The 222,643-nt window shown below is 46.9% G+C and carries 167 protein-coding genes (1 of these 167 running past the window's edge); 95 read left to right on the top strand and 72 right to left on the bottom strand.

What is annotated here, in order from left to right; translation table 11 throughout:
• From yaaA to BGP75_RS07745, 3 genes are all read right to left on the bottom strand, one after another.
• Positions 1 to 117 carry the beginning of a peroxide stress protein YaaA gene (yaaA, locus tag BGP75_RS07735; protein ID WP_076717280.1) on the bottom strand. 660 nt of this gene lie to the left of the window's left edge, so 117 of the gene's 777 nt are visible here — the first part of the coding sequence; it begins with the start codon at positions 115 to 117; its stop codon lies off the left edge, out of view.
• A 258-nt stretch (positions 118 to 375) separates the two neighbouring features.
• On the bottom strand, positions 376 to 609 hold the full coding sequence (locus BGP75_RS07740) for a DUF2789 domain-containing protein (protein ID WP_076717680.1): 234 nt from the start codon (positions 607 to 609) through the stop codon (positions 376 to 378).
• Between the two features lie 317 nt (positions 610 to 926).
• Positions 927 to 1,214, bottom strand: a complete 288-nt coding sequence (locus tag BGP75_RS07745) for a hypothetical protein (protein ID WP_076717283.1) — start codon at positions 1,212 to 1,214, stop codon at positions 927 to 929.
• A 354-nt stretch (positions 1,215 to 1,568) separates the two neighbouring features.
• Here BGP75_RS07745 and BGP75_RS07750 point away from each other — a divergent pair, with 354 nt between their 5' ends.
• Together BGP75_RS07750 and BGP75_RS07755 are read left to right on the top strand one after the other, a co-directional pair.
• Positions 1,569 to 2,852, top strand: a complete 1,284-nt coding sequence (locus tag BGP75_RS07750) for a tryptophan--tRNA ligase (protein WP_076717285.1) — start codon at positions 1,569 to 1,571, stop codon at positions 2,850 to 2,852.
• Positions 2,853 to 2,975: 123 nt separating this feature from the next.
• Positions 2,976 to 3,869 carry a sulfurtransferase gene (locus tag BGP75_RS07755; protein ID WP_076717287.1) on the top strand — a complete coding sequence of 298 codons (894 nt, stop codon included), beginning with the start codon at positions 2,976 to 2,978 and terminating at the stop codon, positions 3,867 to 3,869.
• A gap of 137 nt (positions 3,870 to 4,006) precedes the next feature.
• Here the strand turns inward: BGP75_RS07755 and hrpB are convergent, their stop codons facing one another.
• Complete coding sequence (gene hrpB / locus BGP75_RS07760; protein ID WP_076717289.1) at positions 4,007 to 6,601, bottom strand: ATP-dependent helicase HrpB; 2,595 nt, start codon at positions 6,599 to 6,601, stop codon at positions 4,007 to 4,009.
• A 226-nt stretch (positions 6,602 to 6,827) separates the two neighbouring features.
• On the opposite strand from hrpB, the gene BGP75_RS07765 reads away from it, so the two are divergent.
• A complete protein-coding gene (locus tag BGP75_RS07765; protein WP_076717291.1) occupies positions 6,828 to 7,013 on the top strand; it encodes a hypothetical protein in 186 nt (61 codons plus the stop codon).
• Positions 7,014 to 7,024: 11 nt separating this feature from the next.
• Here the strand turns inward: BGP75_RS07765 and BGP75_RS07770 are convergent, their stop codons facing one another.
• Entirely contained in the window at positions 7,025 to 7,441 is a 417-nt protein-coding gene (locus BGP75_RS07770; protein ID WP_076717293.1) for a globin, read from the bottom strand.
• 428 nt (positions 7,442 to 7,869) lie between these two features.
• On the opposite strand from BGP75_RS07770, the gene BGP75_RS07775 reads away from it, so the two are divergent.
• The 3 genes from BGP75_RS07775 to BGP75_RS07785 all read left to right on the top strand — a co-directional run bounded on the left by BGP75_RS07775 (position 7,870) and on the right by BGP75_RS07785 (position 11,222).
• The gene (locus tag BGP75_RS07775) at positions 7,870 to 8,466 is read left to right on the top strand and encodes a 2-hydroxychromene-2-carboxylate isomerase (RefSeq protein ID WP_076717295.1); all 597 of its coding nucleotides are present in this window, start codon (positions 7,870 to 7,872) and stop codon (positions 8,464 to 8,466) included.
• 455 nt (positions 8,467 to 8,921) lie between these two features.
• Positions 8,922 to 9,575 carry an adenylate kinase gene (gene adk / locus BGP75_RS07780; protein ID WP_076717297.1) on the top strand — a complete coding sequence of 218 codons (654 nt, stop codon included), beginning with the start codon at positions 8,922 to 8,924 and terminating at the stop codon, positions 9,573 to 9,575.
• A gap of 270 nt (positions 9,576 to 9,845) precedes the next feature.
• Positions 9,846 to 11,222: a DEAD/DEAH box helicase gene (locus tag BGP75_RS07785; protein WP_076717299.1), complete on the top strand. Its 1,377-nt coding sequence runs from the start codon at positions 9,846 to 9,848 to the stop codon at positions 11,220 to 11,222.
• Positions 11,223 to 11,323: 101 nt separating this feature from the next.
• Here BGP75_RS07785 and BGP75_RS07790 read toward each other — a convergent pair whose 3' ends face one another.
• The 3 genes from BGP75_RS07790 to BGP75_RS07800 all read right to left on the bottom strand — a co-directional run bounded on the left by BGP75_RS07790 (position 11,324) and on the right by BGP75_RS07800 (position 13,797).
• Positions 11,324 to 11,605, bottom strand: a complete 282-nt coding sequence (locus BGP75_RS07790) for a peptidylprolyl isomerase (protein ID WP_076717302.1) — start codon at positions 11,603 to 11,605, stop codon at positions 11,324 to 11,326.
• A gap of 84 nt (positions 11,606 to 11,689) precedes the next feature.
• Positions 11,690 to 12,142, bottom strand: a complete 453-nt coding sequence (locus tag BGP75_RS07795) for a DUF3806 domain-containing protein (RefSeq protein ID WP_083704684.1) — start codon at positions 12,140 to 12,142, stop codon at positions 11,690 to 11,692.
• Between the two features lie 425 nt (positions 12,143 to 12,567).
• Positions 12,568 to 13,797: an OprD family outer membrane porin gene (locus tag BGP75_RS07800; protein WP_076717304.1), complete on the bottom strand. Its 1,230-nt coding sequence runs from the start codon at positions 13,795 to 13,797 to the stop codon at positions 12,568 to 12,570.
• Between the two features lie 336 nt (positions 13,798 to 14,133).
• Between BGP75_RS07800 and BGP75_RS07805 the strand changes: the two genes are divergently transcribed.
• The 5 genes from BGP75_RS07805 (at position 14,134) to dnaB (ending at position 18,292) form a co-directional block, all read left to right on the top strand.
• A complete protein-coding gene (locus tag BGP75_RS07805; protein ID WP_076717306.1) occupies positions 14,134 to 15,042 on the top strand; it encodes a LysR family transcriptional regulator in 909 nt (302 codons plus the stop codon).
• A gap of 288 nt (positions 15,043 to 15,330) precedes the next feature.
• Positions 15,331 to 15,780, top strand: coding sequence for a 30S ribosomal protein S6 (gene rpsF, locus BGP75_RS07810; protein ID WP_076717308.1), 450 nt, complete (start codon positions 15,331 to 15,333; stop codon positions 15,778 to 15,780).
• 44 nt (positions 15,781 to 15,824) lie between these two features.
• A complete protein-coding gene (gene rpsR, locus BGP75_RS07815) occupies positions 15,825 to 16,052 on the top strand; it encodes a 30S ribosomal protein S18 (protein ID WP_076717310.1) in 228 nt (75 codons plus the stop codon).
• 141 nt (positions 16,053 to 16,193) lie between these two features.
• Positions 16,194 to 16,640 (top strand): 50S ribosomal protein L9, encoded by a 447-nt coding sequence (gene rplI, locus BGP75_RS07820; RefSeq protein WP_076717313.1) that lies wholly within the window; start codon positions 16,194 to 16,196, stop codon positions 16,638 to 16,640.
• A 272-nt stretch (positions 16,641 to 16,912) separates the two neighbouring features.
• Positions 16,913 to 18,292, top strand: a complete 1,380-nt coding sequence (dnaB, locus tag BGP75_RS07825; protein WP_076717315.1) for a replicative DNA helicase — start codon at positions 16,913 to 16,915, stop codon at positions 18,290 to 18,292.
• A gap of 271 nt (positions 18,293 to 18,563) precedes the next feature.
• Here the strand turns inward: dnaB and BGP75_RS07830 are convergent, their stop codons facing one another.
• The 8 genes from BGP75_RS07830 to BGP75_RS07865 all read right to left on the bottom strand — a co-directional run bounded on the left by BGP75_RS07830 (position 18,564) and on the right by BGP75_RS07865 (position 25,807).
• Complete coding sequence (locus BGP75_RS07830) at positions 18,564 to 18,998, bottom strand: thioesterase family protein (protein WP_076717317.1); 435 nt, start codon at positions 18,996 to 18,998, stop codon at positions 18,564 to 18,566.
• 61 nt (positions 18,999 to 19,059) lie between these two features.
• The gene (gene bioA, locus BGP75_RS07835; RefSeq protein ID WP_198939295.1) at positions 19,060 to 20,343 is read right to left on the bottom strand and encodes an adenosylmethionine--8-amino-7-oxononanoate transaminase; all 1,284 of its coding nucleotides are present in this window, start codon (positions 20,341 to 20,343) and stop codon (positions 19,060 to 19,062) included.
• Between the two features lie 130 nt (positions 20,344 to 20,473).
• Positions 20,474 to 20,680 carry a dodecin gene (locus BGP75_RS07840; protein ID WP_076717319.1) on the bottom strand — a complete coding sequence of 69 codons (207 nt, stop codon included), beginning with the start codon at positions 20,678 to 20,680 and terminating at the stop codon, positions 20,474 to 20,476.
• Positions 20,681 to 20,761: 81 nt separating this feature from the next.
• Complete coding sequence (gene rlmD / locus BGP75_RS07845; RefSeq protein ID WP_076717322.1) at positions 20,762 to 22,228, bottom strand: 23S rRNA (uracil(1939)-C(5))-methyltransferase RlmD; 1,467 nt, start codon at positions 22,226 to 22,228, stop codon at positions 20,762 to 20,764.
• The gene (locus BGP75_RS07850) at positions 22,225 to 22,650 is read right to left on the bottom strand and encodes a hypothetical protein (protein WP_143821006.1); all 426 of its coding nucleotides are present in this window, start codon (positions 22,648 to 22,650) and stop codon (positions 22,225 to 22,227) included. Before BGP75_RS07850 ends, rlmD begins: the two co-directional genes overlap by 4 nt.
• A 114-nt stretch (positions 22,651 to 22,764) precedes the next feature.
• Entirely contained in the window at positions 22,765 to 23,634 is an 870-nt protein-coding gene (gene tsaA / locus BGP75_RS07855; RefSeq protein ID WP_076717326.1) for a tRNA (N6-threonylcarbamoyladenosine(37)-N6)-methyltransferase TrmO, read from the bottom strand.
• 218 nt (positions 23,635 to 23,852) lie between these two features.
• The gene (locus BGP75_RS07860) at positions 23,853 to 24,851 is read right to left on the bottom strand and encodes a serine/threonine protein kinase (protein WP_076717329.1); all 999 of its coding nucleotides are present in this window, start codon (positions 24,849 to 24,851) and stop codon (positions 23,853 to 23,855) included.
• Between the two features lie 173 nt (positions 24,852 to 25,024).
• Positions 25,025 to 25,807 carry a ComF family protein gene (locus BGP75_RS07865; protein ID WP_076717331.1) on the bottom strand — a complete coding sequence of 261 codons (783 nt, stop codon included), beginning with the start codon at positions 25,805 to 25,807 and terminating at the stop codon, positions 25,025 to 25,027.
• Between the two features lie 101 nt (positions 25,808 to 25,908).
• Here BGP75_RS07865 and bioB point away from each other — a divergent pair, with 101 nt between their 5' ends.
• The 7 genes from bioB (at position 25,909) to BGP75_RS07900 (ending at position 32,173) form a co-directional block, all read left to right on the top strand.
• The gene (gene bioB / locus BGP75_RS07870; protein WP_076717333.1) at positions 25,909 to 26,961 is read left to right on the top strand and encodes a biotin synthase BioB; all 1,053 of its coding nucleotides are present in this window, start codon (positions 25,909 to 25,911) and stop codon (positions 26,959 to 26,961) included.
• Between the two features lie 18 nt (positions 26,962 to 26,979).
• On the top strand, positions 26,980 to 28,164 hold the full coding sequence (gene bioF / locus BGP75_RS07875) for an 8-amino-7-oxononanoate synthase (RefSeq protein WP_076717335.1): 1,185 nt from the start codon (positions 26,980 to 26,982) through the stop codon (positions 28,162 to 28,164).
• Complete coding sequence (locus BGP75_RS07880) at positions 28,161 to 28,961, top strand: alpha/beta fold hydrolase (protein WP_076717337.1); 801 nt, start codon at positions 28,161 to 28,163, stop codon at positions 28,959 to 28,961. The genes bioF and BGP75_RS07880 overlap by 4 nt, the downstream gene beginning before the upstream one ends.
• Positions 28,961 to 29,854 (top strand): malonyl-ACP O-methyltransferase BioC, encoded by an 894-nt coding sequence (bioC, locus tag BGP75_RS07885; RefSeq protein ID WP_083704687.1) that lies wholly within the window; start codon positions 28,961 to 28,963, stop codon positions 29,852 to 29,854. Before BGP75_RS07880 ends, bioC begins: the two co-directional genes overlap by 1 nt.
• Before the next feature lie 142 nt (positions 29,855 to 29,996).
• Positions 29,997 to 30,686 (top strand): dethiobiotin synthase, encoded by a 690-nt coding sequence (gene bioD, locus BGP75_RS07890; protein ID WP_076717339.1) that lies wholly within the window; start codon positions 29,997 to 29,999, stop codon positions 30,684 to 30,686.
• Between the two features lie 108 nt (positions 30,687 to 30,794).
• Positions 30,795 to 31,085: a hypothetical protein gene (locus BGP75_RS07895; RefSeq protein WP_076717341.1), complete on the top strand. Its 291-nt coding sequence runs from the start codon at positions 30,795 to 30,797 to the stop codon at positions 31,083 to 31,085.
• A 188-nt stretch (positions 31,086 to 31,273) separates the two neighbouring features.
• The gene (locus BGP75_RS07900; RefSeq protein WP_076717343.1) at positions 31,274 to 32,173 is read left to right on the top strand and encodes a putative metalloprotease CJM1_0395 family protein; all 900 of its coding nucleotides are present in this window, start codon (positions 31,274 to 31,276) and stop codon (positions 32,171 to 32,173) included.
• A 98-nt stretch (positions 32,174 to 32,271) separates the two neighbouring features.
• Here the strand turns inward: BGP75_RS07900 and BGP75_RS07905 are convergent, their stop codons facing one another.
• Positions 32,272 to 34,290, bottom strand: a complete 2,019-nt coding sequence (locus BGP75_RS07905) for a sigma-54-dependent Fis family transcriptional regulator (protein WP_083704689.1) — start codon at positions 34,288 to 34,290, stop codon at positions 32,272 to 32,274.
• A gap of 504 nt (positions 34,291 to 34,794) precedes the next feature.
• Between BGP75_RS07905 and BGP75_RS07910 the strand changes: the two genes are divergently transcribed.
• The 9 genes from BGP75_RS07910 (at position 34,795) to BGP75_RS07955 (ending at position 46,293) form a co-directional block, all read left to right on the top strand.
• Entirely contained in the window at positions 34,795 to 35,883 is a 1,089-nt protein-coding gene (locus BGP75_RS07910; protein ID WP_076717345.1) for an ABC transporter ATP-binding protein, read from the top strand.
• Between the two features lie 6 nt (positions 35,884 to 35,889).
• Positions 35,890 to 37,020, top strand: a complete 1,131-nt coding sequence (locus BGP75_RS07915; protein ID WP_076717347.1) for an ABC transporter ATP-binding protein — start codon at positions 35,890 to 35,892, stop codon at positions 37,018 to 37,020.
• Entirely contained in the window at positions 37,017 to 37,883 is an 867-nt protein-coding gene (locus BGP75_RS07920) for a carbohydrate ABC transporter permease (protein ID WP_076717349.1), read from the top strand. Before BGP75_RS07915 ends, BGP75_RS07920 begins: the two co-directional genes overlap by 4 nt.
• Positions 37,884 to 37,893: 10 nt before the next feature.
• Positions 37,894 to 38,700 carry a carbohydrate ABC transporter permease gene (locus tag BGP75_RS07925; protein WP_076717351.1) on the top strand — a complete coding sequence of 269 codons (807 nt, stop codon included), beginning with the start codon at positions 37,894 to 37,896 and terminating at the stop codon, positions 38,698 to 38,700.
• 83 nt (positions 38,701 to 38,783) lie between these two features.
• Complete coding sequence (locus tag BGP75_RS07930; protein WP_076717353.1) at positions 38,784 to 39,056, top strand: DUF2160 domain-containing protein; 273 nt, start codon at positions 38,784 to 38,786, stop codon at positions 39,054 to 39,056.
• 286 nt (positions 39,057 to 39,342) lie between these two features.
• Complete coding sequence (locus BGP75_RS07935) at positions 39,343 to 41,082, top strand: ABC transporter substrate-binding protein (protein ID WP_076717356.1); 1,740 nt, start codon at positions 39,343 to 39,345, stop codon at positions 41,080 to 41,082.
• Between the two features lie 333 nt (positions 41,083 to 41,415).
• Entirely contained in the window at positions 41,416 to 43,422 is a 2,007-nt protein-coding gene (locus BGP75_RS07945; protein ID WP_143821007.1) for a methyl-accepting chemotaxis protein, read from the top strand.
• Between the two features lie 95 nt (positions 43,423 to 43,517).
• On the top strand, positions 43,518 to 44,714 hold the full coding sequence (locus BGP75_RS07950) for an iron-containing alcohol dehydrogenase (protein WP_076717362.1): 1,197 nt from the start codon (positions 43,518 to 43,520) through the stop codon (positions 44,712 to 44,714).
• Positions 44,715 to 45,369: 655 nt separating this feature from the next.
• Positions 45,370 to 46,293: a porin gene (locus BGP75_RS07955; RefSeq protein WP_076717365.1), complete on the top strand. Its 924-nt coding sequence runs from the start codon at positions 45,370 to 45,372 to the stop codon at positions 46,291 to 46,293.
• Positions 46,294 to 46,941: 648 nt separating this feature from the next.
• On the opposite strand, the gene BGP75_RS07960 is transcribed toward BGP75_RS07955, so the two are convergent.
• The 3 genes from BGP75_RS07960 to BGP75_RS07970 all read right to left on the bottom strand — a co-directional run bounded on the left by BGP75_RS07960 (position 46,942) and on the right by BGP75_RS07970 (position 51,724).
• Complete coding sequence (locus BGP75_RS07960) at positions 46,942 to 47,895, bottom strand: LysR family transcriptional regulator (protein WP_076717367.1); 954 nt, start codon at positions 47,893 to 47,895, stop codon at positions 46,942 to 46,944.
• Positions 47,896 to 48,573: 678 nt separating this feature from the next.
• On the bottom strand, positions 48,574 to 49,857 hold the full coding sequence (gene ilvA, locus BGP75_RS07965; RefSeq protein ID WP_076717369.1) for a threonine ammonia-lyase IlvA: 1,284 nt from the start codon (positions 49,855 to 49,857) through the stop codon (positions 48,574 to 48,576).
• 322 nt (positions 49,858 to 50,179) lie between these two features.
• Entirely contained in the window at positions 50,180 to 51,724 is a 1,545-nt protein-coding gene (locus BGP75_RS07970; protein ID WP_076717371.1) for an aldehyde dehydrogenase family protein, read from the bottom strand.
• Positions 51,725 to 51,982: 258 nt separating this feature from the next.
• Between BGP75_RS07970 and BGP75_RS07975 the strand changes: the two genes are divergently transcribed.
• Positions 51,983 to 52,819, top strand: coding sequence for a LysR family transcriptional regulator (locus BGP75_RS07975; protein WP_076717374.1), 837 nt, complete (start codon positions 51,983 to 51,985; stop codon positions 52,817 to 52,819).
• 58 nt (positions 52,820 to 52,877) lie between these two features.
• Positions 52,878 to 53,468 carry a DUF1287 domain-containing protein gene (locus BGP75_RS07980; protein ID WP_143821008.1) on the top strand — a complete coding sequence of 197 codons (591 nt, stop codon included), beginning with the start codon at positions 52,878 to 52,880 and terminating at the stop codon, positions 53,466 to 53,468.
• A gap of 97 nt (positions 53,469 to 53,565) precedes the next feature.
• Here the strand turns inward: BGP75_RS07980 and BGP75_RS07985 are convergent, their stop codons facing one another.
• On the bottom strand, positions 53,566 to 56,100 hold the full coding sequence (locus BGP75_RS07985; protein WP_158070073.1) for a DUF4214 domain-containing protein: 2,535 nt from the start codon (positions 56,098 to 56,100) through the stop codon (positions 53,566 to 53,568).
• A 793-nt stretch (positions 56,101 to 56,893) separates the two neighbouring features.
• Between BGP75_RS07985 and BGP75_RS07990 the strand changes: the two genes are divergently transcribed.
• The 14 genes from BGP75_RS07990 to BGP75_RS08055 all read left to right on the top strand — a co-directional run bounded on the left by BGP75_RS07990 (position 56,894) and on the right by BGP75_RS08055 (position 103,061).
• A complete protein-coding gene (locus BGP75_RS07990; protein WP_143821009.1) occupies positions 56,894 to 57,841 on the top strand; it encodes a rhodanese-like domain-containing protein in 948 nt (315 codons plus the stop codon).
• Entirely contained in the window at positions 57,834 to 58,754 is a 921-nt protein-coding gene (locus BGP75_RS07995; RefSeq protein WP_076717381.1) for a transglutaminase-like domain-containing protein, read from the top strand. Before BGP75_RS07990 ends, BGP75_RS07995 begins: the two co-directional genes overlap by 8 nt.
• Positions 58,755 to 58,775: 21 nt before the next feature.
• The gene (locus BGP75_RS08000) at positions 58,776 to 78,197 is read left to right on the top strand and encodes a LamG-like jellyroll fold domain-containing protein (protein ID WP_076717383.1); all 19,422 of its coding nucleotides are present in this window, start codon (positions 58,776 to 58,778) and stop codon (positions 78,195 to 78,197) included.
• Between the two features lie 98 nt (positions 78,198 to 78,295).
• A complete protein-coding gene (locus BGP75_RS08005) occupies positions 78,296 to 82,507 on the top strand; it encodes an RHS repeat-associated core domain-containing protein (protein ID WP_076717385.1) in 4,212 nt (1,403 codons plus the stop codon).
• A gap of 74 nt (positions 82,508 to 82,581) precedes the next feature.
• Positions 82,582 to 82,890, top strand: coding sequence for a DUF4288 domain-containing protein (locus BGP75_RS08010; RefSeq protein WP_076717388.1), 309 nt, complete (start codon positions 82,582 to 82,584; stop codon positions 82,888 to 82,890).
• A 244-nt stretch (positions 82,891 to 83,134) separates the two neighbouring features.
• Positions 83,135 to 83,818: an REP-associated tyrosine transposase gene (locus BGP75_RS08015; RefSeq protein WP_076717390.1), complete on the top strand. Its 684-nt coding sequence runs from the start codon at positions 83,135 to 83,137 to the stop codon at positions 83,816 to 83,818.
• A gap of 126 nt (positions 83,819 to 83,944) precedes the next feature.
• Positions 83,945 to 91,945, top strand: coding sequence for a calcium-binding protein (locus tag BGP75_RS08020; RefSeq protein ID WP_083704690.1), 8,001 nt, complete (start codon positions 83,945 to 83,947; stop codon positions 91,943 to 91,945).
• Between the two features lie 75 nt (positions 91,946 to 92,020).
• Positions 92,021 to 92,791, top strand: a complete 771-nt coding sequence (locus BGP75_RS08025; RefSeq protein WP_076717394.1) for a hypothetical protein — start codon at positions 92,021 to 92,023, stop codon at positions 92,789 to 92,791.
• A gap of 755 nt (positions 92,792 to 93,546) precedes the next feature.
• On the top strand, positions 93,547 to 93,987 hold the full coding sequence (locus BGP75_RS08030) for a heme-binding protein (RefSeq protein WP_076717397.1): 441 nt from the start codon (positions 93,547 to 93,549) through the stop codon (positions 93,985 to 93,987).
• Between the two features lie 265 nt (positions 93,988 to 94,252).
• A complete protein-coding gene (locus tag BGP75_RS08035) occupies positions 94,253 to 96,268 on the top strand; it encodes a methyl-accepting chemotaxis protein (RefSeq protein WP_076717399.1) in 2,016 nt (671 codons plus the stop codon).
• 424 nt (positions 96,269 to 96,692) lie between these two features.
• Entirely contained in the window at positions 96,693 to 99,197 is a 2,505-nt protein-coding gene (locus tag BGP75_RS08040) for an EAL domain-containing protein (protein WP_076717401.1), read from the top strand.
• Between the two features lie 287 nt (positions 99,198 to 99,484).
• Positions 99,485 to 101,305, top strand: a complete 1,821-nt coding sequence (locus BGP75_RS08045; RefSeq protein ID WP_083704705.1) for a thiamine pyrophosphate-binding protein — start codon at positions 99,485 to 99,487, stop codon at positions 101,303 to 101,305.
• Between the two features lie 123 nt (positions 101,306 to 101,428).
• Complete coding sequence (locus BGP75_RS08050) at positions 101,429 to 102,244, top strand: citrate/2-methylcitrate synthase (protein ID WP_076717403.1); 816 nt, start codon at positions 101,429 to 101,431, stop codon at positions 102,242 to 102,244.
• A complete protein-coding gene (locus tag BGP75_RS08055) occupies positions 102,228 to 103,061 on the top strand; it encodes a hypothetical protein (RefSeq protein WP_076717406.1) in 834 nt (277 codons plus the stop codon). The genes BGP75_RS08050 and BGP75_RS08055 overlap by 17 nt, the downstream gene beginning before the upstream one ends.
• A gap of 68 nt (positions 103,062 to 103,129) precedes the next feature.
• Here BGP75_RS08055 and BGP75_RS08060 read toward each other — a convergent pair whose 3' ends face one another.
• From BGP75_RS08060 to BGP75_RS08075, 4 genes are all read right to left on the bottom strand, one after another.
• Positions 103,130 to 105,319: a TonB-dependent siderophore receptor gene (locus BGP75_RS08060; protein ID WP_076717408.1), complete on the bottom strand. Its 2,190-nt coding sequence runs from the start codon at positions 105,317 to 105,319 to the stop codon at positions 103,130 to 103,132.
• 49 nt (positions 105,320 to 105,368) lie between these two features.
• On the bottom strand, positions 105,369 to 106,961 hold the full coding sequence (locus BGP75_RS08065; RefSeq protein WP_076717410.1) for a HAMP domain-containing sensor histidine kinase: 1,593 nt from the start codon (positions 106,959 to 106,961) through the stop codon (positions 105,369 to 105,371).
• A 15-nt stretch (positions 106,962 to 106,976) separates the two neighbouring features.
• On the bottom strand, positions 106,977 to 107,903 hold the full coding sequence (locus BGP75_RS08070) for an ABC transporter substrate binding protein (RefSeq protein ID WP_076717412.1): 927 nt from the start codon (positions 107,901 to 107,903) through the stop codon (positions 106,977 to 106,979).
• Between the two features lie 311 nt (positions 107,904 to 108,214).
• Positions 108,215 to 108,784, bottom strand: a complete 570-nt coding sequence (locus tag BGP75_RS08075) for a helix-turn-helix domain-containing protein (protein WP_076717415.1) — start codon at positions 108,782 to 108,784, stop codon at positions 108,215 to 108,217.
• 177 nt (positions 108,785 to 108,961) lie between these two features.
• On the opposite strand from BGP75_RS08075, the gene BGP75_RS08080 reads away from it, so the two are divergent.
• On the top strand, positions 108,962 to 110,155 hold the full coding sequence (locus BGP75_RS08080; RefSeq protein WP_076717417.1) for a benzoate/H(+) symporter BenE family transporter: 1,194 nt from the start codon (positions 108,962 to 108,964) through the stop codon (positions 110,153 to 110,155).
• Positions 110,156 to 110,220: 65 nt separating this feature from the next.
• Here the strand turns inward: BGP75_RS08080 and BGP75_RS08085 are convergent, their stop codons facing one another.
• The 8 genes from BGP75_RS08085 to BGP75_RS08120 form a co-directional block, all read right to left on the bottom strand.
• Entirely contained in the window at positions 110,221 to 111,732 is a 1,512-nt protein-coding gene (locus tag BGP75_RS08085) for a mannitol dehydrogenase family protein (protein WP_233152872.1), read from the bottom strand.
• Positions 111,733 to 111,950: 218 nt separating this feature from the next.
• Positions 111,951 to 113,051 (bottom strand): ABC transporter ATP-binding protein, encoded by a 1,101-nt coding sequence (locus BGP75_RS08090; protein WP_076717419.1) that lies wholly within the window; start codon positions 113,049 to 113,051, stop codon positions 111,951 to 111,953.
• A gap of 14 nt (positions 113,052 to 113,065) precedes the next feature.
• A complete protein-coding gene (locus tag BGP75_RS08095; protein ID WP_198939307.1) occupies positions 113,066 to 113,896 on the bottom strand; it encodes a carbohydrate ABC transporter permease in 831 nt (276 codons plus the stop codon).
• A 28-nt stretch (positions 113,897 to 113,924) separates the two neighbouring features.
• Positions 113,925 to 114,764 (bottom strand): carbohydrate ABC transporter permease, encoded by an 840-nt coding sequence (locus BGP75_RS08100; protein WP_198939308.1) that lies wholly within the window; start codon positions 114,762 to 114,764, stop codon positions 113,925 to 113,927.
• Between the two features lie 305 nt (positions 114,765 to 115,069).
• A complete protein-coding gene (locus BGP75_RS08105) occupies positions 115,070 to 116,389 on the bottom strand; it encodes a sugar ABC transporter substrate-binding protein (RefSeq protein WP_076717421.1) in 1,320 nt (439 codons plus the stop codon).
• A gap of 289 nt (positions 116,390 to 116,678) precedes the next feature.
• Positions 116,679 to 117,713, bottom strand: a complete 1,035-nt coding sequence (locus BGP75_RS08110) for an NAD(P)-dependent alcohol dehydrogenase (RefSeq protein WP_076717424.1) — start codon at positions 117,711 to 117,713, stop codon at positions 116,679 to 116,681.
• A gap of 189 nt (positions 117,714 to 117,902) precedes the next feature.
• Positions 117,903 to 118,811 (bottom strand): AraC family transcriptional regulator, encoded by a 909-nt coding sequence (locus BGP75_RS08115; protein WP_076717426.1) that lies wholly within the window; start codon positions 118,809 to 118,811, stop codon positions 117,903 to 117,905.
• A 313-nt stretch (positions 118,812 to 119,124) separates the two neighbouring features.
• Positions 119,125 to 119,424 (bottom strand): hypothetical protein, encoded by a 300-nt coding sequence (locus BGP75_RS08120; RefSeq protein WP_076717428.1) that lies wholly within the window; start codon positions 119,422 to 119,424, stop codon positions 119,125 to 119,127.
• Positions 119,425 to 119,766: 342 nt separating this feature from the next.
• On the opposite strand from BGP75_RS08120, the gene BGP75_RS08130 reads away from it, so the two are divergent.
• From BGP75_RS08130 to BGP75_RS08145, 4 genes are all read left to right on the top strand, one after another.
• A complete protein-coding gene (locus tag BGP75_RS08130) occupies positions 119,767 to 120,168 on the top strand; it encodes a thioesterase family protein (RefSeq protein ID WP_076717432.1) in 402 nt (133 codons plus the stop codon).
• An 87-nt stretch (positions 120,169 to 120,255) separates the two neighbouring features.
• Entirely contained in the window at positions 120,256 to 120,687 is a 432-nt protein-coding gene (locus BGP75_RS08135; protein ID WP_076717434.1) for a GNAT family N-acetyltransferase, read from the top strand.
• Between the two features lie 230 nt (positions 120,688 to 120,917).
• On the top strand, positions 120,918 to 121,883 hold the full coding sequence (locus BGP75_RS08140) for a hypothetical protein (RefSeq protein ID WP_076717436.1): 966 nt from the start codon (positions 120,918 to 120,920) through the stop codon (positions 121,881 to 121,883).
• Between the two features lie 211 nt (positions 121,884 to 122,094).
• The gene (locus BGP75_RS08145) at positions 122,095 to 123,699 is read left to right on the top strand and encodes a methyl-accepting chemotaxis protein (protein ID WP_076717438.1); all 1,605 of its coding nucleotides are present in this window, start codon (positions 122,095 to 122,097) and stop codon (positions 123,697 to 123,699) included.
• A gap of 129 nt (positions 123,700 to 123,828) precedes the next feature.
• Here BGP75_RS08145 and BGP75_RS08150 read toward each other — a convergent pair whose 3' ends face one another.
• Positions 123,829 to 124,038 carry a 2-hydroxymuconate tautomerase family protein gene (locus tag BGP75_RS08150; RefSeq protein ID WP_076717440.1) on the bottom strand — a complete coding sequence of 70 codons (210 nt, stop codon included), beginning with the start codon at positions 124,036 to 124,038 and terminating at the stop codon, positions 123,829 to 123,831.
• Between the two features lie 46 nt (positions 124,039 to 124,084).
• A complete protein-coding gene (locus BGP75_RS08155) occupies positions 124,085 to 125,296 on the bottom strand; it encodes a YbfB/YjiJ family MFS transporter (RefSeq protein WP_076717442.1) in 1,212 nt (403 codons plus the stop codon).
• Between the two features lie 176 nt (positions 125,297 to 125,472).
• On the opposite strand from BGP75_RS08155, the gene BGP75_RS08160 reads away from it, so the two are divergent.
• Positions 125,473 to 126,327 (top strand): LysR family transcriptional regulator, encoded by an 855-nt coding sequence (locus BGP75_RS08160; protein WP_076717444.1) that lies wholly within the window; start codon positions 125,473 to 125,475, stop codon positions 126,325 to 126,327.
• A 68-nt stretch (positions 126,328 to 126,395) separates the two neighbouring features.
• On the opposite strand, the gene BGP75_RS08165 is transcribed toward BGP75_RS08160, so the two are convergent.
• From BGP75_RS08165 to BGP75_RS08175, 3 genes are all read right to left on the bottom strand, one after another.
• Complete coding sequence (locus BGP75_RS08165) at positions 126,396 to 127,052, bottom strand: YigZ family protein (protein WP_076717446.1); 657 nt, start codon at positions 127,050 to 127,052, stop codon at positions 126,396 to 126,398.
• A 209-nt stretch (positions 127,053 to 127,261) separates the two neighbouring features.
• Positions 127,262 to 127,633, bottom strand: a complete 372-nt coding sequence (locus BGP75_RS08170) for a glutathione S-transferase N-terminal domain-containing protein (protein ID WP_076717448.1) — start codon at positions 127,631 to 127,633, stop codon at positions 127,262 to 127,264.
• 114 nt (positions 127,634 to 127,747) lie between these two features.
• A complete protein-coding gene (locus BGP75_RS08175) occupies positions 127,748 to 128,764 on the bottom strand; it encodes a GTP-binding protein (protein ID WP_076717450.1) in 1,017 nt (338 codons plus the stop codon).
• Positions 128,765 to 128,940: 176 nt separating this feature from the next.
• Here BGP75_RS08175 and BGP75_RS08180 point away from each other — a divergent pair, with 176 nt between their 5' ends.
• A complete protein-coding gene (locus tag BGP75_RS08180; RefSeq protein ID WP_143821010.1) occupies positions 128,941 to 129,354 on the top strand; it encodes a hypothetical protein in 414 nt (137 codons plus the stop codon).
• A gap of 200 nt (positions 129,355 to 129,554) precedes the next feature.
• Positions 129,555 to 129,701, top strand: coding sequence for a hypothetical protein (locus BGP75_RS27010; protein ID WP_158070074.1), 147 nt, complete (start codon positions 129,555 to 129,557; stop codon positions 129,699 to 129,701).
• 207 nt (positions 129,702 to 129,908) lie between these two features.
• On the opposite strand, the gene BGP75_RS08185 is transcribed toward BGP75_RS27010, so the two are convergent.
• The 9 genes from BGP75_RS08185 to BGP75_RS08225 form a co-directional block, all read right to left on the bottom strand.
• On the bottom strand, positions 129,909 to 130,709 hold the full coding sequence (locus tag BGP75_RS08185; RefSeq protein WP_076717455.1) for a flagellin: 801 nt from the start codon (positions 130,707 to 130,709) through the stop codon (positions 129,909 to 129,911).
• A gap of 407 nt (positions 130,710 to 131,116) precedes the next feature.
• On the bottom strand, positions 131,117 to 131,872 hold the full coding sequence (locus BGP75_RS08190) for an ABC transporter ATP-binding protein (protein ID WP_076717457.1): 756 nt from the start codon (positions 131,870 to 131,872) through the stop codon (positions 131,117 to 131,119).
• Positions 131,869 to 132,630, bottom strand: coding sequence for an ABC transporter ATP-binding protein (locus BGP75_RS08195; RefSeq protein WP_076717459.1), 762 nt, complete (start codon positions 132,628 to 132,630; stop codon positions 131,869 to 131,871). The genes BGP75_RS08190 and BGP75_RS08195 overlap by 4 nt, the downstream gene beginning before the upstream one ends.
• A gap of 3 nt (positions 132,631 to 132,633) precedes the next feature.
• Positions 132,634 to 133,770 (bottom strand): branched-chain amino acid ABC transporter permease, encoded by a 1,137-nt coding sequence (locus BGP75_RS08200; RefSeq protein ID WP_076717461.1) that lies wholly within the window; start codon positions 133,768 to 133,770, stop codon positions 132,634 to 132,636.
• A 2-nt stretch (positions 133,771 to 133,772) separates the two neighbouring features.
• Positions 133,773 to 134,789, bottom strand: coding sequence for a branched-chain amino acid ABC transporter permease (locus BGP75_RS08205; RefSeq protein WP_076717463.1), 1,017 nt, complete (start codon positions 134,787 to 134,789; stop codon positions 133,773 to 133,775).
• 145 nt (positions 134,790 to 134,934) lie between these two features.
• Positions 134,935 to 136,290, bottom strand: a complete 1,356-nt coding sequence (locus BGP75_RS08210; protein ID WP_076717465.1) for a substrate-binding protein — start codon at positions 136,288 to 136,290, stop codon at positions 134,935 to 134,937.
• Positions 136,291 to 137,006: 716 nt separating this feature from the next.
• The gene (locus tag BGP75_RS08215) at positions 137,007 to 139,862 is read right to left on the bottom strand and encodes a valine--tRNA ligase (RefSeq protein ID WP_076717467.1); all 2,856 of its coding nucleotides are present in this window, start codon (positions 139,860 to 139,862) and stop codon (positions 137,007 to 137,009) included.
• 160 nt (positions 139,863 to 140,022) lie between these two features.
• Complete coding sequence (locus BGP75_RS08220) at positions 140,023 to 140,454, bottom strand: DNA polymerase III subunit chi (RefSeq protein WP_076717469.1); 432 nt, start codon at positions 140,452 to 140,454, stop codon at positions 140,023 to 140,025.
• 81 nt (positions 140,455 to 140,535) lie between these two features.
• Positions 140,536 to 142,023, bottom strand: coding sequence for a leucyl aminopeptidase (locus BGP75_RS08225; RefSeq protein WP_076717471.1), 1,488 nt, complete (start codon positions 142,021 to 142,023; stop codon positions 140,536 to 140,538).
• A 171-nt stretch (positions 142,024 to 142,194) separates the two neighbouring features.
• Here BGP75_RS08225 and lptF point away from each other — a divergent pair, with 171 nt between their 5' ends.
• Complete coding sequence (gene lptF, locus BGP75_RS08230) at positions 142,195 to 143,325, top strand: LPS export ABC transporter permease LptF (RefSeq protein WP_076717473.1); 1,131 nt, start codon at positions 142,195 to 142,197, stop codon at positions 143,323 to 143,325.
• Positions 143,322 to 144,383, top strand: a complete 1,062-nt coding sequence (gene lptG, locus BGP75_RS08235) for an LPS export ABC transporter permease LptG (RefSeq protein WP_076717475.1) — start codon at positions 143,322 to 143,324, stop codon at positions 144,381 to 144,383. The genes lptF and lptG overlap by 4 nt, the downstream gene beginning before the upstream one ends.
• A 42-nt stretch (positions 144,384 to 144,425) precedes the next feature.
• Here the strand turns inward: lptG and BGP75_RS08240 are convergent, their stop codons facing one another.
• Positions 144,426 to 144,869, bottom strand: a complete 444-nt coding sequence (locus BGP75_RS08240; protein ID WP_076717477.1) for an RDD family protein — start codon at positions 144,867 to 144,869, stop codon at positions 144,426 to 144,428.
• A gap of 257 nt (positions 144,870 to 145,126) precedes the next feature.
• On the bottom strand, positions 145,127 to 145,513 hold the full coding sequence (gloA, locus tag BGP75_RS08245; protein ID WP_076717479.1) for a lactoylglutathione lyase: 387 nt from the start codon (positions 145,511 to 145,513) through the stop codon (positions 145,127 to 145,129).
• 374 nt (positions 145,514 to 145,887) lie between these two features.
• Between gloA and BGP75_RS08250 the strand changes: the two genes are divergently transcribed.
• The 9 genes from BGP75_RS08250 (at position 145,888) to BGP75_RS08290 (ending at position 153,164) form a co-directional block, all read left to right on the top strand.
• Positions 145,888 to 146,205, top strand: a complete 318-nt coding sequence (locus BGP75_RS08250) for a phasin family protein (protein ID WP_233152874.1) — start codon at positions 145,888 to 145,890, stop codon at positions 146,203 to 146,205.
• A gap of 257 nt (positions 146,206 to 146,462) precedes the next feature.
• Positions 146,463 to 146,972 (top strand): flavodoxin FldB, encoded by a 510-nt coding sequence (gene fldB / locus BGP75_RS08255; protein ID WP_083704692.1) that lies wholly within the window; start codon positions 146,463 to 146,465, stop codon positions 146,970 to 146,972.
• A gap of 33 nt (positions 146,973 to 147,005) precedes the next feature.
• Positions 147,006 to 147,380 carry a diacylglycerol kinase gene (locus BGP75_RS08260; protein WP_076717483.1) on the top strand — a complete coding sequence of 125 codons (375 nt, stop codon included), beginning with the start codon at positions 147,006 to 147,008 and terminating at the stop codon, positions 147,378 to 147,380.
• A 180-nt stretch (positions 147,381 to 147,560) separates the two neighbouring features.
• Entirely contained in the window at positions 147,561 to 148,193 is a 633-nt protein-coding gene (locus BGP75_RS08265; RefSeq protein ID WP_076717485.1) for a phospholipid-binding protein MlaC, read from the top strand.
• Positions 148,194 to 148,431: 238 nt separating this feature from the next.
• Entirely contained in the window at positions 148,432 to 149,526 is a 1,095-nt protein-coding gene (prfB, locus tag BGP75_RS08270; RefSeq protein ID WP_076717704.1) for a peptide chain release factor 2, read from the top strand.
• Positions 149,527 to 149,675: 149 nt separating this feature from the next.
• Positions 149,676 to 151,190: a lysine--tRNA ligase gene (gene lysS, locus BGP75_RS08275; RefSeq protein ID WP_076717487.1), complete on the top strand. Its 1,515-nt coding sequence runs from the start codon at positions 149,676 to 149,678 to the stop codon at positions 151,188 to 151,190.
• A gap of 125 nt (positions 151,191 to 151,315) precedes the next feature.
• Positions 151,316 to 151,759 carry a hypothetical protein gene (locus tag BGP75_RS08280; RefSeq protein ID WP_076717490.1) on the top strand — a complete coding sequence of 148 codons (444 nt, stop codon included), beginning with the start codon at positions 151,316 to 151,318 and terminating at the stop codon, positions 151,757 to 151,759.
• Between the two features lie 69 nt (positions 151,760 to 151,828).
• Positions 151,829 to 152,527: a uracil-DNA glycosylase gene (gene ung / locus BGP75_RS08285; RefSeq protein ID WP_233152875.1), complete on the top strand. Its 699-nt coding sequence runs from the start codon at positions 151,829 to 151,831 to the stop codon at positions 152,525 to 152,527.
• Positions 152,528 to 152,624: 97 nt separating this feature from the next.
• The gene (locus BGP75_RS08290) at positions 152,625 to 153,164 is read left to right on the top strand and encodes a YaeQ family protein (protein WP_076717495.1); all 540 of its coding nucleotides are present in this window, start codon (positions 152,625 to 152,627) and stop codon (positions 153,162 to 153,164) included.
• A 107-nt stretch (positions 153,165 to 153,271) separates the two neighbouring features.
• On the opposite strand, the gene BGP75_RS08295 is transcribed toward BGP75_RS08290, so the two are convergent.
• The 5 genes from BGP75_RS08295 to BGP75_RS08315 all read right to left on the bottom strand — a co-directional run bounded on the left by BGP75_RS08295 (position 153,272) and on the right by BGP75_RS08315 (position 158,106).
• Complete coding sequence (locus tag BGP75_RS08295) at positions 153,272 to 153,805, bottom strand: hypothetical protein (protein ID WP_076717497.1); 534 nt, start codon at positions 153,803 to 153,805, stop codon at positions 153,272 to 153,274.
• A gap of 266 nt (positions 153,806 to 154,071) precedes the next feature.
• Entirely contained in the window at positions 154,072 to 154,935 is an 864-nt protein-coding gene (locus BGP75_RS08300) for a class I SAM-dependent methyltransferase (protein WP_076717499.1), read from the bottom strand.
• A gap of 24 nt (positions 154,936 to 154,959) precedes the next feature.
• Positions 154,960 to 156,642: an AMP-binding protein gene (locus BGP75_RS08305; protein WP_076717501.1), complete on the bottom strand. Its 1,683-nt coding sequence runs from the start codon at positions 156,640 to 156,642 to the stop codon at positions 154,960 to 154,962.
• A 131-nt stretch (positions 156,643 to 156,773) separates the two neighbouring features.
• Positions 156,774 to 157,355, bottom strand: a complete 582-nt coding sequence (locus BGP75_RS08310) for a peroxidase-related enzyme (protein ID WP_076717503.1) — start codon at positions 157,353 to 157,355, stop codon at positions 156,774 to 156,776.
• A 358-nt stretch (positions 157,356 to 157,713) separates the two neighbouring features.
• Complete coding sequence (locus BGP75_RS08315; protein WP_076717505.1) at positions 157,714 to 158,106, bottom strand: MerR family DNA-binding transcriptional regulator; 393 nt, start codon at positions 158,104 to 158,106, stop codon at positions 157,714 to 157,716.
• A gap of 178 nt (positions 158,107 to 158,284) precedes the next feature.
• On the opposite strand from BGP75_RS08315, the gene BGP75_RS08320 reads away from it, so the two are divergent.
• The 7 genes from BGP75_RS08320 (at position 158,285) to BGP75_RS08350 (ending at position 168,211) form a co-directional block, all read left to right on the top strand.
• Entirely contained in the window at positions 158,285 to 159,589 is a 1,305-nt protein-coding gene (locus BGP75_RS08320) for an ABC transporter substrate-binding protein (RefSeq protein ID WP_076717507.1), read from the top strand.
• 341 nt (positions 159,590 to 159,930) lie between these two features.
• Positions 159,931 to 161,523, top strand: coding sequence for a VCBS repeat-containing protein (locus tag BGP75_RS08325; RefSeq protein WP_076717509.1), 1,593 nt, complete (start codon positions 159,931 to 159,933; stop codon positions 161,521 to 161,523).
• Between the two features lie 13 nt (positions 161,524 to 161,536).
• Positions 161,537 to 161,914, top strand: a complete 378-nt coding sequence (locus BGP75_RS08330) for an avidin/streptavidin family protein (protein ID WP_158070075.1) — start codon at positions 161,537 to 161,539, stop codon at positions 161,912 to 161,914.
• Between the two features lie 162 nt (positions 161,915 to 162,076).
• A complete protein-coding gene (locus BGP75_RS08335) occupies positions 162,077 to 162,817 on the top strand; it encodes an ABC transporter substrate-binding protein (RefSeq protein ID WP_076717513.1) in 741 nt (246 codons plus the stop codon).
• Between the two features lie 49 nt (positions 162,818 to 162,866).
• Positions 162,867 to 165,938: a response regulator gene (locus tag BGP75_RS08340; RefSeq protein WP_076717515.1), complete on the top strand. Its 3,072-nt coding sequence runs from the start codon at positions 162,867 to 162,869 to the stop codon at positions 165,936 to 165,938.
• Positions 165,939 to 165,980: 42 nt separating this feature from the next.
• Positions 165,981 to 166,898, top strand: coding sequence for a diguanylate cyclase (locus BGP75_RS08345; protein WP_076717517.1), 918 nt, complete (start codon positions 165,981 to 165,983; stop codon positions 166,896 to 166,898).
• Between the two features lie 131 nt (positions 166,899 to 167,029).
• Complete coding sequence (locus BGP75_RS08350) at positions 167,030 to 168,211, top strand: acetyl-CoA C-acyltransferase (protein ID WP_076717519.1); 1,182 nt, start codon at positions 167,030 to 167,032, stop codon at positions 168,209 to 168,211.
• 189 nt (positions 168,212 to 168,400) lie between these two features.
• Here BGP75_RS08350 and BGP75_RS08355 read toward each other — a convergent pair whose 3' ends face one another.
• Positions 168,401 to 169,321 carry an AraC family transcriptional regulator gene (locus BGP75_RS08355; RefSeq protein WP_076717521.1) on the bottom strand — a complete coding sequence of 307 codons (921 nt, stop codon included), beginning with the start codon at positions 169,319 to 169,321 and terminating at the stop codon, positions 168,401 to 168,403.
• A gap of 185 nt (positions 169,322 to 169,506) precedes the next feature.
• Here BGP75_RS08355 and BGP75_RS08360 point away from each other — a divergent pair, with 185 nt between their 5' ends.
• The 12 genes from BGP75_RS08360 (at position 169,507) to BGP75_RS08415 (ending at position 183,851) form a co-directional block, all read left to right on the top strand.
• Positions 169,507 to 171,000: a CoA-acylating methylmalonate-semialdehyde dehydrogenase gene (locus BGP75_RS08360; RefSeq protein WP_076717706.1), complete on the top strand. Its 1,494-nt coding sequence runs from the start codon at positions 169,507 to 169,509 to the stop codon at positions 170,998 to 171,000.
• Between the two features lie 184 nt (positions 171,001 to 171,184).
• Positions 171,185 to 172,342, top strand: coding sequence for an acyl-CoA dehydrogenase family protein (locus BGP75_RS08365; RefSeq protein WP_076717523.1), 1,158 nt, complete (start codon positions 171,185 to 171,187; stop codon positions 172,340 to 172,342).
• Positions 172,343 to 172,405: 63 nt separating this feature from the next.
• Positions 172,406 to 173,197, top strand: a complete 792-nt coding sequence (locus BGP75_RS08370; RefSeq protein WP_076717525.1) for an enoyl-CoA hydratase — start codon at positions 172,406 to 172,408, stop codon at positions 173,195 to 173,197.
• Between the two features lie 100 nt (positions 173,198 to 173,297).
• On the top strand, positions 173,298 to 174,419 hold the full coding sequence (locus BGP75_RS08375; RefSeq protein ID WP_076717527.1) for an enoyl-CoA hydratase/isomerase family protein: 1,122 nt from the start codon (positions 173,298 to 173,300) through the stop codon (positions 174,417 to 174,419).
• Positions 174,420 to 174,584: 165 nt separating this feature from the next.
• On the top strand, positions 174,585 to 175,487 hold the full coding sequence (mmsB, locus tag BGP75_RS08380; RefSeq protein ID WP_076717529.1) for a 3-hydroxyisobutyrate dehydrogenase: 903 nt from the start codon (positions 174,585 to 174,587) through the stop codon (positions 175,485 to 175,487).
• Between the two features lie 514 nt (positions 175,488 to 176,001).
• Complete coding sequence (locus BGP75_RS08385) at positions 176,002 to 177,891, top strand: propionyl-CoA synthetase (RefSeq protein WP_076717531.1); 1,890 nt, start codon at positions 176,002 to 176,004, stop codon at positions 177,889 to 177,891.
• A gap of 112 nt (positions 177,892 to 178,003) precedes the next feature.
• A complete protein-coding gene (locus BGP75_RS08390; RefSeq protein WP_076717533.1) occupies positions 178,004 to 178,777 on the top strand; it encodes an SDR family oxidoreductase in 774 nt (257 codons plus the stop codon).
• A 488-nt stretch (positions 178,778 to 179,265) separates the two neighbouring features.
• Positions 179,266 to 179,856: a response regulator gene (locus BGP75_RS08395; protein WP_076717535.1), complete on the top strand. Its 591-nt coding sequence runs from the start codon at positions 179,266 to 179,268 to the stop codon at positions 179,854 to 179,856.
• Positions 179,857 to 180,288: 432 nt separating this feature from the next.
• Positions 180,289 to 181,629: a PAS domain-containing sensor histidine kinase gene (locus tag BGP75_RS08400; protein WP_076717537.1), complete on the top strand. Its 1,341-nt coding sequence runs from the start codon at positions 180,289 to 180,291 to the stop codon at positions 181,627 to 181,629.
• Between the two features lie 273 nt (positions 181,630 to 181,902).
• On the top strand, positions 181,903 to 182,925 hold the full coding sequence (locus tag BGP75_RS08405; RefSeq protein ID WP_076717539.1) for a M35 family metallo-endopeptidase: 1,023 nt from the start codon (positions 181,903 to 181,905) through the stop codon (positions 182,923 to 182,925).
• Positions 182,926 to 182,952: 27 nt separating this feature from the next.
• Entirely contained in the window at positions 182,953 to 183,279 is a 327-nt protein-coding gene (locus BGP75_RS08410; protein WP_076717541.1) for a hypothetical protein, read from the top strand.
• 116 nt (positions 183,280 to 183,395) lie between these two features.
• A complete protein-coding gene (locus tag BGP75_RS08415; protein ID WP_198939297.1) occupies positions 183,396 to 183,851 on the top strand; it encodes a hypothetical protein in 456 nt (151 codons plus the stop codon).
• A gap of 134 nt (positions 183,852 to 183,985) precedes the next feature.
• On the opposite strand, the gene ppc is transcribed toward BGP75_RS08415, so the two are convergent.
• Positions 183,986 to 186,646 carry a phosphoenolpyruvate carboxylase gene (gene ppc / locus BGP75_RS08420; RefSeq protein ID WP_076717543.1) on the bottom strand — a complete coding sequence of 887 codons (2,661 nt, stop codon included), beginning with the start codon at positions 186,644 to 186,646 and terminating at the stop codon, positions 183,986 to 183,988.
• 248 nt (positions 186,647 to 186,894) lie between these two features.
• Between ppc and BGP75_RS08425 the strand changes: the two genes are divergently transcribed.
• On the top strand, positions 186,895 to 187,734 hold the full coding sequence (locus BGP75_RS08425) for a DMT family transporter (RefSeq protein ID WP_233152876.1): 840 nt from the start codon (positions 186,895 to 186,897) through the stop codon (positions 187,732 to 187,734).
• Here BGP75_RS08425 and BGP75_RS08430 read toward each other — a convergent pair.
• Positions 187,706 to 188,536: a PEP-CTERM/exosortase system-associated acyltransferase gene (locus tag BGP75_RS08430; protein ID WP_076717546.1), complete on the bottom strand. Its 831-nt coding sequence runs from the start codon at positions 188,534 to 188,536 to the stop codon at positions 187,706 to 187,708. The two genes, BGP75_RS08425 and BGP75_RS08430, sit on opposite strands and share 29 nt — an antisense overlap.
• Positions 188,537 to 188,861: 325 nt before the next feature.
• Positions 188,862 to 192,443 carry an acyl-[ACP]--phospholipid O-acyltransferase gene (locus BGP75_RS08435; protein WP_076717548.1) on the bottom strand — a complete coding sequence of 1,194 codons (3,582 nt, stop codon included), beginning with the start codon at positions 192,441 to 192,443 and terminating at the stop codon, positions 188,862 to 188,864.
• 140 nt (positions 192,444 to 192,583) lie between these two features.
• On the opposite strand from BGP75_RS08435, the gene BGP75_RS26750 reads away from it, so the two are divergent.
• Together BGP75_RS26750 and BGP75_RS08440 are read left to right on the top strand one after the other, a co-directional pair.
• Positions 192,584 to 192,796, top strand: a complete 213-nt coding sequence (locus BGP75_RS26750; RefSeq protein ID WP_143821012.1) for a hypothetical protein — start codon at positions 192,584 to 192,586, stop codon at positions 192,794 to 192,796.
• 180 nt (positions 192,797 to 192,976) lie between these two features.
• Positions 192,977 to 193,717 (top strand): helix-turn-helix transcriptional regulator, encoded by a 741-nt coding sequence (locus BGP75_RS08440; protein ID WP_076717550.1) that lies wholly within the window; start codon positions 192,977 to 192,979, stop codon positions 193,715 to 193,717.
• Between the two features lie 184 nt (positions 193,718 to 193,901).
• Here BGP75_RS08440 and BGP75_RS08445 read toward each other — a convergent pair whose 3' ends face one another.
• On the bottom strand, positions 193,902 to 195,188 hold the full coding sequence (locus BGP75_RS08445; protein ID WP_083704694.1) for a methyltransferase: 1,287 nt from the start codon (positions 195,186 to 195,188) through the stop codon (positions 193,902 to 193,904).
• Complete coding sequence (locus BGP75_RS08450; RefSeq protein ID WP_076717552.1) at positions 195,185 to 196,402, bottom strand: M48 family metalloprotease; 1,218 nt, start codon at positions 196,400 to 196,402, stop codon at positions 195,185 to 195,187. Before BGP75_RS08450 ends, BGP75_RS08445 begins: the two co-directional genes overlap by 4 nt.
• A 225-nt stretch (positions 196,403 to 196,627) precedes the next feature.
• Between BGP75_RS08450 and BGP75_RS08455 the strand changes: the two genes are divergently transcribed.
• From BGP75_RS08455 to parC, 8 genes are all read left to right on the top strand, one after another.
• Positions 196,628 to 197,308, top strand: a complete 681-nt coding sequence (locus BGP75_RS08455; RefSeq protein WP_233152877.1) for an NUDIX domain-containing protein — start codon at positions 196,628 to 196,630, stop codon at positions 197,306 to 197,308.
• Positions 197,309 to 197,333: 25 nt separating this feature from the next.
• A complete protein-coding gene (locus BGP75_RS08460; RefSeq protein ID WP_076717554.1) occupies positions 197,334 to 197,831 on the top strand; it encodes a DUF1249 domain-containing protein in 498 nt (165 codons plus the stop codon).
• 62 nt (positions 197,832 to 197,893) lie between these two features.
• Complete coding sequence (locus BGP75_RS08465; RefSeq protein ID WP_233152878.1) at positions 197,894 to 198,631, top strand: metallophosphoesterase; 738 nt, start codon at positions 197,894 to 197,896, stop codon at positions 198,629 to 198,631.
• A 186-nt stretch (positions 198,632 to 198,817) separates the two neighbouring features.
• Complete coding sequence (locus BGP75_RS08470; RefSeq protein ID WP_076717715.1) at positions 198,818 to 199,480, top strand: YqiA/YcfP family alpha/beta fold hydrolase; 663 nt, start codon at positions 198,818 to 198,820, stop codon at positions 199,478 to 199,480.
• A gap of 299 nt (positions 199,481 to 199,779) precedes the next feature.
• Positions 199,780 to 201,672: a DNA topoisomerase IV subunit B gene (parE, locus tag BGP75_RS08475; RefSeq protein WP_076717558.1), complete on the top strand. Its 1,893-nt coding sequence runs from the start codon at positions 199,780 to 199,782 to the stop codon at positions 201,670 to 201,672.
• A 112-nt stretch (positions 201,673 to 201,784) separates the two neighbouring features.
• Positions 201,785 to 203,353, top strand: a complete 1,569-nt coding sequence (locus BGP75_RS08480) for a tetratricopeptide repeat-containing response regulator (RefSeq protein WP_076717560.1) — start codon at positions 201,785 to 201,787, stop codon at positions 203,351 to 203,353.
• Positions 203,353 to 204,099 (top strand): sensor histidine kinase KdpD, encoded by a 747-nt coding sequence (locus BGP75_RS08485; RefSeq protein ID WP_076717562.1) that lies wholly within the window; start codon positions 203,353 to 203,355, stop codon positions 204,097 to 204,099. The genes BGP75_RS08480 and BGP75_RS08485 overlap by 1 nt, the downstream gene beginning before the upstream one ends.
• A gap of 124 nt (positions 204,100 to 204,223) precedes the next feature.
• Positions 204,224 to 206,545, top strand: a complete 2,322-nt coding sequence (gene parC / locus BGP75_RS08490; protein WP_076717564.1) for a DNA topoisomerase IV subunit A — start codon at positions 204,224 to 204,226, stop codon at positions 206,543 to 206,545.
• 209 nt (positions 206,546 to 206,754) lie between these two features.
• Here the strand turns inward: parC and paaE are convergent, their stop codons facing one another.
• The 11 genes from paaE to paaF all read right to left on the bottom strand — a co-directional run bounded on the left by paaE (position 206,755) and on the right by paaF (position 217,805).
• Positions 206,755 to 207,840 (bottom strand): 1,2-phenylacetyl-CoA epoxidase subunit PaaE, encoded by a 1,086-nt coding sequence (gene paaE / locus BGP75_RS08495; protein ID WP_076717566.1) that lies wholly within the window; start codon positions 207,838 to 207,840, stop codon positions 206,755 to 206,757.
• A gap of 118 nt (positions 207,841 to 207,958) precedes the next feature.
• Positions 207,959 to 208,636, bottom strand: coding sequence for a 1,2-phenylacetyl-CoA epoxidase subunit PaaD (paaD, locus tag BGP75_RS08500; RefSeq protein WP_083704695.1), 678 nt, complete (start codon positions 208,634 to 208,636; stop codon positions 207,959 to 207,961).
• An 84-nt stretch (positions 208,637 to 208,720) separates the two neighbouring features.
• Positions 208,721 to 209,509 (bottom strand): 1,2-phenylacetyl-CoA epoxidase subunit PaaC, encoded by a 789-nt coding sequence (gene paaC / locus BGP75_RS08505; RefSeq protein ID WP_233152879.1) that lies wholly within the window; start codon positions 209,507 to 209,509, stop codon positions 208,721 to 208,723.
• A gap of 14 nt (positions 209,510 to 209,523) precedes the next feature.
• The gene (gene paaB, locus BGP75_RS08510) at positions 209,524 to 209,805 is read right to left on the bottom strand and encodes a 1,2-phenylacetyl-CoA epoxidase subunit PaaB (RefSeq protein ID WP_076717568.1); all 282 of its coding nucleotides are present in this window, start codon (positions 209,803 to 209,805) and stop codon (positions 209,524 to 209,526) included.
• A gap of 188 nt (positions 209,806 to 209,993) precedes the next feature.
• Complete coding sequence (paaA, locus tag BGP75_RS08515; RefSeq protein WP_076717570.1) at positions 209,994 to 210,983, bottom strand: 1,2-phenylacetyl-CoA epoxidase subunit PaaA; 990 nt, start codon at positions 210,981 to 210,983, stop codon at positions 209,994 to 209,996.
• Positions 210,984 to 211,328: 345 nt separating this feature from the next.
• A complete protein-coding gene (paaK, locus tag BGP75_RS08520; protein WP_198939311.1) occupies positions 211,329 to 212,669 on the bottom strand; it encodes a phenylacetate--CoA ligase PaaK in 1,341 nt (446 codons plus the stop codon).
• A gap of 57 nt (positions 212,670 to 212,726) precedes the next feature.
• The gene (gene pcaF / locus BGP75_RS08525) at positions 212,727 to 213,932 is read right to left on the bottom strand and encodes a 3-oxoadipyl-CoA thiolase (protein WP_076717574.1); all 1,206 of its coding nucleotides are present in this window, start codon (positions 213,930 to 213,932) and stop codon (positions 212,727 to 212,729) included.
• Positions 213,933 to 214,012: 80 nt separating this feature from the next.
• A complete protein-coding gene (paaI, locus tag BGP75_RS08530) occupies positions 214,013 to 214,462 on the bottom strand; it encodes a hydroxyphenylacetyl-CoA thioesterase PaaI (RefSeq protein WP_076717576.1) in 450 nt (149 codons plus the stop codon).
• Positions 214,459 to 216,018, bottom strand: a complete 1,560-nt coding sequence (gene paaH / locus BGP75_RS08535) for a 3-hydroxyacyl-CoA dehydrogenase PaaH (protein WP_076717578.1) — start codon at positions 216,016 to 216,018, stop codon at positions 214,459 to 214,461. Before paaH ends, paaI begins: the two co-directional genes overlap by 4 nt.
• 75 nt (positions 216,019 to 216,093) lie before the next feature.
• Positions 216,094 to 216,885, bottom strand: a complete 792-nt coding sequence (gene paaG, locus BGP75_RS08540) for a 2-(1,2-epoxy-1,2-dihydrophenyl)acetyl-CoA isomerase PaaG (protein WP_076717721.1) — start codon at positions 216,883 to 216,885, stop codon at positions 216,094 to 216,096.
• Between the two features lie 140 nt (positions 216,886 to 217,025).
• The gene (gene paaF, locus BGP75_RS08545; protein ID WP_076717580.1) at positions 217,026 to 217,805 is read right to left on the bottom strand and encodes a 2,3-dehydroadipyl-CoA hydratase PaaF; all 780 of its coding nucleotides are present in this window, start codon (positions 217,803 to 217,805) and stop codon (positions 217,026 to 217,028) included.
• A 576-nt stretch (positions 217,806 to 218,381) separates the two neighbouring features.
• On the opposite strand from paaF, the gene paaN reads away from it, so the two are divergent.
• Positions 218,382 to 220,070: a phenylacetic acid degradation protein PaaN gene (gene paaN / locus BGP75_RS08550; protein ID WP_076717583.1), complete on the top strand. Its 1,689-nt coding sequence runs from the start codon at positions 218,382 to 218,384 to the stop codon at positions 220,068 to 220,070.
• 145 nt (positions 220,071 to 220,215) lie between these two features.
• Positions 220,216 to 220,818 carry a phenylacetic acid degradation protein PaaY gene (paaY, locus tag BGP75_RS08555; RefSeq protein ID WP_076717585.1) on the top strand — a complete coding sequence of 201 codons (603 nt, stop codon included), beginning with the start codon at positions 220,216 to 220,218 and terminating at the stop codon, positions 220,816 to 220,818.
• An 85-nt stretch (positions 220,819 to 220,903) separates the two neighbouring features.
• Here paaY and paaX read toward each other — a convergent pair whose 3' ends face one another.
• Positions 220,904 to 221,827 carry a phenylacetic acid degradation operon negative regulatory protein PaaX gene (gene paaX / locus BGP75_RS08560; protein ID WP_076717587.1) on the bottom strand — a complete coding sequence of 308 codons (924 nt, stop codon included), beginning with the start codon at positions 221,825 to 221,827 and terminating at the stop codon, positions 220,904 to 220,906.
• A 297-nt stretch (positions 221,828 to 222,124) separates the two neighbouring features.
• Between paaX and BGP75_RS08565 the strand changes: the two genes are divergently transcribed.
• Positions 222,125 to 222,643: ABC transporter substrate-binding protein (locus tag BGP75_RS08565; protein WP_158070077.1), on the top strand; the 519-nt coding region annotated here is incomplete at its 3' end.

Consider the following 222,643-nt stretch of genomic DNA (forward strand, 5'->3'; position numbering starts at 1 on the left):
CCGCATTCGGTCAATAAGTAACTGCGACTGATCGAGGAAATCTGGCTGGGAATACTCATCAATATGAGGCTTAGTCTCAAAATCTAATGTTTTGGCTGGGGAAACCACAATAAGCATGGATCTACTCTCAGGTTAGCGTCTTAACATGGGGGTGGTGTTTTTCGAACGGAACACGATTCAACTTTGTGACTAGCTGCACACATACGGCAATTCTCTTATCTGCGAATAGCCACGTAGCCAGAGCATACAATAAAAGGCTTATGTTGAAGCTGGCCAGTTCCAGAGGCCAGTATAATCAAAACGCTGGAATATCCCAGCGTTTTGATCAGATAAAGACAACGGAAAGTTGTTAACCGCTTGGCGGGTTCATCTGTTTTAAGAATGTAGCAGTATGTTTAGCTCATCGACGACTTCCGACCAGTCAGAATCCTCCGTCAATGCCTGTTGTAAAAACTGCGCCTGCCCCGGAGACCAGAAAGGTGCGCCTTCCAGCGGATCGAGACCCGTCTGAGTTCGGTGCTTTGCAATAAACTTTTTAATATTCTGTTCATCACTCGGTAAGCCGAGTTGATCAAACAATGTGCTTAATGTGTGGCTACTCATGTCCATGGTATTTCCCCCAACAATCATCGAATCGTACCTAATTCCCCGTCGTGCAGATTGATGTTCTCAGGCTTAAGGTTTTGCACTTATATTTTTAGAATTATGCAGACCTGACTTCCAACATGAATCCGAATGACTACTCATCAGTATAGTTGAGCATTTTTCTACCATTGATATTGATAGTCAGTTTGATGATGCTTGACTGGAGTTGGCGTTCTGAAAGCGAAAATCGATTTTACTTTGGGAGAGTTACGCAAGGTGTCAGGATTTTGGTACAGAGTCTCAGTTGTTGGGACTAACTTATGGCTGGGTTGAGCGGCCGTCTATTCTTTGGAGCGGTTCCAACGATGTCTGACCAGCATAGCAAGAAAAACTCCAACAGAAACCAATAGTCCCAGCAGTATTTCATTGTTCAGGGAGGAGCCCGTTATTGAAACAGCATAACTGGCAGCTCCGGTGAACAGTAGTCCGCTGAAACACATCATGAGAGCAGTCGCCAGGTATCCCAGCAGGCTTAATGGTTGGTATCGTTTGCCCTCGTAAATCAGGTAGGCGCAGGTTATGGCGAATGTTATCGCTATTATCCAGGAGCCGATATCATGAGCATTCAAGAGTTGTCCTTTTTATCATTCGTTTTTATCAATCGCTTTTTATCAATCGAATAGGCGGACTCTAAAACCCATCCCCGGTCAGGTAAATTCGACCATTGTCGGTAGTGGATTAAGATCGTAGATAGCGGATTTAACGGATATGCCGAAAATTAAGATTTAACGTGTTGATAAAGCTCACGCATGGCGTTGTCAGGATGCTTTCCTGTATGATAAGCGCCACTTATTTTTCTATGGAGTCTCTGACATAAGTCCAGCCTGTTAAGCTATTGGCTATGGTAACTGGCCCCTGGCTCAAAGAACTGGCTTAGAAATTCCCCAAATCATTGTTGCTGTGAACCACCAGTAGAAGAGATCATGACCAAGACACGTGTACTAACCGGTATCACTACCACGGGAACACCTCACCTGGGAAATTACCTGGGTGCTATTAAACCAGCAGTTAAGGCGAGCAAAGATAAAGATCTCTGCAGTTTCTTTTTTTTGGCTGACTATCATGCCCTGATCAAATGTCATGACCCCGCACGGGTTGCTCAGTCCACCCGTGAGATTGCTGCAACCTGGCTTGCCTTGGGTATGGACGCTGACAATGCCACCTTTTACCGTCAATCTGACATCCCTGAAATTACTGAACTCACCTGGATGTTGACCTGTGTTACTTCGAAAGGTCTGATGAACCGCGCCCATGCTTATAAAGCATCAGTGGATGAAAACCGCAATGCTGATAAGACTGATCTCGATGATGGGGTCACGATGGGTTTGTTTAGCTATCCCGTGCTGATGGCTGCGGACATTCTGATGTTTAATGGTGAAAAAATCCCGGTTGGCAAGGATCAGATCCAGCATATTGAAATGGCCCGGGATATAGCAGGTCGCTTTAATCACACATTTGCAGACCTCTTTACGTTGCCTGAAGCCATGATCGATGAGGATCCTCTGACTATTTCCGGTCTGGATGGTCGCAAAATGAGTAAAAGCTACGACAATACGATCCCGTTGTTTTGTAGTGAGGATCAACTGCGTAAGCTGATTAACCAGATACACACGGACCTGAGAGAGCCCGGAGAACCAAAAGATCCTGATACAAGCACTCTGTTTGAACTCTATTCGTCATTTGCCAGTGAAGAAGAAACTGCCGCTTACCGCGTCAAATTCTATGAAGGTATTGGCTGGGGAGATGCTAAGAAAGAACTGTTTGAATACCTTAACAATTACTTGAGTGAACCCCGTCAGCGTTATACCGAACTCATGAATGATCTGGGGGCCGTTGAGCTTGTTTTACAACAGGGGGCTGAAAAGGCTCGTGAATATTCTGTTCCGATGCTGAAAAAGGTTCGTGAGGCTGTCGGTATCCAATCACTTAACAGCACTATTACAGTGGCTGCTGAAGGGGCTCAGAAGAAAAAGGAAAAATCTGAAGAGCAGATTGCCCGAGCTGAAGAAGGACGTCGTCGTGGTATCCTGATGCAGCTGAAGCCGGTACTTGATAAGGTTGCTAATGCCGAGGACTCGGTGGCCGCCGCTCGTGAGGTACTGGAAGAAAAAGAGCAGCAGGTAGCAAGCCTGAAAAAGAAAGCGAAACAAAAGGCTGAAAATGAACTGGCTGTTTTACAGGAAGAGTTTGCCTCGCTTTTCAGTTAAGGCTGAACTAGACCAGCAGGTTAAGCTCAACATCAAGACTCACAAGGGTTGTCGTCGGCCGAATGAATATCAGTTTGCTGAGTGAATGGTATTGTTGTCAGAAGTCGGTAATAGGGGGATGGGATGAACGAGTATCGTACTCTGGTTGATACTGATACGTTAGAGCAGAATTTGGATAATCCCAGCTGGATTGTTCTGGATGGGCGATTTGACCTTATGGATACCGAGTCCGGTAGAAATGCCTATCTGGAAAGTCATATTCCTGGTGCTCAGTATGTTCATCTGGATGAACAGCTGTCTTCAGCTATAACCCCGGACAGCGGTCGTCATCCCTTACCGCGGGTGGAAGAACTGGCTGGCTGGTTTAGTGGAATTGGAATTAATCCAGGTACTCAGGTTGTTGTTTATGACAGTATGGGGGGAGCCATGGCTGCCCGTTGCTGGTGGTTACTGAATATGCTCGGGCATACCAGGGTTGCTGTGCTGGATGGTGGTTTTCCAAAGTGGAAGCAAGCGGGGAAAAGAGTCTCTTCGAGTGTGGGAGTTAGCAGGGCAACCTCTGTTGGTGCCCCCACCTCCATCGCTACTGAGTCGTCAGGTATACAGCCGTATTTTTCCTGGAACTCTGATGGAGTGGTAAACGTCGACGAAGTCCTTGAAAACCTGGATACGGAGGCATTCCTGCTAATTGATGCCAGAAGCTCTGAACGTTTCCGCGGAGAGCAGGAGCCGATAGACCCGGTAGCTGGTCATGTCCCTAAGGCGCTGAATCGAGCCCTTCAGTTAAATCTGCAGCCCGATGGCTGTTTTAAACCTGCAACTCAACTGCGGCAGGAATGGCACCTGCTGCTTGGTGCTCGAGAACCTCAGCAGGTTGTTCATATGTGCGGTTCTGGTGTTACCGCTTGTCATAATCAGTTATCGATGGAACGGGCCGGGCTGACTGGCTCTCGGATCTACGCCGGCTCATGGAGCGAGTGGATAAGGGATTTTCAGCGACCGATTGCAACTGTCTGATCTTAAAATCATACAGCCTTTCAGAGCAATAGCATTACTTTCTGTACAGGGTTACTTTCTGTAAATAAAGTGTAAATGAAAGCCCTCACCCATATTATGAGTGAGGGGTTTTTTACCGGTAAACTGTATGTTCTTTTCTATTTCTTGTGGTCAGCGGTCTCTTTACTTTCCATCTTTCGTTTAGTTGTCCGTGTAGCCTGTGCCTGTAATGGATTGTCTGGCCAGTAGTGCTTCGGGTAACGCCCTTTAAGATCTTTACAGACTTCTGCATAAGTATTACGCCAAAAGCTAGCCAGATCATTCGTTAATTGTATTGGCCGCTGAGCGGGAGAGAGTAACTGCAAAGTCAGTGGTATCCGACCGTTTAATACTGTTGGGGTTTGTTGAAGACCGAACAGTTCCTGAATTCGAACCGATAAAACCGGATCTTCCCTGCTGAGATAATCGATACTGATATTAGAACCGCTGGGCACCTGATAATGGCTGGGTAGCCATTGTTGTAACTGCTGTTGTTGCTTCCACTCAAGCTGATTCAGTAGTAATTGTGAAAAATCGAGTTGCTTTAATTGCTCCAACTTTCTGAAACCTTCCAGATGAGGCGCTAACCAGGTTTCAAGCCGATCTTCTAAATATTTATCTGTCATATCCGGCCACTGTGGCTCGGTTGAGTTTGTCGCGTCGGCCGTGTAGCGGTGAATAAGGGAGATTCTGGCTCTGATGTTTTGCGCTTGTTTGGACCAGGGTATCTGCTCAACGCCCCGCTGGCGAATTGCGCTGAGTAACCCTTGTGTCAACTGCTCAGCAGATGGGGGTACCGGGGTTTCTGTGAGGACCAGTGCTCCGAGACTGCTGCGCTGACGGGCTCTGACGGACTCGCTGGAAGAGTCCCAAAAAACATCGGTCCGGTCGGTGATCTGATTCCGGAAATGGGTCAACAAATCTCTCTCATCTACCGGAGCCGCCAGGTAGATACGCGCGTTTGCCCCTTTACCGTCCAGGTCTGCTGCGACTATATATGGGTGTTGACAAAGAGTATCACGATGGGAGAATGCCGCCCCCTTACCGTTGCGCAGCTGATAATTCAGACTGTCTGTCGAACGTTGTTGAGCGATTCTGTCAGGAAATGCAAAGCACAGCAAAAGTCCCGCATGACTGAGTTTGCGGGTTGTAGACTGTTCAGTCGAAGGTTTCAGATGGCGTTGCCAGCGGCTGGAGGTTGCATGAATTCGCTGAATAAGGGAGTGATTGTTTTTATTCGTTTGGTTTTTCCTGTTGGTAAGCTGATCCTGAGCGGAATAATACTGATCAAGCCTTAGGTTAATATCAGCTGATTTTTGCAATGGCTGGTTGTTTCTGGCCGTTGGATGATTGGCTGATAGCAGATCCCTTTCTCCCAGCAATGCCGCCAGATCGCAGCCCAGGCGGGCTAGACCCAGATCGTTAGACTTCAGCATCATATGGGCAAGGCGTGGATGAGTACCTAAGGTAATCATTGAGCTGCCCATAGGGGTTATCTTGTGATCTTGATCCAGAGCACCAAGCTGTTTTAACAGAGCATGGGCCTGATTAAGGTGGGCAGTGGGCGGGGCATCAAGCCAGCAAAGCTCACTCGCTTCTGCTCCCCAGGCAGACAACTCCAGTGCTAAGGATGCCAGATCTGCATGGAGTATTTCGGCAGGGGCATGAGACTCGAACTGATACTCCTGTTCCTGGCTCCAGAGTCGATAACAATGACCGGCCTGTTGGCGTCCTGCCCGGCCGCGACGCTGCTCCGCAGAGGCCTGGCTGATACGCTGAGTGATGAGCGTTGACATTCCACTGCGGGGATCAAAGCGCGGGTTTCTGGTCAGTCCGGTATCCACCACAACATTTACCCCATCAATCGTCAGACTTGTTTCTGCGATATCGGTGGCGAGTACCAGTTTACGCCACCCTTCCGGGGGCGGAGTTATGGCCAAATCCTGTTGTTCCGGGGTCAAGGCGCCAAATAAAGGTGCGAGCAGGAGTTTATCGGGTAGCGACTCCTGCTCTAATGCTTTTAAGGTTCTATGAATTTCACCACTACCTGGCAGAAAACAAAGGATACTTCCGCTCGTTTCTGCAATGATCTGGCAGAGATCGTTGACTAGCTCTGAGATTCTAAACTGCGCTAATCTGCCCCCGAGGTAATGAGTTTTAACTGGAAAACTGCGTCCATCAGAGCTGATTATTGGAATATCAGTACCCAAAGCGTTGTTGACTGAGGTGCTGTCGAGGGTGGCGGACATGATCAAAATTCGAAGATCTTCACGAAAGAGTTGTTGAGACTCCAGTGATAGAGCCAACCCCAAGTCTGCTTGTAAGGATCGCTCATGAAATTCGTCAAAAATAATGCAGCCTACGCCTTCCAGAGAAGGGTCGGCTTGAATCATTCTGGTTAGAATGCCTTCGGTTACCACTTCAATTCGTGTGTTCGGACCGGTCCTGGAATCTAATCGCATACGATAGCCCACATCTTCGGCCAGCGGTTGATTGAGTAATTTGGCCATATACCGGGCGGCGCTGCGGGCGGCGATTCGTCGAGGTTCCAGCAAGATGATCTTCTGCTCGCCCAGCCAGGATTGACCCAGCAGCGCTAACGGAATACGGGTGGTTTTTCCTGCGCCTGGAGAGGCCTGGAGCAGACAAAGGGTATGGGCATCCAGTGTTTCCAGAATCTCTGGGATCTTTTCTTCTATTGGCAGAGTGGTCATTCAGTTCTCATTTGAAGTTTTTTACGGCTTTTGGTGAGTAGAGTTTTATCAAGGTGACTCAGCTATAAAACCTTCATATAATCCCTGTTGTTTACTCAGGGGGTCGTTGGTTGTATCTCTGGAACTGCAAGCTGTACCAAAGCTAGCCTAGCGGATTAACATCTTCGGAGAAACTGTTTCCCCAAACCTCAAGCTGCGCTAAGCTAAATAGCGGAGGTGATTTCTAATGGCAGATAAGATTGTTGATATTTCCCGAGCACGTGAGCAGAAAGAGCATGAAAGAAAAGAAGAGAAGCTTGAAGTATTAAAAGATCGCTTCTCTAAAGCAATGGCTATGGACGAAAAACCAAAGAAAAAAATTGGGGTGTGGAAGCGCAAAAAGAAATCGAAGCCAAGCCCTGAGGGGTGGTAACCTTCGTTGTTTTAGCAGTGACTGTGTTTGAACTTCATATATGTGATTCCTGTTGAAAGAACCAGTCTCCAAGCCAATTCAGTGTTTTCATCATAAAGCGGATCAAATTCTGCGACTGTTATCATTAAGTTATCCAGCCAGGAATCATAAAGATCAGGTGTTATATTCAGTGCCAGTTTGCTGTGCTTAATAGCGACCTGCTCAAGATAGTCATCAGCGTAGTTTGTGGCGTAAAAAACGATTAATCGATAGAAGGATTTCTCAAGTAATTGCTGCTGGCGTTCCATATCCGTGCCTTTGAAGTGTCCCGCAACACGAGGATCAGAGGCGATGTAGCGGTCATAAAACGCTTGGAAGAAGCCTTTATTATTGCACTTTACTTTGAGGACCCGCTCATAACTCTCGTCGAAAATATGTTCGAAATCCATCTTGAACTGACCGGTAAATGTTAGTGTGTTAAGAAAAGTGTAATTCGGGATCAGCCGTTCAGCAATCTGTTACCCCGATCTGTTACTGATTTTAGATAGAAGGCACAAAGATAAAAGGCCCGCACTCAGGATGGTTGTCCCTTAAGCAGCAGGGCTTGTCTTCTGACTTGTGACATCAAATTTCAGTATTTATCAGAACATGCTGATAAACAGTATGTCATCAAAGCAGGTCCTGCCGTTTGATGCAAAACAATTTTGACTGGTTTTTGTGGCTATCGGACGACCTGTTGCTTTACTGATATACAAGGGTCTCCGATCCAGAGTTTCTTATAAAGATTTGTTTTGTCGGCTATTCTTAGTTCCAAAGGGTAGTCTCTGTCATTGCTCCCTGAAGTTATAAAAAAACACCACCATTACCAGAGGTTCCTATGTCGGCTCACGTTGAATGTTATTTTACTCCCATCTCTCCCTGGGCTTATCTGGGTATGGCTCGTTTTCGCAGGATTGTCGCAAACACCAGAGTCTCTGCGAGTTGGAAACCCGTAGATATCAGTCGTGTCTTTGCTACTGTCGGAGCGGTTCCGGTTGGCAAGAGACCGCAATCTAAACAAGCTAACCGGTTGCAGGAGTTGGAACGGTGGCGGGATTACCTGGGTCTTCCGCTCAATTTACAGCCAAAATTTTTCCCGGTAGATCCTGATCCCGCCTGTCGATTGATTGCCGCTGCCATTTTGCAGGGAGAAGATGGTGCTGCTCTTTCTGAAGCCTGTTTGAAAGCCGTATGGAGTGAAGAGAGGGATTTGTCTGATGTGGCTACATTGGCCTCCATTGCCGATGAATGTGGGCTGAATGGATCACAGCTGACATCACTATCAGATCAACCTGAGGCGCAGATACTGATTGACCGGTATACCGATCAGGCAATCAGTAAAGGGGTGATTGGCTCTCCCTGTTATGTTATCGATGATCAGGTTTATTTTGGCCAAGATCGATTGGACTTTGTTGAGAGGGCCCTTCAGCTATAGGTGGAAACCTTTTCGCCTGGTTATTGTTGAGGGATTTTTGTTCAGTGATCTTGCTTTGCTCCCCCGTGAAAGCTGTAGTCCTCAGGATTCATGCGCCTAAGTGAGGGGTGGGGGAATGGCAGCGGAGGCGTTAATCTCAGCGGGTCTCAATCTGCCTGAGGCCAGTCATAACAGAAGGCACTATAGGGCTGATTTTGAAATGCTGTTTTTCAGCTCTGAATAGTGATAGCCTTTGCGAACATTTTTTAGCGAGTTCCAGCCTGATCAACGCTAATGCCTGCGTAGTTTGCATAACCAGTAGTGCTAATGTCGTATTGCTCAAAGGGGCTTTACTGACTATTTTTGCTGCCCATGATTGAATTCAGGCTGGTATTGGATGCAAATAGTGACATCGAGGTGCTTGTGTCCTGCCTGCTGAAACCAGATTTCTAAAATTATAATGGAGTAATGCATTTATGCGTATCATCTTGCTAGGCGCACCGGGCGCTGGAAAGGGTACTCAGGCACAGTACATCACCGAGAAGTACAACATTCCGCAGATTTCAACAGGCGACATGCTGAGAGCTGCGGTCAAGGCGGGTACACCCTTGGGTAAGCAAGCCAAAGAAGTCATGGACGCAGGGCAACTGGTTTCTGATGAGATTATCATCGGCTTGGTTAAAGAACGTATCGCTGAGGCAGACTGTGCAAACGGATTCTTATTTGATGGTTTCCCTCGCACCATTCCGCAGGCTGACGCTTTGAAAGAAGCTGGCGTTAAAATCGATAGTGTTGTGGAAATCGATGTTGCTGATGAAGAAATTGTTAAGCGTATGAGTGGCCGTCGGGTTCACCCTGGTTCTGGCCGTACTTACCACGTTATCTTTAATCAGCCTAAGGTTGAGGGTAAAGATGATGTGACTGGTGAAGATCTGGTTCAACGGGCTGATGACAATGAAGCAACAGTCCGTGATCGCCTGAAGGTTTACCATGACCAAACGGCTCCATTGATTAACTACTATAAGGAATGGGCTGATCAAGACGCTGACGCAGCTCCTGCTTATAAATATATCGCTGGTGTCGGTTCTGTTGAAGATATCCGCGACGCGGTATTTGCCCAGTTAGCCTAAGGAACCTAAGTATTGCAACTCCCCTGATAGAAGAGAGGGGAAGTGTAAAAAAGCCGGCATTATTAAATGCCGGCTTTTTTACAGGTGCTGTAACGACCTCTTAGATGCTTTGATCTGGCATCCAGTGGACTGGTTATTTTCTACAAAATGTATTGTCGTATTAATATCTTGCCAGATAACAGGGTAGAATAGCCGTCATCCAGCAGTGTGCATAGGCGCTGCTTGTTCCCCAATGATTAATTCGACTGTACGCAGTCAGAGGCATTTCCATTGTCAGTAGATAAGCAGTTTTCTGAACTAGGGCTTCACGAGAGGCTATTAAAAGCGATTGAAAAACAAGATTTTAACGAGCCTACTCCTGTTCAGGTAAGAGCTGTTCCGATGGCTCTTCTGGGGAAGGATTTACTGGTTAGTGCTGAGACAGGAAGTGGTAAGACGGCAGCATTTCTGTTGCCAATGTTGCATCAGTTACTTGAGAAAAAGGCACCTAATTCGGCCACTCGTGCTTTGATATTGCTACCAACCCGAGAGTTGGCTCGTCAGGTGATGAAGCACTGCAATGATTTGATCAGCTTTACCCATCTGAAAATCGGACTGATTACCGGTGGGGCTGATCTTAAATATCAGCGAGCAATACTGCGTAAGAACCCCGAGATCGTTATCGCGACACCGGGGCGGCTGGTAGAGCATCTTAGTCACAAGACGATTGAGCTTGCTGATCTTGAGGTGTTGGTTCTGGACGAAGCGGATCGTATGCTCGATATGGGTTTTAGCGAAGATATGCTAAAAATTACCGAGGCTTGTAATCCCGAAAAACAAACCTTGCTACTTTCAGCAACTTTGAATCATGCCGGGGTCACAAAAATAGCGAAAACGGTGTTGAAGACACCCGAAAAAATCATCCTTAACCGGGTAAAGGATGGCCACGATAATATACATCAGCAAATTGTGCTGGCCGATGACGTCAAGCACAAGCAGGAGTTGTTAGTAAGACTGCTGGGTCAGGAAAACTTTGACAAAGCTCTGGTTTTCTCTAATACCCGGGATCAAACCGCAGGCATTTCTGGATTTTTGCAGTATCACAAAATCCGTGCGGCGGTGCTTCATGGTGAAATGGAGCAACTTGAACGTAACAGAGTGATGGATCTGCTTCGCCGTGGGCATATCGATGTACTTGTTTGTACTGATGTGGCAGCACGTGGACTGGATGTTAAAGGGATTGATTTAGTCGTCAATTTTGATATGCCTCGCAGTGGTGATGATCATGTTCATCGAATCGGACGAACAGGTCGAGCGGGAGCGCAGGGGTTGGCGATTTCCCTGATTAGCGCCTCAGAATGGAATCTGATGTCCAGTATTGAGCGCTATCTGAAGATCGAATTTGAACGCCGCATCGTGAAGGGGCTGGAAGGAAAATACAAAGGGCCTAAAAAATTAAAGGCCTCCGGTAAAGCGGTGGGCAAAAAGAAATCCTCTGGCAGTAAAAAGTCCGCAGGAAATAAAAAGGATGACGAAAACAAGAGCAAACAGCGTCATCGTGATCGAAAATCGGTCGGCAAACGCAGAGCGCCCAGTGCAGCTCAGGAGCAATTGAAGAAAGATTTGGGTGATGGGTTTGGTGCGTTTAAAAAACGCAAAGATTCCTAGTCGGACTACAACTCTGAAGGCTTAAGGAACTTGTTCGCAGGTTTCCTGAAGAAGGCGCGGTGACTGCGCCTTCTTCAGTTACTCAGAATAGGTAAAGACTATTACTCGGTGCGGCTGGTGACTTCCAGCAGGTGATAACCAAATTGTGTTTTAACTGGCCCCTGGACTTTATTAAGGTCAGCAGAGAAGACTACTTCATCGAACTCGCGAACCATCTGGCCACGGCCAAACTCTCCAAGATCACCACCGTCGTGACCCGAAGGGCATTTGGAGTGTTGGCGAGCCACGTCCGCAAAGTCTGCACCGGCTTCAATTTCAGATTTGAGAGTCTCACATTGTGCTTCGGAATCCACCAGAATGTGTCGTGCCTTGGCCTTTAGCATAAATATCTCCAAATTCGTTGGTTTTTATAAGAGTAGAAATCAACTGTTTTGTTGTCAGGTTGCTTTGAGTATAACTACCGAATACTAATTATCAGAAGGTGATTCTTGTAAATCCAACTTACTGGTAATTTCTTCCAGCTGCTGGCTTAAGTTTATAAAGAGTTGTTTTACGTCTACCACTTCACCATCTTCTATTCTCTTTGAAATTAAGGTTAAAGGGTAGAGTAACAGGTCAGTTTCCCTGTATCGGATGCATGGGGCCCGGCCAATATTGTCGTCAACCATCCACCAGCTAAAGCCAGGATTGTAGTTGATGAATAGCTGTCCGAATGGGACCCCTAATGTTTGCAGATCAATAGTATCGGTCGCTGCTATTTCCCCGGAATCCAATGCTTGCTGAATTAGATCCAGGTCATTGAGAGATCCATCGAAAGAACTGCCCTCGATAATCAAGCTGATTCTTAATTCTGCAAAATTCAGTTGTTTAGTCAACTGATTGATATCGTCCTGATTGGGGAGGGATATCATTTGTTGCATAATTTCTCCAGGAGCGGGTTAGCTGTCGCATCCATAAGTTGGACGGCAATCTTGGGATCTTATCCCATGTGACCGAAAAGTCACGATATTATGACTCTGAGGTAACCGCTTGTGCTCAATTACTGCCTGTTCATCCGATTGAAAGGTAATGGCTGTTTGTGAGAGGGAGTGCTGTAAAAGGAAAAAGGTAAGAAGGAAAAAGGTAAGAAGGAAAAAGTAAGAAGGGAAAGTAATGGGGTTGCGGTTTTTGAATAAGGGTCCTGATTGCCAGGGTTTAATCAGCTGCAAAAAAAACGCCCGTCGGGAAGGGGGCCCGACAGGCAATCTCTTACACAATCGCTAATCTATACTTGTACCTTAGGAACTTGCGAACATAATGGGCTTATTCGAAGATTCCCTTACATTTGGTGCAGGTCTTTCTCTGATTAGAATACTGCCACGTTATAGTTAAGGATCAGACGGTTTTCGTTTGTATCAACGGTTTCTGTTGAACGCACGGTAGAATTACGCCAGCGCAAAGACAGACCATCCAGCTCCTGAAAGTTATACTTGAGTTCGATATTACGTTCCCATTCTTTGCCTTCGGTGTTGTCTGAACGCTGAATGTTATCGCCACGAGTATAGCGGGTCATAAATGTTAAACCGGGAACGCTGGTAAAAGCATAATCAAATCGAACCTGCCAGGATTGTTCTTCTGCTCGATCAAAGTCCAATCGTTGCACAGAGTTCCAGGTGCTTAATCCTGTGTCATCATTACTGAACCCGTCCCAGGACTCTTCATATTCATCACCGTCAACGGCTTGATAGGATAGAGTGACTTTCATTTTTTCGTAAACAAGCCGAGCTGCCAGGTTTACCAGGTCACTGTCGTAGTCTTCACCCACGCTGGATAGCGCGCCTGCACCGTCCGCTTCTCCCATATAGTAATGACCGTCCAGCTCAACGGTCATTTTTTCAGATATTTTGATAGGTAGGCTGGCGTTCAGGTAAGTCTGTGTCATCACGTTATCCGCTTCACCATAGGCCAGTTTTACTGCCAGACCATTGTCGAAGTCGTAACCACCACCAATCACAATGACTTCATAGTCATTGCCTTGATTATCCGTATAGTTTTCGAAATCTTCATCGGTTTTATCCGCTGCTTTGTCTGACCAGATTCCATAGATCCTGGCTCCGGAAATATCTGCTTCTGCGATAATCGCCTGAGTCGAGCTGGGGGTTGCCCGAGAATCTGAATCATTAAATAGAGGTGTGTCGAGGACCATACGACCAGCTTTTAGGTTGGCGCTTTCACCCAGCTTGAGCTTTAGATAAGCTTGTCCAATTTTGGTATAGCCGCCTTGGGAACCGTCAGACTTGGTGCGCAAAAGACCGGTCCCCCCTTCACCGTCATCACCACTCAATTTTTGGGATGTGAACAGGGAAGCATCAAAGCCGATTAAATCTGATGCGTAACCAGAGGTGAAATCCAAACGAAGTGCCTGCGCCAATGCTTCTGAATCAGCTGTGCCAATTTTGTCACGATTAAAATAAAAGGTACGAAGATTTGCATTCAAATGGCTGTCTGCAATAAAACCGCTATCATCGTTTCCAGCTTGAACCTGCATGGCTGCTGCCAATAGCGCCGTGGATAGTAGGGTGCGTTTGATGAACATTTACTGGTTGCTCCAAAATCGAATTTGCCATCACGGGTACAAATCAAACCTGATGGTATGTATATACTGACGCTCAATTAATACGGATGTCACTTTAATACTAATTTAGCATTATCGAAAGTACAGTCTATGCTATTTACAGCACTTTCTGCGTCATCTACAGGACTCTTTCATGCAGATCGTTAAGTTATATGGTTTTCTACGTTATAACGCTCTCTAACGTGGTTTTCCATAGAGCAGTTCTTTCTAACTCCCTGATCGGTCGGCGCAGTGTATTTCGTGCATGAATGAATTGGTAGGATTGTTTTTGCACAGACTGTGTGCAAATATGCACGAATGATGAATTTAAGCTGGGATGATCTTCGATACTTTCTAACAGCGGCCCGTGCTGGAACAGTCACTGCTGCGGGGAATCAGTTAGGCGTCAGTTACACAACTGTATCCCGCAGAATTCAGCAACTGGAGGCGCAGTTGGGGGTTTTGCTCTTCGAAAGAACGCCAAGTGGTTACCTGCTGACTGCAGAAGGGGAGTCGATTATCGCCCGTGCGGAAGGCATGGAAGATACTTTTTTATCTATCAGTCGAGATTTGCTTGCTCGGGATGCCCAGTTATCTGGACCTTTGCGAGTCACAATGCCAGAGCCTGTAGCCTCCATATTGGTTGCTCCACACCTGGCTGAGTTTCAGCAGCGGTTCCCTCAAATCAGACTGGAGCTGTTAATTGGCCAGGAGACTCTTGATTTGAGTGCTCGGGAAGCGGATATCGCAATTCGAGTAACCAATGAACCCCCCGAATCCCTGATTGGGCAGGAGATTTCAAAAATTACCTTCGGGGTGTACGGGGCTGGTAATTATCTCGACACTCATCCGGATCTGAATCATCCTGATGTGCGTTATATGTGCTTACCCCATGACAGTGGTATTGTGCCGAAGTGGGTCTCCAAGGTTTGTCCGAAGGCGACGCCGGGCATCATGATCAACTCGCTGCATCTTTTAGTCAGAGGGGTAGCACAGCAACTGGGTATCGGTTACTTGCCCTGTTTTATCGGCGATAGTGATCCAGAGCTGGAACGAGTTGAGGTTAATTACTGTAGCCCGCCAATGGGGCTTTGGATTCTGTCTCATACGGATTATCGAAATACAGCCCGGTTTAAAATCTTTCGGACCTTTTTTACTGAAAAACTGCGACAGCAAAAAGCGCTGATCGAACGAGGTCAGTTTTGTCATTCAGATTCTTTAGAGTAATCAGCTTCCCCGGGCAAAAGGGCGGCGTGTTTTTTTTAAGCGCCGGTAGCGGATGGCGCCGATGCACTTGCGACAGCAAACAACTTTTTAAACGAGGGATTGCGCTGAGAGATGCTGTGATTCAGTCACGGATTTAAATGGCCATGATGTTTTCTTGCTAATAGGGTTTACGGTCATTATAATACCGCCTCCCAAAATACACCTACAGTTAACTCCTTGCTTCTCACCGAGCCATTCAAGTTAATGGCTGTTACGGATTGGGAGGCTGTTAACCCGTAAGGAGATGAAATGCGTCATTACGAAGTTATTTTTATGGTTCATCCTGATCAGAGCGATCAGGTTTCTGCCATGATTGAGCGTTACACCGGCATCATTGAAGCTGCCGAAGGTAAGGTTCACCGTTTGGAAGACTGGGGTCGCCGTCAGTTGGCATACCCTATCAACAAAATCCACAAGGCTCATTACGTGCTGATGAACATTGAGTGCGTTGGTGAAACTCTGGACGAGCTGACCAATCTGTTCCGTTTTAACGATGCCGTTATTCGTAACATGGTTGTGCGCATGAAAGATGCGGTTACCGAAATCTCTCCGATCAAAGCTGCTGAAGCTCGTGACGACCGTCGCAGCCCTCGTCGTGAAGGACCTAAGCGTGAAGGTGCTCCTAAGCGTGACGACCAGGCTGAGGAAGCGTCTGCAGTTGAAGAAGCGCCACAGTCTGATGAAGCAGCTAGCGAATAACTCGTTAGTATCGCTTTAAACATATTCTTTAGGAGAGATTTATAATGGCTCGTTTTTTCCGTCGTAGAAAGTTCTGCCGTTTTACTGCTGAAGGTGTTACTCAGATCGACTATAAAGATCTGGAAACCCTGAAAGGCTACGTTACCGAAACTGGTAAAATCGTACCTAGCCGTATTACAGGTACTAAGGCTCGTTACCAGCGTCAACTGGCTACCGCTATCAAGCGTGCTCGCTACGTTGCACTGTTGCCTTATACCGATAGCCACCTGTAAGTCAGGCTGTACTGACTGAGGGCTGTGTGCTGATTAGCATGCAGAGGAAATAGATATATCCTGTAACGGTTGGCTGGTGCCATAAAAACTGTTGCAGGTAGCTGGACCTGAGGGTTCAGTCAATTGAATGAGGTTTGCGAGATGGAAGTCATTCTACTCGAACAAGTTGGCAAGATGGGTGGCCTGGGTGACAAAGTCACTGTTAAGTCAGGATACGGTCGCAACTTTCTGGTTCCTTTTGGTAAGGCTATTCCAGCCACTAAAGCGAATCTGGAGAACTTTGAAGTACGTCGTGCTGAACTGCAAAAAGCGGCTGATGCCAAGCTGGCTGTAGCTCAGGCGCGTGCTGAGCAGCTGAACGAGATCGAATTGTCAATCGTTGCTAAAGCGGGAGACGAAGGTAAGCTGTTCGGCTCTATCGGTACTCGTGACATTGCAGATGCAATCACTGAAGCTGGTATTGAAGTTGCGAAGAGCGAAGTTCGTCTGCCTGAAGGTGCGATTCGTGCTGTTGGCGAATTTGAAATCGCTATTCAGCTGCACAGTGAAGTTACTGCCAAGATCGCTCTGATCGTTGTTGCTGAGTAATTAGCTGATTGCATCACGAAGCTTTTGTCGTCAGATTGACCTGATCGTTCTGTCCAGACAAAGCTTCGTACCATCGGTGGATTATCCTGTCAGCCTTTTCTGGCCTTGTTGATACGAGGTGGAAAGGAGGGATGTTCATGATGAGAAATCCAAAGATGGATATAAAGCACTGCTGGATAGCGGTGCTTTTTTTTGTCCGTCTGCTACAATTCCCGATCCTATAGTACCGTTGATAAGTTTATTCTGGCACCTGTTACAGGTCTTCATCCTATATGACATCGAACACCCAGCAAGATCCCGACTTGGTCCGAGCCAAGGTTCCCCCACACTCCATAGAAGCTGAGCAATCTGTTTTAGGGGGACTTATGCTTGATAGCCGGGCCTGGGATACGGTGGCTGAGATTGTCACGGAGGAGGATTTTTACCGCCAAGAGCATCGGCTTATCTTCAAGACCATGGAAAAGCTGCTAAATCTTGAGCAGCCCATTGATGTGGTTACCATCTCCGAGGAGCTGGATCGTAACAATGAGCAGGAGGCTGTGGGTGGTCTCGATTACCTTGTTGATCTGGCGAAGAACACCCCGAGTACAGCCAATGTCAGAGCCTATGCAGAGATTGTCAGTGAGCGGGCTATTCTTCGCCGGTTAATTGGTGTCGCTAATGATATCTCCGGCTCGGCTTTCAATACTGAAGGGCGTTCCAGTGCTGAGGTACTGGATGATGCTGAGCGTAAGGTATTTCAAATAGCAGAAAGCCGTGCGCAGGAGGGTGGTCCTCAGGCCGTGAATCCGTTGCTGGCCAAGGCTGTCGAGCGAATAGACGAGCTGTTCAATTCCAACACGACCATGACGGGGTTGAGCACTGGCTTTAATGATCTGGATAAGATGACGTCTGGCATGCAGAGGTCGGATCTGGTTATTGTCGCGGCTCGTCCCTCAATGGGTAAGACGACTTTCGCCATGAACCTGGTGGAAAATATTCTGATGGGTTCAGAGCAGCCAGTGCTGGTGTTCAGTCTTGAGATGCCGGCAGAGGGCCTTGTTACCAGAATGTTGGCGTCACTCGGTCGTATCGACCAGACGCGTGTGCGGGATGGTAAGTTGGAAGAGGATGACTGGCCTCGATTGACCACTGCGGTTAACATGCTCAAAGATAAACCGCTGTATATTGATGACACTTCAGGCTTGTCCCCTAATGAGATGCGGGCCCGTGCACGTCGCATTGCCCGAGAGCATGGTTCCATGGGCATGATAATGATCGACTATTTGCAGTTGATGTCCCTGAAAGGGGCGGTGGAGAGTCGTACCCAGGAAATTTCTGAAATATCCAGATCCTTAAAGGCTATCGCTAAGGAGTTGGAGTGTCCGGTTATCGCCTTGTCACAGCTGAACCGGAGTCTGGAAAACCGGCCAAATAAGCGCCCGATTAACTCAGATTTGCGGGAATCGGGCGCCATCGAGCAGGATGCTGATGTCATCATGTTTATCTACCGTGACGAAGTTTACAACGAGGATACGGAGCTAAAGGGGCGGGCAGAGATCATTATCGGTAAGCAGCGTAACGGTCCTATAGGCACCTGTCACCTGGCTTTTATTGGTAAGCACAGTCGCTTTGAAGACTTGGCTCCCGATGCTTACATGGATTACGAATAATACCCCTCTCGTATGAATGCCTGCTGAGCAGTACAACTGGTACCTGAACACTAGCAACTGTGTCTGAACAGCACTACCCGGACATTTATAGTGCGAATCGAGTTGGCGGCAGCTGAATGATACCCAGTGTTTTCCGGGGTTGGATCTAGCGCTGTCAGAGAGCATTCTGCCATTCTGGGATCAGCGCTAGTCTTTGAGTTCAGATTTATCTGAGTCTGTTCTGAATGGTCTGTGGCTTGATCATTTAACTGTTCCGCGTAGTAAGTCAGGCCTATTCGGCGTATTTTACGAAGCGATTTCGAAACGCATCTGGCACAGAGACAACCTTGCGTTCATCGTAGTCGTAAAAGACGATACCGGTTTTTGCGTGGGCTATTTCTACAGCTGTTTTTCGGTTGCTGAGCAGGTAGAAAAAATCACAGCCATATTTATTGAAGTCGCTGACCGTTACGTCGATCTGTATTTCTTCCCCATGAAATCCTTCAGCTTTGTAAATGATGACTGAATCGGTGAGAACCAATCCATATCCTTCTATATCTAGCTCAGAGTATTGATGGTTTTTAAGAAAGCGTACACGGGCTTCATGAACCATTGAAAGCACGGCGTCGTTGCCTAAATGTCCGCCATAATTGATATCACTGATCCTAACCGGCACTTCTGTTGTGAAAGTGAAGTGGCGAGGCATCTCTATTTTAACTCGGGCCATTTGTACTCCTTAAAGTGCTAAAATCAGGCACTTACTAATATAACCTTGTTAGCAGTCAATGCTAGTGGTTTTTGACTACTTCAGTGATGGCTGTCGTCAGTGTTTGTAAATCTTCAGAAGAGATTGTATAGGGTGGCATAACATACACCAGTTTTCCGAAAGGGCGTACCCAGACACCCTGGGAGACAAAAGCTTGCTGTATTTCAGCCATTCGAACCGGTTGTTTCATTTCTACCACTCCAATGGCGCCGAGAACCCTGACATCTTCCACATTGGGAAAATCCTGGCAGGGAGAAAGTCCTGCTTTCAGTTCAGTTTCGATCGCTTTTACACGAGGTTCCCATGGGGTCTGTTCCAACAGTCCCAGACTGGCATCAGCCACAGCACAGGCGAGAGGGTTTGCCATAAAAGTCGGGCCATGCATAAAACATCCCGCACCACCGGATGAGATGGTTTCTGCTATCTGGGTACTGGTCAGGGTTGCGGCAAGGGTCATATAGCCTCCTGTCAGCGCCTTTCCAAGGCAAAGTATATCCGGGCTGATGCCGGCATGCTCACAAGCAAACATTTTTCCTGAGCGGCCGAATCCAGTAGCGATTTCGTCGGCTATCAATAGTACCTGGTAATGGTCACAAAGTTGTCGCGCCAGCTTGAGATATTCCGGTGAGTAAAAGCGCATTCCTCCTGCACCCTGAACGATAGGTTCCAGAATGAGGGCTGCCAGCTGAGCGTGATGATCTTTCATCAGTTGCTCCAGAGGAGCGATGTCTGCCGGATCCCAGGGGGTGCCAAAGCGGCTCTGGGGAGCCGGTGCAAACAGGTGCTTGGGAAGTACCTGGCTGAACAGCTCGTGCATACCATTGATCGGATCGCAGACAGCCATGGCACCGAAAGTATCACCGTGATAGCCGTTGCGAACGGTAATCATACGGTGTTTTTTTGGCATGGATCGGGCTTGCCAGTATTGAATTGCCATTTTAATAGCAACTTCTACCGATACAGAGCCCGAATCACAGAGAAATACCTTATCGAGTCCTTCCGGAGAAAGGTCTATTAATTTCCGCGATAAGTTGATGGCTGGTCCGTGGGTCAGACCACCAAACATTACATGAGACATCTTATCGATTTGTTTTTTTGCCGCGGCATTGAGAGTTGGGTGGCCATATCCGTGGATTGCTGACCACCAGGAGGCCATACCATCGATCAGTTCAGTGCCATCGGCTAAGGTAAGACGCACACCCTTTGTCGACGCCACCGGGTAAGCGGGCAGCGGGTTAATCATCGAGGTGTAGGGATGCCAGATATGTTGCTGGTCAAAGCTGATGTCATCAAGGGTCAGGCTCATGTTTATTCCATCGGGCAAAAATGGCTATTAGAGCTCTACTGCCTGTTTGCTGCAAGACCTTAGGTATCTCCCACGGACATTTTTCGTGCAGGTCGGATGAAATAGCTGATTTTCTTGTGAATCTCAGGAGTTAATCCAGCCTGAATCCTACTTTTACGATCACCTGGAAATGGGCTATTTCACCATTTTCCACATGGCCGCGGGTTTGTTGGACTTCGAACCAGCCAACGTTATCCAGCGACTCCGAGGCTTTGGTAATCGCATTGCGAATGGCATCGTCGCTGCTGGTAGTCGAAGAGCCAACAACTTCTATTAATTTATACACATGATCAGACATAGCTCAATTCCTGTTTTATTCCTTGTTCAAGGAGTGTAGACCAGTCTTCTCTGTATTGATGGTTATTTCCATGAGCAGACTTCAGCGTGTAAACAGGGCAATTGACTCTACATGGGTGGTCTGCGGAAACATATTCATGACCCCCCATTTTTCCAGTCTATATCCTTGTTTTACCAATTCAGCAGCATCCCTGGCTAAGGTTGCAGGATCGCAGGAAATATAGAGTACTGTTGTTGATAGGGTTTCAGAAGTATATTGTTTGAGTTGCTGTATGACTTCTAAGGCACCTGCTCTGGGTGGGTCCAGCAGGATCTTGTTGAACCTCTGGTCTGATTGATTTTTAAACCAGGGTTTTTGACTGATGTCTCTGGTGAGGTCTGCACAATAAAAACGAGCATTGCTAATGTCATTCAGCTTGGCATTTTCTGTGCCACGGGCGACCATTTTTTCAGACCCTTCAACGCCCACCACTTCCGCTGCAAGTGTTGCCAAAGGCAGGGTGAAGTTACCCAGTCCGCAAAACAGATCCAGAATTCGATCCTGGTTGTTAGGTTCCAGCAATTCCAGAGCCTGGGTTACCATTTTCTGGTTGATAGCAGCATTAACCTGAGTGAAGTCGCTGGGATGGTAGCCCAGCACAAGTGATTTTTCTGGCTGGTCCCTGTTGTCTTGATTTTCCTGAATATTCTCTGCAGAGCCAACATGACGGGGTAGGTGCAGATTGTAGTACAGACGCTCCTGGCCTTCACCATGACGATAGATACTATCAATATCTCCGGGCTGTAAATACAGCTGTGTATTCTGTCTGCGGGCGAGCTGATCGAATGCTTTGAGGTCATTGCTGGCTAGAGGGCGAGGGTGGCGTAAGACGATAGCTGCATCTTCGTCACCCAGAGCAAGCTCAATGTGGGATATTGATTGGGGCTTTTCACTCTGGATGATTGATGATGAAAGGTCTTTCAGTAGTTGTTCTGCCCGATGTTCAAGTATCGGGCATTCTTTGATGGGTATCAGCTGTTTACTTTGCTTACGCCGAAAACCAATCACTGGTGTAGCCTTGTTCTTGCCGGTCAATACTCCCAATCGAGCGCGGCGTCGGTATTGCCAGTGGTTTAGATCCAGAGGGGATAATATGTTTTCAGGCGCTAATCCGCCCAGTCTGCGTAACTGATCCAGTGCCTGCTGCTGTTTAGCGTCGATCTGAGCCTCAGATGAGAGATGCTGAAGCTCACAGCCCCCGCATTGATTGAAATGTCTGCAGCGGGGAGAGCGGCGCTGTTCTGAGGCATCAAGAACTTCCAGGCAGCGTGCTTCATCATATTTTGCGCGTCTGTTGAGATAACTTACCCTAACTCGCTCTCCGGGCAAGGCACCACTGACAAATAAAATTTTGCCGTTGTGACGACACAATCCGCGACCGTCGTGGCCGAGTTTCTCTATTGTCACTTCGAACGGAGGTTCAGTAAGGGGACTCGTCTTTTTGCCTGGGCTGTAAAATCGGGGACCTGGTTTTTTATGGTTAGATGCCCTGCGGTTAGAGCGACTCACAGCTGCAGAAGCTCCCGGTATTCTGAACTGAGGCCTTGTTCAAATTCATCCTGAGTGATGTCAAATTGCATTTGCCCAATCATTGATTCGAGAATAACCTGGCAGGTTTCACCAGTCTTTTTTGCCTGCTCGATCAAGCCTTTCAGGTTTGTTGCTTCCTCTGAATCAAAAACCCCTTCGGCTTCAAGGCAAGCCAGATACTCTTGAGTGTAGGGGCCGATGACATCAAGATTGTTCATCATAGCTGCCTGCAGGCGAATCATCAGTTCCATATCAATATTGGCCGTCAATTCTGCTATCAGGCTTTCAATACTGGGAATGTTGTCTTGATTCCCGGTACTGTTTTCAGTGTCCTCTGTACCACTATGAGCCCATAGTGGCACCAGAGTCATTATTACTAATAGGATTCTAAGAAGTTTCATAAGGCTGTCTCAATAATTACTGAGTTGGTTTTGTTGCTGTGTTCAGAGGATATGGCTCTTTGGATTGCCTGCACAGGGCAGTGGTTCCCAAGCAGCAACAGTTTCGGTGTTTTATTAAAAAATGTCGTTCTGTTTTTCTATACAGAGTGGTTCAATATTTAGTACTTCAACTGCCGTCTCCGTGATCCGCCAACGGACATTAAGATTATCCAGTAGCGTACCGTAACTGCGGGGCTTTTTTTCGGCTCTGTTAGCGATGGATGTTTTATGCCCTGTCGTTCCAGACGCAGTAGTATTAAATTCTGTGGCTTCTAACTCTTTTGTATCGCTCCCCGGTGTGCCATCTTCCGGTATATCAAGCCTGGCTGTGTCAGTGTTCGGCTTTCTGTTTCGATGGTGTACAGGACGAGGATCGCCAAGTAATACCTGTTCAATAAGTTTTTTTAGCTTTTCAGCTGATGACTGCTTGCTGAGTATTCGCTCCGCCTGCTCGCTGAACAGTACGGGTAGCGATAATACCTGGCTGGCAGGGGCGTAATGGTTATGTGCATCGGCTAAGCTGTCGGAATAAGGTAAGTAAGGTTTAATATCTATTACCGGGGTTCCATCCAGTATATCTATACCAGACAGATGCAGCAGTGGTTTTCCTGATTTTTCTTCAATGTATTCAAGCTTTACTGCGGACATTCCGATGGGGTTAGGGCGAAATGTTGATCGGGTCGCAAAAACTCCCATTTTGCTTCCTTCTGAGCGAGGTGGTCTGACAAGCGGTGTCCAGCCTCGATCCAAGTGTTCACTGAAAAGAAATATCACCCAGATATGCGAACACTGGTCAAGACCCCTGACAGCCTCCATGGAAGCATATTCCCCTGTTAGTTCCAATACAGCGGTGGCTGCAGTAGCCAGACCTGGTTGACGAGGGATGCCGAACTTTTCCTTAAAACAGGAGTGGACAGTACCGATGGTGTCTATAACTGTTTGCATGTCAGTAAATCAAGGCTGTGGGGCGAGGAGCGATTATAGTGAGGCTTGGCTCAAATAGCGAGATTTCGGGTTTTCATGAGTTATCGATATTAGTGGTTTATTAATCACAATGGGCCAATAGCAGCCAGTACAGGGAAAATTCAACAGGCTCGCTGCTATTGGAAGGCTCTTGTTTTGAAGAAAGTGAGCCTGCGGAATTACGCTGTGAAAGTAGTGAGCTAATAAGCACCGACCTGTAGCGGAGGCCGCTGTATGCTTTGCTTCAATTCCCGTAATTCCATCATATGTCCCAACCAATAAGTGGACGTATTAAACCATGGGAAGTGAGTCGGGAAGGCCGGATCCTGCCAACGCCTGGCCAGCCAAGCTGCGTAGTGCATAATTCTTAGGGCTCGCAAGGGTTCTACCAGCTGTAATTCAGCTCGATTAAAGGGCAGAAATTCTTCGTAACCTTCGATGATCTCATTGATTTGCAGTGTTTGTTGAGAGTTATCTCCCGATAACATCATCCATAAATCCTGTACAGCAGGTCCCATTCGGCAGTCATCAAAATCGACAAAATGTGGGGTATTGTCTCGCCAGAGAATATTCCCGGGATGGCAATCTCCATGGAGGCGGATGTTCTTCAGGCGATTGACTCGCTTGAACGCTGCATCTACCAGTGTCAGTATTTCTTCAGTCAGTCGTTGATATTCGTAACGACAGTCTTCTGGTAACCAGTCTCCTTCGATCAGAAACTGGCGACTTTGCTGGCCGAAGCTGAAACTATCCAGAGTCGGGCGATACTTAAAAGGTTGAGCCTGTCCCACCAGATGAATACGACCTAATGTGCGGCCAAGTATGTACAGGTTATCCAGATTATCCAGCTCGGGTGCATGACCTCCCCTGCGCGGAAACACAGCAAAATCAAAGCCACCATGATTGTGGAGCGTTTCGTCTGCTGTTTTTATGGGTGGCACTACAGGAATATCAGCATCAGCCAGGGACTGTGTGAACTGATGTTCTTCCCTGATCTGTTCGGGGCTCCAGCGAGCTGGACGATAAAATTTTGCAATCAACGGAACGCTTTCTTCAATACCAATCTGATAGACCCTGTTTTCATAACTGTTTAAGGTCAGGATTCGGGCATCACTAAGATAATCCAGGGACTCTACTGCATCCAGCACAGAATCTGGTGTCAGTGATTCGTAAGGGTGGGGGGTGTGATCAATATGCATAGAGCCTGCTTATATTTTCTCAATGAGAGGGCCGGAATTTCGATATCCCTGGTTTTAATACCAAGGCCGTTTTCAGGCATGCTGCCATTGGGAACAGTGTTTACGGCCGCAAATTATGGAGTATTTGCTCTACTCTTGAAAGCAATGCTTTGAGGGAATGTTCATGTTTTTTGCTATCGCGCAGGTGTTCGAGCGAAGCACCAGATTTCAACATGAGTTACACCTGCATCTTTCAGCTTGTGTGCTAAGGCGTTAACCGTGGATCCGGTTGTCATGACATCATCAACAATCGCTACCCTTTCGACTCCCAGTGGGGAGGTGATATGAAAACAATGTCGGAGATTTTTACGACGAGCCGCCGCAGATAACCCCTGTTGGTGAGGTGTGTTGATGAGTCGGCGACAGCTTCGCTTATCATATGGAATGTCCAGTTTTTCTGACAGCCTCTCGGCCCATTCTGCTGCTTGATTGTAACCTCTTGAATATAAACGGTTTCGGTGTAGAGGAACGGGGACTATCAGCTGCGGAGGCTGTTGCGTAATTCGATCTCTTAGATGCTCGGTGAAAAGCTCTGCCGCTAATTCAATAATATCAAGCCGGCCTTTATTTTTTAGCGTTGCTATCAGTTGTTTTATCGGTTCTTCGTATTGGAAGGGGGCCAGGGTCCTGTCGAAAGCGGGTGGATCTTTCTGACAGCGACCACAAATTTTTTGGCTGTTTATCCTGCTTTGATTTGTTTGTTTCCGCCTCGCCTCATCAGGCTTGAGCAGCTCTGTTGAGGTCTTGGGTAGTGGTTCTGCGCACCGTATGCAGTGATCCTGCAACCAGGGTAGATCCGTCTTGCAGCCAGTACAGATCTGGCTGCCTGGTGAGCAGGGGAGTCCGCAAAGTAAACAGAGTGGTTTAGAAAACAAAAGGTCAAAAATTAATCTATAGTAAACTTTATTGGTTGTCATTGGTTGACAGCTGCTTCCTTGCATTTATTATAGGCTCTCTAATTAAGGCGACAGTATATTCGCCAACAAGACAGAACGCCAAAAGATAGGAAGTTTTTACTATGCAATCAGAGCCTCAGGTACTACGTCACGATTGGACTCATGAAGAGGCTCAAGCGTTATTTGAATTGCCTTTTAATGATCTGCTTTTCCAGGCTCAGGTCGTTCATCGTCAGAACTTTGATCCAAATGCGGTCCAGGTCAGTACACTATTATCAATAAAGACCGGCGCCTGTCCGGAAGACTGTAAATATTGTCCGCAAAGTGCAAAAAACTGCAGTGACTTGGATGCCGAGCGTTTGATGAAGGTCCAGCAGGTGCTGCGCGAGGCCCAGGCTGCCAAAGACAAAGGGGCAACGCGATTCTGTATGGGAGCAGCCTGGAGCAGCCCTCGTCCGAAAGACATGCCTTTTGTTATTGATATGATCAAAGGTGTCAAGGATCTGGGGCTGGAAGCCTGTATGACTTTGGGGATGTTGGATGAAAATCAGGCGGGGTCTCTTGCCGAGGCCGGTCTTGATTATTACAACCATAACCTGGATACCTCTGCTGAGTATTATGGAGAAATTATTACTACCAGAACTTATCAGGACCGTCTGGATACTCTGCAGAATGTTCGTGATGCGGGTATGAAAGTATGCTGTGGCGGTATTCTTGGTATGGGTGAAGAGCTTAAAGACCGAATCGGTTTGCTACTGACTTTGGCAAATATGCCTGATCATCCCGAAAGTGTGCCAATTAACATGCTGGTGAAGGTTAAGGGAACTCCGCTGGAGTCTGTTGAGGATCTGGAACCTTTTGATTTTATTCGAACCATCGCGGTTGCCCGTATTCTTATGCCGAAGTCTCACGTTCGTTTATCGGCTGGACGACAGCGGATGAATGAGCAGGTCCAGGCCCTGTGTTTTATGGCGGGTGCCAATTCTATATTTTATGGTGAAAAGCTCTTAACGACAGATAACCCCGAGGCTGACAGCGATCGTGCACTGTTCAGGAAACTGGGAATTCACCCTGAAGAGCGGCCAGGTGCATCAGATGAAGCCCATGAACAGGCCCTGTTGTCCCAGATTGATGATCAGAAGAATGCATCGCTGTTCTACGATGCGTCGCATTAGATCCGCCTTGAGTTGATTATGTCTGGATTTAACCAGCTTGATACCGTACTCCAGCAGCGTCAATCGGCACATCTTTACCGTCGTCGGCGGTTGCTGGAGTCTCCTCAGGGGCCTGAAGTTGTTGTTGATGGCCGGACTTATCTGGGGTTTTGTAGCAATGACTATTTGGGCCTTGCCAATCATCCTGAATTGATAGCAGCATTTAAAAATGCCGCAGATCAGTATGGTGTTGGTAGTGGTGCTTCACATCTGGTCAATGGTCATAGTCGCTTGCATCACCAGCTGGAAGAGGCTTTGGCGGAATTTACCGGTCGACCGAGAGCATTACTATTCTCCACCGGATACATGGCTAACCTCGGCGCTGTGAACGCACTGGTCGGCAAAAACGATGCGGTATTTGAAGATCGGCTCAATCATGCCTCATTGTTAGATGCCGGCTTGCTGAGTGGTGCTCGTTTCCAACGCTATCTCCATAACGATACTGAGAGTCTGCGTACCCGTTTGCAACGAAGTGATGCCGATAGAAAGCTGGTGATTACTGATGGCGTATTCAGTATGGACGGTGATTTGGCCCCGTTACCTTCACTTTGTGAGGAAGCGTATTCTGCAGATGCCTGGGTGATGGTTGATGATGCCCACGGGTTTGGCTGTTTAGGGAAGACCGGAGGCGGATGTGTCGAGCATTTTGGATTGAGTCAACATCAGGTACCTGTACTAATGGGGACTCTGGGAAAAGCGTTTGGGACTTCCGGTGCATTTATAGCGGGCAGTGAAACTCTGATCGAAACGCTAATACAATTTGCCCGGCCCTACATTTATACAACGGCAATTCCTCCCGCCGTAGCCGCAGCGACATTGGCCAGTCTGAAGCTGGTTCGAGAGGGGCAGGCACTCCGGGAAAAGCTGGCGGCATTGATCCTACGATTCAGAACGGGTGCCAGGCAGTTGGGACTTGATTTGATGGACTCATCCACAGCTATCCAGCCGATAATGGTCGGAGAGAGTCGTCAGGCCATGGCGATAAGTGAAGAACTTGAACAGCAAGGAGTTTTTGTTACTGCTATTCGTCCTCCAACTGTGCCAGCAGATAGTGCTCGGCTGAGGGTTACCCTGAGTGCTGGTCATACTGAGCATCAAGTGGATCAATTACTCCAAGCTTTGGATAAATGCAAGGCATGGGGCTATAGAGAGACGCGCTCATGAGCCTTTACCTGCAACAATCGGGCTGTACAGATAAGCCTGCTATCGTTTTGTTGCATGGTTGGGGGATGCATAGTGATGTATGGCTTTCCTGGCTCCCCATGCTCGAGAATTATTATTCTGTGATTCGGCTGGACCTACCTGGATTGGGACGCAGTGCCGACCATTTTCCAGCCAGTTATTCTCTAAATTCAGTCTCAGCGATGGTCCATGAGCGAATTCTGGCAGAAGTGGAGCACCCGGTAATTTGGTTAGGTTGGTCGCTGGGTGGGCTTGTTGCAGCTCAGATCGTGGCAGACAATCCGACCTGTGCTCGTGGGCTGGTAACCATCGCGACTACCCCATGTTTTGTGCAGCGACCTGATTTTAAAGAAGCAATGGATTCCCAGGTTTTTCAGCAGTTTCAACAAGGACTGGAGCGCAGCTGGTTAAAAACACTCAACCGATTTCTAATGTTGATGGTGCAGGGGGGTGCACAATCCCGCCAGACAATAAAAGTGTTGAAGCAACTATTGGGGCTGTATCAGACAATAGAGCCTCGCTGTTTATCAGAAGCGTTAGCTCTTTTAAATCAGGACTACCGGGGACTCTATCGTCGAGTCAGTGTACCTCGGCTGCAGCTGTTTGCTGACTCCGATGGATTAGTTCCCAATGAAGTCGCCAGGCGACCAGAGGTTGCAGAGTATGCAAGTATCATTGCTAATAGCAGCCATGTCCCTTTTTTGGCTCAGCCGCAATCCTGCATTGAAAAAATTGTCCAGTTTGAGAACAGCCTCAAGCTCCAGTCGGAGGCTATTTAATGGCTGATCCTTGTAAGCCGTTTGCTCAAAGCGCAGAAAATTTGAATATCAGCGGTAAGAGTGGTTATTTATCAGTGACAGCCAGCGGCACAAAATCCAAAACTGTGGGGGCAGGCACACTCAAAAAAATTCAGATTGCTGATTCCTTTAGCCGGGCTGCACAGAGTTATGACTCAATGGCAGGTTTGCAACGCCAGGTGGGACATAATCTGTTACAGCGTTCTGGTTTACAGCTTAGTGGTCAGGTAGTCGATCTGGGCTGTGGGACGGGATTTTTTTCACCGCAATTGCTAGAGCAAGCTCGTGTTTCTAACGTTGTGGCAATTGATTTGGCAGAGGGAATGCTTAAGTTTGCTAAATCATCAAGGCTAAACAGTAACATCTCATGGCTTTGTGCAGATGCGGAGTTTCTGCCTCTAGCGGATAATAGTGTTGACAGCCTGTTTACCAGTCTTTCGATTCAGTGGTGCGAAAACCTGTCAGCGCTATTTGCTGAACTGGCGAGAGTGTTAAAACCGGGGGCCGTACTGGCGTTTGCTACTCTAGGCCCTGATACTCTTTATGAGCTTCGTGACTCCTGGGCTCAAGTTGATGATTTTGTCCATGTTAACCAGTTTCAGGGAGCTGCTGCCCATACTCAGGGTTTGGGCTCTTATTTTGATCAGCTCAGTTTTACTGAAGAGCGCATTGAGCTTGAGTATACCGAGTTGAAACAGTTGACTGATGAGCTTAAGGGCATTGGTGCCCACAATCTAAATTCAGGACGAATTACCGGTTTGTCGGGACGGCAGAGAATTCAGACGTTTAAACGTGCCTACGAAGGATTTAGAAAATCGAATGGTATGTTACCTGCCACTTACCAAGTCTATTACGGCATTTATCGAACTCTTTGATTTATCGGTTTAGGGAACCTGCAATACCTCCATTATGTTCTCAGCGAGCCCCGGATAAATATAAAATGGTTATCTTTATCCCTTTAAGAAATTGCCGGTTAATCACTCAATAACAAGCGGATGCTATCGTGGGAGAAGGCTTTTGGCCAAGACTTTTTTTATCACTGGAACTGATACTGACGCAGGTAAAACCATAGTCACTGCTGCCATGCTGGAAGCTGCGAACAGCCAGGGAGCCAGAACCGGCGCTATGAAACCTGTGGCGGCAGGTGCAGAAGATCATGGGGCTGGATTGCAAAATGATGATGCACTATTGCTACAGCAATGTAGCAATGCATCAATGTCATATGAGCAAATAAACCCAGTCTTGTTGAAAGAAGCTATTGCGCCACATATTGCCGCTGAGAGAGAGGGGCGACGGCTTACCGCAGAGCGCCTGGTCGGGTTTTGTCGTGGTGCAATGATGCAACCACTGGATTTGATGTTAGTGGAAGGTGCTGGCGGTTGGCGTGTGCCGCTCAATCAGCACGAAAATTTGTCAGAATTACCGCGCAGACTACAGTTACCGACTATTTTGGTCGTTGGCATGCGATTAGGCTGTCTTAACCATGCCTTGCTGACAGCAGAGGCTATTGTTGCGGATCGTGTACCTTTGATCGGCTGGGTAGCAAATAGAGTCGATCCTTATATGGATTGTTATCAGGAGAATCTGGACACCCTGAAGAACAGACTTAGAGCCCCTTTATTGGCTGAACTTCCTTTTATTGAAGATGTCACAGCAAAGGAGGCATCAGCCTATATGCAGGAAGCGGTTCGGACGTTGTTAGCATAGGGCGGTTGAACAAATAATGACCAGTATCAATGTATCCTTGATCAGATTGGTCTATACTGGGAACTTGTACGCCAAGACGTTGCTACATATTTCTTTGAGGTTAAAGTGATGCAAATACCAGCTTTGTCCACTCCTATTCAGACTAGCTTAAGTGCTAATCCGCGGGGAGCTGATGGTAATCAGAGAGTTGCGACTGATGCCCTTGCCGAGGGACAATCAGATAACAGTGTTCAAGCGACAGGTAGTACTGGAAGTAGTCAGGCAACTCAGCCCGTAGAAGAAACGACTCCTGAACTAGCAGTAGCCCAGGATCAGGCTGCTTTGACTACAACAGTGGTCACTGCGACTGACGAGGTTCTAGGTACCAGTCTGGGGCTAAATATCGACACTACAGCCTAGATAGTTAAAATATATTGGACTAGACAGGTCCTAGTGAATTGGATTGTTAGTCGTAAATTGGATTGTTAGTCGTAAATTGGATAGTAAGTTGAATAGTTAAAACCTGGCTGATTGGTATGGCAGCCAGGTTTCGTGTGTTTTTGAAAATACAGGCTCCTGCTGAGAATTAAAAGCTTAGGGAGGTGGACGTGCTTGATGCAAGTGGAGTTTCCCTCAGTACTATTTCGAGGGCTAATCTCCAGACAAATGAGCAAGCATTCAGGCGCCAGACAGGTTCGCCTGAGCGTCCGGCTGTCGCTGAAAACCAGCAGCAGGCCCTGGCAAGTCAACGTGTTCAATCCTTTTCAACGCAGGACAGTCTTCCTGCCAGAGCTAATGACCCGTTGCGAACGACGGGCAGCGAGTCTGTTGAAGATAATCCAGAAAGCATCAACCGCTCGGCAGAATCTGCGCTCTTCAAGAGCCAGGAAGAGGTCGCTCAAGCTCAGGAAAGAGAGCAGATAAAAGAGCTGGCCCGCATTGATCGTGATGTTAGAGCCCATGAGGCTGCCCATGCGTCGGTCGGTGGATCTTTATCGGGCTCCCCTTCCTTTGATTTTACCCGTGGCCCCGACGGTAATCTCTATGCGACTGCGGGCGAGGTGTCTATTGATACCCGGCCTGTCTCCGGTGATCCTGAAGCCACCATTCAAAAAGCTCAGACGATTATTCAAGCTGCTTTAGCCCCTGCCAATCCGTCTTCGCAGGATATTCAGGTGGCAGCCCGAGCCCAGGGGTTATTAGTAGAAGCGCAGGCTGAATTACTGGCTTTGAGGGATGAGGCAGAGACTCAGTTATCTGCTACTGATGCAGAAGAGCAAGAGGAGGAAGAGAAGGAGACGGTTGATCCCAATGAGCCAAGCGCATTTGAGCAAAATCGGGATTCTATCCAAGAGCGGCTTCAGCGTTCTCGTGAACAGCGTGAAGAGTTTGCCGGTCAGCTGCAGGAGCTTAACAGCAGGCTGAATGATTTCCAGCAACAGCTGGTGGACATTGGTGCTATTGAGGCGCTTGATCCTCAGGGAGCGTTTTTGGATCTTGTCGTGTAAAGTTCAGTGTGAACCCCGTTATTTCTTTTCATCCCTTTATTTTCTTCGGTTTATTCTTTCCCTTAACCAGGCCTATTTGTTTGCTCTACGTTTCGCAACTACTTTATCCCCAGTTCGCGTAAACGTTTGTAAAGAGTGTTACGGCTGATTCCCAGTGCCTTTGCTGTACGGGATATATTCCCTTCGTTCTGATGGTATACGGTTAACGTATCATCCTGTGCTGCTGTCGCATTAACCGGCGGCGAAGCAGAAGAGCCGGGAGCTGATTCTGATATTGTCTGAGAAGATTCTGTCTTCCCTGTCGGTTCTGTGTCAACCGATCCTGTTGTTGGTATTGTGGGTGCAGAATTCGCTGCTGAGTTTGCACCGCTTTTCTTTATATCAGCGAAAAAATCATCCGGCAGGTGCCAGGCCTGAATAGGGTCGTCATCAGCCATGGCCAAGGCTATTTGTAAAACACTTACAAGCTGACGGATATTTCCGGGCCATGGGTGTTGTTGGAATAAGTTCAGAATTTCTGTTGGCAGTTCTTCTGGTTGCCCTTTGCTTAGGTAGCGTCTGTGAATCTCTTTGAACAACTCTCTTCGGTCGGTACGGTCCCTTAGTGGGGGGATTTCCATGTTGAGTCCGCTTACCCGGTAATAGAGATCCTGTCTGAACAGTCCCCGTTCAACATCGTCCCTTAATGAACGGTTAGTTGCAGAGATAAGTTTTACATCGACCGGATAGGATTCAGTCGACCCCAAAGGAGTTACCTTTCGCTCCTGAAGAACACGTAACAGACGAGCCTGAACTTTAAGTGGCATTTCACCGATCTCATCAAGAAAGAGCGTGCCTTTATGTGCTTTACGGATCAGTCCTGTAGAACCTTTGCTGCTTGCACCTGTAAAAGCCCCTTTCTCGTAACCGAATAACTCGGATTCAACAAGTTCTGACGGGATAGCAGCGCAGTTTACCGCCACCAGGGGGTAACGCTTACGAGAGCTATGTTCGTGGAGCGCGCTAACAAACACTTCTTTACCAACACCGGTCTCGCCGTGAATCAGGATGGGGATTTCTTTCTCAATGATCCGCTCAGCCTGTTTGATACAGCGATCAACACGCTCGTCGCCAAAGCTAAAGCGGTCCAAGGTGATAATATCGTCGTCTTTTTTTCGTTTACCGGAAGGTCTGTCTCGAAAATCCACTGCTCGTATGACCTGTTCTGTCGGCCGTTTAATCACTCCATGCATTTGATAGCGACCGAGAGCCAGCATGGATACCGGCATTGATTCCGGGTGGTTTTTCATCTCTCTGAGGGGATAGTCGAAAATATCACTGATGTTCACCAGTGCTAAATCATACCCCAGCAATAATTCAGCCCGGCGGTTTGATGAGATGATAGTCCCGTCTTCATTGAAAACAATCAGGCCTGCCCACTGACTATCTATGTTGTCCAGGTTGGTATTGAACGTCAGCAGAAAATTTTCACTGGAAAATATCTTTGTGATTAATCGGTTTTCCACCGATTGGGACATTAGTTTGACCATTCCAAGGGTATGGGCCTGGGGGAGGTAGGTGTCGCTGGATACATCAAGTACCCCCAGCAAATCATGATCAACGTTAAAAATGGGCGCCGCTGAACCGACCATAAAGCGGTTGGCTTTAAGGAAGTGTTCATCTTTTTGGACTTGAACAGCATGTCCTTGCGCCATGGCTGTACCTATGGCGTTGGTTCCATTCACCTGTTCAACCCAATTTGATCCGGGGTCCAGATAGGCTTTTTGCTGTTTGTTCAGGAAGCGTCGGTCACCCCAACTGTTCAATACCTGCCCACGGCTGTCTGTAAGCAAAATCATACATTGAGTGTTGGAAAGAATGTTCTCGTAGTAAGGCAGCACTTCGTTACCGGTTGTTTCGACCAAAAAGTGATGCTCTTCTTTTAGATTATTAACCTCCCCCTGGTTTAATCTTTCAATGACCGGTTCACTGGAAGGGTTGAGACCATATTCACGACATCGATCCCAGGAAGCCTCGATAACAGCATGGTGATCTTCCGAGGGAGTTTCCGTCACTTTTCGTTCCTCATTATTTCGCCCGTGCTCTTCCCTGTGGTCGGGAGTGTATTTGTTTTTCATTCTGTACACCGAGCGTTTTTATTTGTTGAGGGGCTGTCTCTGACACCTTGTTGAATTCTAGCCTGTAAAAGCTATCGCTGTTCTAGCGGCTCTGCTCTTGGTGTTAGCCGGCAGTGTTCAGCGTGTTCAGGATTGGAGTTCCCATCCGATAAGGGTGTTTATAGCCTTATTATCATCCTGTTCAGCTGATTGTTCAACGCAGTGCTCAATCCCTATGTGTTCATATTAGATGTTCAATGCTGTTCATCGTCAACAGTTTTTTGAACAAAAATGTTCGAAAAGGAAAGTAAAAATTTTCGTTAAGGAAATAAAAATGCTCGATTAGCATTTGAAAACAGCGGTTTAGAAAATAATTCGATGATTTTTGTCCTGTTGGCACGACTTTGGCTTTATCTAATTGCGAGTCTGAATTAGTGATTTAGTTGAACACCACTGAACACTGCTGATTAGGTTTTGATTTGCCCCTTTGATTTGCATTACAAAAAAAACAAAAGGACGACGTTTATGTCCCTCCTGTTAGAAAACATAGATCGTGTCGTTGACGGTGAGTTTCACCTCAACAGCATAAACCTCTCTCTCGAGCCGGGGTCTTTTAACGTTCTGCTTGGACGTACCCTGGCTGGCAAAACTTCACTGATGAGAATAATGGCCGGTCTGGATCGGCCCCATAACGGTAAGATCGTTATGAATGGAGCGGATGTTACTGGGGTGCCGGTACAGAAGCGCAACATATCGATGGTTTACCAGCAATTCATCAATTATCCCAACCTGACGGTACGTGAGAATATTGCCTCACCCCTGAGGTTGGCGAAGATAAAAGAGTCCCAGATTAATACACGGGTAAAGGAAACTGCTGCCATGTTGCAGATAGAGCAGTTTTTAGACCGTTATCCGTTAGAGCTTTCTGGAGGTCAGCAGCAGCGTACTGCCATGGCGCGAGCGCTGGTTAAAGATGCCAGCTTGATCTTGTTTGATGAGCCTTTGGTTAATCTGGATTATAAATTGCGGGAAGAACTCCGGGTGGAATTGCGGGAGTTGTTCAAGGCCCGTAACTCTATAGCGGTATATGCTACAACAGAGCCTAATGAGGCCCTCGCTCTTGGTGGGACGACAACCTTATTGCATGAAGGTCGGATGATTCAGTCCGGTCCTACTCCTGATGTCTATCGTGAGCCTGTGGATGTGGATGCGGCAGATTTATTCAGTGAGCCCCCCATCAATCTGGTTCGAGGCTGGGTGACTGAAAGTGAAGTCACTTTTGATGCTTCTGTTCATTTCCCGCTTAATCAGGACCTTAAGAGCCTTAAACCGGGTGACTATCGTTTTGGTATTCGTCCGAGTCATATCGGCCTGGTACCCCACAACGATGATGATCTAGAACTCTCGATGAATGTTGAACTGGCCGAAATCAGCGGTTCAGAAACCTTCCTGCACGTTAAGAATGATCACTTTAATCTTGTGCTGCAGTTGTCGGGGGTCCATGCGTACCACACGGATACGCCGATAAAGATATATCTACCGACTCATAAACTGTTCGTTTTTAATTTGGGTGGGAAGATGATTCAGTCTCCGTCCCGTCTGGTTAAGGGGTAACGCAACATGTCAGAAATACATCTGAAAGCCTTGGCCCATAGTTATAGTAAGACACCAACGGGACCAGAAGACTATGCCATTCGTGAAATGGATCATGTCTGGGAACAGGGGGGAGCCTATGCGCTGCTGGGGCCATCCGGCTGCGGCAAGAGCACCTTGCTAAATATCATTTCCGGTTTGTTGACTCCTTCTGATGGTGATGTGCTGTTCGACGGTAAAGACGTTAAGCACTTGCCTCCTCAGGATCGGAATATCGCACAGGTTTTCCAGTTTCCTGTGATTTACGATTCTATGACTGTGTTTGAAAACCTTGCATTTCCGTTGCGAAACATGAACGTTGCCGAAGCCAAGGTGCAGACCAAAGTTCACGAGATTGCTGAAATTCTCGAGTTGCATCCTGTGCTGAACAAGAAAGCCAAGAACTTAACTGCGGACGAGAAGCAGAAAGTCTCTATGGGGCGTGGTCTTGTTCGGGATGATGTTTCCGCAATTCTGTTTGATGAGCCACTGACGGTTATTGATCCGCAGTTGAAATGGAAGTTGCGACGTAAGCTCAAACAGATTCACGAGCAGTTCAATATCACTATGGTTTATGTAACCCACGATCAGCTGGAAGCTTCCACTTTTGCTGACAAAATTGCGGTTATGTATGGCGGTCAAATTGTTCAATTTGGTACACCGCGTGATTTGTTTGAAAACCCGAATCATACCTTTGTGGGTTATTTCATCGGTAGTCCAGGGATGAACCTGATCGACGTTAAGCCTGTTGCTGGTGGTGTTGCCTTTGATGGTATCCAGGTTCCGCTTAGCGACGAGTTGAACAAGATCCTCAGCGAAGTGCCTTACAACAGCATCAAAATTGGTATTCGTCCAGAGTTCGTGCATGTCTGGGATAAAGCCACAGAGGATGCATACGAGTGTGACGTACTGCACATGGAGGATTTGGGTACTTACAAAATCCTGACGCTGAAACTGGGTGGACAGGATATCAAGGTTCGCCTGGGCGAAGACCACGATGTTCCGGTAAACAAAGCCTACGTTAGTTTCCCGGAACAATGGCTGAAACTTTACGTAGATGACTATTTGGTTGAAGAACCCTCGGTTGAAGATCAGGTGGTAGAGGAGGCTCACGCATGAACAAGGTAGAAAACAATAAAGCCTGGTGGCTTGTGCTACCGGTGTTTTTACTGGTGGCGTTTTCCGCTGTGGTACCGTTGATGACAGTGGTCAATTATTCGGTACAGGATATCTTTGATGCTAATACAGCCGTTTTTGTGGGGGTTGAATGGTACCGTGAAGTACTACAGGATTCACGCCTGCAAGACTCACTAGTCCGCCAGTTTATCTACTCCTTTGCGGTGTTGCTGATCGAGGTACCATTGGGCATCGCTGTTGCCCTGATGATGCCAACCAAAGGCAGAATGGCATCACTGTGTTTGATTTTGCTGGCTATACCACTGCTGATTCCATTGAACGTGGTAGGTACTATCTGGCAAATCTTTGGCCGGGCAGATATCGGTTTGTTTGGCTGGGCTCTTAACAGTATTGGAATTGACTACAACTATGCTTCCAACACGGCCGATGCCTGGGTAACCGTTGTATTGATGGATGTTTGGCATTGGACTTCTCTGGTTGCACTGTTGTGCTATTCCGGTTTGCGGGCGATACCGGATGCCTTTTACCAGGCGGCTCATATTGACCGGGCTTCAAACTGGGCAATTTTCCGCTATATCCAACTCCCTCGTCTCAAAAGTGTTTTGGTGATCGGTATTCTGCTGCGCTTTATGGACAGCTTTATGATCTATACCGAGCCATTTGTATTGACCGGTGGCGGACCCGGTAACTCAACGACCTTCCTGAGTCAGACGTTAACCAAAATGGCGATTGGTCAGTTTGATCTGGGGCCAGCTGCCGCATTCTCGCTCATCTACTTCCTGATTGTGTTGCTGGTGTCCTGGCTGTTCTTCACCACTATCACTCATATGGATAAAGATAAATAGGAGGCTCACCATGAATCATAGTAAGCGCAAATCCTTTGGTATGAGTCTGTTTATCTTATTCATACTGATACCGATATATTGGTTGCTGAACATGTCGTTCAAGCATAATGAGGAGATTCTGGGCGGACTTTCCCTTTGGCCTCAGGATTTCACCTTTGACAACTATATAACTATTTTCACGGACCCTTCCTGGTACATGGGGTACGTAAACTCAATGACTTATGTAGCGATGAATATGGTCATTACGCTACTGGTCGCATTACCAGCCGCTTATGCTTTTAGCCGCTATAAGTTCGTCGGTGATAAGCACCTTTTCTTCTGGTTGCTGAGTAACCGGATGGCACCACCCGCAGTATTCTTGCTGCCTTTTTTCCAGCTTTACTCATCTGTTGGGCTGTTTGATACCCACATTGCGGTTGCTCTGGCCCATTGCCTGTTCAGTGTTCCATTGGCTGTATGGATTCTGGAAGGTTTTATGTCGGGAGTTCCTCGTGAGATTGATGAGACAGCTTATATCGATGGTTACAGCTTTCCTCGTTTTTTCATTCGCATTTTCATTCCGATGATTAGCTCAGGAATTGGTGTAACAGCGTTCTTCAGCTTTATGTTTTCCTGGGTTGAACTCTTATTAGCCCGGACCCTGACTTCAGTAGAAGCGAAACCGATTGCTGCGATCATGACACGAACGGTTACTGCCTCTGGGATTGATTGGGGAGTGTTGGCCGCTGCGGGTGTACTAACCATTATCCCTGGTGTTTTGGTGGTCTACTTCGTTCGAAATCATGTTGCCAAGGGCTTTGCTCTGGGACGGGTTTAATTACGATAAGTGCCTGATCTACAGGTGTCACTCAGGTACCTGTAGATAACCGCTTATTAGATATATTTTTGAGGAGAACGATCATGAGTTGGATGGCTTGGACACCGGTAACGGCCAGTTTTTTCAGCATCATTGCAGCGATTCTGGCATGTATGACCTTCTACGAAATCAAAGTGCCTTGTACTGAACGAAAAGGTTTTTTACCGATACCCACGACCCGAGGAGACCGTTTGTTTATCGGTCTGCTAAGCAGTGCTTATGTGCACTTGTTGTTTGTCGGCTTTTCCGAAGCGTCACTGTTTATTCCTTTAGCGCTCTGCGTTGTCTGGCTGCTTTGTTTGCTCCGATGGGGGTAGGCATACAACCGACTAAGACAGTGACTAAACCAAGAACTACAGGCTTTGCTCATGCCCTGGCTGAGTGAAGAGTAGCGAGACACTATGGAAAATACACTCAATACCTATTGGCAGCAGCGTGGCGACAGCATTTTCATGCACATCGTAACCACGTCTTTTTGTCAGATTGTATGAAGTGAATAGCCAGTCTCATCTGTCAGTAGCAACTGACACACTTTGCTGTTGAATACACACCTGAGTGTTGATACAGCGATAATCCATGACCATAAACCAACAGAGGTTGAAAATGGAAAACAATAAAAAATTGCCAAAGATGCTCTTGCTTAGTGCGGCCATCTCTATGGCGACCATGAGCATGACGGTAAATGCCGACCAGTATTCTGATGCTGCCGGAAAATGGCTGAATAAGGAGTTCACCGCTTCTACTCTGAATCAAGCTGAGCAGCTGAAGGAAATGGCTTGGTTTACTGAAGCGGGTAAGCCTTTTCGCGGCATGACAATCAATGTGGCTTCCGAAACCATTGCGACTCATGAATATGAGTCAAAGGTATTGGCTAAAGCATTTGAAGAAATCACCGGAATCAAAGTTGTTCACGATCTGATCCAGGAAGGTGATGTGGTTGAAAAGCTGCAGACACAGATGCAGTCGGATCGTAACATCTATGATGCCTACATCAATGATTCCGATCTGATTGGCACTCACTTCCGTTACGGTAAAGTTGTTCCTATCTCCGATATGATCAAAGGAGAGGCGAAGGATTACACCTTACCGACGCTTGATCTGGAAGACTTTATCGGTCTGTCTTTTACTACTGGACCTGACGGAAAAATCTATCAGCTGCCTGACCAGCAGTTTGCCAACCTGTATTGGTTCCGTGCTGACTGGTTTGCGCGAGATGACCTTAAAAAGCAATTCAAGGAAATCTATGGCTATGAGCTGGGTGTACCAGAGAACTGGTCTGCCTATGAAGATATCGCTGAGTTCTTCTCTATCCACGTTAAGGAAATTGATGGAGAGCGCGTATACGGACACATGGATTACGGTAAGAAAGACCCGTCCCTGGGATGGCGTTTCACGGACGCCTGGTTCTCCATGGCTGGCGCGGGTGACAAGAGCTTACCGAACGGCTTTCCAGTTGACGAATGGGGAATTCGTGTCGAAGGTTGCAGTCCTGTAGGTTCCAGTGTTGAGCGCGGAGGTGCGACCAACGGTCCGGCCGCTGTCTATGCTACCACCAAATATGTGGATTGGCTGCGAAAGTACGCGCCACCTGAAGCTCAGGGCATGACATTTGGTGAAGCGGGTCCTGTACCTGCACAGGGTGCTATTGCTCAGCAGATCTTCTGGTACACCGCCTTTACTTCCGCGATGAACAAGAAAGGTTTGCCGGTTGTAAATGAGGACGGCACACCAAAATGGCGAATGGCTCCTTCTCCGAAGGGACCATACTGGCAAGAGGGTATGAAGTTGGGATATCAGGACACTGGTTCCTGGACATTCCTGAACTCCACACCTGAAAAGCGTCGTCTGGCAGCTTGGTTGTACGCTCAGTTCACCGTATCCAAGACAGTTTCTCTACAGAAGACGCTTGTGGGGCTGACGCCAATTCGAGAGTCTGATATCAATTCTCAGGCTATGACTGATGCTGCACCTAAGCTGGGTGGTCTGGTTGAATTCTACCGCAGTCCTGCGCGGACTCAGTGGACGCCAACCGGAACTAATGTTCCTGACTATCCCAAGCTGGCTCAGCTGTGGTGGCAGTATGTTGCGGAAGCAGCCAGTGGCGAGAAAACGCCTCAGGCAGCGCTGGATGGACTGGCCAAAGCACAGGATAAAGTCCTTAAGCGTCTTGAGCGTGCAGGTGTTCAGGGCGAATGTGGTCCTAAACTGAATGCCAAGCGTGATGCGAACTATTGGTTGAGTCAGCCGGGTTCTCCTAAGGCCAAGTTGGCTAATGAGAAGCCACAGGGCAAAACCATTGACTACAACACTCTACTGAAAAGCTGGCAGCAGGCTTCTAAGTAAATCAGAGCTTGTAGGTTAAGAGTTCGTAAGTCAGCGGTCGATTTCTGATAGCAGATATGTAGGGGGCGGCGAGCAGAGTTCTGTGCCTAATCGGCATTTCGTCGACCCGGACTATCAAACCCGACCCAGGTGATCCAACACTGTACGCTATTACGTACAGTGTTGGGTTCCATTTCATTCCAAAGCGGCCAGTAAAGCCTTTATTGGCTTTTTGCAGCCAGTGTATTTCTTTGAAAGCCACTTTTTGACGAACCTGTGAGATGCGTTCGTTTGGACTATCCAGCCAGGCATGGCCATGCAAAAAAACAACAAACCAAGCCGAGGTCCGTCCCCGTGAAAAAACTCTCTATTATCCTTCGTATGTATATTGGATTTGGATTTCTCTGCAGTGTCATTCTGCTTCTGGGAGGAAGTAACTGGTGGATGCTGGAGCAAATGACTGCCAAGGTGCAGCTGATCTCTGAAGATGCATTTCCGATTCAAAGTCAGGCGGCAGAGTTGGCTACTGACAGTCTTAGAGCAGGAAAGCTGGTGCTGGATCTGGCTAAACTGGAAAGCACCGAAGAAGTGGAGCTTGAGTACCAAGCGGCGCAAGAACAATTCAAAAAGATTTCTGATCAACTGCTGGTGCTTACTGATCATGCACAGCAGTACTCCCACAGCTCCGGACTCGAAGAGCCGCTTGCTGCTATAAATAATGACTTTATACAACTGACGACTCAAGCTGATCAACTCAAGCAGTTGCTCGTTGGCAGTCTTCAGGTTGCCAGCCAAATACAAGCTGGGTTATCAAACTTATTGTTGCAATCAGCGGAAATGAAACAGCTGGTCAGTAAGTTGTCACGCAAAATGGCCGCGGAGGATATTTACGTTTCAGAGTTGGTAACCACCATTATGAATCGCTTCTCCAACGTAGAATTTCTGGTTATGAAAATGGTGAATACAGCGGAGCCTGAGAAATTGGCCGAGTTAGTTGAGCGTATTCGTTTCAATACCAAAGCTTTTAGTGAAGATATGGCAGACTTGCAGGAAGAAGTCCCAGAGCTTGCACCGATGAAAGAGGACCATGAACACTATCTGTCAGGGCTCAACAGTGATGAAGGAATTATCGGGCAATATTTTAATTACCGAAAAAGCCTGGACATGATCGGCCAGGAAATGCAAAAAGTTTCAACACTGATTGGACATGTTGATGGGGTTCTGGCCAGCGTAATTGACTACGGTAAATCTCGAGTCAATCGTTCGTCGGACCAGTTGAGGGCGACGTCGGCAACATCCGCAAGCTTCACATTGGGTATTTTGGTTATTGCTCTGCTTTCAACCGTTATCGTTTCTTTGTTATTGGCGAGGCTAATCAAAACGCCGTTGAAATCGACATTGAGCAAAGTAACCTCCATGGCTGAAGGGGATTTTAGTGAAAAAATGGAACGAGGCCATAGTGGTGAATTTATCGACTTGGCGAAATCCATTAATGTCCTGATTACATCCATGCAGAAAATACTTTCCGAGTTACGTCAGTCAGCGGTAGAGCTGACAGCAGTCTCTGATTCGAATCAGCAGGTTTCTGACTTAGTAAGAGAGAGACTTGGTCAGCAAAATCAAGAGATTACCAGCGTTGCCACCGCTATTACAGAAATGGAGGCTGCGATTGGCGAAGTCGCCCGTAATACGGTCAACAGCCAGGAATTAGCTAACTCTGTGGATGAAGATGTCAATCGTGGCCAGCAGATAATGGAGCAGAATCTTGCGACTATCGACTCCTTGGACAGCCGTATGGCGGAGACTTCCAGTGTCGTAGGAAAGCTGGCATCCTCAGCGCAAGAGATTGGCACTATTACCCGAGTGATTGAAGAAATTGCAGATAAGACTAATTTGCTGGCGCTGAATGCAGCAATTGAAGCTGCTCGTGCCGGTGAGCAGGGCCGAGGATTTGCGGTAGTCGCAGACGAAGTCCGTGAACTGGCATCGAGAACAGCCAGTAGTACTGAGCTGATACGTGGAATGATTGCTCAGTTGAATCAGGATTCTGATCAGGCGGTTGGGGCGATGGATAGTAGTCGTAAACAACTGGATGCCAGCAAAACGTTGATTCACCAGGCGTCATCAGAGATGAATACAATCCGTAGCAATATGTCGGAGATTCGTGCGACTGCTGATCAGGTCAGTTGTGCCATGCAAGAGCAGCAACATGTCGCTGTTGAAGTAACGCGAAATATTAATGTGATTAGCTCGGTTGCCAGTGATAACTTCACTCAGATAGAGATCCTGGCCAGCAATGGCCAGCAACTCAAGGAACAGATGTTACAGATTGAGGCGATGGTGCAGCGATTCAGGACCTGATAGTCAGTCAGAAGGTTTATGATTCACTGTTCACTGGTCCGTAGCGCAGGGGCTGTACATACCTCTAACTTAGTACCTCAATTGAGAGCAGCTTTATGAAGTCAGACAGCAGCATTTCCATTGGTAATTTTGCCATATCCCGTCTTCCCAGAATCCAGTTTGGGAAAGGAGCGTTTGCTCAACTGGTTGCGGAAATTGCCGTTTATGGTAAGCAGGTCCTGATCGTAACGGGTGGTAAATCCTTTACTCGTGGACCCCATTGGGCCGGGTTAAAGGCTGAGCTAAAAGACTCGGGTATTCTCTGGGATTTGATTCGAATTCCCGGAGAACCTTCTCCAGAATGGATCGATCAGGCTGTTGTTGAACACAGGGACCGACATTTTGACGTTGTTGTTGGTATCGGCGGGGGGAGTCCGCTGGATGCGGCCAAGGCCATTGCCGGGCTGTTACCTCAGGGAAATTCAGTAATGGATCATTTAGAAGGAGTCGGGCGTGGTATCTGTTATACCGGCCCCTCTTTACCTTACATTGCTGTGCCGACAACCGCCGGTACCGGCAGTGAGATGACCAAGAATGCAGTATTAAGTTCGACTGAAGGAGGGTTCAAGAAATCCTTTCGTGATGAGAAATTAACGGCACAGCTGGCCATTATTGATCCAGATCTGTTGGCGAGTTGTCCCAGGGAACAGCTGATTGCTAACGGGATGGACGCCTTTACGCAGCTGCTGGAAGCCTACACCTCCCCAAAAAGCAATCCTATCACTGATGCGTTGGCTTTCAGTGGAATAGAGTACTTTCTTCTTGGGTTCAGTCAGCACTCAGAAGCTGATCTGTCGGGGCCGGAGTATCTTGCTTATGGTTCTATGATTTCTGGTATCTGTCTGGCCCAAACCGGTTTGGGGGCTGTACATGGCTTGGCATCACCTTTAGGTGCTCATTTTCCCATTCCCCATGGTGTTGCCTGTGGGACGACTTTGGCTGCTGTAACCGAAACCAATATCGCTGCCCTGAAAAAGCGTCAACCAGACTCGTTTGCTCTTGATCGATATGCCCGGGTTGGAAGGCTCTTATTCGGGCAAACTGATTCGGATGAATCTAAAGCATTGAGTCAGCTCGTTGATACCCTGTGGCGCTGGACTGAAATACTGGAGATCCCCAGGTTGAGTCATTACGGTATGGAGGAGGCTGATATAAGCATTATTGTTGCTGAAAGCGGGGGTAACAGTATGAAAACTAATCCGCTGATTTTGACAAATTTGGAACTGGAGCAGGTTCTGCTTAGTCGATTATGACCTCCAGCTAAGGAACCTATCAACAAGTCACCTGGATCTCAAGGGGCTCTGGCTTTAATAGGATAGTGATCATAGGGGCCCTGCCCTGTTATCAAAATCACTGACAACAGACAAAACTATCCAGAAATTTTATTGCTTGCTGCTAAGAAACTAAAGTTAAGATTTTTCTTATTTAGTGGGTTTTTATTAATCGTCTGTAAAGAAAAGCGATCTTTACATTATTCATTTATCGAATATATTATTTCTTCTTTAGCATACAATTTTATCCATTTTCCATATTTTCTTAAAAAAGATCCTTCTAACGCCTGTTTTTTCTGAATAATCAGAGAAAAATAAAGATATCTACTCATTATTCCCTTTAAGCAACACTCTTCCCATTTTTGACATTGGATCTCTAGTGGGGTTATTCGCTAATTTAGTCGGCGTTGTTTGGTTATTCAACGATAGGAACCTAAGAAACTAGGTTAGTTCACTACTTTAACTAAAAAATCTAATTTATGAATTTAGGAAATTCAGTCTGTTGTAAATAGCCGAACCTATCCTGTAGTACACCCGAATAACTTACAGATTCAGTTTGTTTCCAGGTGATCAGTTTTAAGAGCGTCTGGAATAAGTACAGCAACTTAATAAGTCACAACTTAGAAGGGTAATATTAATGAAGAAGTCACTGATCGCACTGACCATCGCTGGTGCAATGGCCGCTCCAATGCTGGTCCAGGCTGATACGACACTCTATGGTCAAGCCCAGTTTCGCCTGACTGAAGCAGACAATACTGACTTGAACGCAGAGATGTCTACTACTCGTTTAGGAGTAAAGGGAACGGTTGATAATGATATTGATGGCCTGACGACAGGATTTCAGATTGAGTGGGACTTCGCGGCTGATGCTGCATCCGGTACTGCTGCAAACTCAAGTGCCGATGTGGCGGTAAGAAAGTCTCTGGTATTCTTGAAGGGGGATTGGGGACAAACAACATTTGGTCGCCAGAACAACCCGGCAGAAGTTCAGGACCTGGGCTTCGCTGGTAAGCATGGTGGTACTTACAGCTTGACTGAAGATCGCTTTGGTAACGGTATTTCCTACGCGACGCTGCCACGTAACGGTTTTGAATTTGCCATTGGTGCCGTAATGGATGCGGGTGATGTTGGTGAAGATGATTTGGATGCATTGGCTCTTGCGTTCACCTATACCGGCAATGGCATTGAGGCTGCACTGGCGCAATATGATGTTGATGATGCGTATGATGTGACCGGTGTCAAGCTGGTGTACTCAATGGATAACTTCTCTGTCGGTGCGAATTATCAGGAGAAGGACTTTGACGCCTCAAGTGCTAATGATGTTGAAGTCTATACCATTGGCGGAACTTACGGTCTGGATAAAACCACCTTGTTTGTAGAATACCAGGACATTGACGAGGCCAATGGTGATGCAAATGATAATAGTGTTGCTATTATCGGTGCGAGTTACGCACTTGGGGCAAAGGCCAGTGTGAGTGTTGAGTATGCTGATTTTGACAGTGATACGGGTAGTCGTGCTGGCAATGATGCTCTGACTTTTGAGTACAATATCAATTTCTAATTTAGCTTAGGTTTCTTAGTTTTCTTATCAGACCGAAGGGCTTCAGTTTTCAGTATAATAAGAGGCCCTTTAGTAACATTTTTTGTTAGGAATGGTATTCCAATAACACCAAAAATAACTCTGGCCCTTCACCGGAGTTAACCCTAGGTGAAACAGTTTTTGAGTATTCCAAACGTACCCAAAACATACTAGTAAAACTAATTTCGAGTATTCGATATTAGGGAATCTATTCTTGACAATCTTGGCCGGGGATTTGGTCCCTTCACCAGAATATCCCCGGCTTCTTTATATTATTCAGGTTATTATAATTTCTTTCCCTTATTCTTCAGGTTTATGTCTCTGCACTTCTACTTCTCTATTGCTGCTTCTCTATCGCTAATGCTAACTGATAGATTATTCTTGCTAATTGACTCTTCCTGCTAATAAAGTAAAGCTGTCGTATTTGTTTGATTAATATAAAAGCCCCAAAATATACCGGGTATCTTTATTAAATCCCAGAGCAGAAATGGCAGTATTAATAAACCGCGAATATGTCTACTATATTCTCAGCGGGTTCTGGAGTGTATAGGAGCGTGGAAGGTTGCATAGCGGAACGGTGAATCCTTCCCAAGACTCACTCTTCGGGGGCAGGTCTGTTTCTTAGGTTCCCTAGTTCCAGTTTACCTGGCGGGTCGCATTGATTTGGGACTTTGATGAATAATGGCCTGCCAGTACATCCCAGGTTTTTAGGACTTCTGGTTTTATATTGGAAGTACAGCGATAGATTTTAATGGCCAGCGGGATATGGAATCGGCTATCGCCAATGCAGGTTAACTGTCCCGAGTCGAGTTCTTTTTGAATTGAAAGGCGGTTTAACCAGGCGATACCAAACCCTTGCAATACCATATTCTTGATGTGTTCAGCGGAGGGAGAATCGTAACGGGTATCCAAATGAACCGTTTCTTTTGAATGACTGAACATCTCGGCCAAGGCTCTGCCGATAAAAGAGCAGGGGATATAGCCAATATATGGTAATGAGTGTTCTGAAGTTCCAGGAAGGCGCAAACTTTGACCCTCCTGAAGCTCTTTTAAGCAGACCGGTACCAGAACATCTTCTGAAATAGTCAGGGCGTCAAATTTCCCGGTATCGAAACTTAATTCATTAAAGGTGTTGTCATAGCTCACCAAAAAATCGCTTTTTTGCTGGGTCAGACAATCGACAGCTCCGAGATAACCGTTAAAATCCGGATTGATACGTGCATTAATGCGACCTATCGAAGGTTCCATTTGCCTTAACCAAGAAGGAAAAAAATGTGCAGGGAGGTCGGATGCCATTGAAAAGTCGAGGGTTGCGGCAGTTCTGCTGTTTTCATCACTGAGATCATCCCTAACCTTATAGGCCATTCTGATCATCCGGCGGGCGGTTTCCAAAAAACTGGCACCCTGTTCTGTCAGGGATACGGGGTAGTTAGAGCGATCAACAAGCTCCGCACCAAACCAGCCTTCGAGACTGCGAATTCTTCGACTGAAAGCGGATTGTGTTACGTTACGCTCTTTCGCTGCGTGAGAAAAACTGCCTGAATTTGCGAGGCTTACAAAATCCAGTAACCACTTGAGCTCCATATGAGCCTTACCTTTTCTTGTAGTTATTTTTGTTATTTGTTTTCAGACCTGGACTGAGCGCGCCGATGACAGAGCCATGAGTCGCTAGTAAGCTAACCTACTGTGCTTGCTGTGTTGGGTAATTAAACAACACATTGAGAGGTTGTCGATCAGCTTTCTTCTTTATGTCATGAAAATGTAATTATTTTTATATAATACACTGCTATTTATGATCAAAGAAGCACTTAATTGTAACAAAACATCTTAAGATGTTCTTAAATAACGTAATCTAGTGATTTGTTTGCTGTTAAGATAGTCATGTCAGCATTATGTTTGCCAGACTATTGCCTGTTTTTACAACAATATACGGTTTTTTCTTGCTGTTAAGTACTTGCTTTTATCAAATATTACGCATGCTCAATGTAATATGCTTACAAAATTACGAAAAAAAGATTCGGCTTGGCCTGGTTTTTAATAAAGGAACTCGTTTAGCGTGTTGGGACGTTCTAAAACACCCTCTAAGGAGAGAAGAGCAGCCAGGTGTCAGCGTTGCAGCATCTGACAGGCAAGCTGTCAGGCCGTAACCGCTGCATTGATAACCGGCTACTCCTAACGTACGGGATATCTGAAATCAGAGGCGCCGGATTTATTTACAGGGGGTTGCATTCATTACCAATATCAGCGCTTGCTATCAATATCTTAGACTAAGAGTCGATACAGATCCTGCTTGTCGTTAAGGTACTCATAGCGAATCTGCCTGTCTTTCATCCGCGTTAATAACCTCTGAAGATCCTCCTTTTTCGTCAGTTCAATACCTATTAATGCGGGTCCTCTGTCGCAATTGTTTTTCTTGGCGTACTCGAAGTGTGAGATATCATCATCAGGGCCTAAAACCTCTGTCAGAAACTCTCGTAATGTTCCTGCCCTTTGTGGGAAGTTGACGATAAAGTAATGTTTCAGGCCTTCAAACAGTAGCGATCGTTCTTTTATTTCTTCTGTTCGGAGAATGTCATTGTTGCCGCCGCTCAGGATACATACGACAGTTTTTCCACGAATCTCATCTTTATAGTAGTCCAAAGCCGCTGTGGTTAGCGCACCGGCGGGTTCTGCAACTATGGCTTCCTGGTTATAGAGTTGCATCAATGTAGAACAGACTTTGCCTTCGGGCACGGTCAGGACTGCGTCCAGATTTTGCCGACAGATTTCAAAAGTTCTTTCTCCGACACGCTTAACGGCAGCGCCATCTACAAAGGTATCAATCTGATCCAGGGTCTGGTTACTTCCCATTGTGATTGAGGTGCTCATGGAAGCAGCCCCTTCAGGCTCCACGCCGACCAGTGTTGTTTTCGGAGATAAAGATTTGAAACAGCATGATAGGCCTGATGCCAGGCCACCACCGCCAACCGGCATTAGTACAAAATCGGCCGGTTGCTCCAGTTGGTCGAGAATTTCTATACCTACGGATGCCTGACCTTCAATCACTTTGGAATCATCAAATGGGTGTACAAAGCTAGCATGGTTGATTTTACAAAACTCCATAGCATGGCTGTATGCATCATCATAGGTATCACCGATCATTCGAACGTCAACCCATTGTTGACCATAGTTGCGAACTTGCTGCTGTTTCTGGGCTGGAGTCGGGGTTGGCATAAAAATAGTGCCCTTCAGCTTTAAAAGGGCACAAACATAGGCAACACCCTGTGCATGGTTTCCGGCGCTGGCACAAACAATTCCTTGCTGCTGTTCATTTGCTGTGAGGTTGATGATCTTGTTGTAAGCACCGCGAATTTTATAGGAGCGGACTAACTGCAAGTCTTCTCGTTTTAAATAGATGTCTGCACCGTATTGCTCACTTAGGTTGTGATTTCTCATCAGAGGGGTGCGGTTCACAACAGGTTTCAGAACCTCAGCGGCTTTTCGGATGTCGTCCATCGCAGGATAGTAGTGGTCAGCCGTTGGTCCGATGGCAGATACTGATTTCATTAAGAGTTCTCCATATTCTAATTTGTAGGGACATATGGAAACCCGTAGTCAGCCAGCTGTTGCGAACTTTTTTATAGGGATAAAAAAACCCGCCAGCTAGGGGCGGGTTTCTTGAGTGTTGTTACGACACAGCCTATCCCACCATTCTCCATGGAATGATGCTGATAATGGCTGCGTTGTAGTTTGTAACTGTTTTCATTGATCAATTCTTTTCTGACTGTCGTCCGATGCTCTTCTATTTATTGAACGTTGTCAACAGCTAGATCTGGCCGGTAAAGAGACAGTAGATAAAGCGGCGTAATTGCGTTGATATGGCTTGCGTTTATTCGAACACAATACCCTGTGCCAAAGGTAGTTCTCCACCGTAGTTGACGGTGTTGGTTGTTCTGCGCATATAAGCTTTCCATGAATCTGAGCCGGATTCCCTGCCTCCACCGGTCTCTTTCTCGCCACCAAAAGCACCACCGATTTCTGCTCCTGATGTACCTATATTTATATTGGCGATACCACAGTCTGATCCAGCAGGGGACATGAATAACTCAGCTTCTCGCATGCTTTCTGTAAAGATTGCAGAAGATAACCCCTGGGGAACTTCATTTTGGATATCAATCGCCTGATCAAGAGTGCTGTAGGTGATGATATAGAGAATAGGGGCAAAAGTTTCCTGCTGAACAACAGTCGCATCATGCTTAATACGGACGATTGCCGGGCGTACATAATACCCTCCTTCCGCTACACCAGCAGTTACCCGCTCGCCTCCAAATAGTATTTCTCCACCTTCATCGACAGCCTTTTTCAATGCTGATTGCATAGTATTAAAACTTTGTTGATCAATCAGTGGTCCCACCAGCGTCCCTTCTTTACCGGGATCACCAATAGGCAGGGAAGCGTAAGATTTCTTGAGACGTTCAACTAAATCCTCCTGAACGGTTTCATGAGTAATTAGTCGCCGTAGAGTGGTGCAACGCTGGCCTGCGGTACCTGCGGCAGAAAATACAATTGCGCGGAGAGCCAGATCCAGATCTGCATGTTCTGAAACGATCATGGCGTTGTTGCCTCCCAGCTCCAACAGTGAGCGTCCCAGGCGGGCACCTACTGCCTTGGCAACACTCTTTCCCATTGCGGTGGAGCCGGTAGCGGAAACAAGTGGGAAGCGTTGGTCATCAGCAATTAACTGACCAATCTCACGATCGCCGACGATGACGCTGGAGATACCCTTGGGGAGTTCTGGCATTGATTCCAGCGCTTTTTCCAGAACTGCCTGACAGGCCAGGGCACACAACGGCGCCTTTTCAGAGGGCTTGAACACTATGCTGTTGCCACAAACCAGACCTATCATGCTGTTCCAGGCCCAGACAGCCATCGGAAAATTGAATGCGGTGATAACGGCGACCGGGCCGAGTGGGTGCCACTGCTCCATCATTCGGTGACCGGGGCGCTCACTAACGATAGTTTTGCCATGAAGTTGTCTGGACAGACCAACGGCAAAGTCACAGACGTCAATCCATTCCTGTACCTCACCTAAGGCTTCAGGCATGATTTTGCCCGACTCCAAGGTGATCACTTTTGCCAGGTCTTCTTTGTGAGTGCGAGCAATATCACCGATACGACGAACCAGTTCTCCCCGAAGAGGGGCAGGAGTACTGCGGAACTGTTTGAAAGCATTCTCAGCCTGAACGATCAGCTGTTCAAGCTGGGCAGGGGTGGCATTTCTGAAACGGGCGACTTCCATGCCGTCGATCGGGGAACTGACACCAAACTCGGAGCCTTCTCCGGCTGCTTTTATTTCACTGCTAATGATGCTGCTATATATGCCGTTAGATTGCAGTTTGTCGATGCCAAGATTCTGTAAGAAGGTAGTTTGCATGGATATCCCTTTGATGAATCGCTGCTGGAATGGTTATATACGCTGGATAGGTTACAACCATGGTATAGATCCGTGATTAGTTGGGGAAATAGAGATTTTCTGAAGGGGGTCTAGATTCTCGCTATAACGAGGTCTGGGGACATTTCGTTGCAGGCACTGGCACGGCGTTGAATCAATCAGAAACTTACTGTTACCATCCCGGGAATTCATCTAAGATCAAAAGGCTAGATGATTCTGAAAAAGAAGGTCAATTAGTCCATGTATTTGCGCTCGCTTCGGTATTTTGTTGCAGTCTATGAAGAGCTGAGCTTGAGCGCTGCATCAAAGCGTTGCTTTGTTGCACAGCCATCGATATCAACAGCCATTCAGCAATTGGAGTCAGAGCTTGAATGTCCGTTATTTTTGCGACATTCAAAGGGAGTTACTCCGACGGTGGAGGGGACACGACTTTATCCTCATGCCTGTAAAGTACTCTCGGATGTGAAATCGATTAAAGAACTGTTCCGGGACGAAGCTGAACATCTTCCATTACGATTAGCATTAATGCCTTATTTATCAGGCAAAAAGGTCAGTGGCATCATCAAAGAACTGATCCAAAATATGCCTGGCTTGGATTTGACTTTAGTGGATATAACTCAGGAGTCTGATGTCCGGATTATCTCCAGTACTATTTTAGAATCTAACGAAGCTTTTCATAAACTCTGGGTTGATCGTTATGTTCTGGTGGTTCCAGTGGACCACCCCTTAGTTATGCAGGAAACGGTGGTGCTGGAACACTTGAATAATCTACCATTTATCAGTCGAAAACCCTGCGATATTACCGATACCTGGCAATTTGCCGTGCAAAAGGAAGGTGTTAATCTCAATATAAAGGCGACAGTCAGGACAGAAGAGTATGCGTTGGATTTAGTTGCGGCGGGTCTTGGCGCTTCTATCGTCCCGCGTGATTCTGTGGGTGATCGTAAGGACTTGGTTATTCGGGAAGTGGATAATCTGCAACTTGAGCGTGTAGTCGGTCTGGCGTACCTGAAAGACAAATCACTGCCCCAGGGGTTATTGGCTGCAATTGATAAGATTCAAGAAGATGTAACCTGAGTCGCAAGTTGTTTGGGTGAATAGGACGTTGTTTGGGTAATATAGAGAGTCTTAGGCAATGATCAAACGAATTCTAATCTTGATGCTCATAGTGTGGTCGACACAAAGTGCTTTTGGGCAGTCCTTCCAAGAAGACCTTGTGACGGCGGCCATTGAAAGAACAAACCATCAGGTCCGCTATGATGGCGCCTATGTTTCCATAAAATATCCAGGCGGAGATGTACCCGAAAATACCGGTGTATGCACCGATGTGGTTATTCGATCCTATCGCGCAATCGGCACCGATTTGCAGAAATTGGTTCACGAGGATATGTCTAGTAACTTTGCTGCTTATCCTTCAAAGCGAATATGGGGACTTAGCTCTACTGATCGCAATATAGACCATCGTCGAGTTCCCAATTTGCAGACGTTCTTTACTCGGCAAGGGCAAAAACTCCCTGTTACATCAAATAACAGCGACTATGCTGCTGGTGATCTTGTCACTTGGATGTTACCCGGAAATCTACCTCATATTGGAATCGTTACCGATAGAATCAACTCGGTTACAGGAAATCCGTTGATTTCTCATAATATCGGCCGTGGGCCCGAGTTAAGCGATATGTTGTTTGATTACCAGATCACGGGGCATTACCGGTATGTGCCGGAATAGTCATTGAGTAGAATGAGGTGTTACGAAGAGTCATAAACAGATGCTTGTTTATGACTCTTTTTACGTTTGAGCTCGAAGGGACTCATTTGTAGGTTGCTTAATATAGGTATGAGTGATCGAGCCGTATATCGGACTCAGAAACTGACAATACACCCGTCAGTACTATCTGATTATTGCTACCGTATTCAATAATGGTCTGATTTTCGTAGGAATTAATTACCAGCTCAGAAAAATCTTCAGCGACATCAAATAAAATCAGTTGATCTTCGTTAGAAGTGAAATCAGTAATTGTGTCTATGTTATCCGCACCTTCTATTAGGTCCGAACCAAAGTAAAAATTGTCTTTACCATCGCCGCCTGTTAACAGGTCGTTTCCTTCACCTCCGTTTATCCAGTTATCTCCATTTCCTCCGGTAATAACATCATCACCGCCGTCGCCGAAAAATGATCCGTTACTGCCAATAAAGGTATCGCTGTAATCAGTACCTAGCACTTTCGCAATATTGGAAACCGAGTCAGTGTTTCCAAATCCATCAATAATCGTTCCAGTATCTAGGTCAACTATGATGCCGTTTGCGCCGAACTCTCCAGAATTACTTTTGTGCATATGATCTAAAGAATAATCTAGGATAGTGTTGCCATTACCTTCTATCAGATCATCGCCTGCTAATCCGTGTAGAGTGATACTATGACTGTCTGCTGATAGAAAAGTGTCGCTGAATGCTGTCCCGATGATAGAGTTGATATTAACGGCGGTGTCGATATCCCCATAGCCGTCAATAATTTGTCCAGTTCTTAGGTCTGCTGTAATTCCATTAACTCCCAGATTTCCTTCGTTATTTCTGTACACTGCATCTCGGGAGTAATCAACAGTTACGTGGAAAAAACCACGACCAAAAAATGTATCCTGCCCGGCAAGTCCAATAAAGGTTTTTTCTACAGGAACAAACATGTCCCAGTGATTTATTGAGGAATTGACGGTAAAAACATCATCGTTGATAGTGGCTACGAACGAGTCGATATTTGAAATCGTGTCAGTATTATTATAAGTATCAATGATCTGACTGGTGTTGTATGTATTAAGGCTAACAACAATCCTGCTTTCCCCGCCTTCATCGTAGTAGTTGATTTCATCTTGAGTTGCTCCGCCTCCTTCGATGTAATCATCCCCTTTTCCGCCTTGATAGGAGATAATGCTACTGTTTGAATCGTCATTACTTATTCCTCTTCGCATCTCATCAGCAAACTCGGAGCCTCTGATCCGAGTTATTCCAGAAAAAGAATCGGTTAGATCTTCACTTGTCGCTATTCCGTCAGTCATATTGACGGTTACTGCAGAGGTGCTGTCTTCATAAGAAATCCCTGATCCCTCTGAGGCGACAATAATGTTGCTGCCTTTCCCTGGCTTGAACCAGCTCTCTCCGCTATCGCCGACTAAAATGTCATCTCCAGAAGTACCTGATAGACGATCTGTAACATAGGATGGTGATGCTTCATCACCGAGCGTAGAAATTACTGTAGAAAAATCACCAACTACAGTTGCAGCTGTATCTATATCGGCTGTTATCTGAGAGAGCAATTCTTTAGCAGCAGTAATATGAGAATCATCATACACACTGTCAGTGGCTTCAACGCGTTGAGTAAAAGCGTTGGATACCAGGATTTTATTTTGGAGGCTAGTGTAATCCGCGCCTGTTGCGCCATCGGCAATTTGTAAAGCAACCGAAACTAAGTTAGCTTCCCCGGTATTTAACAACTGCTCGTAGTATTCGATACCTTCCTGATCGGCATCTCGGCCAAACATCCGCTGAAACATGCTGTCCACCAATTCGCTGTTATTCATATCACCGAAGTAATTAGTGTATTCAGCTGAATCACCAAAAAAATCAGTAACTGTTTGGCTTTTCCCTTCGAACGTATAGTTGGTTTTGTTTCGATCCAACAGCGTTTGCCAATGCGCCATTCCTGCTGGATCTGCCGGTCTGCCGTAGTAGGCTACGTACATCTTCTGGACTTCCAATGTACTTATAGTCGTTTCACCTTCAGCAAATTGGGTAAACCCAATCACAATTTCATTTAAATTGGTTTCGGAAACAGTTCCGTCGGAGTCATGTTGCAAAGGAATATCAGAGAAGAATTGGGCAAATCGGCCTGGGTCTATATGGGCTGAAAGCTGATTGAATACGGTTGTCAGTTCATTGGCGACAGTTGTAGCAGCGCTGGCATAAGGATTGTGTTCATTAGTTGTTTTATCAATTAATTCCAAAACAACGGCTTGTAATGTTTCGTACCCCCTGTCAATTCCGTATGCATAGGTATGAAGCGTTGTTGGTTCAGGAGGTTCACCGAAAAGATTCTGATAAACATTATTAATAAGTGCCTTCGTGCTGATATCACTAAAGCGTTCGGAAAACTCGACAGAAGTCTCAAACGCTCTAAGGCCGGCTTCTAAATAGATAGAGGTGTTGGGGTTGGATTCTCGTTCTTCTATATTGGATTGGTGGCTGTCGTACCAGTGATTAAAACCCTCTGGGTCGGCAGGTCGACCATAGTAAGCGATATAGGTTTTTTGCACAAAGTCTGCAACTACAGGTGACTGATTAAACAGATCTTCCAGGTCTGTCTGATCCACTGGAGTTTGGACTGCTGTCTGTAACTCAGCATTCAAGTCCGGTATGTTTGGACTGGCACTGATATCAATTATGGTGTTGTTAGTGTTGTTATCAATTTGCCTGGTAGAGTCTGTCATTCCATGTGTCCTGATAATTAGTCCAATAAATCTACGACAAGCAAAAAAAGTGATTGTGCTTGTCAACTACCCGTAATTGTTTGCTATCGAGCTGAATTGTTGTCGTTGTCGAGGTTGCAAGAGCATTCTTGATTCAGTTGAACAACAAAACCTATCCGGATCGGATGAGAAAACCTGAAGTGGGTTAATTATTAAGCGACTGCCTCCATGTCCATGTCGATAGTTAAGGGCACAGGATCATAACGCGCTGGAGAGTCGGTGATCAAACGGTTTTATGAGCGACTGAATTTAAAGTGTCTAACTTAATATTCAAATTGTCTTATGTAGTTGAGATGGTCAGTCTGGGTGCTTACCGATAACTTTTTTGCAGTTGTCGTAGAAGTTTTTTTAAAGGAGAGTGACTGGGCCGCAGACACCTTAATTTACAAATATTGATATTCAGCCATGAAGAAATTTCATCTGTTAAAACAGTTGTTTATCTTCTAACGTGTGGATATTAATGAATATTCATTCAACTATTAAAGTCGTAAAAATATTCCTTTTAGGCAATTGAATTAGACTGATTCACTTTCAAACAAGTGTTAATGAGAGTTGCTCAAAGAATAATATCCCTGTAGGATTTCTGCCGCTGTACCTTTATAACTAATTGCTATATCAATGGATGGTTCTGGAAGCAATGAAACGGATAAGAGAATCTTTCGATTCTACGTGGATATTGGATGTCTTCAGTCTCAGGAGTGTGGTTGTTGTGGCGCTGGCTCTATGGAGTGTTAGCGGATATACCTTTGCGATTGAACAAAATCGAAAAGTTGAGTCCTGTGGTCCAGATTTTAACCATGTCGGTTTTCCATTTGCATCTTCATTAACCGATGATGAAGTTCCATTCCGTAACAACATTGACCTTTCCTGCTTCGTTTCTGCTGATCAGGTCGCTGACCAAATAGATCAGTATCAAGTGATCGATGTACGTGAAAATGTATCGAAGAAACCAGGGCTGCCGGGAGCTCTTCAAATTTCTTACAGGTCTCTGATACACAAATCCTATTTAAGTTCCAAAAAATTATTATTAATTGATAAAAGTTTTGGCAATGTCCGCCCTTCTCACTGGTGTGACCGACTGAAACAGTCTGGATTCAAGTCTGTTCAATACCTGGTCGGTGGTGAGAAAGGCTACCGTTCAGAATTCGAATTAGCATCTTTCAATGCTCAGGCAGGCCCTGCTTCTTCCGCCCTAGGGGGGGACCTCAGCGAAGTATCAGCCGCTGATTTTTGGACTGAGTGGCACAATGGCCAAGTTCGAGTGGTGTCCTTCGGCGATGGCGTTCAACAGAAACTCAAACAGCTTGAGTTAACCGTTGCTCTGGATCTGACAAAAAACAAATCAGAACAGATGGATGCCTTATCCTCATTTTTGATAGCGGATCAAGAAAACGCTTTGGTTCCCGTTGTTGTGATCGGAGACGATGCGCAAAAAGCGAGAAGGCTGGTAAACAAAGTTCAACAACTAAACCTGTTCTATCTGGCTGATAACGCCAGAGGACTGAAGAGCTTCCTACAAAAACATCGAGCAATAGTCGGTAGTCGGAATAAGAAGAGTAGTCAAAGAATGATGTGTAATGCGTAGCTGCTCTCTAACAAAGCGGCTGCTTATTTCCGCCCTTATTCTTTCAAGTCTTGTAGTAGGGATTACGGCTGTATTGTTTTTATATCCTTTCAATACATCAATTTTTGAAAATAATAACCCCGTCTATCCCATCAAAAAACAGATCCGCTATGGTTTTACAGTCACTAATACAACGAAAGACGTTTTAGAAGGGGCAAAATTCGTTGCCTTTTCACCACTGCCGTTAACCTCAACCCAGAAGCTGTTGTCAATTACCGCCAGTCATGGCTACAACGTAGTAGAAGACAAAATAGGTAATCGTAAACTGGAATTTGACCTGCCAGCCCTCGCTCCCTATGCAAGCAAGAACATAGTCATAACCGCTGATGTCGCTTTGGCTGAAAAACCCAATGCTCAGCGTTTATCTCAGAAAGAAGTGAGCGATTACACTTCACCGGAAAAGTTTATAGAACTGGATTCTCCTGTCGTTTCAAAAGTAGCAAAACAGTTTAACAACACTGAAGACAAAGCACAGTCGATCTATCAGTGGTTGGTACAGAATGTGGATTACATCGGCTATGTTGCTAAAGACCGGGGTGCAGCTTATGCCTTAGAACATAAAAAAGGTGACTGTACCGAATACATGTACAGTTTTGTTGCTTTGACCCGTTCTCACAATATTCCAAGTCGCAGCATGGCCGGGTTTTGGCTCGAAGAGAAAAGCAACGTATTACGCGCTGCCGGTTACCATAATTGGGCGGAATATCATGATGGCAACCAATGGATATTAGCCGACCCTCAGCGAAGAAGTTTCGACGATAAATATCAGAACTACATCGCCTTTCGGCACATTAGTGAACAAGAAGATAATCCCATGGGGAACACGCAACGCTTTTTAGCGTATGACTCCCGATTGCGGATAAGAATGAACTGATCAACAAGGATTTAACACAACATGCAACGGAATCGGTTAGCTGTACATTTTGTATTATTGGTTAGTGCATTCTTGTCGACTTTTGCTAATGCGGAATCGGTGGCTACGTTGCCTCAAGACTATATAGCCCACTGGTCTGGGCATATCGAGAGTGACGTATTGGTTGAAGATACAGGGAACTATCCCGGTACTGCAGCAGGCGTGACTCAAATCGTAGGCCATATAGGGCAAGGCTTGAGTTTTGATGGTGTTGACGATGGTGTGCTAATGAGTTCAGCGTTGCCACCATCAGGTGCTACAACAATATCTTTTTTTGCCTTGGTTAATGCGGGTGAAAGAATTTCACTAGGGAACTCGGCGTCATCTACGGATAAAGTCCTCGGTATATACAGCAACCCAGCAGATGGTAGTCTGACGGTAGAGATAGAATCTTCTGGCAACAACTGGAGTATGGTAACTCCCGCAGAAGTTCTCACAAACGGTATCTGGAATCACATAGCGGTAACCGTTTCATCTGATCTGTTAATTAGCATCTATGTAAATGGAATATTTGTTTCTTCAGCTACTGCTCCAGCTCAACCTACAGCAAGATCATCGTTTTCGTTAATGTCAGGTTTTGATGGCTATAGTCAGGGAAGCTTGGATGGGATCTACGTTTACTCAAGAGATCTACTCTCTCAGGAGATTAAGGCTCTTGCCCTTGAGCAGTCTGTGATACCAACTGATAATTTAGAAGTAGCCTATGATTTCGCAGGTATGTCAGGTGGTTTTTTACCGGATTCTTCAGCGGGAGCTGATGGGTCATACGATGCTACCGTAATTAAATTTACCAAAGGTGGCGGAAAGCATGGAATATCTGGTAAAGCCGGTATCGGCGGCTATGCATATGCTTCGGAGGCCAACCTTAATCACGCTAACTTTACGGTGTCTATACCTTTTAAACGGAATGCACTTACGGCAACACCACAGGGCTTTTTTAGCCGAGGCGGAAACAACACTTTAGCTCCGTGGGCTTTGTCTCTAGATGGCGAGCAAAACAGGCTATATTTCCTCATGTCCGAAGCAGGGACAAAATGGGATACGCTGATTAATCCTACCACGACAATCACTGATACCAATTGGCATGTAATAACCGGTGTTAAAGATGGTGCTACAGCAATTCTTTATTTGGATGGGGTCGAGATAGGAAGTGCTGCGGCTCCTGCAGGAGCACTATGGGATACTCCTATTGGTGTTTCTATCGGGGCCGAGCGACATACTACCACCCAGGAAATAGGTCGGCATCTAGATGGTGAATTAGGAACTGCGCGATATTATAGCTACGCAATGTCCCCCAGAGAAGTAGCGTTGTTAGCGACTGAAAGAGCAGTTAGACCAACAGCTGGCTTGATATCAGAGTACACCATGGATAGTAACGAGGGTAGTACCTTGGTTGATGCCATGGATGCAAATAATGGAGACTTGCTTGGGGCAACTTCGGTACAAGGTGCTATAGGCAGTGGTCTGAAGTTCGATCTTAATACAGGAGGGATTACAGTACCCCACAATGAAAAGCTAAATTTTGATGGCGACTATGCGTATGCGGCCTTTGCATCTTGGACTAACACTGAGTACGGGCTGCTATTTGGAAAATTTAATCCTGACTTTCCCTTTGAGGGCCCAACAGCGTTCACTAACTACAGGCTTGATCAGCCGGAGACTGGTCGTATTACTTTCAGGGAGTCTAACACAGTCGGCTATATGTTAGCCTCAAGTACGACTGATTTGAATGATGGCAAATTAAGGCATTTTGTATTTCAGCGAAAGGGGAACAAGCTACAGATCTATATTGACGGTATTTTAGATGCTGAAATGACACTCGCATCAGTAAAATCGTTTACGGATACCAGCCCTTTTTATATGATGGGTCAAGTCTCTATCCAGAAAGTAGGCGGGGTGTTGGATGAAGTTCAGGTTTATGCTGGACGTTCATTAGAACCGCTGGAAATTCTATCATTATCCCAACGGCGAGATTCCGTTCAATTAGACACTCCTGCCCCTAAAATAACCCAACTCACGACTGGCGCTGGTTTAATCAGTGACCTGATTGTCGACTTTAATACACCGATTGAGGAAGCCACCTTTAAACCTGAAGATGTGACGCTAGTGGGTGACAATTTTGGCCCAGTCACCATTTCTAATATAGAGGTTATCAATAACCAGAGTTTCCGCGTCATTTTTGATGCTCCTCTCGTTGAAGACAACTACAGCATTCAAATTGGCCCCGACATTACTGGGATCGATGGAAAAGGAATGGATCAGGACGAGAGCGGTGGGGCGTCGAATAATGTCTTTCAACAGCCACTTGATATTGCTCCTCTTTCAGGCGGGTATCTCATTAATCTGATTTCTACATCAGGTACCGGTAACCCCGGTGCAAATGACATCACCCAAACCGATATAGAAGGTTGGAACGATAATTACGGTGCGACCTCGCAGATTGCTGTAACAAAGGCGACGACTGGTGGTACTTCGATTCATCAAACAGGAGTGGTTGATTGGTTTGAACCTGATCGGACATTTTATTTTGACAATGAGCAGCGAAATGCGGCGTCGGATTATGCAACATCAACTATTGACTATCTGGATTCTGCGGGAAATATCGTTTTTTGGACAAAGACATTTTCTTATGGGAATTACGGAAGCCACATGACCTATGGTACCTCACAGGACCATAGTGGAGGAAAGAATCCAGGGCATACAAGAAGTCACCCAAAAATTAATGGTGAGCTTAAATTCATATCAAGTACCAACACGGTGAAATTTAGTCATATAGAGGTTGAACCGGGTAACTTTGATCATGGGCAGGTTAATAGTTGGGAGTTAACAGAGGTTGATGTCGATTCTATCCGAAAGATACGGTTGACAGACTCGAATGTTCAATCGACCTATACGATTGGTGCTAGATCTTCTTATGTAAGACTTAAGCTATTACCGGTAGAGCTACCTGCACCCAAAGTAAACCAAATCATCTCTGGTGCTGGTTTAATCAGCAATCTAGTTGTCGAGTTTAATACCCCTATCGACGAAGCCTCCTTTAAACCTGAAGATGTGACGCTAGTAGGTGATAATTCTGGTCCAGTCACCATTTCTAATATAGAGGTTATCAATAACCAGAGTTTCCGCGTCATTTTTGATGCCCCTCTCGTTGAAGACAACTACAGCATTCAAATTGGCCCCGACATTACAGGAACCAACGGCAAAGGGATGGATCAGGATGAAAATGCAGGGGAGCTAAACGACGTCTTTCAACAACAGCTTGATATTGTCGCTCCTGTTCCCGTTACTGATCCGGCCCATCCTGATTTAGTCGTTATGTATACGATGGATGATATTTCTGGATCAGTTGTTCCAGATAGTAGTTCTAATGGAAATAGCGCCACTCTTGTTGGTGCAGCAACAGTCATCTCAGGCGGAGTATTAGGATCTTCTGCGGTTACCATTAGTACAAGTGACACTGATGGTGAAGACGGGATTATTCGCGATACAGTTGATCAAATCGATTTTTCTCAAGGTTTGACATTAAGCACTTGGATAAAACGTCCAGCTGCATGGGATCCTAGTCAGCATATCTATACGATGATTGCCGGTAGTGGTGACCCCTATAGTCGACCTGAGAATAGTTTCTATCTATTGGCATATCAAAGAAATATCGGAAGTGAAATTCGATTCGAATTCGTAATAGAGGGTGAAGGAGATCAAACTGCATCCGTAGCTTTTATAACGACAGATGTTAATTTCTTAATAGATGATCAATTCCACAATATTGTAGTAACCTATAACGGTGGAAACTTTGCCAGCGACTCCAGAATGTATATTGATGGTGCAGAGGTTGCCAGTACTTTAAGTGCTCCTGCTTTAACTTTTGGCGCCGTAACTAACAAAATAGGGATTGGCTATAACCCTAATACAACGAATGCATCTCGGCCTTGGTATGGAGAAATTGATCAGTTTCGTTTAATAAACAGTGAATTAAATGCCTCGCAGGTCTCCAATCTTTATAGCGAAGTAATTGCTCAGGATATTACAAGCCCTACTCATTCCCATTTAATGGCGATGTATACTGGTGACAATATAAATGGCTCTGCACTTGTCGATGAGTCGATTCATGGACATGACGGGAGCGTATCAAATATAACCCAGACTACCGGTGTTTCGGGTAACGCATTGTCATTTAATGGTACATCGAGTCTAGTGAACCTTGATGCCCCAAGCGGTTTAATAAACTTAGGTGATAATAATGATTTTGCAATATCCGGTTTTATTAAACCTAGATTTGTTGAGGGTGTTTATCCAAAAATAATCTCAGCACGAGGAAATTCAAATAATCAGCGTTATGAAGTAAATATTTCGCCAACAGGTGAACTAGCTTACGATGCCTTTATCCCTGCTGGCGGAGCCGCACGATCTTCTATTTTATTGCAAGAAAATCAATGGCAATTCTTTGCAGTTTCCTACGATGCCAGTGAAAATTTAGTCACTGTCCGTATTGATGATCAAGAAGAACAAATCCCTTACACGGAAACCTATGATGGTGGTGCGCCTACTGTTGTGCATATTGGTGCGACTTTTGCCGGAACTTCGCTTACAAACCACCTAAATGCGGATTTAGACAACCTCAGAATATTTGACACTGCTTTATCCAGTGCTGATCTGGATGACCTTCAAGCTGAAATTTCTATTGATAATTTGCCAGCCCCTAAAGTAACTAATGTCTCCACCGGTGCTGGTTTAATCAGTGATTTGGTTGTCGAATTTAATACTCCTATCGATGAAGCCACCTTTAAACCTGAAGATGTGACGCTAGTGGGTGATAATTTCGGCTCAGTCACCATCTCTACTATAGAGGTAATCAATAGCCAGAGTTTCCGCGTTATTTTTGATGCCCCCCTTGTTGAAGACAACTACAGTATCCAAATCGGCCCTGATATTACGGGTACAAACGGTCAAGAAATGGATCAGGACGAGAGCAACGGGGAGGCAAATGACGTATTTCAGGGGCAATTGGATATTGCAGCACCTCAACAAATACCGACAGACAACCTTGCCGTTTATTTGGACTTTGCCGATATCTCCGGTACTTCATTACCAGATACCGCACCGGGGGCTAGTGGTATATACGATGGCACCGTAGTTGGTTCTGTGACTAAAACAGTCATGCAAGCAGGTGTCGCCGCTAACTTCGATAAAGCAAACCAGGAGCGAGTAGATCTCCCACCATTACCCGGACAGGACGGTGACCTAACCATATCATTTCATATCAACATGACAGCTGATAATGCGAATATGGCGGCCATGCTGTTTACAAATAGGGAAACCAGTGATTATCAAGCGCCGATGATTATTGCCATGGATGATAGATCCAGTCAGGCGCGCACCAGAGCTTTGGCTGTCACATTGGGTTCTAGCGGAGATAGCATTTCTTACTTGGTTGTAGACGAGGCTATCGAGTGGGGTAGGGATCATCATATTGCTGTAGTGATTTCGGGCAGTTCCGTCAAAATATTTGTAGACGGTATCGAAAAAGCGTCTGGGGTTCATTCGGGTACTCGTTACAGCAACTCGGCACCGACGCGGCTGATGGGGAAGTATGGGACTAATTATTCGGATTACTACACTGATGGTAGCATGGCTAAGTTCCGTTACTACACGCGAGGACTAACGGAAGACGAGATCGTTGCCTTATCACAAGAAGTACCATCAATTACCGATCCGGCTCATCCTGATTTAGTTGCTATGTATACGATGGATAATATTCTTGGGTCGACGATATTAGATGAATCCTTAAATGGTCATGATGCCAGTATTATAGGCGGATCTACTTCGATAAGTGGGGTTGTGGATGCAGCTATCCATTTTAACGGTATTGACCAGTTTGCATTTGTACCAGGTGATAATCTATTAACTGGGTCTTTTACCATGGCAACCTGGGTTCAGGTCAAGGAAGGGCAAGTAGCAAACCTCCGTCAAGGTGGAAACGGGAGTGGTTGGTCGAATACTCTTATCGTTTCTAACAGGGGGGTTGAGTCCGCTGTTGTTACTTCATCACCCATAGAAAATATAAACACCTCTTACACCTTTCCAACTCCTCTGGCCGATGATACCTGGGTATTTGCAGTGCTACGCTATGAGTCGGGATCCGGAATTGATATAAGTTATAACGATCAATACAGCATAAGGACGGTGTCATCAAATAACACTGGACTGAGGTCTTCATCTGATGGCTTTTTACTGGGAGGAGATCGTGATAATACTTTCGTAGAAAGCAGGCAAGATCAAATTAGATTTTTTAATCGCTATCTAACCGATGCAGAACTGAGTTCCTTATACCGTGAAGGTTCTTCATTAGCTGCACAATACAAGGTTCCTAATAATGATGTTGTTGGTGCTATTTCAGATCCCTCAGATTATTTATATGATTCGATCAGAGGATATTATAAGGAAAATAATACTTGGGATGATTACGAAGTAGTTATCATACCTGACATAAATAAAGTGAAATCAATAAGTGCGAATTTTACTGAATATTACGATTCACCTAGAAGTTCTCTTGGACAAAATGTTCTTAAAATAATTTTGTCAGACTCTTCTGTTATAAATTTGGGAACTATAGATTCTCATGAGCATGGCCCTACAGGTCAAACAATTTATAAAGGTGATGATGGTCTGGAGTTTTTGGTTACTAGAAACGTTATTAATGAAACATATACGTATACGATTCCTGATGGGTTAAGTGTTACAGAAGTTCAGATAGTTTCTAATACCTATCAATCGTACCCTGGATCGGTTAGAGGTATTAAAGATATAACAGCCAACTACTTATCAAATATTCTAGATACTAATCATCCCCATCTGGTCGCAATGTATACTGGCGATAATGTAATTGATTCTACACTTGTCGATGAGTCGATTCATGGACATGACGGGACCGTATCAAATATAACCCAGACTACCGGTGTTTCGGGTAACGGATTGTCATTTAATGGTATATCGAGTCTAATCGATCTTGATGGCCCGGGGGGGCTAATAAACTTAGGAGATGGCAATGACTTCGCTATGTCCGGTTTTATTCGTCCTAGATTTAGTGAAGGTGTTTATCCAAAAATAATCTCAGCACGAGGAAATTCAAATAATCAGCGTTATGAAGTAAATATTTCGCCAACAGGTGAACTGGCTTACGATGCCTTTATCCCTGCTGGCGGAGCCGCACGATCTTCTATTTTATTGCAAGAAAATCAATGGCAATTCTTTGCAGTTTCCTACGATGCCAGTGAAAATTTAGTCACTGTCCGTATTGATGATCAAGAAGAACAAATCCCTTACACCGAAACCTATGATGGTGGCGCACCGAGTGTTGTGCATATAGGCGCAACCGATGTGGGAACTTCCCTTACAAACCACCTAAATGCAGATTTAGACAACCTCAGAATATTTGATACTGCTTTATCCAGCGCTGATATGGATGATCTTCAAGCTGAAATTTCTATTGATAATTTGCCAGCCCCTAAAGTAACTAATATCACCACCGGTGCTGGTTTAATCAGTGACCTGGTTGTCGAGTTTAATACCCCTATCGACGAAGCCACCTTCAACCCTGAAGATGTGACGCTAGTAGGTGATAATTCTGGTCCAGTTACAATCTCGCGCATTGAAGTGATCAATAGCCAGAGTTTCCGTGTCATTTTTGAGTCTCCCCTTGTCGAAGACAATTACAGCATCCAAATTGGTCCCAATATTACCGGGACCAGCGGTAAAGAAATGGATCAGGACGAGAGCAACGGGGAGGCAAATGACGTATTTCAGGGGCAATTGAATATTGCAGCACCTCAACAAATACCGACAGACAATCTTGCCGTTTATTTGGACTTTGCCGATATCTCCGGTACTTCATTACCAGATACCGCACCGGGGGCTAGTGGTATATACGATGGCATCGTAGTTGGTTCTGTGACTAAAACAGTCATGCAAGCAGGTGTCGCCGCTAACTTCGATAAAGCAAACCAGGAGCGAGTAGATCTCCCACCATTACCCGGACAGGACGGTGACCTAACCATATCATTTCATATCAACTTGACAGCTGGTAATACAAATGCTCTCGCTATATTGCTTTCGAGTAGGATAAAAAGTGACATTGATGCGCCGATGGTTATTGCCATTGATGATAGATCCAGTCGGTCGCGAACTAAAAGTTTAGTTGTAACATTAGGTTCTAGCGGAGATAGCGTTTCTTACTTGGTTGTAGACGAGGCTATCGAGTGGGGTAGGGATCATCATATTACTGTAGTGATTTCGGGCAGTTCCGTCAAAATATTTGTAGACGGTATCGAAAAAGCGTCTGGGGTTCATTCGGGTACTCGTTACAGCAACTCGGCACCGACGCGGCTGATGGGGAAGTATGCGACTAATTATTCGGATTACTACACTGATGGTAGCATGGCTAAGTTCCGTTACTACACGCGAGGACTAACGGAAGACGAGATCGTTGCCTTATCAAAAGAAGTATCAAGAATTACAGACCCTGCACATCCAAGTCTAGTTGCGATGTATACCGGCGATAATGTAAATGGGACTACACTTGTTGATGATTCGGTTAATGAGCTTGACGGCACCATGTCAAATATTACCCAGACGACCGGTGTCTCAGGTAAAGCATTGTTATTCAATGGATCAAATGGCTCGGTGAATTTGGGAGCTCCATCTAAACTATTAAGCTTGGGAGACAATAATGACTTTGCGATGTCTGGTTTTATTAAGCCAGTTTTTAACGGGGCTTGGGCAAAACTTGTCGCTGCAAGGGGAAGTTCCACAAATGAAAAATTTGAGATAAATATTTCACCTACAGGACAGGTGGCATACGGAGCCTTCCCTCCTTCTGGTGGGGCTGCCGCAGCAACTACTAAACTTAAAGATAATGTATGGCAGTTCTTTGCCGTTTCCTACGATGCAAGTGAAGATTTAGTCACTTTTCGGATTGGGGATAAAGAAGAAACAATCCCCTATCTAGAGACCTACAGTGGCGGCGTACCTACCGTTGTACATCTTGGCGCAGCGTTAGTGTCCTCTTCACCGGAATATCACCTAAACGCAGAACTAGATAACATCAGGATATTTGACACCGCTTTGTCCAGTGCTGATATGACTGATCTTCAGGCTGAAATTTCAATTGATAATTTGCCTGCCCCTAAAGTAACCCAAATAACCACTGGCGCTGGTTTAATCAGCAACTTGGTTGTCGAGTTTAATACTCCTATCGATGAAGCCACCTTTGAACCTGAAGATGTGACTTTAGTGGGTAACAGTTTTGGTTCAGTCACTATCTCGCGTATAGAGGTCATTGATAGTCAGAGTTTCCGCATTATTTTTGATGCCGCCCTTGTTGAAGATAACTACAGTATCCAAATTGGTCCCAATATTACAGGGACCAATGGTAAAGAAATGGATCAAGACGAGAGTGGTGGGGCAGCGAACGATGTCTTTCAGCAACAGCTTGATATTGCCCCCCTAACTGGCGGATATTTAATTAATCTGTTCGCTACCTCAGGTTCTACCGATCCAGGTTCCAATGATATAAACCAAACATCGGCTGATGGTTGGGAGGATAGCTATGGAGCTACTGCCCAAATTGCAGTAACAAAGGCAACTACCGGAGGTGTTTCTATAAATCACTCTGGAGTGGTGGATTGGTTTGATCCAAGTAGGATTCTCTACTTGGATTCCAGAGAGTCAAACTGGGGACCAGATTCTGCGGCCTCTACCATTGATTATCTGGACTCCAATGGAAATATAGTCTTTTGGACAAAGACCTTCTCCTATGGCCAGTATGGAAGCAACATGTCTTTCGGCACATCGCAGGATCATAGCAATGGAACTAACCGAGGGCATACTGGGATCTATCCAAAGATCAGGGGAAAGTTAATATTTGATCAGCATGCCAACACTGTCAGCTTTACCAAACATGAGAACGGCTCTGGCGGCAGAGTTAATAGTTGGGAGCTAACAGATGTCGATGTTAGTTCTATTCGAAAGATTCGTTTGACGGACTCGAGTGTTCAATCGACCTATACAAGTTATGGTAGCGCATACGTTAGACTTAAATTGCTGCCAATTGCCCCAAAAGTAACCAAAATAACCACAGACATTGGTTTAATTAGTGATCTGATTGTCGACTTTAATACACCTATCGAAGAAGCCTCTTTTGAACCTGAAGATGTAACGCTACTGGGTGACAATTTTGGCCCAGTTACTATCTCGCGTATTGAGGTAATTAATAGTAAGAGTTTCCGCGTTATTTTTGATGCCCCACTTGTTGAGGATATTTACAGCATTCAAATAGGTCCCAATATCACAGGGACTAATGGTAAAGGCATGGATCAGGATGAGAGTGGTTGGGTAGCGAATGATGTTTTTTTAGGTCAGATTGAGGTTGTGGCACCTATTTCTCTTACCGATACGTCCCACCCTGATTTATTAGCTTTCTACACAATGGATAATATCGTTGGTACGACGCTTTTCGATGAATCTCCTAATGGTCATGATGCAACGATTGTCGGAGGACCATCTTCCGTCCAGGGTGTTGTTGACAATGCCATCTTGTTTAATGGCTTAGATCAGCACGCTACTGTACCGGGCAACAATTTGCTGACGGGGGCATTTACCATTGCAACTTGGGTTAAAGTCAAAGAAGGAGAAATTGTTCGGATAAACCAGGGACGAGATGGCCACGGGTCGGGATGGTCTGTTGCTTTTACTGTTCACAACAAGGGGGTTTTTGGGAGTATTGTATCGTCTTCCCCCGTGGCCCAAGTTTCAACTGGTTACTCTTTTCCAGCGGCATTGCCAGATGATACATGGGTGTTCGCTGTGTTCCGTTATGAGCCAGGGGTCGGTATCGATGTCAGCTATAATGGCCAAAATGGCGTTAGTTCGGAGACGTTTTCAAATACTGGTTTGAGATCATCTAGTTATGGGTTGGTGGTAGGTGGAAGTGATCATGTCGGCAATCTCGTAAAAGGTAGGCAGGACCAGACCAGACTGTTCAATCGCTATCTTACAGATGCGGAACTTAGCGTTTTACATAATGAGGTCACTTTGGACCTTGTTCCCAAAGTAAACCAACTAATCACAGCTCCTGGCTTGATCTCCAATCTAACCGTTGAATTCAATGTCGCTATAGACGCTGCCACATTTGGTACTGATGATGTATCCATTGACGGCAATATATCGGGTTTGGTGGCGGTTGCCGATGCCGTACCCATAGACGATTTCCGTTTCCGTATCGATTTCGCATCACCATTAGCGGAGGATAGTTATAGTGTCCAAATTGGTCCTGAGATTCGTGATACTTATGGTCGAGTGATGGATCAATATGAGAATGGTGGATCTGAAAATGATGCCTTCGTAGGGCAGATTGATATAGTACCTCTTGCTCCTCTAACAGATGCCGCACACCCTGATTTATTAGCGTTCTACACAATGGATAATATCGTTGGTACGACGCTTTTCGATGAATCTCCTAATGGTCATGATGCAACGATTGTCGGAGGACCATCTTCCGTCCAGGGTGTTGTTGACAATGCCATCTTGTTTAATGGCTTAGATCAGCACGCTACTGTACCGGGCAACAATTTGCTGACGGGGGCATTTACCATTGCAACTTGGGTTAAGGTCAAAGAAGGAGAAATTGTTCGGATAAACCAGGGACGAGATGGCCACGGATCTGGATGGTCTGTTGCTTTTACTGTTCACAACAAGGGGGTTTTTGGGAGTATTGTATCGTCTTCCCCCGTGGCCCAAGTTTCAACTGGTTACTCTTTTCCAGCGGCATTGCCAGATGATACATGGGTGTTCGCTGTGTTCCGTTATGAGCCAGGGGTCGGTATCGATGTCAGCTATAATAGCCAAAATGGCGTTAGTTCGGAGACGTTTTCAAATACTGGTTTGAGATCATCTAGTTATGGGTTGGTGGTAGGTGGAAGTGATCATGTCGGCAATCTCGTAAAAGGTAGGCAGGACCAGACCAGACTGTTCAATCGCTATTTAACAGATGCGGAGCTCGGCATCCTGCATAATGAGGTCATCTTAAAGCTTGCCCCCAAAGTAAACCAAATCACCACCGAACCAGGCCTAATCTCCAACCTGACCGTCGAATTCAACGTCGCAATAGATACCAGCACATTTGCTCCTGACGATGTCATTATCGAAGGAAACAATACGGGTCCGGTCACCATAGCCGATGTCCAGTCTATAGACGGTTACCGTTTCCGAGTCGATTTTTCGGTCCCACTGGAAGAGGATACATACAGCGTTCAAATAGGTCCGATTATTTTTGGTACCAATGGTCGCGGCATGGATCAGGATGAGGATGGTATTGAACAGGAAGTAGATGATTACTATCAAACTCAATTCTCTGTAGATGTATCCAAACCTTCTGCGCCCACCGTTAACTTCCCGGTTGTACCGGTAATCAATACCACCAATCAACTCAGTGTAGAGATCAGTGGTGATCGCGATGCTGATAGCACCATTTTGATTACTGGTACTGAAAATGTGTCCTTGGAGGTGTCTTTAGGGTCAGACCCCTGGGTTGTGCAGGTACCTTTGGTTGAAGGATTAAGCACCTTTAATATCGTCTCAGCAGATGCGGCAGGTAACCAATCGGAAGCGGTTCAGTTGCAGTTTAATGCGGACTCAATCAAACCGCTGGTAACGGCTGCTTCGCCGGTTGGGTTGAGCAATCAAACGCCAGGGCAATTTACCTTTACCGTTCAGGAAGATGGAAGTGGTATAGATCTGGTTAATTCCAGTATTGCGGTGACCCGTAATGGGGTGAGTCAGTCCGGAACTCTAACTCAAGAGACGAATCAGGTTATCTTCACTCCGGCTGTTCAAATGTTGCAAGGTGTGTATCTGATGACCCCGAGCTTGGTCGATCACGCCGGTAACCGTTCAGTCACCACGGAGTATAACTTTACCCTGGATTATGAGGCACCAACGCCACTGACCGTCGATGACTATCCGTCGGCCACTTCCATCAATGTCCACACTCTGACAGGTACAAAGGAAGCAGGTACTGGGGTTTGGATCGATGGTGAGCTTGCAGTGGCGATTTCCGCTGATACAACCTGGTCTTACCAAGTTAATCTGATCGAAGGGGATAACAGCTTTGAGCTACAACCACGAGACGGCGCTGGTAACCCGGGTGATACTTTATTGGTGCAGATTCGTTACGGCAATACAGCACCCGGTGCCGTGACCTTTGCTGTTGCTGATGAGGGTGATGGCACAACACTGACGTTGGATTGGCAGGCGTACGATGAAGTCGCTAATGGTAACAATATTGCTGAATACCGTGTTTATACCAGCACTGGATCCTTTACCGATGTTGGGGCATTAACGCCGGTAGCAGTAGTCCCCGGAGGGCAGAAACAAGCCACTTTGACCGGACTAAATCGCGCTGAATTGCTTTATCTGGCGGTCGTGGCCGTGGATAGTCAGGAGTTGTTCCTGTCAGAAGTGACACCGACTACCGCCACCCCTGTGGATATTGTTCCACCGGGTGCGGCGAGTAATTTGCAAGTCACGCCTACAGCCACCAGTCTGACTGTCTCCTGGCATGCACCTGCAACCCAAGTCGTTGACTTGAAGGGCTATCGACTGACAGTAGATGACGGTGTGGCACCTAATACGATTGAAATACTGGCTTCTTCGCTCTCAGATCCTCTAGATCCGGTAATCCATTTACTGGATAGCTTGGCACCTGCAGCATCATTCCAGATCAGTGTTGTTGCTTACGATGGCGATAATAATGAGTCTCCTGCTGTTAGTCTGGGCGCAGCAACGCTATTGGCAAACCCCGCCAACCCTTCTCTAGTTGAACTCAGTAGTCAGGTGGAATTGACCTGGGATGTGGTTACGCCCTGGTCTTTACTAAAGGAATACGCCATCTACGTGGAGTCTGCTTCTTTTACTAGCGTAGAAGGGCTGGAACCGCGATTGAAAGTCGCTAAAGGTGCCAGTGATGGCATCACATTAACCCAGTCGATAGCGGGTTTAGAGAATGGCACGACTTACTATGTCGCCGTGACGGCGATTAATATCTCCGAGGGTGAAACGCCTGAGGTCACGGCTTTGGCGGCTACGCCAACTTCGGACGCCGATGGGCCCGAAGTCACTACTATCAGCTACCGTACCAGTGCATTGACCCAAGACATGACCTTGACACCGACGCTAGCCCATAGCGGCAGTGTTGATGTAGTCGCCAGTGACTTATCGGCAATCAGTCGAGTGGAGTTCTATCTGGCAGATACGCTTTTAGGGACTGATTTTGCCCCAGATGGCAATGACCGTTACAGCCAGGCTTTGGACTTGGTTTCTTTAGAAGATGCAAACCATACGTTAACCATCAAGCTTTACGATACCTGGGAGAATCATAACGAGCAGAGTTACGACTTTAGTGTTGCCATAGCAGCACCGGCTGCACCAGTGTTGGTCACGCCTGCATCCGGTTATCTGACCAACGATGCGACCTTACGAATCGAAGGCACGGCATTGACCGGAACTCAAGTCCAGCTCTATCGTAATGATCAACCGGTAGGTAACCCACTAGTGGTTAACAGCCAGGGCCAGTTCAGTCAGATAGTAACCTTGGAAGAGGGTGATAATCACTACACGGCTGCCGCTGAATTCCCCGAGAGAGGAGGCCTGGGCGCTTTGAGTGGCATCGTTACTGTAACCCTTAACACGGCTATCCCTAACGCTCCCGGTGGTTTTAAAGCGATTTCCGGTGAGATGGGGCAGGTATTCCTCAGCTGGTCGCCAGTCACCAGTTCCGACCCTGAAAATCAGATCAAGGGCTATCAGCTGTATCGTTCCAGCGCTGCATTTAGCGCTATTGATGATCCAGGGGTAGATCCGGTTAACAGTGCGTTGTTAACCAACAACGAATTTGCCGATATGCCGGTACCGGATGGAACATATTACTACCGGGTCGCAACTTCCAACCAGATTGGCACCCCGAGTGCACTTTCTGAGCAAGTAGTTGCCGAGGCTGACAGCGTTGGTCCACGGGCTGAAAGCATTACCTATGTATCCTTGGGGAACTACGACGAGGCTAATCAGCGCTTTGGCTTGGGCGGCGTACAGGTTACCGTTCGATTTGATGAGCCACTGCGCAACGACCCTTACCTGTCTATAGTCCCGGCCGGTGGGTTACCTATCACTCTGGACTTAAGCAAAGATTACAATGATGATCTGCGCTATACCGGCAGCTTCAATATTGATAGCAGCACTATTTCCGGTACAGCCTATGCGGTTCTTTCATCGTATGACAATGCTGGTAACCGTGGCACTGAAATTGACGAAGGGGCTACTTTATTGGTGGATACCCTTGGGCCTGAAGTCACAAAGCTGGGTCTTAATCCGGTTTCACCCCTGAAAGTTGATGAGAGCAACGGCCTTTGGGTTGAAGTTCTGCTTAACCTGGCAGACGAAGTTAGCGCGCTAAGCACGCCAACGCTGATCCCAATGGTCGATGGTGTTATTGTGGCGGAATACAGTGCAGGTATTGCCCTAAGCCGCGATAGCCAATCAATCCAAGGTACACCGCTTTGGGTCGGTGGCTTCCAGTTGCCAAACAGTGCTGGTCAGGATGGGTCAGGAAACCCTATTGCCGCTAACCTGAGCTTCCAGTACTCGGCAGTGGATGACCTGGGTAACCAGACCGATAGAATTCAGGGCCAGACCCTGTTCCAACTGTATCAGGGTGACTTGCCTCCGTTGGCGGCTCCAAGAGCCCTAACAGCGAAGGCGATTAAGGACGGCGGTGTTGAGCTGAACTGGGAAGCGGTCGAAAATGCTGTAGGTTATCTGCTTTACCGCCAAGCCCCGGGTGAGAACGAACTCAGCCAGTGGCAGTCTCTCAGCACAACATCCTTTACAGATACTACCCATACTGACGGTGACTACGCCTATGCAGTGACCAGTTTGCGCCGGGAGAATGGTCAGGAAACCATCAGCGCCCTCAGTGATGTGTTGCAGGTTTCTGCTGATCGTACCGCACCGGATGCACCCACTAATACTCAGTTGGTGTTAAACGGTGCGGGTATAGTCGTGACCTGGGTTGCCCCTGTGCTGGATGCTGAAGGCCAGGTTCAAGACTTGGAAGGGCTGACCTATAACCTCTATCGTTTACCCTTAGGGGAAGGGGAACAGGCCAGTCAGCAGACCTTGAATGATACAACACCAATACAAACGGGCATCCCCGAACCCATTGCTTTGGATAGTACCCCTAGCGAAGCAGAACACAGCTACGTATTGACTGCGGTGGATGCAGCTGGCAATGAGTCCAGCCCTGGGCAGACGGTTTACCTTAACTTCGGTTTGCTGCCGGTCTCTGGTTTGAATGTCACCCTGAATGCAGAAGGTTTCCCTGAGTTAAGCTGGTCTCATCAGGGCGCCGCCATTAAGGGTTATCACATTTACTACGATGACGGACAGGAAGGTGAAGCGCAAAACCTGATTCCGTTAACTCAGGCATTGATCCCTCATCAGGGTAATCCAACCACCTTTACTGATAGCGCCTATAACGGGGGCGAAACCAGTGATGGTGCCGCCATTCAGCGTCGCTATACCGTTGTTGCGGTGGATGACTTTGATGTGCAAAGTGTTGGCCATAGCTTGGTACTTCCGGCCTTAAGTGTGCACTTGGATGAGCCGGAAAACGGTGATCCAGTGATGTACCGGGGTGTGATGAATGAGCTGCGTTTCCGGGTTGAAAATCGTGGCTCGTTACCGGCAACCTCCCTGATTCTGGAAGCGATTGTTGATGATAACGGCACTCAACGTGTGCATCAGTCCGAACGCTTTGATGTGGAAGGCAGTGCCATTGCGCCGGTATCGGTTATCGTCGGCGGTTATGAAAAACTGGATGTATACAGCCAGCTGCAATTGCGTATCAAGCAACAGCCTTTCGCCGGTGAAAATATCACCATCGGACAAAACAAGGAGGTTGCGGTCGGCGATAAAGCGCTCTTTGCGACCGTCAATCTGGAAGCCTTCACCCGTGGTAGCACGGGGCTGGCCAGTTTTACACTGGACAATACCAGTGATGTAGACACCGAGGTCGTTCTGGCTCGAAGTAATGGCAACAGTGTTTCTGATGAAGTGCGCTTTATCCTCGAAGATCTGGACGGTAACGTACTGGCCGTTCAGGAGGTCCAGCAATTCAGCGGTGGTGTGATTAACGTCAGCAATGGTGCGATGGTGGCCCGTTTGGCTCCTGGCGAGAGTTTTACCAGTGAACTGTTCCAGATACCCGTTCCGGAAGCATCCCCTGATCAGGTGCTATTGCGTCTGGAAATTGACCACTTCCACTATCAGATTGGTCGCGGTACCCATGTGGCTATCGAAGGCACTGGCAGTCGTCATCAGGTGCCACTGGCTGATCTGTCTTATAAGGCGAATATTGCCGATATCAGTCCTTCTTTACTGTACGGGGAGGGCGAGGTCAGCATCACAGGCCAGGCGGTGGACTCTGAAACCGAGGCACCTATGGCCGGTGTTCCCATCTCCCTGGTCACTGAGGTTCGTGGTTTTGAACAATTGGTCACGGTATTTACCGATGGCTTGGGTAACTTCAGCCACACTTATAACCCGCAGGGTAACAGTGGCACCTATGCAGTCTCCGCCATCCACCCGGATAGCATTACCCGTCCGGCTCAAGCAGAGTTTGTGGTGCAGAATGCGGTGGTTAGTCCCGGCTCGATCAATATACGTATACCGCGTAATTACACCCAACCGGTGTCTATTAAAGTTAAATCTGGTTATGCAACCAGCCTCAGCAACGTTCGTCTGAAGCAGATACTGGCCCCGACAGATGATCCTCAGTCTGAGCCGAGCCTGCCTGCGGGTGTTACGCTAAATACCGGCGTACCTGCCAATATTGCAGCTAACCAGACCGGCTACCTGAATGTGCACTTCAGTGCCAATAATTCCTCAGCTGAAAGTGGCAATTTGCACTTCGAGGTGATTGCAGACGGGTCTCAAGGTGGTGAACAGAAATTGGCCACTTTGGTGATGAGTTACAACCTTTCAGAAGCCTTACCGGCGCTGAAAGCCTCACCCGCTTACGTGGACACGGGAGTGGGCTTGGATAAAGCCATTACTGAAACGGTCACCTTGAGTAATACCGGTTTGGATACTCTGCAAAACCCACAGCTGACACTGACCGATGCCAATGGTAATCCGGCACCGTCCTGGGCCTTTATCAGCTCCAACAGCCAACCGGGAGATTTGCTGGTCGGTGAGAGCCAGGCAGTACAAGTCAGCTTTAACCCCAGCGCTTCAGTGCCTCAGGATAACTATGAATTCCGGCTGAAAGTGACCGGCGACAATATCAGCCCTTATCAGGTGCAGTACTTTGTTGCGGTTGTTTCCTCTGAAGTGGGTAACGCTTTCTTCCATGTCAGTGATATCTACACAGCCACACCAGACGAAAACCATCGACCGATCCCGGGGCTGGAAGGCGCTAAGATCGAAATTCAGAATGAAAAAATCTTGAAAATCGACAGTGCTCATTCCGATGCCAATGGAGAAGTGTTCTTCGGTAACTTACCTGCGGGTACCTACAGCTACCGCGTCAGCGCCTTTGATCACGACAGTGTTAGTGGCCGTATTCAGGTTAAACCCGGAATTACAGTATCGGAAGACCCCTTCCTGATGAATACACTGGTTACGGTGGAATGGGAGGTGAAGGAAATCACCATTGAGGACAAGTACGAAATTATTGTCCAAGCCACCTTTGAGACCAATGTACCAGTTGCGGTAGTGGTTGCTAATCCGCTAAGCATTAACCTTCCGGTTATGGAAGCCGGGGATCTGTTCTACGGAGAATTAACGCTGACTAACCACGGATTGATTCGCGCCGAAACCATGACTGCCGACCTGCCCACTGGCAATGAGTTTATCAGCATGGAATACCTGGCAGAGATCCCCGATACCTTGGGACCTGGTGATGTCTTTATACTGCCTTACCGAGTCCAGGCCCTGAATGACTTCAATCCAACACTGGACGGAGATGCCACTGGCGGCGGTTGTGGTGATTTCCAGCTGGATGGACGGATCACCTATACCAGCGTCTGTACCAACGGTTCCTTGGTAAATGGTCAAAGCACCGTAGTCTGGGCCAGCAGCTGGGAAAGCAGCAGCTGTGGCAATGGAAACTCCGGTGGAGCAGGCGGCGGTGGTGGTAGCTCATACCGTTACGGAAACGGAGGAGGCGGTCGCTCGATAATAGATCGGAACTACAGCTCTTTTGATGAAGAAGATGAAGGGTTGTTCTGTGCGCCATTGCCTAGTTGCCCTACGGGTGATTGCAACAGCAATACCGGAACAGGTACAGGACAATAGCAATAGCAATGGGGTCAGACTTCATTGTTGAAGCGTCAATGGAGTCTGACCCCATTGACGCGGACGGATAGCAAGTTAAAAGGACAGGTTTAAAACCTATGAAGAAATACACATTGATCAGAATGGCAGCGATGTTACTGGCGGGACTAATAAGTGCCGAAGTACTGGCTGTGGGCGGTATTACGTCCGATAACGCCAGTCCCAATTTTGCCACAGGCAAGATCAATGAGACCTTTACCGATCTAACTGTAAAGGTATTGGGTGGAACTGTCCGCACGACTCGTTACTGGGAAGATGATAAGTGGGTCTGGAACCGGCGCTGGGCTGATCTTGAACCAGCATGGAGTGATCTCGACGACCCGCACCCGTCGTCCTTTCGCCGGATCGATTCCTATTATCCCCGCATTATAGGGGAATCAACCGCCACCTATGAAAATCAGCTGATCTACACCATCACTTACCGGGAAGAGCAGGACGAATATCGCTGGGCAGATCGCAAGGGCAACGTGATCGACTACGCTGTTGAGCGAGATGATAACGGCAAGATAACTCGTATTCCTATGGTGCGCTACAGCGACCGCAATGGCGTTACTGTCAGTGTAGATCGTAATGAACAAGGTGAAATCAGCGCTGTTCGGGATCATCACGGTAATGTCGTAGTTAACTTTGATTGGGAACCCGGTTCAAAACCCGGTGAATACCAAATAGCAAAAGTCAGCGATTACAGTGGTCGTAAGGTGCTCTATCACTACGACGGCGAAGATAAACTGATCGGTATCGATGACCCCAGAAGCAAGCGCTACAGCTTTACCTACGACAGTAACGGTCAGTTGAGCAGCTTTAGTGATGCCAAAGGGCAAGCTACCACCTATAACATGAGCCCCAGTATTGCTGCAGCTGATGCTGTCAGCATTTCAGCAGGGGGTCAGACCTGTACTTTTTCTCGGGATCAGGGCGGCGAACTGAAAGGAATGACCAACGCCGATGGCGCCGGAAGCACCTACGAAACCTCATTTAATGAAGATAAACGGGTCTTTATCCACCGTGAAACCGATGCTACTGGGGTCGTTAAGGAAAAAGAGTATGACGAACACGGAACTCTGGTTTCTTACGGGCTGGGCAATGATGCTCGTACAACCCGGGATGTAGTTCTGTCAGATGGTTCTATCGGTGTCGCCAATCTGGTGGATAACTACAGCTACTCCTATGGGATTACTGTAGTCACTACGTTGAGTGGTGGACTGGTGAGCAAAAATTGTTATGCCACAGAAAGTGGTGGCGTGCAGTCCCAGGTGGGTAGTGGGGCATTGACTTATGTGGCTCAGACCGTGGATACCGATCCGCGGGGTGGCAAGACCGTTACTGAGTATGATCAGTTTAAGAATGTGCTTCGTAAGACTTATCCGGATGGGAGTTCCGTTAACACTACCTATGATGTTCATTTTAGTCTCCCTTTAATCAAAACAGATGCACGGGGTGTGGTAACGGAGTATCAGTATGATGACTCGGGGAATTTGTTGGCGCTGATTGAGGCTAAGGGGTTGCCTGAGCAGCGGACTACTCGGTATGAGTATGATGGGTATGGGCAGCTTATCAAAATGATTACAGGGGAGTCTGTTGCGGGTGGGACCGAGTTGGCGGTTACTCGGTGGAAGTATGATGATCGGGGGAATCTGACTAAGCTGACCGATCCTTTAAACCAAGTAATATCCTTTGCTGATCACGATGGGCTAGGTAACTCGTTTACTATCATGGATGCGGACAATAAACAATGGAATCTCAATTTTGATGAGGCGGGCAATCTGTTAAGTTTTACCAACCCTGCTAACCAAGGTTTCCAGTACGAGTACGATGATGCTGGTTTCATTGTGAGGCAAAGCGAGACTAATAGCAGCTCATTAACTTTTGCAAACAATAGTGCAGGTTTTCCTTTATCAATCACTGATGTAGCTAGTAATAAAACAACGCTAGAATATGACAAAAGCAACCGTCTTACTGCGTTGGTTGATGCAAATGGTAATGCTCTTTATTCCAGCTATGATAATCAAGGGCGTTTGGTTAGTAACACAGATGGCTTGGGTAATAAAACGTTGTTCAGCTATAGAAAAGAGCGTTTGGAGAACATTCACTATCCCACTTTTGAGCAACAGATAAACTATGACAATCGTGACAGAGTTATAAGCACCATCCAGCGTGCTGACAATCTGGAGATACTACGCAGTTTTGGTTATGACCGTGATAATAATCTAACCGAAAGAACAGATGCCAAGGGTAATAGAGCTTCAGGAGTTTATGATGCCTTTAACCGCTTGGTATGGTGGACCGATGCTGAAGGCGGGGAAACGCACTTTGAGTATGATACACGGGATAACCTCATCCAGGTGACAGATCCTGAAGGGCGAGTGACTCGGTACACCTACACCCTAAGGGACCAGCTAGCCAGTGAGATCAAACAAGGTGAGTCTGGTTCTTCCAGCCATAGCTTTCAGTACGATGAATGGGGCAATTTGATCGCTGAAATCAATCCCGCTGATGAAAAAATAATGTATGGCTATGATGATGCAAATCGTTGGACAACAAGCAAATTATATGCTCAAAAAGGTGACTCCGAACCTATTAAAGTAGTTTCTCTTGGTTATAACGAGAAAGATCAGTACATAGGTTACAATCAGACCGTTGGAAGTGCTCCATCGGGGCAGACTTCAGATATTGTGACTCTCAGTGAAAGCTATAGTCATAACAATCTGAATCAAGTAGTAGGGGTTACTATGGACTATGGTTCTTTCCAGAAAACCTATAGCTATAGTTACTATCCCAATGGTTTAAAAAGAAGCTATACAAATCCAGAGGGTATCACATATAGCTATCACTACAATAAAAACAATCAACTCGCAGCAGTAGTCATACCTGGTGTAGGATCGCTTGCTTACAGCGACTTTGATTGGCTTCGTCCTCAGATGTTGACACTCCCTGGTGGTACAAAGATATTAACCAAATACGATGCTTTGCAGCGACAGGAGGAGCGAAAGCTATACAATGCTGCCGATAATGAGCTAGCTAAAGCTATTTATACTTATGACGTAGAAGGCAATATCACTGCAATTCAAACCGAATACGGTGGCTACTATTTCGATTATGATAAGCGCTATCGGCTTACTGGCGTTGATTACCCCAGCGATAATGTTTTGACTACCAAAACTGAAACCTTTGCTTATGATGGTGTTGGTAACCGTACCCGCAAAGCCTCCATTATAGCTGGCTCAGAGGGGGTTAATGTTGTTGTGTCTAACTACAACGCTAAGAACCAGCTAACAGGTCAAGATAATGCCTGGCAATACCACTACAATCAGAACGGTCATAAAGTTAAAAAGGAATATATAGGAGCTGATGCTGAAAATAACCTGCCAAATGTGATCGACTATACCTACAACCGAGAAGAGCGACTTATAGAAATTCATCATGATGGGGTTTCTATGGCGCAATTTGCTTATGACCCTTTTGGCCGGCGGATTAGTAAAACAGTCGATGGTATAACCAGCTACTTCCTATATACAGATCAAGGGCTGGCTGCTGAATATGATTCCACGGGAGTTTTGATCAAGGAATACCAGTATAAGCAAGGTGGCAGCTGGGGAACCGCACCGATGTTCCAGCGCACTGCTGATGGAAAGTACTATTATTATCAGAATGATCATTTGGGTACTCCACACCGCTTGCTTGCGGCTAGTGGCGCTGTTGTTTGGGAGGGGCGGTATGAGGCTTTTGGACGAACAGTAGTTTTGAAGCAAATTGTTGAAAATAATTTGAGGTTTTCTGGTCAGTACTATGATGAGGAAACAGGGCTCCATCAAAATTATTTTAGGGACTATGATCCTGGAGAGGGGCGCTACTTACAAAGTGACCCTATTGGGCTAAACGGAGGTTTAAATACCTATGTATATGCTGGGGGAAATCCATTGATATACTCTGACCCTTTCGGATTGGTTTCTCCAGGAAATCATAGGCTCGATCCCGATCAAGTTGAACGGATTAAAGAAAGACTAAAAGATCCTGGGCTGGATAAGAAGATTAGAAATGAGCTACAAAAGAAACTTAAAAGGCATGAAAAAGCTGCAGGTGATAGGCACAGTCGGAAATCAAAAGATAAAAAAGGTAAAGGTAAAGGTAAAGGGAAGTCTCTAAAAGGATTTAATCCGTATATTACTAGTATGTATTTGTCATGTCTGCATGGAGTTGCGCCTTGCGGCATATGTGACCTTCTCGGCGTTGAAAACCCTAAATGTGGTGGTGATTTTCCAAATGAATGCTAAAGATCATCGTTTAGTTGAGAATAGAGTTTTTATCTAATGACGCTTGGCATTAGGTTAGCAGTTTAGGAGTGTATATGGATTGGTTTTCTGTTAGAAATGTTTATCATTTTGGAACGACTGAAACTGGCGATAATATTTTTGAAGAACGGGTCGTGTGCTTTAAAGCTAAAGATTTTTCAGACGCTCATGAAAAAGGAAAGAAGGAATCAGCTACTTATGCACTAGAAAACGGCTTTATCGCTTATGATGAGCAATTGGTTTATAAACAAGATGGGGAAGAATTAATAGATTGCTATGAAGTGTGGTCAGAGCTATTTCAATCTCCTTTAGATTTGGATTCTTTCTATAGAGAGCATTATCTAAAGCATCTATATGTGCCTTGAAAAACTAACAAACTGGTGGGGTCAAAAAAAATAGTGCCAGTTAGCGAACCAATGAGGTCAGACCCCATTAAAAAAGAATTAAATGGATAAATAAGGAGGCCATAAGGACATGGCGAGATTAAAAAGGTTGGTGTTACCGGGACAGCCGCATCATGTGATTATTCGTGGAAATAATCGGCAGAACCAATGGGGTCAGACCCCATTGAAAAAGGATTAAAGGGATAAATAAGGAGGCCATAAGGACATGGCGAGATTAAAAAGATTAGTGTTACCGGGACAGCCGCATCATGTGATTGTTCGTGGGAATAATCGGCAGGCTGTTTTTATCGCAGATGAGGATTATCGGTTTTATCTGGATAAGTTGATTGAAAGTTGTGAAAAGCACATGTGTGCCGTTCATTCTTATGTATTGATGACTAATCATGTCCATTTATTGGTAACGCCAAAGAAGGAAGACGGTTTAAGTAAATTGATGCAGATGATTGGGCGTTTTTACGTGCAATATTTTAATCATTGTTATCGCCGTACTGGTGGTTTATGGGATGGGAGATTTAAATCAGCGCCGGTGGATAGCGAACACTATTTATTAACTTGTTATCGGTATATCGAGCTGAATCCGGTCCGAGCTGGAATGGTGGATCATCCGGCAGAATATCCTTGGTCTAGTTATAGGGCCAATGGGTTGGGTGCGGAAGATAAGGTTGTTGGTGCACATCCTATTTATCAGCAATTGGGTGGTGATTCACAGCAACGACAACGTGTATATCGGGCGTTATTTGATAGCTGTATTGATCCAAAGGATGAATTGGAGATTCGCTTTAATACCAATAAATCCTGGGCGATTGGCGACGACCGGTTTAAAGAACAGATTGAGCAAGCAACAGCGCGAGCAGCGTCACCTCGACCAAGGGGTGGTGGCTCTCGTTAAAATGGGGTCAGACCCTATTAGGTAACTAGGCGTGTGCTGCAACTGATGAGTTGGTAATAGGGTCTGACCCCATTCCAGCCGTCGTTCCAGCCAACATTTTTGGGTCATTGGGGAGTAAGGGTCAAGATGGGATATCAACGACTTCGGCAGGGAGTAATGGCGATCTGTCTGGTGTGGCTGAGTGCAACGGTCTATGCCGCTGAGCAGTTGTGTGCGGACGTAAAAATTGAGATCCTGCAGGAGCTGACTCTTGAGCGCCAGGGCTTTGAAGCGTCCATGCGGATCACCAATAGCCTGGATAGTTTTTCGCTGGAAGATATCTCAGTCACCGTTTCTTTTGTTGACGCAGAAGGTAATACGGTGATTGCCAGTTCCGATCCCAATGCCAGCAGCGCAGCCTTCTTTATTGATGTGGACGATTCACAAGGAGTTGATTCGTTGCAGACGGGCACTAAAGGTGCTGTGACCCATGCCACAATTCCTCCCAAGTCCGTCGGGGTTCTACGCTGGTTGATTATCCCTACCGGTGAAGCAGCTGGACAGACTGCCGATGGTACGCTCTATTATGTGGGAGCGACGCTGAATTACCGTTATGGCGGTAAGCAAGAGACCGTGCAAGTCGCTCCTGACTCCATTATTGTTAAGCCCCAACCCCTGCTAACACTTGACTACTTTCTGACACAAGAAGTTATTGCGGACGATGCGTTTACCTCTGAAATTGAAGCGCCAGAACCTTATACCCTGGGTTTGAGGATTACCAACACCGGTTACGGCAGTGCCGCCAATGTACAGATCGATTCTGCCCAGCCCAAAATCATAGATAATGAGGAGCAACTGGCGGTGGATTTCCGCATCCTCGGTAGCTACCTGAACGGCAACCCTGCATCAGCCAGTTTACTGATTAATTTTGGTTCCATTGATTCTCAGCAAGCCAGCGTCGGACGTTGGATTATGGAGTCTAGCCTGTCCGGTGAATTTAAGGACTTCGACGCTGACTTTACCCACGCTAATGAGCTGGGAGGTGCGTTAACTTCTTTACTTAATGATCCCAATGGCTACTTGCTAATTAAAGACGTCCGGGTGGATCTGTCCGGGCGGGATTTCGTCAATGACTTCTTAGCTTATGATCAAGCGGACAATATTTATGTTTTTGAGTCCCAACGCACTAATCTCAATGGTGCGTACTGTCAGGACTGTATCGCAGTATCTACCCCGCCAGCAACTCTTGGAGAGGAATCTTCTGGAAGCCGCAGCCTTAGTTTTACTGCTGAACCTGGACTGAATTATGTCAAGGTTGCTGATCCTTACGAGGGTACTAAAGTCCTGTCTCGTGCGGTTCGCTCTGACAATAAGACACTTCTGGAATCTAACGCCTGGCTGTCCAAAAGTCGTAATGAAGACAATGTGACTTTCGACTATTTTATCAATTTGTTTGATACCAACAGCACCGGCAGTTATACCCTCAGTTTTGGGGGGATTTCGGAGACTCCCCAAGCGCCGGTGATGCAACCAATTAGTGATCGCAGTGTCTTCGAAGGTGGACAGTTAGGGTTCTTATTGCAATCTTCTGATCCTAATGGCACTACACCTGCGTTGCGGGTTGATTTACTTCCCGCAGGCGCGACTTTTACCGATCAGGGGACCGGAACCGGGGTCTTTAATTGGTTCCCACAGGTCGGTCAATCAGGTACCTATAAAGTCACGTTTATCGCCAGTGATGGGAGCCTTGAAACGTCTATGGACGTGACTATCCGTATTAATTCCAATGAGGATAAGGATGGGGATGGTTTAAGAGATACCTGGGAACAGCAGTATTTTGGCAATCTGGACCGAGATGGCACCGGTGATCATGATGCTGATGGTCTGAGTGATCGAGAGGAGTTTGAAGGTGATACCGACCCGACAACAGCTGAAGTTGTTCCGGGACCACCTGAAATCAGTAGTCCTATTTACGATGCAGAAGTTTTAGAAGGCAGCAGTGCACCATTGTTACCTACATTAACCGTTGAAAATGGTCCTCACAGTGACTCCATGGAGGTTCAATATCGCTTTGAGGTCTATGATGATGAGTCCCTAAGCACACTTGTTGCATCTGCGGTATTGGCTGAAGGCGGACTCTCTACCCAGTGGAGCATTCTGGATACGGATTTGACTCCTGAACAGCAACTTGAAGATAACCGGCTTTACTACTGGCGTGCTCGTGCAGAAACGACGGGCAGCTCTCCCGAGGCCAGCGCCTGGGTAACGAGCCGTTTTTTTATTAACAGTGCCAACGATATTCCTTCCAATCCGCAGATTAGCCAGCCAGCAGAGGGTACGCTGGTGGTGACATTACGTCCCGAGCTGAGGGTAACAAATGCTACAGATATTGATCGCGATACACTGACGTACGGTTTTGATTTGTATCGCAGTAATGATACAGACAGTGCGGTTTATACTATTGCCGGATTGATGGAGGGTAACGATGGGGAAACGCGCTGGCAAATCCCTGCCGATCTTCAAGATGGCAAAAGCTACCGTTGGAGTGCTTGGGCAGAGGATGAGCATGGGGAGCGAGTTGGAACTGCTGAATCCACTTTTGCTGTCAGTACTCTGAATAACGCGCCAGACTCACCTATCGTCTCAGCCCCAGCCGATCAGCAGCAGCTGATTGTATTGGATAGTGAGAATGGTACGGTTTTGAGTGTCGATAACGCCAACAATAGCGAACACCCTCGTTGGTTGTCTCTACGATACTTTTTTGAACTGGATCAGGTGAATACCTTCGATAGCACGTCTTTGATTGTATCGTCACCGTTATCTGAAGGTGATACTGGACTGACTGAATGGGCGGTTACTGATCTGGCTGAGAATACGGAGTACTTCTGGCGGGTAAAAATTAGTGATGGTGAAGTCGAAAGTCCTTGGATACAGGCTTCCTTCTTCGTTAACACCGTAAATGATGCCCCTACAATACCGACTGCGATTAATCCTGGTATGGATGCAGTGGTTCTTACCTTGCGGCCATCGTTTGAAGTATCACCTGCGACTGATCCTGATTCAGTTGCTGAGAGTATTCAATATCAGTTTGAACTTTATGCTGATAACTCCCTGTCTGAAGAATCTACCGACCCCTTGAGTGATAGCATCGCCAGTAGTCAAGGGACGGAGTTGGTCTGGAATCTGGATTTTGATCTGGATGATAACCATGACTATTATTGGCGTTTCCGGGCCATTGATGATTCGGGTGCCAGCAGTGACTGGAGTGAATTACATCACTTTCGGGTGAATGAAAACGGCCGTGATGACCCGCCGACGCTTAGCTTCGTTTTGCCGAACCAACCAATTGTTGTTGAAAGTCCTGAAGTCATTATTCAGTGGATTGACAGTGACCCTGACAGTGATGCCAGTATCGATCTGTATTACAGCGGAGATAACATCAGTCGAACTCTGATTGTTGAAGGGCTGAGTGAAGATCTGGATGGAGACGGTGATCAGTATCTTTGGAATGCAGCTGCTCTGGATGAGGGAACTTACCGTATTAGCGCTGATATTCGTGACGAAGAAACCTTGGTCGCGGTAGATGCCTGTTGCGATATCCAGGTTCCCACTCGGGACAAGAGTTTGACCATTAGTGCCACAACGGCTTTGGAAACCAGTGAAAATGGTACGGATTGGGTCGAGATTAAAGTCAGCCTTGATCACCCTCTTCAGACTGGTTCCAGCTTAACGCTGAATTACGATCTGAATGATCATGGGGAAGGCCAGCTGGTGGAGCCTGGAATGCTGTATTTCACTGCTGATAATTGGGATCAACCCCAATTTATTCACATTAAGGGCGCTGATGACTGTGAGATCGACGGTGATCAGGAATATGATTTGGTGTTCCAGCCGGTGGTTAGTGATGACGAAGCCTACAACGGTGACCTCCCAACAGGACTGACGTTGGTTAACCTGGATAATGAACTATTGGAACAAACCCTGTTTATCTGCGGTTACCAGTTGCTGGCACAGACACCTGTGCCAGATACGGAGTTGCAGGATTATAGCTATCGGGTGCAACTAACCAACAAAGCACAATCTTTGGAAGACGCCAGTGCCTCTTTGAGTGTTCTTGACTCCAACATCCAAGGTGCGCAATTGCAGCTTATCAGTGGTGGTAGTGTTAATTTTGGCACAGTTATGTCAGGTATGACCGTTAATGGCCAGGGGACAATCGTTCTGCGTTACCCTGCTGGGCAGGCTCTAGAAACGGGCCGGTTGGATTGGAGCATTATGCCAGGTGCTGATCTGGTCGTGCTTGAAGGTACCGAAGGTAATAATACTTTACATGGTGGTGATGGGGCCGATGTGATGAACGGCCACGGAGGTGACGATGTTCTTTACGGAGGCAATGGTAACGATACCCTGATTGGTGGTTCCGGTAGTGACCGTCTGTTTGGTGAATCCGGTGACGACACCATTATTATCAATGGTGATGATCCTTATGCAGACCAAGTCTACGGCGGTAGTGGGTTTGATGTGATTGAAGGTGGAAACGGTGATGATGCTATTCGGTTAGCGACGATCAATAGCGTTGAAAAAATTGATGGTCAAAGTGGCTTGAATATCATTTACGGTACTAACAACAATGACTATTTCGACTTTTCTGCCACTGAATTGGTCAACATCGAATATATCGATGCTCTGGCGGGTAATGACACTCTCTATGGTAGTGCTGGAAACGATACCCTTATTGGCAACGCTGGCAATGATTCCCTGTATGGCAATGAGGGCGATGATGAGTTTGTGATTATTGGCAGCGATATCGGTTCAGATCAGGTTAATGGCGGTGAAGGTATTGACCGGATTTCAGGTAGCGATGGCGATGATTGGTTCCGTATTTTTTACTTCAGCGGCGATTACCGGGTGGAAATTATCGATGGATTGGGCGGAATAAATCGTATCGAAGGTACGAACAATAGCAACACTCTGGACTTCAGCGAAACTGAACTGATTAATATTGAGCGTATTGATGGAATGGCCGGTAATGATAACTTGATCGGTTCTCCAGGGGATGATGTGATTTACGGTGGTGAAGGACAAGATTTTCTGTTTGGTTCCGAAGGGGATGATCAGTTTATATTGAGTTCCGCCGATACTGACTTTGATCGCTATAACGGAGGGGAAGGTAACGATCAACTGCTGGGAACCGTAATGGATGATAATTTTCGGATCAGCTATTTCAACGCAGACTACAGTGTTGAAAAAATTGATGGTGGGGCGGGAATCAACCGAATTACGGGTACTGGCGAGAATACCCTCTTTGATTTCCGAAACACCACCCTGATTAGTATTGCTTTGATTGATGGTGGTCAGGGTAATGATACCTTGTACGGCAGTGTTGGACCGGATGTGATGCAAGGTGGAGAAGGATCTGACCATTTATTTGGTGAAGGCGGCGATGACCGTTTTCTGGTGACTTCCGGGGATACTGGCTATAACCGCTACAGTGGTGGTGATGGTTTTGATCGACTGATGGGAACAGCTGGGGATGATGACTTTCAAATCAGCCGCTTCGCTGCTGAATACGTTGTTGAGCAGATTGATGGAGGTGAAGGTAACAACCGCATATTGGGTGGTAGTGGTTATAATTTCCTTGATTTCAGCGGTACTGAATTAATAGGGATTGCCTTGATTGATGGTGAGACGGGTAACGATACCATTTATGGGAGCCAAGGTAATGACGTTATTCGGGGCGGGGAGGGTAATGATTACCTGCTTGGTAATGGCGGTGATGATCGCTTTATTATCACTCCAGGAGAGACAGGATATGATCAATACAACGGTGGTGATGGTTTTGATAGGCTGATAGGTACCGCTAATGATGATGATTTTCAGATTCGTTACTTTAAATATGAAAAATTTGTTGAGCAGATTGATGGAGGAGCTGGCAACAATCGAATTCTAGGTAACGGTGGCATTAACTATCTGGACTTTCGCAACACTGAATTGATCAATATTGCTCTGATTGACAGTGGTAAAGGGAATGACCGGGTGGTTGGCAGTGCAGCTGCGGATGTGATCATTGGAGGGATTGGCAGCGATCTTATTTTCGGAGATGGTGGCGATGATCTCTTCCTCTTTTCCGAAGGGGATACTGGCTATGATTTATATGATGGTGGAGATGGGGTTGATCGATTAGAAGGAACAGATGCTGATGATGAAATACGTATTAGTCGTTTCACGGCTAACTATACCGTTGAGATTATCGATGGCGGGGCTGGTACTAACCGCATAGTAGGGACCGCAGGTAACAGTAATTTGAATTTCAGCGGCACTGAGTTAATCAATATTTCCCTAATAGATGGTAACGGTGGAGATGATTATATTTATGGAAGTGAAGGGGCTGATGTGATTCAGGGAGGGGAAGGTAGTGACCATCTCTTTGGTGAAGGGGGAGATGACCGGTTCCTGGTGACTGTTGGTGATGTTGGCTACAACCATTATAACGGCGGGGACGGTTTTGACCGACTGATAGGTACGCCAGAAGATGATGATCTGCGGATCAGCTACTTTAAGGGGAGTGTTGTTGTTGAGCAAATCGATGGTGGTGCCGGTATTAATCGTATTATTGGATCTACCGGTAATACGACACTTGATTTTAGAAATACCGAGCTGATTAACATTGCTCTTATTGACGGTGGTGCAGGGAATGACACCCTCTACGGAAGTGAAGGAGATGACTTGATTCAAGGAGGCGATGGTAATGATCGTCTCTTTGGAGCCGGCGGTAATGATCGCTTTGTCGTTGCGGCTGAAGATACGGGGTACAACCGCTACAGTGGTGGTGAAGGTATAGATCGGTTGGAAGGTACACCGGAGGATGATGATTTTCGTATCAGCTACTTTAAAGGTGATGATGTGGTTGAGCAAATCGACGGTGGCAGTGGTACAAACCGAATATTAGGTAGCATTGAAAACACAACTCTGGATTTTCGAGGTACGGAACTGACTAACATAGCTGTAATTGATGGAGGTCTTGGCAATGACACCATATATGGCAGTGAAGGTGCTGATGTGATTCAAGGAGGTGACGGCAGCGATTATCTCTTTGGTGTTGGTGGTGATGATCGATTCTTAATCACAGCTGGTGACTCCGGGTATGACCGTTACAACGGTGGGGAAGGCTTTGATCGGCTGGAAGGTACCGCTGAAGATGATAATTTCCAGATCAGCTATTTCAGTGATGAAGATGGTGTTGAACAAATTGACGGGGGGGCAGGTACCAATCACATTATTGCTACAACCGGGAATAGCACTTTGGATTTCAGAACGACTGAGTTGATAAATATCGACTTGATTGACGGCAACAGAGGTGAAGACACACTCTATGGTAGTGAGGGGGCTGATCTGATCCGAGGAGGAGATGGTAGCGATTACCTATTTGGTGCTGGCGGTGATGACCGTTTTCAGATTACCTCCGGGGATATTGGTTACGACCGCTATAACGGCGGCGAAGGAAACGACAGACTTGAAGGAACAGCTGAAGATGATGATTTTAAGATTAGTTACTTCAGTGGCGATGATAGCGTTGAGCAGATAGACGGAGGTGCAGGTACTAACCGTATTATCGGTACTAATGGTAGTACTACACTGGATTTTCGTGCGACTGAGTTGATTAATATTGCTTTGATTGATGGAAGTGGTGGTAACGATATCATCTACGGATCTATCAGCGCTGACCAGATTAGAGGGGGGGCTGGTAATGACAGCCTTTACGGTGGTGACGGTGGTGATACTTATCACTATGTTGCTGGCGAAGGCACCGACACCATTCGTGACGGAGGGCAAATCGCCGATACAGATATCCTAGAGTTGATGGGCGGTATTGCAGTAGAAGACCTATGGCTGGTTCAGTCTGGAAACGATCTCAAAATCTATTTGCTTTCCACTACCGGCCTGATTTTGATCGAGGATTGGTTCATAGACGAGGCAAATCTGATTGAAAAAATAGTCACTACCAGTGGCCAAACTTTGGATAGTGATCGCGTTGCAGTATTAGCTTCTTTGATGACAGCAATAGGCATACCTACTGGAGGGGTTATCAGTTTGACCCCGGAGCAGCAGACAGCAGTAGCTGATTCACGAGCGGTTGCCTGGCAGTAATGGGGTCTGACCCCATTGAGTGGCAGTAATGGGGTCTGACCCCATTGAGGGATGACCCCATTGAGGGAGATCAACATGCGGTGTCCAAAATGCAGCTATGTTCGTCTCCCCTCTGATAGTCACGTCATAAAGGGTATTTGTCCTGCGTGCGGTATTGCCTATGAAAAATGGAAAAAACAGCAGAAATCGCAGGCCTCGATAGAGGAGAGTATTAAAGCCGGTGAAGTTTATGGCGGTCATTTTCAGATTGAACCAGATCCGTCTTTTTCGCTGCTACATGGGCTAAAGCGGCGGTTAACAGAAGTTCCTGAGCAAGTGGAGTTACGGGCTTTCTGGGGATCAGCGGGGCTATTCGTCGCATTCTTTTTCTGGGGCTGGTCTTTTATTCTGGGTGGGATCGATTGGCAATCAATCGGTGGTTCTTTTCTTCATAATGCTAACTTGCCTTTCCACGAGTTCGGTCATGTACTGTTTTCTCCTTTCGGACGTTTTATCTCCATTCTTGGTGGAAGCCTGTTCCAAGTATTGATGCCTCTGGGAATTATGATTGCGTTTATTCTGCATCGTCGGGATAACTTTTCTGCTTCCATCATGCTTTGGTGGAGTGGCCAGAATTTTATAGACATATCTCCCTATATTGCAGATGCTCCTTATCGGGCAATACCGCTGATCAGAGGGCTTGGTGATGACTATCACGACTGGGGAAACTTGTTGTCGATGATAGGCGCGGTTGATCAGGCGACGACTGTCGCAAGGGTGTCCTTCGGAATAGGGACTGGTTTTATGCTTTTGAGCTTTCTCTGGGGTGGATACATTCTATATCTTCAGAAACAGAACTTAGAATAGGTTCCCGCTTCAAATCTCCAAGTATAGGAGTATGCATTCTCCTTAGAAGCGGGATAGTTGACCCTTATGCTTTACCAGAAAACCAGAGATATCATCATTAAATCCCCGTACTTTGATGCTTAATCCCTAGCAGCTTTTATCTTTCTCTCCTTTTGTTCTGCCTCTATAGCGCTGCTATCGCTTACACAAGCTACAAATTGTATACATCGTATCTGAGTCCTTCGTTTATCGATCTAAATACTGATATAGAAATTTTCACAAAAAGTTCAAACAGTTGGAAGTGTTCTGTTGGTTTTCAAGCGGTGTTGAGTAATGATAAAAATCAAAATTTCAATTTTTGTATACAATTTTGTGTTAAAAATGTTTGAAAAGTTAATAAATATGGTTTAATAATGTATACAAAATAATCGTAAAAAGTGACTACTCATGTTTTTGTTCTTTTCAGCCTATGTGTCTGTCATCTGGGTGGCCTTAGTACCCATAAAGAATAACCGCATGGATACGCTGTCCCCTGCAGGAGAGAGTTGTGACTCAAGCGATTAAATTTACAGAATCTTGTCTTGTGGTTTGTGTGGACGGTGAAATTATGAGCTTGCGACTGCTATAGATCCTAAGAATACAAGTGGGAACCGAGGTGGCACGTACTGATGGGGCGGCTTCGGAGTTTACACCTGCCCGAATGTCGCCTGAGTCAGCAGCTAGTGTAAACCAGTGTCCAGATTCTATTTTTGTGTAACTTTAAGGTGAACTTAACGATGACTATGCTAACGCTTGAAAACTCGATCTCTATTACTCAGTCCGCATTGGCTAAAAGTGCGGAGTTGAACACCGCTCCTCTGACCGTAGCCATTCTTGATCAGGGGGGAAGGCTTATCTCATTGCAGCGTCAGGATGGTGCCAGCATGATGCGACCTGAGATTGCTATTGCCAAGGCGTGGGGAGCTGTGGCTATGGGGAAATCGTCCCGTTCCCTGGCCAGCGATGCCTTAGAGCGTCCGGCATTTGTTTCGGCGCTCAATACGCTGGCTCACGGAAATATTATTCCTGTCCCGGGTGGTGTATTGATTCGAGATCTTGAGGAGCAAGTCATTGGTGCTATAGGTATAAGCGGTGACACATCTGATATTGATGAGCTATGTGCCGTTGCTGGTGTACAACAGGAAGGGCTGTTAGCAGATGCTGGCTTGCCGCTGTAACCGTCTTTTCTGACAGTCTGAATTCGATCCATAAATGGGCATCTGCGCGTCTTATTTGCACTGAGGTGCGTGGATGACTCAGAAAGAATTCAATAACTATCAATATCCATAATTATCAATATCAAACACTCATAATATCAAGCATTTCTAATATCAACCGGAGGTCGGAGCTATTTATCTTCAAGCGGAGGTGTTTTCACTTCAGTCGATTCTTTAACAGTCGCTTTCTAATGATGGAGTCGACTATCAATAAGAGCTTTACGTTATGTCTTCAAAAAGCCCGATACTGGATATTCACGCGATTAGCAGCCGATCTTCTGATAAAAAAGAGGGTCGGTCGCTATCGATAAAGAACCTTTCAATAAAAATTCGTTTGGTCTTAATGGTTGGTTTGTTGTTAATGCTCTCCTTCGTAATCGTAGGAGGGACTAGCATCTATAAGGCCAGGGAAGTTATCGAACAGCGTATGATGAGCGATGAACTCCCCAATTTACTTCGTCGAGTGGCGGGCTCTATTGACCGAGAAATATTTGAAATCCTGAGTGCCGGGCGAAGTTTAGCGGATAATCAATTCCTGGCGGATTGGGTTGTCAACGGAGAATCTACAGCCAGTCGTCAGGATGTAATTGAACAGCTAAAGTTGATCAAGAAAGAATATGGGGCTGATTTGGCCTTTATGATTACAGCCGATCAAGGGAGCTACTTTACGGATAAGGGATTTTTCAAGCAGCTTAACAGGAGTGATAGCCGAGATGATTGGTTTTACCGTTTTGTCGACAGCGGCAGGCGTTATGAAATGGCTTTTGACCAAGATGAATTAACGGGAGATATGAAAGCATTTGTCAACTATCGGGTGACGCGTTCGGGTGAAACCCTGGCTGTTGTTGGGATAGGAGTTGATGTATCAGAGGTTATATCGCTGGTAACCGAACAGCGAGTTGCCACAGATGGACGCTTGCTTTTAGTCGAGGGTAATGGAGAGGTACGTGTTCATGCCGATGCGATCAGAAATCAGAAAAACCTGAGCCTGTCCCAGTTGGTGAGTGGAACTGGCATGAGCGACCAACTGCTCCAGAGTGATCAGTTTACCTTTGTTGAGTTTCAGCGGCAGAATCAATCTTACCTGATGGCTTCGACACCAATTCCGACCATGGATTGGTATCTGGTTGCAGAGTTGCCTCGGGAGAGCATTTTTTCTCAAATTGACAACGCCTTTGTTGAAGTGCTGACAGTCATCTGCGTTATTTCGTTATTGATGCTATTACCAGTACTGGTGATCAGTGGTCGAGTCGCAGCTCCAATCCGATCGCTGGCTAAACTGCTCTCTGATATTGGCCAGGGGGAAGGAGATTTACGCCACCGACTGGAGGTACGGGGAACCGATGAAGTTGGTCAGCTCGCAGTCGGATTCAATACCTTTGTAAGCAAAATACAGCTGTCTGTGAGTAATGTGGACAAGCTTTCTCAGGAAGTGGGACACATTCTTGAAGGTTTGCGTCTGAGTGCCGATTCCAGCCATCAGGATTGCAATCAGCAACAACAACAGTTGCTGGTGATGTCAAGTGCCATTGAAGAAATGCGTGCGACAGTTCAGGAGATTGCTCTCAGCGCCAGAGAGGCTTCCAGCGCCAGCGCCCAGGTTCAACAGCAGGCTGGTGAAGGTATCACGCTAATTGATAAGGCTGGTACACAAATTAACTGCCTGTCCAATGATATCGAACATGCAGGAACCGTCGTCAGTGAACTCAATAGCCGGGTGATGGACATAGGTCAGTTGCTTGCGGTAATCAGGGAGGTTGCTGATCAGACTAATTTGCTGGCACTCAATGCTGCCATCGAAGCTGCCAGGGCTGGTGAGCAGGGGCGTGGCTTTGCTGTGGTGGCTGATGAAGTTCGTACGCTGGCACTGCGCAGTAATGAGCTTACTGATAATATCCAACAACATGTCGGAACCCTGAGAAGTGGCTCTGAAAGTGCAATGGCTGCTATGAAAAAAGCACGTCAGGGTTCAGACGAGAGCGTCGATATTACCCGGGAAGCTGGGGCAACATTTGCTGCTATCGGTCGCGAAATTTCACAGTTAAGTGACCGCAACAGCCAAGTGGCCGAGGCGTTAAATCAGCAGTCAGAAGTTGTTGAAACGCTGGCTGAAAACGCTTCGAGCATGAGTGAATCGGGTGATCGTACTCTGGAAGCAGCTGAACAGGTGGCGCAAGCATGTACTTCATTGAATGATGTGGCGATAAAGCTGCGCCAGAATATGGATCAGTTTAAATACTAGGTGCTGGGCATGGGCACTGGCAAGTCTTCTCAAACAAATTTTCTGTTATAAAAAAGTCAAGCAATTTTAGCTGTTATTTTAATTCAAACGCTCGATTACCTTCTCCGACCCGTCAAACATCCTCCCAGCCCCGGGAGGATGCTGCACCGCCAAAAAATCACAGTTTCTCAACGACTTGCTATGACCCTTCACAAGGGTGCTTGTTGCTGCTATTAGTAGCCAGCATCTTCAAAATAGGTTATAAAGAAATTCCAAATGGAAGCGTAATGTCATATGTTATGGCGAGAATAGACCGCCAATAAATTGTTGGTCTGGTAATCTTGTCGAATTGAATAACGTTAGCCTTTAAAAGTATCGACCTCTACAAACTATGGATCTCTATACTATGACAGTGGCGCGGGTCTCAACGTAAGGGTGTTAGTGGATGACTGTGCTTCCTCAACTCTTGTTAGTTAACAGCGATAATGAACAACGGAAAACGCTTTGCAGCTATATAAAATCCAGTGGCCATTTTGATGTCATAGAGGCAGAGAGCGGCAAAGATGCCGCGGCGGTATTAAAAAAGTCAAATATCTCTTGTGTCGTGAGCGATATCTACATCGGCGCGCTGGACGGTTGGAGATTGGCGCGAATGGTTCGCTCCGGGGTGTTCAACTGCAGTGAAACAACACCCTTTATCATCGTCGCTTCAACCTGGTGTAAGCGCATCGCGGAAACGACTGCGAGAGAGTTCGATATTGATCATGTGCTTCCTTTCGCCCAGCATCAACGCCTTGATATCCTTCTTAAAGATAGTCTTATTCCCCGAACTTCCACCAGAAAAGATTGTGTCCTGGCGATTGAAGATGCTCCCGATACGGCCCATCTTATACAGCGTATATTACGCAATCGCTTTGATGTCGATATTGCGGAAGACGGTCCCATTGGGCTTGAAATGTGGAAACAAAAAAAGCATTCCATTGTTCTTCTTGATGTCATGTTACCGGGAATGTCTGGTCCCGATGTTATGGACCTGATCTTAGCAGAGAACCCTAATCAGACAATTGTTATCATGACTGCTCATGGCACCATGGATCTGGCAGAAGAACTGATGCTCAAAGGGGCTTCCGACTTTGTTTCCAAACCGTTCAGAACCGAACAGCTGCGCAAAGTCTGTGAAGTCGCTGCTCGGCGTGAAGATTTTCTGATCAGTAATGAGCAGTTTGCTCAAACAGTTGATTCGCTTAAAGAGAATGAACGTGTCAGGATTTCTCAGGCGAAAGAGCATCAAGATGTTTTGGATACACTGAGCACGGTTATTTTGGAGCTGGATCATGATGGTTGCATTATTTTTGCTAACAAAGCCTGGAATCAGCTGACAGGACTGACAACCGCAGAAAGTCTGAATAAGCCTTTTATTGACTCCTTAAGGGTCGATGACGAGCACACATCCACCAGTGTCATTAGCGCGATCAATAACCTCTATGAGCAAAGAACCCACCATTGCCGGCTGGAGTTCAAGTTGTTGGATAAATACGATCAGGAAATCTGGGTCGAGGCTCGCTTAAATCGGGTTAAACGAGACAATAATCCCGAAGCTATATCTGTCGCTCTTGACGATATTTCTGCTCGTAAGAGCGCAGAAAAAAGACTGGAGCATCTTGCTTTACACGACACCTTGACCGGGCTCTATAATCGTTACTACTTTGATAACGAACTCCGCAGGCTTGCTTCTCAGTCCCGGCGCAGTGGCAGCAACCATTCATTACTTTATTTGGATCTGGATCATTTCAAGACAATTAACGACACCCAGGGGCACAATCAGGGGGACTTCATCCTCAAGAGTGTTGCCAGCAAATTGCAGCACCGACTGAGAGAAACTGACAGTCTCTGTCGGATTGGAGGGGATGAGTTTGCCGTTCTGCTGAATAACACCGATATAGCTCAGGCTGAAATTATTGCTAAGGATCTCTGTGAGCTGGTTGCTGCAGATCAGTATCGATTTGGTGATCGGATTTATAAAATCAGCTGTAGTATTGGTATCAGTGTCATTGATGGTCTGGCTGAGAAGGCACAAAAGTATCTGCAACGTGCTGATATTGCACTCTATGTTGCTAAACGTCACGGGCGAAATCTGGTCCATGTATATACATCGGGCGATAAAGACAGTGAAGACGTCAAGTCCAGTATGGAGTGGTTGCATAAACTCCAGCATGCTATTGAACAGGACAATCTTCTCTTGCACTACCAGCCCATTGTCCATATTGAATCTGGACAAGTAGCCTATTATGAGGCCTTGGTGCGGCTGAATATCGATAATCGGATGGTCTTCCCCGGTGAGTTTATACCCGCACTGGAGCGCCTTGAGGACGCTAACTTACTCGATCATCAGGTGGTGGGAAAAGCGATTAAAGCGTTATCTGAGCACCCGGAGTTAATAAAGGTTTCGATTAATCTCTCGGCCCAGGCCTTTAGCGATGAAAGACTGGTTCCATTGATTGAAGATAAACTTGAAAAGTTTGCGGTGGACCCCCAGCGCGTTATATTTGAATTAACTGAATCGGCGAGTTTATCAAATCTTTCAGCAACCCAGCGAATGGTATCCGAATTATCCAAAATGGGCTGTGGCTTCTCAATTGATGACTTTGGCACCGGTTTCAGTACTTTTACCTACTTGAAAAATCTGCCGGCCGATACGGTTAAAATAGATGGCTCATTTGTTAAGGAACTGACTAACAACACCATAGATTTAGCGCTGGTAAAGGCAATTCGTGAAGTGGCCAATGCGTTGGATAAGTCCACCGTAGCAGAGTTTGTTGAGGATCAGGAAACACTGACACTGCTGAAAGAAATCAAGGTGGATTATGCGCAGGGGTATTTTCTTGGCAGGCCGAAACCCATTGAAGAGCTAGGGGTTCGGGATCTGGAGAATGAATCCAGCGCATCTTAAGAAATTAAGGTTAAGAGAGCCTTGTCTTCAGTGTCAGTTTTGTTAAAGGGTTCTGCTTTCGTTTGTGAGGCAAGATTCTTTTCGAGGCGCAAAAGACTTTGGAGATTAAGTATTCTGGATGACCAGCACTGGTCGCAGCATTTTATGAATCGTTGATTATAGGTCAGATTAAGTCAATAACCGGAGGGCACTAATACAAAAATAATGGGGGGTGGCAATACCATCGAATGTTGCCTGATCTGAAAAACATAACTACCTATATACAACAAGAAAAAGCGGGAATAACTATGACGGTAGTGAAATCAAAGGAGAAAAAAGTAGAAGGACCTCTGTTACCAAGTGAAGACGCCAACATCGTAGATTTCGATGAAGATTATAACAATGATGTTTTTACCAAGGGTAATTATACTTTTGGTGATTTGATCGTTGAATATCTGAGTCGTATGGAAATAACCCGAGTCTTCGGTGTACCTGGCGGATCGATTGAGCCCTTTTTTGATGCTGTCGCCCGCGCTGAACGGACCGGCAATTTACGAATGGTTGTTTCTCGCCATGAGGCTGGCGCAGCCTTTATGGCAGACGGCTACGCGCGAGAAACCGGCGCTATCGGCGTTTGCTGTTCAACCACAGGTCCTGGGGCTACAAATCTGATCACTGGTGTTGCTAGCGCCTACGCTGATAATATTCCTATGCTGGTGATTACAGCGCAAACGCCCTTGCCGAAATTTGGCAAACGGGCACTTCAGGATAGCTCCTGCTCTGCTATTGATGTGGTTGGGATGCTGCGACACTGCACCCGCTTTAATACTCTGGTTTCCCATCCTGATCAGCTCGAAAGCAAGCTTATATCTGCGATTATGGCTGCCAATAATACTCCCAAAGGGCCTGTGCACATCAGTGTTCCCGCAGACCTGTTAAATATGAAGGTCTCTTATGGGCCCAGTATTCAACCTCATGCTTTGAAGGGTAATTTTTCTCTCTCCGATAAAAGCGGAATGGAAAAGCTGAAAGCGCAAATAGCTGACGCCAATAAGATCGTTCTATTTCTGGGGGATGGTTGCCGTCAGGGAAGTAAGCAAATCATGGAGTTTGCTGAACAGATAAATGCACCTTTTATCACAGGCCCTATGGGAAAGCGCTGGGTTGATGAAAGTCATCCTCTTTACAGTGGTGTGTTTGGGTTCTCTGGTCATGAGAAGGCTCGTTTATTGGTGATGAATCAGAAGTATGATCTGTTAATTGCAATAGGAGCCCAGTTGGGAGAGCTTGGGACTAGCGGTTGGGAGTCTACGCTACTGAATGACAAGTTGATTCATATCGACAATACTATTGAGCATTTCACCCGCTCTCCTATGGCCCGGTTGCACGTATACGGTCATTTCCCCTCTCTGTTTAGTGACCTCACGCAATCGATTCAGGAAGCTAAAAACTGGGGGCGAAAATGGGATCGGGTCGAGGATAATGATGGTGCTGAGTTGCTTTCCAAAGCAGCGCAGAAAAAAGCTGCCAGCGATATGGTTCCGCTGAAACCTCAGAGATTTTTCAGCTATCTTTCTGACAACCTACCTGAGGAAACTCGGATATTTTTGGATGCGGGAAATGCCTGGTCATGGGCTACCCATTTTATGCGGCGTAAGGATATTAACGGCTATTATCGTATTGCTATGGGATATGGTTCGATGGCCTGGGCGATTGGTGCGTCAGTGGGATCCAACGCAGCTAATCCAAAGGCTCCTCATGTCTGCATTACCGGGGACGGAAGCTATCTGATGAGTGGCCAGGAAATCACTGTAGCCCTACAGCATCAGCTACCGCTGGTCATGATCGTGCTGAATGACAATGCTTTGGGAATGGTAAAACACGGTCAGCGTATGGGGGGGGCGGAACAGATTGGTTATGAACTTCCAACGATCAGCTATGCCAATATGGCAGAAGCAATGGGTATAGAAGGCATTACCATTAAAACTCCCAAGCAAATGATGGCACTGGATTTTGAAGCGCTTTTCGCCAAAGAGGCACCAACCATGATTGATGTGCGAATTGATCCCGAGGAAATTCCACCGATGGGAGAGCGCATAAAAGGACTGGCTACCAGTAAAAAGAGCTAGCTGATTCTGAAATAACTCGATATAACGAGAGCATTTATGGAAAACTGTGATCGTTTCAGGACGAGGTCGAAAGAGTGGTTCGGAGTACCGCAGTCAATCAAAACTTTGATATAGGTTTGACTCATGAAGCATGAGCATGATGAAGTCCGGAGTCGAAATGAATCCTTTTCTGATCGTGTGGTAACACGAATATGGGATGAAGAGCCCTGTCCGGATAACCCGTATTTGGCTAATACAAACAGGTGTCATGGATACGATCTTGTTGAGCTGATGGAAAAGCGCAGTTTTGTCGACGTTTTTTATCTACTATTTCGTGGAGAATTGCCCACACCGGAAGAAAGTAAAATATTAGAAACCTTAATGATTGGGCTCATTAATCCGGGGCCTCGTCATTCAGCTACACGTGCTGCAATGAACGCAGGTATAGGTAAAACAGATACGCTACATATATTGCCAATTTCGATGATGGTTTTGGGAGGAGCGTTTGCTGATGCCGGTGTAATAGAAGAAGGGATTCGATTTCTACGTAAACAACGGCGTAATGACCCATCTGAGGTAGCGGGCCGATTACTAAAGGAATCAGAACCACCTACTGAGGGTGACCGAATTTTGGCTCCGGGGTTTGGGAGTTTATATGGTTCTGTAGATCCGTATAGTAAGAATTTGGTGAATACAATACTCGAACTTCCCGGCGCTGGGCCTGTAGTGTGTTGGGGAGCGAGTTTCGCCAATGAGATACAAAGTAACAATCTTGGTTGGTTAAGAGCAGGTGTTGCAGCAGCGGTATTTGCGGATTTGGGGTTTCAGCCGCGTGCTGGTGGAGGATTATTTCAGCTTCTTAATGCACCGGGACTATTAGCTCACGGCCTTGAGTTGGCTAATAAACCTATTACAGCCATGCCTTTTATAGCAGATGATCACTATGTCATTGAATCCTAAAAACAGCGTAATTGAATTCCTGAATGAACAACGTGGTATTGTAAAGAGCCGCACAGGTGGATGGTTTCCGGGGAAAGGCGTTTTTTGTCATGGGTATTCCATGATGGATGAGCTTGTGGGTGAAAAATCCTATTTTCAAGTTCTGATTTTGAACGCGACAGGGAAAATGGTGAAACGACCCTTAGCTGATTGGGTTGAAGCTATCTATATATGCCTGAGTTGGCCTGATCCCCGAATCTGGTGTAATCAGATAGGAGCCCTTGCTGGCACTGCTGGTTCCTCTGTAGTAGCGGCTACCGCAGCGGGTTCGTTGGCCTCAGATTCTAGAACATACGGTGTTCGCCCTCTTCTGGATGGGGTTGCCTTTATTCAAAATGCTATGGAACAAAAAAGAAGCGGCCAGAGTGTTGATTCTATAGTTGATGCAGAATGCGCTAAGCATGGAGGAAAGCCGCATATTGTTGGCTATGCTCGACCTATTGCTAAAGGTGATGAGCGACTTGAAGCAATGGAGAGGGTGTCTGAGCAGCTTAACTTTACAGAAGGGGAACACCTGTCCTTAGCTTATGCTATAGAGAAAAATCTTCGAGACCGGTTTGATGAAGGTATGAATATTAACGGCTATATGTCTGCGTTTCTGTCAGATCAAGGATTTACGGCTAAAGAAGTTTACCAGATGTTTTCTCTACTGGTTATGAGCGGCGTGACTGCTTGCTACCTTGATACATATGATCGAGTGCCTGGGGCATTTCTGCCGCAACAGTGCAGGGATATGGATTATCAGGGTGCCCAACCTCGCCAAGTACCTGACCCGTAGTTAAGGGGGGGGTCAGCTTATCGGGTCGTTCGTTGCAGAAATCAAACGAGTGTGATTTCTGCAATAGATTAAAAGCGGTAGGATACCTGCCCCCAAATGCTTCGGCTCTCTAATGGAAAGTCATCAGGAATGGAGCCACTGGATGGTTCGCTTGCGTTTGTGTTGAGAAGGTTTTTAGCTATCAATGCTAATTGCAGTTTATTGTTCTCTAGTATGTATTTCAGCTTCATGTTTACCCAGTGATAATCGTCTATTTCTTCTCTAGTGTCACCGCTTGCTCTAGGTCGAGAACCGACCCAGTAGTGTTGCAGGGACGTAGATAGCTGGGGGGTAACTGTATACTGCAGGTCAAGGTACGTGCTGTGTTGAGGGGCATCGGGTATATCAGCACCTGTTGTTGAGTCTTCGGAATGCTGATAGGCGTAATTTGCATAGAGTTTTAAGTGATCAGAAATCTTCCAGCCGAATTCTATCTCGGCACCATGCCCCTCCTGATCTCGGTTGTTCTCTGTTTGCTTAGATGAGGTGCCGGGCACAACTACCGTATCAATCAGATCAGTGGCCTCGTAATAAAAGAAACTTAGCTGGACGCTGGTGTCAAAGGTGGGGCGGTAATCGAAAGCAAGCTCTACTGTCTCTATCTCCTCTGGTGTGAGGTCTGGGTTTCCTAACGCTGAAGGATTGTTGATCAGATATTGCTCATTAAAGGCAGGGGCTCTAAAGGCGGTGCCGTAAAGCAACTTGCTGGTTAAGTTATGGCTTGTTTCCCAAACCAGTGCAATGCGGGGATTTGAGGAGTTTCCAAAATCAGAAAAGTGATCCCAGCGTACGCCAGCGGTCAGCGACCAGTCATTATTTAGCTGCCATTCATCTTGGAGTGACAGGTAATAGTTGGTTCGGTCCTGATCAGTTAAATAGATATCTTCTGTTCCTGTAACATCTGTTAACGTCCCGTCGATGACGGAAACTGTGCCGTCGATAACACCGGGGCCGAAGTTCTTGTGTTCTCGTGTTTCTATTTCCTGTCGGGTCCAGCCTGTAGCAGCGCGAATTTGGTGGTCGTTAATACCGCTGTAGATACCTGCAATTTCCGCCTTAAAGGTCTGGTCCGTACTGCCAGGATTACCTATGTAGCCGTCAGTGAACGTTACTGGTCCGACAGGTATTCCAGAAAAAGCATTTCCATCACTACCTATCGGCAAAGTGGCACCAGCCGGGAATAGGACAAATGACGCATCTATTTCTGTTTTCTGGTACGACATACCTGCTTTCAGATTCCAGTTGGATGTGACTTGATCTTGAAAACCAAGTTTTGTCCGAAACAGGTTGGTATTTTGGTATCCTACATTGTCTAACGCTTGGGCTACTCCAGGGCCAAGGCCTCCAGAATCCTGTTGCCAGTACCAGTTTTCCAACTTCCAGTTTCCATAACCGAAGTCCAAGTGAATATTTGTTACATCGTAGTTAGTGTTAAGAGGACCTGGAGCCAGGGAAGCCGAGGTTCCAAATAAGCCATCAAATGCGCTTTGTTGATCGCTGTTAATTACACGGCCACTGTCACCATCAGAGGTTTGATTTTCAAAAGCGAACGAAACACTAAAATCATCTTTTTCATATCCTTTTCTAAACCACACATCCTGACTATCGAAGCTTCCTGTTCTAATACCGACATCACCTGTTTTATTGTCGCTTGCGGTGTTGGTGATGATATTAATAACGCCACTGTACGCATCTGCACCATAAACTGCCGAACCGGGTCCTCTGATTACCTCAATTCGTTTAATATTGCTGATGGGCATGCGAAAACTATCGGGCAGTCCACCGTTGAATACATATTTAAATTCAACGCCATTTAGTAATACTAATACCTGTGGATTGACACCCGTTTGAAGCCCTCTGATGGAGAACACGGAATCCAAGCGACTTAGTTTAGAGGGGGATACATGAATTCCCGGAACTCTCTCTAATACTTCATCCAGATGGGTTGCACCCATTGCTTCGATTTGCTTTCGAGTAATTACACTTGCTACAGCCGGTGCTTTATTCAGCGGAGTGCTTGTTCCTGTGGCAATACTAACAAGCTCTTCTCCGCTATAGAAATCGCCGAGCTCATCTCCCTCCTCAAATTCGTTAATTTCTCCATCATCGAAGTCATTAACGCTGGTCGCAGTTGCATCGGTGAGCGCAGTGTGGGCTGGCAAAGACAGAATGGGCGCAAACAGAGCGAATAGAGTCAAAGAGTACCGTCTGATATTCATAATCCCTCTTTATTAGCTTGAGTATCGATATTAGCTTGAGTATCGATAGTTATTGAGTGATCTCTCTAAAACTCCCTTTGTTTTCAACCTCCAAACTTACAGATGAATTTAAAGGAAGAGACAAAGTAAAACAAGCTCCTTTACCTAAACTACTGGTAACTGAAATATTTCCACCCATCATTTGTGCAAATCGTTTTGATATTGCAAGCCCTAGCCCTGTGCCTCCATATTGGCGTTTAACACTGCCGTCAACTTGTCTGAATTCATCAAAAATAAGAGTGTGCTGGTCCTGGGATATTCCAATACCTGTATCAGAAATAGATAGTTTTAGAGTCTCGCTGGTTTTTTTAACTGTAAATTCAATGGATCCGTCATGAGTGAATTTACAGGCATTGGAGAGAAGGTTTAACAAAACATGCATGACTTTCTCTCGGTCAGCGATAAAGACTATATTTGAACGGGGAGGGGTAATTACCAGTTGGTTATTATTTTCAGCGGCCAGCGGTTTAACAATAGCCGTGAGATCATCCATGACTTCAATCAGGGATGTCTCCTGAGGGTTCATTTCCATTTTACCGGATTCGCTTTTGGCTAAATCAAGAATGGAACCGATAAGGGCTAGCAGTCGTTGTGAGGACTTCATGGCTTCTTCAAGATCTTCAATCTGCTGGTCCATCGCCTCGAACTCAAGCTCTTCCTTAACCAGCTCTATATAGCCCATCACGGCCTGAAGTGGGGTCCGTAACTCATGACTGATATTGGCCAAAAATTCCGATTTGGTTCGTGCCGCGACCAGGGCCGCATCTCTGGCCTGAATAAGTTCTTTTGTTCGAATCTCAACTTCTGATTCAAGTCTTACATTCATTCCGATCAGTTCATCTTCTTGTTTTTCGAGAACCTTCATCATTCCGTTGTAACTTTCGGCCATCTGACGAATCTCTTTTGCGCCTTCGATTCGGGCAAATGTATGCTCACCACTCTCCTGTGCCTGTTTCATCCGGTGTGAAAGATTGAATATCGGCTGGGTCAGGCGACCAATACCAATATTCATAAGCGCTCCCATGGTTGCGGCGGTTACTACTCCTATCAGTATGTTGTAAACCAATAAGTTATCCGACAAGGCAATAAGGGATTCTTTCGAGACATTAATAATTACATAGCCCATTTTTTTGGGATCACCGGCTTCCATCTCAAACTCGTCCTCGCCTTCCGCAATATCCGGAAAATAGACCGGGGCCAGAATTCGCCAGGACTTTGAATCTTCTTCGGCTAATTTAGGGCCATCATTGTTTTTCAGTGACATATACTTTTCGGCATTAAATTCCAATATCCCTTTAATCAGCAGTGGTGTGAGTTCCTCATTCAAAATGGCGACACCGATGACATCACTAAAACCCAATACCTGGGAGGTGGCTTCTTCTGCATTTTCTTCGCTACTGGTAATTAGAGAAAGCACACTGCGTTCCGCCAGATTTCCTGCTATTTGCAAAGAACTGTTGACCAGCATTGAACGGGATTGGCTTGAACCGACCCATGCTCCAACAACGGAAGATAAAATGGATAAGAGAGCGATTGAAAGGAGAAGAAAGGTAAGCAGTTGGCGTCGAAGAGTCTGCGGTTTGTTTCGTCCTATAATCAACATAAATTCTATAGGCCGCTAGGGGGTGGGAAATACGGCGTAAAAAGAGTGCATTTGTTCGCGGCTATACTCCAGGCCCAAGTGCGCTGAAGTTCGCAAATTCACACCTACCTTCAGGTACTTCATGGGCTCTACCCCAGGTTTGTTTTGTAGCCGGTGTATTTCCTGAACCATTTGCGCCAGCCGTACCCCTGAGCGCTTATTATCGGGGTAGATGGAAAACAGTGCACCGCGCTTTGCGTGGGATGGCTTGCTTGAAAACAGCACTATTTTGCGCCGCCAGGCTTCTTTCAACAGTAACGGCAGCACCACTTTTTCATTAGCGGTTATCTTGTCCAGTGGCAGCCATATGGAGTCCGTATAGCTGTTCGTTTGTTTAAATATTTCCCGGTATTTTTCAACGGCCTGTGCAAGATCTTTGACTTCATAAGGAACCAGTTTCAGATTCTTTGATTCAGCAGACTGGAGGGCCAGTTCCATCAGCCATTTGTTTCTTGAGGTGTATACAACAAAAACACGTTGTACTTTGGGAGCCAGCGTGTTGAGTCGAGTAAAAAGTGTCTCAGGATCGGCAATCAAGCTGACACCAGATACCCCGTTGGGGGACAGAGGAAGTGCGCCACTGACAAATGGATAACGATCTTTCAGTTCCGATACAAAGGAAAAGCTGCGCCTGCCGAGGGTTATAACCATGTCGACATTATCTGAGTCCATTTCAGCTAAAATCCTGGATTTATCAAATTTTTTGCCGAGAGGAACTTTTAGTAAGCGTTCATTGTGCTGGGAAGCAATACCATCAAGAATCTGTTCAAAAACCTGTTTATAAGGCGCTTTTACTTCAGGGTACAGTACAGCCAATGTCGCCGCAGCAGCAGGAGAGTAGCAAAGTAGCCAGGTGACAATGGCCAGCAGTGGAAATTCGTATGTCTTAGTGTTCCATTTCACCGGTAGTGTTCAACCCTTTCCGTTTTAGGTTAACTTTCGTATCTTGATTGGGCTGCATAAAGTGATGATTATGACTGATCAGAGCCCTATGCCACAAGAATTATACGACAATTCCCTGAACTATCGGTTCTTATCTGAATTGTTCTGAAAGCGTAGCTTTACTGGCGAGATGATTTTACAAGACCTGGAGGTGACAATCCAAACTTAAAGCTGTGTAGTAGAAATGTTTATTTTATGAAGACAGCGGCTGTGGCGTACAAAACGGTCCGTGGTGTACAAAATAGCAGTCGTTGTTTTGTTAAGTTGGACCATTAGTGCGAAGTATCCTGATAATGAATCAGGTTATGAAACACTGCTGGTTTTTCGGTTTGGTTTCGATAACCATGGGGCTTGTCTGCGGCAAAGCGTACAGCGGCTCCTTGCGTCAGTGGAATCCACCGGTTATTTAAGAGTAGTTCCATTTCACCGCTTAGCAGGATGACATGCTCAGTAACTCCTGCTTCGTGGGGGTCAGACAGTCGTTCGTAACCAGGCAATAAAGTTAGTTCGAACATTTCGAATCCAAAACGTGGCTCAAAGGGGAAAAGTGAGGCAACCAGCATTGCATCGCTTGCAGGTTTTTGACGCAATTGAGTGGCGGAGCGAATAATTGTTCCCTGGTTCTCAGCAGGCGTCGGTTCCAGAAAACTGGACAGCGAGGTATTGAACCCTCCCGCAATTTTCCACAGCGTTGCAACAGTCGGGCTCGACTCTCCTCTTTCAATTTGTCCCAGCATCGCTTTACTGACTCCGGTTTCTTTGGCTGTTCGGTCTAAACTCCAGCCTTTCTGCTTACGGAATTCTTTCAATGACTGAGAAAGGTATTGATTCAGTTGCTGCATGAGTCGCGGTTACTCCGATCAAGCGGGGGTCTAGAGGAAATTTTATAATCGTTTCTTGTGCGTTATAACGCATAGGTGTTAGTCTTGTCTATCTTGGGCGTTATAACGCACGCCCGGGTTAGTTACCAACGTAAGTCATGAAAAGGCTGATATACAGCTATCGCAGGGGTGAATGTCATGAAAGGGTTATTGAGTCTTTCCCGTCTTTCAGCTGGACTTGTTGCCGTTATCGTGGGCTATACCAGTTCTGCGGTAATTATCTTTCAGGCCGCAGCCGCTGCGGGGGCAACTGCTGCACAGATCAGCTCCTGGTTATGGGCGCTGGGTCTCGGTATGGGGCTTAGCAGTATTCTGCTATCCGTATACTATCGACATCCGGTGTTGACTGCCTGGTCGACACCGGGGGCTGCGTTGCTGGTGACTGGTCTTTCAGGCGTCTCCATGAATGAAGCGGTGGGTGCCTTTCTGCTCTGTTCGCTGTTAATTACTCTTTGTGGGATCAGTGGCTGGTTTGAGAAAATTATGAAACATGTGCCACGGTCGTTGGCGGGAGCAATGCTTGCGGGTGTGTTACTTCAATTTGGACTGGATCTGTTCGGTGCGCTGGAATCCCGATATCTGCTGGTGGGCGGTATGCTGGGGACTTACCTGCTGGTTCGCCAGTGGTTGCCGCGATATGTGATTCCTTTAGCGTTGATCGTCGGGTTGTTGGTTGCCGCCAGTCAAGGTCTGTTAAAATCAGAAGCATTTGAATGGAAACTGGCTGCGCCGGTGTTGATGATGCCCAGCTTCTCCTTGCCTGTATTAATTGGTGTCGGCATTCCTTTGTTTATTGTAACCATGGCCTCTCAGAATGTTCCTGGCATTGCGGTACTGCGTGCTAATGGTTATCAAACGCCTGCATCTCCATTAATAGGCTGGACTGGTTTTACTGGACTACTGCTTGCTCCTTTTGGTGGCTTTGCCTTTAATCTGGCAGCTATTACCGCAGCTATCTGCATGGGAAAAGGAGCAGACCCGGACGCTTCAAAACGCTATTTTTCATCCATCTGGGCGGGTATTTTCTATCTGTTCACTGGATTGTTCGGCGCGACGGTAGCTGGGTTATTCGCTGCATTCCCAAAAGAGTTGGTGATGGCGATTGCAGGGTTGGCTTTATTGGGGACGATTGCCAACAGCCTTGCTTCATCTTTGGCTGATGAAGAGGGACGTGAAGCTGCTTTGTTGACGTTTTTGATCACTGCTTCGGGAATCACAGCAGGAGGTATTGGTAGCGCATTCTGGGGGTTGATGATAGGCCTTATCGCCTATCATCTGAACCGAAGGCTTTCGAAACCAACTACCATTCAGCAGACAGGTCCTGCCAGGTAGTATCAAGCTCTTAACGAGTAGTGTTAAGGTCTTAACAAGCAGTATTAAGATCTTAACAATCAGTATCAAGCCCTTAATTGGGACAGGGAGTTAAGAGTTTGTTCAACCTCCTCATTATTTAATAATGTCAGTTTATTCAATTGCGCCAGACTTTGTTCGCAAGCTTTCAGAAAAGGTTTTGATTGCAGCAATTCGGAGCCAAACACGCTTTTTATTCCCAGCAAGGAGTAGATAAGGTTGTCCTGATTAAGAACTGCTGATTTTAGTTCGTTTGCTAAGGGGTCTTGTATTGGGCACTCCTGCTCCTGACTCGCGGCACGATGAAGAAACAATGCCCAGCTGGCAATAATTAAGGACACTCTTTGAAGCGACAGCTGATTCTGTATTAAGTAATCTACCGTTGGCAGTAAAAACTTGGGTATTTTGCTGGATCCATCCATACAGAGCCTGGTCAACTGGTCACCAATCTGCCGGTTGGAAAAACGTTCTATCAGAGTGTCTTTGTAAAGGGAAAGATCAATACCCGGTACTTTATCCAGGGATGGTGTTACGTCTATGTCCATGAAATCACGGATAAACTGAACAAGGTTGCTGTTATTCATGACCTCGTGGGTATATCGGAAACCACAGAGATAGCCCAGGTATGCCATGGCTGAGTGGCTGGCGTTCAGTAGCCGGATTTTCATCTTTTCATAGGGTGCCACATCATCAGTGAGTTGAACTCCAACCTCTTCCCAGGTAGGGCGTCCATTACAGAAATTATCCTCCAGCACCCATTGCATGTAGGGCTCGCAGACAACAGGCCAGTTGTCTTCAATCCCATACTGTTGTGTTACCAGTCTTTTATGTTCTGGTTGGGTCATCGGGGTAATGCGATCTACCATGCTGTTTGGAAAGCTGACCTGACTGGTGATCCAGTCTCCAAGCTCAGGGTCTCTCATTATTGCGTAACTTAGCAATGCGCGACGGGTTACGTCCCCGTTCTGGGGGACGTTGTCACATGACATTAACGTAAATGGTGGTAGTTGGCGTTGTTTGCGTCTATCGAGCGCTTCAGCAATGAAACCGAATACCGTGACCGGGCTATCTGGGTGTTGCAAGTCGTGGATAATATCCGGATGGGTGCGATTAAATTCTCCATTGTGATCATCGATATTGTATCCACCTTCAGTAATGGTCAGGGAGACGATTCGTGTATCCGGGGAGGCAAGCTTCTCAATGACGGCTTCAGGGTTTTCTGGTGCGAATAAAAAGTTGCAGATCGATCCGATTACTTTTGCAGTGCTCTGTGAACTACCTCCCATTTCGAGCAACGTGTACAGGTAATCCTGTTGCTCCAGAGTTTTCTGCATCTCCTTATCGGCTGGGCGCAGCCCTACACCGCAGATTCCCCATTGGTTACTGCTACCTTGCTGCAATAACTGATGGGTATAAACGGCCTGATGGGCGCGGTGAAAGCCACCGACACCGATATGGACTATTCCTTGTTTTAGTTTATCTCGCTGATACTGCGGTATAACGATGGATTCGTGCAGCTGGTACAGGTTCTGGTTATTTAACGTCACGGTGTTCACCATTAAATTGGTGTGTCTCCTCGTCAGAATGCTTTGAGTCTGGGTGCCGGCATTCGGACGCAGAATTCCCGCAGCGATCGGCTTTTTGACTAGCTGCAGGACACAGGATTGTCTGAAAGGGCCGCTGTTGTGCAAGCGAAGTTATGGCAACCATCCCCGTCGATAAATGGATTCTGCGGGGACTTTAACGGCCTCAATAGTTAGAGCTATCGATGCAGAGTCTAAAAATTGGATTGAATTCTCTCCAGGCTGCGTCCGTCCGAGCCAAATAAGTGGCAGTGCGCGGCATCGAAGTTTAAGCCGACGGTATCACCGAAGCGGCCGGAGAAATCCCCTGGAGTACGGACGGTGAGGGTTTCCTTGGCGCTGGTTTGAACATAGCAGAAAGTATCGCTGCCCAGGTGTTCGGTGACATCCAGGCGTCCTTTAAAACGACCTTCCTGCTGATCCGTAACCTGTATATGTTCCGGGCGAATACCTAAGGTGATAGTACTCCCTTTGGTCAGGCCTTCAGCGCGAACAGGTACTTCCAGTTTTGAGCCTGATGCCAGCTGTACCTGAAGACCGCTATTATCACCCGCAATGATTTGACCGGGTAAAAAGCTCATTTTCGGCATCCCCATAAAACCCGCTACAAACTGATTTGCGGGGCGGTGGTAAAGCTCCATGGGGGTGCCAACCTGTTCAATGTGTCCTTGATTTAAAACGACAACTTTATCAGCAAGGGTCATGGCTTCAATCTGATCATGGGTCACATAAATCATAGTGGCGTTAAGATCGTGGTGAAGGCGGGCAAGCTCCAGTCGCATCTGCACTCTCAAGGCAGCATCCAGATTGGAAAGTGGTTCGTCAAAAAGAAATACTTTGGGATGACGAACGATAGACCGACCAATGGCTACCCGTTGGCGTTGTCCCCCTGAAAGCTCCTTGGGTTTACGGTCGAGTAAGGGCTGTAGTTCCAGTATTCGTGCCGCTTCATTCACTTTCGTTTCGATTTCTGACTTATTGGTTCCCGCCAGCTCCAGAGCAAAGGACATATTCTTGCGCACAGTCATGTGAGGGTAGAGGGCATAGGTCTGAAAGACCATGGCAAGATCCCGCTTTGCCGGTGCGACATCTGTAATTTCCCGTTCGTCGAGATAAATATTACCACTAGTGGCTTCTTCCAGGCCTGCAATAGTGCGTAGTAAGGTTGATTTTCCGCAGCCGGAAGGGCCGACAAAAACAACAAACTCGTGGTCTTTAATATCCAGATTGATTCCCTTGAGTATTTCGGTATCAGCGTAGGATTTTTTTAGGTTTTTAATGGTTAAGTTAGACATGGGGAGAACCTCAATTATTTAACGGCGCCGAAGGACAGACCACGAACCAGTTGTTTCTGACTGATCCAACCGAAAATCAGGATAGGTGCGCAGGCAAGAGTGGATACGGCTGAAAGCTTGGCCCAAAACAACCCTTCAGGACTGGAGTAGGATGCGATCAAAGCTGTTAGCGGTGCTGCGGCAGATGCGGTCAGATTGAGTGACCAAAAGGCTTCATTCCAACTGAGAATTAACGATAACAGTACAGTAGAGGCTAAACCGCCTTTACTCATGGGTAGCAGTACTCGATATATCTCCTGCGCTACCGTAGCACCGTCCATGCGTGCAGCCTCCAGCACTTCTTTTGGTATTTCTTTGAAGTAGGTGTAAGCCATCCATACCATAATGGGGAGATTTATCAGCGTATAAATAACAGTCAGTCCAGTGCGAGTGTCCAGCAGTCCAAAATCTTTAAACAGTAAGTAGATTGGCACCAATACGCCTACCGGGGGCAGCATTTTGGTTGACAGCATCCAGAGCAATGTTGATTTAGTGCGCCTGGTCTCAAAGAACGCCATGGAATAGGCGGCTGGAACCGCAATCAACATACCAATAATTGTCGAGCCAAAAGAAACAACCACCGAGTTCCAGGCAAAATGGAAATAATCACTGCGTTCGTTGATCAGGGCATAGTTCTCCAGCGTGGGTGTAAAGAACAGTTGTGGTGGAGTAGCAAAGGCATCAATTTCTGTTTTAAAACTGGTCAGGATCATCCATAAAATCGGAAAAAAAATCAGCAGGGCCACCGTCCAGGCGAATACTCCGATAATCAGGGTGTTCAGTCTGCGACTGTTTTTCAGACTCAGTATATTGCTGTTAATCATCTTATTGTCCTCAAGCCTCAGTCAGGTTTTTGCCGATCATCCGCACTAAGAAAAAGGCAGCGATATTTGCCAGCAATACCGCAATCAACCCGCCAGCAGAGGCCAGGCCAACGTCAAACTGAAGCAGTGCCTGGCTGTAAATCAGGTAAGCAAGATTGGTTGTCTCGTAACCCGGTCCGCCGCCAGTGGTAGTGAAGATCTCCGCGAAAATTGACAACAGAAAGATAGTCTCAATCATAACTACCACGGCGATTGGACGGGCGAGGTGCGGCAGAGTGATGTGATAAAACAGTGCCCAGGGACCAGCACCATCCAGGCGAGCCGCTTCTTGTTGTTCTTGATCCAAAGACTGCAAAGCAGTCATCAGGATCAGGATGGCAAATGGCAGCCATTGCCAGGAAACAATCATGATAATGGCTGTTAAGGGGTAATGGGTGAACCAGTCGATCGGTTCTGCGCCGAAGAATGTCCAGACTGCAGCGAATACTCCAGATACCGGATGCAGCAGTAAATTCTTCCATACCAGTGCGTTAACTGTCGGCATAATAAAAAAGGGGGAAATCAGCATTACACGGACGATTCCTCGGCCCCAGAATGCTTTGTTAACCAGGACCGAAATCAGTACACCCAGTACAACGGTGATTAGTAGTGTAAAACCGACCAGCAACAGGGTATTTCCCATACCTGCAAAGAAGCCTTCATCAGTCAGGAAAAACTCATAATTTTCAAAGCCGACAAACTCGTTTTCACCGGGATAGAGAAGGTTGTAGCGGATCAGGGAAAAATAGATAGTCATGGACAGGGGTACAATCATCCATAACAACAGCACCAGTACTGATGGCGATACCATATAGCGGCTCACACGAGCGTTCTTCTTGGCAATGCTCACAATACTTGCATCCTGGCTACCAGTGGTCCTGGAGGATAAGGTCTCCACGGTTGAAAGGCTCATAGGGGTATATCTCTGGAAAGTGTAGTCTCTAGATGCCACCTTGTGTTGGGCTGCTGGTGGCATTTGCTTGAGAGAATCATTGCTTACTGATCTGTTTCCGGCACTACTCCGTCGGTGGGGAAAGCAGGGCCACGGTTGATGACCCTGAGATCAAGCGATACAAAACGGGTGGTTGTCTTCAGCGCAAATGGCTAATGACTTCGCTACTTATAGTAACGAGCCCGTTTCATTTCTCGTGTAGTTACCTTCTGAGCACTGGCAAGTGCTTTATCGACTGACATGGAACCGGCCAGAGCACCGGAGATCAACTTACCTACCTGGGTGGCGATCGCCTGAAACTCGGGAATGGCCGCAAACTGTACACCCACGTATGGCTTGGGTTTTAGCGTAGAATTTTCCGGATCGGCGCTAGACATTGCTTCCAGTGTTTTTTCAGCGAAGGGAGCTGCTTCCATATATTTGTGATTGGCGTAAGTGGATTTCCGGGTTCCTGGTGGAATATTGGCGATACCGCTGGTTTTTGCGACTAACCCACTGTATTCCTTAGAGGTAGCCCAGGTGACAAATGTTTTGGCGGCTGACTTGGCGTCAGAGGTTTCAGGGATAGCCAAGGCCCATGACCATAACCAGCCAGCACCTTTGGTGGTAACCTGGCTGGGTGCCAAAGCAAATCCAACTTTATCTGCAACTTTGCTTTGCTTGCTATCGGTGACAAAGGAGCCGGCGACAGTTGCGTCCATCCACATTCCACACTTACCACTGTTAAACAGGGCAAGGTTTTCGTTGAATCCGTTTGATGACGCTCCCGGAGGACCGTAATTACCTAGCAGATCAACGTAAAAGTTAACAGTGTTGGTCCAGGCTTCTCCAGTGAATTCTGGCTGCCATTTTTCGTCAAACCAGCGGGCTCCAAAGGTGTTGGACATTGTGGTGAGAAAGGCCATATTCTCGCCCCAGCCAGCCTTTCCGCGCAGGCAGATACCATATTGGCCTTGTTCGGGCTTATGTAACTTCTGGGCGAATCCTTTAATTTGATCCCATGTCGGCTGACCTGGCATCGAAAGCCCGTTTTCAGCAAACAGGTCTTTACGGTAATAAGTCATGGAACTCTCAGCATAAAAAGGCAGCGCGTAAAGGGTGCCGTCGGCAGAAAGCCCGTCTCGTACAGCAGGGAATACATCGTTGATATCATAGTCAGCAGGCAGCTGTTCCATCGCTGTCAGCCAGCCTTTCTTGCCCCAGATAGGGGCTTCGTACATGCCTATGGTCATTACGTCAAACTGACCACCTTTAGTTGCGATATCGGTAGTCAGGCGTTGGCGTAAAACGTTTTCTTCCAGCACCACCCAGTCGAGCTTTATGTCTGGATGAGCCTTTTCAAACTCGTTAGTCAGGCTCTGCATGCGAATCATATCGCCGTTGTTTACTGTACCTATGGTGACTGTGGTTGCCGCTTCAGCTAAGCTCAGGCTAGTGAGCATACCGGCCGCCACAAGTGCACTTAGGACTTTATTCTTAATCATTCTGAGAACCCCGTAGTTGTTTTTGTAAAGTGAGTCGGTTCTGACTGGTCTACCCTTGCACTTGTTTTTTTGAAGTAATCCGCAAGTGGCCTGGGTTCCTTTATTACACGCTTGTAATGGTTTTTAAACAAATACTGTGCTTTAGCTAAATATGTATATTTTTGCCATCCGCTTTGAGAGCCCGATGTCTGTTTTCTCCAATTTGTCCTGTTTAACGCCTAATGGCTCTCTTTTTTATGTGTCTATATAGTATTGGTTAGTAGTATCGTTTAGCTGTGATGTCTATTCATTACTCAAAGCAAATCTGAATCTTGACATCGTTAGGTTCCGCGCGGGCTGCTCGTTCAAATGCATCTACACCCTGTTTAAACGGAAAAACTGCTGAGATTAATGGTTCCAGGTTCAGTTTGCCGGAAGCCATTAAAGCCAATGCTCGGGGAAATTGGTTGGCGTAACGAAAGACTGACTCAAAGCGCAGTTCTTTTGCCTGCATTGAAACAATGTCTAGCGGGACCTTTTGGAGTGGCATACCCACCAGAGTGACGCAGCCGCCGGGGCATAATAGCTTGAACAGCTCGTCGTAGGCTTTTGGGTTTCCCGAGGCTTCGAAGACAATCTGGGCTCCCCATTGATCGGTTAGATTGCTGATCACTTCCGTCAGTGACTGCTGAGCAACGTTTACGGGGATGATGCCGTTGTAACCTCCTGCAATTGCTAACTTTTCCGGTACCAGATCAGCAATCACTACACGGCTGCAGCCTCCGGCCAGGGCGGCCAGGGCGGTCATTATTCCAATGGTTCCGGCGCCAATAACGACAGCCGTATCGCCCGGGCGTATACGGGCTTTTTCTGCTGCCTGCATACCTGTAGCCAGAGGTTCTACCAGTGCCCCCTCACTATAACTGACGCTATCTGCCAGCTTGAAGCAGAAATTGGCAGGGTGCACTACTTGCGGTCGAAGGCATCCATGTACTGGAGGTGTTGCCCAGAATCTTACCGAAGGGTCCAGATTATAATGACCTTCCAGGCTTGCACGGGAGCACAGATCTGGGATGCCTGGTTCCATACAAACCCGGTCTCCAGGCTTAAGGTGTTGTACTTCTGCACCGACTTCCAGCACTTGACCTGATGCTTCATGGCCCAAGACCATGGGTTCCCTGACAACAAAGGGTCCTATGCGGCCATGCTTAAAATAATGTACATCACTGCCACATATTCCAACATTCCGAATAGCGATTCGAACATCCTGGTTTCCCAATGGTTCGTCAATGGTAATATCCCGTATCGCCAGATTGCGGGTTTGTTCTAAAATCAGTGCTTGCATAATGTGCCTCGCCGAATAAGGTTCCCCAGCCATCTTTTTACAGATGGAGTTGTTTAGGGGTCATTACATAGCGCATCGGATAGGCATACAAATACAAGGTCGGTGCTATACCTGTACATTTTTGTCTAGTGTCCTATATAAGAGGCAATAGACATACGATTGTGACTATGGATAGCAGAAAACTACAGGTTACTGGTTAGCAGGGCTGGTATAGAGGCCGGTCTGCGATGTTCTTCGGTATTCTCTGGGGGTCATGCCCTTTAAGTTGATAAAGCGCCGGTTGAAATTGGAAATATTATTGAAACCGACTTGAAAACAGATCTCAGTAATGGGATCTTCACCGTGGGCTAATAACTCACAGGCTTTGTGAACCCGTAATCGGTTGACGAATTCGATAAAACGGTGCCCCGATGCTCGCTTGAAATACTTGGAAAAATAAGTGGTCCCCATACTCATATGATTGGCTACTTCTTCCAGCGTCAACTCGCGGTCATAGTGCTCGAAAATGTAGTTCACGGCATGGTTGACCCAGACCAGATTTTTTTCGTCGATCAAGGGCTTGTGGTGGTCGCTGGACAAAATATGGTATGCATCTGTTGTAGCGAGTAATTCCAGAATCTGGAAAAAAAGCACCAGGCGTTTCATGCTTTGGGCAGATGAGAGCTGATCTATGAGTTGCTCTGCCATCTGCACCCTGTCAGGGTCATAAAACTGAATTCCAAAGCGAGCACGCTCCAGCATTGGAGCGATAATGGTAAACTCCGGCATTAACGTCTGGCAGTTAGTGATAAATTCCGGGCTGAATTGTACTACTTTGTCTCGGATTTCAACGTCTTCCCCATCTTCCATACGACTGATCCAGTTGTGGGGTAAATCCGGCCCTGTAAGAACAAGGTTACCTGGAGCAAAGTTGCCAATGTAGTCACCTACAAACATTTTTCCCGAAGTGGTTTTAACCAGATGGAGTTCATACTCCTTGTGATAATGCCAACGAATAAGCGGGCTTGGCGCTCCATGTTCAAGGTAGCGTATTGATTGATTTCCTTGCTGTTCAACCCATTCGAACTCGGGCCTTAGCTGTTGTTTGTCTTGGCTCATACCCTGTTTCTTTTGTTGAATCATACTAAGACAGTTTAAGACTCTATTATAGGAAATACAGTGACTAGCATTGCAAGTATGAATAATGACCAGAACCAATACTATTTTGCTATAGGTTTAGGAAGAGAGGCTGACTGCTGAGCTGGCGGGAAATGGAAAAGCTGGTTATAGTCGGGTGCGAGCAGGGTGATAGATGTTCACACCGATTCACAGTGGTCTACATAAAAGTATGGAGAAAGCAGCGCCAGAGATATTGATCTCCAGTGCTGCTTTCTCTGGTATTTCTTAGAAGGGGATTTTGTCCGGGGGAAGTTCAGGAGTTTTCCAGTTCACTGGGGTCAATTACAACACCGAGGGAGCGCTTGTCGATCATTTTTCCTTTGGATGTTTCCTTGTAGCGAAAAGTGACCTTTTTACCTAACTCAATTTCCAGGTCTTTGTCTGCTGACATGTAAGAATATTCTTCAGCATCAATAGTTAGGTGGTGTATGTAATAAGGAGGCATCCCCACCCACTCATTAAAAGGACCGTCAGTTGTCACTGCCTCAAGCATCCCTCTGCCAATGCTCTTGGGGGCTTTTGTTCTGCGCCCTCCTTTGAAATTGCCGGCCATTCTGACTCCTTTATCTACTGCTTTACAGGGATTAATTCGGTAACTGCATGTAAATCATGCTACTGAATGCATCAAATAACGACTGAAAAAGTTACCGTTGCATGTGTGCAAACCTACTCGCATATTCTAGACCGAAAATGCTGCTAGAACACCCCGAGATTGGTCTTTTCTGTATAAATATAAATCTGGCACAGGCATTATTCTCTCTGTGGGCGTTCAACGGAAAAATTATTGTTAACAAAACTAAGGAACTGCGACCAGGTCCATTCATGTTCTCAGCGGGCCCGGTAGGCCGAGACCCAATGAACTTTTCGCAGGTTCCCCGATTACTTAGGAGATAGGATGACAGGTTACGCATATAGTTTGACCATGGATGTGCGAGATTATGAGTGCGATATTCAAGGCATTGTTAATAATGGCGTATATCAGAATTACCTGGAGCATGCCCGGCATGAATATCTAAAGGAAATTGGTCTTGATTTTGCCGATCTGGCCAGCCGAGGAATTAATCTGGTGGTCATCCGGGCAGAACTGGATTACAAGCTGCCGTTAACCAGTGGTGATCGTTTTGAGATTGGTGTCAACATGGTCAGGGAATCTAAAGCACGATTTGCTTTCTATCAGGATATTGTCAGAAGCTCGGATGGTAAGCTGGTGCTAAAAGCAAAAATCATGGGGACAGCTTTAAATGAACGAGGGCGTCCATCCATCCCTCAAGAGCTGGAGCCTCTATTGAATCAGTAACAACAAATTGGAAATACTCAGGAAGACCCCGAATCGGCAAGGATGCTGTCGAACCAGTGAAGTGGAACGGAACCAAGAGGAGGTGCGATGAATGTTAGATTAGCCTGCAGCAATGATCAGGCAGAGATCGCAAGCTTAACTGAGGAGCTTGGCTATGCCGTTAGCCGCCATTCATTGACGAAGAATCTTAGTGCTATTTTGCAGTCCGGTGATCATTTACTGTTAGTGGCTGAATCTGATGACAAAAGCATTGTTGGCTGGATTCATGTTTTTAAGGCTGTCCGTGTGGAATCTGAAACTTTTGCAGAAATCGGAGGTTTTGTGGTTCATGGTCCTATGAGAGGGCAGGGGATTGGCTTAGGTTTGTTAAATGAAGCAGAGAGTTGGGTACGGTCACAGGGCATTCAGAAGTTAAGGGTTCGGACCCGTTCCCAGCGCGCCAGGGCACGGAGTTTTTACCAGCGCTCAGGTTTCTTCTGCACAAAGGAGCAGGTGGTTTTTGACAAATCAATTGTTTGAGGGGTCGATGCGGTAGGAACCGTATCAGTGTGTGACCTTATCAAGCGGGTCTTTGAATATGTGGCTGAATGATTTTAATCAAGGATTATTTTGCGGACAGTCGCTAGATTTTTAATCGCTAAATACAGGCTATTGACTACTGTAACCCAGGCTCTGAAGGCCCCAGAGTTGTCGCTGGGAACATAATGGATTAATTCGAAGGTTTCCTAATACATCACAGGTATATTGATTTGAGAATAAACAGCACTGAAACAGGTCATGTTAGAGGGATCAGAAAGTGGCTGATCTGTGTGTCTTTGCTGTTCGGCTCGGTATACATGAGCGTTGTCGAAGCTGCCCAACCTCCTGTGATTCAAAATAAAATTGCAGAAGATCCTCAGCCGGTAGCTGTTATTGACCATACTCAGCCAGTTGAGCCTGGATGGGAAGTGGTTTTGCCCCCTGATTCTCTGGCAAAGTGGTATAAGCCACAGAATAAGCGACAGGTCTGGCTGCACTCCATGTTCAAGCTGCGACAAGCAATGCAAGCAATTGATTATTACCTCCAGCAAAATGATCCTGCTTTGGTTCGTAAGTGGGCGGATACTTTGCAGAGTACTTACGCTAAACTTCCAGAAATGGTCCCAGAATGGCGTGATGCCTCTCGTCAGCATATATCGGTTTCGCTGCATGAGGCGGCGCAGAATGGCAATCTTGAAAAGGTGGCTGATCAGCGGCAGCGGCTGCAGAAATTTTGTGATGCTTGTCATCAGCAGTGGCAACCTCTTGTCACGGCAATATACCGGAGTCCTGATTATGCAAGGGTCATGGTTTCTGATTCTGCTACAGGAGAATCTTTAAGCTATCCAAAGATGATGCAGAAGATTTCTACAACGCTCGGACTGCTGAAATTAAAACGCGAGGATGGTTTCATTGAAGAGGCTCGTAAAACCACTGAGATACTGGAGCTGGAACTTCAGGACCTGGCGGTTAGTTGCTCCAACTGTCATCGGGATGAGGCGAGTACTGAGCGTATATTAGGTGCTGATCTGGTGGCTGAATTTCAATCTTTACGACAAACTCTGGTGGAGCCTCATGATCCTAAAGCTTCAGGAAAGCATCTGGGAGCGATTGGTTTTACAGTCTGCGGACGTTGTCACAGTATTCACCGAACCCTGGGTGATCTTCGTAAGTGGATGTTATCGCCTGAAAGTTAGAATCTGTTGGCTAAGATAGCTTCAGGGTTGGTATTTTATTGATTTATGTCGCAATAATTCCCTGATATTTCAGCTAAGCTCCAGTATGATTTAGTATCATCACTCAGCGTCTAGTAGTTGATTCTCAAAGTAATTGGTTAATCCATAACTTTTTAAACTATTAGCGGTTTCCATTATTTCACGATGCAGTACCTAGGGAGAGGATATCGATATGCGGTATAGAATCGCATTTTTATTAGATCGTAGTCTAAGAGCAATAGGCTTCAGGACTATAGATAGTCAGTTCATGTTGTCTTATCTGTTAATTTTCTTGTTTGCAGTAGTAACAGTTGGTTCTTTGTACTTGACGATGTCTGCCAGCGCTGAAACCATCAATGTCGCAGGTCGCCAGCGTATGCTGAGTCAGCGATTGGCAAAGGAAACGCTGATGGTTGTGCAGGGTGTCGAGCAGAAAGTAGCGGTGGAAAAGACCATGCAACTATTTGAGAGCTCTCATCAGGATCTGATTAACGGAAACCCGTCCACTGGCATTGTCGCTCCAGCCACGCCCCAGATATCTCAACAACTGGAACATGTCGGCAGCTTGTGGACTGATTACAAGCAGACAATCAATAACTACCTGGTTGACGCAAGTAAACAAAACCTGGGTCTTCTTCATAAGCAAAGCCCTGTTATTCTTAAGGAAATGAATAAAGCCGTCGGCATGATCACTGCGGCCTCCAATGAGGAGTTAAAGCAACAGCAGCTACTTGCGATTGTGATGGCTGCGGGAATCTTGATAGTTGTTTTTGTCAGTCGGGTTTTTGGTATGCACTGGCTGATGGGCCAGATCAAACTGCTGCGATCTCGCCTGGATGCGGTTGGCAGTGGAGACTTTTCTCAGCAGATTACTGAAGAAACCAGTGACAATGAAGTAGGGCAGATGTTTGGTGCTTACAATAACATGCTTCATCAAGTCGGGAATGTTGTCAGAGGCGTTCAACGGTTATCCCAGCAGGTTTCTGATCAGACAGATCATCTGGCGCAGGCGGCTGGTGTGGCTGAAAACGGGGTCGTGAGTCAGAATCAGGAAATTGATCTGGTCGCAACCGCTATGAATGAAATGTCAGCAACTGTCAGCGATGTTGCGACTAATGCGGGGCAGGCCTCCGAGGCTGCCGGGCAGGCGAATTCAGCGGCTCATGAGGGCCATCAGATAGTCGGCAGAACCAAGGAATACATCACGGGTATGTCTGAACAGCTAAATGGGGCAGTCTCAGTCATGCAACAGCTGGATGCAGACAGCCAGGAGATTGGCTCCGTCTTGACCGTTATTACAGGTATTGCAGAGCAAACAAACCTGTTGGCACTGAATGCTGCCATTGAAGCGGCTCGAGCGGGAGATCAAGGCCGAGGTTTTGCAGTTGTTGCGGATGAAGTCAGGACCTTGGCACAGCGGACACAAGAATCGACTGAAGAAATTCAGAAGATTATTGAACGATTGCAACTGCAATCCAACAAGGCTGTATCCGTCATGCAAAATAGTACTGAACAGGCTCAGATCAGTGCAACTCAGACAGAAGAAGCCGATGCTGCTCTTAAGGAAATTGTGAGAGCGGTGGACAGTATTGTCGAAATGAATACGCTGATTGCGACCGCTGCTGAAGAGCAATCACAGGTCGCCAATGAAATGGATCAGAATATTGCCAACATATCGCAAGCATCCGGCGAAACCACTCAGGTCGCATCCGACGTTAGAGGTGTTTCGCAGTCTCTGACCGCTCAGGCTCATGAGCTTTTGGATTTGGTTGGAGCCTTAAAAGTCACTGAGTCTTAGCTAATATACCGAGTGATGGGGGAGTTGCTCCCGTCACTCGGTGTTGGGTACCTTAGATCGCCAGAAAAGAAACCTGATTTGCGAAGGTAGCAGTACCTTAGAAGGTATCTTAATCAGGATTATCTGCTGCTATTTTGCTGCGTTCTGACGACGCAGGGTGGTTACAACCTCACCTCCGATCCCCCAGTTATCGGTCTCCACCTCATCAATGACAACCACTGTTGTTTTGGGATTCTTATTAAGTACCCGTTGAAGTAAATCTGTAGCACCCCGTATTAGCTCTGCTTTTTGCTCAGCTGTTGCACCTTCTCGTGTTATTTTAAAATTTACATAAGGCATGGCGGTCTGTTCCTGGGTTAATTGATGGCAATTAGTAAGGAGGTCGTTAACGTTGAATGGTGGTTTTTTGTGATGTGAAGCTAGTCGAAAGATCCTGATGACCAAGAGTTTTCGCTAGCAACAAGAATGCTATACCCAGCGCAGTGAAGCCAACGGCAAGGTATAGGCCGCTGTCAAAGCTACCTGTTTGTTCCGCCAGCTGTCCCGTAAGTGCCGGAGCTATGATCTGCGCGATACCATAGGATAGTGTCATTTTCCCCATCATTTTTGCAGGTTTACTCGGGTAGAACCGACCCGACATGGTAAGCACCAGACTGACTATTCCTATGAAGGTAAAACCGTAGAGAACTGCACTGACCAGTAGAGAAGGTAAGCCTGATCCCAGGATTGGGGCTAAGAATCCTCCAATATGGAGGATATAGGCAATCAACAGGGCGTTCAGAATGCCTGTTTTACGAGCCACAAAATCCCAGAGAATGCATGCGGGCGCAGCGGCAACCCCCACTATCAGGAATACCAGATTACCCAGACCCTGAACCTCGGGTAATCGTTCAGCAATGGCAACGGTAAAGGTTGCGCTGATGACATACCCTACACCGGCACAGAAATACGCAAGCATCATCAGAATCATAAAAGCCATCGACGGTGGATTGTCCTGAAGATTGGCATTCTGCTGAGTTAATGTTGCCAGGGTGGGGCGTGGCAACCAGCGCCAGGCTGGAATTGCTATCAATACTCCAAGTAATGAAAAGATGAACCATTGCTGCTCCCAGCTAAAGTGATCGATCATCAGCTCGACGGCGATTGAGCAAAACGCTATGCCAATACCCATACCTGCAAAGTGAATACCCAGTTCACTATGATAGTTATGGCGCATCAACCAGTTAAGAATCAGTCCAGAGCCTATCAGTAGGCCGGCAGCACTGCTTAAGCCCGCTAAAAAACGAAGTATTGACCAGATTAGCCAGTTGTCAGTCAGACCCATTCCCACAGTCGTAAGTACCGCGACGATGAGTCCCAGTCGATAGAGTGTATCCTTGGTAATCAGGCTGTTTACCGAAGCTGCTATTAATGCGCCGCACATATAACCGATATAATTGAATGTCGCCAGCCAGCCACTTTGTGCGGTACCAAGCCCTGCGTGAAGCTCCATAACCGGTATTAATGGAGTATAGGCAAATCGAGCTACTCCAAGCATTACGACCAGACTAAGAATACCTGCCCCCAGTACTTTTAAACGCTGTAGTTCCATTGTCATTTTCGCTATCCCGCCAATTTGATACGCCATTACTGTAGGCTTATTGATTTATCTGTACAATCGAATAATATCGAACGTTATGTTCTGTAAAACAGATTTGTAAGAAATCAAAGACAGAGTAACAGCAAAATTAAAAAGTCGTAGCGATCAACTATGCGAAGAGCAAGGAGGGACTGGTGGAAATACTGGCATTAAAGACTTTTATCGCCGTTGTAGAAGAAGGGGGCATTCTTTCAGCTTCCAAAAAGTTAAATACTGTTCAGTCCAATGTGACTACCCGTATACGCCGTTTGGAGGAGGAGCTTTCTGTTGATTTGTTTTTTCGCAAGGGAAGGGGGTTGGAGTTGGCGCCTGCAGGGCGGGTACTGATGGAATACGCGCAAAAGATGCTGTATCTGGAAAAGCAGGCCAGCAATGCGGTTAGTCAGGCTGGTGGCAATACTGGTTTACTGCGTATCGGTAGTATGGAAACATTCGCTGCAGTTAGGTTACCTGGCGCATTAAAGCGGTTAAGAGTATTCCACCCTGAGTTGGATTTATCTGTCGAGACCAGTACGACTCAAGAGCTGCTGAATAAAGTGCTTTGTTGTAAATTGGACTGTGCATTTGTGGGCGGACCTATCGATCACAGTGATCTGTTAGTCGAACCCATATTGGTTGAAGAGCTTGTTCTGGTGCGCTCACGACTTCATCCGGATGCCTCGGGCACTCTTATACTGTTCAGAGAGGGCTGTGCTTATCGTGCTAAAGCCCTGGCATGGAAGCGCGAGTCAGGGCAGCAAATTGGAGAGGTCATGGAATTAGGTACTTTGGAGGGAATTCTGGGCTGCGTTACGGTGGGATTGGGCTGTACGCTGATGCCGCGAACCGTTGTAGAAAACTCAAGGTTTGCGGATGAACTGATTATTAAAGAAATTCCGGATCACCTGTCTCGTATCCCTACCGTTATGGTTTCTCATCGGGAAAGCCCGGCGATGCTCTGCATGGGGACCCTGGCTAATGCGGTGGTGGATTCCAGTGTGGCTGCATAGTCGCTAACGGTCAGTATCCGTTATGCTGATTAATCAGCGGGAAGATAGGCATTGTCGTTACCCGGTATTTATCGCGTTTTTAATTGAATCTGGAGGTTGTCAGTAAACCGGGTAAGTTCGGCTTGATGTTTGGCTGGGATAGCCGCTTGGATGATAACGGCGGTCTCGTAGGAAACTTCATTGACAGATCCCTGGTGAGTTGTAAGCCAGTGTCGGATATCCTGTTCCCGCGAGAAGTTACAGCGAATTTCGACGCTAATCATTTGTACATGCTGTTTAGTGGAGAGTTGCACCATTGCTAACTGAGCAGCATGACTGTATGCGCGAACGAGACCTCCGGCCCCTAACTTAATACCTCCAAAATAGCGGATGACTACCAGCATAACGTTGCCTATGTCTTTATGCTGAAGTACGTTCAGAATTGGCTTGCCTGCCGTTCCGCTCGGTTCGCCATCATCGGACATAGCAACTGTTTTCGGGCTATGAGGGGGGCCTATCAGGTAAGCCCAGCAGTGATGGCGGGCATCGGGATACTCTGCTCGCGCCTCATCCAGAACGGACATTGCAGTAGCTCGATCTCCGGCTGGACAGGCCCAGGCAATAAACCGGCTTTTCTTGATTTCGTATTCAATCACCGATCGTTTAGCGGGAACAGTGTAATCTGCCTCCGGCTGACCCGTATTGCCCTCAAAAGGATGATGGCTACTGCTGCGAGGTTGTTTCAATGATTTACTCTACCAGATTAAAGAGGAATGCCATCTGTCATGAGGCCATACAAGGTCTGCAATGCTATGTATAGAATGCAACCTCTAAAATACAAGGCATGATTTTTTTAATTGCGTGGGTTAAGCGGAACGCTATAAAACCCTATTCGTGGTGCAGAATCTGTGGGAAGGGTCCCATTGCTTGAGCAGTGCGACCCTTTGGCAAACCCTTATGCGGCAGCGACAAACTTTCCTTCCAGATAGCGGATAATATCGGAGGATTCGTACATCCACTTGACATCGCCACTTTCCTCAACAATTCTCAGGCAGGGGACCTTCACTTTACCCCCTCCCTCCAGAAGTTCCTGACGAAATAGCTCGTTACGCTTGGCATCTCGTGTTTCCACTTTCAGCGAATTGCGCTTCATGGCTCTTCGAACTTTGACACAGAAAGGACAGGCGGCATATTGATAAAGCGCTAGCTTAGATGTTTGCTGATCCAGTAACGCTTGTTGTTGTTCAGGGCGTTTGATACCTCTAGGTGTTGTCAGAAAGTCCAGTAGCAGAATTATGCGACCGAGAACCCATCGTATTGCAGCCATACAAGCCTCCAATTATAAACTCAATAAGCAGTTGCCGGAAAAACAACGAGCGGAAAAAGGGCGCATTTTAGCAGTCTTGACTGTGAAAATGGAGCCCTTTTTCCGCGTAAGTAATTAGACTTGCAGGCAGTCTTTCAGCTCTTCGTTTAACGTATTGATATTAAGTGTTTCTGCGCAAACTATTTCAAGGCGTGAATCCTTTCGCCAGGCAATAGGAGATACGACTTGTTCACCCAGAACCTGATTAATGAGTACCCATTCTTCGGCGGTTCGAAAAACCCCCTTAATGCGTTCCAGTGCCGGTTTAGATCGACACCAGTTACTGAGTCGATCTAAGTCGAAAATGTCATCGGCATGAAACCGCCAGCCATAGCTGTTTCTGTCATAACCGCTGCCGTTCAAAACAACGGGATGACCCGGCGTTGGCTCTTGGGTTGACTCGTTGGTTTCAGGCAACTGTGTGTGAGAATGGCTGTGTTCTGGTGCTTTTGCATGCGCATGAGCGTCCGGGTATTGAGCATTCAGATCAGCGCTGCCTAAGTCCAATACACTGATGTCAAAATATCCCTGTTGTGCTTTGATAACTCGCTCTTTGGGTGGAAACATTGAGTTGGCCCGCTGCTCCATTTCTTCGATCAGTGCTTGATCTGCCATATCTGTTTTATTCAATATCAGCACATCGGCCAGATTAATCTGATCCTGAAAAGTCTCGTGAGCCAGTATTTTGGAGTCCCTGAGGGCTCGCGGATCGACCAGACAGATGGTTGCCTGGATCTGTAGCGTTTCGGCAAAAGGCTCGCTGCGTAAAGTGTCGATAATACCGGCAGGGTGTCCTATCCCTGTCGGCTCAATAATAAGCCGGTCTGGTTTACTTCGCTGTAGCAACATCACCAATGACATTGTTAAGGGTAATCCCATGGTACAGCAAATACAGCCACCGGGTAGTTCTTTGATGGTTACGCCATCTTCAGGTTTGAAAGCTGTTTGGTCTATGCCTATCTGACCAAACTCATTGACCAGAACTGCCCACTTCTCGGTAGCAGGTTTCTGCTTCAGTAGCTGTTGTATGGCAGTCGTTTTTCCGACTCCCAGGAATCCCGTGATAATATTGACAGGGATATTCTTTAGCATGATTGGTTGGTCCGTATGGGTTTGATAGTAGAGGAGCCTGGAAGCATATTATTACCGGCTGAATAAGTCCTGTCATTATTCCAAAGTTGATTCATATCATTTTGCTTGCTTTGCTGTTCGGTTAGTTTGTTCTCAGGTTTGGGATGGACCCAATAGTTTCAGTGGTGCAGGATGTTATGATGACCTGTAATTGGAAAGCGATGGTAGGACTTCGAAAAGGTTGGCTAACCTTTTCTCTGCTGCTGTTTGCCAGTGCATTGGTTATTCAACCTCTGATTGCCACTAAAGTTCTAAAACCTGATGCCCAAGGGCGTTATGTTCTGGTTTGTACTCTTAACGGACTGCAAGCTCTTTCCGTTCAGGGCAGCGCTGTTAATGAGGAATCTTCGACCTCAGCAGCGTCTGTTCAGTACGACTGTCCCGCCTGCCTGCTAAACAGCATACTTGCTTCCTCTACCCATGATGGGGGAAATGTCTTTGGTGCTACGCCTGATCTTCATTATCAGGATATCAGGCCCGCCGAACAGGGTTATTCCCATCGTAGTATCTTCGCGCCTACCATGAGGGCGCCTCCTCAATACCTGAGTTGATTCCTGTATATCCGTGCATACTCGTTTCAGGCGTTGTTTTTCTCGTCTGCAGGGAGGCACGCTATGTAGATCCGGTAAAACGTTCGCATTGCTTTTGTAAAGCATTGCCTGGTTTTAAGTTCTGATTGGAATGATGCCGCTGTGAGTGTGGGTCAATTTTTGACTCAGGTTCAATACAGAGGCATGGAATGGGGAATATCATGGTAAAGCAGACTTCTGTACAACTGGCTAATAGTCAGCGCAAATGGCAAATAAACCAGCAACGTGCGCTAAATCAAAGTCGTATGAAACAACAAAGTATTCGTAGCCGAACGAGTTCCGACTATCGGCATAAAAGAATGCCATAACTAAGTATTCTGGCGAAAGGCCATAGCTACAAATATCTGCGGATAAGCCCATAATGCCCCATTAGGTCATTCAGTCTCAGGGCTTGTTCGCAGTTGTTTTCCCAGTGTTTCATTTGTTGGCCTTTGTTCAGTTTGTTGTTGTTCCTGGGCTTAGCTTTTCGACACTCGCGAGTAAAATCGCCAGATATACATTCCTCAGAGATCCATCTAACCGGACAGCAGGGCTAATACGTCGCCCCGCTGACTGTTGGCCTGGGCTTGCAGCGCGATTATTGATTGTTGAAGCAGGCGATTATGGATTAATTCACTGATAGCTTTTGCCACATCGCTATCTTCTATTGCGGAAGCCGACTTTGCCTGTTGCTCGTTGCTAATCTGCAAATTGTTGATAACACTATCCAATCGATTTCTAGAAGCTCCGAACTCGGCTGCAGCCGAATCGATAACACTCAGAGACTGATCTAAGGCAGACAGCGAGGATTCAAAGTGAGTCGGATCTGTGAGATCAAAGCTGTTTAAACCAAAATCATCCAGCCTTTGATTAAGATTAAAGCTGGGAACGCTGACGTTGTCGCCGGCCTGACTGCCTATCTGCAAATCTGTGGAACCCTGTTGTGCAAGAGGGCGTAATCCGTTAAAGCTGGTTGAGTTAATGCTCTCTTGTATTTGCAATAGTATTTGGTCTGCCTGTTGCTGCAATGACTGGCGGTCAGAGGAATTGAGAATACTGTTGCCCGACTGAATAGTTAGTTCTCGAAGTCGTTGTAAGCCGTCGCCAAGCTGCTGTAATCCCGCATCAGCAGTCTGCAATAACGATATTCCGCTAATAGCATTGGTGACAGCTGTATTCTGTGAGCGGATTTGAGTGTTTATTTTGACAGACACACCGAAACCAGCGACATCATCGCTGGCAGAGTTGATTCGCTTTCCACTGCTGATCTGTTCTGAGCTGCTTATCAGACGATTACTAATGGTTTGCGAGATAGAAGGGTTAAACTCGACCGCCATAACTGTTACATATCAGCCATTTGCTGTCTTAATTTAAGCTATCAATCAAAATAGTGATAAACAAAAAACACTGGTATTAGAGAGCCTTCTATCAATGTCCCTTGCTAATCCCTGTTTGTCTTTGTTTCTTATTATAGCTGTTCTGGACGAAAAGGAGGTCTAAACTCGAAATAGAGCCTAAAATCTGAGTCCTTTCGGAGGTTATGACTGCGCGATAAGCGTTGATAGAGAATATTTGAAGTGATCTCTAGTCGTTTTAGATTGACGCTGCATTTATCTAAAACTGGCAGGAATTTGAAGAGGTTATTGATGGAGAGTGGGAGCCGGACAAAATGGTTATCACCTGACTCCCCCATATTCGGTTGTCTGTTTTTTTCTCTGACAACTTTGAGTAGCTTCTATAGCTGCTAGATAGCCAAATACTGCTGTCTGAGATCCTCGTTGTCCAGTACCTCCTGAGCAAGGCCATCAAAGACCACTATTCCCATGTCAAGAATAATGGCTCGGTCAGCCAGCCGAAGAGCTGCGATGGCATTTTGCTCTACGATGATCGTGGTAATACCAAGATTTTTAATACTGTCCAATATGGACTCAATCTCGCGAACAATGACGGGAGCAAGGCCTTCGTAAGGTTCATCCAGCAGTAGTAGTTTGATGTCCCGTGCCAGGGCCCGACCAATTGCCAGCATCTGCTGCTCTCCTCCAGAGAGTGTGGTTCCTTCCTGATCCCTGCGTTCACCCAGTCGGGGGAAGTGGTCATAGATTCGTTCTATAGACCAGCCGACGGGCTCAGCAATCTGGGCTAATTCCAGGTTCTCCTGAACGGTTAATCCGGGAATGATATTACGGTCTTCAGGTACCAGAGCAATTCCGTTCTGGGCTGCTTCAAAGTTCTTCATGGTATGAATGGGTTTGTGATCCAGCCAGATCTCGCCTTTTTGTACTTCCGGGGTTGAAGCACGAGCAATTGAACGCAGAGTGGAGGTTTTTCCCGCTCCGTTACGGCCCAGTAGCGCGACTATCTCCCCCTCTCGGATATCGAAACTGACACCCTGAACAATGTAGCTTTCTCCGTAATAGGAGTGGATGTCCCACACGGAGAAAAACGCTGGATCGGAACCGGTGCTGGTAACTGTTCTTACCACGGGTGCGACTGGACTCATAAGTGTGCTCCTCCCAGGTAAGCTTCCTGAACTTTAGGGTTGCCACGAATTTCATCGGGTGTACCTTCGGCGATGATAGTGCCTTGGGCTAAGACCGATATGCGATCTGCAATGCTGAATACAACATGCATATCGTGCTCGATAATAATCTTGGTCATACCGCCTTCTTTGATTTTTTTCAGGGTGTCGATGGTACGGTTAGTGTCATGGCGCGCCATCCCCGCTGTTGGCTCATCCAGCAATAACAGTTTGGGGTGCTGGATCAGACACATAGCCAGTTCCAACCGGCGCTTATTTCCTCTAGACATGCTCCCAGCCAGGTTATGGGCCTGATCTTCCAGAGAAACCTCTTGAAGAAACTTCATTGCTTCTTCTTCAAGGTCATTTTCTTTTTGCAGGCTCTTAAATGCATTAAAGGTGAAGTCTCCATCACGACTCGCCAGGGCTGGTACCATTACATTTTGCAAGATAGTCAGGTCTTCGAAAATGGCAGGTGTCTGGAAGACCCGGGAAATACCCGCCTGATTTATCTCAAAGGGTTTTTTACCGGTAATCATTTCACCGTTAAATGTGACAGAACCTGTATCGGGGGTTAGTTGCCCGATACAGACATTAAGCATGGTGGATTTGCCGGCACCGTTAGGTCCGATAATAGCGTGAACGGTTCCTTCTTTAACTGTCAGGTTGAGGTCGTTAAGCGCTTTCAGTCCACCAAAGGTTTTCAAAACATTTTTTACTTCTAATACTGTATTGGACATTTGCTAGGCTCCCTCTCTCACCGCTTCAGTAGTGCTATCATCACTTTGTCCGCTGGACTTACTGAATTTGGATTTAATTTTGTCGATACCTTCCATTATTCCTCCTGGGAGGAAAGCAACGATCAGCATAAACAGAATACCCAAAGTCAAATGCCAGCCTTCACCAACAAACGGGCTGGTGATGAAGACCATAAATTCCTGTAGCCAGGAGGGAAGGAAGTCAAAAAATCCGTGCAATACGGTTTCATTTATAGCCGAGAAAATATTCTCGAAGTACTTGATAATGCCAACGCCAAGCAGAGGGCCAATCAGTGTTCCAACACCACCTAAGATGGTCATCAGGACGACTTCTCCAGAGGCTGTCCATTGCATCCGTTCCGCACCAGCCAGTGGATCGGTCACGGCCATCAGAGAGCCAGCCAGACCCGCGTACATGCCTGAGATCACAAAGGCTGTCAGCAGGTAGGGGCGGGTGCTATACCCGGTATAGCGCATCCGTGTCTGATTAGATTTTATCGCTCTTAATTTCAGTCCAAATGGGGAGCGGAAAATCCGCAACGAAACGTAAAACGCTATTATCAGGAATGCCGCACATACATAGAAGCCAGAATATCCACTCATACTTAAACCGAATAATTCAGTGGTAGGAAGACCTTCTGTTACTGCAGTATCAAAGATTCGAGGATCATCTCTCTCCAGTTGCAGGCCAGTCTCACCATTGGTTATTGGTGTTAGTACGGAGTAAGCCAGATTGTAGGACATCTGGGCAAAAGCCAGCGTGAGTATGGAAAAGTAAATCCCGGAGCGGCGTAAGCTGATAAACCCAATAATGGCGGCAAAAACACCGGCGAACAGGACACTAAAGAAAATGGCCGGTAGCACGTTCATTGTCAGTAGTTTGAAAGACCAGACCGCCGTATAGGAGCCTACACCCAGAAATGCAGCATGTCCAAATGACAAGTAGCCAGTCAATCCAAACAGAATATTGTAGCCAATTGCGAAAACACCGAAGATCGCAAATTTCTGTAACAGGTCAGGGTATGCGGCCCCCAGAGGACTCATCCAAATAGGCATCGTAAGAATAGCTGCTGCGAAGACGACCATTATCAGCCATTCGGGCATCATTTTAAGTTTATTCATGATTAATCCTCCATCACCCCTTTCTTACCCATCAGGCCTCGGGGTCTGACTAGCAGAATGACCACAGCTACCAGGTAAATTATGATCTGGTCTATGCCGGGTAAGATCGATTTGATTTCATTCATTGAAGCAAAAGACTGCAATATGCCCAGTAAGAAACCAGCGGCAACGGCTCCTTCCAGAGAGCCCATCCCGCCGACAACTACGACGACGAAGCTAAGCACCAGAAAGTCCATGCCAAGGTGATAATCAGGAGGTAGAATGGGAGCGTACATGACACCTGCTAACCCTGATACGACGGCTGCCAAGCCAAAAATAATCGTGAAGCGACGTTCGATGTTGATACCCAACAGTCCGACTGTTTCCTTGTCATGGATACCTGCCCGAACGACCATTCCGAAGGTGGTGAGTTTCAGGAACGCAAACACCGCACCAATAACGATAGCGGCAAATGCCAGATAGATGAGTCGCCACCAGGGGTATACCACAGAGTCTCCCAATCCGATGGCTGCTCCAATGGCTGCGCTGCCTGAAACAATGTCCGGAGCAGGGGCCGGTATTGGATTCGCGCCAAAAATGGACTTGATGATTTCCTGTAAAACGATTGCCATACCAAATGTAAACAGGATTTGCTCAGCATGAGAACGTTTATAGAAGTGGCGAATCAGGCCTCGCTCCATAACCAGTCCGATAACCAGCATGACAGGCACCGCCAGGACTAAGGATATCGGTACCGAGTAGTCAATGATCATGGTTCCGGTATCACCGAACCAGATTTCCAGATAGGGTTGTTCCTTGAATGCTTCAAAAAAGGTAATGCTTTCGTCTTTTACCTTTTTTGACATTGTCAGCAGTTGATTAAAGGATACGGCACAAAATGCACCGAGCATGAAGATCGCACCGTGGGCGAAATTGACGACCCCTAGTGTTCCAAATACTAGGGTTAGGCCAAGAGCGATCAGTGCATACGCACCGCCCTTATCGAGCCCATTAAGCACTTGAAGAAAAATTGTGTCCATATCTCTCAACACTTATTGTTTTTGTTTATAAAGAGTGCGGATGTACCCACCGAGCCTGGGGCTCGGCGAGCATTACAGCGTTACAGCAGTACTACTGGAGCCTGCCGGGTGTTGTATTCAACCAACAGGCTCCTTAAGGGCTGATTCAGACTTCGTATGGGCCTAGCTCACCGCCAAAGATCTTAGCGTCGTATTCCACTTGAGCGCGAGGCACTTCCTGAACAATTTCCAGGAGATCGAACTGGCTGCTTGGATTTTGATTACCTTTCACAACCAAGACATCCTTGAAGCACTGGTGGTCTTCAGCACGGTATTCCGTTGGACCGTTCCCCATGCCGTCGAATTTAAAGCCTTCAAGCTGCTTAATGACTTCTGGTGGATAGAAAGTACCAGCCATTTCACACGCGTTGGCATAAAGCAGTGTTTGCACATAGCAGGTGTGTGCTGCCTGAGAGGGTGGGAATCCATACTCCTGGCCAAATGCCTTAACAAACGCCTGAGACCCTGCGTCCTGTAAAGCCCAGTTCCAGTTGGTTGTTCCCAGAATCCCCTTGATATTTTCTCCGGCACCCTGTGCCATCAAGCGCGAGAACAGCGGAACGATTATCTGGAAGTCCTTTCCGTTAACGTTTTTATCCCTCAGACCGAATTGAATTGCCTGGGTCAGGGAATTGATCATGTCCTTACCGTAGTGGTTCAGGATCAACACATCGGCGCCCGAGTTGAGTACTGGAGTGATGTACTGAGAGAAGTCCCCGGCACCTACGGGGGTGCGTACCGTTTTAGCCGTTTCCCAGCCCAGAGCTTCAGTCGTGTTTTTGATAGACTCTTCCTGAGTCCAGCCCCAGGTATAATCAGCTGTCAGATGGTAAGCGCGACGGTTTGTGCCGTACTCACTTTCCAGTACCGGGCCAAGAGCGGCTCCTGACATATAAGCATTGAAGAAATGACGGAAACCGTAACGGCGCTTATCCTTACCGGTTGTGTCATTGGAGTGGGTCAGACCAGCCATAAAGATTACGCCCATTTCCTGAGCCAGTCCTTGTACTGCTACCGCAACACCTGAAGACGAACCGCCGGAGAACATGATAACACGGTCTTTTTCGATCATTCGTTTGGCGGATGCACGTGCCGCATCGGACTTTGTTTGGGTATCACCAGTTACAAACTCTACCTTTTTACCCAGAATGCCGTTACCTGTCAGGTTCATGGGCTTCATGGTTTGCATCATGCCGCCGTCGCCTTCGCCATTGAGGTGCTTAACGGCCAGTTTGAATGCGCGCAGCTCATCAGCCCCTTCATCGGCATATGCACCACTTTGCGGGACGTTAAATCCGATCGTTACGGAGCTTGCGTTACCTGGATTATTACGAAAATCTTTTGCTGCCCAGGCATCACGGGTATAAAACATCGGCATTGCGCTTGCTGCACCCAGTGCGGCACCGGACTTTAGTACCGTCCGGCGGGAACAGGAAGAACCATTTTTCTTGTCAGTACTCATTCTTATTTTTCTCCACAAAAAAGGAAAAGGGTCAAACCGTTTTCAGCATTTAATGTTTAGGATTTAGAGTTAACCACCCGCTACTGCGTAATTTGGGTGTAGAAATGGGACTAGCGTTTATCACAAAATCAGTGTCACCTTAATTTTAATAATTGTGAACACGACTAAAGGCGAATGCGGAAACACAACGAGTTGTGCAAAAGTTGACGTATAGGTAAGAATATTGCGAGTGTCTGGCAGCCATGCCAGATAGTAAATGATGGTGATGATATTGTGGTGCGTTGCGGTATAGGATTGGCTTTAACAGAAAGTCTGAAGTTACTTTGATTGTATCTGAAAGCAGGGTATAGAAAGGATTGAGGTCAGTGATATTTTTCAGCTATGAATAACAGAGTTTTTGCTGCACTGCCTAAAAATTGAGCGAAGCGTTGGCTGAAATTATAGTGCTCGATTGATAATGGACCGATAAAAACCGGATAACAGAGCAGCTGTTTCGAGCAAGTTCATCATTCGTCACGGGTATTATACTTTTGGCTAAGTCCTTAGCTGTTTGAGTGTTTTCCAGGTTTTTAAATCACTTGTGTGAGGTCATACAGCAGCTCTGGATGTTGGAGGGAGCGCAATAAAAAGCCGCGCTCTGTGCTCCAGTTTCAGAGCAAAGAGTACGGCCTTTTGTTACTGATATAGATTTGGCTTCTGAGTTAGCGTTCCTTAATCTATAGTGCGGCTATCTTATCGTGCTGCTCCTGCAGTTTGCCATGGGCCGATTTTGCTGCTTCCAGTTTCTCGCGTTCTTTAGCGATAACTGCCTCAGGTGCGTTGGAGACGAACTTTTCATTGCTGAGTTTACCTTCAACACGACCGACTTCTTTCTGTAATTTTTCCAGCTCTTTCTGCAGTCGGGAGAGTTCAGCAGTTTTGTCGATCAGTCCAGCCATGGGTACCAGTACTTCCATGTTACCAACCAGCTGAGTGGCTGACATCGGGGCCTCATCGTCAGCATTCAACCAGGTAATACTGCTTAATGCCGCTAGCTTGCTCAGGTAGGTTCGGTTAGCTTCCAGTCGGGCCTTATCTTGGTCGTTGCCGTTCTGGAACAATACTGGCAGCTCTTTGGCGGGTGATATACCCATTTCTCCACGAATGTTACGCACTCCGCTAATGACACCTTTCAACCATTCAATCTCAGCTTCCGCTGCCGGATCCTTTTTGTCTCCATTGGCTACGGGGTAGGGCTGACTCATGATAGTGTCACCCTCTTTGCCCGCCAGGTCTCTGATCTGCTGCCAGATTTCTTCTGTAATATAAGGCATGATCGGGTGTGCCAGACGAAGCAGTGTTTCCAACACACGGACCAGGGTACGACGAGTACCACGCATTGCCTCAATGCCAGCCTCTTCGTCCCAGAGAACAGGTTTGGATAGTTCCAGATACCAACCGCAGTATTCATTCCAGATGAAGTCGTACAGCGTTTGTGATGCCATATCAAATCGGTATTCATCGAAGTGCTTAACAACTTCTGCTTCAACTTCCTGGAGTCTGCTGGCAATCCACCGGTCAGCCAGTGAGAGTTCAATATCGCCGCCATTCTGACCGCAGTCTTTCCCTTCTGTGTTCATCAGCACATAGCGGGCGGCGTTCCAGATCTTGTTGCAGAAGTTACGATAGCCTTCTAAGCGCTTCATATCCCAGTTAATGTCGCGCCCGGTTGAGGCCAGTGCTGACAGAGTAAAGCGCAGAGCATCGGTACCATGGGCGGCGATGCCTTCCGGGAACTCTTTCTTGGTCCGTTTGCCAATCTTGGCGGCCAGCTGTGGCTGCATCATGTTTCCGGTGCGCTTTTCCAGCAGGTCGGGCAGGCTGATACCGTCAATCATATCCAGCGGATCGATGACATTGCCCTTGGACTTTGACATCTTATCGCCACTTTCGTCGCGGATCAGGCCGGTCACGTATACGGTTTTGAAAGGCACCTGTGGCTTGCCGTTTTCATCTTTCATGATGTGCATGGTCATCATGATCATGCGAGCAACCCAGAAGAAGATAATGTCGAAACCGGTAACCAGTACATCGGTTGGGTGGAACGTCTGCAGGCGCTGAGTGTTTTCAGGCCAGCCCAGGGTGCCGAAAGTCCATAGTGCAGAGCTGAACCAGGTATCCAGTACATCGTCGTCCTGACGGAGTTCCAGTTCCGGGTCCAGGTTGTATTTTTCCCGGGCTGCGTCTTTGTCATTGGCTACGTAGACGTTCCCTTCATTGTCATAGAAGGCCGGGATCCGATGGCCCCACCACAGTTGACGGGAGATACACCAGTCCTGAATGTCGCGCATCCAGGCAAAATACATGTTTTCATACTGCTTGGGTACAAACTGGATATCACCGTTTTCTACGGCTTCAATCGCGGGCTTGGCCAGGGTTTTAGCATCGGCGAACCACTGGTCAGTGAGCATGGGCTCGATGACTACACCGCCCCTGTCGCCGTACGGGACGGTCATGTCGTTTTCTTCTATCTTGACTAACAGTCCGGCCGCTTCCAGATCGGCGACGATTTCGCGGCGAGCAGCAAAACGCTCCATACCACGGTATTTTTCGGGGATAAATCCGCTGATCTCGTCGTTGACGCTGCCATCAGTATTAAAAGTCTGGGCTTCGTCACGGATATCCGCATTGAGGGTCAGCACATTAATCATGGGTAGTTTGCAGCGTTTACCCACTTCGTTGTCATTGAAGTCATGGGCGGGGGTGATTTTTACACAACCACTGCCTTTTTCCATGTCCGCGTGTTCATCGGCAACGATGGGGATGCGACGGCCAACCAGCGGTAGTTCGATAAATTTACCAATCAGATCCTGATAGCGCTCGTCTTCAGGATTAACGGCAACACCCGTGTCACCGAGCATGGTTTCAGGGCGGGTAGTGCCAACCACTATATGGTCTTCACCGGCTGCGGTTTTAGTACCGTCTGCCAGCGGATAGCGCAGATACCACATCTTTCCTTTAACTTCTTTGTTCTCGACTTCAAGGTCGGAGATGGCTGTGTGTAGCTTGGGGTCCCAGTTGACCAGGCGCTTGCCGCGATAGACCAGGCCTTCGTCATAGAGACGAATAAATATCTCCTGTACCGCATGATAAAACCCTGAGTCCATGGTGAAGCGCTCGTTGTCCCAATCCACCGAGTTGCCTAAGCGGCGCATCTGATTGGTGATCGTTCCACCAGACTCTTCCTTCCATTCCCAGATTTTTTCGATAAAGGCATCACGCCCCAGGTCATGGCGCGTTTGCTGGCTTTCTGCCGCAAGCTTTCGCTCAACCACCATTTGTGTAGCGATACCTGCATGGTCAGTACCGACTTGCCATAGAGTGTTGTTGCCCTGCATACGCTTATAACGTGTCAGAGCGTCCATTATGGTGTGCTGGAATGCATGACCCATATGCAGGCTGCCAGTGACATTGGGCGGCGGAATCATGATGCAGTAGGAGTCGCCTTTGCCCTGAGGTGCGAAGTAGCCTTTCTCTTCCCAGGTCTTATACCAGGAGCGTTCGATTTCGTGTGGCTGGTAGGTCTTTTCCATGAAATAGGGTCTTCAAACTGATTGCTGGTTGCTGAATAGGGTGGGGGATGCTCTCCCGACAGAACAGGCGATTATACTATGACATCTGGTGGCGGGGTAGCTGTAGGTTACAGATTGATTCTTGAGCCATGCCTGGTATGCAGGTTTCTTGATAACAGGGTTAATTTTTCTTTCGCATATCATTCATATGAATGTCGTACCCCGCTTTCTTGTAATGGCGAAAATTACACCGGGTTGCTTCCAGAATATTTTGCTCCTGGACGACTATTTCAATAATGCGGTTGAAAGACAGAGCCTGATCAGGTATTTCCAGATCGAAATTCAAAAAAATGTCTTTGTGTGTTGGCTGTGCATCACCGTAGCCAATCTCAATCGGGGACTCTAACCCTTCGGCTACAAGGCTGTGGGGAAGGAATGCCTGGTCCTGGTAATCCCAGATACGATTATCCAATAGCTTGGCTTGCTGCTCGGAGGCGGCGCGAATGTACACCTTATGTCCCAGGCTGACGATTTTTTCCAGAAGCTTGTAAAGGAAATGGATCCGGGCCTCCACGTCGGAGGAGGGGAGTACATAAAAATCACATCTAGCCATTGCTAAACCAAATCATCAAATTCCCGTCGGACTGCAGGGGGTAACAGCCTTCGGTGTCAAAACCGAAGGCTGAAGTTCCGGTTAGGCGGTTCGGTCAATCAGATATTGGGTGAGTAAGGGGACGCAGCGTCCTGTAGCTCCTTTTTCCTTGCCGCTGCTATTCCAGGCAGTACCGGCAATGTCAACGTGAGCCCAGCGGTACTTTTTGGTGTAACGGGACAGGAAGCACGCAGCGGTTATCGTGCCGGCTGGCCGGCCGCCAATATTTGCCATATCGGCGAAGTTGCTGTCCAGTTGTTCCTGATAGTCATCCCAGAGCGGTAATTGCCAAGCTCTGTCGTTAGCGTATTGACCCGCTTCCAATAGTTCAGCTGCAAGTTCATCGTTGTTGCTTAACAATCCGGAAGCTTTGTGGCCCAGGGCCAGAATACAGGCTCCGGTCAAGGTCGCGATATCCACGACAGAGGAGGGTTCAAACCGCTCCGCATAGGTTAATGCGTCACACAGAACCAAACGTCCTTCTGCATCGGTATTGAGTATTTCAACTGTCTGGCCGGACATGGTGGTAACAATATCGCCCGGTTTGGTCGCTTTGCCACTGGGCATATTTTCGGCAGCAGCGATGACTGCAGTCACATTGAGTTCCAGATCCATTTCAGCAATAGCAGCCATGGTTCCTAATACGCTGGCGGCGCCACACATATCAAACTTCATTTCGTCCATTCCGGCACCCGGCTTCAGGCTTATGCCGCCAGAATCGAAGGTAATTCCTTTTCCGACCAACACGTGAGGTTGCTCGTTTTCATCTGTGCCCTGGTATTTTAATACGATTAGCTTGGCCGGCTCTTCACTTCCAGCGGATACAGACAGTAAGGACTCCATTCCGAGCGCTTTCATATCTGATTCTTCAAGCACCTCCAGCGAAAATGCAGGATTTTCTTCTGCCAGTTTCCGCGCCTGCTCAGCCATATAAGTCGGTGTGCATATGTTTCCCGGGAGGTTGCCCAGATCGCGGGTCAAACTCATACCGTTGGCGATAGCTGCGCCTTCAACAACAGCCAACGAACCTGTTTCATCATCCTCTTCGTCGAGACAGATTGAAACGCTCTGTAGTTTCAGAGCTGTCGGTTCAGTGCTTTTCAGGCTATCAAAGCGATAGAGGCCGGCGCTGACAGTTTCTACCAGCTTACGGGTTTGCCAATAACAGTCACGGTCGTTAGTGGCTTCAAGATCCAGGCAAAAAGTGGCGTCTGAGCATTGGATGTTTTTGATGACTGATAAGGCAGCCTGGACTATTTTAAGATAGTTGTTGTCATTGCGATCTTCTGCTTTTCCCAAACCAATCAGAAGTGTACGTTTTGCAGCAACTCCCGGGATAGCTCGTAACAAGAGAGTCTCAGTTTTTTTTCCGGTAATGTCACCGGATTCCAGTACCCCACTTATATAACCATTTGCAGCTTCATCCAGAATCTGAGCGATGGCGCCTAATACACCTCCGTCACCCACTCCGATAACTAAACACTGAGATTCAAGTTGCTCTGGACTTCCACTGGTTATTTTAAATTCCATAATTACTCCGCAAGACTTTACTTCGGCTTTAGTAGATAATGCCGCTGCTTAGCGCGACCATATTAGTTGCCGTGTGATTTCGCCACGAGTGTACGTCAAAATTGCTTTTTTTGCAGATATTATCTGGATGTCTTGGGGTAAGTTTTTAAGGTATGGGGATTCGGACAGACAGTGATTGTATTTCGGTATCTATCTAAAGAAGTCTTATATAGCATGTCGGCCGTGACCCTGGTTGTACTGGTTATAATCATGAGCGGGCGTTTTATCAGCTACCTGTCAGATGCGGCTGCCGGGGAAATCACAGCTGATGTACTGTTTCAGCTGATTGGTTATCGAGTTCCAGGTTTTTTGGAGTTGATTTTACCGCTTGGACTGTTTCTAGGTATTCTGCTTTCTTACGGTCGCCTCTATATTGAAAATGAAATGACAGTGCTGAATGCCTGTGGTTTCAGCCCTAATCGATTACAACGAATAACACTTGGTCCTAGTATTCTGGTGGCTATACTGGTGGCGGTTTTCAGTCTTTGGCTGACGCCTCTCGGAGCTTCCAATGTGGAGCGAATTCTGGAGGAGCAGGAAGCCCTGACCGAGTTTGATACACTAGCGCCCGGGCGGTTTCAGGAAACGACTACGGGTCGTCGGGTTATTTATACCGAGGATCTGGTCGACAATCGCACCCGTTTAAACAGTGTCTTTATTTCAGAGAAAAGCAAAGATCTGCATGATCCTACTTTAAGCCTGATTGTTGCGGAAAAAGGAAAGCAGTATATAGATCCTGAAACAGGCTTTCGTTTTCTTTTGTTGGAAAATGGATACCGCTACGAGGGGGTGCCGGGTCAACCGGACTACCGAAAGATCAGCTTTGAGCAGTACGGCGCCAGGATGAGGGAGTCTACCGTCCAGCAGCGGGTACAAAAAATAGAAACGATTCCCACACTTGAGCTGATAGGATCAGATCGTCAGGATTTTCAGGCCCAGTTGCAGTGGCGTCTGTCGTTGCCGCTACTCTGCATTGTCGTAAGTATTCTGGCCGTTCCGTTGAGCAAGGCCAACCCCCGACAGGGGCGTTTTGCGCGGTTACTCCCTTCGATTCTACTCTACCTGGGGTATTTAAGTATTCTCACCAGTGTTCGTAGCAGCCTGGAAAGAGGTGATCTGGAGTTTGCCGGCAGTCTTTGGATGGTCCATCTGGCGTTTTTGTTATTTGCACTTAATTTACATTTTCTGGGCCATTACTGGTCTCGATGGTTTGGTCAGTTAATCTCAAAATTTTGGCAACTTATGCCCAAAGGACAGTCATGAAGCAGCTCGACCGCTACATAGGTAAGACTGTGTTGTCATCCTGTCTGGTTGTTATGCTGACAATTACCGGACTGGATTCTTTATTCGCATTTATTGCCGAGCTGGAGGATGTCAGCAGCAATTACCCATTGACTTCGGCAACTGTCTATACGCTGTTAACGGTTCCACGGCGTTTGATTGAGTATATGCCAATGTCGATCATGGTTGGCTCATTGGTCGGGTTGGGAGTTCTTGCCAACGGGTCGGAGCTAACGGTGATGCGTGCGGCTGGTATCAGCAAATACCGTATTCTAGGCTCAGTCATGATACCGGTACTGTTATTAGTGCTGGTGTCGGGGGTTATTGGTGAGTACGTTGCTCCAAAAACCGAACAGGCCGCGATAGCTAAGCGTGCTGCTGTGTTCGGGGGAACAAGAGCAATTGGCACTAAACATGGCATTTGGCACAGAGAAGGTAAGTGGTTTCTTCATATTAATGCGGTTAAACCTGATGGGAATTTACTTGGAGTTACGCTTTATGAGTTTAACGAACAAGAGGAATTGGCTTCAGCAGGATTTGCCCAGCAGGTCGATTACCTGAACGATAACTGGGTTCTGAAGAATTTCCGTATTACTTATTTTGAGGAAAACCGCACCCGTGTAGCGCTGTTTAATGAGCAGATATGGTCAGTAAGCTTGGAGCCAGAGCTGCTAAGTGTTTTGTCCGTGTTGCCTGACAATATGTCCATGAGGGGGTTGTATCGCTACAGCCAATATATTGAGGAACAGGAAATAGATGCTTCGCCTTATGTTCTTGCGTTTTGGAAAAAGTTCTTTCTGCCTCTGGGGATTTTTGCGCTGGTATTGGTAGCAATATCGTCTGTGTTTGGATCTCTTCGCTCAGTAACCATGGGGCAGCGAATAATGGTGGGCGTGATGATCGGGATTGTATTTAAGATCTTTCAGGATCTGTTGGGCCCTGCCAGCACCGTATATGGTTTCTCTCCGCTAATATCAGCTCTGATGCCTATTTTTATCTGCTTTGTTGCCGGCAGCTGGCTATTACGACGTAGTGGTTAACCTGGTGGTTTGGGAGATCGTCCGGGGTGGTCAGCGGATCGGTCATTTCTTTCTTTTTGGTAAGACAACCAGCTGAGTTTCAGAGTATCTATCATGCCAGGTGAGCCCCTGCTTATCGATAAGCATCCACCAAAAGCCCATTCCCAGGCAGAGTAGGGAGAAGCCCGCCGTGAAAAACCGTAGAAGCGCTTGCATCAATGTGATGCTATAGCCTTCACTCGACTGAACACGTAAACGCCAAGCCAGCATCCCTATCGTTTGGCCTCTGCGAGTCCAGAAGCCAGCAAAAAACAGAAAGGTTACGAGAAACAGGGTACTGTTAAAAACAGGCCCCTTGACTGCTTCACCCTGATTGAGTGCAACACCGATAGCGCCAACGATCATCCATAAAGCAATGACAACCAAGCTGTCGTAGACTATAGCTCCGAGGCGACGATATAAGGGAGCGTTGGGTAATCTGGCTGGCGACTCTGGAAATTTATGCACTGGGTTTCTCTGTTATCGACTGGGAATGCTCGTCAGCCACCTTGAGTTTTTAGGTGTGTCAGGCCTAAAAACTGATTTCTGAGGGCTGTCTGGAAATAATCCGGGAGACTGACTGATAAAAAGCAGCAAGGATACTGATAGAGGCGGCCGTACTCAATAGCTGAGTGTATAAGGTTTTTCACGGATATTACTTGCAGGTGCAGCCATGTCTGGTAGCTCTTGATAGGAGCTATTGATTTACTGGTACCTGGTAGCAGCTATCGATTGTCTTCGAGTAGTTCTATCTTATATCCATCCGGATCCTCAACAAATGCCAGAATCGTAGTGCCATTTTTCATTGGGCCGGCATCACGAATAACTTTACCGCCTTTACTTTTTATCAGGTCGCAGGCTTTGTAAACATCATCGACTCCTACCGCGATGTGTCCATAAGCATTGCCGATCTCATAAGCGGATACATCCCAGTTGTGAGTGAGTTCAAGCACTGTTTGTTCGGATTCTTCACCGTATCCTAAAAATGCGAGGGTGAATTTCCCACCAGGATAGTCTTTGCGTCTGAGCAGCCTCATTCCTAATAGGTCGGTATAAAACGAAATCGACTTTTCCAAGTCGGTAACACGTAGCATGGTGTGCAGTATGCGCATGGAATACTCCTGTTGGTTCATGAATGAAGTGTACAACAGGTTTTGCCAAATATGGATATCAGGCCCCGGACTGATTCATATAACAACCGGAAGCTGTAATGAAGCAGTCCCTTGTACTGTACAGTCCTGGTTGCCATGCTTATAATCCAATCACGCCACATGCTTATTTTATTTAGCTATATACTAAGGAACCTATGAATAAGTCCATTGTGTTCTCTGCGGGCTCTGGAACAGTCAGATGCCAGGAAGACAGCGCAGATGAATGTTCTGATAACGGTGTTCTGTTTTTTAGCTTGCCGTATAGTGGAGTTCTTTAAAGGCGTTCATTCCGTGATCTTATGTTCGTGATAGTCGGGTGGCACATGTTTCAGGATATGACTAAAAATTTGAATCAATCTATGGGGCCCATCAAGGACCTTGTTGATATACAAACCAGGATGCTGGAAGAGCTTACCCGCTTGCAAATGGAGTGTGTAAAAAACTGTGTTGAGGCAACCATGCTTCAAACCAAGGATTTACCCAGTTGCCATTCTGCAGAGGATGTTGTGAGCCTGCAGCAGAAGTATGTGCGGGAGTTGGAAGAGACTCTGCGAAATGCAAGTAGCAAGAATCTCAAAGCGTTCAATGACGCTCGGGAACAGATGGAACGAGTCACTCAGGATGCCTACAGCGCCTTCGCACCGAAGAAGTGATAATCAGTTCTTTCCAGGAATCTTGCGGTTAAGTAGTTTTCAATAACAAACAAGGCAGTCATCGCCTTCTTCTTGTTGTTTGGGAATGAGACTCCAGTAAAACTAGGATGAACGTATATTCTGTGTTTGTAACGCTTATGTGCAGCTATAGTCCATACCTTAAAGTAAAGTTATATCTGGTTGTCAAAGCGCCTTGATAGCAATGTAGTGGGATTCAAAGACTATCAACAAAATATCAACCCCTTAGAGTTTATGACGTGAAAACAGCGCTTTTTTATGGTTCTACAACCGGTAATACTGAAGATATTGCTGAGCAAATACAGCGAAGCATGGAGGACGTTGAGCTTTTTGATGTTGCTGAAGATTCCCTCGATCAGCTTGAAGGCTATGATCTGATTATACTGGGTATACCTACCTGGGATTACGGTGAGATCCAGTCTGAGTGGCAAGATATCTGGGATGAAATAGATACGATTGACTTTCACGGAAAAACAGTAGCGCTTTACGGTCTTGGAGATCAGATTGGCTATGGTGAGTGGTTTTTGGATGCCATGGGTTTGTTGCATGATAAGGTCAAAGCACAGGGAGCGAGGGTTATAGGGTATTGGCCAGTAGAAGGTTATGATTTTGAAGAATCAAAGGCTGTGACTGCAGATGGCTGCCTGTTTGTCGGGTTGGCTATCGATGAAGACTGTCAGCATGAGTTGACTGAAGAAAGAGTAGAGACTTGGCTTGCGAAGCTGAAAGTAGAATTAGAGCAACTTTGAGTATTTCGAATCTAACCGCAGAGGTGGGGTGTTTTGGCTAAACCTGGACGAACCGGAGCCATTCGGATTTATTATGCAGCAGGCTATTCATGGAATGGAGTTAAGCAATGTTGGCGCCATGAGGCCGCTTTTCGACAAGAGCTTATGCTCTGCTTGCTGCTGTTTCCGTTGAGCTTCTATGCAACCTCTGATTTGGCCGAGACCGCGCTGCTGATTGCGTCATTATTTATCGTGCTGTTGATGGAATTAGTTAACTCTGCAATCGAAGCTATTGTGGATCGGATAGGTTCCGAGCATCATGAACTCTCGGGGCGAGCGAAGGATATTGGCTCAGCGGCAGTGTTGTTTTCATTATTGCTTGTTGTTGTGGTTTGGGGGCTGATTATAGCGAAAAACTGGTTGTTATGATTAGTTGTTGTGATAAATGGGGATTCGGCTCTTGGTTGGAATAAATGCAAGCAAGGCATTTAAATAGTCAGCCGAGCGTGTGAATTAATATCGATAGTCTACTAGTGTTTACTGATAAGCGATTCAGATGAACTTTGGTTCTTGATAGCAAGCCGGGTAGCATTTTTGGTGAATAATATTATGTATAAGCTTAATACAGTTAATCAGTTCAGAATATTACTTGGGGTGCTGCTCTGTCTTACGCTCCAGTTTTTGGCTCCTTCGTTGGTTCGAGCCTCTGTGGCAGAGCCTAATGAGGTGATAGAAGAGCGTTTTCAGTCGATTCAGGGATTGATTGAAAATAAGGTTCTGGTCCCGGGGATGTCTGAAGAGGCGTTGTTGGAGCTTATGGATCAAGAGCTCTCTCCCGTGTTTGACTTCCCTAGAGTGGCTCGTAAAGTCATGGGTAAGTTTGCCCGCAACGCAAGCAAGGATCAGCTGAGCCGGTTCACGGGTATATTCAAGAAGACGCTGATAGCAACCTATTCGAAGGGGTTGGAGCAAATAGATCAGCTGGACCATGTTGAGGTAGAGAAGACTGTATTGGATAAAAAGGGTACTCGGGCGAAAGTATCTTCCTACGTGGTTTTGAAAAATGGGCAAAAATACCAGGTGGTTTACTCGCTGTTTTTAAAAGAAGGTCGTGGCTGGCTGGTGGAAAATATCAACGTTGAAGGGGTTAATATCGGTGTTGTTTTCCGCAATCAATTTGCCCATTACATGGAGCAGTATAATCAAAGCATTGATAAGGTACTTACTCACTGGGGAGAGTAGCGTAATTTCTTTTCCAGATTTTAAGAATCCTGTGGCCTGACAGCCCGTAATTGGTAATGACCGGTGATATTTTTCACCGGCCATGCTTGCTTGTTATCAAGTGTTTCCGCCGGTTCTTGTTCTTTTTTCGGCAGCCGATCAGCGTTAATTCTGGCAGCCTTTCTGTATAGCTATTCAAACACTTCTCTCATTCAGTTAAAATGCCGGGTTTCGTTGATCCAGGCTCTAGTTACTCATGATGGAAGTAAATCCGATACAGCTGCGCATCAAAGATATTCAGGAGCGCACCCAAACTCTTAAAGGTTATCTTGATTACGAGCACAAAAGCGAGCGCCTTGTGGAAGTGGAGCGAGAGCTGGAAGAGCCTACGGTCTGGGATGATCCGGAGCGGGCGCAGGCTTTAGGTAAAGAGAGAGCGTCCCTTGAGGGGGTCGTTAAAACCATTGACGATCTGGAATCCGGTAGTGCTGATGCGCAGGACTTATTGGACCTGGCGGTTGAGGAGCAGGACGAGGATACGGTGTCTGAGGTTGAATCTGAACTTGATGCTTTAGGTGCAAGACTGGATACCCTGGAGTTCCGCCGAATGTTCTCCGGTGAGATGGATGCAAACAATGCTTTCCTGGATATCCAGTCAGGTTCTGGAGGAACTGAAGCCCAGGACTGGGCCAACATGATGCTTCGCATGTTTCTGCGCTGGGGAGAGGATAAAGGCTTTAAGGTTGAGCTGATAGAGGTTAGCTCCGGTGATGTGGCCGGAATTAAAAGTGCCACTATCAAGTTTGAAGGCGAATATGCATTTGGTTGGTTACGTACGGAAACAGGTGTTCACCGCCTGGTACGAAAATCTCCCTTCGATTCCGGCAGTCGTCGTCATACTTCATTTGCCTCAGTGTTTGTGTCTCCTGAGGTCGATGACAATATTGAGATTGATATTAATCCATCGGATCTAAGAGTTGATACTTATCGTTCCAGCGGCGCAGGTGGACAGCACGTCAACAAAACCGATTCAGCGGTACGAATTACTCATGAACCGACAGGAATAGCGGTTTCTTGCCAGACCCAGCGCTCTCAGCACCAGAATCGTGATAACGCCATGAAGCAACTTCGTGCAAAACTGTATGAAATGGAGATGCTCAAGCGTAACGAAGCCGCCCAGACGGTGGAGGATAATAAAGCTGATATTGGTTGGGGGAGTCAAATTCGCTCATATGTTCTTGATGATCAGCGTATTAAGGACTTGCGTACCAATGTCCAGACCAGTAATTGTGACAAAGTACTTGATGGTGATCTGGACCAGTTTATCGTTGCCAGTCTGAAAGCGGGCCTGTAGATCTTTTTGGCACGGGTGTGACCAATCAATCTGATACAGGTCTGGTCAGAGTTAATCAGACTGATCTAACGATACCCTGACGGGGGTTGAGTTCCCGATCAGCAATTTATAGTGATAACAGAATTTACATTTTATAAGGTTTCCAACTCATGTCAGATAACAGCTCATCGCAGCAGCCTCAGGATGAAAATCGCTTGATCGCAGAGCGCCGCGAAAAACTTCGAGTGTTGCGAGAGCAGGGTAATGCTTTCCCTAATGCGTTTCGTCGTGATAGCTATGCGCAGGATTTACAGCAAGCTTACGGTGATAAATCCAAGGAAGAGCTGGAGGAAATGGGGCTAGAGGTGAGTGTTGCTGGTCGGGTAATGCTGAACCGCGGGGCTTTTGCGGTACTGCAGGATATGAGCGGCCGAATTCAACTCTATGTTAATAAAGGTGCACGGGCCTTTGCGAAGCGCCTGGATCTGGGTGATATTGTAGGGATCACCGGTAAACTCCATAAATCCGGAAAAGGCGATCTATATGTTGATATGGAAGAGTATCAGCTACTGACGAAGAACCTTCGTCCTCTACCTGATAAGCATAAGGGATTGCAAGACACTGAGATCCGTTATCGTCAACGCTATGTCGATTTGATTACCAACGATGAGGCTCGTAATGTTTTTGTCACGCGTTCCAAAATTGTTGCCGCCATTCGAAACTATCTGACTCAGAAGGATTTTCTGGAAGCTGAAACACCGATGCTGCAGGTGATTCCAGGTGGCGCTACTGCTCGCCCCTTCAAAACTCATCACAACGCACTGGATATTGATATGTATCTGCGTATAGCGCCAGAGCTATACCTGAAGCGTTTAGTGGTAGGCGGTTTTGAACGGGTGTTTGAAATTAACCGAAACTTTCGCAACGAAGGGCTTTCAACACGGCATAATCCAGAGTTCACCATGATAGAGTTCTATCAGGCTTATGCAGACTATCGTGACCTGATGGACCTCACAGAAGATATGCTGCGAACCGTTGCCAAGCAAGTATTGGGTACGACTGTACTGGTCAATACCGTCAAGGATGAGAATGGAGAGATCAAAGATAGTTGGGAGTATGACCTCGGTAAGCCTTTTGTTCGTATGAGTGTCTTTGACTCAATTCTTCACTTTAATAAGGATATTCATGCTGAAGCTCTGGCGGATGAGCATGCTGCTCGTCAAATAGCCGAGCGAATGGATATTCCTGTGAAGGACAATTGGGGGCTGGGCAAGCTGCAGATTGAGATCTTTGAAAAAACAGTAGAGCACCGTCTCGATCAACCTACTTTTATCACCGAGTACCCGACAGAAGTATCACCTCTGGCCCGACGAAGTGATGATAATCCTTTTGTCACCGACCGTTTTGAGTTCTTTGTTGGTGGACGTGAAATCGCCAATGGATTCTCGGAGTTGAATGATTCTGAAGACCAGGCTGAGCGTTTCCAGGCTCAGGTTGCTGAGAAAGATGCTGGTGATGACGAAGCGATGCATTATGACGCGGATTACATTCGTGCTCTGGAATATGGATTGCCACCAACAGCAGGTGAGGGTATCGGTATTGATCGATTAGTTATGTTGTTTACCGATTCACCGTCTATTCGTGATGTTATCCTGTTTCCGGCGATGCGTCCGGAAGTTGATTAGTTGCCGATGCCAATTGAGCAATGGAATCAATGCCATTGACTGTTAAGTTAATCAGGCAGTTGGGTTGAGCGAGCGGTAAATAGAATTCGGCAATGGTAAATAGAACTTGAGAATGGGGAGCGGAAATGGCATTGGCTGATCGACTCTTCCCTGCTCAAAAGCGGGATTTCCCGGGTAAGCGCTGGGTAAAGATTCTTTTACGCACCGTTCATTTGATGGGGCTTGCCGGTATTGGCGGGGCGTATTTCTACAGCGTAGACGCATCTCAATGGTTGCCCTTTCTATGGGTAACGATGGTTTCTGGCTTACTGATGCTGATAGTTGAAGTATGGAGTCATGGTGTTTGGTTGCTTCAAGTGAGAGGCCTGGCCATATTTGTCAAAATTCTGTTGCTGAGCTTTAGCGCCTTGCTCCCCCAGAGCATGGACCCAGTGCTGATTATGATAGTCATTTTGATATCGGGTATTGTTTCTCATGCTCCGGGTCGGTTACGTTACTATTCGCCTTTTTATCGGCGTCGTATTACCCCGGATACCTGGCAATGGCAGGGTGATCGTTCGCCGGAATAAGGTAGGGGTCTCAGTGAAGGCTATATATCAGGCTCTGTTGTTGAGCTGGTGAAATCTGTTCTCGAGGATATGATGACCAATAAAGGTATTCAAGCGTTGGAATCTGAGTGGAAAGAGGCTCTGGAGTCTGAATTTCAACAGGATTACATGCAGCAGTTGCGACAGTTTCTGGTGCAGGAAAAGACTCAAAGAAAAGTTATCTATCCCCACTCAAAAGATTGTTTTAATGCGTTGAATTTTACCCCGTTGGATCAGGTAAAGGTCGTTATTCTGGGACAAGATCCTTACCATGGTCCTGATCAGGCACACGGTTTATGTTTTTCGGTTAAGCCGGGAGTCCGTATCCCCCCTTCTTTGAAGAATATCTATAAGGAGCTGGAGCAGGACCTGGGTGTTACCCCGGTTAATCATGGTTATCTGGAGTCCTGGGCTCGTCAGGGAGTTCTTTTGCTAAATTCCGTTTTGACCGTCGAGATGTCCAGGGCTGGCTCTCATCAGGGTAAGGGATGGGAACGTTTCACTGACCGAATAATCCATATTCTTAATGATCGCCATGATGGCCTGGTGTTTATGCTTTGGGGGAGTTACGCCCAAAAAAAAGGAGCCTTTATTGATACCAATCGGCACTGTGTCCTGAAGGCTCCGCATCCTTCACCACTTTCCGCCCACCGTGGTTTTTTAGGGTGCCGACACTTCTCTTCTGCTAATAATTACTTGCAACATCATGGACGAGCACCAGTTAACTGGCAGCTTCAGCCTCTCAATTAAGAATTTTGTTCAGTGATTCAGGCAGTAATCTGTTTTACGATTTTATCCGCTGAGGTTAAGTGGATTCGCTCGCTTAAATGAAATAAGGAGGCTTTAGTTGGCCCAGGGATCCAGAGTATTAAAAGTTAAGCTGGAGATTTCCGATAGCGATAGAAACTGCTATGAGAATCTTGAATTGTCTATGGTTCTTCATCCATCAGAAACTCCAGAACGTCTTTTAGCCAGATTGATCGCTTATGCTCTTGAGTATCAACCGGGGTTGGTATTTGGACGTGGTTTGTCAAATACTGAAGACGCCCCTGTTTGGTTGAGGGACCTGGATGAGCGAGTACTGCACTGGGTTGATATTGGTCAGCCAGACACTGAAAGGCTGGCAAAACTTTATCGACGCTGTGAGCAACTGAGTTTGTATTGCTATGGGCCAAATGCAGCAAGGTGGTGGCAGCAACACCAAAAATCATTGGAAAAATTGCCAAAGATGAGAGCTTTTCAACTGGATTATCCAGCGCTGCAGAGACTGTCCGAAAATCTCCATTCTGGATTTAGTTTCCAGTTGATACGCAGTGATGGGCATTTATATTTATTGCTGGATGGAGAGCAGGTGGAGTTTGAATTATTTGCCTTTCAGGGTGAGTAAAGCAGTCGAGTCTGATCGATAATCCAGTGTTGCGTCGTCTTAGGTTCCTTGGTGTGTCAGTTCAGACGTCACAACACTGAGAAATAAGAATATGCTGTAGATGCAGGCTATTTCATTCCTTCAATAGCCGCTTTTCGGGCATCACTGGCCTGAAGTATTTTATCCAAGTCCTCTTTATAAACTTCGTACCAGGTTCTTGAGCCTCGGACCATGCGCGATATTTCATACATTCCCTGTTGGAGGGAACGGATAAAGTCACCGTAGCTTTGTTCCTGAGCAGCCAGAAGAACTCTTAGGTTGGCGTAATTGTGAGTATTTGCTTCGGCCAGAACTTTATCGAGTTTCTCTTGAAGCAACTTTGATTGCAGGTAGAGCTTTTGGGATTCTCTGTGTTCTTTTTGAATTTCAAGGAATTTTTCTTCAAACATTGCCAGCTTGGCGGCGTTTTCTCCCGGTCGGGTATCGCTTGGTGCCATTAGCAGGTAGCCAATCCCAGCTAGCTGCAGTGTCGAAAATACAAATAAGACGATGATCAGTATCAAACTGAGAGTTTTACCTTTCTCAAGCTTCGCGATACGCTCTTCGGGCGATAAGCTTGGCTTGCCTTCGTCACGTTCCTCATCCTGCTCTTTACCTGCCATGAGTCCCCCTTGAATGACTGTTTTTAAGGCTGTATCCGCTGTATTGGCACGAGATCCGGTTTATACCAACCTGGATGTTAGTTAGCGTTTGCTCGGTTTGAAGAAAAAAAGCACATCCGGTTGCCTCTGGGCAACATTTTGCCAATAACATTAATAGCAGCTGCCGCTTTTATTCTGCCCAATTATGACAGAGTATAGATCGGCTCAACAATAAAGACCTTCTATCTATTCGTCTTTAATTCATTGTTTTGTTTGTGCTAAAACGTTTATCTCAGGATTACCGAGACAACTTTAACACGTCCCTCTGCCAGATTGGCTAACAGGTTTCGGGTCATCTCGGAAAACCGTTCTCCAAAAATAAGCTCAGGGGAAAGAGGGGAGCGGGGGTGTTTGGGTCGTTTGTCGGCAGCTTGCAAGTCAGCTGGTTGCTTTCTCTGCTGCCGGGAGTGTTGGTGGTGCTTACGCCAGGACAGTGCCTGTTGGCTGTGATCTGTAAACTGATTTATCTGGAAGCCTGCTGTTGTCAATCGGTCTTTGAGAGTTGTTTCATCAATTAGAAAACTATGCTCTTCGTTGCTTGCCCAGGGTACCGGGTAGTGAGCTGGGCCGCCATCACCTTGCAGTACTTCATGCAGGATCAATAGTCCATCTTTGGTTAAGAGCTTTCGAAATTCAGTAAGCGCCTGCAAAGGGTTTGGAAGGTTCATCATGCAATGTTGACTTATCAGCAGGTCAAAACAGCGAGATGAAAAAGGAAGACAGGTAGCGTCTGCTTGAATGAAACTGACGGGTAGGGTCTGTGCTAATCGTTTATTGAGAGCCGTGGCTAGTTGGCAAAACTCAGATGTAATATCAACTCCTATAACGGAACATTGATAGCGTTCAGCAATTAATCTTGCGCTTCCCCCCAGGCCACATCCGACATCAAGTACGCTGTGGTGACTTTTGATATTGAGATTATCCAGGAGGGCGATAGTCGGGCCACGTCCTCCCAGATGCAGCTGATCGATCGGAGCAAAATCCTCAGGGCGGGCTGCGTATGGAATAAGTCTATCAACTTCAGCCAGCAGGCTCTCGGGGTTGAGAGCCTGGCTGTAGTGGTGTTGAAGATCAGCGTTTACATGGATCATGGATGATTGATATTACTCTGTTCGTTATTCGGACAATCCAAGCTCATCAATGCTGACTTCTCTCATGCGGAATTTTTGAATTTTACCCGTAACCGTCATTGGAAAGGCATCCGTAAACTTAAAGTAGCGGGGTACCTTAAAATGAGATATTTTGCCTTTACAGAAGTCTTTGATTTCTTCTTCCGTCGCTTCCTCTCCTTCTTTAAGGATGATCCAGGCAATCAGCTCTTCACCGAATTTTTTATCCGGTACCCCGGTAACCTGAACGTCTGAGACGGCTGGATGGGTGTAAAGGAACTCCTCGATTTCCCGCGGGTAAATATTTTCACCACCACGAATAATCATATCTTTGTTACGGCCAACAATAGTTGTATAACCCTCTTCATCCATTGTTGCTAGATCGCCTGTGTGCATCCATCCGGCGCTATCAATGGCGGATTTTGTGGCTTCTTCGTTGTTCCAGTAACCGAGCATGACACTGTAACCCCGAGTACAGAGCTCCCCAATTTCCCCACGAGGAACAACCTGGCCATCTGGGGATATGATTTTTGTTTCCAGATGCGGTTGCGTCCGGCCTACAGTGCTAACCCGTTTTTCAATCGGGTCGTCGGCTGCACTCTGGGTACTGACGGGACTTGTTTCGGTCATCCCGTAAGCGATCTGTACCTCGGACATGTGCATCTTTTCGATGACCTGCTTCATAACCTCGATAGGGCAGGTTGCACCCGCCATAATTCCTGTTCGCAATGAGCTGAGGTCATACTGTTGAAAGTCGGGGTGCTCCAGTTGGGCGATAAACATGGTGGGAACACCGTACAGCGCTGTTGCTCGCTCCTCTGCGACGGTCTTAAGTACAATCTCTGGCTCGAAGGCTTCATCGGGATAAATCATTGTGGCCCCGTGAGAAACACAACCCAGGTTCCCCATCACCATGCCGAAGCAATGATAGAGGGGAACCGGAATAACCAGTCTGTCCTGATCAGTAAAACGTTGGCTTTCGGCAACAAAGTAGCCGTTATTCAGTATGTTATGATGGCTTAGTGATGCTCCTTTGGGAAATCCTGTGGTTCCGCTTGTGTACTGGATATTAATCGGGTCATCGAACTCCAGGCTTTGTTGACGCTGAGAAAGCTGCTCATCAGAGGTTTCACCGGCTCTAGTCATTAACTGATCCCAGCTTAGCATTCCTTCCCGGGGCTCTTGTGCCAGGGTTATTACCGCGTGCAGATTGGGAAGCTTGCTCGATTTGAGCTGAGCCGGAGGACAGGTTTTCAGTTCAGGTGCCAGATCGTAGAGCATCTGACTGTAATCGGAACTCTTAAAACTGTCGGCAGCGATTATAAAGGCGCATTCAGACTGGTTGAGCGCATACTCCAGTTCGTGTAAGCGGTAAGCCGGGTTTATATTGACGAGTATGGCACCTACTTTTGCTGTGGCAAATTGGGTAATACACCACTCTGAATTATTGGGAGACCAGATGCCGACACGGTCCCCTTTTTCTATTCCCAGTGCCATTAAAGCTTTGGCGCAGTCTTCAACTTTTGCCTGTAGCTCCTTGTAACTCCAGCGGATACTCTGATGGCGAACTATGAGCGCTTCGTTGTCGGGGTAATTGGCGACCGTCTGATCGAATAGATCCCCGATAGTAATGCCCAGTAGAGGTTTTTCGCTTGTGCCACTGGTATAGCTTTTTATTTTGGAGGTCATGGTCGTGCCTTTTTATGCCAGTCTATTATTGTCAGTCGCTTAGGGAGACAGGAGTGTGCCGATATCTTGTCAAGCAGAGCCTGTCATTCAGCAAGGTTTATTCTGATATCAATTGGATTCAGCTACTCAAACTATTCTCGGTTTTTTGCGTGGTATTCTGGATTTGGCTGCATGTCTACTGCGGCGGCGACCCTATTGGTCATGTTATAAAATCCTGCGACATTAGCTATATCCCAGATATCCTTATCAGAAAAGCCGACAGCTCTGAGGTTTTCACGATCGGGTTCTTCAATTTTGTTGGGTTCTTTGGTCAGCTTTTCGGCAAAAGTGAGCATGCCCCGGTGACGGTCACTGAGCTCCGCTGCCCTGAAGTTCATAACAAGAAGTTCCCCTAGCACCGGATCCTGGGAATATTCCCGTACTGCTGCACCGTGGGCTACAAGGCAATAGAAACAGTGGTTGATGGATGACACCACCACCGCAATCATTTCACGCTCAAGGGGAGAGAGATTAGAGTCTCCAAACATTAATTCATTGTAGAAACGGGAGAATACATTTAGCTGTTCGGGAGAATGACTGTAGGCTTTGAGAACATTCGGTACCATGCCTAACTTTTGATCGCATTTCTCAAAGTAGCTTCGGAATTCTTCTGGGAGGTTTTGCTGGTCCGGGATATTCAGATCAAGTGCGGTGATATGGTCGGGCTGTGACATAGTATAAACTCCTCAAGCTCTCCAGGATGATACTCTTTAGAAGAGTGTATGCTCCACCTCAATAACACGGAGATAGCCAGTAAGGCACATCTGAGGGGTGTTCTGAGTCAGAGCTTATCCTGTGCGATGCAGACTGGTCATTGGGGTAGTTACTGAACATTGTTATTAGCTGTAGCTATTGATTGCCCCAAGTCTTGCTATGAGCATAAATTCAGTTTACGTACACGTAAAGTTACGAATTGTAACAGTGTTTTTAACAACCCCATTTCACAATTGTTGATTAGCGCCAGGTTCTGATGGATACCCATGTGTGATGGATCTAAAAGCACAACCTGATTGAGTACTTACTTCAATCTGTTCAATACACTTCGTCAAGGCTTTTAAGTGCGACTTTGCAACGTTGCTCAGCTGTTTCAAGCTCCAGTTTTACAACGGCTATATCTTTTATCTGCTGTTCTAATGCGGCCTTCTTTACTTTAATGATATTTAACATTCGCTGAAGTTGGGCTTCTCCGTTGGTAGGGCTGGCATCATAGAGATCGAACAGTTCTCTAATCTCAGCCAGGGAAAAACCTAAACGCTTTCCCCGTAGAATCAACATAAGTCTTACCCGGTCGCGTTTGTCGTAAATACGAGTTTGTCCCCGGCGTGTCGGGTGGATTAGGCCTTCACCCTCATAAAAGCGAATACTGCGAGTGGTAATTTGAAACTCTTTTGCTAAGTTGCTTATTGAGTATGTGTCATCGATCATAATGGTTCTACTGCGTTGGTTTATACTGATGACTCTAACTCAGGTTTACGTACGCGTAAATGCTTGGCAAGGGAATAGGGTTAAGTTAACCGTTATTTTGAGGGTTGACAGCATTCAATTCGTATAAGGCTGTGCGCAAACAGCTTCGGTAAAACAATCAGAGGGGATGCACAATTAGATGAATTTCAAGAAGTTATTTTCTTCTTTGTTTGTAGTGTTGTCGCTGTTATCTCAGCTTGCCATGAGTGATCAGTTTATACCTATACCTAGTTATCGAATAGGCCCTTATGCAGCCGGAGGCAGCGGTTTCTTTGGCGGAATGATTGATTATTTTAATCTGATTAATGAACGGGATTCCGGCATCAATGGGGTGAAAATCAGTTGGGAAGAATGTGAGACAGAATATCGGACGGAGAAGGCGTTAGCCTGCTATGAAAGGCTTAAGAACAAGGGGGAGAAAGGAGCTTCCCTGTTTCAGTTTGCAAGTACGGGGGCAACCTACGCGCTGCTGGAAAAATCCAGAGCTGATAAAATTCCTTTGCTCTCCATGGGGTACGGCCGTACTGACTCTGCTGATGGTCGTGTGTTTCCCTATGTTTTTCCTTTGATTACCACTTATTGGAGTCAAAACACTGCCAAAATAAAATTTATTGGCCAGCAAGAAGGCGGCATGGACAAACTGAAAGGGAAGGTGATCGTTAATCTGCATCATGGTTCCGGCTATGGACGAGAAACCATTCCTGTGCTCGACAGGCAAGCTCAGATTTACGGTTTTAAGGTGATACATGTTGAAGTATCACCTCCGGGAATCAATCAGCAAAGTCAGTGGTTGAATGTATTAAGGGTTCAGCCTGATTGGGTAATCCTCAGAGGTTGGGGGGTTATGAGTGCTGTTGCATTGAAAATGGCGGAAAAAATGGGATTTCCTCGCGAGCGTATGGTGGGGGTGTGGTGGTCCGGAGCTGAAGAGGATGTGATTCCAGCTGGTAAAGCCGCTATTGGTTATATTGCTGCTGGTTTTCACCCCAGCGGAACAGGTTTTCCGGTTCATGATGATCTTAAGCGATATGTTTACGATCGTGGATTGGGCAACATGCAGGACATTAGCCGGGTCGGCAGTATCTATCATAATCGTGGTTTGATTACGGCGATGATCTCAGTTGAGGGCATTAGAAGAGCGCAGCAAAAATATGGTCCACGGGTTTTAAGTGGTGAGGAGATCCGTTGGGGATTTGAAAACCTGAAGCTGGAGCCACAGGCTATAACGCAGTTGGGATTTTACGGATTGGCACAACCGCTGAGTGTTAGTTGTACCGATCATGAAGGAGGAGGTGCAGTTAAGTTTTCTCAGTGGGATGGTGAGCAATGGCTGCAGCTTACCGATTGGATAGAATCTGATCAGTCAATTGTCAGGCCGATGATAGAATCCTCAGCTGCACGTTATGCCGAGCTAAATGAAATTCCTTTAAGAGAGTGTGAATAAGAAAGTATGAATCAGGGCAGGTGGGTTGTAGATACGCTCTCTTTTGAAGGGAAGCTGCCTGTTGGTGCTGTTCTCAAGCATTCGTCAAATAATCACCATTCTGAGCGATGCTATTCTAAACTCTGTTGATTGTTGTCAGTATCAATAGTTTTTGCTGTGTGCTATTTTTTGAATGGCTTTATTGGAAATCTCATCATGGATGTTCAGGGACAGGTGCTTATATTAAGGATTGATTTATCCTTTCTTTTTTCTTTCTCTCTCTATTTCCGTGTATTGAGATGCCAATCTGATCGCTTGTTGATGTTTGCAAGCAACGGCTTTATGTGAAAGGAAAAATAATAATGCTAAAAAATCGACTGGCTATTCTATCATCGTTTGCCCTGACACTGAGTTGCTACGGGCAATCTGTGTTTGCTGATGATATTCCTTATTCCACCCTGCCTGACTGGGAGTCAGAAGTTGGCTTCTGTGGAACAGGTATCGCTTTTGCCGATATTAATAATGATGGCTACCAGGATATGGTGGTCTCTAATGGGAATGATATCGTCAAGCAGCAACTCTTTGTGTATTACAATGACAAGGCCGGAAAATTTAATAAAACACCCGATTGGGTCTCTGATGATTTTGCCTTTAATGGGAATTTGGCAGTTGGGGACATCAATAAGGATGGGTATATTGACGTTGCCGTATCAGTATACTTGGGACCGAATCACACTTACGACGGTGGTGGAGCAAAGGTCTATTTTAATAAAGGAGAGGGAAAGGCGTCTCTTGAGAAGACCCCTTCCTGGTCGGTTACAGGGTTTCCATCCTTTAATCTGGCATTAGGTGATGCCAACGCTGATGGCTTTCTGGATATAGCCTTAGCGGCTGGTAACCCTATTGCTGAAGATGAAACCTTTGCAGCACAACCAGACTGTAAGCAACCCCCAAAAGCTTTGCAGGACAGTTTGAACGAAACAACTTCAACTACACCTCCTGCAACTCCTCATAAATCTCCGGCGAGAGTGTTTGCCTTTGATCCTGAGACTCAGGGCTTCCGATTGGAATGGATGGTTCCTGACCAGGTAAGCATGGATGTGCAGTTTGGTGACGTAAATAAAGACGGTTATATCGATCTTATTCTGGGAAATCCTGTCACCAAGGTTTATTTGGGTACTGATACCGGGCTCTCAACAGTAGCGGGATGGCAGACAGCAATAGAAGACTATTTTGCGAATGGCCTTGATTTTGCGGCTTCCCTGAATCTTGAGGCTACTAATCCAAAAGCGAGAGTGTCTTCGATACTGACGTCAAACAATAATTATATGGGAGGAGGTTACGGTCGCTTCCACCTTTATAATTTTACTTCTACTTACATTATTGATTTTAATCCACATAACAGCAGCCCCTCTTGGTCCTCCCAGAAAGGAGGATGGGGATCGGGTGTGCTATTTGCTGATGTTAATAATGACGGTTATCTGGATCTGTTGGCAGGACGTTGGGCACCGCCAGGAAGTGGAGTGTTGCAGGCTCCTCTGGAAATTTATATGGGCGACGGGGTGATGTTCGAAGATAAACCTTCCTACACCAGTGATCAAAGCTCCTGGTCTGTTCTTGAAATAATCGCTGTTACTGATCTGGATAATGGTGATGAGCAGTTTACAAGGGACTTTTTTTCCGTGCCAGAAGAAGACAGTTGGAGGGTCATTACTCTTAACCGGCAAAATATTCAGAACATCTCGGGAGTTATCGTAAATGGGAAGCAGCTTTCCCCATTAGAGGACTATATTACCCTGCCGGGTCAAAATCTTGTTTATTTATCGAATCCTGCAAAAGCGGGGTCAAAAATAGAAGTGAGGTATGCGTACTCGAACCAACTGGATATCGGGGTTACCAACTGGGACTGTACCAGAGGGGATTATATCTTCTACTGGAAGAACAATAATGGATAGGGAGGGAACTGTGATGGATGAATTCATCGGTAGTTGGGAGAGTGAGTTGGGATCAGTTCTGACGATAGAAAAAATTGAGCACAATCAGCTTATTGGCACATTTACCACGCATACAGGATCTACTCAGGGAACCTATATGATGGTGGGGTCTATCGGATTTGATGAAAGTCTAGTGGAAAGTGATGTAGGGGGCTCTGTAGGTTGGGTTGTTTCCTGGAACAGTGGAACATCACCTGAGAACAGTGTGACTACATGGACCGGTCAGTTTAAAAAGAATACTGACAAGCAGTACATTATCGTCGCAACATGGCTATATTGCAGAGGCATGAAACCTGAGGATGACTGGAATTCGACGTTGATCGGTAGCAATACATTTAACAAAATTAAGTGATCTGAATACCCGATAGGCCTGGTTGTGTATGTTTATCAGCGGCCAGGCTTCTTGGTTTTAGTTGTTCTCAGGGATATGGCCAACGAATATTAACATGGAATCCTTATGCTCAGATTTTGGCAAGATCCGAGCCGGTGTAAAAATAATAATTGAGGGTTTTGTATGATGAAGTATCTTGCGATTGCCTTTTTCTGGTTTTTCTCAATTTCTGCGTATGCTACAGAGATTGAAAAGATCAGCTGGGGAACAGAGGTTTGGAAAGGGTATACAGATAAGGATGGCAGTGGAATATACACTCAGATACTGGAGAGAATATTTTCTAATGCAGGGGTTGAAATTAATATTTCCTACATGCCCTTTGCCAGGACCTTACATTTAGTAAAGATTAATAAGCTGGACTTTGCTGGAGGTATTCCGAGAGATAAGACTAAAGCGAAAGACTATATCCAGGCGAAGTATCCGATAGCTGTTAATCGTTTTGTCGCTTTCTTCCATAAGGAGACCCTTGATAAGTGGCAGGGTAAGGCATCTTTGGAAGGGAGGGTGATTGTGGCAACACCTCATCAGGCGGAGCAAGCAGGATTGGAAGAAGAGGATGTCTATGTGGTGGAAACGCGAGAGCAAGCTTTGCAGATGGTTCTAAACAAGAGGGCCGCGTTTTTTTTAGATAATGAAAAAGTACTGGAAAATATTATAAAGGAGAACCAGTCGGCTTTTGATCCTGATGATTACAGGACTGAAGATGTCGGTACTAGCGGTTATTATATGATCGCGCCCAATACTGAACGAGGGCAGGCCATAATGGATATCTACGAGAAAGGGACATTGGGCCTGTATAAGTCTGGTGAGCTTAATGCACTTTATAGTCAGCGTGGTTTTTCTACTCCTCGGATAGAAGAGTAAGTTTCCCAATGATTGATACTATTTGTTTTGGAAGGGTATTCAAGTAATTATGCGTCATGGGAAACCCTTGCTAAATGGTTCTATTGCGACCCATCTGCTGAAGGTTATTTTTGGCTTGTATTTCGTCGTGACGGTTATCGTTACGGTGATTCAACTTTCTGTCGAATATAACGATACAAAAAATAATGTAAGGATGGAAATAGAGTCTCTGGGGCGAACCTTCCAGCCCGGGCTTGAAGAGGCTATCTGGTCCTATAACATGCCATTGCTTAAATCAATTCTCAAAGGCATGAATCAGGTGGGCACAATTACCGGAATTAAAATTGTTGATGAAGTCGGTAATGAAATCCAGCTATTGGGAACCATCAAGGATAAGGACGGGGAAGGTTATCTGGTCAATGACAGTGGTGAGCGTCTTTTGCTTTCGGAGGATGAAGGGATATTTACCGGATTGTTTTGGTATGAATTTCCAATCATTCACCGAGCATCTAACGGAGACTCAACGCCTATTGGTACCGGAGTTATTTACTCCAGTGATATCATCGTCTTTGACCGGGTTGAATACGGTTTTATTTTGATTCTGGTGAACTCAATTATCAAAACCGTAGCATTATGGATCATTTTTCTGTTTTTTGTTCGTCGAATTCTGGCGGAGCCGTTGGGTAAGCTGACAGAAGATATCAAGAAAATCCGTTTCGATAATCCCGATCAAAAAAAGATAGTCGTTGATACAAAAGGAGCCAACGAACTAAAAATTCTGGAACAGTCTTTCAATGCCATGATCGACAGGAATATCGGTCTATTACAGGATTTGAGAGAGCGGGAGCAGGCGCAGCGAGACAAGGAAATTGCTGAGGCTGCAAGCAGGGCTAAAAGCCAGTTTTTGGCAGCTATGAGCCATGAAATCCGAACCCCTATGAATGCCATTATCGGTTTATCAGGCCTGGCTCTTAGAACATCTCTCACTGACAAACAGAGTGATTATCTTCAGAAGATAGACACCTCTGCCAATTCTCTGCTTCGTATTATCAATGACATCCTCGATTACTCGAAGATTGAAGCAGGGAAGATGACAATAGAATCGACTCGTTTTGAACTCAATGAGGTTCTGGAAAATGTGTCGAATTTAATTACCAGTAAGTGTGAAGAAAAAGGATTGGAGTTCATCTTTAATACTGCCCCAAAGGTTCCGCAATCTCTGGTTGGTGATCCTCTTCGGTTAGGCCAGGTCCTTATTAACTTAGCCAGCAACGCGGTTAAATTTACTGAAAAAGGGCATGTGCTGATTCATGTAGAAGCCGTTAATGATGAAGCCGTTAACGGTAAGGCTGATGATTCAAACCGAATTCGGCTCAAGTTTTCTGTTGAAGACACGGGCATCGGGCTTACGCAGGAGCAAATTGGCCGATTGTTTCAATCTTTCACACAGGCTGATGATTCGATAACACGCCGATTTGGTGGGACTGGCCTCGGTTTAACCATTTGTAAAGACCTTGTGGAGCTGATGGGGGGGGATATTTCTGTTGTCAGTCAGGTTGACTCGGGTAGTACTTTCTTTTTCACGGCGGAGTTCAGCCTGCATACCGCAGAAGACTTTGTGACATCCGAAACCATCGGAGATCTTGCGGGGGTGCGGGTACTTGTTGTAGATGACCATAGTACCGCCCGTCAGATTCTCAAGGATAATTTGATTTCATTTTCTGCAAGAGTGGATGAAGCTAAATCAGGCGCTGAAGCTGTTGATATGGTTGAAAATATGTCGTCCGATGATCCATACCAGCTCATTCTGATGGATTGGAAAATGCCGGGAATGGACGGTATTGAAGCATCTAATCGTATAAGAAGAATTACTACTGTTGAAAAAATGCCATCAATATTAATGGTGACTGCGTTTGGACGAGAAGAGGTGAAGGAAAAAGCGAATACGGCAGGAGTTGATGGATTCTTGATCAAACCCATTACGCGATCTCTGCTGCTCAATACAGTCAGGGACATCTGTGTGGTGAGCAGCAGTATCCCCGAGAGACCGTTTGAAGAGCCTGAACCGCTCCGTTGTGGTCGATTTGCAGGAATGAAGGTACTGTTGGCAGAAGATAATGAGATCAACCAGCAGGTGGTTATTGAGTTGCTGGAATACGAGAATTGCTCGGTAGTCGTTGCCAATAATGGCCAGGAAGCTCTGGATATAATCAATGCCTCTGATAATCTGCAATTTGATCTTATTCTGATGGACCTGCAAATGCCTATCATGGATGGTTATACAGCGACTGCGGCAATACGGGATCTGGGAGGTGATTTCGATAAGATTCCTATTATTGCGATGACCGCCCATGTTCTGGAAAGTGAAAAGGAAGATTGCTTATCCAAAGGTATGAATGACCACGTTAGTAAGCCCGTTGTTCCTGAGCTGCTCTATGCCACATTGGATAAATGGTTTCGTCCGATGAGCACCGCGGGAAGGGGCTTTGCTAAAAGAGAACAGGCGAGTATAGTAGCGATTCCTAATTCTCTGGCTGGTATTAATGTAGCTGAAGGTCTAAGCAAAGTTGCGGGTAATTCTTCGGCTTTCAAAAAAGTCCTTACTTCGTTTCGACGTCATAATAGTGATTTTGATTTCAGGTTACGTCAGTCTATTACGGACGGAGAACTGGAAGAAAGGAAGCGTTTGTTGCATACGATAAAGGGAGTGTCCGGCAACATTGGTGCTGAAAAACTTCACTTGTTGGCCGCTGAGCTTGAGTCCGCACTAAAAAATCCGGGTATGGAGCCTCCCTTGGATCTTGTGGAAACTTTCTGCGAAGAGTTGGTACTTGTGCTTAACTCAATAGAAGAATTTGAGGAAAAGGAAAAGGAAAAGGAAAAGGAAAAGAGTGTCTCGCCTGAGCGAAAAGTGGCAACAGAGGACGTTTCTGAGGATAGCGATAAGGCAAGAGCGCTGGTTGCACAAGTTGCTGATTTACTCGAGGTGGATGTGATCGCAACGCGAAAGTGCCTCACTCAACTTAGCTGCCTGTTAGAAAACTCTACAGAGTTTGACGCCTTGATTGCAGCATTTGAAGACTATGATACGGATGCTGCTTTTGAGGCTCTGGATCGATTGACGATTAGTCTGGAAGGTTAATCGTTGTTGTTTTTTGTGATTGATCGTTTTTAGGAATAACCAGTGGTGGAACCAATCACTAAACCCAAAGTTCTTATCGTTGATGATGCAGCTGAAAATATTGATGTTTTAATTTCACTGTTAGAATCAGCCTACCAGATTGCAGCAACAAAAAGTGGCGAAAAAGCGCTGCAGATTGCTCATAAAATGCAACCTGATCTGATACTGCTGGACGTTCTGATGCCAGGATTGGACGGCTATCAGGTTTGTCGGCAATTAAAGCTGCACGATGACACGAAAAAAATACCGATTATATTCGTTTCTTCACTGACTGATGCTATTGATGAAACCAAAGCATTTAGCATTGGGGCCGTCGATTATATTACAAAACCATTTAATTCCAGTGTGGTAAGGGCACGGGTAAAAACTCATGTTAACTTAAAGCTCCAAAGCGATATGCTGGAACAGCTGATATCTATAGACAGTTTGACCCAGATTGGAAACCGAAAGAAGCTGGATGAGGTGCTTCTGAGCGAGTGGAAGCGCGCATATCGGGACAAAAAACCTATTTCGATAGTGGTCATCGATATTGACCATTTTAAGGAATATAACGATAACTACGGTCATGCATTTGGAGATGAATGTCTTAAGCAGGTTGCTCGGGAACTGAGTAAAGGGCTGGTCAGGCCAGGAGATTTCGTTGGTCGGTTTGGAGGTGATGAGTTTGTTGCCGTCCTTTCCAGTACCGACTCAAATGGGGCTGCCAATATTTCTTCTCAGTTGAGAAATAGAATCGATAATCTGAACATTCCACATAGCTTTTCACCCATATCAACCAATATGAGTATTAGCCTTGGTGCAGCTACGACATTTCCTCATACAGAAACTCAGACTTTGCCAGGGCTTTTACAGGAAGCTGACAAAATGCTCTATGAGTCTAAAAGAAAGGGGAGAAACAGAAGTTCCGTTGCGGCGGGCTGATTTTATGGCTTATTTATCTGGACCTTTACTGGTTTGCAGTTGAGCTAACAAGAAGATTGCCAACGGAATCGTACTCTTGTAATCTTTACGTTAACGTAAACTGTAAAATGTACCTATTCGAGTGTATGCACATGACTAACAACAGCATCGTTATTGTTTCTGCCGCCCGTACACCTATGGGAGGGCTTCAAGGCGTTTTCAAAGATGTTCGCTCTCCGGACCTGGGGGCTGCTGCCATTAAATCTGTGCTGGAAAAAGCGGCAATTACCGGTGACCAGGTAGATGAAGTGATTATGGGGTGTGTGTTACCGGCAGGCCTTGGTCAGGCACCGGCAAGACAGGCATCTCTGGGGGCTGGTATCCCTGAAAGCAGCGGCTGTACCACCATCAATAAAATGTGCGGTTCAGGTATGAAGGCTGTGATGTATGCCCATGACCAAATTAAGGCCGGTAGTGCCGAGGTGATGGTTGCAGGAGGTATGGAAAGTATGAGCCAGTCTCCTTATTTGCTGCCAAAATCCCGCACAGGTATGCGTATGGGTCATGGCCAGGTTATCGACTCTATGTTTTTTGATGGCTTGGAAGATGCGTATGAAGGCGGCCTAATGGGTTCTTTTGCTCAGCAGACAGCGGACAAATATGAAATTACCCGGGAAGCGATGGATGATTTTGCTATCAATTCCCTGGAAAAAGCGCTGTCAGCTATTGATAGTGGCTCTTTTGTTGATGAGATTGCTCCTGTTAGCGTCAAGACCCGTAAAGGGGAAGATGTGGTGGATACCGATGAACAGCCCGGTAATGCTCGAATTGATAAAATTCGTTCACTCAGACCGGCGTTCAAAAAAGATGGCACTATAACGGCCGCTAATTCCAGCTCTATATCTGATGGTGGCTCTGCACTGCTATTGATGACGGAGCAGGAAGCGCAAAAAAGAGGTTTGCAGCCATTAGCCCGTATTGTTGCTCATTCTACCCACGCGCAAAAGCCTGCCGAATTTACGTTGGCACCTATCGGAGCGATCCAAAAGGTATTTGATAAGACCGGCTGGTCCAAAGATGATGTTGACCTGTATGAAATCAACGAAGCCTTTGCAGTTGTGACGATGCTGGCAATTAATGAGCTCGGGTTGGAGTCAGATAAGGTCAATGTGCACGGTGGTGCCTGTGCTCTTGGTCATCCTATCGGCTCTTCAGGTTCCCGAATACTGGTCAGCTTACTCTATGCACTGAAGCAAAAAGGATTGAGTAGAGGAGTTGCTTCCCTGTGTATCGGTGGTGGGGAAGCCACCGCTGTGGCGATAGAAATGATCTGATTGGGTCTTTATCGGATCGTTGCTATTTCCTTGTAGGGTTTGGAACCTCATCGAAATAGAATAATACTGATTGAGCAGGGGCTCATTTCATTAACTGTACCGTATCTAAAAGCATTCTAATTAAGGTGCTTCTTTGATGGAATGCCCCTGGCTTTTTTAAACCACAATATTGTCTAGGTCTTCTTAATATCAAGAAGACTTTCTGGGCCAGGACCCGAGTCGCATTTTTCGATATTGGCTGGGAGAAAGTCCCATGATTTTCTTGAATATTCTTGAAAAATAATAAGCATCATCGTAACCGATATCGTAACTGATCTGGCTAATGCTCTCATTGCTGACGTCAAGCAGTTGGCAGGCATGTTCAATTTTCAGGTTGATGAAGTGACTGATCGCTGTAGATCCGGTGACTTCTTTGTATTTCTTGGCAAAATGGTATTTTGACAGATTGCAACTGGCAGCTAATGTCTCCAGATCCAATTGTTCGTGGACCCGTTCCTGCATCATGCTGTGGATTTTCTTCAGATCAAAGTGGCTGGATGGCTGTCTTCGGGGGGTTATTGCTGGTCTTAGCAGGGCAATAAAACTGAGGATCTGCCTGAGTTGGTTGGCTGCATGAATAAAGGCTTTCAACTGATAGCCGGTCTGACGTATTTGCAGCATATTTTCAAAATCACTGACTAGTTTCGGTTGCTGTCCTACTTTGACGATAGGGTTTTCAGCGTTGAGCTTCATGTTATCGATAAAACTCTGTCCCAGTGGACCTTCAAAGTGGACCCAGTAGATACTCCACGGGTTGTTAATATCGGCTTTGTACTCGTGAGACAGTCCTCGGGGAAGCATAAGCATGTCACCTTCCTGAACTTGCAATTGAAGGTGGTTTTTCAGTTTGCTCAGGGACAGCGTTCCACTCCCTGCGGTGCAGTAGATCATCAGAAAATCATCGTGAATATCCCGTTTCATGTGATGTCCTGTTGCTTCTACATAGTGGCCGGCACCGAATAAATAAAGATCTCTTGTTAATAGATGGCGACGTTGTTGTTCTACCAGTGGCCGGGGGACAACAAAACGGCAACTGTTGGCGGGCAGAGGCCAGCTAGAAGGAGTGCTCATACTGTATTACCGTTGGTTTCATCGGTGTCTGGCTAGAAGGAAAATACCTTAGACAAAGGTCTATAAATGACAACATAGTCCATCATTAAGGCAATTTAATCAATCCCGATTGATCTGCGACTATGCTTAAATCAACTATAGACGGGCGGTATGCCCGAACTGACAATAAAATTGGAGGTGAAGGCATGACCCAGCAGATTCCACTGTTTATCGATGGCGCTTTTGTACAAAGTGAATCCACTACACTGATTCCGGTAACAAACCCAGCCACTCAGGAAGTGATTGCTCAGGTTCCTTGTGCGACTGACGCAGAAATGGAAAGCGCTATTGCCAGCGCTAAGGAAGCTTTTGAAGACTGGAAAGAAGTCGCTGTCTCTGAACGCGCTCGCTTGATGTTGCGTTACCAGGCATTACTTAAAGAGCATCATGATGAAATAGCGACTATTCTTGCTGAAGAAACCGGCAAAACCTTTGAAGACGCCAAAGGTGATGTATGGCGTGGAATAGAAGTTGTAGAGCACGCCTGTAATATTCCAAGTCTGGTGATGGGGGAGACTGTTGAGAACGTAGCCCGCAAAATTGACAGTTATAGCTACACTCAGCCACTGGGTGTTTGTGCCGGTATCACCCCATTTAACTTTCCAGCCATGATTCCCCTGTGGATGTTCCCTCTGGCTATCGCCTGCGGTAATACCTTTGTCCTTAAGCCTTCTGAACAGGACCCTAAAACACCGACTCGCCTGGCAGAATTGCTGGTAGAAGCCGGTGTGCCAAAAGGGGTGTTGCAGGTTGTTCACGGTGCCAAGGAACAGGTAGACAAGTTGCTGACTCATCCTGATATCCAGGCCATTTCCTTTGTTGGATCTGTTCCCGTGGGTGAGCATATCTACCGCACTGGTACAGACAATATGAAGCGGGTACAAGCGTTTGCGGGTGCCAAGAACCATATGGTTGTGATGCCTGACGCCCAGAAGAATCAGTTGATCAACAATATCGTAGGTGCTTCAGTTGGTGCAGGTGGTCAGCGTTGTATGGCTATCTCTGTGGCAGTCTTTGTTGGAGAAACCCGTGAGTGGATTCCAGAAGTTCGCGACGCACTTGCTAAAGTACGTCCAGGGAAGTGGGATGATCCAGAAGCTGGATATGGTCCGCTGATCAGTCCTCAGGCCAAGCAACGAGTGTTGAATTATATTCAGGCGGGCAAGGATCAGGGAGCTGAATGTATTTTGGACGGTACTGAATGCGTCGTTGAAGGCTGTCCAGACGGTAACTGGGTCGGACCGACCATGTTCCGTGGTGTTAACACAGATATGACCATCTACACTGATGAGATTTTCGGCCCCGTACTTATCGCAATCGAGGTTGATACGCTGGAACAGGCAATTGAGCTTATCAATGAGTGTCCTTACGGCAACGGCACTTCAATCTTTACGGCTTCTGGTGCGGCTGCGCGTAAATTTCAGCATGAGATCAAAGTGGGGCAGGTGGGTATTAATGTGCCAATTCCTGTGCCTCTGCCATTCTTCTCATTTACCGGTTGGAGAAAGTCTTTCTACGGTGATCAGCATGCTTATGGTAAGCAGGCGGTTAAGTTTTACACGGAAACCAAGACGGTTACTGCGCGCTGGTTTGAGGATGACATCCACAGTGGTCCCAATATGAGTATCAATCTGAAGTAAAGGTATATACCGGTGGATGGTCCACGCTATTCACCGGTATTTGATGTCCCTGAGCTATAGTGTCGCTGAAAATATTGGCCGAGGCATACAAGGGTGGTTGTGAAGGCTGCAACATTAATAATGGCAACAATGCTTGCGGTAGTTGAGCAAGACGGGGCAATAGTGTGAATAGAAGGGAAGGCTTATGGATTTTAATCTGACCGAAGATCAGGTGGCGTTTGCCGATGCTGCCCGTGCATTCTCCGAGCAGGAGTTGGCACCTCATGCTGCTGAATGGGACGCTCAGCATATATTCCCAAAAGATGTAATTAAGAAGGCCGGAGAGTTGGGCTTTTGTGGTATATACACTCCCGAGTCTGCCGGCGGTATGGGGCTGTCACGACTGGATGCCAGTGTTATTTTTGAGCAACTGTCCATGGGGTGTACCTCAACGACTGCATTTATCACCATCCATAATATGGCGACCTGGATGATCGGTGAGTTCGGTCATCCCGGTACTATCGAGCAATGGTGTCCATCGTTGGTTACCGGTGAACAGCTGGCATCCTATTGTTTGACTGAGCCAAATGCAGGTTCTGATGCTGCATCGCTTAAGACAACCGCAAAGCGGGATGGTGATGATTATCTGCTCACTGGCAGCAAAATTTTTATCTCTGGTGCAGGTGATACCGATGTCCTGGTAGTCATGGCCCGCACAGGAGTTGATGGTGCCAAAGGGATCTCTGCATTTGCTGTTGATGCCAGAGCTGATGGTATTAGTTACGGCCGAAAAGAAGAGAAAATGGGCTGGAACAGCCAGCCTACCCGGATGATCACCTTTGATAGTGTTCGGGTTCCCGCTTCTGCCCTGCTGGGCGGCGAAGGGGATGGCTTCAAAATAGCCATGAAAGGACTCGATGGTGGTCGGATTAATATAGCGACCTGCTCTATTGGTACCGCTCAACAGGCCCTGAACAGCGCTGCTGCTTATATGCAGGAACGCAAACAATTTGGCAAGCAACTGGCGCAATTTCAAGGCTTGCAGTTCAAGCTGGCGGATATGGCTACAGAGCTGGTTGCTGCCCGTCAGATGGTGCGTCTGGCTGCTTTTAAACTGGATAATCAGGATGTTGATAAAACAGCTTATTGTGCTATGGCGAAACGTTTCGCTACGGACGTTGGTTATCAGGTTTGTGATGCGGCTCTGCAAATCTATGGCGGGAACGGTTATATCAAAGAATATCCCATGGAGCGACACCTTCGTGATACCCGGGTACATCAGATCCTGGAAGGAACCAATGAGATTATGCGGGTGATTATTGCTCGTCGTCTCTTGAGCGACGGCGCCAGTGAGCTGTTGTAATTATTTTCAGCCCTATTACGCCAAGATAAACAGAATCAGGCTACCAATACAGGAGAGCAGCCAATGATAGTGCAATCAACAAGTGAAAAACTGCTGGTAGAGAAGCAAGGCCATGTGGCGGTTGTAACGATGAACAACCCTCCCGCCAATACCTGGACGGAAGAGAGTTTGAAAGCACTGAAGAAACTGGTGCTGGAACTTAATGAAGACAAGGATATTTATAGTCTGGTTTTGACTGGTCAAGGAGAAAAATTCTTCTCTGCAGGGGCTGATCTGAATCTGTTTGCTGAAGGAAATATGGGCGTTGCGCGTAATATGTCCCGTTACTTTGGCGAGGCTTTTGAAACGTTAAGCGAGTTTCGCGGAGTTTCTATTGCTGCCATCAATGGTTTCGCCATGGGAGGGGGGCTGGAAGTCGCACTTGCCTGTGATATCCGCATTGTGGAGGAGCAATCACAAATGGCTCTCCCGGAGGCCAAAGTTGGCCTGTTACCCTGTGCCGGAGGTACACAGAATCTTTCCTGGTTAGTTGGTGAAGGCTGGGCTAAGCGGATGATTCTTGTCGGTGAACGGGTAAATGCTGCCAAGGCCTTGGAAATAGGCCTGGTTGAGGAAGTTGTAGAGAAGGGCGAAGCGCTGACTAAAGCCGTAGAAATGGCGCAGAAAGTTGCAGAACAAAGCCCTACCTCGGTGGCTGCCTGTAAAAAATTGATTCAGATGGGTCGCAGTGGACCTATAGCGGCAGCATTGTCACCGGAGCGGGAATTGTTTGCTGATCTGTTCCACAGCGAGGACCAAAAAGAAGGCGTTCAGGCATTTTTACAAAAGCGTAAACCTGAATGGAAGAACTGCTAGATTTGCTTTGCAGTGACAGCTTCTCGGAGCACCGTTTGGGGGCTCCATCTTTTCTTTTCGTGGTCTGATATAGACAAGAACAAAAAGTGCAGGAACAACAATGAGCCCGATTTTATTCTCTGAGCATAGTGCTAACAACGGTAAGAAGATCGTTCAGGTAACGCTCAATTCTGAAAAGAGCCTTAATGCCCTGACCCTTGAGATGATTGAAATCCTGTTACCCAAAATGCAGGAGTGGGAGGCTGATGACTCCGTTGCCTGTGTTTTACTTGATGGCGCAGGAGATAAAGCCTTCTGTGCAGGTGGTGATATTCGCAACCTCTACATGGGGATGACCGGGGAAGGCGAGGAAGGTTTCTGTGAAACTTTTTTCACCAAGGAATATCAGCTGGATTATGCCATTCATAAATTCAGCAAACCTTTTGTCTGCTGGGGTAATGGTATCGTAATGGGTGGAGGTCTGGGCTTGATGTCTGGTGCCAACTACCGTGTTGTTACGGAATCTTCTCGTATTGCCATGCCTGAAGTTAGTATTGGTCTGTATCCTGATGTAGGAGGAACCTGGTTTCTTAACCGAATGCCAGGTCGACTGGGTCTGTTTTTAGGATTAACGGCCAGTGCCATGAATGCAGCGGACGCTCGCTATGTCGGCCTGGGTGACCGCTTCGTTATTCATGAGAAGAAAAAACTGTTTATTGAGATGCTGTGCGGTACTGACTGGGCAACAGCTGATGAGAGATCTCTTGAAGTGCTCCATCACGGTGTTAACACCGCTCTGCGCCAACTGGAACAAGATTCTATGGAAGCACTGCCGGAATCTAATGTTCTTAAGCATTTTGAACAGATCAACTCGTTGATGGATCACTATGAGCTTAGTGACATTGTTAACGCGATCCTGACGCTTGAAACAGATGACCGCTGGCTACAAAAGGCTCAGGGGGCTGTTAAAGGGGGCAGTCCCGTTTCGATGGTAACTATCTTCCAACAACTTCAGAGAGGACGTCACCTGTCTCTGAAAGAAGTGTTTATTTCGGAGTTGGACCTGTCAGTCAACTGCACAAAAGCGGGGGAAATGGCAGAAGGGGTTCGGGCATTGCTGATTGATAAAGATGGTAAACCGGATTGGCGTTTTAAGTCTCTGGAACAAGTCGATTATAAGTGGATTGAGAGTTTGTTTATCAGCCCCTGGCAGAACCAGAAGCACCCACTGACTGATATGTAAAGACTCGTTTCAGGCTGGTCTTGTTACGGGTTTCAGAGCAATGAAATCTGGCTACAGCCAGCTCACAATTGGATTGATTAACCGTAGGGGTCATGCAAGTGCTTTTGCTGATCTGAATATCGGTCGATCGAAAGTTAAACGGAACAGAATAACAAGGTGAACACCATGGCAAAAATAGCATTTGTTGGTTTAGGCAATATGGGTGGTCCTATGGCTGCCAATCTGGTTAAAGCTGGTCATGAGGTTTCAGTTTTTGATCTATCAGCGCCCGCCGTTGAGCATGCCGTGGAAGCAGGAGCGCATTCGGCAGAATCAGCTTCATCTGCTGTTGATGGAGCACATTTTTTGATCACCATGCTGCCAGCCGGTATCCATGTGAAAAGCGTGCTGGTAACCAAGGATGCACTGCTGGATAAAGTCGCTAAGGATTGTCTGGTGATTGACAGCAGCACCATTGACTCTGAAACGGCTAAGGAAATGGCTAAAGCTGCGCAAGAGCGGGGGATACAGTTTATCGATGCTCCTGTTTCCGGCGGTGTTGGTGGTGCTGTTGCCGGAACACTGGCCTTCATGGTGGGCGGCACTGATGAGGCGTTCAACAAGGCTAAACCTATTCTCGATTGCATGGGGAAAAATATCTTCCATGCGGGTGGCAGTGGGGCTGGGCAGGTTGCCAAGGCTTGCAATAACATGATGCTGGCGGTATTGATGGCCGGTACCTCAGAAGCGCTTAATATGGGGATAAACAACGGACTTGATCCCAAAGTTTTATCGGAAATAATGTCGAAAAGTTCAGGAAACAACTGGGCGCTTCAGGTTTACAACCCAGTACCGGGGGTTATGGATGGCGTACCGGCCTCCAATGACTACGAGGGTGGTTTTATGGTTGACCTGATGTGCAAAGACCTGGGACTGGCCATGGATAACAGTCAGGCCAGCCGTTCTCCGGTTCCTATGGGGTCCGCAGCCCGTGGACTGTTTAATTTGCATCAGGCGAAGGGGAATGGTGGTCTGGATTTCTCTAGTATCTTCCGGCTATACAATTCCAAGAGTGACTCCCAGGGCTAAAGATCCATCTTTGAGTCGCTGGGTACGCTGAGTAGTTATTGAGCTTATCCGCGAGCAGCTGGGATAAAGTCCAGATATTAAGACCAGAGTCAGTATAGAACATCTGGTCTTGATCCGATTGAGTTGCCTGACATACGGAAGTCTGATGCACCTCAGTCAGCAAACTCTACTGACAATATTTTGTCATAAAGGGTTGCTGATTCATTGTCGTTTAACTTAATACTTACAGTGGTTTCTAACTCCCGGTCTTTGCTGGATGACTGTTTCCAGCTGTTACAATTCGTAACTTTACGTAAACGATAACCAGTCATATGCTGATTAAAAATTATAGACAGAGTTGAGTGTTCGGATTTCGAATGATTGCATTAAAGAAATTCTACTGAACTTGATAATTGACAGGAAAAGACAAGTCGATTTTCAGACTTGATGCCTTAATCAAACCGGCAGGATCAAAGCAAACGATTATGCATGTGCTTGCCCGTTCATATCAGAATAACAACAAGGGGAAAGAATCATGGGATATCAGCAGGAATATCAGCAATCTCTTCAGGATAAAGAGGGGTTTTGGAAAACTCAGTCGAATGAGTTGGCCTGGTATAAAAAGCCGACTCAGATCTTAACCGATGCTGATCACGGAACTCACCGCTGGTTTGCTGATGGAGAACTGAATACCTGCTTCCTGGCCCTTGATCATCAGGTTGAAAGTGGCCGGGGTGAGCAGGTTGCTCTCTACTATGATTCTCCCGCCACGAACAGTAAAAAAGCGATTACTTATAACCAACTGCTGGAAGATGTTCAGCATTTTGCAGGGGTACTCAAGGCACAGGGAATCGAAAAGGGTGACCGGGTGGTGATCTATATGCCGATGGTTCCTGAAGCCGCTGTTGCCATGTTGGCCTGCGCTCGTCTTGGCGCTGTTCATTCTGTTGTGTTCGGTGGATTTGCGCCTAATGAACTGGCGATTCGCATTAATGACGCTGAACCTAAACTGGTGATCACCGCGTCCTGTGGTATCGAATTCGATAAAGTTATTGAATATAAGCCCTTAGTGGACCAGGCGTTTGATTTAGCCACCCATAAACCCTCAGGCTGTATCGTATTGCAGCGTCCGATGGCCAAGGCGGAGTTGCAAGCCGGACGCGATATTGACTGGTTCGAGGCTCACGAGGGGGTTGAGCCTGCTGACTGTGTGCCAGTCCTGTCCACTGATCCTCTTTATATTCTTTATACTTCTGGTACGACCGGAATGCCCAAGGGTATTGTCAGGGATAATGGTAGCCATGCAGTGGCATTACTGTATGCGTTACGCAATGTCTATGGCATGAAAGCGGGCGATGTCTGGTGGGGGGCCTCTGATATAGGCTGGGTTGTGGGTCATTCCTTTATTGTCTATGGACCGCTAATGGGAGGTTGTAGTGCGGTTTTCTATGAAGGAAAACCTGTCAGAAGTCCTGATGCCGGTGCTTTCTGGCGTGTTATCTCTGAATATGGTGTTAACTCCATGTTCGCAGCGCCGACAGCGTTTCGGGCGATTCGTAAAGAAGATTCCGAGGGGGCTCTCAGTAAGGGTTACAACCTGTCGAGTTTGCGCTGGTTATTTGTTGCAGGCGAAAAACTGGATTCATCAACCTACAGTTGGTTATCGGAATTACTTGAAGTACCCATTATTGATCATTGGTGGCAAACAGAGACAGGCTGGCCAATGACTGCTTCGTTAATGGGGGTTGAACCGGTAGAAACTCGTTTGGGCTCTACCTGCGTACCCGTTCCGGGGTTTGATATTCAAGTAGTGGATGGCGATGGAAATGAGCTGAAAGATGGTGAGCACGGAAATATTGTGGCGCGCCTGCCAATGCCGCCGGGGGTTGCTCAAACCATATGGAATAATCCCGAGCGTTTCCAGCAATCCTATCTGACGGCTTTTCCCGGCTATTATCATACCGGTGATGGCGGATTTAAGGACCAGGATGGCTATGTTTACATCACCGGCCGCACAGATGATGTAATTAACGTATCAGGCCACCGCCTTAGCACAGGCGAGATGGAAGAGGTTATTGCCAAGAATGTTAATGTCGCTGAATGTGCGGTGATCGCTGTTGCAGATCAACTGAAAGGGCATATCCCGGTGGGTTTGGTTGTATTAAAAGAAGGGGCGAATATCGAAGAAGCTGCCTTAGAGAAGGACCTGGTTAACCTGGTCAGATCTGAAGTAGGGGCGGTTGCCTGTTTCCGCAATGCCATCGTTGTTCAGCGATTACCTAAGACCCGTTCAGGAAAGATACTCAGAGGAATTCTACGTAAGATTGCCGACAAAGAAGAATACAACATGCCATCAACGATTGATGATGTGTCGATTCTGTCGGAGATTACAGAAACTATCTCTAACGCGGGGGTTGGTAGATAGGGGGCGGTTCTTATCGTTCATTACTATCAAAAAGCTAAGGAACCTATGAATAAGTCCATTGTGTTCTCTCTTATTCACAGGTTCTCTAAGATCTGGTTACTGAGATTACACTATGGAAATAAACAATAGAGTATTTGCCATCACTGGCGGTGGTCAGGGGCTGGGGCGTGCCATGGCTCTGGATTTGGCGGCAACTGGTGCTCAATTGGCCTTGATAGACCTTGATGAAAACAAGCTGTCTGAGAGTGTCGACCTGTGTCAGCAGGCGGGTGGCAAAGCCCGAAGTTACCTTTGTGATATTACGGATGAACCATCTGTGGAGGCTGTCTTTCAGCAAATCAAGCGTGACTTTGGTGAGCTTAACGGCTTGATCAATAATGCCGGGCTGATGCGTGATGGTATGTTGATCAAAGTAAAGGATGGTGAACTTGTCTCTAAGATGTCGCATCAGCAATGGCAATCGGTGGTTGATGTTAATCTTACTGGAGCCTTTCTCTGTGGTCGGGAGGCTGCGGCCATTATGGCCACTCAGCCTCAGACGAAAGAGCAGGGTGGGGTGATTATTAATATTTCCAGTGTTTCCCGGGCAGGAAACATGGGCCAGACTAATTATTCCTCTACAAAAGCTGGAGTGGCTACTATGGTTGTCAGCTGGGCCGGTGAGTTAGCCCGCTATGGAATAAGGGTCGGAGGAATTGCGCCTGGAGTCATTGCCACGGATATGACCGCGCAGATGAAGCCTGAAGCGATTGATCGGATGTTGCAAGTGGTGCCTTTAAAGCGACTGGGTACCCAGCAAGAACTGGCTCATAGTGCTCGTTATATTATAGAGAATGACTTTTTTACCGGGCGGATAATAGAAATGGATGGAGGTCTCCGTATCTGACTGTTTTTTGACTCGTACAGAGTTTTCCGACTGGAGTGGCGGGTCGCTGGTGATCGAGTCCCGCCTATTGGGTTCTATTAATAGTCCCGTCATTTTATAGTACTGTCATTTTGCTACCCTCATTGCCTTAGCATCTTTTTTCCTACCCGTTTTGCAATTACCGTCCGTGTTTAATGTCTTCGTAGCGATGTTCTCAGCTATTAGGTTGAGCCCTTCTGCAATTTCTCCTGGCAAACCGACCGTTCAAGAGCCCACAGAGAGCACTATCGATTTAATTTTATCGGTTCCCTAACGCACAGGTGGGTTTGACGCGATTAAGACAGAATCGATATTTTTCAATAATGAAAAATATGAGAATATTGATAATATACGAACTGCTTTGGCAGACCGCTTGGAAAGGACTCGTCATTCCGCTACGCTGTCTTTCGTGCATTTAGCCATTCTAGAACTCGCTGAGAACATAATGGACTTATTCGAAGGTTCCCTAAATGACCACTAAAAAAGTATTGAGCAGTGCAGAGACGGCTAAAATGCTGAATGTCTCTCTACGAACCGTTCAATTGTGGGTTGAAAAAGGAGTGTTGGCCGCCTGGAAAACTCCAGGGGGGCACCGACGAATTTCCCTTGAGTCAATTCAAAAACTCAAGCATCAGCAAGACGTTCAGGTTGGATTTGTTAAGCCTTCTGTTAAATTGCTTATAGTTGAAGATCAGGCACATCAGAGAAAGTTTTATCGTAAATGTTTTGAGCGTTGGAATCTGCCTGTAGAAGTTTATATGGCGAAGGACGGCTATCACGGATTGATTAAACTGGGAGAGATGAAACCTGATCTGTTGATTACCGATTTGATGATGCCCTCCATGGATGGCTCTGAGATGATAAAAGCCATTCGCAGCAAGGGAGATCTGGATGAAAATCGAATTATCGTCGTAACCGCTATGGATAGCGATTCAGCAGAGGTGAAGAGATTACGTGATAGTAATATTACGGTACTACAGAAGCCTGTTTCTTTTGATGATTTGAAGCAGCTGCTTGAAAACCGGGTTTCCATGCTGGCAACTGCCGCCAAACTATGGTGATGACCATTGTTTATGGGCCCTTGTTTACAGTCAGACGCTGACTTTGATCTACCCGGGCTGACTTTCCTTTCTTTATGTTAACGGGGTTTTTGAACTCATTTTTTTCGCATTTTGCAACCACTGGGCATAATGCAAAGACTCTTTCCTGTATTTCTTCTTACTTCCAACGGCCTGACGCCCTAAGCGCTTTGATCGGGTAGATCTTTATCGAATTGGCCCAATAGCTGCTTAGTAAAGTGTTGAACAGTTTGGACTGAGTTTCTCTGAATCTGGTAAGAGAGGGGTATCAGATTGTTTGAGAGTTTAGTTACTGTAATTTCTAATTGTCACAATCAACCCAGAGCCATGGGGCAGGGTAAAACCAGCTTGTCTGAAAACGATGCTGGCTTACTGAGGAATGTTGTCAATAATTTTCTCATGAGGTAATGCAGTATGAATAGCGATAACCTGATGGTGCAGGCTCAACAAGAGAAAACCCTGGTCAATCAGCAGGCCGGTGTATGGGGGGATATCCATTCTCATCAATGTGAAGTGGAACAACCGCTCGGCCTTAGCGAGCAGACTGTTATAAAAAATCTCACTCCTGGCAGGAAAAAAGAACCTCTAGAAGAGTCTGTCTCAGGCGCTTTTTCTAATCAAAAAGAGCTTGTACTTCAGGTTTTAAACCAACATGTAAGTGTTAGCGTTACAGATGCGACCGGAAAAATTATCTACGCCAATGACAAATTTTGTCAGAGTTGTGGTTATCAGCTTGATGATTTGCTGGGGAATACCCATCGCCTAATAAAATCAGATGTACATCCAGCAGATTTTTATCAGGATTTATGGCGCACAATCAGAGCAGGGAAAGTATGGACGGGGGAGGTTTGTGACCGCAGTAAAAAGGGCGACCTATATTGGACGGCTTTAACCGTCGTTCCTTTTCTCAGGGAGGAGGGTTGTCCATACCAATACGTTTTTATTCGAACAGACATTTCAAACACCAAGCAGCTGCAATTGGAGTCTACCCGTTCCAGTCAGATGAAGTCAGAATTTATGTCCAATATGAGTCATGAATTACGTACTCCGATGAGTGCAATTTTTGGTTTCGCCCAGGTACTGGAACATGATAATCAATTGAATGAGGATCAGTTGGATACTGTTGGAGAAATTTGCAACGCAGCAAAGCATCTGAAGAATCTGATTAATGATGTGCTGCATCTATCGAAGATTGAATCCGGGTACGTCGAGTTGTCAGTTGGAGCCATAAAGCTTGCTGAAGTTGTATCAGAATGTTGTGACCTGGTAGCCCTGTCGGCTAATCAGGCTGGTGTTTCCATTCAATTGGGTGATCTGGACGGTTGCTGGGTACAAGCGGATCGGACCCGACTAAAGCAAATACTTCTTAATCTGCTTACTAATGCTGTTAAATACAATAACCAAGGGGGAGTCGTGACTTTGTTCGCCGATGCGGTGAATCAGCAGATGTTGCGAGTTACCGTCGGGGACAACGGACCCGGTATATCACCAGAGAAACAGCGGCAGTTGTTTCAGCCTTTTAACAGGCTCGGCGCCGAGCAAAGCGAAATAGAAGGAACCGGAATAGGCTTATCTATTGCCCAGCGTTTGGTGACGATGATGAGCGGACACATTGGTGTTTATAGTTTTGAAGGGATTGGAAGTTGTTTTTGGGTAGAACTGCCCCGAGTGGCAGACAATCGTAACAGCGCTGCTATGGCGCCTGGATCAGCTGGGAAAGATGATTATACTGTTGAGTCGATACACCGCTATTAATCGTTCCGGCTTAAAGACTGAGTCTTGTGCCAGAGACTCTCTTCAGCACATCTGTGTCCGAATTCCCACCGACTCGAAAATTTGTTGCTAGACTAACTTAGGGGCAAGATTTTGGTGCTTCTTTGCAGCCTGCTTATAGAGTTCTTCTAAGGTAAAAGAACGTCTCTTGAGTAGTGCAGAACAGCCTGTTTGCTGGCTCAGCACCTTTACACCAGCCTGCCTTATTATTATCAATCTGCCTGAGGAGTATGCTGTACTCCAGAGGACAAAGGAATGAAAAAATTCACAGAGGCTTATAAAAAGGCGCGGAGTGTTCTCCAAACCGAAGAGTATGAGAAGGAATGGCACAAGTTTTTAACGATAACGTCTGGCGCAAAAGCGCTTATAGGAGATACGGGCTTCGAAAAGACCCACGCCGCATCTTCAGATAGCGTAAGAGAAAAGATAAAAAAGGACTCAAATGGCGCTTTTGTATCGTTTTTTATTGGCGGCGACTGTGGGGATGTTATTTATAATGCGGCGGAAAATGCCAAAGCTAAAGCGACTCACAATGACCGGGCGGCTACTCTGAAATTCCTTCGTCATGTCTATCATGAACAAAATCGCGGCGGTCAGCAGGTGTGGGTGTATTCTCCGCCAAAAGCCTACTCTTCCTGGGTTTATGATGAACTTAAGGGCACCGAAAGCCAGGTTAAAAGTAAGCTGAGAAAAAATAAGGAAGTGTTCTCAGCTAAAGAGCGGACGCATATGTGCAATGCGCTGGCGCTGGCAAGAAAAATTGCTGAAGATACCAAGGTAAAACTGGGCAAGAAGGATGAGGCAACCAAAAAACTGGTTAAGCGTTGGTTTTTTGATGAAGACACCGGCGATGACAAAATGGATGCTACGATCACTAAGTTGACCGATGGCTTTAAGAAGATCGCTCAGGATTGCAATTCAGACAAACTGGTATTCACGGATTACCCTGACTGGCGTTCTTCACGGAAAGACTATTTTGGTGCGGCTTTTCGGAATGGTGAAGGTGGCGGATTCCCCATTATTTATCTTGAAGGGGCATTCACCAGATTAACTGGCAATAGCGGTAAACTCTGGTTATGTGCATTGACCATCATTCATGAATTGTCTCATTTTAGTGTGGGTACTCAGGATCATCGCTATGATCATGCGGGATTAAAACCAAGCAAGACTACATTCAAGTATGCAAAAACCATGGAAAATGCCGATAGCTGGGGATATTTTGCAACGGACTTAGCGGGTTATTTGTCGAAAGCGGATTATCAAAAGACATGGAAATAGGAGGCCTTTAAAGGGAGGGCTAAGAAGATGCTTCAAGCAAAAAGGGTGGCGCCACCAGAAATTGCACCCGTCACCGTCGGTAAGCTCAGAATTGAAGCCGTCCACTGGGGTAAAGATAGGGGCCTCGAACAGAACGGGGGGTATATCGCCGCCTTTGATCCTGCTAGTGGTAATGAACTGTGGATTCTTCAAATATATAAAACGGAGTATGATCCTGAAATGGAAGAAGATGTCCAAGACGTTTTTATTGCAAAAATGTCAAAAGGATTTCTCAGTAAGAAACTGAAGATTGTTGATGAAAAGGGCCGTAAGTACCTAGTGGATACAGATGAGGTTTCAGTTACCTCCCTGTAACTTTGAGTCGATGGATAGGTTGGAGCTGCAATCAAATCGATAACGGTTACCGGTTTGTTTTACAGGGGTGGTCTTGCTGATAGTTAAGGTAAAAATACCGACGAGGCAGTAAGGGAATGTTAAAAAAAATGCAACAACACCGGCTATCACGATTAGTGCCGGTGCTGTTATTTTGTATAGTCAGTTTGCTACAGTTTTCGACTTCAACCGGATTGATGAATCAAGCGTATGCGGAACCCTCAGGTCTGACAGCAAAGCGTGTGGCTCCACCCTCGGTTGATCCCGTCACTATAAAAGGGGTGCGTTTTGAAGTTATTCATTGGGGGAAAGAGCGTGGCTTTTCCCAAAATGGTGGTTATATTGCAGCTATTGACCCGGATAGTGGTCAAGAACTCTGGACCCTGAAAGTTTACGATATTAACTATGACACTGAGATGGAGTCGGATGTGCAGGACGTGTTTATCGAGTGTATGTCTAAAACGTTTTTTAGTGGCAAACTGAAGATTACTGATGAAAAAGGGCGTAGCTATATCGTTGATCCGGAAACTCGGATCGTGCAGCTGGATGATTAACTCTGATCAGTTTAGCAGGCAGTAAAAAGAGGCTGTTTTGGGGGGCTGTATTTTTTGGGGAGGGGGCTTATAAAAGCCCCCTTCAGTTATTGGTCCGCACATGCTCTTGAACAACAATTCTCAGTCGCTAAGCCTTAACCTGTGTTTCTCATGCCTGTGGCAATACCGGTCATGGTAACCATCAACGCAAGCTCAACAACCGGGTTAGGGCAGTTGCGGTCTCGGTATAGCAACTCAGCCTGGAGATAATGTAAAGGATCGATATAGGGGTTTCTGACATCGATAGATTGACGGATTGTTTCATTTTCCATCAATAACTGGGGAGTCCTTTTCAGTCGAGTGATTAACTTTTGTGCCTTTATCAGCTGTTCCCTGAGGTGGTCCCCAAGCTCTTTGTTTTCTGGGCTGACCAAACGGTTCTGGTAATATTCAGCAATATCCGGTTCTGCTTTAGCCAATACCATTTCCAGCATATCCACATAAGATCTGAAAAACGGCCATTCTGCTAGCATTTCCTCAAGTAATTTGCGGTTTCCTGAATTCAGCGCTTGTTCTAAGGCTATGTCACTCCCTAACCATGCGGGTAACATCAGTCGTATTTGGGTCCAGGCAAATATCCATGGTATTGCCCGAAGGCTTTCAACCCCACCGTCTTTGCGTCGTTTTGCTGGGCGGCTTCCCAGGGGGAGCTTTGCCAGCTCCTGCTCAGGTGTTATTTCACGAAAATAGGGAACGAAGTTGGGCTCTTCCCAGATCACCTTTCGGTAATGCAGGTGTGCCTCTTGAGCCAGTGTATCCATCAGTTTTCGCCAGGGCTCTGCTGGAGTTCTGGGTGGTACCAGACTGGCTTCGAGTACGGAGCTGGCATATAGCTCAAGATTGCGTACGGCAATATCAGGCATACCAAACTTAAAACGAATCATTTCTCCCTGTTCTGTTACTCTGAGACTGCCATCAACAGAGCCGGGAGGCTGAGACAGGATTGCAGTATGGCTGGGACCACCGCCACGACCAACAGTGCCACCTCTGCCGTGGAACAGTGTTAAGGTTATGTCATGTTTTTGGCATACATTGGTTAATGCTTCCTGAGCCCGGTACTGACCCCAGGTGGCTGCCAGTGCACCGGCATCTTTTGACGAGTCAGAGTAGCCGATCATCACTTCCTGATGGCCTCCGGTATAGTTTCGATACCAATCGATGTTTAACAGTGCATCGATACAGTCTGCTGCTCCATCAAGGTCAGACAGGGTTTCAAACAACGGCACTATTCGAATAGGGAAGCCGATGCCGGTTTCCTTTAACAGCAAAGCAACGGCCAAAACATCAGAGGGTTGCCCTGCCATTGATATCACATAGCTTCCGAGGGCTGCCTGTTCCTGATTAGCAATGACTTTGCAGGTGTTGAGAACTTCCTGCACATCGGCGCTGGGTTGCCAGCCCGTTGGAAATAGCGGGCGTTTATTACTTAACTCCTGCAGCAGGTAACTCTGCCTGTCTGCTTCATTCCAGTCCAGATAGCTGCCTAGTCCGTAAAAGTTTGTCAGTTCATCAAAGACTTGGGCATGGCGGTCGGCATTCTGACGGATATCCAGACGTACTAAGGTCAACCCGAAGCAAGATAGTCGGCGCAGGGTATTCCGCAGACAGCCATCAGCAATTTCATCCATGCCACAGGCGCGCAGTGAGCGGTCGCAGATCATTAGTGCGTCACGCAAGTCATCATCATGAATATAGGCACTTTCAGGAATTGACCACATCGGTTCAGAGCCGTTCTTCATATCTTGGCGATTATTATCCAGACATTCTTTTGCCCAGGAGCGAGTATCCTGAAGCCGCGTGCGCACTTGTCGAAGCAGCTCTCGGTAGGGTTCCTTGCATCCCCCCACCTGTCCACGCAGCTCATCGCTGGCACGTTCCATGGATAGCTCGTGTCGTAACTGCCCAATATCTTTAAGAAACAGATCCGCAGCCATCCAGCGCGCAAGCATCAGTACCTCACGGGTCGCAGCAGCAGTTACATTGGGGTTGCCATCTCTGTCGCCCCCCATCCAGGATGCAAAACGAATGGGTGCCGCTTCAGGTGGTAATCGGCAGCCTGATACTCTTTCCAGTTCACGATCAAAGTTTCGCAGAAAGCGAGGTACAGCTTTCCATAGAGAGTTTTCTATAACTGCAAACCCCCACTTGGCTTCATCGATAGGTGTCGGGCGCTGTTCCCGGATTTCCTGAGTGTACCAGGCTTCACTGACCAGTTGCTGTAGACGCTCTTTCAGGTTGACACCCGGTGTACTCAGGGGATGAACACGGTCCATTTCGGATAGGCACTGAGCCATGGTTTCATATTTTTGAATAAAGGTACGGCGATTGACCTCAGTTGGGTGTGCTGTCAGAACCAGTTCAATTTTCAGCTCTGCAGCTTTATCCGCAAGCGCTTGAGGAGATATGCCTTCGCGCAGGGTTTCCTCAAAGACTTGTTCAAGGGTATGAGGGTCGGGTTTGTTGACGACCATACTGCGACGACGTCTGACGCGATGATACTCTTCTGCTAAGTTGGCAAGATTTAAGAACTGACTGAAGGCTCGTGCCATCGGTACCAGTTCATCTTCTTGAAGGCCACGTAACGCATCCAGTAACTCCTGTTGGCTACCTTCACCACTGCGGGCTGCTTTAGATCGGTTGCGTATCAGCTCAACTTTTTCCAGGAACTCTGGTCCCTGATCTTTGCTGATCGTGTTGCCGAGAAGTTGGCCCAGCAGGCGAACATCGTCACGTAGGGGGGCTTGCAAGTCTTCCATGGTCGATTCCGGTTTTGGGACTGTGGCTGCGTAGCTGTCATATAAATGACAAGAACGCCTTTAGCAGTAGAGCATTAATAACCAATTTATCTGTGAAAGCGCAGTAAAATGCAAGTATGTTATTAAAAATCATGGCTATAGAAGCCGGACAATAAAAAAAATCTGTAAAAACTGAGTTGATTAGGCGATTTACAGTACACTGCTGCTCCATGGAATTATGGATCGTATTTACCCTCTTGGCTGTTCTAATGCAGTCACTTCGGACAGCAGCTCAAAAACAGCTATCAGGAGAAATGTCTGCGTTGGCGACGACGCTTGCACGTTATCTTTATGGCTTGCCTCTGGTTGTGGTCTATCTGATCGCTGTTGTGGCTTATTCTAAGTCCGGAATACCGGCACTTGAAAATCGCTTTCTGGTTTATGCCAGTGGTGCAGCAGTAGCACAGATTCTGGCAACCGTTTTTATGATTCAGTTGTTTCAACGCAAGAGCTTTGCCGTGGGAGCGACATTTGCCAAGACCGAGGCATTATATGCCGCTGTTGGCGGCGCTTTGTTTTTTTCACAACCGTTAACGGCTATTGGCTGGGCGGTGGTTGTTGTCGGTGTGCTGGGTGTCTGGTCGATGAGTCTGGGGCGCGGCAAACAGCCTGTGGAATGGAAGGCTATTATTCTTGGGCTGGGGTCTGGATTTGGTTTTGCAATTACATCCCTGTGGTTACGAGAAGCCAGCCTCTCCTTAGCGGTGGGGTATTTGCTCGGAGCCGCATTAACTCTGTGTTATATGGTGCTGTTACAAACAGTTATACTGACTGTCTATCTGCTGTTGAAGGCGCCTGGGACGATTCAAGGATTATGGCAACACCGCCGAATCGGCTGGTTTATCGGAGCGTCCAGTGCGTTGGGTTCAATTGGCTGGTTTACCGCGATGACTTTACAGAATGTTGCCTATGTTAAGGCGTTGGGGCAATTAGAGTTTCTACTGGTGGTTCTTATTACCCATCGTTTTTTCCGGGAAAAAATCCGAACACATGAATACCTGGGGATGGCGCTGATTGCCATTAGCGTCCTGGTACTGCTGCTGGCATAAAGTCCCTGGCAAAAATGATAGGTTTTCCTGAACGTTCTTCTGCTTCTTTATAGGCCAGCTCAATGTCTCTTACAATCACTTTGTTCAGTGGCCGCATCAGCATGTTCATCCCTTTAAGAACCTCGGATATCTTCATCTGATAAGGGGCACGGGTTCCTCTGTGCTCAATTGCTCCGCCGATGGGATTGAGCTTACCACCAAGTTTGCAAAAGTGGCCTGCCAGAGAAGGTTCGGTCAAAATGTACAGCGTATCTATACCCGCTCGCCGGGACATTTCTAACATGCCCATATACAAGCCTACGGGGATGTAGGGGAATCGAGGGCGGTGGATGGTTCCATAATCACTTTCGGAAATCTTAACGGCGCGATCTTTTTCATCAGGTCGCCGTCTGTATTTTCCGATCACGGCTAATCGGGATACTTCCGCTATCGCCCTTCGTTGTTGCAGCTCTGGGTCCGGAATGCCAGGGTCCAGAGTCTTTTCACAGGCTATCTGGAAGGGTAATGGGGCGCTGAGATCGCTGGGGTTGCCGTGTACCATTCGTATACAGCCAACAAATTCATTGGTTTGCACGCTTTGTAGCAGGCAGTGCATGGATTGATTATCGTATTCATCGGTTTCGAAGCCATCTTCACGAACGGCTTCCCATTTAAGATCTTCACAATAAACTGAATGGCGAACTCGATAGGCTTCGTTAACCAATTCTTCAGTCAGTGCCGGTACAACGCGGAAGAAACGTTGGAAATTCTTATGGAGTTTGGTGAACTCCAGCATCATGATTACTTTCTGACGCACTGACATTGTTAATACCCTCGGAGAGAGGCCCTACGGGGAGGAGTCTGAAAAAGCCTCAACAGCATGTGGTCTTGATTGTTTCCCAGAATACTCCAAAAAACGGTAGATCAATGAATTATAAATAATATTAGCAGCAAGGGCAGTAAAATAGGCTTATCGTGACAATAATTCTTTGCAGCCCTTGCTTCATGTCAACACAATTGAGCCTCTATCCGTCTAATTCACCCTTTTGAGAACATTTGTTTGCGTGGAATTTCTGTATCCCTCAAAGCCCCTGGGGAAATTTTGAAAAAGTCCAAGGGCTTTGACTTTAAGTGTAATCAGTGGATTTCTAATTCTCCAGCTGTTCCAATGCGATCTGTTTTGCCTGTCTGAAATCACTTTTACCGCTACCCAGCTTGGGGATTTCATCGACAGCTATCAGTGCAGCAGGTCGCATCAGGGGATTAAGTTCGGTCTGCTGAATATGGCTCTTTAACGCTTCCTCGCTAATGCCATTGTTAAACAAGAGAACGACTTTCTCACCCTTCTTGCTATCAGGTATTGTGGTAGCAAGTATCTCCACTTCTTCGTCAAGAGCTGAGCTGATGGCAGTTTCAATAGCGCCCAAGCTAATCATCTCCCCCCCTATTTTGGCAAATCTGGAGTATCGATCGACAATGGTCAGGAAGCCGTCGGCGTCCAGATGTCCTTTGTCGCCGCTGCTGTACCAGCGCTGGCCATCAAGTTGCAGTACCGCTTCATTGGTCTTGTCCAAATCGTTCAGGTAACCAAGCATGACCTGAGTTCCTCCGATTAGAATAAGCCCGTCTTCTCCACAAGGAAGGGGTTCAAAGGTCTGAGGGTCAACAATACGAAAACTGCTTCCCGGAAGTGGGAGTCCAACAGTTCCTGATTTACTGCCTTTTTGAACACGCCAGTCAGTGCTGTCTATCCGATCGGGAATATTGACGCTGGCTACCGGTGTTGTTTCGGTGGTTCCGTAGCCTTCATAAATAGTTTTGTTGAATTTTAACTGGAATGCATCTCTAACCTCTGAGTTCAGTTTTTCAGCACCAGCAACTACGATCCGCAGGCTATCGAGCATTAACGGATGAATCTTATTGTTGCGATTAAACAATCTTAAAAACGTTGAAGTGCCGCAAAAAATAGTCGCTTTGTGTTTAGCAATGCCCTTTGCGATGTTCAATACATCGGTTGGGTCTGGATGACAGATTGCCGGGATGCCTTCAATCAGTGGCATTAATCCTGTAACGGTCAGACCAAACGCATGGAACAGAGGCAGGGTTGCCATGACGCGATCATCCTGCTGAGTGTCAAGCACATCGGAGACCTGTTTGATATTGCCCATAATATTCTGATGACTGAGCATCACTCCTTTGGGTTCACCCTCACTGCCACTGGAAAACAAAATCGCTGCTGGTTGTTGAGGGGAGGTTCTGCTGACAAATAGCTGCCTTAACAGGGCGGCAGGTAGTATTCGCACAGCCAGTAATACAGCCGCTTTGCGAACCGGGCTGATTTGGGCTGCGAGATCTTCCAGGTAAATGACGTTTAAGGGGGCTATCAGCTCCGCTAGATCTAATCCACGTTGTTGCAGTTTTTTAAGGAATTTTTTGGATGTATAGAGAGTGCGAATTTCAGCTTTTTCAGTCGCAGATATCAGTGCTGGGATACTGGCCGTATAGTTCAGGTTAACCAGCGTTTTTCCGGCAAGTAATGCAGCCATATTGGCTATCACACCGGCACTGCTGGTCGGCAGTAACAATCCCACATTTTTTTCAACCAATGCACCTTTATTAGGGCTGATACGGCTGATTTCTTTTGAGAAAGCAATGGCTGCCGTCAGGGTTTTGTAACCATTGAGGGCAAGGCCTTCACGTACATCCGTTATACAGAGCTTGTGGCCGCTGCTTTTTACAGTGTTTATCCAGGCGGCAGGCAATGATTCTAGGTTTTGAGTATGTTGCTGCCAAGCGGTCATTGATAGATCGAAGACATGTCGCTTTAACTCCGAAGTCTGGGTATCCATCGGAATAGGAGAGCCAAATGCGACTATGATATCCCGACGTAATCCTTCGCTGCGTAATTCCTGCAAGTGTTCATTGGAACGGGAGAATCGGCTACCCCACAAGCCGCGGAGGTAGAAGGGGAGAATCACGCCATCAACCAGATTTCCATCCGCATCTTTAACGCAACGTTCATAGCCATGTTTGAATTCACCCAGTTGACCGTTTCGGCTGATGGCTCCTTCGGGAAACAGGCATACGACCTCGCCATCTTTGAGTAATTGATTAATCGTTTCCAAAGAGGATTTGCTATTTCCGCGAGCTATCGGGACGACGCCGAACAAATCCATTAACCATTTCAGGTACCAGCGGCTATAGATGTTGCGATCCATAACAAATCTGACCGGCCGTGGGCAGGCTATCTGAATCATTGCCCAATCCAGCCAGCTAATATGATTACCAAGCATAAGGACTGCACCCTGGCTTGGCAGATTTTTAAATCCCAAGACTTCTACTTTGTATCGTCCCGCAAAGATAAAGCTGACCACCAGTCGGACCAGAGACTGGGGTAAACGGCTGATGGTATAAATTGCACCGATAACTGCGGTAAGAGTCAGTAAGTGAAAGAGACCTGAACTGTTGACCCCAAAGTAAGCAAATACTAATGCAAGCCCTAGAAACGCCAGCATCACCAGGTTTTGAATCCAGTTATTTCCGGCTAAAACGGTGCCTAAATGCTTATCCGGCGCATGGAATTGAATTAATGCATTTAACGGGACAATAAACAGACCGCCACTGATACCCAATAAGATAAAACTGAAGGCAATCGCTGAAGTCGATTGCATCTGCGGTATAAGGAGCACTGAAAGTACCACTCCAATAGCTCCGAATGGGACTAACCCCGTTTCAATATGGTGTCTGGAGGCTTTACCGGCCCATATTGAGCCTAAAACAATACCTATGCCCGAGCAGGCAAGAAGCCCCTGAATAATAACGGTGTTCTCAATTCCCAGGTTCATCTTGGCGTGGGCAGGAAATGCTGCCAGAATCACCTGAGAAATTCCCCAAAAAACAGAAAGGCCGATGATTGATAACCAGATAGTCTGGTTTTTCCAGAGCTTTGTCAGATTACGCTTTAAATAGCGTCCGCTGAAATAACTGCTCCAGCTGAACGTTTCCGTAACTGAGTCTTTTGCAACATTCTGGGGTTCAAATACGCTAGATTGAGGTATTTGCGCTTGGTAGGCTTCTGATTGAGGAACGTGCATTTTCCGGGGTGCTAATGCATCGCCTTTCGGCAACTTCATCGCACTCATCAGTTCTAGCAGGGAAAGTAAAACCAGGCCCCATCCGATAGGGGCAATCTGAGTCAGTATCTGGGATACATCGCCTGGTTTTGCCGAGTCAAGAAAGCCTTCGAAAAGTACCGAGAAGGAAAAAACCCCGAGAAGAATAGCCACAATCGTAACAGCCTGGACTACCGAGTTGGCCCAGGCTAAGCGTTCAGTCCCTGCTAATTCTTTGATATACCCATACTTGGCTGGAGAATAAAATGCGCTTTGTACTGCCAGTAAAAAGGTCATTGCAAAGGCCACTTGAAACCAACCTAAGTAATAACTGCCAGTGATCATCAGTGTTAATCCAACGGCTATTGCAGCGCTGGCACGAATAACTTTCGGTTTCTGAAAACGATCAGAAAGAAAGCCAGCAGGACTAAAAAGAAAGATAAAAGGCAGCAGAATCAGTGCGTTGACCACTGCAGTTAACAGTATCTGAGTTTGCCCATCATAAACTTTAAATACCGTATTCTGAATGATGATTTTATGGCCAAGGTCTACAAAGGCATTTAAAAAAACCACCAGTATAAAGGGTAAAAAGCCTTTTAGTCGCAGCAGGTTAGTCATGTTTTCGCTCCGCTGGGTTAGAGAAGTAATTGATCCTAGGCAGAGGAAGTTGAGATAGCGACTTTATTAAATCAAGTAACATTTTTACCGTCCTGTGGTATTAATATTCTATACTTTTTGTTTGTTGTGGCTAAGACAGCGTGAAAAGGACTCGTCATTTTGCTGCGCTGTCTTTCTGGTATCTGACCGTTCTAGAGCCTACAGAGAACACCATGGACTTATTCATAGGTTCCCTCAGAATCTGGCTGTCGGTCGTGACTATTGCAACGATCTGCAATAGCATCTTGCGGCAATTACTACCGAATATTGTAGATCGGTTTGTCGATGTGATTGCTGAACTGGCGTTGAACTGACAGGGGAAACAACCGCTGGCGATATTACTGGGCTAAACCAGGTATTTCCTGGCAGTGCCGTCTGTACCGGTAATAAAAACTGAAACATTGTTCACCTTTGACGTTGTACGATTGATTTGTAGAAAAAGGCCGAGTAAAAATTATTCGTGTAAATAGAGGCCACTGTAGAGAGAATCAACTATGTCCCAGACTACCCAACTGGTCGCTACCTTGAAAAGAACGTTAAAGGCCCATGGAAAAACCTATGCCGATGTTGCAGAGCATTTGCAGCTCTCAGAGGCCAGTGTGAAGCGTTTGTTTTCAGAAAACAGTTTCTCCTTACTACGCTTAGAGCAGATCTGTCAGATGATTGATTTACAGATCAGTGATGTGGTTCAGCTGATGACAGATAATGCCAAGTCTCAGCTCAGTAGTCTAACCGTGGAACAGGAAAAGGATATAGCCGGAGATCTTGAGCTGCTGCTGATAACGGTTTGTGTTCTAAACCGATGGACGCTGGAACAGATACAAGGCTACTTTCAGATACCTGAAACCAACTGTATTCAGCATCTGGCTAAACTTGATCGATTGAAGATGGTAGAGCTACTACCTCGAAATCGAATCAAGTTACTGGTCGCACCTAATTTCAAGTGGCTGGACAATGGACCTATTCAAAGGTTCTTTCAGGAAAAGCTGGAAGCTGAATTCTTTAATTCTCGCTTTGATAAAAAGCAAGAAAAATTACTGGTAATCAATGGGATGCTGGCAGACAGCTCAAATGCGGTGTTTCAACGAAAGATGGAGCAACTGGTACGAGAGTTTGATGAGTTGACCAATGATGATGCCCAGCTGGCATTTGAAGAACGTAAGGGAACGACGGTGGTTCTTGCAGTGCGACCTTGGCAGTACGGATTGTTTGAGCGCTTTAAAAAGGGATCTTAGGGGCAGACGTCTACAGATCCTGGGGCTATCGGTCAAAGCTGTTAAAGGTCAAGGATTTAAAAGGCCATACCAGGACCGAAAAATGATCGACAATGACATATAGGTGTTTGATCGCTATGGGATACCTGATTAATGCATCCGTTTCTATTAGTGACAATTCCAGGAGAGCCGGTAGGGAGTCAGATCAAAAGCGGGCCGTTGCTTCAATCAATACATTGCGGGGTGTCAGATGGCGTTGGCAGAACTCCGAAATGGATACCTGATAGCCTTGTTGCTGAAGATACAGGGCACGATCCAAAACCAGCCATAGCTCCAATGGGCGGCGATAGAGGTGGCGCACCCGTTCTATTTTTCGAATCAGTGGGTATCGATCATACCCTGCCTGTTGATAATATGAGAAATCGGTATTGTCAGGAATTTCAAGAGCCTTTTTTTCACCGATCCAATGGCAATAATCCCTAAAACAACCTTTTAGCAGATGTTTGGGCAAACTGGGTGTATTCAGGTACTGGTTGCAATTGCGGAGGTTTCGCTGCAACAGGTCAAAGCCCAGGCGCCAGGAGACCTCTTGCTGTTTCATTTGCTCAGTGCGTTTTGGAGCAGTTACCGTTTCCTGTAATGGCAGGCGCAGATCATGATGATCGAGCCTTAGGTTGCTCAGTTGTGCTGCAGCTGAGAGAGGGGCATAACGGTCTTCTTGAATGAGGTGATAGCAGCAAGGTGATACGCTGATATTTTGTGTCCCTTTCTGGCTGGCTAGCTTGATTAGCTGCAGGTGTAAATCCCCACAGGCGTGCAATGCTACCGCGTGCTGGTTCTTTCCAAGGTAAGATGCGGCCTCGGCCGCAAGTGCATCTTGATTGACAAACTTGATCGGCAGGTGACGTTTGTCAGCCAGTGATTGCCCATGGCTGCAAAGCTGGGTGTTCAGTTCAAGACTCTGAACGGCTACTTGCCGTTGAAATGAAATCAGCCGGCCAAGGTGTCCTTTTCCGGCACACCACTCCAGAACCGGCAATTGTGGTCGAGCAGTGATCTGCTCAAAAGCTTGAATTTGCTGCCATTTTCTACCGGGTATATGGTTTCCAAGCCAGGCAGGCAAGTCTTGTTGCTGGAAGGTATTCTGAGGTAGCAAACAGAGCTCATGAAACTGTTCGATACCCTCAATAAATGGTGAAAGGCAGGTAATCAGCTCCTGTAATTGTTGATCATTACTTTCCAATGTTTGCAGAGGCTGGTCTTCGAGCCAATGGCATAATTCAGGATTGCTATGACGCCATGGCAGGTCAAGCATCGAGAACGGACGGAGCTGCCAATAGCGCCGATGTGAGCTAAGAATCTTGTCCAATAGCTGAAAGCGCTCAAGCAAACTATCTGATGCATTGTTGAATGTCGAACAGTTAGACGGTACAGGGCTGCCTTTGAGAGGCTGGTCATCAGTGTCGCTGGCTGCAGCATCAATGTTATTCACAATAATGGCATGCCTGACGTCATGTTTTCGTTGTTTGGAGAAAGCGCCTTGGCTTGCCTGGCTTTTTGAGCTGCGCTGTCCTCGGAGGTTGCTGATGAGCTCTGTGCATTGGCGAAAGAGGTATTCAGCTGTTCAGGTAGCAGCGGTTTATTAGCTGCCTGCTTTTCTCGTATTTCCTTGACAGTGGTTTCCATTGCCAGGAAACGTGCGGGAGAGGAAGGGTGAGTTGCAGCTAGATTATCACTGCCTTTATCTTTAATCTGCTCAGGATACTCAGTTGCGACTCTACGCCAGAAATTAGCACTTTCTTCAATAGGATAACCGCTTCGAGCCAGCAGATAGAGGGCTACGTAATCGGCTTCCATTTCGAACCCCTGCAGATGAACACGGCTTCCACCCATAGCAAAAACACCCGGTGAAGGAATGCCGTGACTCCAGGCAAGTAAATCGAGTATGGATCCACTAAGGGCATTCTTAACTGTTTTAGGCATATGCGCGAAAGCGTTATGAGCTAATTCATGGGCGATGACCAGGGCCAGATCTGAATCTTCCTGAGCAAAGCGAAGCATGCCCTTGGTCAGCAATATCCGTTTACCGTCGGCATAGGCATTGACTTCATCCTCAGATGACATCGACACCGGGTAATCACAGATCTTTTCAGGTGTGATAACAAGTTCAGTCGTTGTTCCCTGACGGGCGACGAGCAGAATAGATTTTCTGTTTTCCTCCAGGCTGTTCAATAGGGGCGGCACTGATTGCAAAGCTGATTTCCCACTTCCAAAAACTTCCCCGTTCAGAGAAACCAGTATATCGCCCGATAGTACTCCTGCCTTTTCAGCGGGGGATGTCCGGGCCACCTGAATGACTTGCAGTGGTTCGCCGAGGCCCAGGTCTCGGATAGCAGTATCGCGGAATTTCTCTTCGGTAGCCTGTTTATTGCTAAAGGTGAATCCCATGGATAATCGGGTTTTATCTGAGCAGAGTTCACTCCCGGCAGCCAAAATCGGATAGGATAGATCCAATACCCGCTTTTGCCGATCAAGTCGCTGATTGAATGCCAGTGATAACTGTTTTTGCTCTTCAACCGCAAGAAGTGCCGGTGGGGACTTCTGGACCGGCGTAACCGGCTGAGCGCAGCCGGCCAGTAATCCCGAGATAATAACTGGAAGCGTCAGAGCAACTTGTGAAATGATGAGGGGGATAGTACGAGGCACAAACGCTCTCTTATTCAGGGTGAAACTCTTTATTCGTTTGCGACCGCAATACTGGGATTAACCATAGCAAACTGCAAATAGTGATAAAACAATTGTCTGCTGCCCGGATAATGAAATACGGCAACAACGACTATTATCCAAGGCTAACGGGATAATATGCAAGAGAGAATTGGATCGCCTGGCGAGTTGATGAAACAAGACACAGAGAATGGGGCTTAGGGTTATATGGATGTCGATAAGGACTGTAAGAAGGACCAGCAAGATAAGGTGGGCATGGACATGGATAAGCTGGTGTCCAGATTCGGCGGTAATGACGTTGAAATCCTTGATCGACAGGTTGCCCATCAGGGTTTTTTCCGGCTGGAGGAGTTGACGTTCACTCATCGTTTGTTTGAAGGTGGACGCTCTGAGGTTTTGAAACGAGAGCTGTTTCTAAGAGATGATGCGGCTTGTGTACTCTTGTATGATCCGGAGCGGGACGCTGTAGTCCTGATTGAACAGTTTCGTGTAGGCGCTCTGAAAGATCCAAACGGGCCCTGGTTGTTAGAGTTGATTGCCGGAATTATAGAGCCTGGAGAGTCGGATATGGAGGTTGCCCGACGAGAAGCCCAGGAAGAAGCGGGTGCTGAGATTCTCGAACTTGTACCGATCTGTAACTACCATGTCAGTCCTGGAGGTAGCCAGGAGTATATTCATCTGATGTGTGCAAAAGTCGATTCCCGTGGGCTTAGTGGGTATCATGGACTGGAACAGGAAGGTGAAGATATCCGTGTTACCGTGGTTTCGCGACAGACTGCGTATACTGCAGTGGAATCTGGCCGTATTAATAATGCTCCAACGATCATGGCTTTGCAGTGGTTACAGCTGAATTGGACTATGCTTCAGGATCAGTGGTCAAAACAGTGAAACAACAGAATTACGAAGAAGGTGTATGAAAAAAAAGTATGTTCCGGACTTGTCGCGACAGATGGCTTCCTGTGAGGCCAACTACCTGCGATTGATAAAACTGATGCCGGACATGGACAAATGTGATGAGCGTTTTTTTCATGTTCTCTGGCATCATCATCGCGCGACAGTCGAACTCAGTGTGGAGGAACGCTTTGCTTACACCACGACGATAAAGGTCCAGCAGCGATATGACAGACTTGAGCATGACGAATCGAGTCAAAGCAGTGCTTCAGATAGCGAACAGAACTATAGTCAGCATGCCTGGATCAATATGCCGGCCCTGATCGTGCGTATTTATCATGATGCCCGTATGGCTGAAGTTATTTGTCAGCAGCGTCGACAGCTAAAGGGGTGCTATCCATATCCCAATAAACAGATGCATCATCCTGATGAAAAAGCACAGCTGAATCAATATCTTGGTGAGTGGTTGACTCAGTGTCTGGCTCACGGCCATAGTTCAGATCAGCTTGCAATTGCATGAGCTCAGTCCTGACAAATAACGTCCCAGCGAATAAACCCCTTCATCAAGATAGCTTCAAGGTGGTGCAAATCAGTGATTTGCACCTGATGGAGACCCCTGAAGATTATTATCGTGACATTGATGTAGAGTCATCTTTTTTGCGCATCACCAAGCATATTCAAAGAGATCATCAGGATGCTGATCTGTTGCTGCTAACCGGGGACTGTGTCCACAGCGGCGGTGCTGAGGTTTACCAACGCATTCAAAACAGATTGAATCAAATGAATATCCCCTGGCGCTGGATTCCCGGTAACCATGATGATGCTGAATTAATGGCAATGCTTTTCGGCTCCATGCTCGACGGAATGCAGCTGGGTCGCTGGCAAGTGACACTGCTGGATTCAACATCCGAAGGCAACGGCTGGGGTAGGGGAAGCCTGTCGGAACAGGAACTGGAGCGTCTTGCTGTACGTCTGTCCTTATCCGGACCCCATTTCATCGTCTTGCATCATAATCCGTTATCTGTAAACAGTCGTTGGCAGGATGAAATTGCCCTGGCTAACCGTACCCGGTTCCTGGCGTTACTGGATCAATGCTCTGATTCCGGAGTGGTTATATTCGGTCATGTCCACCAGGACTGGGAGTTTGATTATGGTCGATGGAAGATGTTTAGTTGTCCCTCAACGGGCGTGCAGTTTAAAAAATGTTGTGACAGTTTTCAGATAGAGACCAGGGTTCCACAGGCGTTGCCCGGTTATCGATGGTTTCGACTGAATGATGATGGGAATTTCATGACGCGGGTAGAAAGATGTAAGGGGTAGAGTCGAAAGCTGTAAGGGATAACTGAGCGCTGAGCTTTATGGCGATAGTGGATAAATCAGGTTCTGCAAATACAGACAGATGTTGCCTAATGCAGTGACTATACTGTATTTTTTCTTATCGCACAGGTTACATTGATCGTTCGGTTAAAGATTGGTGATGGTTTTATTAAAGGTTACAGAGCAACGATGTTGAAACCACTATTTATCTATGTACATGGGTTTAATAGTTCTCCCCAGTCATATAAAGCGCGCCTGTTAGTTGATTGGCTTAAACAGCAAGGCCGGGAAGATGAAGTTAAGGTACCTGAATTATCGCATTGGCCGAAGCGTGCAATTGAAACATTGGAAGCCCTGATCGAAAGGCACCGAGACCGAAGGATACTTCTTCTTGGTAGCTCTTTGGGTGGGTTTTACAGTACTTATCTGGTCGAAAAGTTCGCTTCGATTAACCAGCAGACAATCACAGAAGGTAACGCCTGCACTGGTTTAGATCTTAAATGTGTATTGATCAACCCGGCAGTGCGTCCCGACCAGTTATTGGAAGAGCTACTGGGGGAAAACCAGAATCTATACTCTCAGGAACGTTACCAACTGACTCATCAACATCTTGAGCAGCTGCAGCAACTGAGAAGTGAGAGTATTCAGGATAGGAGTCGATATTTGTTATTGACTCAAACGGCAGACGAGGTGCTGGACTATCGTCAGGCTGTGGAGCTTTATGACGGGGCTGAAATGATTGTTCAGGAGGGAGGGAGCCATGGGTTTGATGATTTTGAGTCCATGTTACCTCTCATTGAACAATTTGCGCAGCAGCCCTGGTCAGGTGAAGGTCATGATCGGCCGTGTTAATTCTGGTAGTCAGCCGTAAATCATAGAAGTTACAAACCATAGAAGTTACAAACCATAGAAGTTACAAACTATAGAAGTCACAAACCACAGCAGTTAAAGCATTCATCAGTTAACGGTTTCGCTAAAGGTCTTGAAGAATGCTCTTAGGGTTCAGAGTCGGTGTGAAGCAAATGTCGATGTGAAGCAAATAGAGTAACGTTTCAGGTCGATTTGTTATTTGTCAGATGGGCAGGCTGCGGTTAGTTGGGGTGAGTTTCAGACGCCCAGATCGTTCTCAACAGGAGTAAGTAATACAAGCAATGAACAGCACTTATAATGCAGATTCGATAGAAGTACTTAGTGGCCTCGATCCGGTTAAGAAACGTCCTGGAATGTATACCGATACAGAACGTCCTAACCACTTGGCACAAGAGGTGATCGATAACTCCATTGATGAAGCCCTGGCAGGACATGCGGACCGTGTAGATGTGACCCTGTCAAAAGATGGACAGCTGACCGTCAGTGATAACGGTCGAGGAATGCCCGTTGATATTCATCCTGAACATGGTGTGAGTGGTGTTGAATTGATCCTGACCCGCCTTCATGCCGGAGGAAAGTTTTCCAACGATAATTATCAGTTTTCAGGTGGTTTGCACGGGGTTGGCGTGTCGGTGGTAAACGCCCTGTCCAAACTGTTGGAAGTATCCATTAAGCGTGATGGCAATCTTTACCGGATAGGCTTTGCTGATGGCGAAAAAGTATCAGATCTGGAAATAGTTGATACGGTCGGCAAGCGTAATACGGGTACTGAAGTTCGATTCCTGGCCGATCCTCAGTATTTTGATTCGCCTAAATATTCCGTGAGTCGATTGCGGCATATGCTGAGAGCTAAGGCGGTGCTCTGTCCTGGCCTGAGGGTTGTTTTTAATGATCTCAGTGGCAGTGAAAAGAAAAAGGATGAATGGTTTTATCAGGATGGTCTTAGCGATTACCTGAAGAGTGCTTCTCAACTGTACGAAACCTTGCCTCCCGAACCCTTTGTTGGAGTATTGACCGGCGAATTCGAGGCCGTTGACTGGGCTGTTCAATGGCTACCTGAAGGTGGTGATATGATCACCGAGAGTTACGTGAATTTGATACCAACGATTCAGGGGGGAACTCATGTAAACGGTTTCCGTACCGGTTTATTGGAGGCGGTACGAGAGTTTTGCGAGTTTCGGAACCTGCTGCCTCGCGGTGTGAAGCTGACTGCTGAGGACATTTGGGATCGATGTTCTTACGTACTTTCAGTCAAAATGCAGGATCCACAGTTTTCAGGTCAGACCAAAGAACGGCTTTCTTCCCGGCAGATAGCAGCCTTTGTCACGGGAACGGTAAAAGATGCTTTCAGTTTGTGGCTGAACAAGCATACAGAGCAAGGCGAGCAGTTGGCAGAATTAGCCATCAATAACGCTCAGAAAAGAATGCGTTCAAGGAAAAAAGTAACTCGAAAACGTATAACCCAGGGGCCGGCGTTACCCGGTAAACTTGCGGACTGCTCTGGCGGGGAGGCCATGCGCTCCGAGTTGTTTCTGGTGGAAGGGGATTCTGCTGGCGGGTCGGCGAAGCAGGCACGTGATCGTGAGTTTCAGGCTGTTATGCCACTCAGGGGGAAAATCCTTAACACATGGGAAGTTGAGTCTGGTGATATTCTTTCTTCCCAGGAAGTTCATGATATTTCAGTTGCCATCGGTGTAGATCCAGCCTCGGATAACCTCGATAGTCTTCGCTATGGCAAAGTTTGTATCCTCGCTGATGCCGATTCCGATGGATTGCATATTGCCACTTTGCTCTGCGCATTATTTGTTCGCCACTTTCAACCGATGGTGATGGCAGGGCATGTTTATGTGGCAATGCCACCACTTTATCGCATCGACGTCGGTAAAGAGGTCTATTATGCTTTAGACGAGGATGAAAAAGCCGGCATACTGGATCGTATTACCGCAGAAAAGAAGCGGGGCAAAATTAATGTGCAACGATTTAAAGGGCTTGGGGAAATGAACCCCCTGCAGTTACGTGAAACCACCATGGCGCGAGATACCCGCAGATTGGTACAACTGCAAGTTGAAAGCGGTGACGGAACTCACGAGGTAATGGATATGCTGCTGGCAAAGAAACGGGCTGGCGATCGTAAAAGCTGGCTACAGAGTAAAGGAAATCTTGCGGATGTGTGATCAGTTGAATGATCCGCAACTAATTGCTATATGAAAAACTGGCTATGTGAAAATGACCGATGCAAATATTCACTTCGCAAGTACTAACAATACTGTAGAGGAATAGAGGGATATGTCTTCATTTGAGTCCGACTACAGTCAGCTAAAGTTTTTGATAGTTGATGATTTTCCCAGTTTTTGTGGTGCTCAGCGCACTATGCTGATGTCCTTTGGTGCCAATGATATTGACATGGTGCTACATGGAGAGGATGCCATAAGAGCTATTTCCAAGAAGCGTTATGATGTTGTTCTCTGTGATTACAACCTTGGGGAAGGGAAAAACGGTAACGATGTACTGGAAGAGGCCAAACATCATAAGTTATTGAAGAGTTCTGCTCTGTTTATGATGATTACTGCTGAAAGTGGCAGTGAAATGGTCAGAGGGGCGCTGGAATATCAACCGGACGACTATCTGACCAAACCTTTCACTAAAGAAGTTCTGCAAACTCGCCTTCAGCGCCTGCTTGAACGTAATCGTATCTTTCAGCCCGTGTATCGGGCAATGGATAAGGAAGATATAAGATCAGCCGTCACTCTGTGTGACAAGATTGTGGAGGCAAACCGGCGCTATAAACGTTATGCGCAACGGCTTAAGTCACAATTATTATTTGATCAGGAAGAGTACGGCCAGGCTGAGGTGTTATGCGCTGAGGTGCTCAGAGAAAAACATTTGCCCTGGGCTGTGCTTGGCTTGGGAAAAAGTCACTTTTATCAAAAAAATTACCCCAAGGCGGAACAATATCTTCATTCTTTGCTGGATGAAGACAAGGGTTACGTGCAGGCTTGGGATTGGCTTGCCCGTTGTCAGGAGCAGCGCGGCGACACTGAAGGGGCTCAGGCCTCGCTGGAAGAGGCGGTCAAAACCTCGCCTGTCAATGTGCGCAGACAAACCCATTTGGGTGATCTTGCTATGCGTAATGGTGACGTTCAGCAAGCCGAGAAGGCCTATAGCCGGTCGGTCAAAGTGGGTAAGCATTCAGTTTTTCGCTCTCCTGAAAGCTATATGAAACTCACTGAAATACTGGTGGACCGTCTGGACGGGAGTCAGGGACTGGCTGGGAAAGTTGTTGAAACCAAAGCGCTTGAAGCCATGGACGAGTTACGCCACTTTTATAAAGATGATGCCAAAATAGGGCTGACTTCCCGTTTGATGGACAATAAGATACACACGATCAGAGGTCATAAACACGAAGCTGAAAAAGCAATCTTTCGAGCCTATGATCTCTGTGCGAAAGATAAAGAGGGGACTCTGCCCGCAGCAATGAAAGAGGAACTGCTGGTAAAACTCGAGGCTCTGGGGCGCAAGGATATGGTGGAAAAGGTTGTTGCCGCCATGCAGGCCGAAGAGTCCAACCACAACACTCAGGCCATTTCACTTTACGATCAGGGTGACATAGGAGCTGCATTGGAAGTGCTGAAGCAGGCTGTTACAGAAAAGCCTCGTAGTTACTCCATTTGTCTCAACACCGCTCAGGTGGCCATTCACTATATGATCAAAAATGGTGTTCAGCAGGAGCTGCTGGATTTGGCTGAAGGTGCGCTGGAACGTTCCGCCAGCTTGTCGGAAGATGATCGCCGCTTTAAACTGCATGGAGACCTGAGCCGCCGTTTAGGAAAACTAAAGCAGAGAGTTGTCAGCTGATGAGTAATGTTGAGCCACTGGATTTTTCGACCTTATTGGCCTCTTCCGTCCATGATATGAAAAACTCCATCGGCATGTTGCTGCATCTGGTAGCTCAGATGGAGGCTCAGGCTGATGGGGAGAGTCAACAATTTGGGCAACTGAATTTCGAAATCAACCGGCTTAATAATTATCTTATTCAGATGATGACGCTTTATAAATTGGAACAGCGTCAGTATCGTTCTGAATTGGTTGAGCATTACCTTGATGACTTTATTGAAGATCTGGTTCTGATGAATCGTCCATTGCTTGAATCCCGAGGTGTGGAGGTTGAGCAGCAGGTTAACGAGCAACTGAGTTGGGAGTTTGATGGTCAGTTGGTTAACGGCGTGATCAGCACGATCTTAACCAATGTTATTCGTTATGCTGAGGGGCGGGTGCTAATCTCGGCAGAAAGGGTAAGAATATCAGCCGATTGTATTCAACTCAGTGCTAATGAAGAGGGTGCATCCTATTTATGCATCCGTGTCGAAGATGATGGTAAGGGGTTCCCGGAAAAGATGCTGGGAAAACTCGACCTGGTGCCGATGGGGGTCGATTTTGTCAGCGGTAGCACCGGCTTTGGACTCTATTTTGCCCAGACTGTGGCACAACTTCACCGACGGATACAGAGTCCAGATCAACCGGACAGCGCGCTGCAGGGATTTGTCGAGCTCAGTAACGATAGCTCTTTAGGAGGAGGTTGTTTTAGACTTTTCCTGCCTTGATCAATGCAGACGAACGCAGATAAATCCGAATACTTGCATACCATAAATTATTTGAATCCAATTCTACCTGTCTCCAGGTGCGTTTCCCCGTGGTCAGGTTGAGCAACATAAGCAGTCTAATTTTATGACAGGAACTGTACAAATTGACGAAGGCGTTGAACGTCTTTCCTTAAAAGAGTACACCGAAAAAGCCTATCTGGATTATTCGATGTACGTCATTCTTGATCGGGCTTTGCCCCATATTGGTGATGGCTTGAAGCCGGTCCAGCGACGCATTGTTTATGCGATGTCGGAACTGGGACTTAAAGCCGGTGCCAAGTACAAAAAGTCTGCCCGTACTGTCGGTGACGTATTGGGTAAGTTCCATCCCCATGGTGACAGTGCATGTTATGAGGCGATGGTGTTGATGGCTCAGCCTTTCTCTTATCGTTATCCGTTGGTGGACGGTCAGGGAAACTGGGGAGCACCCGATGATCCCAAGTCATTCGCAGCGATGCGATATACTGAATCGCGACTGACGCCTTATTCTGCCTTATTATTGTCGGAACTGGGCCAGGGTACGGTGGATTGGGGGCCTAATTTTGATGGCACCATGACGGAGCCTTTAACGCTGCCGGCCCAGGTCCCCAATCTTTTACTGAATGGTGGAACAGGAATAGCCGTCGGAATGGCCACGGATATACCTCCCCACAATCTGAGAGAGGTATGCAATGCCTGCCTTAAGTTGCTGGATGATCCCCATACTGATCTTGAGACCCTGACTGAGATTATGCCGGGGCCTGACTATCCAACCGAGGCCGAAATTATTACCCCTCGCAGCGAACTGCTCAAGCTCTATGAGAGTGGTCGTGGTTCGGTAAGGATGAGAGCCATCTATTGCAAGGAAAATGGTGAAATTGTAATCACCTCTTTGCCCCATCAGACTTCAGGAGCTAAGGTTCTGGAGCAGATAGCCGCACAGATGCAGGCCAAGAAACTACCTATGGTCAGCGATCTGCGGGATGAATCTGATCATGAGAATCCAACACGTCTGGTCATCATTCCTCGCTCAAACCGAATTGATACAGAACAGCTGATGGCTCATCTGTTTGCCACTACCGACCTGGAAAAGAGCTATCGTGTCAATTTCAATATGATTGGCATTGATGGGCGACCTCAGGTTAAGAATCTGAAGATGATCCTTAGTGAGTGGTTGCAGTATCGGACAGATACCGTGACCCGCCGTCTCCAATACCGTTTGGATAAGGTCTTGGACCGGTTGCATATTCTTGATGGCTTATTGATTGCGTTTTTGAATATCGATGAAGTGATCGAAATTATTCGAAATGAGGATAAACCTAAACCGGTATTGATGGAGCGATTTAATCTCAGCGATATTCAGGCAGAAGCCATTCTGGAGTTAAAGTTGCGCCATTTGGCAAAACTTGAAGAAATGAGAATTCGTACTGAGCAGGATGAACTGGCTGAAGAGCGTAAGAAACTGGAAGCGCTGCTTGGCTCCAAAGCTAAGTTACGTAAATTAATCAGAGATGAGCTAAGCAAAGCTGCGCAAGAGTATGGCGATGATCGTCGTTCGCAGATTATCTCCAGAGCTGAAGCTCGGGCATACAGTGAAATTGAGCTGATGAGTGCTGATCCGGTCACCGTTGTTCTGTCCAAGCAGGGCTGGGTTAGGGCTGCCAGAGGCCATGATATTGATCCAGAGGCACTGAACTACAAATCCGGCGATGAATACAAACTTTCGGCCTGTGGGCGTACCAATCAATCAGCCGTATTTCTTGATTCTGGCGGACGCGCCTATGCCGTACCGGTCCATAGCCTTCCGTCTGCCCGAGGTCAGGGAGAACCCCTGACAGGCCGACTTAATATTCCCAGCGGCGCAGGAGTCGATGCTCTGGTGATTGCCGCAGAAGAGCAAAAGCTGCTGCTGGCGTCGGATGCTGGTTATGGGTTTATCTGTAGCTTTGGGGATTTGTTAAGTAAGAATAAGGCAGGGAAGGCTGCACTTACTTTGCCTAAGGGGAGCATGGTGATGCGTCCCCGGTTAGTTAAGAATACCGAATCCCAACTGCTTGCGGCGGTGACAAATGAAGGCCGATTGCTGCTGTTCCCTGTTTCTGAGCTACCGGAGCTGGCGAGAGGGAAGGGTAATAAGATTATTAATATACCTTCAGCTAAGTCTGCAAGCCGTGAAGAGTTTGTTGTTGCGCTCACAGTCATCGATCCCGATAGCTCTTTGACGGTGCATGCCGGTAAGCGTCACTTGACTCTTAAGGCATCGGATCTTGAGCATTATCGAGGCGAGCGGGGACGACGGGGAAGCAAGCTACCGAGAGGTTTTCAGCGTGTGGATCGGATCGAGTCAGAGGGAAAATCCAGCAACGAGACCGATCAGTCAGACACTGACACAGCGGCTGATCCCTCACCCGAAGGAGAGACTTCGTAACAACAGAGTATGCCGGGAAACCGGCGAATAAATCCATTCTGCTGCCAGCGAGCCCTGTTGGGCTCGCTGGGCCTTCCCGCTGATTTGAGCTTTCCAGTTAAATTACAGTGTAGAATTCTGTCAATTCAGCAGTCTAAAAGCTCGGTGTAAATAGTTGTCCGCTTATCATCTCATGTACTGGCGAAGCGGGGAGCGAACAGCCCTGTCGATTACTGATCGTAATCCAGGATTACTTTGTCTGAGACTGGATGGCACTGACAGGTTAATACATATCCGGCCTCCAGCTCATAATCTTCCAGGGCAAAGTTAGCGTCCATCTTGACCTCACCTTCAACCACCTTTGCTCGGCAGGTTGAGCATACACCGGCCTTACAGGACCAGGGTAGATCTGCCCCTGCTTTGATACCTGCGTCAAGAATGTTTTCACTGTCGTGGGCCAGTTCAAAACTCAGGGTTCGTCCGTCAATCGCAACACTCACTTCACTGACAGCCTGGCTTGAACTGCTTCCCTGTTGAGTGGGTAACGAGTCGGTGTCAGCATTGGGATTGGATAACGCCGTCGTGAACAGCTCGAAATGGATACGCTCTCTTTCTACGCCGGAATCCTTCAGCGCCTCAGATACTTCTTCAATCATGCTTTGAGGACCACAGAGAAAGCAGGCATGAAGTTGGTCCGGATGAATCCATTGCTGGAGTAGCTGTTGGCATTTAGTCCCGGTTATCCGGCCATTGAAGAGGTCAACTTCCTGTTGTTCCCGACTCATGATGTAAATCAGGTTGAGCCGTTCCATGTACAGGTTTTTCAGATCTTCCAGCTGTTCTCTGAACAGGGTACTGGTGGTGGAGCGGTTTCCATAAAACAGCGTGAACTGGCTATTGGGTTCCTGGGACAGGGTACTTCTGATTATCGATAGAATCGGGGTAATGCCACTACCGGCAGCCACTGCCAGATATTCCCGTTCACTGGCAGGGTCCAGATCTGTATAGAAATGCCCCTGTGGGGGCATGACCTCTATGCGTTGCCCTATCTGGATATGTTCATTGGCGTAGTTAGAGAAAACCCCGTCCTGCACTCGTTTAACAGCGATGCGAAGCTCATTCTCGTCAACACCTGAGCAAATTGAATAGGACCTGCGGACCTCCTCTCCATCAATTTTTGCTCTCAAGTTGAGATGCTGTCCCTGATTAAAATGGAATTGTTCCTGTAGCTCGCTGGGAACCGCTAAGCCGATGGAAACCGCATCAGGGGTTTCCTGACGAAGGTCAGTAACGGTCAAGGCATGGTAGCGTTTCATGGGTAGGGCTCCTTGCTGTGTTTTTATTCTTTTACGTTGTTTTGTAAATAGTTTAATTTTCTATAGTGATCGATATTGCCGCGATTACCGGGGAACCGGGTCTAGCCAGAGTTAAAGCTCAAATACATTTGAAGTAATCAAAGGGTTCTTGGCAGTCTTCACATTGATAGAGTGCTTTACAGGCGGTAGAGCCAAACTCACTGATCTTCTTGTGATGATTCGAACCGCAGCGAGGGCATTCGATATCTGCTGCTATACCGGGCTTTCGACTGTCTCCTGCGGGTGGGGCGATACCAAATTTCCGCAGCTGTTCTCGACCTTTATCAGTAATCCAATCCGTGGTCCAGCTTGGCGAAAGCTGCTGCTGAATAGCGTAGTTTTTTACACCGGAGCGTTGCAGTGCCCCCCGTATTTCATTCTCTATAAGCTCTGTAGCCGGACACCCGGAATAAGTAGGGGTGATACTGATCTGCCAGTACCCAGGAGCTTCCTGTCCAGTGTCATCCTGACCGGCTTCAGATTGCGTATATTCAATGCTGCGAACAATTCCCAGGTCGACTACGCTAACCGCCGGAACTTCAGGGTCTGGCACTGAATCAAGTAAATTCCAAAGCGCTTCCTCTGTGGGGAGATGATTGTGGAAATCAATTGTGCGGCCCCGGTCCGTAGAAATCAGTCCTGTCGACGGCTTGCACTCAGTGTTTGCTTCGATAGGAAATAATTCAGCCGCAATCTGCTGGCTGGTTTTAGCAGCACTGTCTGCTGTCAGCTGCTGTTGTGTACTGGCTTGTCTCATGAGGTTGCCCCCTGTTTTATCGGCCTGCCCCTGGTCTTATCCGTCTGATGTCGTCGGCTAGCCCAGTGTTCATCAGCGACGCTGTTACCAGGTTGCATTTGGATAAGCCCGTTGCAGAAACTGCATTTCTGCCAGGATGAATCCCAGACCTTCGGTATGTACTCCTTGCTTGCCACCCTGTTGCATATAAGCATCTGGATCAGGATGATTGATGGTTGCTGTTGCAAGTGTTTCAGCGACCTCATCTAACCAGCGCTGCTTTATCTGCTGTTGGTCTGCGGCACAGCCCTCCTGGACTAGTGTTTTTTCAATATCATCCATTTCAAACATTTCACCGGTGTACATCCAGATATCATCAATGGCCTGTTGCATACGCTGCTGGCTTAATTCGGTACCGTCCCCAAGTCGAATAATCCACTCCCTGGAACGGCGCAGGTGATAGCGGACTTCTTTGACGGCTTTTGCTGCTATTTCTGCGATATCCCTGTTGTTAGAGTTGCAGAGCGCTTCCAGAGTAAACAGATGCCAGGCATCATAGAAATACTGACGGGCCATGGTGTCAGCAAAGTTACCATTAGGTTGCTCGACAATGAGCAGATTCCGGTATTGATGAGCGTCCCGGGTGAATGCCAGTTTGTCAGCATCCTGTCCGTTATCAGCAGTTTTTGCCGCCAGTTCCAGCCAGTTGCGGCACTGGCCAATTAAATCCAGGCCGATGTTCATGATTGCGATCTCTTCCTCTAATGCCGGAGCGTGGCCGCACCACTCACATAGACGTTGTCCAAGGATGAGCGGACTATCGCCTAAACGTAGCAGGTAATCATATAGCGCTTCGGACTGGGAGTTTGATTGTGTATCCATATTTATAGTCATTGGTTTCTCTCCTTCTACATCTGGTCGACTTCAGCGGGCAACTTGTAGAACGAGGGATGGCGGTAGACTTTATCCTCGGCTGGATCAAACAGAGCTTCCTTATCGCCAGGAATAGAGGCGGTGATCTCTGAAGAGGGGATTACCCAGATACTGACACCTTCGCTACGGCGCGTGTAAAGGTCTCTGGCATTATCGATGGCCATTTTGGCATCGGTTGCGTGAACACTGCCAACATGTTTATGGCTTAGGCCGTGCTTACTGCGGATAAAAACTTCGTATAAAGGCCAGTGTTTCATAATAAATTCCTCGGCTTTAGCGTTATTTTTTTAGTTGGCCGGATTCTTATTACCGGACTACACATGTTGCCAGTCGGATAAATCACCCTGTCTGGCTAAATAGTCACATTCTGTTTAGTAGAACCACCTTGTTAACAGAACCATTTTGATAGAGCGGGTTCTTCTGCAAAGGGTCTTCCCAGTCAAAATCAGGCTGCGTTACTGTCTCTATGTTTTTCCGCGTGGGCCAGTGCGGCTTCCCTTACCCAGGCGCCATCATCGATCGCTTTTTTTCGGGTCCGGATTCTATCCCGGTTACAGGGGCCATTGCCTTTGAGGACCTGATAGAACTCTTGCCACTGGATCTCACCAAAATCATAGTGTCCCGTCTCTTCATTCCACTTCAAATCAGGGTCTGGTACGGTACAGCCCAACACTTCCAGTTGCGGTATGGTCTGGTCAATAAAGCGCTGGCGAAGCTCATCATTGGATTGTCGTTTGATCTTCCAGGCTAAAGACTGCTGGCTGTTCGGGGAGTCGTCATCTCTAGGGCCGAACATCATCAGCGATGGCCACCATAAGCGGTCGATGGCATCCTGCACCATTTGCTTTTGGGCATCGTTACCTTCTCGCATCATGGTCAGCAAAATCTCGTACCCCTGGCGCTGGTGAAAGCTCTCCTCTTTACAGATACGGATCATTGATCTGGAGTAAGGGCCGTAAGAGGTCCGTTGCAGTACCACCTGATTAACAATTGCAGCGCCGTCAACCAGCCATCCTACTGCTCCCATGTCTGCCCAGTTAAGCGTCGGATAGTTAAAGATACTGGAGTATTTAGCCTTTCCGCTGTGCAGATCTTCTACCAGATCATCTCGACTGACTCCGAGTGTTTCACAGGCGCTGTATAGATACAGGCCGTGACCTGCTTCGTCCTGGATTTTGGCCATTAACTGAAGTTTACGTTTTAGGGTGGGGGCTCGGGTGACCCAGTTACCTTCTGGTAACATGCCGACCACTTCCGAATGGGCGTGTTGAGAAATCTGTCGTATCAGCGTTTGACGGTACTTTTCAGGCATCCAGTCTTTAGGTTCGATTTTTATTTCATCGTCTATTTTTTTTTGGAAGGCCTGCTCCTCTTGTGTCATTTCTTCAAGTGTCTTGATCTTCTTAACACCTGTATCAACCATCTGAGCGTACATAAGAGGCTCCTTTAATATTTGTTTTTATTTTGACCGTATTGAAAAGAGTAAAATGATATAACTCAATTATAATGTGATACAAAAAATATTATCAAGTATTAAATTGAGTGTCATATTAAAAATATACCCGGACTAAAGTTTATTTGCATAAAAAGTGACCTGATTGACGTTTTTATAAAATCAGGTGGCTTGGCAAAATAAGAAATTAGATCTTTGGGAGAGCGATTGATATCAGCTCCCCTCAGGTTTTTGAACAACGTTGAGAACTGTCAATAGTTAAGAGTCTGAATGTGTAAACAGTTAACAACGGAGTCTTCAGATGAAAACTCCTGCTGTTGCGGTATGTTACGAACTTCCGTTATTTTTGGGACGACTGTCTTTGACACGCGCTGCTTTCCCTTCGGAGCGTGCCAGGCTGCCAACATCCTTGACCAGTACGCGTGTCGAAATGCCTACGACCGACTTAATATGGTGACTTAGTTCGTGCGCCAGCTCTTGTCTGCGCTTCTCCGGGAAGTCAGAACAGGTAAAACACTCTGGTCGCAACTCCACGTGTACATCCATTTTGTCCAGATGACCGTCACGGTATACATGCAGTTCATAATGGGGCGACATTTGTCGTACCTTTAGAATTTGTTCCTCTATCTGAGTTGGAAATACATTAACGCCACGAATGATCAGCATATCGTCACTGCGACCGGTGATTTTATCTATACGACGCATCGGTCGGGCTGTTCCCGGCAGTAAGCGTGTCAGATCTCGGGTCCGATAACGTATAATGGGTAACGCTTCTTTGGTCAGGGAAGTAAATACCAATTCCCCATATTCTCCATCGGCCAGCACTTCGCCCGTATCCGGGTCGATAACCTCCGGATAAAAATGATCCTCCCAGATGGTGGGGCCATCTTTGCTTTCCAGGCATTCCATGCCCACACCAGGACCGATGACTTCCGATAGGCCATAGATATCCAACGCGTTTATACCCAGTCGTTCTTCCAGTTCCGTGCGCATGGTTCCGGTCCAGGGCTCAGCGCCAAAAATGCCAACCCTGAGTGACAACTCATGAGGATCGAGTCCCTGACGCTCCATCTCATCGGCCAGGTTGAGCATATAGGAGGGGGTGACCATAATGATGTCTGGATCAAAATCCCGAATAAGCTGAACTTGTTTCTCAGTTTGTCCTCCGGACATGGGGATGACGGTGCAGCCTAGTCGTTCTGCGCCGTAATGGGCGCCAAGTCCACCGGTAAACAAGCCGTAGCCGTATGCCACATGGACTTTATCTCCCCGATGACCACCGGCAGCCCGAATTGATCGTGCCACCACCTCTGCCCACATGTTGATATCATTCTGAGTGTATCCCACAACGGTGGGCTGTCCTGTAGTGCCGCTGGAAGCGTGAATACGGACGATCTCATCCTGAGGGACTGCAAACATGCCAAAGGGATAGTTATCCCGTAAATCCTGTTTTACGGTAAAGGGAAATTTGGCAAGATCTTCCAGGGAGTGGAGATCTTCCGGGCAGACCCCCAGTTGCTCAAACTTCTGACGGTAATGGGGGATGTTTTTGTAGGCATGGGCCAGACTGGCACGCATTCGCTCAAGCTGGATGCTTCTGAGTTCATCAGTGCTGGCCGTTTCGATGTCTTCTAAAGGTGTGTCCTGGCCGGATGTTGAGGCGAGCATGTTCATGGTGAGTACCTATCTTATTTTTGTTGTAACTGGTCTTGATCCCGTCTCGGACTAGACTCTCTCGATAATGAGCGCTATCCCCTGGCCCACGCCTATGCACATGGTGCAAAGTGCGTAGCGGGCCTGGCGTTTCTCCAATTCGTACAGCGCTGTGGTGATCAGACGGGCACCACTCATACCCAGAGGGTGACCCAGGGCAATCGCACCGCCATTGGGGTTAACCCGCTCATCATCGTCAGCCAGACCAAGCTCCCGCATCACCGCAAGGCCTTGTGCTGCAAAGGCTTCGTTAAGCTCGATAACATCCATATCCGTAACTGACAGGCCTGTTTTTTCCAGTACTTTTCGGCTGGCAGGTGCCGGGCCAATGCCCATGATTCGCGGTTCAACGCCAGCGGTAGCCATGGCAATCACCTTGGCCCGCGGGGTTAATTTATGATCATTCAGCGCTCGGGGGCTGGCGAGCAGCAGAGCACAGGCTCCGTCGTTAACACCTGAGGCGTTGCCCGCAGTAACGCTGCCATTTTCCCGGAATGGGGTTTTCAACCGCGCCAGGGTTTCCAGAGTGGTTTCGGGTCGGGGGTGTTCATCCTGGTCGACAACGATTGCTTCTTGTCGACGGTGAGGAATGGTTACGGGGACTATTTCCTGGGAAAAGCGGCCTGAGTCTTGAGCTTTGGCCGCCCTGAGCTGGCTGCGAAGAGCAAATGCATCCTGATCTGCCCGGCTGATGTTAAATTGTTCGGCAACGTTTTCTGCGGTTTCCGGCATGGAGTCTATGCCATACTGGGATTTCATTAATTTATTGACGAACCGCCAGCCAATAGTGGTATCGAAGACTTCATTCTGTCGACTGAAAGCGGTCAGGGCTTTAGGCATGACAAAAGGGGCGCGGGACATGGACTCAACCCCTCCCGCAATCAGCAGGTCAGCCTCACCGGCTTTAATGGCACGAGCCGCGGTGCCTACTGCATCCATGCCAGAGCCACACAATCTATTCAACGTACTGCCAGGGACATCCACAGGCAGTCCTGCAAGTAATCCTGACATGCGGGCTACATTGCGATTGTCTTCCCCGGCTTGATTAGCGCAGCCGTAGTACAAGTCATCTACGCGACTCCAATCGACACCAGCGTTGCGCGCCATCAGCGATTTGATAGGGATGGCCCCCAGGTCGTCGGCCCGAATTGAGGATAGTTGACCACCATAACGGCCCACTGGAGTACGTACGGCATCACAGATAAATGCTTCGGTCATGAGTCTTTACGCTCTTTCAAAAAAGGAAGTTGTTGGGTAGCCATCTCATCGCCGGTAAGAGGCTCTTGTCTCGCTTCGTTTTAGTCGTCGAGGATGTTTCCCGACAGTCGATAGGCTTTGCCGCGAAAAAGGGCCACAAGATCACCGTGCTGGTTCTCGACCCTGACGTCGTAAACGCCAGTACGGCCGCGGTGATATTGCTTTTCAGCCTTTGCTGTCAGCAGGTCTCCAATACGCCCCGGGCTGAGGTAGTCGATATTACACCCTGAGGCGACAGTCTTTTGATTTTCGCTATTGCAGGCAAAAGCAAATGCGCTGTCGGCTAAAGTGAAAATCATGCCTCCGTGGCAGGTTTGATGGCCATTGACCATCCATTCGGTGATTGGGAGTGTCAGTTCCGCGTAACCGGGCTCTATACGGACGATTTCCATGCCCAGTTTCCGTGTGGCAGAGTCATTTTTATAAAGCTCATCAGCACAGCGTTCTGCCAGTTTTTTAGCTTCTACTCCGGTTAGAGAAAGATCATTCATGCCGGGCTGCTCTCCTGTACATCAGTATGGTGAAATTGGGTCCGGGAAAAGTTCATGCGGCGCAGTAGCGGCGAGGGTCGGTAACGATCTTCACCGTAGCTTTGCTGTAGGTGCATCAGGCAATTGAAAGTGGCGGATATCCCTATCTTGTCTGCCCAGGCCAGTGGCCCGAGGGGATAATTAACACCGCTTTGCATGGCAGTGTCAGCGTCAGCCGCTGAGCAAACCCCTTGATTAACCGCATCTGCTGCCTCGTTAGCAAGCATTGAAACCGTACGCATGACCACCAGTCCGGGACTATCATCCACCTGACTGACGTTTATTCCCAGAGCCTGGAGGAAGCCTATAGCATCATTTCTGGCCTTGTCGCTGCACTGACCTGCAACGCTTATGGCTAATCCGGAGCAGTGGTAATAGTCCAGTGCCAGATCGAATAATACCGTATCGGGCTGGTTTTCAACGGAGGCTCGTTCACTGGCAAAGCGGCCGTCTGTCAGCATTAATCTGGCGTTACCTGCCTGTATATAACCGGCATCACTGGCTGTTGCCGGGGGCTGTTGGTCAATGGCAATACCCTGTTCTTGCGCTCGCTTCAGTAATGGAGCTGCAATGCTCAAATTGCCGACCACCGATAGCTTTTTGGGGAGAGGCTGTTGTTCGCAGATTGAAGGAGAGGGATGAACGCTGTTTTCGCTATAACTATAAAATCCTTGCCCAGACTTTCGTCCTAAACGATTGCTGTCTACCAGCGCCTTTTGGGTAAGCGAGGGGAGAAAGCGAGGATCTCTGTAATAGGCCTCAAATACAGAACAGGTTACCGCGTAATTAACATCATGCCCGATCATGTCCATCAGTTCGAAGGGGCCCATCCGAAACCCACCCGCCGACTTAATCAGATAGTCAATTGTTGGAATATCAGTGGCACCTTCTTCCAGTATCCTCAGCGCTTCAGCATAAAACGGTCGAGCAACCCGGTTGACAATAAAGCCGGGAGTTGATGTTGCGTGTACAGCTTTTTTCCCCCAGGCGATTGCTGTTGCATGAACTTTTTCCGCAATATCTGTATCTGTCGCTATACCGGAAACCACCTCAACAAGTTTCATTACCGGGGCCGGGTTAAAGAAATGCATTCCCAGCAAGCGCTCCGGGTGCGTCATTCCAGCACTCAAAGCTGTTATGGAAATGGAAGAGGTATTAGTGGCCAATATGGTTGATGCAGTACAGTGTGATTCCAGTTGCGCCAGTAGTTCACGTTTAATTGTCAGATCCTCGACAATGGCCTCGATGATCAGATCACAGCCTGCCAGGGCTTTCAGCTCGGTGGTGGCTTGCATCCGGGAAAGAATTGAACTTCTTTGTAATTCGTCCAGCTTCCCCCGGGATACCTGTTTTGCCAACCCGGTTGCAGTCTGATCAAGCCCTCGTTGAATGGCGTCGGCATTTTGATCGAAAAGCAATACGTTGTGACCGAAGGTAGCAGCAACCTGAGCGATACCGGCGCCCATTGTGCCAGCGCCAATCACACCAATACTGGATTCTTTAGATAGTGGGTTCATGAGTGTTTGTCCGCAGGTCTTCGTTCTCAGCTGTTGGTCTTTGACTCGTTAATCTCACAATCATCAGCTGTTCTGTTATTGTCCTTTAAAGTGCGGTGTTCGCTTTTCCATAAAGGCAGCGACCCCTTCTCGGTAGTCATCGGTACGGCCAGCCAGGCGTTGAAGATCCCTTTCCAGGTCCAGTTGCTGATCCAGCGTATTCGTGCTGCTCGCGTGCAGGGCTCGGCGGGTGTATACGAATCCCTTTGTGGGTTGTTGGGCCAGTTGTCGAGCCATTGCAAGCGCTTGATCCTGCAAAGACTCATCGTCTACACATTGCCAGATCATTCCCCAGTCCTGCGCCTGTTCTGCCGAAACTTTCTCACCTAATAGCATCAGTGCTTTGGCACGAGATGAACCCACTAAACGTGGTAGAGTCCAGGTGCCCCCTGAATCGGGAATCAGTCCGATTTTACTGAAAGCCTGTATGAAATTGGCAGACCGAGCCGCGACAACGATGTCACAAGCCAGGGCGATATTGGCACCTGCGCCTGCAGCAACCCCGTTAACCGCGCAGATTATCGGCATCGGTAAATCCCGCAGTGCGCGAATCAGCGGATTGTAGTTACGTTCTATTGATTCACCCAGGTCGGGTGCTTCAGTGCCAGGAGCCACATTCCGATCACTCAGGTCCTGGCCAGCGCAGAAGCCACGGCCACGACCGGTAAGCAATAAGCAGCGTATATTGTTATCTTTGCTGATAGCCTTTAACACTTGGCGAAGTTCTGCGTGCATTTCTGTATTAAAGCTATTTAACCGATCTGGGCGGTTCAGAGCCAATAGGGCGACACCGTCTTCAACTTTGAGTTCCAGCGTGGTAAACGACATCTCATTGAGTGAATTGCCTTGGTTCAATGAAGCCTTGGAATGCTCTTTCTCGGACGTTCCGTCTGACACTTTGTTATCGAAAGCTTTGGAGCTCATGATCTATAGTCCTGCTGTGAGTTCTTCTTGTTTGATTCCTTTATTTATCGACCACTAAATTCAGGGGAACGTTTTTCAATAAAGGCGCTGATTCCTTCCTGACGATCTTTGGTTGCCGCGAGTAATGTGAAGTTTTTACGCTCGTATAACAGGCCGGCAGTGAGATTGGTTTCCATGGCTTGAGCAAGCGCATCTCTGGCTAGTTCCACTGCTAAAGGGGCTTGTCGGGCTATCTGACGGGCAATGGTTTGAGCCCTGATCAGCGTGTTTTCCGGGATGGTTACTTCTGCCACCAGGCCTGCGGTGAGAGCCTGTTGGGCATTAATGGGTTCGCCGGTGAGTACCATCTGGGTTGCCAGGGATTTGCCAACGGCCCGAATAAGTCGCTGGGTACCACCGGCCCCTGGCATAATTCCCAATTTGATTTCAGGCTGTCCGAATAGCGCATTGTCGGCGGCAATAATGATGTCTGCATGCATTGCCAGTTCACAGCCACCACCAAGAGCGTAGCCGTTAACAGCTGCGATGATGGGTTTTCTAAAGCGACTGATGCGTTGCCACTGGATGACTCTTGGGTCCTTTAATACCCCTACCGCATCCAGTTTGGCCATCTCGTGAATGTCGGCTCCGGCGGCAAAGGCTTTTTCTGAACCGGTAAGTACGACTGCGCGTACATCTTCTTCAGTCTGATACTGCTCAAGCACATCGGCCAGTTCAGAAAGCAATTGGGTATTCAGCGCATTTAATGCGTTAGGGCGGTTCAATTGAATGGTGACGACACCTGATGTGGGCTCAGAAACGTTTAATGTCTGCGGTAAAAGCATTGTTATTCTCGTTCTATAGCGGAATATTGAATTCGTCGAATATTCACTGACCCGATAGACACAATGTCATTTTCGATATTCAAGACCGTCAGTCTCTAAGATCCGTGTTGTCAAAGATAGTTGAGCTGGTCGGGTCTCGAGCAGGGTCATCTGCCGTTATTGTTGCTAATCAGTAAAATACAAAAAGATACGATATGTCAATTTATTGGTTGAGTACTGTATCTCTTTTGTATTCCTAATGTTTTCAGTTGTTTTTTATGATTAAGATATTGAAAAATAACAAATAAATCTGCTGTTTTTGCAATTGATGACCAATATGGTCAGGTTGTTTTTTGTCTGGAAACAAATCACTAAGTATTTCTTTTTCGATCCCTTTTATAATCTTTTTGTTCTTTTAATATGATGAATTTAAAGGAAAATATGTTTTTTCTTTAGTGCTGGTGATGGTGTTTTCCAGTGTTTTGGTTAAAGAGATACAAAAAATATAAAATAATGTATATTTATGAGTCATTATGATAAAAATCAACAAACAGCAGCGCTATATAGCAGGTAATCTTGTCTGCTGAAGGAGTTCAGATGCAGTCCACAAAGTCTTTGGTCGCTAAGCACCAGGAAACCCTTGAGCAAGCATGTGAGGCTGTTTTGAAGCGGGGGCATTGGAGCCCTTATCCAGAGGTGCCCAGTGGTAAATATTACGGAGAAACGGCTAATGCTGATGGCAAACTCGCTTTTGAGGCAGTTCTGAACCAGCGGTTTGAACTGAGTGGACCTGAAACGGGTGCCGATACGGAAGGGACTTTTATCGGCGAGGAATGTTCTCCCTATGGTATTGAGCTGGGAATTAACTATCAGCAACATGATGTTGATTCACTGATATCTTCAGCAGGGGCGGCACTTGCTGGTTGGAGAAACGCCGGAGCAGAGGTGAGAACTGCCGTTTGTCTGGAGATTCTCGAACGGCTGAACAGGCGTAGCTTTGAGATCGGGTATGGAACCATGCATACGACCGGGCAAGGGTTTGCCATGGCATTTCAGGCAGCTGGTCCTCATGCTCAGGACCGAGGCCTGGAAGCCGTGGCCCAAGCTTGGTTGGCGATGGAGCAAGTACCGTCTGGCTCTGTTTGGCATAAACCACAAGGAAAGCACGAACCCTTTGTTATGAGAAAGCGCTATCATGTCGTTCCACGTGGTATTTCTCTGGTTATCGCCTGCTCGACCTTTCCCACCTGGAACACCTATCCTGGATTATTCGCCAGTCTGGTAACGGGTAACCCGGTTATTATTAAGCCTCATCCCCAGGCTGTTCTGCCGGTGGCTATAACGGTTCAGACGGCACAGCAAGTATTGCAGGAGTTTGGATTTGATCCGAATCTGGTCATGATGGCTGTTGACAGTGCAGCAAACCCGATTACTCAGAAGCTGGCTCTCCATTGCGCTATCAGATTGATCGATTATACCGGAGGTAACAGCTTTGCTGACTGGCTAACCGGAAATGCCCATCAGGCCAGATTGTTTATTGAGAAGGCTGGTGTTAACTCCGTTCTGATTGATAGTGTCGACCAGGTCGACAGGGTATGCCAGAATCTGGCGTTTTCCCTATGTCTGTATTCCGGGCAGATGTGCACCACTCCTCAGGCGATTTTGATCCCTCGAGACGGTATCGATACTGGAAATGGAAGAATAAGTTTTTATCAGTTGGCTGATGCAATTACCTCCGCGATTGAAAAGCTGCTGTCTGATCCTGATCGGGCGGCGATGATTCTGGGGATGATACCTTCAGGCACCACCGTGGCGCGTTTGCAGCAGGCTGTAAACCTCGGGCGGGTTGTTTTGGAGTCAAAGTGCCTGCCTCATCCAGAGTTCAGTGCAGTCAGTTATCGCACTCCGTTGATTCTGGCGGTGGAAGGAGAAGAGCGCCAACAATGGATGCAAGAACGTTTTGGTCCTATTGCATTTCTTGTTGCTACCGATGGGCTGGAGCAAAGTCTGTCCCTGGTTGAGGAGGCGATTTCGTCTAAGGGGGCCATTACACTGTCCGTATATTCCACTGATGAAGAGGTGCTGGAGCGGGCGGAGCAGGTCGCGATTGAGCGAGGAGTTGCGTTGTCCTGCAATTTGGATAGTGGTGTTTATGTTAACCAGTCTGCGGCATTCAGCGATTATCATGCCACTGGTAATAATCCTGCAGCTAATACCTCGTTAACTGATATGGCCTTTGTTGCCGATCGTTTTGCCGTGGTGCAAAGCCGTCGGCACGAGGTTTAAAGAGGTAACCCTTTAGCATCTTTTTTAGCCGTCAGTGAGCCTGCAGAGGGGAAATAATGGCGGTTTTGTTTGTTGACTCTTTTGTGTAATGACGATGTTGAAGGCGCTGATCTTTTATCTGAATGATTTACTATGAGGAATGTTCATGCACGTTTACAGTATCGATGGAGTAACTCCTGTTGTGGATCCCAGTGCTTATGTGCACCCGACGGCGACTTTGATAGGAGATGTTGTGGTTGGTCCGGGCTGTTATGTTGGCCCTTCTGCTTCTTTAAGGGGGGATTTTGGGCGAATTATTCTTAAAGCAGGTTCAAACATTCAGGATACCTGCGTGATGCACGGGTTTCCTGGTACGGATACGGTTATTTATGAGGATGGTCATATTGGTCACGGTGCTGTGTTGCATGGATGCTCCATCGGCCGCAATGCGATGGTGGGAATGAACGCCGTGGTTATGGACGGGGCGGTCATCGCCGAAGATTCAATAGTGGCCGCCTGCTCTTTTGTTAAAGCTTCTTTTCGTTGCGAACCCCGTAGTCTGATTGTTGGGGCTCCTGCTAAAGTTGCACGGGAATTGTCAGCAAAAGAAATTGCCTGGAAATCAGCAGGTACTCGAGAGTACCAGAGACTGACAGAGCGCTCTCAGGCCAGTATGGTTCTTTGTGAACCGCTGAAAGAAGTGGAGGAGGGCCGTCCGTCTTTGCCCCTCTCAGAGGTGAAACCCCTTTATCAGACAGATCGAGACTAGTTGGCTGGAATCATTATCTGTCTGAATAGCTCTGTCTGAATAGCTCTGTGGGATTAAGTAGTTGCTGTCACTGATGACAGCAGCCTCAGGTTAATCCGCCATAGCGTTTGTAGAAGCTGGCATTGGGTTTTGGAAGGGGTCCTTCTGCGGTTTCAAGCATCATGTCGAGGTGCTCTTCAGCGGATCGCCAGAGTCGTTTATAGAGGTTACTGCATAGCTGCCGAGCCGCGCGTCCTTCCCAGTCTGCTGGCAGTAATTCTTCCGGAAGCAATGGATCTCTCAGTAATACCCGTCGAAACTCATGACTCAGCAGGGTTCGGGCCATAAATGATTGTTCAGGGGTCATCTCCTGGCTGTTTTTCAGTTCATTCCAAAGTGGTCTGAACTGGTCGAGAAAATGCTGGTAATTTTCCGATAGCTTTTCTAAATTCCAGCATTCTCTGGTTTGTAGTCTCATTGCTCGAGAAGCCGTGGTGTCTTCAGTAAGACTGTCCATAACAATGACCCGGTCCTGTACACCTTGTTCCTGAAGGGTTGACTGAAGCTCCGCTCGATCTGTTTGTGGGTGTAGCATCACTGTCGGAGCCAAGCTGCCAAACCCTTGCCATTCAAGCTCCTGACGTAAATCTTTACGCTCTGATGGAGTCAGTTGTGAGAGTAACACCATCATCCAATGGCCATTCCATTCTGGGTTGGTATCAGAATAAACGCGCTTGAAGGCCTTTTCAAAACGGCGCCTGCCTGAACCGGTCAGGCTGTAATAGCTGCGTCGACCGACCTGATCTGCAATTAGCCAGTTTTCTTTAGTCAAACGAAAAATTGAAGTGCGGATAAGGCGTTGATTGAGGCCCAAAGGGGCTAATAGATTGATTAGACTCCCAAGCCAGACGGTTCCGCCTCTATGGGCTATTGCATCGCCATAGACCGTAATGATGAGCGATCCGGCGCGAATTGGCCGACGGCTGCGAAAATTTTCAGTTAAGGCATCAAGGGAAGAAAACGTACTCATACAGCTTATTTCTGTAATACATGGAGGTTCAAGGGAGGTCAATCCTTTGCATTCTATAGTGCTCGGTTTTCACTGGCAAATTACGGATTACAGGAATCACTAAATTACTACTCTGGATTTGTTGACATATATCATATGACACTATAAGTTGGTTTTTATCGTCTATTATGTATCACTATGGCAGATGGTGTCTGTTCTAGGCGTTATTGAAAGGCTCTTCTACCCATACCTATAGTGTTGGCCGGTAGTCGGTCAGCATGTTCGAAAACCCATATAAGAATAATTGGAGACGAACAGATGAAACTGAGCAGCAAAGTTCTTGGTTGTGCAACACTTTCCATTTCCTTATTGGCTTCTAGTGCGCTAGCGGCTGACAGTATTAAAATAGGTACTTTCCTGGCAGTCACCGGTCCGGCCTCCTTTTTGGGCGATCCCGAGCTGAAAACACTGCAGATGTATATCGAGGAGATTAACGCCAAAGGCGGTGTGGACGGGAAAACCGTCGAACTGGTCCACTACGATACCGGTGGTAACGCCAAAAAAGCCGTGAGCTTTGCCAAGCGTTTGATCAAACGGGATAAGGTGGATGTGATTGTCGGCGGCTCCACCTCCGGCAGCACCCTGGCGGCCATGCCTGAAATCAGTAAAGCCGGTGTACCGTTTATTTCACTGGCCGGGTCGGTCAAAATTATTGATCCGGTCAACAAGTGGACCTTCAAAACCCCTCATACCGACCGTATGGCGGCCTCTAAAGTCTTCCTGGATATGCAAAAACGGGGCATCACCAAGGTGGCTCTGATCAGTGGTGACGGGGGC

It is taken from the genome of Motiliproteus sp. MSK22-1 (assembly GCF_001968815.1).
GTDB lineage: Bacteria > Pseudomonadota > Gammaproteobacteria > Pseudomonadales > Balneatricaceae > Motiliproteus.

Excerpts from the sequence above, each read along its gene's own strand:
- BGP75_RS07740 (WP_076717680.1), bottom strand. The coding sequence starts at position 609 with ATGGACATGAGTAGCCACACATTAAGCACATTGTTTGATCAACTCGGC.
- BGP75_RS07750 (WP_076717285.1), top strand. The coding sequence starts at position 1,569 with ATGACCAAGACACGTGTACTAACCGGTATCACTACCACGGGAACACCT.
- BGP75_RS07755 (WP_076717287.1), top strand. The coding sequence starts at position 2,976 with ATGAACGAGTATCGTACTCTGGTTGATACTGATACGTTAGAGCAGAAT.
- hrpB (WP_076717289.1), bottom strand. The coding sequence starts at position 6,601 with ATGACCACTCTGCCAATAGAAGAAAAGATCCCAGAGATTCTGGAAACA.
- BGP75_RS07765 (WP_076717291.1), top strand. The coding sequence starts at position 6,828 with ATGGCAGATAAGATTGTTGATATTTCCCGAGCACGTGAGCAGAAAGAG.
- BGP75_RS07770 (WP_076717293.1), bottom strand. The coding sequence starts at position 7,441 with ATGGATTTCGAACATATTTTCGACGAGAGTTATGAGCGGGTCCTCAAA.
- BGP75_RS07775 (WP_076717295.1), top strand. The coding sequence starts at position 7,870 with ATGTCGGCTCACGTTGAATGTTATTTTACTCCCATCTCTCCCTGGGCT.
- adk (WP_076717297.1), top strand. The coding sequence starts at position 8,922 with ATGCGTATCATCTTGCTAGGCGCACCGGGCGCTGGAAAGGGTACTCAG.
- BGP75_RS07790 (WP_076717302.1), bottom strand. The coding sequence starts at position 11,605 with ATGCTAAAGGCCAAGGCACGACACATTCTGGTGGATTCCGAAGCACAA.
- BGP75_RS07795 (WP_083704684.1), bottom strand. The coding sequence starts at position 12,142 with ATGCAACAAATGATATCCCTCCCCAATCAGGACGATATCAATCAGTTG.
- BGP75_RS07800 (WP_076717304.1), bottom strand. The coding sequence starts at position 13,797 with ATGTTCATCAAACGCACCCTACTATCCACGGCGCTATTGGCAGCAGCC.
- BGP75_RS07805 (WP_076717306.1), top strand. The coding sequence starts at position 14,134 with ATGATGAATTTAAGCTGGGATGATCTTCGATACTTTCTAACAGCGGCC.
- rpsF (WP_076717308.1), top strand. The coding sequence starts at position 15,331 with ATGCGTCATTACGAAGTTATTTTTATGGTTCATCCTGATCAGAGCGAT.
- rpsR (WP_076717310.1), top strand. The coding sequence starts at position 15,825 with ATGGCTCGTTTTTTCCGTCGTAGAAAGTTCTGCCGTTTTACTGCTGAA.
- rplI (WP_076717313.1), top strand. The coding sequence starts at position 16,194 with ATGGAAGTCATTCTACTCGAACAAGTTGGCAAGATGGGTGGCCTGGGT.
- dnaB (WP_076717315.1), top strand. The coding sequence starts at position 16,913 with ATGACATCGAACACCCAGCAAGATCCCGACTTGGTCCGAGCCAAGGTT.
- BGP75_RS07830 (WP_076717317.1), bottom strand. The coding sequence starts at position 18,998 with ATGGCCCGAGTTAAAATAGAGATGCCTCGCCACTTCACTTTCACAACA.
- bioA (WP_198939295.1), bottom strand. The coding sequence starts at position 20,343 with ATGAGCCTGACCCTTGATGACATCAGCTTTGACCAGCAACATATCTGG.
- BGP75_RS07840 (WP_076717319.1), bottom strand. The coding sequence starts at position 20,680 with ATGTCTGATCATGTGTATAAATTAATAGAAGTTGTTGGCTCTTCGACT.
- BGP75_RS07850 (WP_143821006.1), bottom strand. The coding sequence starts at position 22,650 with ATGAAACTTCTTAGAATCCTATTAGTAATAATGACTCTGGTGCCACTA.
- tsaA (WP_076717326.1), bottom strand. The coding sequence starts at position 23,634 with ATGCAAACAGTTATAGACACCATCGGTACTGTCCACTCCTGTTTTAAG.
- BGP75_RS07860 (WP_076717329.1), bottom strand. The coding sequence starts at position 24,851 with ATGCATATTGATCACACCCCCCACCCTTACGAATCACTGACACCAGAT.
- BGP75_RS07865 (WP_076717331.1), bottom strand. The coding sequence starts at position 25,807 with ATGACAACCAATAAAGTTTACTATAGATTAATTTTTGACCTTTTGTTT.
- bioB (WP_076717333.1), top strand. The coding sequence starts at position 25,909 with ATGCAATCAGAGCCTCAGGTACTACGTCACGATTGGACTCATGAAGAG.
- bioF (WP_076717335.1), top strand. The coding sequence starts at position 26,980 with ATGTCTGGATTTAACCAGCTTGATACCGTACTCCAGCAGCGTCAATCG.
- BGP75_RS07880 (WP_076717337.1), top strand. The coding sequence starts at position 28,161 with ATGAGCCTTTACCTGCAACAATCGGGCTGTACAGATAAGCCTGCTATC.
- bioC (WP_083704687.1), top strand. The coding sequence starts at position 28,961 with ATGGCTGATCCTTGTAAGCCGTTTGCTCAAAGCGCAGAAAATTTGAAT.
- BGP75_RS07895 (WP_076717341.1), top strand. The coding sequence starts at position 30,795 with ATGCAAATACCAGCTTTGTCCACTCCTATTCAGACTAGCTTAAGTGCT.
- BGP75_RS07905 (WP_083704689.1), bottom strand. The coding sequence starts at position 34,290 with ATGAAAAACAAATACACTCCCGACCACAGGGAAGAGCACGGGCGAAAT.
- BGP75_RS07910 (WP_076717345.1), top strand. The coding sequence starts at position 34,795 with ATGTCCCTCCTGTTAGAAAACATAGATCGTGTCGTTGACGGTGAGTTT.
- BGP75_RS07915 (WP_076717347.1), top strand. The coding sequence starts at position 35,890 with ATGTCAGAAATACATCTGAAAGCCTTGGCCCATAGTTATAGTAAGACA.
- BGP75_RS07920 (WP_076717349.1), top strand. The coding sequence starts at position 37,017 with ATGAACAAGGTAGAAAACAATAAAGCCTGGTGGCTTGTGCTACCGGTG.
- BGP75_RS07925 (WP_076717351.1), top strand. The coding sequence starts at position 37,894 with ATGAATCATAGTAAGCGCAAATCCTTTGGTATGAGTCTGTTTATCTTA.
- BGP75_RS07930 (WP_076717353.1), top strand. The coding sequence starts at position 38,784 with ATGAGTTGGATGGCTTGGACACCGGTAACGGCCAGTTTTTTCAGCATC.
- BGP75_RS07935 (WP_076717356.1), top strand. The coding sequence starts at position 39,343 with ATGGAAAACAATAAAAAATTGCCAAAGATGCTCTTGCTTAGTGCGGCC.
- BGP75_RS07950 (WP_076717362.1), top strand. The coding sequence starts at position 43,518 with ATGAAGTCAGACAGCAGCATTTCCATTGGTAATTTTGCCATATCCCGT.
- BGP75_RS07955 (WP_076717365.1), top strand. The coding sequence starts at position 45,370 with ATGAAGAAGTCACTGATCGCACTGACCATCGCTGGTGCAATGGCCGCT.
- BGP75_RS07960 (WP_076717367.1), bottom strand. The coding sequence starts at position 47,895 with ATGGAGCTCAAGTGGTTACTGGATTTTGTAAGCCTCGCAAATTCAGGC.
- ilvA (WP_076717369.1), bottom strand. The coding sequence starts at position 49,857 with ATGAAATCAGTATCTGCCATCGGACCAACGGCTGACCACTACTATCCT.
- BGP75_RS07970 (WP_076717371.1), bottom strand. The coding sequence starts at position 51,724 with ATGCAAACTACCTTCTTACAGAATCTTGGCATCGACAAACTGCAATCT.
- BGP75_RS07975 (WP_076717374.1), top strand. The coding sequence starts at position 51,983 with ATGTATTTGCGCTCGCTTCGGTATTTTGTTGCAGTCTATGAAGAGCTG.
- BGP75_RS07980 (WP_143821008.1), top strand. The coding sequence starts at position 52,878 with ATGATCAAACGAATTCTAATCTTGATGCTCATAGTGTGGTCGACACAA.
- BGP75_RS07990 (WP_143821009.1), top strand. The coding sequence starts at position 56,894 with ATGAAACGGATAAGAGAATCTTTCGATTCTACGTGGATATTGGATGTC.
- BGP75_RS07995 (WP_076717381.1), top strand. The coding sequence starts at position 57,834 with ATGCGTAGCTGCTCTCTAACAAAGCGGCTGCTTATTTCCGCCCTTATT.
- BGP75_RS08000 (WP_076717383.1), top strand. The coding sequence starts at position 58,776 with ATGCAACGGAATCGGTTAGCTGTACATTTTGTATTATTGGTTAGTGCA.
- BGP75_RS08005 (WP_076717385.1), top strand. The coding sequence starts at position 78,296 with ATGAAGAAATACACATTGATCAGAATGGCAGCGATGTTACTGGCGGGA.
- BGP75_RS08010 (WP_076717388.1), top strand. The coding sequence starts at position 82,582 with ATGGATTGGTTTTCTGTTAGAAATGTTTATCATTTTGGAACGACTGAA.
- BGP75_RS08015 (WP_076717390.1), top strand. The coding sequence starts at position 83,135 with ATGGCGAGATTAAAAAGATTAGTGTTACCGGGACAGCCGCATCATGTG.
- BGP75_RS08020 (WP_083704690.1), top strand. The coding sequence starts at position 83,945 with ATGGGATATCAACGACTTCGGCAGGGAGTAATGGCGATCTGTCTGGTG.
- BGP75_RS08025 (WP_076717394.1), top strand. The coding sequence starts at position 92,021 with ATGCGGTGTCCAAAATGCAGCTATGTTCGTCTCCCCTCTGATAGTCAC.
- BGP75_RS08030 (WP_076717397.1), top strand. The coding sequence starts at position 93,547 with ATGACTATGCTAACGCTTGAAAACTCGATCTCTATTACTCAGTCCGCA.
- BGP75_RS08035 (WP_076717399.1), top strand. The coding sequence starts at position 94,253 with ATGTCTTCAAAAAGCCCGATACTGGATATTCACGCGATTAGCAGCCGA.
- BGP75_RS08040 (WP_076717401.1), top strand. The coding sequence starts at position 96,693 with ATGACTGTGCTTCCTCAACTCTTGTTAGTTAACAGCGATAATGAACAA.
- BGP75_RS08045 (WP_083704705.1), top strand. The coding sequence starts at position 99,485 with ATGACGGTAGTGAAATCAAAGGAGAAAAAAGTAGAAGGACCTCTGTTA.
- BGP75_RS08050 (WP_076717403.1), top strand. The coding sequence starts at position 101,429 with ATGAAGCATGAGCATGATGAAGTCCGGAGTCGAAATGAATCCTTTTCT.
- BGP75_RS08055 (WP_076717406.1), top strand. The coding sequence starts at position 102,228 with ATGTCATTGAATCCTAAAAACAGCGTAATTGAATTCCTGAATGAACAA.
- BGP75_RS08060 (WP_076717408.1), bottom strand. The coding sequence starts at position 105,319 with ATGAATATCAGACGGTACTCTTTGACTCTATTCGCTCTGTTTGCGCCC.
- BGP75_RS08065 (WP_076717410.1), bottom strand. The coding sequence starts at position 106,961 with ATGTTGATTATAGGACGAAACAAACCGCAGACTCTTCGACGCCAACTG.
- BGP75_RS08075 (WP_076717415.1), bottom strand. The coding sequence starts at position 108,784 with ATGCAGCAACTGAATCAATACCTTTCTCAGTCATTGAAAGAATTCCGT.
- BGP75_RS08080 (WP_076717417.1), top strand. The coding sequence starts at position 108,962 with ATGAAAGGGTTATTGAGTCTTTCCCGTCTTTCAGCTGGACTTGTTGCC.
- BGP75_RS08085 (WP_233152872.1), bottom strand. The coding sequence starts at position 111,732 with ATGGTGAACACCGTGACGTTAAATAACCAGAACCTGTACCAGCTGCAC.
- BGP75_RS08090 (WP_076717419.1), bottom strand. The coding sequence starts at position 113,051 with ATGTCTAACTTAACCATTAAAAACCTAAAAAAATCCTACGCTGATACC.
- BGP75_RS08100 (WP_198939308.1), bottom strand. The coding sequence starts at position 114,764 with ATGGTATCGCCATCAGTACTGGTGCTGTTGTTATGGATGATTGTACCC.
- BGP75_RS08105 (WP_076717421.1), bottom strand. The coding sequence starts at position 116,389 with ATGATTAAGAATAAAGTCCTAAGTGCACTTGTGGCGGCCGGTATGCTC.
- BGP75_RS08110 (WP_076717424.1), bottom strand. The coding sequence starts at position 117,713 with ATGCAAGCACTGATTTTAGAACAAACCCGCAATCTGGCGATACGGGAT.
- BGP75_RS08115 (WP_076717426.1), bottom strand. The coding sequence starts at position 118,811 with ATGAGCCAAGACAAACAACAGCTAAGGCCCGAGTTCGAATGGGTTGAA.
- BGP75_RS08120 (WP_076717428.1), bottom strand. The coding sequence starts at position 119,424 with ATGGCCGGCAATTTCAAAGGAGGGCGCAGAACAAAAGCCCCCAAGAGC.
- BGP75_RS08130 (WP_076717432.1), top strand. The coding sequence starts at position 119,767 with ATGACAGGTTACGCATATAGTTTGACCATGGATGTGCGAGATTATGAG.
- BGP75_RS08135 (WP_076717434.1), top strand. The coding sequence starts at position 120,256 with ATGAATGTTAGATTAGCCTGCAGCAATGATCAGGCAGAGATCGCAAGC.
- BGP75_RS08145 (WP_076717438.1), top strand. The coding sequence starts at position 122,095 with ATGCGGTATAGAATCGCATTTTTATTAGATCGTAGTCTAAGAGCAATA.
- BGP75_RS08150 (WP_076717440.1), bottom strand. The coding sequence starts at position 124,038 with ATGCCTTATGTAAATTTTAAAATAACACGAGAAGGTGCAACAGCTGAG.
- BGP75_RS08155 (WP_076717442.1), bottom strand. The coding sequence starts at position 125,296 with ATGACAATGGAACTACAGCGTTTAAAAGTACTGGGGGCAGGTATTCTT.
- BGP75_RS08170 (WP_076717448.1), bottom strand. The coding sequence starts at position 127,633 with ATGGCTGCAATACGATGGGTTCTCGGTCGCATAATTCTGCTACTGGAC.
- BGP75_RS08175 (WP_076717450.1), bottom strand. The coding sequence starts at position 128,764 with ATGCTAAAGAATATCCCTGTCAATATTATCACGGGATTCCTGGGAGTC.
- BGP75_RS08180 (WP_143821010.1), top strand. The coding sequence starts at position 128,941 with ATGATGACCTGTAATTGGAAAGCGATGGTAGGACTTCGAAAAGGTTGG.
- BGP75_RS27010 (WP_158070074.1), top strand. The coding sequence starts at position 129,555 with ATGGTAAAGCAGACTTCTGTACAACTGGCTAATAGTCAGCGCAAATGG.
- BGP75_RS08185 (WP_076717455.1), bottom strand. The coding sequence starts at position 130,709 with ATGGCGGTCGAGTTTAACCCTTCTATCTCGCAAACCATTAGTAATCGT.
- BGP75_RS08190 (WP_076717457.1), bottom strand. The coding sequence starts at position 131,872 with ATGAGTCCAGTCGCACCCGTGGTAAGAACAGTTACCAGCACCGGTTCC.
- BGP75_RS08195 (WP_076717459.1), bottom strand. The coding sequence starts at position 132,630 with ATGTCCAATACAGTATTAGAAGTAAAAAATGTTTTGAAAACCTTTGGT.
- BGP75_RS08200 (WP_076717461.1), bottom strand. The coding sequence starts at position 133,770 with ATGAATAAACTTAAAATGATGCCCGAATGGCTGATAATGGTCGTCTTC.
- BGP75_RS08205 (WP_076717463.1), bottom strand. The coding sequence starts at position 134,789 with ATGGACACAATTTTTCTTCAAGTGCTTAATGGGCTCGATAAGGGCGGT.
- BGP75_RS08210 (WP_076717465.1), bottom strand. The coding sequence starts at position 136,290 with ATGAGTACTGACAAGAAAAATGGTTCTTCCTGTTCCCGCCGGACGGTA.
- BGP75_RS08215 (WP_076717467.1), bottom strand. The coding sequence starts at position 139,862 with ATGGAAAAGACCTACCAGCCACACGAAATCGAACGCTCCTGGTATAAG.
- BGP75_RS08220 (WP_076717469.1), bottom strand. The coding sequence starts at position 140,454 with ATGGCTAGATGTGATTTTTATGTACTCCCCTCCTCCGACGTGGAGGCC.
- BGP75_RS08225 (WP_076717471.1), bottom strand. The coding sequence starts at position 142,023 with ATGGAATTTAAAATAACCAGTGGAAGTCCAGAGCAACTTGAATCTCAG.
- lptG (WP_076717475.1), top strand. The coding sequence starts at position 143,322 with ATGAAGCAGCTCGACCGCTACATAGGTAAGACTGTGTTGTCATCCTGT.
- gloA (WP_076717479.1), bottom strand. The coding sequence starts at position 145,513 with ATGCGCATACTGCACACCATGCTACGTGTTACCGACTTGGAAAAGTCG.
- BGP75_RS08250 (WP_233152874.1), top strand. The coding sequence starts at position 145,888 with ATGACTAAAAATTTGAATCAATCTATGGGGCCCATCAAGGACCTTGTT.
- BGP75_RS08265 (WP_076717485.1), top strand. The coding sequence starts at position 147,561 with ATGTATAAGCTTAATACAGTTAATCAGTTCAGAATATTACTTGGGGTG.
- prfB (WP_076717704.1), top strand. The coding sequence starts at position 148,432 with ATGGAAGTAAATCCGATACAGCTGCGCATCAAAGATATTCAGGAGCGC.
- lysS (WP_076717487.1), top strand. The coding sequence starts at position 149,676 with ATGTCAGATAACAGCTCATCGCAGCAGCCTCAGGATGAAAATCGCTTG.
- BGP75_RS08280 (WP_076717490.1), top strand. The coding sequence starts at position 151,316 with ATGGCATTGGCTGATCGACTCTTCCCTGCTCAAAAGCGGGATTTCCCG.
- ung (WP_233152875.1), top strand. The coding sequence starts at position 151,829 with ATGATGACCAATAAAGGTATTCAAGCGTTGGAATCTGAGTGGAAAGAG.
- BGP75_RS08295 (WP_076717497.1), bottom strand. The coding sequence starts at position 153,805 with ATGGCAGGTAAAGAGCAGGATGAGGAACGTGACGAAGGCAAGCCAAGC.
- BGP75_RS08300 (WP_076717499.1), bottom strand. The coding sequence starts at position 154,935 with ATGATCCATGTAAACGCTGATCTTCAACACCACTACAGCCAGGCTCTC.
- BGP75_RS08305 (WP_076717501.1), bottom strand. The coding sequence starts at position 156,642 with ATGACCTCCAAAATAAAAAGCTATACCAGTGGCACAAGCGAAAAACCT.
- BGP75_RS08310 (WP_076717503.1), bottom strand. The coding sequence starts at position 157,355 with ATGTCACAGCCCGACCATATCACCGCACTTGATCTGAATATCCCGGAC.
- BGP75_RS08315 (WP_076717505.1), bottom strand. The coding sequence starts at position 158,106 with ATGATCGATGACACATACTCAATAAGCAACTTAGCAAAAGAGTTTCAA.
- BGP75_RS08320 (WP_076717507.1), top strand. The coding sequence starts at position 158,285 with ATGAATTTCAAGAAGTTATTTTCTTCTTTGTTTGTAGTGTTGTCGCTG.
- BGP75_RS08325 (WP_076717509.1), top strand. The coding sequence starts at position 159,931 with ATGCTAAAAAATCGACTGGCTATTCTATCATCGTTTGCCCTGACACTG.
- BGP75_RS08330 (WP_158070075.1), top strand. The coding sequence starts at position 161,537 with ATGGATGAATTCATCGGTAGTTGGGAGAGTGAGTTGGGATCAGTTCTG.
- BGP75_RS08335 (WP_076717513.1), top strand. The coding sequence starts at position 162,077 with ATGATGAAGTATCTTGCGATTGCCTTTTTCTGGTTTTTCTCAATTTCT.
- BGP75_RS08340 (WP_076717515.1), top strand. The coding sequence starts at position 162,867 with ATGCGTCATGGGAAACCCTTGCTAAATGGTTCTATTGCGACCCATCTG.
- BGP75_RS08350 (WP_076717519.1), top strand. The coding sequence starts at position 167,030 with ATGACTAACAACAGCATCGTTATTGTTTCTGCCGCCCGTACACCTATG.
- BGP75_RS08355 (WP_076717521.1), bottom strand. The coding sequence starts at position 169,321 with ATGAGCACTCCTTCTAGCTGGCCTCTGCCCGCCAACAGTTGCCGTTTT.
- BGP75_RS08360 (WP_076717706.1), top strand. The coding sequence starts at position 169,507 with ATGACCCAGCAGATTCCACTGTTTATCGATGGCGCTTTTGTACAAAGT.
- BGP75_RS08365 (WP_076717523.1), top strand. The coding sequence starts at position 171,185 with ATGGATTTTAATCTGACCGAAGATCAGGTGGCGTTTGCCGATGCTGCC.
- BGP75_RS08370 (WP_076717525.1), top strand. The coding sequence starts at position 172,406 with ATGATAGTGCAATCAACAAGTGAAAAACTGCTGGTAGAGAAGCAAGGC.
- BGP75_RS08375 (WP_076717527.1), top strand. The coding sequence starts at position 173,298 with ATGAGCCCGATTTTATTCTCTGAGCATAGTGCTAACAACGGTAAGAAG.
- mmsB (WP_076717529.1), top strand. The coding sequence starts at position 174,585 with ATGGCAAAAATAGCATTTGTTGGTTTAGGCAATATGGGTGGTCCTATG.
- BGP75_RS08385 (WP_076717531.1), top strand. The coding sequence starts at position 176,002 with ATGGGATATCAGCAGGAATATCAGCAATCTCTTCAGGATAAAGAGGGG.
- BGP75_RS08390 (WP_076717533.1), top strand. The coding sequence starts at position 178,004 with ATGGAAATAAACAATAGAGTATTTGCCATCACTGGCGGTGGTCAGGGG.
- BGP75_RS08395 (WP_076717535.1), top strand. The coding sequence starts at position 179,266 with ATGACCACTAAAAAAGTATTGAGCAGTGCAGAGACGGCTAAAATGCTG.
- BGP75_RS08400 (WP_076717537.1), top strand. The coding sequence starts at position 180,289 with ATGAATAGCGATAACCTGATGGTGCAGGCTCAACAAGAGAAAACCCTG.
- BGP75_RS08405 (WP_076717539.1), top strand. The coding sequence starts at position 181,903 with ATGAAAAAATTCACAGAGGCTTATAAAAAGGCGCGGAGTGTTCTCCAA.
- BGP75_RS08410 (WP_076717541.1), top strand. The coding sequence starts at position 182,953 with ATGCTTCAAGCAAAAAGGGTGGCGCCACCAGAAATTGCACCCGTCACC.
- BGP75_RS08415 (WP_198939297.1), top strand. The coding sequence starts at position 183,396 with ATGTTAAAAAAAATGCAACAACACCGGCTATCACGATTAGTGCCGGTG.
- ppc (WP_076717543.1), bottom strand. The coding sequence starts at position 186,646 with ATGGAAGACTTGCAAGCCCCCCTACGTGACGATGTTCGCCTGCTGGGC.
- BGP75_RS08425 (WP_233152876.1), top strand. The coding sequence starts at position 186,895 with ATGCAGTCACTTCGGACAGCAGCTCAAAAACAGCTATCAGGAGAAATG.
- BGP75_RS08430 (WP_076717546.1), bottom strand. The coding sequence starts at position 188,536 with ATGTCAGTGCGTCAGAAAGTAATCATGATGCTGGAGTTCACCAAACTC.
- BGP75_RS08435 (WP_076717548.1), bottom strand. The coding sequence starts at position 192,443 with ATGACTAACCTGCTGCGACTAAAAGGCTTTTTACCCTTTATACTGGTG.
- BGP75_RS08440 (WP_076717550.1), top strand. The coding sequence starts at position 192,977 with ATGTCCCAGACTACCCAACTGGTCGCTACCTTGAAAAGAACGTTAAAG.
- BGP75_RS08455 (WP_233152877.1), top strand. The coding sequence starts at position 196,628 with ATGGATGTCGATAAGGACTGTAAGAAGGACCAGCAAGATAAGGTGGGC.
- BGP75_RS08460 (WP_076717554.1), top strand. The coding sequence starts at position 197,334 with ATGAAAAAAAAGTATGTTCCGGACTTGTCGCGACAGATGGCTTCCTGT.
- BGP75_RS08470 (WP_076717715.1), top strand. The coding sequence starts at position 198,818 with ATGTTGAAACCACTATTTATCTATGTACATGGGTTTAATAGTTCTCCC.
- parE (WP_076717558.1), top strand. The coding sequence starts at position 199,780 with ATGAACAGCACTTATAATGCAGATTCGATAGAAGTACTTAGTGGCCTC.
- BGP75_RS08480 (WP_076717560.1), top strand. The coding sequence starts at position 201,785 with ATGTCTTCATTTGAGTCCGACTACAGTCAGCTAAAGTTTTTGATAGTT.
- BGP75_RS08485 (WP_076717562.1), top strand. The coding sequence starts at position 203,353 with ATGAGTAATGTTGAGCCACTGGATTTTTCGACCTTATTGGCCTCTTCC.
- parC (WP_076717564.1), top strand. The coding sequence starts at position 204,224 with ATGACAGGAACTGTACAAATTGACGAAGGCGTTGAACGTCTTTCCTTA.
- paaE (WP_076717566.1), bottom strand. The coding sequence starts at position 207,840 with ATGAAACGCTACCATGCCTTGACCGTTACTGACCTTCGTCAGGAAACC.
- paaD (WP_083704695.1), bottom strand. The coding sequence starts at position 208,636 with ATGAGACAAGCCAGTACACAACAGCAGCTGACAGCAGACAGTGCTGCT.
- paaC (WP_233152879.1), bottom strand. The coding sequence starts at position 209,509 with ATGACTATAAATATGGATACACAATCAAACTCCCAGTCCGAAGCGCTA.
- paaB (WP_076717568.1), bottom strand. The coding sequence starts at position 209,805 with ATGAAACACTGGCCTTTATACGAAGTTTTTATCCGCAGTAAGCACGGC.
- paaA (WP_076717570.1), bottom strand. The coding sequence starts at position 210,983 with ATGTACGCTCAGATGGTTGATACAGGTGTTAAGAAGATCAAGACACTT.
- paaK (WP_198939311.1), bottom strand. The coding sequence starts at position 212,669 with ATGCTCGCCTCAACATCCGGCCAGGACACACCTTTAGAAGACATCGAA.
- pcaF (WP_076717574.1), bottom strand. The coding sequence starts at position 213,932 with ATGACCGAAGCATTTATCTGTGATGCCGTACGTACTCCAGTGGGCCGT.
- paaI (WP_076717576.1), bottom strand. The coding sequence starts at position 214,462 with ATGAATGATCTTTCTCTAACCGGAGTAGAAGCTAAAAAACTGGCAGAA.
- paaH (WP_076717578.1), bottom strand. The coding sequence starts at position 216,018 with ATGAACCCACTATCTAAAGAATCCAGTATTGGTGTGATTGGCGCTGGC.
- paaG (WP_076717721.1), bottom strand. The coding sequence starts at position 216,885 with ATGTCGTTTACCACGCTGGAACTCAAAGTTGAAGACGGTGTCGCCCTA.
- paaF (WP_076717580.1), bottom strand. The coding sequence starts at position 217,805 with ATGCTTTTACCGCAGACATTAAACGTTTCTGAGCCCACATCAGGTGTC.
- paaN (WP_076717583.1), top strand. The coding sequence starts at position 218,382 with ATGCAGTCCACAAAGTCTTTGGTCGCTAAGCACCAGGAAACCCTTGAG.
- paaY (WP_076717585.1), top strand. The coding sequence starts at position 220,216 with ATGCACGTTTACAGTATCGATGGAGTAACTCCTGTTGTGGATCCCAGT.
- paaX (WP_076717587.1), bottom strand. The coding sequence starts at position 221,827 with ATGAGTACGTTTTCTTCCCTTGATGCCTTAACTGAAAATTTTCGCAGC.